Source organism: Salinisphaera aquimarina, assembly GCF_042643355.1.
In the GTDB taxonomy this organism is placed as follows: Bacteria; Pseudomonadota; Gammaproteobacteria; order Nevskiales; family Salinisphaeraceae; genus Salinisphaera; species Salinisphaera aquimarina.
The window spans coordinates 57,224-221,222 of the sequence record NZ_JBHRSS010000009.1 but is presented as its reverse complement, the minus strand read 5'-3'; the positions used below and the strand labels follow the sequence as shown (position 1 = coordinate 221,222).

159 protein-coding genes, 1 tRNA gene and 1 pseudogene (1 of these 161 only partly in view) are annotated in these 163,999 nt (G+C 64.0%); 112 read left to right on the top strand and 49 right to left on the bottom strand.

Annotated elements, in window-relative coordinates:
- From ACFOSU_RS19375 to ACFOSU_RS19230, 30 genes are all read left to right on the top strand, one after another.
- A partial coding sequence (locus ACFOSU_RS19375) for an EF-Tu C-terminal domain-related protein (protein WP_449329141.1) occupies window positions 1-115 on the top strand: 115 nt, incomplete at its 5' end.
- 15 nt (window positions 116-130) lie between these two features.
- The gene (gene rpsJ / locus ACFOSU_RS19370) at window positions 131-445 is read left to right on the top strand and encodes a 30S ribosomal protein S10 (RefSeq protein WP_380691602.1); all 315 of its coding nucleotides are present in this window, start codon (window positions 131-133) and stop codon (window positions 443-445) included.
- Between the two features lie 145 nt (window positions 446-590).
- Window positions 591-1,298 carry a 50S ribosomal protein L3 gene (gene rplC, locus ACFOSU_RS19365; protein ID WP_380691601.1) on the top strand — a complete coding sequence of 236 codons (708 nt, stop codon included), beginning with the start codon at window positions 591-593 and terminating at the stop codon, window positions 1,296-1,298.
- A gap of 27 nt (window positions 1,299-1,325) precedes the next feature.
- A complete protein-coding gene (gene rplD, locus ACFOSU_RS19360; RefSeq protein ID WP_380691599.1) occupies window positions 1,326-1,934 on the top strand; it encodes a 50S ribosomal protein L4 in 609 nt (202 codons plus the stop codon).
- Window positions 1,931-2,233, top strand: a complete 303-nt coding sequence (rplW, locus tag ACFOSU_RS19355) for a 50S ribosomal protein L23 (RefSeq protein WP_380691597.1) — start codon at window positions 1,931-1,933, stop codon at window positions 2,231-2,233. The genes rplD and rplW overlap by 4 nt, the downstream gene beginning before the upstream one ends.
- Window positions 2,234-2,266: 33 nt before the next feature.
- Complete coding sequence (gene rplB / locus ACFOSU_RS19350) at window positions 2,267-3,103, top strand: 50S ribosomal protein L2 (RefSeq protein WP_380691596.1); 837 nt, start codon at window positions 2,267-2,269, stop codon at window positions 3,101-3,103.
- Window positions 3,104-3,133: 30 nt separating this feature from the next.
- On the top strand, window positions 3,134-3,403 hold the full coding sequence (gene rpsS, locus ACFOSU_RS19345; RefSeq protein ID WP_380691595.1) for a 30S ribosomal protein S19: 270 nt from the start codon (window positions 3,134-3,136) through the stop codon (window positions 3,401-3,403).
- 16 nt (window positions 3,404-3,419) lie between these two features.
- Window positions 3,420-3,752 carry a 50S ribosomal protein L22 gene (rplV, locus tag ACFOSU_RS19340; RefSeq protein WP_380691594.1) on the top strand — a complete coding sequence of 111 codons (333 nt, stop codon included), beginning with the start codon at window positions 3,420-3,422 and terminating at the stop codon, window positions 3,750-3,752.
- Between the two features lie 12 nt (window positions 3,753-3,764).
- Window positions 3,765-4,445, top strand: coding sequence for a 30S ribosomal protein S3 (gene rpsC, locus ACFOSU_RS19335; protein WP_380691593.1), 681 nt, complete (start codon window positions 3,765-3,767; stop codon window positions 4,443-4,445).
- 6 nt (window positions 4,446-4,451) lie between these two features.
- Window positions 4,452-4,865, top strand: coding sequence for a 50S ribosomal protein L16 (gene rplP, locus ACFOSU_RS19330; protein ID WP_380691592.1), 414 nt, complete (start codon window positions 4,452-4,454; stop codon window positions 4,863-4,865).
- A gap of 9 nt (window positions 4,866-4,874) precedes the next feature.
- Window positions 4,875-5,063 (top strand): 50S ribosomal protein L29, encoded by a 189-nt coding sequence (gene rpmC / locus ACFOSU_RS19325; RefSeq protein ID WP_380691591.1) that lies wholly within the window; start codon window positions 4,875-4,877, stop codon window positions 5,061-5,063.
- Window positions 5,064-5,075: 12 nt separating this feature from the next.
- The gene (gene rpsQ / locus ACFOSU_RS19320) at window positions 5,076-5,372 is read left to right on the top strand and encodes a 30S ribosomal protein S17 (RefSeq protein WP_380691589.1); all 297 of its coding nucleotides are present in this window, start codon (window positions 5,076-5,078) and stop codon (window positions 5,370-5,372) included.
- A 9-nt stretch (window positions 5,373-5,381) separates the two neighbouring features.
- Window positions 5,382-5,747, top strand: a complete 366-nt coding sequence (gene rplN / locus ACFOSU_RS19315) for a 50S ribosomal protein L14 (RefSeq protein WP_380691588.1) — start codon at window positions 5,382-5,384, stop codon at window positions 5,745-5,747.
- Window positions 5,744-6,073, top strand: a complete 330-nt coding sequence (gene rplX / locus ACFOSU_RS19310) for a 50S ribosomal protein L24 (protein ID WP_380691587.1) — start codon at window positions 5,744-5,746, stop codon at window positions 6,071-6,073. The genes rplN and rplX overlap by 4 nt, the downstream gene beginning before the upstream one ends.
- A gap of 11 nt (window positions 6,074-6,084) precedes the next feature.
- Window positions 6,085-6,648 carry a 50S ribosomal protein L5 gene (rplE, locus tag ACFOSU_RS19305; RefSeq protein WP_380691586.1) on the top strand — a complete coding sequence of 188 codons (564 nt, stop codon included), beginning with the start codon at window positions 6,085-6,087 and terminating at the stop codon, window positions 6,646-6,648.
- 19 nt (window positions 6,649-6,667) lie between these two features.
- On the top strand, window positions 6,668-6,973 hold the full coding sequence (gene rpsN / locus ACFOSU_RS19300) for a 30S ribosomal protein S14 (protein ID WP_380691585.1): 306 nt from the start codon (window positions 6,668-6,670) through the stop codon (window positions 6,971-6,973).
- 24 nt (window positions 6,974-6,997) lie between these two features.
- On the top strand, window positions 6,998-7,393 hold the full coding sequence (rpsH, locus tag ACFOSU_RS19295; protein WP_380691584.1) for a 30S ribosomal protein S8: 396 nt from the start codon (window positions 6,998-7,000) through the stop codon (window positions 7,391-7,393).
- A gap of 32 nt (window positions 7,394-7,425) precedes the next feature.
- Window positions 7,426-7,956: a 50S ribosomal protein L6 gene (gene rplF / locus ACFOSU_RS19290; RefSeq protein WP_380691583.1), complete on the top strand. Its 531-nt coding sequence runs from the start codon at window positions 7,426-7,428 to the stop codon at window positions 7,954-7,956.
- 54 nt (window positions 7,957-8,010) lie between these two features.
- Window positions 8,011-8,367, top strand: a complete 357-nt coding sequence (rplR, locus tag ACFOSU_RS19285; RefSeq protein ID WP_380691582.1) for a 50S ribosomal protein L18 — start codon at window positions 8,011-8,013, stop codon at window positions 8,365-8,367.
- A gap of 12 nt (window positions 8,368-8,379) precedes the next feature.
- Window positions 8,380-8,889 carry a 30S ribosomal protein S5 gene (gene rpsE / locus ACFOSU_RS19280; RefSeq protein WP_380691581.1) on the top strand — a complete coding sequence of 170 codons (510 nt, stop codon included), beginning with the start codon at window positions 8,380-8,382 and terminating at the stop codon, window positions 8,887-8,889.
- Between the two features lie 12 nt (window positions 8,890-8,901).
- A complete protein-coding gene (rpmD, locus tag ACFOSU_RS19275; RefSeq protein WP_380691580.1) occupies window positions 8,902-9,087 on the top strand; it encodes a 50S ribosomal protein L30 in 186 nt (61 codons plus the stop codon).
- A gap of 1 nt (window position 9,088) precedes the next feature.
- Entirely contained in the window at window positions 9,089-9,517 is a 429-nt protein-coding gene (gene rplO, locus ACFOSU_RS19270; RefSeq protein ID WP_380691579.1) for a 50S ribosomal protein L15, read from the top strand.
- A 3-nt stretch (window positions 9,518-9,520) separates the two neighbouring features.
- The gene (gene secY, locus ACFOSU_RS19265; protein WP_380691577.1) at window positions 9,521-10,870 is read left to right on the top strand and encodes a preprotein translocase subunit SecY; all 1,350 of its coding nucleotides are present in this window, start codon (window positions 9,521-9,523) and stop codon (window positions 10,868-10,870) included.
- Window positions 10,871-10,951: 81 nt separating this feature from the next.
- Window positions 10,952-11,068 (top strand): 50S ribosomal protein L36, encoded by a 117-nt coding sequence (gene rpmJ / locus ACFOSU_RS19260; RefSeq protein WP_353249644.1) that lies wholly within the window; start codon window positions 10,952-10,954, stop codon window positions 11,066-11,068.
- Window positions 11,069-11,203: 135 nt separating this feature from the next.
- Entirely contained in the window at window positions 11,204-11,560 is a 357-nt protein-coding gene (gene rpsM / locus ACFOSU_RS19255; protein ID WP_380691575.1) for a 30S ribosomal protein S13, read from the top strand.
- 34 nt (window positions 11,561-11,594) lie between these two features.
- Window positions 11,595-11,996 (top strand): 30S ribosomal protein S11, encoded by a 402-nt coding sequence (gene rpsK / locus ACFOSU_RS19250; RefSeq protein ID WP_380691574.1) that lies wholly within the window; start codon window positions 11,595-11,597, stop codon window positions 11,994-11,996.
- Window positions 11,997-12,031: 35 nt separating this feature from the next.
- Complete coding sequence (gene rpsD, locus ACFOSU_RS19245; RefSeq protein WP_380691572.1) at window positions 12,032-12,655, top strand: 30S ribosomal protein S4; 624 nt, start codon at window positions 12,032-12,034, stop codon at window positions 12,653-12,655.
- 36 nt (window positions 12,656-12,691) lie between these two features.
- Entirely contained in the window at window positions 12,692-13,678 is a 987-nt protein-coding gene (locus ACFOSU_RS19240) for a DNA-directed RNA polymerase subunit alpha (RefSeq protein WP_380691570.1), read from the top strand.
- Between the two features lie 35 nt (window positions 13,679-13,713).
- Window positions 13,714-14,115, top strand: a complete 402-nt coding sequence (gene rplQ, locus ACFOSU_RS19235) for a 50S ribosomal protein L17 (protein ID WP_380691568.1) — start codon at window positions 13,714-13,716, stop codon at window positions 14,113-14,115.
- Between the two features lie 94 nt (window positions 14,116-14,209).
- Complete coding sequence (locus ACFOSU_RS19230; RefSeq protein WP_380691566.1) at window positions 14,210-15,319, top strand: DUF481 domain-containing protein; 1,110 nt, start codon at window positions 14,210-14,212, stop codon at window positions 15,317-15,319.
- A gap of 163 nt (window positions 15,320-15,482) precedes the next feature.
- Here the strand turns inward: ACFOSU_RS19230 and ACFOSU_RS19225 are convergent, their stop codons facing one another.
- On the bottom strand, window positions 15,483-16,304 hold the full coding sequence (locus ACFOSU_RS19225; RefSeq protein WP_380691565.1) for a symmetrical bis(5'-nucleosyl)-tetraphosphatase: 822 nt from the start codon (window positions 16,302-16,304) through the stop codon (window positions 15,483-15,485).
- 295 nt (window positions 16,305-16,599) lie between these two features.
- Between ACFOSU_RS19225 and ACFOSU_RS19220 the strand changes: the two genes are divergently transcribed.
- The 12 genes from ACFOSU_RS19220 (at window position 16,600) to ACFOSU_RS19165 (ending at window position 27,276) form a co-directional block, all read left to right on the top strand.
- Window positions 16,600-16,812, top strand: coding sequence for a Flp family type IVb pilin (locus tag ACFOSU_RS19220; protein ID WP_380691564.1), 213 nt, complete (start codon window positions 16,600-16,602; stop codon window positions 16,810-16,812).
- Window positions 16,778-17,320 (top strand): TadE/TadG family type IV pilus assembly protein, encoded by a 543-nt coding sequence (locus ACFOSU_RS19215; RefSeq protein ID WP_380691563.1) that lies wholly within the window; start codon window positions 16,778-16,780, stop codon window positions 17,318-17,320. Before ACFOSU_RS19220 ends, ACFOSU_RS19215 begins: the two co-directional genes overlap by 35 nt.
- On the top strand, window positions 17,313-17,789 hold the full coding sequence (locus ACFOSU_RS19210; protein WP_380691562.1) for a TadE/TadG family type IV pilus assembly protein: 477 nt from the start codon (window positions 17,313-17,315) through the stop codon (window positions 17,787-17,789). The genes ACFOSU_RS19215 and ACFOSU_RS19210 overlap by 8 nt, the downstream gene beginning before the upstream one ends.
- A gap of 37 nt (window positions 17,790-17,826) precedes the next feature.
- On the top strand, window positions 17,827-18,828 hold the full coding sequence (cpaB, locus tag ACFOSU_RS19205; RefSeq protein WP_380691561.1) for a Flp pilus assembly protein CpaB: 1,002 nt from the start codon (window positions 17,827-17,829) through the stop codon (window positions 18,826-18,828).
- Between the two features lie 55 nt (window positions 18,829-18,883).
- On the top strand, window positions 18,884-20,125 hold the full coding sequence (locus ACFOSU_RS19200) for a type II and III secretion system protein family protein (protein ID WP_380691559.1): 1,242 nt from the start codon (window positions 18,884-18,886) through the stop codon (window positions 20,123-20,125).
- A gap of 11 nt (window positions 20,126-20,136) precedes the next feature.
- A complete protein-coding gene (locus ACFOSU_RS19195) occupies window positions 20,137-21,342 on the top strand; it encodes an AAA family ATPase (protein ID WP_380691558.1) in 1,206 nt (401 codons plus the stop codon).
- Complete coding sequence (locus tag ACFOSU_RS19190; RefSeq protein ID WP_380691557.1) at window positions 21,343-22,551, top strand: CpaF family protein; 1,209 nt, start codon at window positions 21,343-21,345, stop codon at window positions 22,549-22,551. It abuts the gene before it with no gap.
- Complete coding sequence (locus ACFOSU_RS19185; RefSeq protein ID WP_380691609.1) at window positions 22,551-23,477, top strand: type II secretion system F family protein; 927 nt, start codon at window positions 22,551-22,553, stop codon at window positions 23,475-23,477. The genes ACFOSU_RS19190 and ACFOSU_RS19185 overlap by 1 nt, the downstream gene beginning before the upstream one ends.
- Window positions 23,474-24,397: a type II secretion system F family protein gene (locus tag ACFOSU_RS19180; protein ID WP_380691556.1), complete on the top strand. Its 924-nt coding sequence runs from the start codon at window positions 23,474-23,476 to the stop codon at window positions 24,395-24,397. Before ACFOSU_RS19185 ends, ACFOSU_RS19180 begins: the two co-directional genes overlap by 4 nt.
- Window positions 24,397-25,200, top strand: coding sequence for a tetratricopeptide repeat protein (locus ACFOSU_RS19175; RefSeq protein WP_380691555.1), 804 nt, complete (start codon window positions 24,397-24,399; stop codon window positions 25,198-25,200). Before ACFOSU_RS19180 ends, ACFOSU_RS19175 begins: the two co-directional genes overlap by 1 nt.
- Window positions 25,201-25,254: 54 nt before the next feature.
- Complete coding sequence (locus ACFOSU_RS19170; RefSeq protein ID WP_380691553.1) at window positions 25,255-25,521, top strand: DUF3613 domain-containing protein; 267 nt, start codon at window positions 25,255-25,257, stop codon at window positions 25,519-25,521.
- A 75-nt stretch (window positions 25,522-25,596) separates the two neighbouring features.
- Window positions 25,597-27,276 (top strand): hypothetical protein, encoded by a 1,680-nt coding sequence (locus ACFOSU_RS19165; RefSeq protein WP_380691552.1) that lies wholly within the window; start codon window positions 25,597-25,599, stop codon window positions 27,274-27,276.
- Window positions 27,277-27,375: 99 nt separating this feature from the next.
- Here ACFOSU_RS19165 and rsmA read toward each other — a convergent pair whose 3' ends face one another.
- From rsmA to ACFOSU_RS19145, 4 genes are all read right to left on the bottom strand, one after another.
- Complete coding sequence (gene rsmA, locus ACFOSU_RS19160) at window positions 27,376-28,164, bottom strand: 16S rRNA (adenine(1518)-N(6)/adenine(1519)-N(6))-dimethyltransferase RsmA (RefSeq protein ID WP_380691551.1); 789 nt, start codon at window positions 28,162-28,164, stop codon at window positions 27,376-27,378.
- Window positions 28,154-29,152: a 4-hydroxythreonine-4-phosphate dehydrogenase PdxA gene (gene pdxA, locus ACFOSU_RS19155; protein ID WP_380691549.1), complete on the bottom strand. Its 999-nt coding sequence runs from the start codon at window positions 29,150-29,152 to the stop codon at window positions 28,154-28,156. Before pdxA ends, rsmA begins: the two co-directional genes overlap by 11 nt.
- A 168-nt stretch (window positions 29,153-29,320) precedes the next feature.
- Window positions 29,321-30,736, bottom strand: coding sequence for a peptidylprolyl isomerase (locus ACFOSU_RS19150; protein ID WP_380691547.1), 1,416 nt, complete (start codon window positions 30,734-30,736; stop codon window positions 29,321-29,323).
- The gene (locus ACFOSU_RS19145; RefSeq protein WP_380691546.1) at window positions 30,733-33,117 is read right to left on the bottom strand and encodes an LPS-assembly protein LptD; all 2,385 of its coding nucleotides are present in this window, start codon (window positions 33,115-33,117) and stop codon (window positions 30,733-30,735) included. The genes ACFOSU_RS19150 and ACFOSU_RS19145 overlap by 4 nt, the downstream gene beginning before the upstream one ends.
- Before the next feature lie 191 nt (window positions 33,118-33,308).
- Here ACFOSU_RS19145 and ACFOSU_RS19140 point away from each other — a divergent pair, with 191 nt between their 5' ends.
- The 4 genes from ACFOSU_RS19140 to ACFOSU_RS19125 all read left to right on the top strand — a co-directional run bounded on the left by ACFOSU_RS19140 (window position 33,309) and on the right by ACFOSU_RS19125 (window position 36,543).
- Window positions 33,309-34,298 carry an aminoglycoside phosphotransferase family protein gene (locus ACFOSU_RS19140; protein WP_380691544.1) on the top strand — a complete coding sequence of 330 codons (990 nt, stop codon included), beginning with the start codon at window positions 33,309-33,311 and terminating at the stop codon, window positions 34,296-34,298.
- The gene (gene murU, locus ACFOSU_RS19135) at window positions 34,295-34,960 is read left to right on the top strand and encodes an N-acetylmuramate alpha-1-phosphate uridylyltransferase MurU (RefSeq protein WP_380691543.1); all 666 of its coding nucleotides are present in this window, start codon (window positions 34,295-34,297) and stop codon (window positions 34,958-34,960) included. Before ACFOSU_RS19140 ends, murU begins: the two co-directional genes overlap by 4 nt.
- A gap of 111 nt (window positions 34,961-35,071) precedes the next feature.
- On the top strand, window positions 35,072-35,563 hold the full coding sequence (locus tag ACFOSU_RS19130; RefSeq protein WP_380691542.1) for a hypothetical protein: 492 nt from the start codon (window positions 35,072-35,074) through the stop codon (window positions 35,561-35,563).
- Window positions 35,560-36,543 carry an OmpA family protein gene (locus tag ACFOSU_RS19125; RefSeq protein WP_380691541.1) on the top strand — a complete coding sequence of 328 codons (984 nt, stop codon included), beginning with the start codon at window positions 35,560-35,562 and terminating at the stop codon, window positions 36,541-36,543. Before ACFOSU_RS19130 ends, ACFOSU_RS19125 begins: the two co-directional genes overlap by 4 nt.
- Before the next feature lie 66 nt (window positions 36,544-36,609).
- On the opposite strand, the gene lexA is transcribed toward ACFOSU_RS19125, so the two are convergent.
- Entirely contained in the window at window positions 36,610-37,248 is a 639-nt protein-coding gene (gene lexA / locus ACFOSU_RS19120) for a transcriptional repressor LexA (RefSeq protein WP_380691540.1), read from the bottom strand.
- Between the two features lie 146 nt (window positions 37,249-37,394).
- On the opposite strand from lexA, the gene ACFOSU_RS19115 reads away from it, so the two are divergent.
- Window positions 37,395-38,081 (top strand): hypothetical protein, encoded by a 687-nt coding sequence (locus tag ACFOSU_RS19115; protein WP_380691538.1) that lies wholly within the window; start codon window positions 37,395-37,397, stop codon window positions 38,079-38,081.
- 438 nt (window positions 38,082-38,519) lie between these two features.
- Here the strand turns inward: ACFOSU_RS19115 and folE2 are convergent, their stop codons facing one another.
- Both folE2 and ACFOSU_RS19105 read right to left on the bottom strand, forming a co-directional pair.
- Window positions 38,520-39,389, bottom strand: coding sequence for a GTP cyclohydrolase FolE2 (gene folE2 / locus ACFOSU_RS19110; protein ID WP_380691537.1), 870 nt, complete (start codon window positions 39,387-39,389; stop codon window positions 38,520-38,522).
- 215 nt (window positions 39,390-39,604) lie between these two features.
- Window positions 39,605-39,946 carry a histidine triad nucleotide-binding protein gene (locus ACFOSU_RS19105; RefSeq protein WP_380691536.1) on the bottom strand — a complete coding sequence of 114 codons (342 nt, stop codon included), beginning with the start codon at window positions 39,944-39,946 and terminating at the stop codon, window positions 39,605-39,607.
- Window positions 39,947-40,126: 180 nt separating this feature from the next.
- On the opposite strand from ACFOSU_RS19105, the gene ACFOSU_RS19100 reads away from it, so the two are divergent.
- Window positions 40,127-42,139 (top strand): SDR family oxidoreductase, encoded by a 2,013-nt coding sequence (locus ACFOSU_RS19100; protein ID WP_380691535.1) that lies wholly within the window; start codon window positions 40,127-40,129, stop codon window positions 42,137-42,139.
- Between the two features lie 78 nt (window positions 42,140-42,217).
- A complete protein-coding gene (locus ACFOSU_RS19095) occupies window positions 42,218-42,772 on the top strand; it encodes a 2,4'-dihydroxyacetophenone dioxygenase family protein (RefSeq protein ID WP_380691534.1) in 555 nt (184 codons plus the stop codon).
- Window positions 42,773-42,891: 119 nt separating this feature from the next.
- Here ACFOSU_RS19095 and ACFOSU_RS19090 read toward each other — a convergent pair whose 3' ends face one another.
- A complete protein-coding gene (locus ACFOSU_RS19090; protein ID WP_380691533.1) occupies window positions 42,892-43,965 on the bottom strand; it encodes a 3-deoxy-7-phosphoheptulonate synthase in 1,074 nt (357 codons plus the stop codon).
- Window positions 43,966-44,170: 205 nt separating this feature from the next.
- Between ACFOSU_RS19090 and ACFOSU_RS19085 the strand changes: the two genes are divergently transcribed.
- From ACFOSU_RS19085 to ACFOSU_RS19070, 4 genes are all read left to right on the top strand, one after another.
- Window positions 44,171-46,327, top strand: coding sequence for an FAD-dependent oxidoreductase (locus ACFOSU_RS19085; RefSeq protein ID WP_380691532.1), 2,157 nt, complete (start codon window positions 44,171-44,173; stop codon window positions 46,325-46,327).
- 65 nt (window positions 46,328-46,392) lie between these two features.
- Window positions 46,393-46,791: a hypothetical protein gene (locus ACFOSU_RS19080; RefSeq protein ID WP_380691531.1), complete on the top strand. Its 399-nt coding sequence runs from the start codon at window positions 46,393-46,395 to the stop codon at window positions 46,789-46,791.
- Window positions 46,792-46,881: 90 nt separating this feature from the next.
- On the top strand, window positions 46,882-47,613 hold the full coding sequence (locus ACFOSU_RS19075) for a sulfite exporter TauE/SafE family protein (protein ID WP_380691530.1): 732 nt from the start codon (window positions 46,882-46,884) through the stop codon (window positions 47,611-47,613).
- 49 nt (window positions 47,614-47,662) lie between these two features.
- Window positions 47,663-48,097 carry a PaaI family thioesterase gene (locus tag ACFOSU_RS19070; protein WP_380691529.1) on the top strand — a complete coding sequence of 145 codons (435 nt, stop codon included), beginning with the start codon at window positions 47,663-47,665 and terminating at the stop codon, window positions 48,095-48,097.
- On the opposite strand, the gene ACFOSU_RS19065 is transcribed toward ACFOSU_RS19070, so the two are convergent.
- The 10 genes from ACFOSU_RS19065 to ACFOSU_RS19020 all read right to left on the bottom strand — a co-directional run bounded on the left by ACFOSU_RS19065 (window position 48,098) and on the right by ACFOSU_RS19020 (window position 57,468).
- Window positions 48,098-48,751: a hypothetical protein gene (locus tag ACFOSU_RS19065; protein WP_380691528.1), complete on the bottom strand. Its 654-nt coding sequence runs from the start codon at window positions 48,749-48,751 to the stop codon at window positions 48,098-48,100. It lies immediately after the preceding gene.
- Window positions 48,752-49,012: 261 nt separating this feature from the next.
- Window positions 49,013-49,264 (bottom strand): GlsB/YeaQ/YmgE family stress response membrane protein, encoded by a 252-nt coding sequence (locus ACFOSU_RS19060; RefSeq protein ID WP_380691527.1) that lies wholly within the window; start codon window positions 49,262-49,264, stop codon window positions 49,013-49,015.
- A gap of 87 nt (window positions 49,265-49,351) precedes the next feature.
- Window positions 49,352-50,161, bottom strand: a complete 810-nt coding sequence (locus tag ACFOSU_RS19055) for an SDR family NAD(P)-dependent oxidoreductase (protein ID WP_380691526.1) — start codon at window positions 50,159-50,161, stop codon at window positions 49,352-49,354.
- Window positions 50,161-50,583, bottom strand: coding sequence for a YkvA family protein (locus ACFOSU_RS19050; protein ID WP_380691525.1), 423 nt, complete (start codon window positions 50,581-50,583; stop codon window positions 50,161-50,163). The genes ACFOSU_RS19055 and ACFOSU_RS19050 overlap by 1 nt, the downstream gene beginning before the upstream one ends.
- Before the next feature lie 55 nt (window positions 50,584-50,638).
- The gene (locus ACFOSU_RS19045; protein ID WP_380691524.1) at window positions 50,639-52,228 is read right to left on the bottom strand and encodes an FMN-binding glutamate synthase family protein; all 1,590 of its coding nucleotides are present in this window, start codon (window positions 52,226-52,228) and stop codon (window positions 50,639-50,641) included.
- Window positions 52,229-52,254: 26 nt separating this feature from the next.
- Window positions 52,255-53,070, bottom strand: coding sequence for a bifunctional DNA-formamidopyrimidine glycosylase/DNA-(apurinic or apyrimidinic site) lyase (mutM, locus tag ACFOSU_RS19040; protein WP_380691523.1), 816 nt, complete (start codon window positions 53,068-53,070; stop codon window positions 52,255-52,257).
- A 355-nt stretch (window positions 53,071-53,425) separates the two neighbouring features.
- Window positions 53,426-54,382 (bottom strand): DUF4340 domain-containing protein, encoded by a 957-nt coding sequence (locus tag ACFOSU_RS19035; protein WP_380691522.1) that lies wholly within the window; start codon window positions 54,380-54,382, stop codon window positions 53,426-53,428.
- A 22-nt stretch (window positions 54,383-54,404) separates the two neighbouring features.
- Window positions 54,405-55,739 carry a GldG family protein gene (locus tag ACFOSU_RS19030; RefSeq protein ID WP_380691521.1) on the bottom strand — a complete coding sequence of 445 codons (1,335 nt, stop codon included), beginning with the start codon at window positions 55,737-55,739 and terminating at the stop codon, window positions 54,405-54,407.
- Complete coding sequence (locus tag ACFOSU_RS19025) at window positions 55,736-56,509, bottom strand: ABC transporter permease (RefSeq protein ID WP_380691520.1); 774 nt, start codon at window positions 56,507-56,509, stop codon at window positions 55,736-55,738. The genes ACFOSU_RS19030 and ACFOSU_RS19025 overlap by 4 nt, the downstream gene beginning before the upstream one ends.
- A complete protein-coding gene (locus ACFOSU_RS19020; RefSeq protein ID WP_380691519.1) occupies window positions 56,506-57,468 on the bottom strand; it encodes an ABC transporter ATP-binding protein in 963 nt (320 codons plus the stop codon). The genes ACFOSU_RS19025 and ACFOSU_RS19020 overlap by 4 nt, the downstream gene beginning before the upstream one ends.
- Before the next feature lie 69 nt (window positions 57,469-57,537).
- On the opposite strand from ACFOSU_RS19020, the gene ACFOSU_RS19015 reads away from it, so the two are divergent.
- Window positions 57,538-59,559, top strand: coding sequence for a hydantoinase/oxoprolinase family protein (locus ACFOSU_RS19015; RefSeq protein WP_380691518.1), 2,022 nt, complete (start codon window positions 57,538-57,540; stop codon window positions 59,557-59,559).
- A 110-nt stretch (window positions 59,560-59,669) separates the two neighbouring features.
- Here the strand turns inward: ACFOSU_RS19015 and rpmG are convergent, their stop codons facing one another.
- The 4 genes from rpmG to radC form a co-directional block, all read right to left on the bottom strand.
- The gene (rpmG, locus tag ACFOSU_RS19010) at window positions 59,670-59,825 is read right to left on the bottom strand and encodes a 50S ribosomal protein L33 (protein ID WP_006912359.1); all 156 of its coding nucleotides are present in this window, start codon (window positions 59,823-59,825) and stop codon (window positions 59,670-59,672) included.
- A complete protein-coding gene (gene rpmB / locus ACFOSU_RS19005; protein ID WP_380691517.1) occupies window positions 59,825-60,061 on the bottom strand; it encodes a 50S ribosomal protein L28 in 237 nt (78 codons plus the stop codon). Before rpmB ends, rpmG begins: the two co-directional genes overlap by 1 nt.
- Before the next feature lie 214 nt (window positions 60,062-60,275).
- A complete protein-coding gene (locus ACFOSU_RS19000; RefSeq protein ID WP_380691516.1) occupies window positions 60,276-60,938 on the bottom strand; it encodes an outer membrane beta-barrel protein in 663 nt (220 codons plus the stop codon).
- 118 nt (window positions 60,939-61,056) lie between these two features.
- Window positions 61,057-61,731, bottom strand: coding sequence for a RadC family protein (gene radC / locus ACFOSU_RS18995; protein WP_380691515.1), 675 nt, complete (start codon window positions 61,729-61,731; stop codon window positions 61,057-61,059).
- A gap of 83 nt (window positions 61,732-61,814) precedes the next feature.
- On the opposite strand from radC, the gene coaBC reads away from it, so the two are divergent.
- The 5 genes from coaBC to ACFOSU_RS18970 all read left to right on the top strand — a co-directional run bounded on the left by coaBC (window position 61,815) and on the right by ACFOSU_RS18970 (window position 67,579).
- Window positions 61,815-63,050, top strand: coding sequence for a bifunctional phosphopantothenoylcysteine decarboxylase/phosphopantothenate--cysteine ligase CoaBC (coaBC, locus tag ACFOSU_RS18990; protein WP_380691514.1), 1,236 nt, complete (start codon window positions 61,815-61,817; stop codon window positions 63,048-63,050).
- Between the two features lie 184 nt (window positions 63,051-63,234).
- A complete protein-coding gene (gene dut, locus ACFOSU_RS18985) occupies window positions 63,235-63,690 on the top strand; it encodes a dUTP diphosphatase (protein ID WP_380691513.1) in 456 nt (151 codons plus the stop codon).
- A gap of 34 nt (window positions 63,691-63,724) precedes the next feature.
- Window positions 63,725-64,636: an acetylglutamate kinase gene (gene argB / locus ACFOSU_RS18980; RefSeq protein ID WP_380691608.1), complete on the top strand. Its 912-nt coding sequence runs from the start codon at window positions 63,725-63,727 to the stop codon at window positions 64,634-64,636.
- A 400-nt stretch (window positions 64,637-65,036) separates the two neighbouring features.
- Window positions 65,037-66,740, top strand: coding sequence for a PHA/PHB synthase family protein (locus tag ACFOSU_RS18975; RefSeq protein ID WP_380691512.1), 1,704 nt, complete (start codon window positions 65,037-65,039; stop codon window positions 66,738-66,740).
- Complete coding sequence (locus ACFOSU_RS18970) at window positions 66,737-67,579, top strand: alpha/beta fold hydrolase (RefSeq protein WP_380691511.1); 843 nt, start codon at window positions 66,737-66,739, stop codon at window positions 67,577-67,579. Before ACFOSU_RS18975 ends, ACFOSU_RS18970 begins: the two co-directional genes overlap by 4 nt.
- A gap of 19 nt (window positions 67,580-67,598) precedes the next feature.
- Here the strand turns inward: ACFOSU_RS18970 and pyrE are convergent, their stop codons facing one another.
- Window positions 67,599-68,258, bottom strand: coding sequence for an orotate phosphoribosyltransferase (gene pyrE, locus ACFOSU_RS18965; protein ID WP_380691510.1), 660 nt, complete (start codon window positions 68,256-68,258; stop codon window positions 67,599-67,601).
- A 92-nt stretch (window positions 68,259-68,350) separates the two neighbouring features.
- Between pyrE and ACFOSU_RS18960 the strand changes: the two genes are divergently transcribed.
- The 3 genes from ACFOSU_RS18960 to ACFOSU_RS18950 are packed head-to-tail and all read left to right on the top strand — an operon-like array spanning window position 68,351 to window position 71,955.
- A complete protein-coding gene (locus ACFOSU_RS18960; protein ID WP_380691509.1) occupies window positions 68,351-69,142 on the top strand; it encodes an exodeoxyribonuclease III in 792 nt (263 codons plus the stop codon).
- The gene (locus tag ACFOSU_RS18955) at window positions 69,126-70,547 is read left to right on the top strand and encodes an AmpG family muropeptide MFS transporter (RefSeq protein ID WP_380691508.1); all 1,422 of its coding nucleotides are present in this window, start codon (window positions 69,126-69,128) and stop codon (window positions 70,545-70,547) included. The genes ACFOSU_RS18960 and ACFOSU_RS18955 overlap by 17 nt, the downstream gene beginning before the upstream one ends.
- 13 nt (window positions 70,548-70,560) lie before the next feature.
- The gene (locus tag ACFOSU_RS18950) at window positions 70,561-71,955 is read left to right on the top strand and encodes a DUF4139 domain-containing protein (protein WP_380691507.1); all 1,395 of its coding nucleotides are present in this window, start codon (window positions 70,561-70,563) and stop codon (window positions 71,953-71,955) included.
- A 21-nt stretch (window positions 71,956-71,976) separates the two neighbouring features.
- Here the strand turns inward: ACFOSU_RS18950 and ACFOSU_RS18945 are convergent, their stop codons facing one another.
- Window positions 71,977-72,852, bottom strand: a complete 876-nt coding sequence (locus tag ACFOSU_RS18945) for a farnesyl diphosphate synthase (protein ID WP_380691506.1) — start codon at window positions 72,850-72,852, stop codon at window positions 71,977-71,979.
- A gap of 206 nt (window positions 72,853-73,058) precedes the next feature.
- Here ACFOSU_RS18945 and shc point away from each other — a divergent pair, with 206 nt between their 5' ends.
- From shc to ACFOSU_RS18870, 15 genes are all read left to right on the top strand, one after another.
- The gene (shc, locus tag ACFOSU_RS18940; RefSeq protein ID WP_380691505.1) at window positions 73,059-76,064 is read left to right on the top strand and encodes a squalene--hopene cyclase; all 3,006 of its coding nucleotides are present in this window, start codon (window positions 73,059-73,061) and stop codon (window positions 76,062-76,064) included.
- A 71-nt stretch (window positions 76,065-76,135) separates the two neighbouring features.
- Window positions 76,136-76,849, top strand: a complete 714-nt coding sequence (locus tag ACFOSU_RS18935; RefSeq protein WP_380691504.1) for a phosphorylase family protein — start codon at window positions 76,136-76,138, stop codon at window positions 76,847-76,849.
- Window positions 76,846-79,467, top strand: a complete 2,622-nt coding sequence (locus ACFOSU_RS18930) for an MMPL family transporter (RefSeq protein WP_380691503.1) — start codon at window positions 76,846-76,848, stop codon at window positions 79,465-79,467. The genes ACFOSU_RS18935 and ACFOSU_RS18930 overlap by 4 nt, the downstream gene beginning before the upstream one ends.
- Window positions 79,468-79,480: 13 nt before the next feature.
- Complete coding sequence (locus ACFOSU_RS18925; RefSeq protein ID WP_380691502.1) at window positions 79,481-80,119, top strand: CDP-alcohol phosphatidyltransferase family protein; 639 nt, start codon at window positions 79,481-79,483, stop codon at window positions 80,117-80,119.
- Window positions 80,120-80,279: 160 nt separating this feature from the next.
- Complete coding sequence (hpnA, locus tag ACFOSU_RS18920; RefSeq protein ID WP_380691501.1) at window positions 80,280-81,281, top strand: hopanoid-associated sugar epimerase; 1,002 nt, start codon at window positions 80,280-80,282, stop codon at window positions 81,279-81,281.
- Window positions 81,278-81,784, top strand: coding sequence for a DUF2147 domain-containing protein (locus tag ACFOSU_RS18915; RefSeq protein ID WP_380691500.1), 507 nt, complete (start codon window positions 81,278-81,280; stop codon window positions 81,782-81,784). Before hpnA ends, ACFOSU_RS18915 begins: the two co-directional genes overlap by 4 nt.
- 82 nt (window positions 81,785-81,866) lie before the next feature.
- On the top strand, window positions 81,867-82,628 hold the full coding sequence (locus ACFOSU_RS18910; RefSeq protein WP_380691499.1) for a HalD/BesD family halogenase: 762 nt from the start codon (window positions 81,867-81,869) through the stop codon (window positions 82,626-82,628).
- 27 nt (window positions 82,629-82,655) lie between these two features.
- Window positions 82,656-83,645 carry a lysylphosphatidylglycerol synthase domain-containing protein gene (locus ACFOSU_RS18905; protein ID WP_380691498.1) on the top strand — a complete coding sequence of 330 codons (990 nt, stop codon included), beginning with the start codon at window positions 82,656-82,658 and terminating at the stop codon, window positions 83,643-83,645.
- A gap of 3 nt (window positions 83,646-83,648) precedes the next feature.
- Window positions 83,649-84,410 carry a phosphocholine cytidylyltransferase family protein gene (locus tag ACFOSU_RS18900; RefSeq protein WP_380691497.1) on the top strand — a complete coding sequence of 254 codons (762 nt, stop codon included), beginning with the start codon at window positions 83,649-83,651 and terminating at the stop codon, window positions 84,408-84,410.
- A complete protein-coding gene (aepX, locus tag ACFOSU_RS18895; protein WP_380691496.1) occupies window positions 84,407-86,059 on the top strand; it encodes a phosphoenolpyruvate mutase in 1,653 nt (550 codons plus the stop codon). Before ACFOSU_RS18900 ends, aepX begins: the two co-directional genes overlap by 4 nt.
- Window positions 86,056-87,216, top strand: a complete 1,161-nt coding sequence (gene aepY, locus ACFOSU_RS18890; protein WP_380691495.1) for a phosphonopyruvate decarboxylase — start codon at window positions 86,056-86,058, stop codon at window positions 87,214-87,216. Before aepX ends, aepY begins: the two co-directional genes overlap by 4 nt.
- Window positions 87,213-88,283 carry a 2-aminoethylphosphonate aminotransferase gene (locus tag ACFOSU_RS18885; RefSeq protein WP_380691494.1) on the top strand — a complete coding sequence of 357 codons (1,071 nt, stop codon included), beginning with the start codon at window positions 87,213-87,215 and terminating at the stop codon, window positions 88,281-88,283. The genes aepY and ACFOSU_RS18885 overlap by 4 nt, the downstream gene beginning before the upstream one ends.
- 129 nt (window positions 88,284-88,412) lie before the next feature.
- Window positions 88,413-89,555 carry an adenosyl-hopene transferase HpnH gene (gene hpnH, locus ACFOSU_RS18880; protein WP_380691493.1) on the top strand — a complete coding sequence of 381 codons (1,143 nt, stop codon included), beginning with the start codon at window positions 88,413-88,415 and terminating at the stop codon, window positions 89,553-89,555.
- 82 nt (window positions 89,556-89,637) lie between these two features.
- The gene (locus ACFOSU_RS18875) at window positions 89,638-90,762 is read left to right on the top strand and encodes a glycosyltransferase (protein WP_380691492.1); all 1,125 of its coding nucleotides are present in this window, start codon (window positions 89,638-89,640) and stop codon (window positions 90,760-90,762) included.
- Between the two features lie 88 nt (window positions 90,763-90,850).
- Complete coding sequence (locus ACFOSU_RS18870) at window positions 90,851-91,492, top strand: ABC transporter substrate-binding protein (RefSeq protein WP_380691491.1); 642 nt, start codon at window positions 90,851-90,853, stop codon at window positions 91,490-91,492.
- A gap of 470 nt (window positions 91,493-91,962) precedes the next feature.
- Here ACFOSU_RS18870 and idi read toward each other — a convergent pair whose 3' ends face one another.
- The 4 genes from idi to mvaD all read right to left on the bottom strand — a co-directional run bounded on the left by idi (window position 91,963) and on the right by mvaD (window position 96,984).
- On the bottom strand, window positions 91,963-92,529 hold the full coding sequence (gene idi, locus ACFOSU_RS18865) for an isopentenyl-diphosphate Delta-isomerase (protein WP_380691490.1): 567 nt from the start codon (window positions 92,527-92,529) through the stop codon (window positions 91,963-91,965).
- 26 nt (window positions 92,530-92,555) lie between these two features.
- Window positions 92,556-94,838 (bottom strand): hydroxymethylglutaryl-CoA reductase, degradative, encoded by a 2,283-nt coding sequence (locus ACFOSU_RS18860; protein ID WP_380691489.1) that lies wholly within the window; start codon window positions 94,836-94,838, stop codon window positions 92,556-92,558.
- Window positions 94,839-94,969: 131 nt separating this feature from the next.
- Window positions 94,970-96,001 carry a mevalonate kinase family protein gene (locus ACFOSU_RS18855; protein ID WP_380691488.1) on the bottom strand — a complete coding sequence of 344 codons (1,032 nt, stop codon included), beginning with the start codon at window positions 95,999-96,001 and terminating at the stop codon, window positions 94,970-94,972.
- Window positions 96,001-96,984, bottom strand: coding sequence for a diphosphomevalonate decarboxylase (gene mvaD, locus ACFOSU_RS18850; protein ID WP_380691487.1), 984 nt, complete (start codon window positions 96,982-96,984; stop codon window positions 96,001-96,003). The genes ACFOSU_RS18855 and mvaD overlap by 1 nt, the downstream gene beginning before the upstream one ends.
- A gap of 157 nt (window positions 96,985-97,141) precedes the next feature.
- On the opposite strand from mvaD, the gene ACFOSU_RS18845 reads away from it, so the two are divergent.
- On the top strand, window positions 97,142-98,647 hold the full coding sequence (locus tag ACFOSU_RS18845; protein WP_380691486.1) for a hydroxymethylglutaryl-CoA synthase: 1,506 nt from the start codon (window positions 97,142-97,144) through the stop codon (window positions 98,645-98,647).
- Window positions 98,648-98,753: 106 nt separating this feature from the next.
- Here the strand turns inward: ACFOSU_RS18845 and ACFOSU_RS18840 are convergent, their stop codons facing one another.
- Entirely contained in the window at window positions 98,754-99,794 is a 1,041-nt protein-coding gene (locus ACFOSU_RS18840; protein ID WP_380691485.1) for an NADP(H)-dependent aldo-keto reductase, read from the bottom strand.
- 131 nt (window positions 99,795-99,925) lie between these two features.
- Window positions 99,926-100,816: a phosphoribulokinase gene (locus tag ACFOSU_RS18835; RefSeq protein WP_380691484.1), complete on the bottom strand. Its 891-nt coding sequence runs from the start codon at window positions 100,814-100,816 to the stop codon at window positions 99,926-99,928.
- A gap of 200 nt (window positions 100,817-101,016) precedes the next feature.
- On the opposite strand from ACFOSU_RS18835, the gene ehuB reads away from it, so the two are divergent.
- From ehuB to ehuA, 4 genes are all read left to right on the top strand, one after another.
- The gene (gene ehuB / locus ACFOSU_RS18830) at window positions 101,017-101,880 is read left to right on the top strand and encodes an ectoine/hydroxyectoine ABC transporter substrate-binding protein EhuB (protein ID WP_380691483.1); all 864 of its coding nucleotides are present in this window, start codon (window positions 101,017-101,019) and stop codon (window positions 101,878-101,880) included.
- Between the two features lie 83 nt (window positions 101,881-101,963).
- Window positions 101,964-102,638 carry an ectoine/hydroxyectoine ABC transporter permease subunit EhuC gene (ehuC, locus tag ACFOSU_RS18825; protein ID WP_380691482.1) on the top strand — a complete coding sequence of 225 codons (675 nt, stop codon included), beginning with the start codon at window positions 101,964-101,966 and terminating at the stop codon, window positions 102,636-102,638.
- Entirely contained in the window at window positions 102,638-103,333 is a 696-nt protein-coding gene (gene ehuD, locus ACFOSU_RS18820; RefSeq protein WP_380691481.1) for an ectoine/hydroxyectoine ABC transporter permease subunit EhuD, read from the top strand. The genes ehuC and ehuD overlap by 1 nt, the downstream gene beginning before the upstream one ends.
- Window positions 103,330-104,124 (top strand): ectoine/hydroxyectoine ABC transporter ATP-binding protein EhuA, encoded by a 795-nt coding sequence (ehuA, locus tag ACFOSU_RS18815; protein WP_380691480.1) that lies wholly within the window; start codon window positions 103,330-103,332, stop codon window positions 104,122-104,124. The genes ehuD and ehuA overlap by 4 nt, the downstream gene beginning before the upstream one ends.
- 53 nt (window positions 104,125-104,177) lie before the next feature.
- Here ehuA and ACFOSU_RS18810 read toward each other — a convergent pair whose 3' ends face one another.
- Window positions 104,178-105,416: an NAD(P)/FAD-dependent oxidoreductase gene (locus ACFOSU_RS18810; RefSeq protein WP_380691479.1), complete on the bottom strand. Its 1,239-nt coding sequence runs from the start codon at window positions 105,414-105,416 to the stop codon at window positions 104,178-104,180.
- Window positions 105,417-105,632: 216 nt separating this feature from the next.
- On the opposite strand from ACFOSU_RS18810, the gene ACFOSU_RS18805 reads away from it, so the two are divergent.
- Together ACFOSU_RS18805 and dctP are read left to right on the top strand one after the other, a co-directional pair.
- Complete coding sequence (locus ACFOSU_RS18805; RefSeq protein WP_380691478.1) at window positions 105,633-106,832, top strand: M24 family metallopeptidase; 1,200 nt, start codon at window positions 105,633-105,635, stop codon at window positions 106,830-106,832.
- A gap of 109 nt (window positions 106,833-106,941) precedes the next feature.
- On the top strand, window positions 106,942-108,030 hold the full coding sequence (dctP, locus tag ACFOSU_RS18800; protein ID WP_380691477.1) for a TRAP transporter substrate-binding protein DctP: 1,089 nt from the start codon (window positions 106,942-106,944) through the stop codon (window positions 108,028-108,030).
- Window positions 108,031-108,879: 849 nt separating this feature from the next.
- Here the strand turns inward: dctP and ACFOSU_RS18795 are convergent.
- From ACFOSU_RS18795 to thiS, 4 genes are all read right to left on the bottom strand, one after another.
- Window positions 108,880-110,163 carry a TRAP transporter large permease gene (locus ACFOSU_RS18795; RefSeq protein ID WP_380691476.1) on the bottom strand — a complete coding sequence of 428 codons (1,284 nt, stop codon included), beginning with the start codon at window positions 110,161-110,163 and terminating at the stop codon, window positions 108,880-108,882.
- A gap of 39 nt (window positions 110,164-110,202) precedes the next feature.
- Window positions 110,203-110,835 (bottom strand): TRAP transporter small permease, encoded by a 633-nt coding sequence (locus ACFOSU_RS18790; RefSeq protein WP_380691475.1) that lies wholly within the window; start codon window positions 110,833-110,835, stop codon window positions 110,203-110,205.
- A 387-nt stretch (window positions 110,836-111,222) separates the two neighbouring features.
- The gene (trmB, locus tag ACFOSU_RS18785) at window positions 111,223-111,864 is read right to left on the bottom strand and encodes a tRNA (guanosine(46)-N7)-methyltransferase TrmB (RefSeq protein ID WP_380691607.1); all 642 of its coding nucleotides are present in this window, start codon (window positions 111,862-111,864) and stop codon (window positions 111,223-111,225) included.
- Window positions 111,865-111,956: 92 nt separating this feature from the next.
- Window positions 111,957-112,955 carry a sulfur carrier protein ThiS gene (thiS, locus tag ACFOSU_RS18780; RefSeq protein ID WP_380691606.1) on the bottom strand — a complete coding sequence of 333 codons (999 nt, stop codon included), beginning with the start codon at window positions 112,953-112,955 and terminating at the stop codon, window positions 111,957-111,959.
- Window positions 112,956-113,150: 195 nt separating this feature from the next.
- Between thiS and ACFOSU_RS18775 the strand changes: the two genes are divergently transcribed.
- The 10 genes and pseudogenes from ACFOSU_RS18775 to ACFOSU_RS18730 all read left to right on the top strand — a co-directional run bounded on the left by ACFOSU_RS18775 (window position 113,151) and on the right by ACFOSU_RS18730 (window position 126,656).
- Window positions 113,151-115,358 (top strand): AsmA family protein, encoded by a 2,208-nt coding sequence (locus tag ACFOSU_RS18775; RefSeq protein WP_380691474.1) that lies wholly within the window; start codon window positions 113,151-113,153, stop codon window positions 115,356-115,358.
- Window positions 115,359-115,410: 52 nt separating this feature from the next.
- Complete coding sequence (locus ACFOSU_RS18770) at window positions 115,411-115,986, top strand: SRPBCC family protein (protein ID WP_380691473.1); 576 nt, start codon at window positions 115,411-115,413, stop codon at window positions 115,984-115,986.
- Window positions 115,979-117,037, top strand: coding sequence for an A/G-specific adenine glycosylase (mutY, locus tag ACFOSU_RS18765; protein WP_380691472.1), 1,059 nt, complete (start codon window positions 115,979-115,981; stop codon window positions 117,035-117,037). Before ACFOSU_RS18770 ends, mutY begins: the two co-directional genes overlap by 8 nt.
- Window positions 117,034-117,306 carry an oxidative damage protection protein gene (locus tag ACFOSU_RS18760; protein ID WP_380691471.1) on the top strand — a complete coding sequence of 91 codons (273 nt, stop codon included), beginning with the start codon at window positions 117,034-117,036 and terminating at the stop codon, window positions 117,304-117,306. Before mutY ends, ACFOSU_RS18760 begins: the two co-directional genes overlap by 4 nt.
- An 80-nt stretch (window positions 117,307-117,386) precedes the next feature.
- Window positions 117,387-117,462 (top strand) — tRNA-Phe (locus tag ACFOSU_RS18755).
- Window positions 117,463-117,538: 76 nt separating this feature from the next.
- Window positions 117,539-118,615: pseudogene (locus ACFOSU_RS18750) on the top strand (tyrosine-type recombinase/integrase).
- A 9-nt stretch (window positions 118,616-118,624) separates the two neighbouring features.
- Window positions 118,625-121,339, top strand: coding sequence for a DEAD/DEAH box helicase family protein (locus ACFOSU_RS18745; protein ID WP_380691470.1), 2,715 nt, complete (start codon window positions 118,625-118,627; stop codon window positions 121,337-121,339).
- Window positions 121,336-122,979, top strand: coding sequence for an ATP-binding protein (locus ACFOSU_RS18740; protein ID WP_380691469.1), 1,644 nt, complete (start codon window positions 121,336-121,338; stop codon window positions 122,977-122,979). Before ACFOSU_RS18745 ends, ACFOSU_RS18740 begins: the two co-directional genes overlap by 4 nt.
- Window positions 122,980-123,089: 110 nt before the next feature.
- Window positions 123,090-125,423, top strand: coding sequence for a DNA methyltransferase (locus ACFOSU_RS18735; protein WP_380691468.1), 2,334 nt, complete (start codon window positions 123,090-123,092; stop codon window positions 125,421-125,423).
- A 417-nt stretch (window positions 125,424-125,840) separates the two neighbouring features.
- A complete protein-coding gene (locus ACFOSU_RS18730; RefSeq protein WP_380691467.1) occupies window positions 125,841-126,656 on the top strand; it encodes a sulfotransferase family 2 domain-containing protein in 816 nt (271 codons plus the stop codon).
- On the opposite strand, the gene ACFOSU_RS18725 is transcribed toward ACFOSU_RS18730, so the two are convergent.
- Both ACFOSU_RS18725 and ACFOSU_RS18720 read right to left on the bottom strand, forming a co-directional pair.
- Window positions 126,653-127,198 (bottom strand): hypothetical protein, encoded by a 546-nt coding sequence (locus ACFOSU_RS18725; protein WP_380691466.1) that lies wholly within the window; start codon window positions 127,196-127,198, stop codon window positions 126,653-126,655. The two genes, ACFOSU_RS18730 and ACFOSU_RS18725, sit on opposite strands and share 4 nt — an antisense overlap.
- 50 nt (window positions 127,199-127,248) lie before the next feature.
- Complete coding sequence (locus ACFOSU_RS18720; protein ID WP_380691465.1) at window positions 127,249-128,091, bottom strand: hypothetical protein; 843 nt, start codon at window positions 128,089-128,091, stop codon at window positions 127,249-127,251.
- A gap of 268 nt (window positions 128,092-128,359) precedes the next feature.
- Here ACFOSU_RS18720 and ACFOSU_RS18715 point away from each other — a divergent pair, with 268 nt between their 5' ends.
- The 5 genes from ACFOSU_RS18715 (at window position 128,360) to ACFOSU_RS18695 (ending at window position 133,471) form a co-directional block, all read left to right on the top strand.
- Complete coding sequence (locus tag ACFOSU_RS18715) at window positions 128,360-128,959, top strand: GNAT family N-acetyltransferase (protein ID WP_380691464.1); 600 nt, start codon at window positions 128,360-128,362, stop codon at window positions 128,957-128,959.
- Between the two features lie 103 nt (window positions 128,960-129,062).
- Window positions 129,063-130,277, top strand: a complete 1,215-nt coding sequence (proV, locus tag ACFOSU_RS18710; RefSeq protein WP_380691463.1) for a glycine betaine/L-proline ABC transporter ATP-binding protein ProV — start codon at window positions 129,063-129,065, stop codon at window positions 130,275-130,277.
- 26 nt (window positions 130,278-130,303) lie between these two features.
- Window positions 130,304-131,212: an ABC transporter permease gene (locus tag ACFOSU_RS18705; protein WP_380691605.1), complete on the top strand. Its 909-nt coding sequence runs from the start codon at window positions 130,304-130,306 to the stop codon at window positions 131,210-131,212.
- Window positions 131,213-131,282: 70 nt separating this feature from the next.
- A complete protein-coding gene (locus ACFOSU_RS18700) occupies window positions 131,283-132,164 on the top strand; it encodes a glycine betaine ABC transporter substrate-binding protein (protein WP_380691462.1) in 882 nt (293 codons plus the stop codon).
- A gap of 125 nt (window positions 132,165-132,289) precedes the next feature.
- Complete coding sequence (locus ACFOSU_RS18695; protein ID WP_380691461.1) at window positions 132,290-133,471, top strand: MFS transporter; 1,182 nt, start codon at window positions 132,290-132,292, stop codon at window positions 133,469-133,471.
- On the opposite strand, the gene ACFOSU_RS18690 is transcribed toward ACFOSU_RS18695, so the two are convergent.
- The 3 genes from ACFOSU_RS18690 to ACFOSU_RS18680 all read right to left on the bottom strand — a co-directional run bounded on the left by ACFOSU_RS18690 (window position 133,440) and on the right by ACFOSU_RS18680 (window position 138,420).
- Complete coding sequence (locus ACFOSU_RS18690) at window positions 133,440-135,266, bottom strand: ABCB family ABC transporter ATP-binding protein/permease (protein ID WP_380691460.1); 1,827 nt, start codon at window positions 135,264-135,266, stop codon at window positions 133,440-133,442. The two genes, ACFOSU_RS18695 and ACFOSU_RS18690, sit on opposite strands and share 32 nt — an antisense overlap.
- A 73-nt stretch (window positions 135,267-135,339) precedes the next feature.
- Complete coding sequence (locus tag ACFOSU_RS18685) at window positions 135,340-135,888, bottom strand: lipocalin family protein (RefSeq protein ID WP_380691459.1); 549 nt, start codon at window positions 135,886-135,888, stop codon at window positions 135,340-135,342.
- 81 nt (window positions 135,889-135,969) lie between these two features.
- Window positions 135,970-138,420, bottom strand: a complete 2,451-nt coding sequence (locus ACFOSU_RS18680; RefSeq protein ID WP_380691458.1) for an EAL domain-containing protein — start codon at window positions 138,418-138,420, stop codon at window positions 135,970-135,972.
- Between the two features lie 250 nt (window positions 138,421-138,670).
- Between ACFOSU_RS18680 and ACFOSU_RS18675 the strand changes: the two genes are divergently transcribed.
- The 3 genes from ACFOSU_RS18675 to cqsA all read left to right on the top strand — a co-directional run bounded on the left by ACFOSU_RS18675 (window position 138,671) and on the right by cqsA (window position 142,671).
- On the top strand, window positions 138,671-140,044 hold the full coding sequence (locus tag ACFOSU_RS18675; RefSeq protein WP_380691457.1) for a sensor histidine kinase: 1,374 nt from the start codon (window positions 138,671-138,673) through the stop codon (window positions 140,042-140,044).
- Complete coding sequence (locus ACFOSU_RS18670) at window positions 140,031-141,050, top strand: response regulator (RefSeq protein ID WP_380691456.1); 1,020 nt, start codon at window positions 140,031-140,033, stop codon at window positions 141,048-141,050. The genes ACFOSU_RS18675 and ACFOSU_RS18670 overlap by 14 nt, the downstream gene beginning before the upstream one ends.
- A 346-nt stretch (window positions 141,051-141,396) precedes the next feature.
- A complete protein-coding gene (gene cqsA / locus ACFOSU_RS18665; RefSeq protein ID WP_380691455.1) occupies window positions 141,397-142,671 on the top strand; it encodes an alpha-hydroxyketone-type quorum-sensing autoinducer synthase in 1,275 nt (424 codons plus the stop codon).
- Window positions 142,672-142,748: 77 nt separating this feature from the next.
- On the opposite strand, the gene ACFOSU_RS18660 is transcribed toward cqsA, so the two are convergent.
- The 5 genes from ACFOSU_RS18660 to ACFOSU_RS18640 all read right to left on the bottom strand — a co-directional run bounded on the left by ACFOSU_RS18660 (window position 142,749) and on the right by ACFOSU_RS18640 (window position 149,914).
- Window positions 142,749-144,209 carry an alanine/glycine:cation symporter family protein gene (locus ACFOSU_RS18660; RefSeq protein WP_380691454.1) on the bottom strand — a complete coding sequence of 487 codons (1,461 nt, stop codon included), beginning with the start codon at window positions 144,207-144,209 and terminating at the stop codon, window positions 142,749-142,751.
- A gap of 316 nt (window positions 144,210-144,525) precedes the next feature.
- Window positions 144,526-145,566, bottom strand: a complete 1,041-nt coding sequence (locus tag ACFOSU_RS18655) for a putative solute-binding protein (RefSeq protein WP_380691453.1) — start codon at window positions 145,564-145,566, stop codon at window positions 144,526-144,528.
- Between the two features lie 77 nt (window positions 145,567-145,643).
- Entirely contained in the window at window positions 145,644-146,693 is a 1,050-nt protein-coding gene (locus ACFOSU_RS18650) for a putative solute-binding protein (protein ID WP_380691452.1), read from the bottom strand.
- 69 nt (window positions 146,694-146,762) lie between these two features.
- Window positions 146,763-148,892, bottom strand: a complete 2,130-nt coding sequence (locus ACFOSU_RS18645) for a TRAP transporter large permease subunit (protein ID WP_380691451.1) — start codon at window positions 148,890-148,892, stop codon at window positions 146,763-146,765.
- A complete protein-coding gene (locus ACFOSU_RS18640) occupies window positions 148,892-149,914 on the bottom strand; it encodes a hypothetical protein (RefSeq protein WP_380691450.1) in 1,023 nt (340 codons plus the stop codon). The genes ACFOSU_RS18645 and ACFOSU_RS18640 overlap by 1 nt, the downstream gene beginning before the upstream one ends.
- Before the next feature lie 343 nt (window positions 149,915-150,257).
- Here ACFOSU_RS18640 and ACFOSU_RS18635 point away from each other — a divergent pair, with 343 nt between their 5' ends.
- Entirely contained in the window at window positions 150,258-151,460 is a 1,203-nt protein-coding gene (locus ACFOSU_RS18635; RefSeq protein WP_380691449.1) for a BaiN/RdsA family NAD(P)/FAD-dependent oxidoreductase, read from the top strand.
- Between the two features lie 28 nt (window positions 151,461-151,488).
- Window positions 151,489-152,814, top strand: coding sequence for a lytic murein transglycosylase (locus ACFOSU_RS18630; protein ID WP_380691448.1), 1,326 nt, complete (start codon window positions 151,489-151,491; stop codon window positions 152,812-152,814).
- A 36-nt stretch (window positions 152,815-152,850) separates the two neighbouring features.
- Here ACFOSU_RS18630 and ACFOSU_RS18625 read toward each other — a convergent pair whose 3' ends face one another.
- Window positions 152,851-153,831: an aldo/keto reductase gene (locus tag ACFOSU_RS18625; protein ID WP_380691447.1), complete on the bottom strand. Its 981-nt coding sequence runs from the start codon at window positions 153,829-153,831 to the stop codon at window positions 152,851-152,853.
- 148 nt (window positions 153,832-153,979) lie between these two features.
- Here ACFOSU_RS18625 and ACFOSU_RS18620 point away from each other — a divergent pair, with 148 nt between their 5' ends.
- The gene (locus ACFOSU_RS18620) at window positions 153,980-154,558 is read left to right on the top strand and encodes an exopolysaccharide biosynthesis protein (RefSeq protein ID WP_380691446.1); all 579 of its coding nucleotides are present in this window, start codon (window positions 153,980-153,982) and stop codon (window positions 154,556-154,558) included.
- Window positions 154,559-154,574: 16 nt separating this feature from the next.
- Here ACFOSU_RS18620 and nei read toward each other — a convergent pair whose 3' ends face one another.
- The gene (gene nei, locus ACFOSU_RS18615; protein WP_380691445.1) at window positions 154,575-155,414 is read right to left on the bottom strand and encodes an endonuclease VIII; all 840 of its coding nucleotides are present in this window, start codon (window positions 155,412-155,414) and stop codon (window positions 154,575-154,577) included.
- Window positions 155,415-155,704: 290 nt separating this feature from the next.
- Here nei and ACFOSU_RS18610 point away from each other — a divergent pair, with 290 nt between their 5' ends.
- Window positions 155,705-156,295 (top strand): YceI family protein, encoded by a 591-nt coding sequence (locus ACFOSU_RS18610; RefSeq protein ID WP_380691444.1) that lies wholly within the window; start codon window positions 155,705-155,707, stop codon window positions 156,293-156,295.
- 102 nt (window positions 156,296-156,397) lie between these two features.
- Here ACFOSU_RS18610 and ACFOSU_RS18605 read toward each other — a convergent pair whose 3' ends face one another.
- Window positions 156,398-158,281: an ATP-binding cassette domain-containing protein gene (locus tag ACFOSU_RS18605; RefSeq protein WP_380691443.1), complete on the bottom strand. Its 1,884-nt coding sequence runs from the start codon at window positions 158,279-158,281 to the stop codon at window positions 156,398-156,400.
- A 162-nt stretch (window positions 158,282-158,443) separates the two neighbouring features.
- Between ACFOSU_RS18605 and rmuC the strand changes: the two genes are divergently transcribed.
- The 6 genes from rmuC to ACFOSU_RS18575 all read left to right on the top strand — a co-directional run.
- On the top strand, window positions 158,444-159,844 hold the full coding sequence (gene rmuC, locus ACFOSU_RS18600; RefSeq protein WP_380691442.1) for a DNA recombination protein RmuC: 1,401 nt from the start codon (window positions 158,444-158,446) through the stop codon (window positions 159,842-159,844).
- Entirely contained in the window at window positions 159,841-160,950 is a 1,110-nt protein-coding gene (gene moeB, locus ACFOSU_RS18595) for a molybdopterin-synthase adenylyltransferase MoeB (RefSeq protein ID WP_380691441.1), read from the top strand. The genes rmuC and moeB overlap by 4 nt, the downstream gene beginning before the upstream one ends.
- Before the next feature lie 134 nt (window positions 160,951-161,084).
- Entirely contained in the window at window positions 161,085-162,800 is a 1,716-nt protein-coding gene (locus tag ACFOSU_RS18590; RefSeq protein ID WP_380691440.1) for a carbon starvation CstA family protein, read from the top strand.
- On the top strand, window positions 162,797-163,267 hold the full coding sequence (locus tag ACFOSU_RS18585; protein ID WP_380691439.1) for a hypothetical protein: 471 nt from the start codon (window positions 162,797-162,799) through the stop codon (window positions 163,265-163,267). Before ACFOSU_RS18590 ends, ACFOSU_RS18585 begins: the two co-directional genes overlap by 4 nt.
- A gap of 48 nt (window positions 163,268-163,315) precedes the next feature.
- Window positions 163,316-163,579, top strand: a complete 264-nt coding sequence (locus ACFOSU_RS18580) for a cory-CC-star protein (RefSeq protein ID WP_380691438.1) — start codon at window positions 163,316-163,318, stop codon at window positions 163,577-163,579.
- Window positions 163,579-163,999, top strand: the 5' end (the start) of a protein-coding gene (locus ACFOSU_RS18575; RefSeq protein ID WP_380691604.1) for an ArsA family ATPase. 560 nt of this gene lie beyond the right edge of the window; 421 of the gene's 981 nt are visible here — the first part of the coding sequence; the start codon lies at window positions 163,579-163,581; the stop codon falls past the right edge of the window. The genes ACFOSU_RS18580 and ACFOSU_RS18575 overlap by 1 nt, the downstream gene beginning before the upstream one ends.

Below are 163,999 nucleotides of genomic sequence, written 5' to 3'. Positions count from 1 at the left end.
CACGATGAACGTGGAGCTGATCCATCCGATCGCGATGGAAGAAGGTCTGCGCTTTGCAATCCGTGAAGGCGGCCGCACCGTGGGTGCTGGCGTCGTTACCAAGATCACCGCCTGAGGCGATTAGAAGACCATGGCAGCTAGTCAGAATATTCGTATCCGTCTCAAGGCTTTTGATCACCGTCTGATCGACAAGTCCGCACGCGAGATCGTGGAGACCGCCAAGCGCACGGGCGCCCAGGTGCATGGCCCGATCCCGCTTCCGACCCGCAAGGAGCGCTTCACGATCCTTGTGTCGCCGCATGTGAACAAGGATGCGCGTGATCAGTACGAGATCCGTACCCACAAGCGGATGATGGACATCGTCGAGCCGACAGAGAAGACTGTTGATGCTCTGATGAAACTGGATCTTGCTGCGGGCGTCGACGTCCAAATTAAATTGCAGTAAGACGAGACAAACCGGGTGCGGTCTGTTATAGTCCGCGCCCCTGGAGAGCAAAGCCCGCGACCGCGGGCTTCGTTAACTGGACATAACCAAACTTGAACTGTCGCCCCCTCTAGCGAGTGGCGATAAGCGAGAAGGTATTTCAAACATGGCTATTGGATTGGTTGGTCGCAAGCGCGGCATGTCCCGCGTGTTCGACGAAAACGGCGTATCCGTGCCCGTCACGGTTGTCGAAGTCGACCCGAACCGCGTGGTACAGAAAAAGGACATCGACACTGACGGCTATCGCGCCGTGCAGGTGACGACGGGCGAGCGACGCGCAAGCCGCGTGACCCAGGCGCATGCCGGCCACTTTAAGAAGGCAGGTGTGGAAGCCGGTCGTGGCATGTGGGAATTCCGGGTCGACGGCGAATGGCCGACGGTGCCGGGCAAAGCCCCGCAGCCGGCCGCCGAAGGCGAAGAGCCGGCCGAGGCCGAGCAGGTCGAGATCGAAGTGGGCGGTGAATTGACCGTTTCGCTGTTTGCCGAAGGGCAGATCGTCGACGTGGTCGGGCGTTCCATCGGCAAGGGTTATGGTGGCGTCATCAAGCGGCACAATTTCCGCTCGCAGCGCATGTCGCACGGTAACTCGAAAGCGCATCGTGCGCCGGGCTCGATTGGTCAGAACCAGTCGCCGGGCCATGTGTTCAAGGGCAAGAAGATGGCGGGTCAGCTGGGTAATGTCCGCACCACCGTGCAGAACCTGCGCGTGGTTCGCGTCGACGCCGAGCGGAACCTCATCCTGATCCAGGGCGGTGTTCCTGGCGCCAAGGGTGGTGACGTGATCATCGCCCCGGCCGTCAAGAAGACCGGTTAGCCCGAGACAGTCAGACAGGCATAAGTCATGGAACTCAATCTAGCAACAGGCGGCAAGTCGGTATCCGTTTCGGATGAGATCTTCGCGCGCGACTTCAACGAGACGCTGGTTCACCAGATCGTGACCGCCTATATGGCCGGTGGACGCTCGGGCACCAAGGCGCAGAAGAATCGGTCCGCGGTTCGCGGCGGCGGCAAGAAGCCGTGGCGGCAGAAGGGCACGGGTCGTGCCCGTGCCGGCACCATTCGCAGCCCGATCTGGGCCGGCGGCGGCGTGACGTTTGCGGCGGTCCCGCGGGATCATTCGCAAAAGGTCAATCGCAAGATGTATCGCGCCGGCATGCGTTCGATCGTCTCCGAGCTGGTGCGTCAGGATCGCCTGACGGTCATTGGCGAATTGTCGCTCGAAGCGCGCAGCACGAAAGGTCTGATCAAGGCATTCGCCGATCAGAAGATCGAGCCGCGCGGTCTGCTTGTCGTCAACGAGGTCGACGACAAGGTCGGTTATTCGGCGAACAACATCGTGGGGCTCGACGTCGTATCGGTGGCGGGCCTGGATCCGGTCGTGCTCGTCGGTGCCGCGAAAGTACTGATTACGGAAGAGGCGCTGCGCGCCCTCGAGGAGCGGTTGGCATGAATCAGGAGCGTATTTTTCAGGTTCTGCATGCTCCGCATGTCTCCGAGAAGAGCAGCATCGTCGGTGATGTGCACAACCAGGTGGTTTTCGAAGTTGCCAAGAGCGCGACCAAGCCGGAGATAGCAGAAGCTGTGGCTTCGCTGTTCGGCGTCAAGGTCGACGGCGTGACCACCACCAACGTGAAGCCGAAGCAGAAGCGGTTTCGTGGCCGGCCGGGTACCCGCAGCGGCTGGAAGAAGGCATACGTGACGTTGGCCGACGGCGAGGAAATTGATTTCCTCGACGGCGCCACGCAGTAAGCGCGACTCAGCGTCAGAGACAGGTAAGCAATTATGGCCCTCAAAAAAGCCAAGCCGACATCCGCGGGTCGTCGCTTCGTGGTCAGCGTCAAGAACAAGGCGCTTTACACGGGCAAGCCCGAATCTTCGCTCATCTCCAAGAAGAGCAAGAGCGGCGGTCGCAACAATAACGGTCGTATCACCGTGCGTCATCGTGGTGGCGGCCATCGTCAGCACTACCGCATGGTTGATTTCAAGCGCGACAAGGACGGTATTCCGGCCAAGGTCGAGCGCCTGGAATACGATCCGAACCGTAGCGCGAACATCGCGCTGCTGCTGTACGCCGATGGCGAGCGTCGCTATATCATCGCGCCCCGCGGCGTGGATGAAGGCGCGGCAGTGGTGTCCGGTCCGCAGTCGCCGATTCGTCCGGGCAACTGCCTGCCGATGGCAAGCATCCCGGTCGGCACGATCGTGCATTGCGTCGAGATGCGTCCGGGCAAGGGTGCCCAGATGGCGCGCAGCGCCGGCGCCGGCGTCCAGCTGGCGGCCAAGACGGGCGAATACGCGATTGTCCGCCTGAAGTCTGGCGAAACCCGTCGCGTGCATGTCAATTGTCGTGCCACGGTCGGTGAAGTCGGGAATTACGAGCACAGCCTGCGCCAACTCGGCAAGGCCGGTGCAACACGCTGGCGTGGACGCCGGCCGACGGTGCGTGGCGTGGCCATGAACCCGGTCGATCATCCGCACGGCGGTGGTGAGGGTCGCACGAGCGGCGGTCGCCATCCGACCAGCCCCTGGGGTTGGAAGACGAAGGGCTTCAAGACGCGTTCGAACAAGCGCACGGACGGCATGATCGTTCGTCGCAGCACGAAACGGAAGAAGCGGTAAGCCGCGTTCACATTAGGCACAGGAATAGCTATGCCACGCTCTATCAAGAAAGGCCCGTTTGTGGACCTGCATCTGGCTCGGAAAGTCGAAAAGGCTCTGACCAGCACCACGAAGCGTCCGATCAAGACCTGGTCGCGCCGCTCGATGGTGACGCCGGACATGATCGGCCTGACGATCTCCGTACACAACGGTCGCCAGCACGTGCCGGTGTTCGTGTCGGAGAACATGGTCGGTCACAAGCTGGGCGAATTTTCGCCCACGCGGACGTTCAAGGGTCACCTTGGCGACCGCAAGGGTTAAGGCGAGGTAAGACGACATGGAATCTTTCGCCAAACTGCGTTTCGCACGCATCTCGCCGCAGAAAGCGCGCCTCGTCGCTGACGAAGTGCGCGGCATGCCGGTAGAGCGTGCGCTGGAAACGCTGCAGTTTTCGACCAAGAAGGCGGCGCACATCGTGCGCAAGCTGCTGGAATCGGCGGTCGCCAACGCGGAACATAACGAAGGCGCGGACATCGACGAGCTCAAGGTGTCGGTCATCATGATCGACGAGGGCCCGACGATGAAGCGGATGAAGCCGCGTGCTCGCGGCCGCGCCGACCGGATTTTCAAGCGCACGAGTCATCTCATGATTCGTGTCGCTGACAAGTAATCGGTAAAAGATATGGGTCATAAAGTACATCCGATCGGTTTCCGCCTGGGCATCACCACCGAGTGGAGCTCGCGCTGGTACGCCGAAGGCACCGGCTATCGGGACGCGCTCAACACGGATCTCGAGATTCGCGATTTCATTCGCGAGAAGCTCGCGCATGCGTCGGTGAGTCGTATCCAGATCGATCGCCCTGCGCGTTCAGCCCGCATCACGATTCATACGGCACGTCCGGGTATCGTGATCGGCAAGAAGGGCGAGGATATCGACAAGCTGCGTTCGGAAGTGTCGACGCGCATGGGTGTGCCGGTGCATCTGTCGGTCGAAGAGATTCGCCGCCCGGAGCTGGACGCGCTGCTTGTCGCCCAGAACATCGCGCAGCAGCTCGAGCGCCGCATCATGTTCCGTCGTGCGATGAAGCGCGCCGTGGGCAATGCGATGCGCCTGGGTGCCGGTGGTATTCGTGTCAACGTCGGTGGCCGACTGAACGGTGCGGAGATCGCACGCTCGGAATGGTACCGCGACGGTCGCGTGCCGCTGCATACGCTGCGTGCCGACATCGACTACGGCCTGGCCGAAGCCAAGACCACCTACGGCGTGATCGGCGTCAAGGTCTGGATCTTCAAGGGCGAGGTGTTCGATACCGAACCCAAGATTGACGAGAAGCCCGCCGAATCCGGCGCGGCAGCGGGGTAATCAACCATGTTGCAACCCAAACGTACCAAGTTCCGCAAGCAGTTCAAGGGTCGTAATCGCGGCCTTGCACAGCGCGGCAACGAAGTCAGCTTTGGCGAATTCGGTTTGAAGGCCGTCGAGCGTGGTCGTCTGACCGCGCGCCAGATCGAGGCCGCGCGTCGTGCCATGACTCGCCACATCAAGCGTGGCGGCAAGACCTGGATTCGCGTGTTCCCGGACAAGCCGGTGACCAAGAAGCCGATCGAAGTTCGCATGGGCAAGGGCAAGGGCAACGTCGAGTACTGGGTGGCCAAGGTCCAGCCGGGTTCGATGCTGTATGAGATGGAAGGCGTATCCCGCGAGATCGCGCAGGAAGCGTTTCGTCTCGCCGCGTCGAAGTTGCCGGTGAAAACGGCTTTCGTTGAACGCAAGATTCTGTAGAGGCGGCACATGAAAGTTAAGGAACTGCGCGAGAAATCGCCGGAAGAAATGAAGAAGGAATTGCTGGCGCTGCGTCGCGAGCAGTTCAACCTGCGCATGCAGCAGGCCACGGGCCAGCTTACGCAGACGCACCAGTTCGGCGTGATTCGTCGTGATATCGCGCGCATCAAGACCGTGCTGCGCGAAGCGGCCAAATAGGATAGTTGAGCCATGAGCGAAGCAAGCCAAACGAGCGAAACCGCGACCAACCAGCGCATCGTCGCCGGCAAGGTCGTGAGTAACGCAATGGACAAGACCATTGTTGTTTTGATCGAGCGTCGTACCCAGCATCCGCTGTACGGGAAGTACATTCGTCGCAGCACGCGGCTGAAAGCGCACGATCCGGACAACACGTGCCAGGTCGGCGATTGGGTAGAGATCGCCGAAGGCCGTCCGGTGTCGCGCCACAAGGCGTGGTCGTTGCGTCGCGTGGTCGAGAAGGCCGGCGAATTCGATACCGCAGGATAAAGACAAGCCATGATCCAGACAGAATCGGTACTCAACGCGGCCGATAACAGCGGTGCCCGCCGCGTCCAGTGCATTAAAGTGCTGGGCGGCTCGCATCGTCGTTATGCCGGCGTCGGCGACATCATCAAGGTCAGCGTCAAGGACGCGATCCCGCGTGGTCGCGTCAAGAAAGGCGAAGTCATGAACGCGGTCGTGGTGCGCACGCGTCACGGCGTGCGGCGTGCGGACGGCTCCGTGATTCGTTTCGACACGAACGCTGCCGTGCTGCTCAATCCCAACAACGAGCCGGTCGGAACCCGTATCTTCGGGCCGGTTACGCGCGAGCTGCGTGAGAAGTTCATGCGTATCATCTCGCTCGCGCCGGAGGTGCTATGAGCTCCAAGCGTATTCGTAACGGCGACGAGATCGTCGTCAAATCGGGCAAGGACCGCGGACGCCGCGGCACCGTGACCCGTATTCTCGGCGACAAGGTCGTTGTCGAAGGTATCAACGTCGCGAAGAAGCACGTGAAGCCGGATCCGAACGCCGGTATCCAGGGCGGCATCGAGGAACGCGAGATGCCGCTGCACGTGTCCAACGTGATGCTCTACAACCCGGATGCCAAGAAGGGCGATCGGGTCGGGTTCAAGTTTCTGGGCGAAGGTGCCGACCGCCGCAAGGTCCGTATCTTTAAATCGTCCGGCGAAGTCGTCGACGCGTAGGCAATATAGTCATGGAAAACGCACAACAGATTCCAGCGCCGCGACTGAAGGCAGTCTATGCCGATCAGATCGTGCCGCAGCTGATGGAAAAGTTCGGCTACAGCAGCCGTATGGCGGCGCCGCGCATCGTCAAGATCACGCTCAACATGGGTGTGGGCGAAGCGGTGTCGGATCGCAAGGTCATCGAGGCCGCGATGGGCGACATGGCCAAGATCGCCGGTCAGAAGCCGGTGATGACACGTGCTCGCAAGTCGATCGCCGGTTTCAAGATCCGCGAAGACTGGCCGATTGGCTGCAAGGTCACGCTGCGTCGTACGCAGATGTATGAGTTCCTTGATCGGCTCGTGAACGTGTCGCTGCCGCGTATTCGTGACTTTCGCGGTCTGAATCCGCGTTCGTTCGACGGTCGCGGCAATTACAGTCTGGGTGTTCGGGAGCAAATCGTGTTCCCGGAAATCGACTATGACCGCGTCGACGTATTGCGCGGTATGGATATCGTCATTTCGACGAGCGCACAGAACAGTGAAGAGGGACGAGCGCTGCTCGACGGCTTCAACTTCCCGTTTCGGAAATAGGCTGGTCCCGGAGATAATTATGGCAAAGAAAAGCATGATCGCCCGCGATCGCAAACGCGTAAAGACGGTGGCCAAGTTCGCCGCCAAGCGTGAAGCGATCAAGGCACGTATCCACGATCCGGAGGCGACTCCAGAAGAGCGTTTCCTGGCATCTCAGGAACTGCAGGCGCTGCCGCGCGACGCCAGTCCGACGCGTGTCACGCGTCGTTGTGTCGCCACGGGCCGTCCCCGCGGTGTCTATCGTAAATTCGGGCTCTCGCGTAACAAGCTCCGGGAAGCCGCCATGCGCGGCGAAGTGCCCGGTCTTGTTATGTCCTCCTGGTAAGCCACAGCAAAGGTATCGGTACGCATGAGTATGACTGACCCCATTGCCGACATGTTGACCCGTATTCGTAACGGGCAGTCGGCAGATAAGGAAAGCGTCGAAATGCCGGCCTCCAAGCTCAAAATGGCGATTGCCAGAGTGCTTGAGGACGAAGGCTATATTTCCGGTTTTGAAACCACTGAGCTGGACGGCAAACCCCGTCTGAAGGTGCGCCTGAAGTATTACCAAGGTCACGGCGTCATTGAGAATATCGAGCGGATTTCCAAACCCGGCCTGCGTATCTATCGCGGCAAGGGTGACGTACCGGCGGTTGTCGGCGGTCTCGGGATTTCGATCGTGTCGACATCGCAGGGTGTGATGACCGACCGGGCCGCGCGTGAAGCGGGCCACGGTGGCGAAGTCCTCTGCGTCGTCTCGTGACACGCGTCGAATAACGCACAGGAATTTGGAATATGTCCAGAGTAGCGAAAGCACCCGTGGCCCTGCCGAGCGGCGTTGAATGCAACGTTTCGGCACGTGAAGTCCGGGTCAAGGGCAAGAACGGCGAGCTGATGTTCAAGCTGCCGGAAGGCGTCGACCTGGAAGTCGCCGACGGCGAGGCACGTGCCAAGCCGACCGGCCGCAAGCCGAACATGGCCATGGCCGGTACGGTTCGCGCCGTGGTGGCGAACATGGTCAAGGGCGTGAACGAAGGCTTCGAGCGCAAGCTCGAGCTGGTCGGCGTCGGCTATCGCGCGCAGGCTTCGGGTGACACGGTCAACCTGGCCCTGGGTCTGTCACATCCGGTCGCCTACAAGGTGCCCGAGGGTGTGAAGGTTCAGACGCCGAGCAATACGGAAATCATCCTCACGGGTGCGGACAAGCAGGTCGTCGGCCAGGCCGCCGCCGAGATCCGCAACTACCGGCCGCCGGAGCCCTACAAGGGCAAGGGCATCCGGTATTCGGATGAGCGCGTGGTTCGCAAGGACGCGAAGAAGAAGTAATCGCGTCGGATCATCATCGGCCTCCAATAGCCAAACAGATTGAACTAATACGCCATGCACAAGAAAACTATTTCGCGACTGCGCCGCGCCCGCCGGGCTCGCATACACATGCGCACCATGGGTGCTCATCGTCTGTCCGTGCACCGCACGCCGCAGCATATCTATGCGCAGATCTCGGCGCCCGACGGCTCGCGCACACTGGTGTGCGCCTCGACGGTCGAGAAGAGCCTGCGTGCCGATCTGGGCAGCACCGGCAACTGCGATGCGGCCAAGCTGGTCGGGCGCACGATTGCCGAACGCGCCAAGGCGGCGGGCGTCGAAAAGGTGGCGTTCGACCGCGCCGGATTTGCCTATCACGGCCGGGTCAAGGCCCTCGCCGACGCCGCGCGTGAAAGCGGCCTGCAGTTCTAACAGGATCTAGAGATGGCAGCACGTAACGAACAACGTACCGAAGGCGATCTGCTCGAAAAGCTGATCACCGTCAACCGCGTGGCCAAGGTGGTCAAGGGCGGTCGTCAATTCGGCTTTACCGCACTCACCGTGGTCGGCGACGGCGAAGGTCGCGTCGGTTTTGGTTATGGCAAGGCGCGCGAAGTGCCGCTGGCCATTGCCAAGGCCATGGAGGCAGCCCGCAAGAGCATGATCCGCGTGCAGCTCAAGGACGGTTCGACCGTTCAGCACGCAATCGTGGGCTGGCACGGGGCCACCAAGGTCATCATTCGTCCGGCCTCCGAAGGTACCGGCGTGATTGCCGGTGGCGGCATGCGTGCCGTGTTCGAGGTTGCCGGTGTCGGTAACGTTCTTGCCAAGAGCTACGGCTCGCGGAACCCGATCAACATCGTGCGTGCGACCATCAATGGTCTGCGCAACATGCATGATCCGGAGTTCATCGCGGCCAAGCGTGGCAAGAGCGTTGAAGAAATTACCGCTTAACAGGGGCGCGTGATGGCCAGCAAAGAAATCAAGATAACGCTCATCAAGAGCCCCGCAGGTCGTATTGCCCGGCATCGCGCCTGCGTGCGTGGCCTGGGGCTGCGTCGCATGCATCATACGGTGACGGTGATCGATACGCCGGAAAACCGCGGCATGATCAACAAGGTCGTCGACATGCTCGCGATCGAGGAGTCCTAGAATGAAACTCAACGATCTTCATCCCGGCGAAGGTGCGCGTACCGCGCGCAAGCGTGTTGGTCGCGGGCCGGGTTCCGGCCTGGGCAAGACCGCGGGTCGTGGTCACAAGGGCCAGAAGGCACGTTCGGGCGGCTATCACAAGGTCGGCTTCGAAGGCGGCCAGATGCCGTTGCAGCGTCGCGTGCCCAAGCGTGGTTTTCATAGCCCGATGACCGGCGCTGCGGAAGTGCGTCTCGATAGCCTGAGCAAGCTCGACGGCGACGTCGATCTGGCGGCCCTGAAGGCCGCCCATCTGATTCCGCGCGATGCGCGTCGGGCCAAAGTAATTGCATCCGGTGACATTTCGACCGCAGTGACGCTCAAGGGTGTCGCCGCCAGTGCCGGCGCCGTGAAGGCGATCGAAGCGGCCGGCGGCAGCGTCTCCGAGTAAGTCATGGCCAAGCGTCCCAACAGTCCAGCGGCCGGCGGCGGCATGATGCCGAACGCCGGGAGCCTTACGGAAATCCGTCAGCGCCTGCTGTTTCTGGTGGGCGCTTTGATCGTATTCCGTATCGGCACGTTCATCCCGGTGCCCGGAATCGATCCGGGCCAGCTCGCTCGTCTGTTCGAGCAGCAGTCGGGCACGATTCTGGACGTCGGCGTGATGTTTACCGGCGGTGCGCTCAAGCGCCTGTCGATATTCGCCCTGGGCGTGATGCCGTATATCTCGGCATCGATCATCATGCAGTTGATGACCGCGACCGTGCCGGCGCTAAAGGACTTGAAGAAAGAAGGCGAGGCCGGCCGTCGCAAGATCACCCAGTACACGCGTTACGGCACCGTGCTGCTGGCATCGTTCCAGTCGATCGGTACCGGTATAGCACTCTGGAACCAGGGCATTGCGCAGACCGGAACCAGTGAGCTGAGCTTTATCTTCACCACGGCGGTGTGTCTGACCACCGGCGCGATGTTCCTGATGTGGCTGGGTGAGCAGATTACCGAGCGCGGCGTCGGCAACGGCATTTCGATGATCATCTTTGCCGCCATTGTCGCCGGGTTGCCGTCCGCCATCGGCGGTACCCTGGATCTGGTACGGACCGGTGAGCTGAGCGTGTTCTTCGTGATCGCGTTGTTTGTCGGCGCCATGGGCGTGCTGGCATTCGTTGTATTCGTGGAGCGCGCGCAGCGCCGGATTCCGGTGCATCACGCGCAGCGCCAGCGCGGTCGGCGCATGTATGCGGCACAGACGCAGCATCTGCCGCTCAAGCTGAACATGGCAGGTGTGATTCCGCCGATCTTCGCATCGAGCATCATTCTCTTCCCGGCAACGATCGTTCGGTTTCTGGGTGAGGGCGGTACCGTCGCCAACTGGGTGTCGAATGCAATTGCGCCCGGGCAGCCGCTGTATGTGCTGTTCTACTCGGTGATGATCATCTTCTTCTGTTTCTTCTATACCGCGCTGGTCTTCGACTCGCGCGAGACGGCGGATAACCTGAAGAAGTCGGGTGCCTTCATTCCGGGTGTCCGGCCCGGTGCGCAGACGGCGAACTATATCGATACCGTGCTGACACGCCTGACGGTGGCCGGCGCAATCTATGTGACGGCGGTATGCCTGCTGCCCGAGCTGCTGATTCTGCAGTACAACGTGCCGTTCTATTTTGGTGGGACTTCGTTGCTGATCATCGTGGTTGTGGTCATGGATTTCATGGCCCAGTTGCAGGCTCATCTGATGTCACATCAGTACGAAGGGTTGATGAAAAAGAACAATCTCAAGTCGCAGGGTCGTGCCGGAATGCTCCGGTAAATTCGCGGACTCGGGATTGTAAAAGGATACGGATACCAAACTGGTTGTTTTCAACAGCCAAGTGGATGCCAGAGGTAGGACATGAAAGTTAGAGCTTCGGTTAAGAAAATTTGCCGCAACTGCAAGGTCATTCGCCGCAACGGAGCGGTGATGGTGATCTGTGCAACGGACCCGCGCCATAAACAGCGCCAGGGTTGATCGGCGGGTTTTTAGGCACGTCTTGTAAACACTGAACAGAAAGGCTATATTGGGCGGCTTTTCCGGCGTTGGAAGTCTTAGGCAGGGTTGCCGGGACGGATCACCGCCCGCCCGATAAGCTGGGAGATCAATCGAATGGCGCGAATCGCTGGAGTTAACCTCCCGATCAACAAGCATGCGGTCGTGGCGTTGACGTCACTTTACGGCGTCGGTTCCACGCGAGCGCGTGAAATCTGCGGCGCCGCGAATGTGGCAGTAGACACCAAGATCAAGGACCTGACCGAGGGTGAGGTCGAAGGGCTGCGCGCTGCGGTGCAGCAGTACACGATCGAAGGCGATCTGCGTCGTGAGGTGTCGATGAACATCAAGCGTCTGATGGATCTGGGCTGCTATCGCGGCCTGCGCCATCGTCGCGGTCTGCCGGTGCGCGGGCAGCGCACCAAAACCAATTCGCGTACGCGCAAGGGGCCGCGTCGGCCCATCCGGCGCTAGTTTTCTTCTCGCTCGAGAGTACAGGTAACGCTTTATGGCGACAGGCACGTCTTCTTCCACCCGCACACGCAAAGCGCGGGCGCGGCGCAACGTCACGGACGGCATTGCCTTCGTGTACGCCACGTTCAACAACACGATCATCACGATTTCTGATCGTCAGGGCAACGTGCTTGCATGGTGCACGTCCGGAAGCTGCGGCTTCAAGGGTTCGCGCAAGAGCACGCCTTTTGCGGCCCAGGTGGCTGCGGAGCGCGCCGGCGAAAATGCTTCGCAATGGGGCGTGAAAAATCTGGAAGTGCGGGTCAAGGGACCGGGTCCGGGCCGCGAAGCCGCAGTGCGCTCGCTCAACGGGTCGGGTTTCAAGGTGACGAGCATCATTGACGTCACCCCGATACCGCATAACGGTTGTCGCCCGCCCAAGAAGCGTCGCGTTTAGTACTGCTGGCGTTGCCAAGCGAATAGGTAAAGATAATGGCGAAATATACGGGACCGAAGTGCAAGCTTTCGCGCCGAGCAGGGACAGATCTCCTGCTCAAGGGCCGCGGTCGCTCGCTCGAAGGTAAGTGCAAGATTGATACGCCGCCGGGTGCCCAAGGCACGCAGCGTCGTCAGCGTTTGTCGGACTACGCGTTGCAGCTGCGTGAAAAGCAGAAGCTGCGTCATATGTATGGCGTGCTGGAGCGTCAGTTCAGCAACTATTACAAGAAGGCCGCCTCGCACAAGGGCGCTACCGGCGTGTTGCTGCTGCAGCAGCTCGAGTCGCGCCTGGACAACGTGGTCTATCGCATGGGCTTTGCGTCCACGCGCGCCGAAGCGCGGCAGCTCGTGAACCACAAAGCTGTATCGGTGAACGAGTATCCGGTCAACATTCCGTCCTATCAGGTCAAGGCCGGCGACGTCATCGCGATTCGAAACAAGGCCAAGCATCAGCCGCGTATTCTCGAGTCGATGCAGGTCGCGTCGCAGTTGGGTATCAGCGATTGGGTCGAGGTTGACGAGAAGGGCCTGAAGGGCACCTTCAAGTCCGTCCCCGATCGCGATCAGGTCCTGCCTGACATCAACGAGAACCTGGTAGTCGAGCTCTACTCGAAGTAATTGGCGCTGTCTCAGACAGCAAGAGGTATTTGCATTATGCAGTCCAGTGAATTGCTGAAACCGCGCCTGGTCGAAGTCGAACGGCCCAACGAGCGCCGCGCGAAGATCGCGCTTGAGCCGTTGGAGCGTGGCTACGGCCATACGCTCGGGAATGCGATCCGTCGTATTCTTCTGTCCTCGATTCCGGGGGCGGCGATCACGGAAGTCAAGATCGAAGGTGTGCTGCACGAGTACACCACGGTCGAAGGCATGCAGGAAGACGTCATCGACGTTCTGCTCAATCTCAAGAACGTGGCGGTGCGCATGCACTCGCGTGACGAGGCGGAGTTGCACCTGCACAAGAAAGGTGAGGGTCCGGTCACGGCCGGTGATATCCAGACCGAGCATGATGTTGAAATCGTCAACCCGGACCTGGTTATCGCGCATCTGACCAACGGCGAACTGCGGATGAGCATGAAAGTGCGCCGTGGTCGTGGCTATCAGCCGGCGCAGAGCAAGGCCGAGCCGGGTGAAGAGGATACGGGCGCCATCGAAATTGGCGCGCTGCGTCTGGACGCATCGTTCAGCCCGATCCGTCGCGTGAGCTATTCGGTCGAACGTGCTCGCGTAGAGCAGCGCACCGATCTCGACAAGCTGGTGCTCGACATCGAGACCAATGGCAGCGTCGAGCCCGAGGACGCGGTGCGTACCGCTGCGGCGACGTTGTACGAGCAGCTGGCCGTGTTTGTCGACCTCGAGGCGCGTGAAGAATCGAGCCGTACCGGCGACAGCAGCAAGGTCAATCCCGCGCTGCTCAAGCCGATCGAGGATCTCGAGCTGACTGTGCGGTCGACGAACTGCCTGAAAGCCGAAGATATTCACTACGTCGGCGATCTGGTACAGCGTACCGAGACCGAGCTGATGCGTACGCCCAACCTTGGCAAGAAATCGCTGACCGAGATCAGCGAAGTTCTGGCCGAGCACGGACTTCAACTGGGTATGGCGGTCGAAAACTGGCCGCCGGCCGAACTCGAGAAAGCCTAGGCCTTCTCGCAGTCGTAGATTAAGGAAAGTTAGCTATGCGTCATCGCAAGAGCGGTACCAATCTGGGGCGTGAGTCGTCGCACCGCGCCGCCATGATGAAGAACATGTCCTCGTCGCTGTTCAAGCACGAACTCATTCGCACGACCGTGGCCAAGGCCAAGGAACTGCGTCGCGTCGCCGAGCCGTTGATTACGCTGTCGAAGACCGACAGCGTGGCCAACCGCCGAATCGCCTTCGCGCGCCTGCGGGACAAGGAGGCGGTGGGCAAGCTCTTCAACGATCTCGGGCCGCGTTATGCGCAGCGTCCGGGTGGCTATCTGCGGATTCTCAAATGCGGTAACCGTCCTGGCGATAATGCCCCGATGGCATACGTCGAACTGGTTGACCGCGTGATGGCCGACGCCGACGAAGACGAGAAAGTAGAGGCGACCGCTTAAGGGTCGATCTCGCTGTAGCATGGAAAGCCGGCCGGTTGGCCGGCTTTTTTTTATCCAGCGTTTACGCGCGTTGTTGAATCAAGGGGAGTGGAGGATGCGGATACCCGTTTGTTGGGCGGCGGCGATAGTCTGTGCTGCCGGGGTCACGGCGACTACCGCGCTTGCGGATACTGTTTATCTGGACGACGGCAGCCAGGTCAATGGCAAGGTCACGTCAATGTCGTCCGATACATTGGTGCTCGGCACCGCCTTCGCGGGCGATCTCAAGATCGATCGGAGCGCGGTAGCCGGGTTGACCACGGATGACGCGGTGCAGATCACGCTGGCGTCCGGCCAGTCGGGCGCGGGCCGGCTCGAGTACGACGCGTCGCAATCGCGGCAGATGTACGTCGTCGACGGCGAGCGCCGCACGGCGGACGCGGCCGACGCGCCGCTGGCCGGCATCGACTTGATCGCGCCCGATGTGGTGGCCGCGAATCGAAAAGAGGCCGATGATGCCCGAGCCTTGCCGGAGTCGGACATCCTGCCGCCTGAAAATGGCGATTACTGGTCCGGCCGTGTCGAACTGGGTATCAGCGGCAATGCCGGCAATACCGAGACGACTAGCGTGCAGGGTAACGCCTCCGTACTACGCGACACCGGCGACTCGCGCTTGTCGCTGTCCGCGTCGGCCGATCACCAATCCGAGGATGGTGACGACACCGCAGACGAGTATGTCGGCAAGGGGCGGTACGAGTCGGACTTCACCCGAAGGGCGTTCTGGTTCATGCAGCAGGAGCTGGAGAAAGATCGGTTCGAGAATATAGACCTGCGTTCACGTACGCTGGTCGGCCCGGGTTATTTTCTCGCGCGTCGGGATCGTTTGACGTTCAAGGTGCGCAGCGGTGTCGGTTACCAGTACGAGATCTACTCCGACGACGCCGCGAGCGGCGGCGAAATGATCGTCTCGCTGGGCTGGGATTACGCGCAGCTTGTCGGCGACTGGCTCAAGCTCACGCATGAGTTCACCGCTTATCCTGAGGTCACCGACGAACCCGGTCAGAACTACACGCTTGAGTCCGCTCTGGGCGCCGAGATACCGCTGGCCAGCAGTGCTGTCTGGAGTATCCGCGGTGCACTCGAGCACGAATACAACCACAACCCGCAGCCGGGGGTGGACGAGCTGGATACGTCCTACACCATCGGTGTGGTCAGGGACTTCTAGCGGACCGTAGCCTGTCGAGCGCCGCCGGTGTTTGCGCGGCGCTCGACGGTTGTGCGGGTGACGTGCCTCCGCCTCTAGGGTGGCATGGACAAGGCACGACGGCGCAAATGCGGTCAACGCATTCGCGAGCGGGGGCTCGTGTGACGGCTGAAGCCCGCTACGGCTAGCCGCAATCGACCTGGATTAGTTCGGGTGTCGCCGTATCCAGTCTCAGCGCGCTGAGTTGCCCACCCCAGGCGGCGCCGGTATCTATCCCCCAGACCGTGTGGTCGGGCCAGGCGATCTGTTCCAGCGCGGACCAGTGCCCGAAGACGATACGTTCACCGGCACTTTTGCGTCCGGGCATGGCGAACCACGGCGTCAACTCCGCCGGGGCGTCCGCAAGCGTCTTCTTGTAACCCATGTCGAGACTGCCGTCCGCGTGGACGAACCGCTGGCGAGTCAGCGCGTTCGTGATGTATCGCAGTCGCTCCATGCCCCGAAGCGCGGGATCCCACTTGGCGGGGGTGTTGCCCAACAGTTTGGCGAGAAAGGCAGCGTAATCGGGGCCGCGCAAGGCGGCTTCGAGCTCGCCTGCCCGCTCCAATGCCTCGCCGACCGTCCACTCCAGCGGAATGCCGGCATGGACCATGGTCCAGCCAAGGTCGGTATCGCGATGGATCAGGGGGCGATGCCGCAACCAGTCCAGCAATTCGTCGCAATCCGGCGCCCTCAGCAAGTCTTTCAGGGACGCGTTGGCTTCGAGGGGTGCGTCTGTTCGTTGTGCCAGTGCCAGCAGGCTCAGATCATGATTGCCCAGCACTACGACCGCGCGTTCGCCGAGATCCCTGACCCGACGCAAAACGCTCGCGGAATCGGGCCCGCGGTTGACGAGATCGCCGAGGAACCAGAGCCGGGCGGTGGGGTCGCTTGCATCCAGCAATTGCAGAAGCGAGTCGAGGGAATTGGCGGCGCCATGAATATCGCCGATTGAAAATATGCTCATTTAAGAAAGAGTTTCTGGTTTGGATGCCTAATGTATACAGAATACATTATTCCCAGGTGTTTGTTTCTACAAATTATCTAGAAATCGGCCCCCGCCTCGCATCGGTGCGAAAGCGCTAACGGAAGTGACACATGACGCGTACCGTCCGCGTACGGAGGGCTTCAGACGACAAGTCCGCAGCCGATACCGCTAATTAAGTGGCTAACGGTTATTTTTTGGTTTCATACATCGAATTCACTGAGGCCAGGCGGGCTTCCAGTGTTATTTAGAATAATTTGGCTTGGGAGAGAGGAAGATGCTGACATTTATTCGTTATGTGATGTCAAACCCGGCGCATTGCACCCCGGTTGCGTTTCATCGCCAACGTGGCGCTACGCTAATCGAGTATGTGCTCATTGTGGCGGTGATCGCGTTAGCTGTTTTTGCGGCTAGTCAGACAGGGTTAGTGACCGCAATTCAGGGTGTTTTTACAGATGCGCAAAGTTGCATTGGCGGAACGTGTTCCTAGCGGCTGGTGCCAGCGCGGCGCGTCGCTGATTGAGTTCGCATTGGTCCTGCCGGTATTTCTTCTGCTTGCCGTGGGGATTCTGTTTTACAGCATCGCATTTGCCACCCAGCAAGCTGTGACCTACGCGGCGCAACGTGGAGCGGACGCGGCTGTCTCGGTTAGCCCTGACGTGGAAGAGTTCGCCGACAGGGCGCGAGTCGTCGCTGAAGCGCGCATCGCGGAGACACTGCGTTACTTTCCGGGTGTGTCGGAAAGGTCGTTCGCTTTGCAGAAAGCGAACTGTGGTGCCAGCGCAGCCGATGCTAGCGAGGTAGAAGCGTCTCAGTTTTGCGTGAACAGCAGTGATGCGGACTCGAATCGGCGGGTGGTGATTGTACGGCTAGCGCCGAAGTTCCGGTCGCTCTGGCCTGGATTTCCGGAAAGCGGGCTTTTGGGGATTCCGGAGTTCGTTCGGGCCGAGGGGCAGGTGGTGATGGCTGCGTCGCTGACGAAAGGCGTCGGTGATTGACACAGTGAGATCGCAGCGCGGCGCAGCAGTCATCGAGTTCGCTCTGATGCTGCCGTTCTTGCTGGCCATTGCCGTGGGCATTATTTACTACGGCTATGCGTTTGTGCTCAAAAGCGCGGTCGAGAATGCAGCCAGGAATGGGGCCCAGGAAATTGTTGCCGTCAGCCCTCTGACGTCAGGCTATAGCGATGCGTTATTGCGTGCGCGGGCTAGGACGGTGGTGCAGGCCAGTGTTGCTTGGCTGCCGGCTTCGGTTTCAGCCCGTATTGCAGACGATGAGGCCGTCCAGTTGGTACGGGGGGGGCGCTGCGACACGGCTTATGGAGTCAGTGTGAGTTTGGTCCTGACAGGCGGGGATAATCCAGTGCTGCCGCAATTTACTCTCGGCAAGTTCCGTATTCCACCGTTGGCTAGGGGCGGCGTGCAAAGCGAATCACGAATGCAAAGTACGGCGTGCGTAACACTCTGATTTTCAGCGTGCGTTCTATGAAAAATTCGGAGGGGAGATGAGTTCATCCGCGCTGCGAACCTTTGCGTTCGTTCTGATCATTCTGGCCGTGATATTCGGCGTGCTTGCGTATTACATGAATCGCGGCATCGGCACGTCGCCGGATGCGGCTGCCAACGTACCATTGCCGAAAGAAAATACGGTGTTGGCGGTTGTGGCCATAAAGCCGTTGTCCGCGTACGAGGAAATCAAGCGCGAAGATATTTCGCTGGTGCCGATTTCGGTTGAACCCCCGCAGTACTTCACCGACGTGGCCGAGGTTGTGGGCCGCACGCCGGTCCGGGGCGTGGCAACCGGTGCGCCGGTGACCGACGAAGCGTTCGGTAGCAGCGGCGCTTTGGCGCAGGCGATACCGCCGGGCATGCAGGCGATGTCGTTGTCGATATCGGATGTCATTGCCGTGGGCGGCTTCATCCAGCCGGGCGATTTTGTCGACGTGCTGGTCTATCTCCGGTCCTCGGGCGATCAGGTCGAGGAGAGCCAGGCACGAATACTCCTGAAAGACGCGCGTGTGCTCGCGTATCAGGAGAAATTGATCAGTGGCGACGAAGCCAGGGGTGACAGCAACGCCGGCCGACGTGAACGTACGGCGGTATTGGCGATTCCGCCCGATGAGACGACGCGGGTGATGCTCGGTGCCAGCCTGGGCGAGCTTCGGCTGGCACTGCGGGCGCCGGTCGACGATACCGCTCCGGAGTCGCTGGAAGACGATCGCATGATGGCGTCAAACGATGACGCCATGCCCGAGCGTGTGTCGCCCGCGGCGACCGCGGTTGCGATGCCGATGACGGAACCGCGGATGTCGGATACGGAGCAGGCGAAGCAAGCGCTCGCCGAGCAGCGTGTGGTCACGCTCAAGGAACTGGCTCGGGTGGAGAAGGCAGAACAGGTCAAACCCTCGCCGCCCACGCGCCGTCGTACCCGCGTGCCGCGGACAGCAAGCGCGACGATCGAGTTGTATGAGGGATCCAAATCGAGCCGGATCAGCCGGCCATATTGAGTGGGGCGTTGCACATGACGACGTCGAACCAGGCAGGGGCATGACGATGAGGGCTTTGAGGCACAGAATTTTCGCGGGCGTATGGCTGAGTCTGTTGTGCGTGACCTGCGTCTCGGCCCAGATGGCCACAGGCACCATGCGCGAGTCGGAATCGGTGCGCGTGGGCGAAGGCCAGCAGAAACTGGTGCGGTCGCCGGGCCGGATCGAGCGGGTGGCCATCGGCGACCCGGGAAAAGCCAACGTCAACGTGATCGATACACGCGATGTCATGCTTACCGGTATCAAGCGTGGCGACACCAGTCTGATCATCTGGACGCGCGGCGCGGACAAACCGGTACACATACCGATCGTGGTCGGGGCCGAGGATCTGCCGGATCTGGTGCGCGGCGACAAGCGCGCTCAACTCAAGACGCAGGTGCAGACGGATATCCGTATTGCCGAAGTCAGCCGCAGCGCATTGCGCCAGATCGGTTTCAATTTCGTCAGCAACGCGGCCGGCAAATCGGCGGTGGGTATCTCGCCGCCCGGCGCATCTGCCGGTATCGGGGGACTGGGCGACAGCCTGAATCTGCTATCCAGTACCGGTTTTCAGCCGATCGGGGATGCCTTCAACCTCGTGTTCACCGACAGCAACAAGGATACGGCGGGCCTGCTGAGTATTCTCGAGCGGCGGGGCTTGATGCGTACGCTGGCCGAACCCTCGCTGGTCGCGATGAGCGGTCAGACGGCGTCGTTTCTTGCCGGTGGCGAATTTCCCATCCCCGTGACCCAGGGCGGCGGTTCGGGGGTCGGCAACAACGCGGTGACGATCGAGTTCAAGGAGTTCGGTATCCGGTTGTCGCTCACGCCGACCGTCCTGTCGCAGGACCGCATCGTGCTCAAGGTGGCGCCCGAGGTCAGCGAGCTCGATTTCGACGCCGGCGTCACCCTGCAAGGCATCACGGTGCCCGGGGTACGCGTGCGGCGTACCGACACCACGGTGGAACTGGGCGATGGCGAAAGCTTCATCCTGAGCGGCTTGGTCGATCAGAATCTGGCCGCCAACGTGGACAAGGTGCCGTGGCTCGGCGACCTGCCGTTCATCGGCGCCTTCTTTCGCAACACACGCTACAACCGCCAGAATCGCGAGTTGATCATGGTCGTCACGCCGCATCTGGTCTCCCCGCTTGCCCGCGGCACCAAGGTACCGCTGCCAGGTGACGAGTACGATGATTACAATCCGAGCAATTCGGAGTTGTTCTTCCGTGAAACCGGCGATTTCGACCCGCGGCCCGGCCATACCGGGTTCTCCCGCTAGCGCGCTCGATCATGGCTATTCAAGCATTGTTGCTGGCTGATGGATCGGAGGCCCTGGATTGGTTGAAGTCCCGTCTGGGCGAGGGCGTCGTGATCCTTCCGGCGGACGCGACCACGACCGCGGCATGTGTGGCGGAAGTCGAGGCCACGCCCGATCTTGCCCTGGTCTTCGTGGAATTCGACGCCGACAGCGCGCCCATGCGAGCACAGACCGTGGAAGCGCTTGTCGAAGCCTATCCGTCGATGCCGGTGGTCGCACTCGGACGAGAGGATGCAGGCGACATGGTGCTCGCCGCGATGCGCGCGGGTGCCCGTGATTTCTTTGTCTCCGGCCGCGACGACGATCGCATCGGCACCCTGTTGCAGCGCGTCCTCGCGCCCAGAAATCAGCCGAGACCGCGCCAAGATAGCGAGGGCGCATCGGGCCATATCGTAACGGTCTTCAGTTCCGCGCAGTCGCCGCTGCTCGCGTTTCTGGGCGGCCATATCTCTTTCGTGCTGGCATCCCGCGGCACCCGTGCGCAGCGGATACTGCTGCTCGATCTGACGCTGCCGGGCGGCAATGCGGTAATCATGTTCGATGGCGCGCAGGACTACACCGCGGTGGATATTCTCGAGGACGTCGAGCGCTGCGACGAAGCGCTGGTCGACAGTGCCTTCCAGAAGCTGCAGCAGGGGGTCTACTTGCTTGCGCTGCCCGAGAGCTTCAATGGGTCGCAGTTCGACAGCGAATCGCCGCAGCTCGGACGGCTGCTCGAGATATTCCGGCGCATATTCGATCATGTCGTCATCTGTGCCGATCGCGGCCTGCATCTATCCAATCTTGCGACGCTGGTGGGCAGCAGCGATCATGCGCTGCTGATGTCGGATCAATCGGTGCTGCGCAGTCGCCAGAACAAGGTGATGTTGCAGCAGCTACGCGAGATGGACACGCCGCTGGCACGGACAAAACTGGTTATCGTGAATTATCGGTCCGATATCGGCATGGAGGCCCAGCAGCTGGCGGATCTGCTCGACCTGCCGCTTGCGGCGACGATCGGCGGGCGTTCCACCGCACGCATGAAGGCCATGAACGCGGGCGAGTCGATGTTCGAGTACGCCCCCTCCGACGGCTTCACCAAAGGTGTACAGGCGCTTGCATCGCAGGTGCTTGGCGTGCAGCCGCCAGCCAAGCGCCATTCGGGCACTTGGCATCTGTTCGGCTGGGGGCCGCAATAAGTGTCCGCCGACAGCAATTTCCGCCTCAGCGATCGCTACCAGCAGCTCAAGGGCCAGCTGCATCTGCATCTGATCCGTCTGCTGGAAGATCGCGGGATCCTGATCAACGAATGGTCCGATGCCAAGGCGGCCGAATTCATTCGCGGGCAGGTGCGGGCCTATGTGAATGAAAACCGTGTCCCGATCAATCAGGCAGAGACCACCCTGCTTGCCGACGACACGCTCGACGAACTCGTGGGCTTCGGGCCGCTGCAACAGCTCATCGAACAGGACGACGTCGATGACATCGTCGTCAACGGGCCGAACAGTGTGTATACAGAGCGCGGCGGTCGCCTGGTCAGCGAAGCCGTGCGTTTCTCCAGCAACGCTCATATTCTGCGGGTGGCGCAGCGTATTCTTGCGCCGCTCGGGCGCAGGCTCGATGAATCCACGCCAATGGTGGATGCGCGTCTGCCCGATGGCAGTCGCGTCAACGCGATCATTCCGCCGCTTGCCCTGGATGGGCCCTGTCTGTCGATTCGGCGGTTTTCCAAGCAGGCGCTGACCGAAGCCGAACTCATCGACAGCGGCTCGGTGTCCCAGGACGTGCTCGATTTTTTGCGTGCGAGCGTCGAGGCGCGCGAGAACATCATCGTGGTTGGCGGCACCGGCTCGGGCAAGACCACGTTCCTGAACATGATCAGCCAGTGGATAGCCGAGAGCGAGCGGATTCTCACCATCGAGGACGCGGCCGAGTTGCGCCTGCACCACGGGCATGTGGTCCGCCTCGAAACGCGCCCTCCAAACCTCGAAGGTGAGCGCGCGGTAAGCGCCCGTGATCTGGTGCGTAACGCGCTGCGCATGCGCCCGGACCGGATCATCGTCGGCGAAGTACGTGGCGATGAGGTACTGGACATGCTGCAAGCCATGAATACCGGTCACGACGGCTCCATGACCACGCTGCATGCCAACAGCCCGCGCGACGCCATTCACCGCCTGCAGCTGCTCGCAGGGTTTGCGGGTTTTGCCGGCGATGAACGCAATTTTCTGCATCAGGTGGCCTCCGCCATCGATATGATCGTGCACGTGGCGCGGCTCGCTGATGGCCAGCGGCGTCTGCTGTCGGTCCAGCGCGTCGGCGTGATGGGTGATCACACGCTCGAGCTGGTACCCGAGTTCGTGTTCGATGCCGACAGCGGCGAACACCTGCGCTACGGGCGGGCGGCGTGATGTGGATCGGGCTCGTTGTTCTGGCCGTGCTGACGCTGGCGGTGGCGCTGCTGGTTCTCGCCAGTGCGTCGCGCCATGCCCAGAACGAAGCGCTGATCGAGCGGGTGGGCGACCGGCCGGCCCTGGCCAGCGACGAGTTGCATGCGCAGGGGCACGATCCCGGACATATTCGCAATCCGCTGGTGCGCTGGGTCTGTCGGCGGTGCTGGTCCGCCGGTATCGACGCGCGACCGGAGCGCGTCAATCTTTATCTGCTTGCGGGCGTGATCGCCGGGCCGCTGATGATTGTCCTGCTCGGCGGCGTCGGCGTGCTTGTCGTTGCCGTGATGGTGATATTCCCCTCGCTGTTCGTGGCCCAGCGCGGCCGCGCGCGTCGGCGCCGGATCAATGCCCAGCTGCCGAATTTTCTCGGCTATCTGGTGCGCGCGCTGACCGCCGGCAACACCCTCGAGGAGGGTGTGCACAGTGCCGCGCTGGAAAGCGCCGAGCCCATACGCAGCGTCTTTCTGAGCGTGTCGCGACAGGTGCGGCTCGGCGCGAGTATCGAGGACACGTTGACCGAGGCGGCGATGGTGCATGAGCTGCGCGCTCTGCACATCCTGGCCATGAGCGCTCGCGTCAACCGGCGCTACGGCGGCTCCATGCGCCGCGTCATCGCCAGCCTCATCGAAACCATCCGGCAACAGGAAGCCGCGTCACGCGAACTCAAGGCGTTGACCGGCGAAACCCGGTTCTCCGCCTATGTCGTCGCCGCGATCCCGATCGCGATCAGCGCCTTTTTCTACCTGCAGAACCCGCAGTATTACGCCGTGATGCTGCAAAGCAGCGGCGGCCGTATTGCGATCGTGCTGGCGCTGGTGCTGGAAGCGCTGGGGTTGTTCATCATCTGGCGCATGATGTCACGGTTGCAGGAGCCCGACGCATGAACACGACGGCTTTGTTCGTGGCGCTGATGGTCGGGATGGGTGTGGTCGGCCTCGGTCTTTTGCTGCTGACGCTCATCGTCGGCGTGCGCGAGGCACGCGTGCGCCGGCGCTATCACGGCGAACGCGGTCGCGAAGACAACAGCGGCCAGCGCGGTCGAGACGCCTGGGTGGCCGGCATGGCGCAGGGCGGCGAGCGCATCGACCAGCTGCTCAAGGGGGCGGATGAAACCCGGATGCTGCTGGCCCAGGCCGGTTGGCGCGACGCGCGGTCGCGTGCGGTGTTTTACGCGGTGCAGTTAGCGCTGCCCGTGATCGCGGCGATGCTGGGCCTGTTCGTGTTCGGTGGCCTGGGTCTGCTCGAAGGTGCGCTTCGCACGCTGTTGTTCACTGCGGTGGTGGTTATTCTGGCGCTGCTCGCGCCGCGCTACGTGCTGCGTTCGAAAGCGCGCAAGCGACGCGATCGAATCCGGGCGGAAGTGCCGCTGTTCATCAATCTGTTGGTGCTGCTGTTCGAGGCCGGTCTGAATCTGCGCCAGGCGTTGACCAGCCTGGTACGCGACGGGAGCGCGACCATGCCGGTGCTGGTCGAGGAACTCGCCCCGTTGCTGCGCCAGATCGAGGCCGGGGCGGACGCGGATCAGCTGCTCTTCGAGGCGGGCAAGATGCTGGCCATCGACGAACTCGATACGGTGCTGGGAATCCTGCGACAGGTCGAACGTTACGGGGGCGAGATCCGCGAGCCGCTGCTCGAGGCGCTGGAGAATCTTCAGTCCAAGCGCTCGATGGAATTGCGCGAGCAGGTCAACGTGATGTCGGGCAAAATGACCGTCGTGCTCGTGACCTGTTTCTTTCCGCCGCTGCTGATATTCATCGCGGGCCCGGCTTTCATGTCGATTGCGGCGACGCTGGGAAATCTTTGATGGCCAAGCCATGCCGAGCGGGCTCGATCGCTGTCGTACTTGTTTTAATGCTCGCGCTCGGCGGCTGCGTCAGCGATCGCGTATCGCCGCGCCACCTGCCGGGCTCCACGCTGGATCAGGCCCGTGGCCCGGACGAGAACGCCAAGCTGTATACCGATCTTATCCGTCAGCTGATCGATCAGGACAAGCTCTATGCGGCGCTAGCCCATCTGCAGTCGCGCGAGCAGGAATTCGGGGTATCCGATGAGCTGCGTCTGCTGCGCGCCGATATCCTGCGCAAGATGGACGACCGCGACGGCGCCGAGGCGCTGTACCGACGGTTGCTCAAGACATCCTACTCGGCGCAGGCCAATCACGGCCTTGGTCTCATCTATGCGCGCACCGACATAGCCAACGGCGTCGAATATCTGCGGCGCGCGGTCGAACAGAATCCGACCGACGCCCAGATGCGCAACGATCTCGGTTATGCCCTGCTGCGCCAGGGGCAGATGGCGGATGCGCGTCTGCAACTCACCACCGCTTTCCAACTGGATCAGAACAACGAACTGAACCGTAATAATTACATTCTGTTACTGTTGGCCGAAGGCCGGTCGCAGCGTGCAGCGGGCCTTGCCGCGCGCAATCAGATACCGCCCAAGGTGATGGATGATCTGCGTGCCGAGGCTCGACAACTGTCGGCGTCGGCGGATACGGCCCGGACACCGCCGCGTGCGGTCCAGAGGCCGCCCAAGGCGGCGCCTGCGTTGTCGGTGTCCACCCGGAATCGGCGGCCCGCCCCGGTGGTTGGCGGTGGCGGTGGCTGACGCATCGATCCGATGGCTGGTTTGTCAACACGATGGCCGGATCAGGGGGAGTATATGAAAGATCAATGGGTTGCGGTTATGCTGATGGGGGCCTGCGCCGTTGCTGCGGGGAGCGCGCACGCCGGTGATGTCAACGATATCGGGCCAACGGTTGAAAACGCACTGGAAATGCAGAGCAGCGGTGGCCAAGCGGCGCCGACCCGGCCGATGCTCAAGGATGTTGCGGATCGGACCTATGAACGGTATCTCGAAAGCTTTACCTACCCGATTCCGGAGCAGTTCGATCGCGACGCGTCATTCTCGGCGGACGGCAACGGTTAGCAGGTCAGCAGACCGCTGCGCTTTTCGGCCGGCGCAGCATCGCGAGCGTCCGCGCATCAGCGGATGCGGTTGATCATGTCGTCTTCCATCCAGCGCATAATGTCCGTATTGCTGGCGATCGCCTGCGTGCTGTTGATCGGCTGGGCCGGCATACGTGCCAGCGACGCGCTGCTGGCGGCGCGCACCAGCAAGCTGTTCGACGCCGAACGCGCTGTCGTGCAGGCGACCGTGCCGAGCATCAGGCAGGATCGCATACCCAATCGGCTCGTGCGTTCGGTCCGGGGGCTGGTGGCCGATCCGGCACTGGATCTCGAGTTCCTCACGGTGCGCAACGCCAACAACGTCACGCTGGTGTCGCGAGGCCGACTGGGCGAAACTGGCGGCTGGCTGTCGTTCATCAACAGTCGCGCGTTGCGCAGCTGGTTCTATCGGGTGGGGTCGGCCGAGGCCAACCGCCCGATCATGCGTGATGCCCGCAACGTGGGCTTTGCCCATTTCGGCGTAAGCTGGACGAGCATCATGTACCGCGCGGGCATGCCATTGTTCATCTGGGCGACGGCGTTGCTGGCCGGCGTCATCGGCCTTTTCGGCCTCGTTCTTCGCCTGTCGTCCGCCCCGCCCATAGCCGACGCGCGGGAACCCACACGCATGAGCCATGCGCCGCGTGCCGCGCGCGACAAGTCGCAAAGCGCGCGTGTGCCGTTGTCGCGCTTCGCGCGTGGCGGCTCGGCACGAGAGGCCGAGTTCGCACCGATTGCCGATGTGCGATCGCCATCCCGTAGCGCGGATGCGCCGTTGAAGCCGGCCCGGGCACCCGCTGCGTCGCCGCAGGCGTCAGCGGCGCCCCCCGCCGATCTGCCCGCGCCGGAGCCGACCGCGCCGGCGCAGCCGATCGAGCCGTCTGTCGCGCCCCTTCCGCCGGTCGCCGCCGAGCCGGCGGCGAAGCCCACGCCGCCCGTGGTCGAGACGACGCCGGATATCACCGCAGTCGAGAGCGACCCTGTGGAGGCACCGGCAAGTGAAACGCCTGCGGTGGCCTTCGAGGCGCCACGGGTCGATGCCCGACCGAAACTCGGTGACAGCACGCTCGATCTGCGTTTCTACCCGATCTGGCGCGGCGGCAGCGATATGACGCCCGTTCTGGCCGGCGCCTGCGCGGCGTTGGCATGGCGCACCGGCGAGGCTGAACTGGTGGATGCCGACACGCTCACGCGGCTGGCCGAGAAGGACGGCGCGCTACGTGCGTTCACCCAGTGGATCGCGCGCCGTTTTTCCCTGCTCCATGGCAACTGGCGCACGCTGGAGCTCAATACGGTCCCCATCGTGCTGCCGATTCCCAGCGCCATGCTCGCATTCGCCGACGCCGAAGCCGTCTGGCGTGACGCATTACGCCGGACCGATCGGGATCCGAACGATCTGATACTGCGGCTGGACTACCCCGTCGCGGCGGCCGATCAGGCGTCGCTGCCCCTGCGTCGCGCATTGCCGGTGAGCGCCCACGACGACGCGTTGCCGGCCGACTGCGATGTGCTCTGCGTCGACCCGGTGCGGGTCAACGGCGACGCCCGCGACTGGTGCGCACGCTTCGATGCGCTCGATCGCCCGGTACTGTTCGGCCCGGTAGCCGATCCGGCTGCGCATCGCGAGATCCTCGCCCACGAGCGTGTGCTGTGGTTCAGCGAACGCGAAGAGGACGTGCATTCCCCACGCTCGTTCGCCCGCCTGCTTGCCCGCAATACGCCGGCGCCGATCTAGGGCCTGTTGCCATTCCCGCGCCGTCGCGCTGGGCGCAATTCTTGCGAGACAAGGCGCAGCGAGCGACGTGTGGCCGCGCCACTGGCGCGCGGCGAGCTCTCAATCCGGAGCCGGCGCCTCGGCTGCGACCGCGTTGGCCAGCCGTGCGAAATCCGCGGCCGACAGACGCTCGGGTCGCAGGCCGGGATCGATATCACAGGCTTCGATGGTCGCCACCGAAACAAATGCGCTCAGCGCGTTGCGCAGGGTCTTGCGGCGCTGGCTGAAAGCGGCGGTCACGAGCCGATAGAAAAGACGCTGATCGGCGAGTTCGAACAGGGGCGGACGCGGCGTGATCCGGACTACCGCCGACATCACCCGAGGTGGCGGGCTGAAAGCACCGGGGGGGACATCGAACAGATGCTCGGCATGCGCCTGGGCGCCCAGCGTCACGGTCAGCCGGCCATAGTCACGGCCACCCGGTTCGGCGACCATCCGGTCCACGACTTCCTTCTGCAGCATGAAGTGCATGTCCTGGATCGGCGCGGGACTGGCCAGCAGCGCGAACAACAGCGGCGACGAGATGTTGTAGGGCAGGTTGCCGACCAGGCGCAGCGTGCCGTTTCGCTGTTCGGCCAACGCGGCGTAGTCGATTTTCAACGCGTCGCCTTCGATGACATCGAGACGTGGCTCGCGTTCGGCCTGCCGGCGCAGCGCGGCGACCAGGTCGCGGTCGATCTCGATGACACTCAAGCGTGCCACACGCTCCAGCAGCGGGCTGGTGAGCGCGCCCTGACCGGGGCCGATTTCCACCAGTCGATCGTCGCTTCGGGCGTCCAGAGTGGACAGAATACGCTCGATCACGCGTTGATCGTGCAGGAAATGCTGGCCGAAACGTTTACGCGCCATGGTCGACGCCCGTCATCCGGATAGCGGTCGTGATCGCGGCCTGCAGACTGCCGGTATCCACATGATCGCCGCCGGCCAGGTCGAGCGCGGTACCGTGATCGACCGACGTGCGCACGATCGGCAGCCCCAGGCTGATGTTCACGGTGCGGCCGAAGCCCAGATGTTTGATCACCGGCAGGCCCTGATCGTGATACATGGCCACGACCGCATCGGCGCCCTGCAGGCGGTGCGGCGTGAACAGCGTATCCGCCGGCAACGGGCCGATCAGGTCGAGACCGCTGGCGCGCTCGGCCTCGATCACCGGTGTGATGATGTCGATCTCCTCGCGGCCGAGATAGCCGTCTTCGCCCGCATGCGGGTTCAGACCCGCCACCAGCACGCGCGGCCGGGCAATGCCGAACCGATGCTGCAGTTCGCGGGCCGTGACCCGCAGCGTATGACGCAGTAGGTCGCGGGTCAGCGCAGCGGGTACATCGGCCAGCGGGATATGCACGGTGGCCAGGGCGACCCGCAGGGCGCCGTCGTCGGTGGCCAGCATCATCACCGGGGCGTCGCTGGCGCAGCGCTCGGCCAGATATCCGGTGTGTCCCGAGAAGCGGATGCCGGCGTCGTTGATCACGGCCTTGTGCACCGGCCCGGTCACCATCGCGGCGCAGGCGCCGCTGCGGCACAGATCCACGGCCCGGTCGAGGGTCTGCAGCACATAGGGCGCGTTGGCGCTGTCGAGCACGGCGGGCGCGCACGGTGCTGCACAGGTGATCGTATCGATGCTGAGATGGCCGGGCGGCGCGACGCGTGCCTCGGCGTCGTAATCGACCGGCGTCAGGGTCAGGGGCAGCCCCAGTAGCCGCGCGCGCTGCTCGAGCATGGCCGGGTCGGCGACGACGACCAGTTCGCAGCGTTGGGCCGTCTGCGCAATACGCACGGCAAGATCCGGCCCGATGCCGGCCGGTTCGCCGGGAGTCAGCGCAATACGGGGGGTCGGCAACGGGGTTCTAGTGACCTGTAACGTGGATTCGCGAAACAAAGTTCGCGTGATTTCTTGTGTCAGGCAAGGCGCGGCAACGCGTCATGGTTGGTGCCATGGCGAGGCGGCGCAACGCCGCATGGCGCGAAAAAGCGCCGAAATCGTGAAGCGTCTCTGCGTAACAGGTCACTAGCTACCGCTGGTCGGCTGATAGTTGGGCAGGCGGATGTCCACATAGGCTTCATCGCGCAGTTTGCGCAGCCACAGCTCGCCTTCCTCGGACGATTTCTGCTCGCCCAGGGCGCGACGCGCCTGGTTGCGAATCGCTTCGCGGGTCTGGTCCTTCTCGCGGCGGCCCTCGACCTTGAGCAGTTCATAGCCTTCGTTGGTCTGGAAGATCGGACTGATCTCGCCCTTGGACAGCGACGAAATCTGCCGCTGCGTGGCCGGGTCGAAACGCGCCGGCTGTACCCAGCCCAGCTCGCCGCCCTGATTGGCGGTGGCGTTGTCGTCGGAGTACTCGCGCGCCAGTGCTGCGAAGTCGTCGCCCGCATCCAGGCGTTCACGGATCTGGCGCGCCAGGTCGCGGGTGCGCTGGGTGTCACGGATCTCGTTGGGTTTGAGCAGGATATGGCTGGCCTCGACTTCCTCGACCATGACCTTCTGGCCCGAGGCGAGGCCGTCGCCGCCGCGCACATCCTCGAGCTGGATGAGATGAAAGCCGCTGCCGCCGCGAAAGACAGCGCTCACGTCACCCGGCTGCATCGCGGGCACCACCTGGGTGAACATCTCGGGCATGTAGGAACCGTCCAGCCAGCCCAGATCGCCGCCGTCGGGCGCGTTCTGGCCCTGGGACTCGGCTTCGGCGACATCGGCAAAGCTGGCGCCGCCGTCGACGATCTGCCGGCGCAGTGCCTCGATGCGATCACGCGCCGCCTCGACCGAGGCGGTGTCCGCGTCGTCCGGCAACGAGATCAGAATCTGGCGGATATGGTACTGGCGCTCGTCCGAGCTGCGCAGCGACTGGTTTTCGAGATAGCGGTCGACGTCGTCGTTGGTCACGACCACCTTGGACATCACTTCCTCGCGGCGCAGTTTCGACACCAGCAGTTCCTGGCGGACCTGGTCTCGCAACTGTTCCATGCTCATGCCGGCATCCGCGCCCACCGCCTGCGCGAGCTGCTGCATGCTCATGTTGTTCTGCTGCGCGATGCGTCCGATGCCGCCGTCGATTTCCTGGTCGGTGACCTGGATATTGCGTTCCTCGGCGCGCTGTACCTGCAGCTTGGTGATGATCAGCTGGTCGAGAATCTGCGAGCGCAGCACGTTGGGCGGCATCTGATCGACGCGCCGGCCGGCGCGGGCGCGGATGCGGTTGACCGCGGTGTCGAGCTCGCTTTCCAGCACCACGTCCTCACCGACCACGGCGACGATCTTGTCGAGCGTCTTGGGGCCCTGTGGCGCCAGGCTCTGGGTGTTGGAATATAACGAAAAGTCGCTGAGCGACGGGGCGCCGGCGGACGTGCTCTGGGCGCTGACGGCGGTGGCCATCAGGACCAGCGGGAGCGTGCTCGCGGCGAGAAAAGGAGTTAGGAGAGTCTTCATGGGAACCGGATGGTATCAAAGGAGTCGCTCGAGCGACGGCTGGTGTCCTCTGAATCATAGACATCGTTGTCCACGAAGGAGCGCACCGTTTCGCCGAACTGGCCCAGACCGTTGAGTACGAACTGGAACATGATGGCCGAATCGAAGCTGCCGTCATCGTCGGCGACATAATGACGCCATGCCACGCGGCCGGCCCAACAGCACGACGGCCGATATTCGAACCCGGCCAGCGTCTCTACGTTTTGACTGCGCTCGAGCGAATAGTTCCAGCGCCCGAGCACGTCCAGATTGGCGGTGACCGGCGCGCGCACGCCGATGGCGGTCTGCTCGAGGCTTTCGAACTCGCCGGGCACGATATCGATGGTGTTGTCGTTGTTGTTGGCCTGGCGCAACGGACGATAGTCACGATAACGCCGGTAGGCCAGATCGAGCTGATAGCCGGCGTCGGTGGTGTAGCTGGCGGCTGCGATCGCGCGGTTGATGCGGCTGTCGTCGGGGTCGTACTGGACAGTGGTGCGGGCGCGGATATGGCGCGTGGGCCGGATTTCGACCCCGGCCACATAATCCGAGCCGCGCTCGCCGTAGCCGATTTCGCCGCTGGTGGGCACGTTCACGCGCAGATCGCGAAACCCGGTGACGCGGCCGAGATCGAGTTTGGCCACGGTGCGGCCGCTGTCGGGCGAGATGAAGCGCGAGGTCACGCCGACGGTCAGCTGATTGGCATCGCCGATGCGGTCGGAACCGACAAACCGGTTGTCCGCGAACAGGCGGTCGAACTGCAGATCGGCCACGCCGCTGTCGAAGACCGGAATATTCGACTGATCTTCATAGCCGGTATACAGATACTGCAGCCGCGGCTCGAGCGTCTGTACCCAGCCTTCGTTGAAGGTGCGCGCGAAGCGCAGTCCGGTCTCGGCACGAAACTGGGGAATGTCACGGGTGATGACATCGTCCTCGTAGTCGCCGGCGTCGACGTTCGGGGCATCGTCGAAGCCACGCAGGCGATACTGAGTCACCCGATAGTTGGCTTCGCTGTTGGCGTACCAGCCGCCCTGATCCACGCCCCAGAGCAGACGCGGCTGGGCGTCGACACGGTATGCATCGATATCGTCGTCGCGCTTGAAGTTGGAGAACTCGGCGTTGAGCCCGGCCTGGAACGGCGACGACGGCGACAGCATTTCCAGCCGCGCCTGCGGCAGCCGTGTATACGGGTCGTTGGTAAACGCGCGGTTGAAGTTGTTGTCGCTGTTGTTGTCGTCTTTTTCTTCCAGCGTCTGGAAGTCCTGGGCCAGCAGCGTGAAGCGGATGCCGGTGTCGGCCATGGTCAGGCGAATCGCGCGTTCGAGCTGGGAGCCGGAGGTACGCGACAGACCCGAGCTCAGGTCGTCGAAATAGTTGCCGTCGCTGACCCGGGTGTAGTTGGCCTCGATACTGACGTAGGGATTGAAGCGGCCAACGTGCTCGTAATGGAACAGGCTGCGGTCGTCGCCGTACTTGTTGTCGCTGGGCAGGTATTCGCCGTCGAATTCACCGCGGTGATGGGCGTACAGATAGCGCAGCTGCCCGCCCAGTTGCAGGCCGCGATCGGCCAGCAGGCGCGGCACGATGGTGGCATCGTAGTTGGGCGCGATATTGATGTAGTAGGGCACGGCCAGTTCGAAGCCGGAATCGCTGCTTGCCCCGATCGTCGGCGGCAGCACGCCGGTGTGGCGTTTGTCGTCGATCGGAAAATTCAGGTACGGCGAATAGAACACCGGCACGCCGTAGAAACGCATGGTCGAATTGAAGGCTTCGCCGCGGCCTTTCTCGCGATCGAGTTTGATGCGCTTGGCGGACAGCATCCACGCCTTGGTTTCGCCCGCGCAGGTGCTGTAGTTGGCGTCGGTCAACTCGTAGTTGCCGTTGCCCAGCGAAGTCACCGTGCCGGCTTCGCCGCGGCCGCCGTTGGTGATGATCGAATAGGTCGCGCCGTTGAACTGGCCGGTTTCGTCGTCGACCTGTACGTCGCCGTTGTCGGCGGTCAGGAACAGGCCCGGTCGGTAATACTTGAGCCCGTCACGCGCGCGCGCTTCGCCGGTCTTGCGGTCGTAGCGCACGAACGGCGCCTCCAGCGCCTGGCCGTTGCGCTCCAGGCGCACGTTGCCGGTGGCCTCGGCGACTTCGTTCTGCAAGCTGGCCTGATCGGCGACGAGCGTGGATTCGGCGCTGGCCTCGGGCAGCGTCATCGGTGGCGGCGCGACCGGACACCCCATTTCCGCGGCAATGCTAGGCTCTGCCACCAGCATGCCGGTGCAGACCAGCGAGGCGCCTACAATAAAGGGCGTGCTGAAAACACGCTGGCCCGGATACAGGCTGCGACGACGACCGGAATAATCAATCACGTTACGGATCACGGCGGGATATTGGACCAGTTGATACGACGAGACGCGACACGATGCGATCATCGAGGCGCCGCAGTAAGCGGTTGTGTTCGCAAGCGAACCCCCTATCGCGCTCGATTATGCGCACCCCCGCGCGCGCTCGCAATGTGCGGCCGCCCCGCGGCGGTGCATGAACCCACCAGAGGATGGACATGACGTTGCCCGACGATGCGCGCTTCATTGCGCTGCAAGCCTGGGTGCAGGCACAGCTCGAAGGGGCAGCCGACTGGGAGGTGGCCTCGGCGGACGCCAGTTTCCGGCGCTATTTCCGGGTGCTGCGCCCCGAGCAGCAGGCCACGCAGAGCTGGATCGCCATGGATGCGCCACCCGAGCGCGAAAACAACGATGCGTTCGTGGCCATTGCGAAGCAGATGCAGGCGGCCGGCCTGAACGTGCCACGGGTGCTCGCCCATGACGTGGAAAACGGTTTTCTGCTGCTCACCGATCTCGGGTCGCGCACGTTTCTCGACGTGCTCGATACCGATAATGCCGATGCGCTGTTCGGCTCGGCCATCGGCGCCCTGATCGACTGGCAGCAGGCCAGTCGCCCCGGCGTGCTGCCCGACTACGATCGGGCCACGCTCGCCGCCGAGCTGGAACTGTTTCGCGACTGGTATCTGGCGCGGCATCTGGTCTATACGCCGAGCGCGAGCGAGAACGCCGATATCGACGCCGCGTTCGCCTTCATTCTCGACAACGTCTGTGCTCAGCCGCGGGTCTATGTGCATCGCGACTACATGCCGCGCAATCTCATGATCAGCCATCCGCTGCCCGGCGTGCTCGATTTCCAGGACGCGCGCTATGGCCCGGTGACCTACGACGTCGCCAGCCTGTTCCGCGATGCCTTCATCAGCTGGCCGGCGGCGCGGATCGACGGCTGGGTGCGCCACTACTGGGACGCCGCACGTGCCCGCGGCATCTCGGTGGGCGACGACTATGACCACTTCACCCGGGATCTGGCACTGATGGGCGCCCAGCGTCATATCAAGGTGCTGGGGATTTTCGCGCGCATCGCCCATCGCGACGGCAAACCGCGATACCTCACCGATACCCCGCGCTTCATCGACTATCTGTTACCGGTGGTCGAGCGCTTCGATGCCCTCGCGCCGTTGGCTCCGCTGCTCGCCCGGCGCGCGCCATGAAGGCGATGATCCTGGCCGCCGGCCGCGGCGAACGCCTGCGCCCGCTCACCGACCACACCCCGAAGCCGCTCATCGACGTCGGCGGCCAGCCGCTGATCGGGCACCATCTGCAGGCGCTGGCCGAGGCCGGGTTCGAGGAGGTCGTGATCAACGTCGCCTATCTCGGCGAGCAGATCATCGCGGCGCTGGGCGACGGCTCGCGCTGGGGGCTGCGCATTGTCTACAGTCGCGAAACCCCCGGGGCGCTGGATACCGGCGGTGGGGTCTGCAATGCCCTGGCGTTGCTGGGCGAGGCGCCGTTTGCGCTGATCAGCGCCGACGTGTTCACCGATTTCGACTATGCACAGCTTCGCGATGTGCCGGCCACGGCGCGCGTGCACACGGTGCTGGTCGACAACCCCGAGCACCACGCGGCCGGCGATTTCGGACTGAGCGATGGCCGTCTGGTCGACGCCGAGCCGCGGCTGACCTATGCCGGAGTGGGGGTGTACACGCCGGCGTCGTTCGCGGGGCGCGGCGTGCAACGTTTCCCACTGGTTGCGGTCATACGCGAAGCATTGGCGGCCGGGCTCGCGAGCGGTGAATATCACGCCGGCGGCTGGATCGATGTCGGTCGGCCGAGCGCGCTCGAGGCGGCGCGGGCGTGGGCGATGCGGGCCTGATTTTCGGCGCGAGGCCCCTGCGCTGTTAGAATCCGGCCTCCCGGGCCGTCGTCAGGCCCGGTGGCGGCGTCGAAAGCGCCGGTGTTTCGATTTCTTGAACGGAGATGCCGCATGCCGGCCAGTCGTCCCAGTTCAGCGCGATTTTTCGCCCGCTCAGTGCCATCGATCGCGCTGGTGGTCGTGATCGCCGTCGCCACCGGCTGTGCCGGCGGCGCTATCAAGGCGCCGAGCGCGCCGGATGAAAGTGTGCTCGCGCCGGCGGAGCAGGCGTTGGCCAAGGCGCGGGCCGCCCAGGCCGACACATTTGCCCCGCGCGTGGTCGATGCGTCACGCCGGCGCATCGCCACCGCCCGCGATATTCTCTACGACGCGGCGCGTGCCCGGCGCCCGCTCAACAACGGCGAAAAATCGCGCGTGGACCGATTGGTTGCCGCGGCCGAGCTCGATGCCCGCTCGGCCCTGGTTCAGACCCAGGCCAAGGCCGTGCAGTCCAAGCTCGGTGAGTTGCGAGGCCAAAGCGGCGGTGCCGGTCGCGCGCCTGCCAATACCGAGATGAACGCCACCACCAATCCGCCGATGACGCCGACCGGGGGCACGCCATGAAGCGCGTACTCATAACCACGCTTGCGGTTCTTCCTCTGTTCGCAGGCTGTGCGCTGGTCACGGCTGATCCGGTGCCGCCGAGCCCGGCGCTGGTGGGCGTGAACGCCCAGAATGCGGCCTGGGAAAGCCAGGTTGAGCGCACGCGTGCCGGCGCCGGCGTTGAATTCACGCCGCTGGAGGATGCGCGCCGTGCCGTCGACCAGGCCCGCGCCCAGGATCGGGTCGAGTCCTATGACGCCGACGCGCTGGCCCAGGCCGAGGCCGCGCTGGCGAAAGCCGATGCCGGTTGGGAAAAGATCGCCGATCGCAAGCGGCGACCGGTCGACAAACTGGCCGATGTTGCCGACGACGCGCACCGGGCCCAGCGGCTGGCGGAAATCGCGCGCTATACGGCGATACGCGAGATCAATCTGGAACAGCTCAATCAGCAGATCGAGTCGCAGCCGGCTCAGACGATGCAGGGCGGCACGGCAGCCACCGGCATCGCCGGGTCCGGCGCCAATCTGCTGGGCAAGCGCGTCATTCCCGATCGCCTGGGTGACGTCGCCTTCGAAACCGGCACCGCGCGTCTGACCGCGCCATCGCGCGCGGTGGTGCAGCGCCTGGCCGCGGTGATGCGCGACAACCCGAAGTACGGCGTGGCCATCCTCGGGCATACCGATAACGTCGCGCCCGGCGATGCCTCCATTCAGCGTTTCGTCAAGGCCAATCCCGGCCTCGAAGAGCAGGCGCCCACGCACGCCGATCAGGTCCGCGCCTTCAATCTGGCACTGTCGTCGGCGCGTGCGCGCTCGGTGGCCCGCACGCTCGTCGAAAACGGCGTCGAGGCCCGTCGTATCGGTGCGCGCGGTTTCGGCGACACGCGGCCGATTGCGTCCAACGATACGCCGGAGGGCCGCCGCGCCAATCGACGCATCGAGGCCGTCATCGTGCCGGGGCCGGACAGCCAGGCCGCCCAGCAGGCAGGTTCCGGATCGTAGCGTCGATTCAGGTCTGAAGACCGAGCGGCGGCGCGACTACGATAGCGCCGCCGTAAGATGCAAGGCCTAGAGGTTTCGGATCACGCCAACCGCCAGACCTTCGAGGCTGAGGGTCTCTCGCGTGGTGTCGATCACGATGTCCTCGTAGCGCGGGTTTTCGGCGATCAGGCGCGCGGTCTGGCCGTCGCGGGCAAAGCGTTTCACCGTGACTTCGTCGTCCCAGCGAAATACCGCGATATCGCCCGGGCGCACCTCCGGGGCGGTGCGAACGGCCAGCAGGTCGCCGTCGAGGATACCGGCGCCGATCATGCTGTCGCCGGTCACGCGCAGCAGATAATCCGGGCGCGCAGAGAACAGATCGGCGCTGACCCGGCAGCGACGCTCCACGTGTTCCAGCGCGAGTATCGGCGCGCCGGCGGCCACCCGCCCGACCACGGCCAGCGATAGTGCGCCGGCACTGCTCTGCGTGAACGGCTCGTCGCTGGCATCGTCGGGCGTAACCAGCCGGATACCACGGCTACGGCGTGCATTGAGTTCGATGAAGCCCTTGTTTTCCAGCGTCCTCAGATGAGCCTGTGCCGCGTTGGCCGACGCAAAACCCAACGCCTCGGCGATCTCGGCCCGTGTCGGCGGTGTCTGACGCGCAGCGATGGTGTCGCGGATGAAAACATAGACACGCCGCTGTTTCGCTGTGAGTTCTTCCATACTGTAAATATATCCAGTTTCACTGCTCGCGCGCAATAGACTTGACAGCGATCACGATGTTTGACATTGGCGCCGTGAACTCCTAGCATTTGCTCATTGCTGCAGCGCAGCAAACGAAAATAAATCACATTGTGAGAGGGCCAGTAATGAAAATTCAGGAAATCGTTTCGGACGTACGCAGCCGTGTCGAGACGGCCGGCAAGCAGTATCAGGACGCCTTCAAGGCGTATGTCGATGCGCAGCGCAAGGCCGTCGGTGTTGTCACCAAGAACGGTCATACGCTCGCCAATACGGAAATCGGCGCCGCCAAGAACGTGTTCGCCGCAGCCAAGGCCAGCTTCGACAAGGCCCGCACCGACGGCGTGCGCAAGGTCGCGCGCAACCCGCAGACCTACGTGCCCAACGGCCGCGACCAGATCGTGTCCGCCTACAAGGACACCATCGATCTGCTGGTTCGTACCGGTAACGAGCTGACCGACGTGGTCAGCAGTGGTTACAAGTCGGTGCTCGGCAAGCTGAGCAGCGCGCCCGCCAAGGCCAAGAAGACGGCCACGACGCGCAAGAAGGCCACCCCGGCCAAGCGTGCCGCCTCGACCACGGCAACGGCGGCGAAAAAGCCGGCCGCCGCCAAGAGCACGGCCAAGCGCAAGACCGCGTCCACCCGCAAGGCGACGACCGCAAGCACGCGCACGAAGTCGGCCACGGCCAGCAAGCCGGCGACCGCGCGTAAGCGCACCACCGCCAGCAAGGCCAAGACCGCGGCGTCGACGGCCAGCACCAGCACCGCCGGCAATAGCGACAGCAGCGATAGCAGCGATAGCAGCGCCAGCTAGTACAGGCCTGTAAAAGCGCGCCCTGCAACGGGCGCAAAGCCCGGTCACCCTGTGTTGGCCGGGCTTTTTTGTGGCCGGCTTGTTCGCGCTGCGAGCGTGGCAATCGATTGCCCGCCAGCGGGCCGTGGGCCGGGACCAACCCGACACGAAAGCGATCTCGCCTGAAATGAGCTGTGACCCGGCGAGCGGCCGCCGATTTGTAGATTCAGCGGCGTTCCCGCTGCATTGCGGCGGGATGCGCTTGCCGACGTATGCGGGACTTCGACTAGAACGCAGCCTTATGAGGCCGGGGCGTCCTTGTCCTGTTCAATCATCACGTAGGCGGAGTGGTTGTGGATTGACGAGAAGCCGGACTGTTCAGTGATTCAAGCAGGGTTCCCGCGGTGCAGCCGCGGGATGCGTTCGCTGAATCTGGCTGATTTTGAATCGAACGTAGCCCTATGCGGCCGGGGCGTCCTTATCCTGCTCGATCATCGCGTAGGCCGAATGATTATGGATTGATTCAAAATTCTCCGACTCCACCACGTAATAGCGGAACCGTTCGTCGTCGTTCAGACGGGTAGCGATATCGCGCACGACGTCTTCCACGAATTTGGGATTTTCGTAGGCGCGTTCGGTGACCGCTTTCTCGTCGACACGCTTGAGAATGCCGAACAGCTCGCAGGACGCCTCCGATTCGGCGATATCGATCAGTTCTTCCAGCCAGAAGAATTTCTCGGCGCGTACCCGGATGGTGATCAGTGAGCGCTGGTTATGGGCGCCGTAGTCGGAAATATCCTTGGAGCAGGGGCACAGCGTGGTCACCGGGACCTTCACTTCGACGTAGAGTTCGGTCTTTTGGCCACGCTGGTTGCCGATGAAATTGACGTTGTAGTCCATCACGCCTTTTTCGCGCGTGACCGGCGCGTACTTGTCGACGAAATAGGGGAAGGACATCTCGATATGCCCGTTGTCGGCCTCCAGGCGTTCGGTCATTTCCCCGAGCATGCACTTGAACGAGTCGACCGTGATCTGGTGTTCGTGGGCGTTGAGAATCTGCACGAAGCGCGACATGTGGGTGCCCTTGAAATGATGGGGCAGATTCACATACATGCCGAACGTGGCGACGGTGCTCTGATGGCCGCCGACGCGCTGGGCGATCGACACCGGATGGCGGATGTCGCAGATGCCGACCTTGTTGATCGCCAGATGGCGCGGATCGGCGCGTCCCTGAACGTCCTCGATCTGGTCGCTGGACTGACTGTCCGAGCGCGCCGGCGCATCTTGCGCGCTCACGCGGGCGCTCTGGGTTTTTGCAACAGTGCTCATCTGAATGCCATCCGGGTCTAATAAGAATCGACGGGCCCGTCGGTTTGAGCCCGCCATGATAGCGCGCAGGCCAAGCAGCGACAAAACCGTCAGAGCCCTGTCGATGGGGGCAATGCTGTAGAGCACAAGAGCAGCCCGCTCAAAGCGGGCGATCGAGCTCGGTCATGCCACCACAAGAGCGTGTTGTCGGCAGGGCGGGCCCGCGCCGTACCCGGCTAGCCGGGCGGCCAGGTAAAATCGCGGCCGCCGAGCACGTGGACATGCAGATGAAAGACCGTCTGACCGACGGCTTCGCCGTTATTCATCACCAGACGAAAGGCGTCGCCATAGCCCTCGTCGGCGGCAATATTACGCGCGGTGAGCAGAAGGTGGCCAAGCAGTGTCTGATCATCGTCATCCGCGTTCGAGAGCATGTCGATCGGCTTTTTCGGAATGACCAGAATATGCATCGGCGCCTGTGGGTTGACGTCTCGAAACGCCAGGCACTGATCGTCCTCATGCACGATGTCGGCCTTGATCTCGCGGTTGATGATCTTGGAAAAGATGGTCTCGCTCATGGGAAGTCCTTTCGCTGTGGCGGGCCGTTCATTCACGACCGCATTGTGGCAGAAGCGGGGACGAACACCGAGACGCCCGCCAGTAGCGTTGCAGGCTCCGCTCGGTTTAACGTCATATATGCGGCCAGTCCCCGACGGCGGGGCGGGCGAGGCTGATAAACGACCAAGGCAATGAAATAAATGAAATATCTTGTGACCGGCGCGACCGGTTTTATCGGGCGCTTTCTTATCGAAAAGCTACTCGAGCGGCGCGGTGCGACGGTTTATGTGCTCATGCGTCGGTCGAGCGCCGATCGCTTCGAGGGCCTGTGCGAGCGTCTGGGGGCGACCGAGGATCGGTTGATCCCGGTCTGGGGCGACATTACCCGCAAGGGCGTGATCGACGCCGCGGCACTGGCGCATCTCAGCGGCGAGATCGCGCATGTGTTCCACCTCGCCGCGGTCTACGACATGAACATGTCGGATGCCCAGGCCGATCGTGTCAACAACGAGGGCACGGCCAATATCGTCGCCCTGACCGCGGCGCTGGCCGGCGAGACCGGGCCTGCGCCGTGTTTTCATCATGTGTCGTCGGTGGCCATTGCCGGCGCCGACTATGAAGGTGTTTTCACGGACGACATGTTCGATGAAGGCCAGAGCGTGCGGCATCCCTACTACCGGACCAAGTTCCAGTCGGAAGCGATCGTGCGCGAGCACTGCACGGTGCCGTGGCGTATCTACCGCCCCGGCATGGTGGTCGGCCATTCCAGAACCGGCGAGATGGACAAGATCGACGGGCCGTATTATTTGTTCAAGCCGATCAAGCGGATCCGCGACAAGGTGCCGAAATGGCTGCCGCTGCTGGGCATCCAGGGCGGGCAAATGCCGGTGGCGCCGGTGGATTACGTGGTCGATGCGATGGTGCATATCGCCCACAAGAAGAACCTAGACGGCCGCGCGTTCTTCCTGATTCAGGATCAGCCGCCCACCGCCGGGGAAATGCTGCGCACCTTCATGCGCGCCGCGCACGGGCCGGATATCGTGCGTAATCTGCCCACCCACGAATGGCCAGCCTCGATCGAGCATCAGCTCAAGCGCCTGGCGGGCCGTCTGCCGATGGCGGAGTGGATGGAAAAACGCCTGTCCAAGGCGCTCGGTGTGCCGCTGTCGATCCTGGGCTACGTGAACAATCGGGCCACCTTCGACGACGCCAATACCCGCGCCGCCCTCAAGGGCAGCGGCATCAAGTGCCCGCCGCTGCAGGATTACGCCGAAATCCTGTGGAATTACTGGGAAATGCATATGGACTACGACGTGCAGATCCCCGAGGCGCTGCTGCGCCGTATGCAGGGCAAGGTGGTGGTGATCACCGGCGCGTCCAGCGGCATCGGCTTCATGGCGGCGAAGAAGCTGGCCAAGGCCGGCGCCAAGATATGCATGATCGCGCGCACCCCGGCCAAGCTGGAGGAGACCCGTGCCGTCATCGAGAAGATGGGCGGTCAGGCATTTGCCTATCCCTGCGATCTGTACAAGATTGCGGACATCGACGCCTGCACCGCGCAGATTCTGAAAGAGCATCACCATGTCGACGTGCTCATCAACAACGCCGGTCATTCCATTCGCCGGTCGGTGTTCGAATCGCTGAATCGCTTCCACGATTACGAGCGCACGATGCAGCTCAATTATTTCGGCGCGATCCGGATGATCTTCAATCTGCTGCCGTCGATGGCGAAACGACGCACCGGGCATATCATCAACATCTCGAGCATCGGCTGTCTGACCAACGTGCCGCGCTTCTCGGCCTATGTCGCCTCCAAGTCGGCGCTGGACGCGTTTTCGCGCTGCCTGTCGCCCGAGGTGGGTTCACGCAATATCAACCTGACGACCATCTACATGCCGCTGGTGCGCACGCCGATGATCGCGCCCACCAAGATCTACGACTACGTGCCCACGCTCACGCCGGAACAGGCGGGCGACATGATCGTCTGCGCGATCCTGGAAAAACCCAAGCGTATCGCCTCGCCGCTGGGTACCACCGCGCAGATCAGCTATGCGCTGTGGCCCAAGGTCAACGACTTCGTGCTGCACAAGGCCTTTCACATGTTTCCCTCGTCCAAGGCCGCGCGCGGGCGCAAGGCGATGCGCGAGCAGGACCAGAAGCCCAACATCCCCGGCCGCGTGCTGGCGGCGCTGCTGCCCGGGCCTTACTGGTAGGCGGGAGCCGATGACGGTATTGGCGGCCGGCTGGCACGCGACATCGCATCGCCGGCTGCTCTCAACAGGAGAATGACGATGTCCGAAGCGGCCCCGGCCGACCCGCCGTCGCAGACGCGGGACAACAGCAAGGTGGCATATCAGCTGCCGCAGCCCACCGGCATGATGGCCGACGTGTTCATCGGCGACGCGCTCCGGCTCGACGGTGACGAACGCGAGTGGGTGGCGCAGTCCGACGATGTCGCCTTCAAGCCGCTGGTGCTGTGCGTCAGCCAGGGCTATTACGTGAATATCCTAAGGGTGCGCGGCTCGGGCGTGCTCTCGCGTCATCGGCATACGGGCCCGGTGCATACGTTCACGCTGCGCGGGTCCTGGCATTATCTCGAGCACGACTGGGTCGCCACCGAAGGCGACTACGCCTTCGAGCCGCCGGGCGAGACCCACACGCTGGTCGTGCCCGAGGGCGTCGAAGAGATGGTGACGCTGTTTCATGTCACCGGCGGTTACACCTACGTCGACCCCTACGGCAAGGCGATGGGCTACGAGGACGTGTTCACCAAGCTGGACAACGCGCGCCGTCACTATGAACGGGTCGGCCTGGGCGCCGACTACGTGGAACGGTTCATGCGCTGATTGCCGGCGACTCGCCTGCATGCGCCGACCCATGAACGATAAAAGGCGCCGCAGCGAATGCTGCGGCGCCTTTTGACTTCAGCGTCTCGGGCGTTGCCGACTGGCGCGAGTGAATCGCCTCAGTCGTCGTCGCCGTTCTTCAGGTCGCGACGCTCGGCCACCGCATGCGCCAGGTCGGCCAGCAGTTTCTCGGTGTCTTCCCAGTGCAGGCAGGCGTCGGTGATCGATACGCCATATTCCGGCGCCACGCCGGGCACGAGCTTCTGGTTGCCTTCCTTGAGGTGCGATTCGATCATCACGCCGAACACGGCACGGCTGCCGGCCGCGATCTGGCCGCCGACGTCGTGGCCGACTTCCAGCTGCTTCTTGTGCTGCTTGCGGCTGTTGGCATGCGAGAAGTCGATCATCAGGCGGCCCGCCAGCTGTGCCTGGCCGAGCAGGGCGACCGCGCCGGCGACCGAGTCGGCGTCGTAGTTCGGGCCGTTGGCGCCGCCACGCAGGATGATATGCGTGTCGCGGTTGCCTTCGGTGGCGAAGATCGCGGACTGGCCTTCCTTGGTCAGCGACAGGAAGTGATGCGGGTGATGAGCCGCGCCCACCGCGTCCACGGCGATCTTGATCGAGCCGCCGGTGCCGTTCTTGAACCCGACCGGGCAGGACAGGCCCGAGGCCAGTTCGCGATGCCCCTGGGATTCGGTCGTGCGCGCGCCGATCGCGCCCCAGGATACGAGATCCGCCAGATACTGCGGGCTGATCAGATCGAGGAACTCGACGCCGGCCGGCATGTCGTCCTCGGCCAGGGTGAGCAGGAGCTCGCGAGCGCGCCGGATGCCCTTGTTGATCTGGAACGAGTCGTCCATGTCCGGATCGTTGATCAGGCCTTTCCAGCCCACGGTGGTGCGGGGTTTTTCGAAATAGACCCGCATCACGATCAGCAGATCGCGCGCGTAGGCTTTACGGGCGGTCTTGAGCTTCTTCGCGTAGTCGAGGGCGGCATCGACGTCGTGGATCGAGCAGGGGCCGACCACCACCAGCAGGCGGTCGTCGTCACCGTGCAGGATATTCTGGATTGCCGTGCGCGTGTCGTACACCGTCGTCGATGCTGCCTCGCTCACCGGCAGCTCTTCGAGCAGCGCCTGCGAAGAAATCAATTCCTGTATCCCTTTGATACGTAAGTTGTCTGTTTCGTGCATGGTGAATCGGGGCCCGGTCCGGCGTGAAAACACCGCGAAAAATAAGGCGCGATTCTAGCAGACGTTACCCGTGACCGGGTCGCAGGCGCCCGCAAGGGCCGTGATGAATACGGCCGATCGCAGCCGGTATGCTCTGTCGGGCGCGCCGGAAAACACGCGCTATATCCGCTCACCGCGTCGCCGCCACCTCGTAAAGGGTTGTTTCATGACTGTCTCTCGTATCCTTCTGGCATTGATTGCCATCGGCCTCGTGACCGCTTACTTCCTGCTCGACCCGGGCCAGTACCTGGGCGGGGCCTGCAGCGGCAAGCTGTTCAGCCTGGGTTGTTTCGAAAGTCAGCGCAGCGCGCTCGGGGCACTGGTGGCGAGCAATCCGCTGTTGGCCGCCGGCGGATTTTTCCTGATCTACGTGCTGGTGACCGCACTGTCCGTGCCCGGCGCGGCCGTCATGACGCTCGTCGGCGGCGCCCTGTTCGGGCTCGTCGAAGGGGTGCTGCTGGTGTCATTCGCCTCGGCCATTGGCGCGACGCTGGCGTTTCTGATGGCCCGGTTCGTATTGCGCGATAGCGTGCAGAAGAAGTTCGGGCGCCGGCTGGCCGCGCTCAACCGGGGCGTGGACAAGGACGGCGCGTTCTATCTTTTCGCGCTGCGGCTGGTGCCGGTGTTTCCGTTCTTCGTGATCAATCTGGCCATGGGCCTGACGCCGATTCCCGTGCGCACCTTCTACTGGGTCAGCCAGTTGGGCATGCTCGCCGGCACCATCGTCTACGTGAACGCCGGCACCCAGCTCGGGCAACTGCAGTCGCTGTCCGGCGTGCTGTCGCCGGGGCTGATCGGTTCGTTCGTGCTGCTGGGGCTGTTTCCGCTGATCGCGCGCAAGACGCTGGACGCGTTCGCCGCCCGCAAGGCCCTCAAGGGCCATAGCAAACCCTCGCATTTCGATCGCAACGTGATCGTCATCGGCGCCGGCTCGGCGGGGCTGGTCTCGGCGTTGATCGCGGCCACGGTCAAGGCGAAGGTCACCCTCATCGAGAAGGGCGAGATGGGCGGCGACTGTCTGAACACGGGCTGTGTGCCATCCAAGGCGCTGATCCGCACCGCCAAGCTCATGCACGAGATCCGGAACAGCGAGCGCTATGGCATTCGCCACGCCAGCGCGGAATTCGAATTCGCAGACGTGATGGCGCGGGTGAAGTCGGTGGTGGCAACGATTGCACCGCACGACTCGGTCGAGCGCTTCGAGTCGCTCGGGGTGGATTGCATCAAGGCCGGCGCGCGCCTGATCGATCCATGGACCGTGGAAATCGACGACGGCCGGCGGCTTACCGCCCGCAATATCGTACTCGCCACCGGCGCGGCGCCGTTCGTGCCGCCGATCGACGGCCTGGCCGATATCGACGTTCTCACGTCCGATAATCTCTGGGATCTGACCGAACTGCCCGAACGTCTCGCGGTGATGGGCGCCGGGCCGATCGGCTGCGAGATGGCCCAGGCCTTCGCGCGTCTGGGCAGCCGGGTCACGCTCATAGAGCAGGAACAGCGCCTGCTCTCGGTGGAGGACGAGGATATCGGTGTACAGATGGCCGAGCTGTTCACCGGTGAGGGCATCGACCTGCGGCTCGAGCACAAGGTGACCCGCGCACGCCGCGACCAGCACGGCGTCCACCTGCGCTGCGAGGCCGCCGCCGGCGATGTCGACATCGTGGTCGACCGCGTGCTGGTCGCGGTGGGCCGCCGGGCCCGCACCACGGGCATGGGGCTGGAAGAGCTGGGCATCGCCCGCGACGGCCGGATCGCGGTCAATGAACGTCTGCAGACGAACCTGCCCACGGTCTATGCCTGTGGCGACGCCATCGACGGCTATCAGCTCACCCATGCTGCCTCGCACGAAGCCTGGCATGCGACCGTCAACGCCCTGTTCGGGACGTTCAAGTCGTTTGCGATCGACTACGCCAAACTCCCCTGGTGCACGTTCACCGATCCGCAGGTGGCCCATGTCGGGCACAACGAACAGTCGGCGCGGGCGGCGGATATCGAATACGAGGTCACCCGCTACGACCTGGCCGAGCTCGATCGCGCCATCGCCGAATCGGCCACCTCGGGCGTGGTCAAGGTGCTGACCGTGCCGGGCAAGGACACGGTGCTGGGAGCGACCATTGTCGGCGAGGCGGCCGGCGAGCTGATCACCGAGTTCGTGACCGCCATGAAACAGGGCATCGGTCTGAACAAGATTCTGTCGACCATCCATGCCTATCCCACGCTCGCCGAGGCGAACAAGTTCGCGGCCGGCGAATGGAAGAAAGCCCACGCTCCCGAATGGGTATTTCCGTGGCTGACCCGTTTGCACGCCTGGCGGCGATAGCCGTCAGACCCACCTGAAGCCGCGGCTCGTACGCCGCCCGCCCAACAAGAGCACCAGAACAAATCATGCCGAACAACAATCTCGCCATTAGTCTGCTTTTGCTGCGCCTGAGCGTATTCTTCGCGATCCTCATGTGGGTGATCGACAAGTTCCTCAATCCAGGCCATGCATCGGGCATATTTCAGGCCTTCTACGGTATCGGAGGCGTCGGAACTGCCGTGGTCTGGCTGCTCGGGGCGATCGAACTCCTCATTCTGCTGGCGTTCGTAGCCGGTATCGCGAGGACCTGGAGCTACGGACTGGTGTTGCTGATACACGGCGGGTCGACGCTGGCATCGTTCGGTAAATATCTGGCGCCGTTCGAGGGTCCGAATCTGCTGTTCTTCGCGGCCTGGCCGATGTGGGCAGGCTGTATCGCACTGTTCCTGCTGCGCGACGCCGATCGATTCACGCTGGGGCGTTAGCGTCCGGCGAAAGATCGGATTCCGGACTACGATGGACCGCACGTCGGCATAGCGGCGATGTTCGGGGCGTGCGTCATTCATACTGGCTGAATGTCCGTCGTGTTCCTGACCCTCGCTGCCCTGTTCACCGCTGTGCTCTCCGGCATGGCGGGCCTGGGTGGCGGCGCGATCCTGATCGCGACCCTGTTCGCCGTAGGCATGCCGCCGGCGCTGGCGCTGCCCCTGCACGCGGGCGTGCAACTGGGCTCGAATGCCTCGCGCAGTGTGGTCTACGCGCCGCATATCAACGGGCGCGCACTCGGCCTGTTTCTGCTTACCGCCATACCCGGGCCGTTCATCGTCGCGCCGCTGGTGGTGGACGCCAACCCCGACTGGATCCGGCTGGTCATCGCGGCGTTCGTGGCCATGGGTATCTGGCCGTCGTGGGCAGTGAAATTGCGCATGCACGGGCGCGCGGGCCTGCTGTTCGCCGGGCTGATCTCCGGCATGCTCGGGCCGCTGGTTGGGGCCACCGGCATCCTGGTCGCGCCGTTCTTCCTGCGTGACGACTGGCGCAAGGAGCAGGTCATCGCGACCATGGCCGCCGCCCAGATGTGTGGCCACGCGCTCAAGATCGCCGCGTTCTGGGCCAACGGCTACAACGTGCTGGCGCGTCTGGATCTGCTTGTGCCGATGGTGATCGCCGCGATTGTCGGGGCGGTGATCGGGCGACAGCTGGTGGGGTTTTTCTCGGAAGCCCGTTTTCGCCAGCTGTTCCGTGTGATCCTGCTGCTGCTGTCGCTTAAGCTGGCCTGGGACGGCGCCAGCGGACTGCTGGCATGAGCGCGGCGGTTGCGCGCCTTCGACAACAACAGCGAACGAGGAGCAACTCATGGCGTTGATGACGCCCGATCAGATCGAAGCGGTGGTGCGCCGCAACGTGGGCGTGCCCACGCAGCCGCATTTCGAGGTGCTGGCGGTGGGCACGGAATCCGCCGATATCCGGCTGCCCTACAACGACGGCATGACCCGGCTGGGCGATACCATTTCCGGCCCGGTGCTGATGACGGCCGCGGATGCGGCCATGTATGCCGCCATCATCGCGCATGTGCCCGACGGCGAATATGCGGTGACCAGTCATTTTCATATCGATTTCCTGCGCCGGCCGCGCGCCGCGGACGTGCTGGCTCGGGCGCATATCCTGCGCGCCGGCCGGCGCAGCGTGACCTGCCGCGTGGAATTGTTCTCGCAGGATTTCGACACCCTCGTGGCCCACGTCAGCGGCGCATATGCGCGCATGACCACAGCCACCAGCGGGGTTGGCTAGCTACCAGCGACGCACGGCCTTGCGCGCGGCGTCGTTGACCGGGCGGGCGACCAGTCCGCTCTGCGTCAGGGCGACCTCGAAGGCCGCGCCGTCGGCCATCGGCAGGTAGCTCGCGCTGCCGTACTCGGCGTCGATCAGGCCGGCCCACCGTGGCAGCCGATTGGCCAGCGCGTAGGCGTTGATCCACGGATCCTCGGCATGCAGGGCCGCGGCGCGGCCGGGCCGGCTGTTGGTGTCGGCGACGTCGGCATAGCGGCCCGACAGCCGATCGAGCCGGTACAGGGCGTCGAACCCCAGCAGATTGGCAAACGCCCGCCATTTGAGCACACGGGCGTCGAGCTGCCACTGATCGCCTTCCAGATCGACGATTCGCAGGCGCTGGTCGGCGCTGGTGAGCATGGCGCGATAGTGCTGTGGGCCCAGCCTGGTGAACTGCAGCTGTGCGACCGGCTGCTCATGACTCAGGCGCTGATAGGTATGCAGATTGGCGACGATCGCCAGCGCGAGCGCGGCCAGGGCCAGACACAGGCAGCCGCCCATGCCGCTGCGGCCGGCAGCCAGCAGGCGGCGCCGGCGCAGCCGGGCCATGGCCCGTACCAGTAGCGCCACGCCAAGGGCCGCGATCAGCAGGAAAACGATTGTCGTAATGCTCATGAGGGCTTTCGGGTGGCAATTCGCGGTCGCGATTGTGCGGTGTGCGGGCCAGCGCTCGAGACGTTGCCCTTCTCTGGCCTGGTGCGGGCCCGCGGTATGAGTGCCTCACCCGGCCAGCCGCAGACATTGGCGGTCGCTGTAACGGGCACCGCCTTGAACGTCATCGCGTGAGTCATCGTGGGCCGCGGTTCAGCGGCCGCCATGAAAAAAGGCCGGCGCATCGCAATGCGCCGGCCCCCGTTTACGAGCATGGCTGCCCGATCAGCGGGATTTCACCACGCGGTAGAGCCACAGCAGCAGAATCGCGCCAAGGATGGCGACGATGAAACTGCCGATATTGAAGCCACCGACCGCGCCGAAGCCGAGCGCGGTGGCAATGAAACCACCGACCACGGCACCGAGGATACCGATGATGATGGTCACGATGATGCCGCCCGGGTCGTCGCCCGGCATGATCAGCTTCGCGATGGCGCCGGCGATGAGGCCGAAGATGATCCAAGCGATGATACCCATAAATACGTCCTTTTCGTTTTGGTAATCGTCATCACTGTGCGCTCAAGTCAGTTACAGGCGCAAGTCATTGCGGCTGCCACGTCGAGTTCAGCTATCGCGGCGATAACGGGCCTTGGCGCGTCGGCCGCGGGCGGCGAGCAACGGGTGCAGCGCGCGCGGCAGGGCCGGGATCAGATAGCCGGCAGTGGCCATGACCCGGCTGATCGCCGGGCGGCTGCGTTCCACCCGTCCGTCGGCCGCACAGGCCAGAATCAGGTCGGCAATCTGCTCTGGTGTGCTCATCGGCTGGGAGAACGTGATGTCGGAGACGGCATCGATATCGCCGAGGATGAAGTCGGTGGCGATCGGCCCTGGTGACACCACGCTGACGTGGATGGCGGTGTCGGCCAGTTCTTCGGCCAGGGCATGGGTGAACGCCCGCAGCCCGAACTTGGTCGCGGAATAGGTCGCGCTGCCCGCGAGCGGCATCTGCCCGGCGATGGAGGCCACATTGACCACCGCGGCCGCGCTTGATGCCTGCAGATACGGCAGGGCCAGACGGGTGAGCATCAGCGGCGCGCGCAGGTTGGTGTCCACCATCTCGGCGAGGGCATCGGCCTCGAGCCCGGTCACCGGTCCACGGTGATGACAGCCGGCGTTGTTGATCAGGATATCGAGGCCGCCGTGCACCGCTACGCTGTCGGCGATGAGCCGGGTGCAGCCCGCGCCGGTGGCGATGTCGGCAACGATCGGCGTCGCGCCCATATCGGCGGCGACCGCCTGCAGCCGTTCGGCGCCGCGGGCCGCGATCAACACCTTCGCACCGGCGCGCGCGAACGCACGTGCGGTGGCCTCGCCCACGCCCCGCGAGGCGCCGGTGACCAGTACCGTGCGGCCGGTAAAATCACGCGCCGCCATTACTTGACCGGCTGCACGGGACGCCGGTGGGCGGGCCGGTCGAACCAGGTATCGAGTTTCTGCGAGGTGCGTCGACGCACGTCGTGGTCGATGTATTGCGACAGGGTCACCACCGCCAGCGTCAGCGCGCCCAGATCGTCGGTCAGGCCCATGCCGAACAGCCAGTCGGGGATGGCGTCGAACGGCAGGATGAAATAGCCCAGCGCGCCGTAGGCGGTGGCGCGCGCCCAGGCCGGCGTGTTCGGCCGCTGCGCGGCATAGTGCAGCCACAGTGCTTTTTCGAGCAGCTCGTAGCCGGCCCGGCTGGCCACTTTCGACACCTTGTTCCAGAAGCGGGTGCTCGAATACTGGTTTTCGTAAGTACGGATCTGTTCGACCGACTGCGGCGGCTGCGATGGCCGCCGGAAACTGGGTATGCGCATGTCATGGCCTCCTCGGTCGTACCGCTGATTACATCGCGGTGGGTCTCACCACAGACTAGCGCATCGGCAGGAAACTGTGCGCCTGGGCGCGCCGCCAGGCTTTCTCGTAGCGGCCGTCGCCGGTCGCGGTGAGCAGTTCGCCGGTATCCAGGAAACGATAGACATCGTCCGCGGTGTGAATCTCCGAATCGGTGGTGCGTCGGCACAGATGCTCGGGCCTGAGCTGGCCGGGATGATCGAGCCCCACGGTGGCCACCACTTCCTGCATCGCGGCGACCGTGCGCCGATGAAAATGATAGACCCGCTCGGCTTTTTCCGGGACGACCACCGCGCGCTGGCGCCATTTGTTCTGAGTGGCCACGCCGGTCGGGCAGCGATCGGTATGGCAGGACTCGGACTGCACGCAGCCGACCGCGAACATGAACCCGCGCGCGGAGTTGCACCAGTCCGCGCCCAGCGCCATGTTGGCGGCCATGCGAAAGCCGGAGGTGATCTTGCCCGAGGCGCCGAGCCGGATGTGCTCGCGCAGACCCGCGCCCACCAGCGTGTTGTGTGCCCACACCAGCCCTTCGCGCAGCGGCGTGCCGACATTGTCGGCCAGTTCCAGCGGCGCGGCGCCGGTGCCGCCCTCGGCGCCGTCGATGACGATGAAATCCGGTGTGATGCCGGTCTCGATCATGGCCTTGGCCAGCGACATGAACTGCCAGCCATGGCCGATGCAAAGTTTGAAACCCACCGGCTTGCCGTTCGCGCCCGCGCGCAGATCGGCGATGAATTCCATCATTTCGGCGGGCGTCGAGAAGGCGCTGTGCGCGGCCGGCGAAATACAGGTCTGGCCGATGGGCACGCCGCGCGCCTCGGCGATTTCGGCGGTGACCTTTGAGCCCGGCAGCACGCCGCCATGACCGGGCTTGGCGCCCTGCGACAGCTTGATCTCGATCATCTTGACCTGATCGTTGGCGGCGCGTTCGACGAACTGGTCGCGGTCGAAGCCGCCGTCCTCGCGCCGGCAGCCGAAATAGCCGCTGCCGATCTCCCAGATCAGATCGCCGCCGAATTCGCGGTGATGCCGCGAGATCGAGCCTTCGCCGGTGTCGTGGGCAAAGCCGCCCATCGCCGCGCCCTTGTTCATGGCCCGGATCGCGTTGGCCGAGAGCGAGCCGAAGCTCATCGCCGAGATATTCAGGGTCGAGGCTTCATACGGTTGCGTGCACTGCGGCCCGCCGATGCGTACCCGTGGCGGCGTCTCGGAGGGCGTCTTCGCCGCGATCGAATGCACCAGCCACTCGTGGCCCTCGGCGTAGACGTTCTGTTCGGTGCCGAAGGCGTCGGCGTCGTTGACGTTCTTGGCGCGCTGATACACCTGCGAGCGCTGCTCGCGGGAGAACGGGGTGGCCTCGGTATCCGATTCCAGCAGGTACTGGCGAATTTCCGGGCGGATCGCCTCGATCGCCCAGCGGAAATGCGCCAGCAGCGGATAGTTGCGCAGCAGCGCATGGCCCTTCTGGAACAGGTCGCGCAGGCCCACGAGCAGGAACACCGCGCTGATCAGGAAGAACAGGCCGAAGTAACGGGGCAGGCCCAGACTCAGGAAGCCGAACCCCAGCGTGGCAAGGGCGGCGACGAACAGTGCTAGATAACGCATCGCGTCATCCTAAGCCATGTTCCCGGTCAACGCTGGCACACCGGGCAGAAAAACGTGCTGCGCTGGCCGATGATCTCGCGACGGATCGGGCCGCAGCCGCGCGGGCAGGGCGCGCCGGTACGACCGTAGGCCGCCAGGCGCAGCTGAAAATAGCCGGTATCGCCGTCCACGCCGATGTAATCGCGCAGCGTGGTGCCGCCGGCGATGATGGCATCGCGCAGCACCTGCTTGATCGCGGCGGCCAGGGTTCGATAGCGCGAGCGGCTGATCCGCCCGGCCGCCCGTCGCGGGTGGATGCCGGCCGCGTGCAGCGCTTCGCAGGCATAGATATTGCCCACGCCGACCACCGTCGCGCTGTCCATGATGAAGGTCTTCACCGGCGCGCGCCGGCCACGCGATCGGGTGTGCAGCCAGTCGCCGTCGAAGGCTTCCGAGAGCGGCTCCGGGCCCAGATGCGCGAGCAGCGAAAAGGCCTGCGGATCGCCGTCGAGCCAGAACAGCGAGCCGAAACGGCGCGCGTCGTTGAAGCGCATCGCCATGTCGTTCTCGAACACGATATCGACGTGATCGTGGGTCGCGACGGGGGTGTCGGCCGGCACCAGCCGCAGCCGTCCCGACATGCCCAGATGCAGGCAGACATGTCCGGTTTCGGCCTCGAACAACAGGTATTTGGCGCGCCGGTGCACCGCGTGGATGATCTGGCCCGGCAGCACTTCGGCGAGCGCCGCCGACACCGGCCAGCGCAGCTGTGGCTGGCGCACGATGACGGTACGCACTTGCTGGCCGCGCACATGCGGCTCGATACCGGCGCGCGTGGTTTCGACTTCGGGGAGTTCGGGCATCGCGTTATTTTGCCATGTGGCGTCTGGCGCATGACGATCGATCAAAGGATAGTTCGTTTGCCTCGCGCGCCGACAAACGCAACTCCAAGAGAGAAGTCATTTATCCGCAGATTGCGCAGATGACGCCGATTCAAATGACCGATAGGCACGCCGGTGCGATGTCGGGTCGTTCGGAGGCGGACGGCCGATAACTCGCGATAGAGGCTCGTATTTTCTCTCTTCGCTATCTTCGGTCCGCAGTCCATATCTGCGTGAATCGGCGGGTAAAGCTATGCCGGCCGGCCTTGCCGAGGCGTGATTTCAAAACGTGGTCGACGATACGCGGAACAACGGATCACCGATGTTTTATTGGTCCTTAATTCGCGGACGAACTGCCTTCCGCCGGCGGCTCGGTATTCGCACCCGGGTCGGTCAGCGGAATCGCCGACGGCTGCAGATCATTGCCGCGCGACTGGCGCAGGATGTCCGGATGCTGCATGTCGAGCAGCGGGCCGGCCTGGTTGGCGGCCATGTGGTAGTCCACGCCCAGCGCCGCGTCGCGCAACACCAGTTCCGGTGCGCGGGCAATCACGTCCAGATGGCGCGCGGGTTCATCGGCGAACTGCAGCGTCACCCGGGCGATGCGTTCGCGTGACGCATCCAGTGGTTCGACCGCCAGCGCGCGGCTGTAGTGCCAGGCATCGATGGTGGCCTGGGCATAGTCGGCGCCGCGATCGGCGTTCGCGGGCACGACCTGCCAGCCGCCGTTATCGCTGCGGGTGAGGGTGGCCCGCGGCAGTGTGAGCCGGGTCAGGCGCGCGTCGGCGGCGAGCAGGCCCGGCGCGATCCAGCGCGTCCAGCCCAGCGGCTGTTCCTCCAGATGGCCGCTCTTGACCAGCAGCAGGGCATGGGCGGTGCGTACATAGCGGGTGCCGGGGCTGGGGCCTTCATGGCCAATCGCAATCGGCGCCTCGTCGTTGAAACGCAGGGTCAGATCGGCGTCGTCCACGCCGGTCTTGTCGGCAGCGACGGCGTCGCGTGCGTAGCGATGTTCGGGGGTACGCGCCGCGAGTTCGAGCAGCGCGGCGATGCGGGTGGCGTCGGCGCGTGCCTGCGCGGGTTCGATCATGCGCCAGCGGCCGTTGTCTTCATCGCGTGCCAGCTCGATCACGTTGTCGCGCGTATGCACCTCGATATGCGAGATCTCGCCGGGCGCCAGCGCGCTGACCGTCTCGCGGGCCGGCGGAGGGCCGGGGCGGGTAAACCACAGCGCGGCGCCGAGCGCGACCACGCCCAGAATCAGTACCACGTTGAAAATGATGCGTTTGCGCATGATCGAGGCTCAATCCGGGGGGCTACCGGCGCCGGCGCAGCCACCAGCGCGTCAGGCCGATCGCCAGCAATGCCAGCGGAAGCATTAGCACGAACACCCACCACAGCAGGCGGATGCGCGCCGGCGCTATCTGCAGACTTGCGTCAGGAGCTTCGGCCACGTCGACCGCGATCTGGGCATCGCGATGGGTCAGCCACTGGAACACGCTCAGCGCCAGCGCGCGGTTGCCGAGGTTCGACAGATGGCCGTTGGCCATGAAATCGCTGTCGGCGATCACCGCGGCGCGCTGCTGGCGAGCATCCGGTGCGTTGCCCGGGGTCGAACGGGTCAGGGCGATGCCCATGTCGAGCGGGCCCGCGCGGTCGCCCTTGTCGGGCTCGTAGGTGAGGCTGGCCTTGTCCAGCGCGCCGGTTTCCAGCCAGCTGCGGGTGGTCGAGCGCAGAAACACGTTCGTTTTCCAGGGGCTGTCGGCGAGGGTGTCGAGCGCGCCGGCGAAGGGAAACAGGCTCAGTTGATTGAGATGGTCGGTGATCGGGGTGTGCGGATAATTGGCGACCAGTGCGATCGCCGGGTGGCCGGTGCCGAGCTTGCGATAATCCGGATACACTAGCGTGCCGCGCTGCCAGTGGATGCCCAGCGACTGCGCCAGCGGTACCAGCCCGTAGCGCGGGCCCGGGTCGTCGGCCCAGAGCAGGCTGCCGCCGGCGTCGACATAGGCGCGGATCAATTGCACCTCGCCGGGCAGCAGATCGCGCTGCGGGCTGGCGATCACCAGCAGGGCGGCGTTGTCGGGGATCGCGGCGGCTTCGGCGAGGTTGAGCGTGCGCGTGGTCATGCCCTGGGCATCCAGGGCGGCCGCCAGTTCGCTGTAACCACCGCTGGATTTGTCGTCGGGGGCGCGTTCGCCGTGCCCGGTCAGAAACACGACCCACTGTCGTGTGTCCGTGGACAGCCGCTGGAGCGCGTTGGTCACGCTCTCCTCGCTGTAGTCGCTGACCGTCTGGCTGCGGCCCTGGTAGCGCAGCTGCACGGCGCCGTCTTCGCCGATGCCCAGGGTGCGCACCTGCTGCGGATGCCGGGCGGGGTCGCGAAAAGTCAGCGTGACGCTGCGGTCGGCGCGTGTATAGCGGCTCAGGCGTGCCCGTACGCGATCGCGCTGCGGGCCGGGATAGACATACGCCGTGAAGGTTATCGGGCCGTCATCGAGCGCCGCGAGCACGCGCGCGCTGGCAGCCGCGAGTGAATTGCGATTGCCGTAGGTCCAGTCGGCGCTCACCGCATAGCGCTGGCTGAGCGCACCGGCGAGCACGGCGATGACCACGATAAGCACGATCGACAGCAGGTGCGATGCCCTCATGCGCTGCGATCCATATCCAGGCGCACCACGGTCAGGGCGAGAAAACACAATGTGAAGATCACGAAATAGAGCAGGTCGGCGCTGGAGAACACGCCGCGCAGCAGGGCATCGTGATGGCCGATCAACGACAGCGCGCGCGCCGCCGCGGCCAGCGGCAGCGTTTCACCGAAGATCACCGGTTGCCAGTCCATGGTCGAGACCGCGTAGAACAGCCACAACAGCAGCAGGGCGCCGAGTGTGGCGACCGCGGCGAGCGTGGGTTCGCGCGTGAGCGAAGAGACGAACACGCCGATCGCCGTGAACGCGGCCATGACCAGCCACAGGCCGATCAGCCCCGAGGCGAGCAGGCCCAGATCCAGGGGCGTGGCCAGGCGCAGCGATAGCGGCATGAGCGCGATCAGCACGAGCATGAGGGTCAGATAGCCCATCAGGCCGGCGAACTTGCCCATCACCAGCGCGCTCAACGACACCGGCGCGGCGAGCAGCAGTTCGAGGCTGCCGCTCTTACGCTCTTCGGCGAACACGCGCATGGTCAGTAGCGGCACCACCAGCAACAGCACCACGGTGGCAAAGCGCAGCAGCCCGCCGCCGACCATCTCGGAGACGCCATCGTAGGCGCCGAGGCTGCGTGGATTGAGGCTGATATTGGTGATCGACATGGCGAACAGTACGCCGGTGAGCAGCTGGGTCACCGCGAGCAGGGTCCAGGCCAGCGGCGACACGAACAGGCGCGCCATTTCATGGCGGGCGATGGCGAGCATCGCGCTCATGCCGCGCGCCCGGCTGTCGGCGGCTCGCCGGCGGCGTCCGGCGCGCGGCTGGTGAGCGCGGCGAAGCGCTCTTCCAGATCGGGCGGGCGTCGGGTGAGTTCGACCAGCTGCCAGTCGTTGCGTGCCGCGGTTTCGGCCAGCTGTACGCGGATGTCGCGGCCGGCTTCGACCGTGAGTCGCCAGCGCCCGGCGCTCAGCGCATGCGCGGCGACCACGCCGTCGAGGGCCGCGAGCGCGGCGGTTTCCGGCCCCGAGGCCAGTTCGATTTCGAGTACGTCGGCCTGTGCCGCGGTACCGCCCAGCGGCTCATCGAACACGACCCGGCCCTGGTGGATGATCATCACCCGGTTCGCCACCGCCTGAATCTCCGAGAGTATGTGGCTGGAGATGATCACGCTGTGCGCGCTCGCCAGGCGGGTGATCAGTTCACGCACGCCGCGCAGCTGGTTGGGGTCGAGCCCCGCGGTCGGCTCGTCGAGGATGAGAACTTCGGGCCGATGCACGATCGCCTGGGCGATGCCGACGCGCTGTTGATAGCCCTTGGACAGGCTGCCGATCAGGCGCCGGCCGGTATCCGCCAGGCCGCAGTCCTGCTTTGCCGCGGCGATCGCCGCGCGCCGCTCGCGCCGGGCGATACCATGCAGCCGCGCACAAAAGCCCAGATATTCATCGACCGTGAGTTCCGCATAGAGCGGCGGGCGTTCCGGCAGATAGCCCAGACGGCGCTTGGCCTGCTGCGGGTGTCGGCCCATGTCCTGGCCGGCGATGACCACGTGTCCCGCGCCGGGCGCGAGGGTGCCGGCCAGCATGCGCAGCGTGGTGCTCTTGCCGGCGCCGTTGGGGCCGAGCACGCCGAGCACTTCGCCCGCGGCCAGCGTCACGTTCACGTTATCCACGGCGCGCCGGCCCGCATAATCGCGGACCAGACCTTGCGCCGATAGCTTGAAATCGCTTTCCATGGTTGCCTACTACATCCGCACGGTCGTCGCAGACGCCACGACCGGCCCGCATCATCGGCCTATATCCCCATGACCGTAAAGCAGTACGAAGGTTCGGCATTCGCAAATGGCGCCAGCACCGGCCCCGGTGAACTGGGTATCGACACCGGCGGCACCTTCACCGACGTCATTGCGCGCGTCGACGGTGAGCTGTCGGTGCACAAGATCGCCTCCACCCCGGCTGCGCCCGAGCGCGCGGTTATCGAAGGCGTGCGCCATTTCGCCGCCGACGCCGGGCCCGATTGGCGCATCGTCCACGGTTCGACCGTGGCCACCAACGCGCTGCTGGAAAACAAGCTCGCGGTCACTGGCTATATCGCCAATACCGGCTTCGCCGACCTGCTCACCATCGGTCGCCAGGCCCGGGGCGAGCTATACGCGCTCGAGCCCGCGCATTCGCCGGTGCCGGTCGCGCCCGAGCGCTGTTTCGAGATCGAGGCGCGGCTGGCGGCCGATGGCAGCGAGCTGGTGCCGATCGATCCGGCCATGCTCGACGATCTGGTCGCGCGGGTACGCGAATCCGGCGTCGAGGCGGTGGCCATCAATCTGCTGTTCGCGTTCCTGGATGCGGGCCCGGAAGAGGCGGTCGAGCACGCGCTGCGCGCGGACAATGCCGATCTCACGATCGCGCGCGGCAGCCGCGTGCTGCCCGAATACGGCGAGTACGAACGCGGTATCGCGACCTGGCTCAACGCCGCGCTCGGCCCGGCGGTGGGCGGCTACCTCAAGCGTCTCGAGGATGCGCTGGACAGCGTGGCCATCATGCACGGCGCTGCCGGCACGGTCGGCATCGATCAGGCCGCCGACAACGCCGTCAATCTGCTGCTGTCCGGACCGGCCGGCGGGCTGCTCGGCGCGCGCTTCGTGGCCCGCTCCGCGGGGCTCGATCGCGTGCTTACTCTCGATATGGGCGGCACCAGCACCGACGTGGCGCTGGTGGGCCAGGAACTGGCGCTCACCAGCAAGACCCGGATCGCCGGCTACCCGATCGCCGTGCCCATGGTCGACATGCACACCATCGGTGCCGGCGGTGGCTCGATCGCCTGGGTCGACGCCGGCGGCCTGTTGCAGGTGGGGCCGGCCTCGGCGGGCGCCGACCCCGGCCCTGCCTGCTACGGCAAGGGCGGTGAGCAGCCTACGGTCACCGATGCCCATGTGGTGCTCGGCCGCCTGCCCGCATCGACACAGCTGGGCGGTCATATGGGCCTGGATGTGGAGGCAGCGCGCCGGGCTCTGGGGGGGCTGGCCGATACCATGGGGCTGTCGGTCGAGGATGCCGCCGCCGGCGTCCTGCGGGTGGCCGACGAGGCCATGACCGCCGCCCTGCGGGTCATTTCCGTGGCCCGCGGTGAAGCGGTCGACGACGATAGCCTGCTGTGCTTCGGTGGTGCCGGGCCGCTGCATGCCTGTGCCCTGGCCGAAGGCATGGGCATGCGGCGCGTGCTCATCCCTGTTTTCGCCGGCGTGTTGTCGGCACTCGGCATGCTGGTGGCCCAGCGCTCGCGCGAGCGCTCGGTCAGCGTTCTAGAGCCGCTGGCCGATGTCGCGGCCGAGGATGCCGAGGGCTGGCTGGCGCCGCTGCGACAGGCGGCCACCGAGCAGCTGGCCCAAGAGGGCGTGGCAACGGACGCGATCTCGGAAAAAATCAGCGCCGATCTGCGCTACGCCGGTCAGAGCGCATCGCTGAATCTGGACTGGCAGGCGCCCGAGGCGCTGATTGCCGCGTTTCACGCGGCCCACGAGGCGCGCTACGGCCACCGCTTCGATCTGCCGGTGGAGCTGGTCAATCTGCGCCTGCATCTGGCCGGTCCGGAGCCGGATATCGCCTTGCCGCAGCTCGATCCCGCCGATGCCGCGCCTCGGGCGGCAGAGACCACGCCGGTTCACGGCTTCGAAGCCGATGTGCCCATCTACGAGCGCGAAGCATTGCGAGCCGGTCAGCGTTTTTCCGGGCCGGCGATCCTGCGCGAGGCCGTGACCACGACCTGGCTGGCCGACGGCTGGTCGGCCGAAGTCGACGGCCACGGCAATCTGCTGCTGGCTCGCGAGTGAAGTGCCTGCGCCAGGTGCCGCGCTGTGGCCGCTATTCGTGGTCGGGATTCCGGACACAAAAAAGCCGGCGCGCAGCCGGCTTTTCTGGGTAACGGCGTCGAATGACGCGGTTATTTGATCTTGGCTTCCTTGAAGACCACGTGCTTGCGGGCCTTGGGATCGTATTTCTTCATCTCGAGCTTGTCGGGCGTGTTCCGCTTGTTCTTATACGTGGTGTAGAAGAACCCGGTGTCCGCGGTCGAGACCATGCGTACTTTTTCGCGCATTATGCTTTACCTTTGCTCGTGCGGATCTTGGCGAGCACCGTATCGATGCCTTGGCGATCGATGATGCGCATGCCTTTGGCGGAAACGCGCAGGCGCACGTAGCGCTTCTCGGTTTCCACCCAGAAACGGTGCCAGTGAAGATTGGGAATGAAACGACGACGCGTCTTGTTGTGCGCGTGCGAAACATTGTTACCGGTGATCGGCCGCTTGCCGGTCACTTGACAGATTTGGGACATGACTAACCTCTTGGATCGCGCGCAGCGCGTCAGCGAGCCGCGTATTTAACCATTAATTCGACGGCCGTACAACCGCCGTGTTGCAAATTTCTGCAGGGTCGTCACGCGTCGGCATTGTTTCGTCGATGCAGACGAAAACACCCCGCCTGAGCGGGGTGCCGGGACCGCGGCCGCGCACCTGCGCGACCGCGTGAACAACGTCTCGTCTGCGCAATCAGAACGTATAACGCGCGCCGACACGGATTTCGTTGTCGAAATCCAGATTCTGGTTGCCGATGTCGTAGTCGGTCTTCATGTACTCGGCGGACAGGGCCACGTTGTCGGTGAGATAGCCCAGCGTGCGCACGCCGTAGCGCCAGCCGTCCGGCGAGCCGTAGCTGACGCCGTCGCCGGAGACGCTGCCGTAGTCGACATAGCCGACGTGCGGATTGATCTCGACGCTCGGGTCGACCATCCAGCGCAGGCCGGTGTCCACGCCGAAGCCGGTTCCGGTGGCGTCGTCGCTGCCGCGCACGTTGCGCAGGCCCAGGCGCTCGTAGGACACGGTGCCGTAGTAGCCCACGCCGGTGCCGTCGGCGCCGCCATAGTCGTAGAAGTCATTGAGGCCGACGCCGATGCTGCCGCGATTGACGTCGGTGCCGCTGTTGTCGATATCCAGACGATCGTAGCGACCGTTGACGAATACGTGATCTGTGATCGCGGCCGAGCCTTCGAGGCCGAAGCCGTCGTAATCGTTCTTGGTGCCGTCGACCGAACCGTTCGGAATGTAGTCGCCTTGCAGGTAGGTGTAGCCGGGCGCGCCGGTCGGGTCGTTGGGCGCGGCGAGCGCGGCAAAGGGCAGCAGGCTGGCGCTGATGAGAATCGCGGCTTTGTTCATGGGTCTCTCCAAACTCTGGCCGGGAAGGGGAATCCGGCGTCGGCGAGACTCTATTCAGTCGCCATAAAAATGTCAATAAAACGTTAAACTATCGTTACGATAGATAGAAGATTGCATATTACAACATACCGCGCTCGGCGAACGAAAGCTGTTGATTCTGCGTAATAATCAGATGGTCTAGCACGCGGATATCGACCAGTCCGAGGGCGTCGACGAGGCGTCGGGTGATATCGCGATCGGCTGCGCTGGGTTCGGCCACACCGGACGGGTGGTTGTGCGCGAGGATCACGGCGGCGGCGTTGTGCGCCAGCGCGGTCTTGACGACCTCGCGCGGGTAGACGGCGGCACCGTCGATGGTGCCGCGAAACATCTCCTCGAAGGCGATCACGCGATTGCGGGTATCCAGGAAGATGCAGGCGAACACCTCGTGCGGGACGTGACCCAGGCGCAGCGTCAGGTAGTCGCGGGTGGCCTGCGGGTCGCCCAGCACGTCGCTGCGCTCGACTTCCTCGGCGCTATATCGGCGTGCCATCTCCAGCACCGCCTGCAACTGCGCGAATTTGGCGGTGCCCAGGCCGTGAGTCTGACAGAAGGTACGGCGATCGGCGGCCAGCAGTGCCGCGAGGCTACCGTATTCGGCGAGCAGGGCACGGGCCATGTCGACCGCGCTCTGGCCGGCAACGCCCACGCGCAGGAAGATGGCGAGCAGTTCGGCATCGGACAGCGCCGTGGCGCCGCGCTCGAGCAGTTTTTCACGCGGGCGTTCGGATACCGGCCAGTCGGAAATGCGCATGGTTGCCTCGTTGTTATTGTTGTTCTTTCTGGCAGCCTGCCGGCTGGAAGCGCCAGCGTCCACGGCGCAGGTACAATAGCGGTATGCGAAATCTGGCCAATCGTCATATCGTGCTGGGCATCACCGGCAGCATCGCGGCCTACAAGGCGGCCATGCTCACCCGCCGGCTGGTCGAGGCCGGGGCCGAGGTGCAGGTGGTGATGACCGAATCGGCAAAACGCTTCATCACACCGATGACGCTGGCCGCGCTGTCCGGCCGCGCGGTGCGCGACAGCCTCTGGGACGAGGCCGCCGAGCTGAACATGGGGCATATCGAACTGGCCCGCTGGGCGGATCTGATCGTGATCGCGCCGGCCTCGGCGGACGCGCTCGCGCGTCTCGCCCAGGGCCGCGCCGACGACCTGCTGTCCACGCTGTGCCTGGCCAGCGAGGCCGACGTGCTGGTCGCGCCGGCGATGAACCACGTGATGTGGGCCAAGACGGCCACGCAGGCCAATGTCGCCACCCTGGCCGCGCGTGATATTACCTGTATAGGACCGGCCGAAGGCGAACTCGCCGAACGCGAATCCGGCGCCGGTCGCATGGTCGAGCCGGAGGCCATTCGCAACGCGGTCGTGGCGTATTTCAACGATACCCGCGACAGCGGCACGCTCGCCGGCCGGCATGTGGTGGTCACCGCCGGGCCGACGCGCGAGGCACTCGATCCGGTGCGTTTCATCACCAATCACTCCTCTGGCCGCATGGGCTATGCGCTGGCCGCAGCCTGTGCGGCCCAGGGCGCGCAGGTGACGCTGATCTCCGGGCCGACCGCGCTGGATCTGCCGGCCGACGTCGACCGCGTCGATGTGCAATCGGCTGCCGACATGCATGCCGCGGTGATGGCCGCCATCGACACGGCCGATGTGTTCATCGGTGCCGCGGCGGTCGCCGACTATCGGCCGGCGACCACCGCGGCCGACAAGATCAAGAAATCCGAGGGCGACACCCAGCTGGCGCTCACCCGGACCCGCGACATCATCGCCGACGTGGCGCGTGACCATCCGCAGGTGTTCACGCTCGGCTTCGCCGCCGAAACCACCGATATGGAAAACGCCGCCCGGGCCAAGCGCGAGCGCAAGGGCCTGGCGATGATCGCCGGCAACGTGGTCGGCCCGGAGCATGCGTTCGGGCGTGACGACAACGCGCTGTTCGTGGTCTGGGACGGCGGTGAACGCGAGCTGACCCAGGCGAGCAAGCGAGAGCTGGCCGACCAGCTCGTGGCGCTCATGGCCGACCGGTTCAGCCAGACGCGGGCCGGTGACCGCGTTGAAAATGGCTAGCCCTGGCGCGCGCAGGCCAAGCGAATGACGAATACCGAATGACGGTCTTGCTGGATGTGATGCCGTTTATACCGCGATCCTCGGACCGTTCGTTGCCCTGCTCGCGCTTCCTGCCGGGCGCTGGCGGGCCTGATTTTTCATTCAGTTCGGACCGCCCCGCGGCTCGGCACAAGCAAAGCATCCCATGCCCCAACTACAAGTGAAAATACTCGATCCGCGTCTCGGCCGGGACTTCGACATGCCCCAGCGCGGCACGCCCGGCTCGGCCGGGCTCGATCTGCGCGCCATGGTCGAGGCGCCAATCACGCTCAAGCCTGGCGACTGCGAATTGCTGCCCACGGGGTTGTCGGTATATATCGCCGATCCGGGCCTGGCCGGGCTGATCCTGCCGCGCTCGGGTCTGGGGCATAAACACGGCATCGTGCTGGGCAATCTGGTCGGGCTGATCGACTCTGACTATCAGGGCCCGCTCATGGTGTCGTGCTGGAACCGCGGCACGGCGGATTTCACCGTCGAGCCGGGCGAGCGCATCGCTCAGTTCGTGCTGGTGCCGGTGGTCGCCGCCGAGTTGGAAGTCGTCGAGACCTTCGAGGACAGCCATCGCGGCGCCGGCGGTTTCGGCTCGACCGGCACCGCCTGAGCCCACCGTGAGCACACTCGAGGAGCGTAAACGCATGTCGCTGGATTCCGAACAGGCCAAGCGCGTTGCCCGCGTGCTCGGCGAAGCGCTGCCCTATATCCGTCGTTTCGCCGGCAAGACCGTGGTCATCAAGTACGGCGGCAACGCCATGACCGATCCGGCGCTCAAGTCCGGTTTCGCCCGCGATATCGCGCTGATGAAGCTGGTCGGCTTCAATCCGGTGGTGGTACACGGCGGCGGCCCGCAGATCGGCAAGCTGCTCGAGCGCGTCGGCAAGCAGACCCGGTTCATCAAGGGCATGCGGGTGACCGACGAGGAGACCATGGACGTGGTCGAGATGGTGCTCGGCGGCCTGGTCAACAAGGACATCGTCAATCTGATCAATCAGCACGGCGGCCGCGCGGTGGGCCTGACCGGCAAGGACGGCGGCCTGATTCATGCCCGCAAGCTCAATCTCGTGGACGATGACACGGATCTGGGTTTTGTCGGCGAGGTGTCGCATATCGACCCGCGCATCGTGAAGCGCCTCGAGGCCGATGACTTCATCCCGGTGATCGCGCCGATTGGCGTGGGCGCGGACGGGCGCAGCTACAACATCAACGCCGACCTGGTCGCCGGCAAGATGGCCGCGGTGCTCGAGGCCGAAAAGCTCATGCTGCTGACCAACACGCCGGGCGTGCTCGACGCCGACGGCCATCTGCTCACCGGACTGGTGCCCGAGCAGGTCCAGCAGCTCATCGACGAGGGCGTCATCCACGGCGGCATGCTGCCCAAGATCGCCTGTGCGCTGGATGCGGTCGCCTCCGGCGTGAAAGCCGCGCATATCGTCGACGGTCGGGTCGAGAACGCGGTGCTGCTGGAACTGTTCACGGACGCCGGCGTGGGCACGCTCATCCGCAGTCAGGGCAGCGAACCGCCGGCGGCGAACGATCCCACGCCGGCCTAGGTAGCGCGTCTGGCGCCGGCCCGGTTCCGGCGCCGATGGCCTGACTGGCCGTCACGGCGACCGCTGAATGGCGGGATCGATCCCCTCGAACACGGTCGTGCCGGGCGCATCGGCCGACTGGCGCGGCCTGTGTTTTGACTGCGGCTGTCCGCGAGCGACGGCGCAATGCCGTGATCGGCCGAGGCTTTTTCTGCTGTTCGATAGATCGCTGCGCTGACAGTGCATGCGGCGATATACAGCGCACGGCACTTGCACTACGGTGCGAGAAGGACGCGGCCGCACCGCGGCAGTGCTTTTTTGGGGTGGCTAGCAAATCGAGTTGCCTGTGTATGCGGCTGGATTGCCTGCGACCGGCCGACGTCCCGGCAAGAACCATAAATAGAACAGAGGAGGTGAGGCCGTGTCAGCAGCCGTGCAGCAAGCCGAGAATGACGCTCACGCCGATTTCGCCGTGCCCCTGGACAGTCTGCTCGCGGATGCCGCGAATGGTTCTCTCGGGCGCTTTCTGCCGGGTACGGAGGGCCTTTTGCTTGGCGCCGCGCTGGCCCGGCAGCCGCGTACCGTGGCCCGGCGCCTGAGCGGGCTGGCCGCCGACCTGGGCCGAATTGCCGTGGGCATGTCGGAGATCGAACCCTCGCGTCGCGACAAGCGTTTCAAGGACCCGGCCTGGAGCGGCAACCCGTTCTTCCGGCGCTGCATGCAGGGTTATCTGGCGAGCGCCGGTACGCTGCAGCAGCTGTTCGACGATGTCGATCTCGACCAGCAGTCCGAGCGCCGGCTGCAGCTGGTGCTGGACAACATCATCGGCGCGGCGGCGCCGTCCAATGTGCTCTGGCTCAATCCGAGCGCGCTCAAGGCAATCATCGATACCGGCGGTACCAGCGTGCTGCACGGCGCGCGCAATTTCTGCCGGGACATGGCGCGCGCGCCGCGGGTGCCGGCGATGGTGGACGCAAGCAAGTTTGCGGTCGGCGAATCGCTGGCGACCACGCCCGGCGAGGTGGTGCTGCGCACGCCGGAATTCGAACTGATTCAGTATCGGCCGACCACGGCCGAGGTGCGCAAGGTGCCGCTGCTGATGGTGCCGCCGATGATCAACAAGTTCTATATTCTGGATGTCGCCGCAGGCCGCAGCATGGTCGAGTATCTGGTGGCGCAGGGCCAGCAGGTGTTCATGATCTCCTGGCGCAACCCGACCGCCAGGCACGCCGGCTGGGGCATGGATACCTATATCAATGCCGTGCTCGAGGCGATGGCGGTCACGCGCCAGATCTGCCGGGTCGACAGTACGATCGTGCACGGCACCTGTGCCGGCGGCATCATTTCGGCGATGACCGCGGCCTATCTGGCCCGCATGGAACGCGCCGATGAACTCGAGGCACTGGTGCTGGGCGTCACGCTGCTCGACCAGGCCGATGGCGGCACCACCGGCGCGCTCATGGATCGTGCGCGGGCCGACGCGGCCATCGCGGTGTCGTCCGCGATCGGCTATCTCGACGGCCGCAACCTGGCCGAGGTGTTCGCTTGGCTGCGGCCGACCGATCTGGTGTGGTCGTTCTGGGTCAACAACTATCTGCTGGGCAAGGCGCCGCCGGCCTTCGACGTGCTGTACTGGAATTCCGACACCACCCGCATGCCGGCCCGCCTGCACCACGATTTTCTCGATCTGGCGGTCAACAACAGCCTGGTCACTGCCGATCAGGCGACGGCGCTGGGCGAGCCGATCGACCTGGCCGAGGTCACCCAGGACGCCTATCTCATCGGTGGTGAAACCGATCACATCACGCCTTGGCAGAGCTGTTATCGCACCACCGGCCTGCTCGGCGGCAAGAGCCGTTTCGTGCTCTCCACGGGCGGGCATATCGCCGCCCAGGTGCTGCCGCCGGACAATGCCAAGGCCAGCTTTCGCAGTATCGAAGACAATCCGAGCGAGCCGGAGGATTTCGCCGCCCAGGCCGACGATCACGAAGGCAGCTGGTGGATCGACTATGCCGCTTGGCTGGGGGCGCGCAGTGGGGAAACCAAGAACGCCCCGAAGACGCTGGGGCGCGGACGTTTCAAGCCGCTGGGTGCAGCCCCCGGCACCTATGTGCTCGACAAATGACGACGGCGGTCGAGCCTATCCCTGCCGGGACTGAATCGTCCGGACAGCTGCGCGAGCTGGTCGTGCGCGGCGCGCGGGTGCGCCTGTCGGTGCAGGGCGAGGGCGAACCACTGCTGCTGATCATGGGCATCGGCGCCAGTCTCGACATGTGGGCGCCGTTCGAACAGGCGATGGTGGCACGCGGCTATCAGGTGATCGCCTTCGATCTGCCCGGCGCCGGCGCTTCCAAGCCATTATTCCCACCGCGCCGCATGCGCGGGCTGGCGCGTATCGCGGTCGGCGTGCTCGATGCGCTGGAGATCGACCAGGCCAACGTGCTTGGCGTGTCCTTCGGCGGCGCGGTGGCCCAGGAAGTGGGACACATCGCACCGGAACGCGTGCGTCGTCTGATCCTGGCCGCGACCGCGCCCGGTATCGGCGGGCTGCCCGGCGATCCGCGCGCGCTCATGCACATGCTCACGCCGCTGCGTTACTGGTCGCCGAACTATGCCCGGCGTATCGCCGGCACGCTGTATGGCGGGCGGGCGCGCAATGCGCCGGACGAGCAGGCCAACGTCGGGCTGCGCTTCATGCGGCCGCCGTCGCTGTATGGCTATCTGACCCAGATGTACGCCATCTCGGGCTGGTCGAGCCTGCTCTGGCTGCACCGACTGCGGCCGAAGACGCTGGTGCTGGCCGGCAACGACGATCCCATCATCCCGCTGTTCAACGGCAAACTGCTGGCGACCGTCGCGCCCAACGCGACCCTGCGCGTGATCGACGGCGGCGGTCATCTGTTTCTGCTCGATCAGACCGAGGAAGTGGCCGAGATCGTGAATCTGTTCATCGATCACAGCTGATTGTCGCGGCCGTTGTTGTCTATGCGGCGCCGGGTGCCGGGGCCACGCCGTATTCGGCCTGGTAGGCGCTTATCGCGCGGCGGATGTCGGCGTCGAAATCGCGGCGTTCGGCATAGCCGAGCACGTCTGCAAGCGTCGCCACGGCGATCGTGGGAATGCCTTCGTCCTCGCCCAGTGCCTGGATCGGGGAGCGCTGGTCGGCGCCGCGTTCCTGGCGATCGAGTGCGACCAGCAGGCCGGCGACTTCGCTGCCGTTGGCGCGGATCAGGTCGATGGCTTCGCGTACCGCGGTGCCGGCGGTGATCACGTCGTCGACGATCACCACCCGCCTGCCCAGCGGCGCGCCCACGAGCACGCCGCCTTCGCCGTGGTCCTTGGCTTCCTTGCGGTTGTAGGTGAACGCGACATCGCGCCCGCGCGCCGCCAGCGCACAGGACAGGGTCGCGACCAGCGGGATGCCCTTGTAGGCAGGGCCGAAGAGGCTGTCGTATTCAATGTCGGCGTCTTCGAGTGCGGCGGCGTAGCCGTCGGCCAGGCGGGCCATGCCGGCGCCGCTGGCGATCGAACCCAGATTGAAGAAATAGGGGCTCACCCGGCCCGACTTGAGGGTGAACTCACCGAAACGCAGGGCGTCGTATTCCATGGCGAGATCGAGAAAATCCAGGCTGTGGGCATGCATGCGGTCGATGTCCTGAGTAGCGTGAGCACGAGCGGCGATGCACGTATGATAAGCGCCTTGTTTTGCACCGACCAAGACACGCGGGTTATTCGATGCGGGTAATGTCCTTCAACGCCAACGGTATTCGCGCGGCTCAGCGCAAGGGTTTCTTCGAATGGATGGTGACGCAGAACCCGGACGTGGTCTGTATCCAGGAGCTCAAGGCCCAACAGCACCAGCTCGAAGGCGTGGAGGCATTCTGGCCCGAGGGCTATCACTGCTTCTATGAGGAAGCGACCAACCGCAAGGGCTATTCCGGGGTCGCGATCTATTCCAAGCGCGAGCCGGACGAGATCATCCGCGGCATGGGCCACGAGGAGTTCGACGGCGAGGGCCGTTATATCGAGGCGCGCTTTGCCATGCCTGATGGCGACCTGAATATCGCCAGCCTGTATGCGCCGTCTGGTTCGTCGGGCGATCACCGCCAGGACTCCAAGGAGCGCTATCTCGAGTTCTTCCCGGCGCTGCTGAGCGCACGCGCGGCCGCGCCCGGCAACTACCTGGTCTGCGGCGACTGGAATATCGCCCACAAGGAAATCGACCTCAAGAACTGGAAGAACAACAAGAAGAACTCGGGCTTTCTGCCGCACGAGCGTGAGTGGATGGATCGGCTGTTCGGCGAGATGGGTCTGGTCGATGTGTTTCGCGAGATCAATCCGAACGAGGATCAGTTCACCTGGTGGTCGAGCCGCGGCCGCGCCTGGGACAACAACGTGGGATGGCGTATCGACTATCACGTCGCCACGCCGGCTCTGGCCGCCAAGGCAACGGCCGAGTCGGTCTATCGCGCCGAGCGCCTGTCGGACCATGCCCCGCTGACGATCGATTATGACGTCGAATTCTGAGCAAGCCGGCATGACCGACGCCGGCAAACGCGACTGGCGCGCCGCACTCAAGATCTACGGCCAGCCGCGCGTCATCGGCATGGCGTTTCTGGGTTTCTCTTCCGGGCTGCCGTTCCTGCTGGTGTTCTCGACGCTGTCGGCGTGGCTGGCGCAGGAAGGCGTGTCCAAGACCACGATCGGGTTCTTCTCCTGGATCGGGATGATGTACTCGATCAAGTTCTTCTGGGCGCCGGTGGTCGACCGCCTGCCGCTGCCGATTCTCGGGCGCCTGCTCGGACGACGGCGGGCCTGGATGCTGCTTGCGCAATGCGGCCTGATGACCGGCCTGGTGTTCATGGCGCTGACCGACCCGACCACCGATCTCGCCCGCATCGCCTGGTTCGGCCTGCTGGTGGCGTTCTCGTCGGCCACCCAGGACGTGGCCATCGATGCCTGGCGTATCGAGGCGGTGGCCGACAGCGTGCAGGGGGCGATGGCCGCGACCTATCAGGCCGGATATCGCATCGCGTTGCTGACCGCGGGCGCCGGCGCGTTCTTCATTGCCGCCGGCACGAGCTGGCCGACCACCTATCTGGTGATGGCAGCCCTCGTGGGCGTGGGCATGGTGACGGTGCTGTGCGTGGCCGAGCCGGATGCCTCGCGCACCGCCGGCACGCGCGTGCAGGAGCCCTGGGTGGACGAACATCTGGCCCGATACGATTTCTCGCCCGCATGGCTGCACGGCGCTTACGGCTGGGTGCTGGCCGCGGTGGTCTGCCCGCTGGTGGATTTCTTTTCCCGCTACGGCAAGCAGGCGCTGCTGATTCTGTTGTTCGTGAGCCTGTTCCGGGTCACCGATATCACCCTCGGCGTAATGGCCAATCCGTTCTATCTCGATATGCACTACACGCTGGCCGAGATCGCCAGCGTATCCAAGATCTTCGGCGTGTTGATGACGCTGGGCGGGGCCGCGCTGGGCGGTGTGTTGATCGTGCGCTACGGCATTCTGCGGCCGTTGCTTGCGAGCGCGATTCTTGCCGCCGCCACCAATCTCGCCTTCGCGTGGCTCGCGACGCGCCAGGATCCGGGCATGGCGTCGCTGGCGATTACCGTATCGGCCGACAACCTCTCCGGCGGCATGGCCGGCTCGGCGTTCATCGCCTATTTATCCAGTCTGACCAATACGGCCTATACAGCCACGCAATACGCGCTGTTCTCGTCGCTGATGACCCTGCCGGGCAAGTTCCTGGGTGGTTTTTCCGGCTGGATGGTCGATCACTACGGGTATGTCTGGTTTTTCGGCTATACCGCGGTGGCCGGTGTGCCGGCGATTCTGCTGGTGATCTGGCTGATCCGTTTTCATGCACGCATGACCACGGCTGAAGACGAGGCCGAGCCCGACGGTCAACGACACGCATCAAGCTAAAGGGTAGAAAGACATGATTCCACAGACTCCGCAGATCCGCGCCCTGGCCGCTGCCGTGGCCTGCCTGCTGCCGCTGGCGAGCTGGGCGGCCGACCAGGCCGATGCCCGCGTCGACGCGATGGCGCTCTACAACCAGGGCGCGGCCGTGGTGCAGGATGCGCGCGAGATCGACCTGGCCGCCGGCGATCAGCAGATCGCCTGGCCGGTGCGTGGGCGGCTGCGCCCGGATACGCTCTGGCTCGACGCTGAAGGCGTCGAACTCACCGGTTTCGGCGCGACCGTCAACGGCAACAGCGAGGCCGACCCGCTGGCTGCGCGTATCGGCCAGCCGGTGACGCTGGTGCGCGACGGCGCGATCGGCAACGTTGATCACCGCGAACGCAGTGCCACGCTGGTTTCGCTGGTCGGCGACGCGATCTATGTGCGCGTCAACGGGCATATCGAACGGCTTACCCCGGCCTCGCCGTGGCAGATCAGCTGGCCGGCGGCCGGCGACGACGGTGACGATACGCCCGCCGACGGCGGCCTGAGCCTGAACGTCGACGCCGACAAGGCCGGCAGGCAACGCCTGACCGCGACTTACCAGATCGACGGCCCGCGCTGGCAGGCCAGCTATACCGGGCGCTTCGATCCCGAGACCGGCAAGCTCTCCCTGCAGAGCATGGCGGTGATCGACAACAGCGGCGGTGCCGCGTTGTCCGCGGACAGCGCCTGGCTGGTGGCCGGCGATGTGGCGCGCGCCAACAACAACATGCCGCGGCCGATGATGATGGCGCGCAGCGAAGCGAAGATGAGCGACAGCGCGCCGCAGGCAGCCGGCGACACCTATCGATACGCGCTCGACGGGCCGCTCGACGTACCGGCCGGCGGCGTTCGCGCGGTGTCGATGATGGACTCGGTGGCGTTTCAGGCGACGCGCAGTTATCGCTTCCAGAACAGCTGGTACGAACGGCCCGACGGCAAGACGCGCAGCCACGCCGAGGTGCGGCTGGCGTTCGACAACAGCAGCGACCGGCCGCTGCCGGCGGGCGCGGTACGAGTCTACGACGGCGCCGGAAAGGCGCGTCTGATGGGCGAGGATACGATCGGCGACACGCCCACGAAGGCGCCGGTCATGCTCACGCTCGGGCGCTCTTTCGATGTCACCAGCACGCGCCAGATCGTCTCGGAGGACGCCGGCGACAACGGTCAGCGCGAGCGCACCGTCAAGCTCGAGCTATACAACGCCGGCGAGCGCGACGCCGCCATCGATATCAGCGAGCAGTTGCCCGAGGGCGCGAAGATCGTGTCCGCCTCGATCACACCGCAGGCCGATGGTGCCGCCAACACCGGCGAGTGGGCGGTCAAGCTCGGTGCCGGCGGGCAGCGCCAGCTGATCTACACCGTGCGCTGGCCCGCCAACGGCTGATCGATCACGCGGGCGTCGGGCTCAGTGGTCGCGTTTGACGATCTCGGCGGCGATTTCGCGCAACGGCGCGGCCTGATCGCCGAAGATCGACACCGCGTCCATCGCTTCGGCATACAGCCGCTCGGACAGCGCCTTGGCTTCGGCGAGGCCGAGCAGGGCCGGATAGGTGGCCTTGTGGTGGGCGATGTCGGCGCCCTGGGTCTTGCCGAGCTTCTCGGTGGAGGACTCTATATCGAGCACGTCGTCGCGGACCTGGAATGCCAGGCCGATACGGCGGGCGAACAGATCCAGCGCGGCGCGCTCGTCGACCGCCAGATCGGGCTGGCTGTCGGCCGCCATCATCACGCAGGCCCGAAGGAGCGCGCCGGTCTTCTGGTTATGCAGCCGCTCGAGCTGTTGGACGCCGATACGCTTGCCCTCGCTGTCCATATCCAGCGCCTGGCCGCCGACCATGCCGTGCGAGCCGCAGGCGTAGGCCAGGGTCGCCATGAGCGTGGCGCGGATCGCGGGGTCCGTGCCGATCGAGGCGTCCGTGGCGATGACTTCGAACGCCAGCGCCTGCAGCGCGTCGCCCGCGAGGATGGCAGTGGCTTCACCGAAGGCGATATGCGCGGTCGGCTGGCCGCGACGCAGGGCATCGTCGTCCATGGCCGGCAGATCGTCATGAATCAGCGAGTAGGCATGAATGAACTCGACCGCGCAGGCCGGCGCGTCGAGGCGCTCGGGCGCGATCCCGAGCACGTCGCCGGTCGCATAGACCAGACGCGGGCGAATACGCTTGCCGCCGCCGAGCACGCTGTAGCGCATGGTTTCATGCAGTCTGCCGGGCTGTTCACTGGCCGGCGGCAGCAATCTGTCGAGCACGTTTTCGATGCGTTGGCTATAATTGTGTATCAAGCAGGTATCCATTCGCTGTTCGATTCGAGCACCGGCCCCGCGGGCCATGCGCCGGGCGAAGGCGGGCTAGCTAGCCACTAAAGGCCGTCAGCGTCAACTCGCAGCCGTGTCGGAATCGTGACTCCTTTGCCGAGCCCATCGCGTAGAATTATCGATGTTACCTGCTGCCCATCGCCGACAGACAAGTAAAAGGAAAGTGCACGCCCATGTCCTATGTTCCCGTGCAGCCTGACGACAGCACCCGCGCTCGTCTATTTCAGGACGAGATACTGCCCAAGGTATCGCGTACGTTCGCATTGACCATTCCCGAACTGCCGGGCGTGCTGCGCGTGGCCATCGGCAACGCCTATCTATTGTGCCGTATCGCGGACACGATCGAGGATGACGCCGAGCTTGCGATCGCCGCCAAGGCGGACTGGCATGAACGCTTCAAGCGCGTGGTCGACGCGCGCACGGGCGGGGCCGAGTTCGGCGCCGGGCTGGCGCCGTTGCTGGCAGCGCGCACGCCCGCGGACGAACGCACGCTGGTGGCCAACACCGACCAGGTGATCGCGGTGACCGCGAGTCTCGGCGTGCGCCAGCAGGCGGCGATCGCGCGCTGTGTGCATATCATGTGCGACGGCATGCCGGCGTTCGAGCGTAACGCCGCCAGCGACGGCCTGCCCACGCTGGCGCATCTGGATCGCTACTGCTATTTCGTGGCCGGTGTGGTCGGCGAGATGCTGGCCGATATGTTCTGTGACTGCGACCCGGCAATCGACACCCGCAGCGACGAGTTGCAGCGGCTGGCCGTATCGTTCGGTCAGGGCCTGCAGATGACCAATATCCTCAAGGATATCTGGGACGATTTCGATCGTGGCGTGTGCTGGCTGCCGCGCGATGTGTTCGCCCGCCACGGTTTCGATCTGTCGCGCCTGGGCGAATCCCGTGCTGTCGGCGGCGATCCGGCGTTCGCCGCCGGCCTGTCGGAACTGATCGGCATCGCCCACGGGCATCTGCGCAACGCGCTCGAATTCACCCTCACCATTCCGGCCGAGCAGAAAGGCATCCGCCGTTTCTGCCTGTGGGCGATCGGTCTGGCCCTGCTCACGCTGCGCAAGATCCAGGCGAACCCTTATTTCACCGATGGCAACCAGGTGAAGGTCTCGCGGCGCTCGGTGCAGGCCACGGTGCTGACCACCAATCTGGCGCTCGGCGACGACGACCGTCTGCGCAAGCTGTTCCACATGACCGCGGCCGATCTGCCGGCGCTGACGCCCAAGCTGGCGCGCGACCCGGCCGCGCTGGTTCCGGCCGACCTCGATCCGGTCACGACCACTGTGGCGGCCGCTCGTCGTCCCGAGGGGCTGGAGCCGGCGATCGATCGTGCCTGCGAGCGTCTCTATGCCGATCAGAATGCGGACGGGCACTGGCGTTACGAATGCGAGGCCGACTGCACGATTCCGGCCGAATACATTCTGATGATGCATTTCGTCGACGATATCGAGCCGGGCATCCAGGGCCGTATCGCCAACCACCTGCGGGCATCGCAGGCCGCCCACGGCGGCTGGCCGCTCTACCACGGCGGCGATCTGGACGTGAGCGCCTCGGTAAAAGCCTATTACGCGCTCAAGCTGGCCGGCGATGACGTCGACGCGGCGCATATGGTGCATGCCCGCGAGGCGATTCTGGCGCGCGGCGGGGCGGCCAGCTCGAACGTGTTCACCCTGATCGCACTGGCCCAGTACGGACAGGTGCCGTGGCGGGCCGTGCCCTTCATTCCGGTCGAGGTGATGCTCATGCCGGAAGTCTCGCCCTTCCATCTGAGCAAGGTCTCGTACTGGTCGCGTACGGTGATGGTGCCGCTGTTCATTCTCTGCAGCATGCGCACCATGGCGAAGAATCCGCTCGGCGTGAACGTGCGGGAGCTGTTCACCGTCGCCCCCGAGCGCCAGCGTGATTTCATTCCGGCGCGCTCGTTCGTCCAGCGCGCGTTCAAGGAACTGGACCGGGTCGGGCGCACCGTCGAACCGCTGATTCCCAAGTTCGTGCGCCAGCAGGCCATGAACCGGGCCGAGCGCTGGATCATCAAGCGTCTCAACGGCACCGACGGCATCGGCGCCATCTTCCCGGCGATGGTCAATGTCTACGAAGCGCTCGGCGAACTCGGTTATGCCGCCGACCATCCCTATCGCGCGGACACGCGCCGCGCGATCGACGATCTCGTGTTCGAGCACGGCGACCGCGCCAACGTGCAGCCCTGTGTATCGCCGGTCTGGGACACCGGGCTGGCGAGCCTGGCGCTGCAGGAAGCCGCGAACGACGCCGATACGCCGCCCGTGCGCGCCGCACTCGACTGGCTGGCCGCGCGCCAGGTGCTGGATGCGCCGGGCGACTGGCGCGACCAGCATCCGGATCTGCCCGGCGGCGGCTGGCCGTTCCAGTACGCCAACGATTTCTATCCGGATCTGGACGACACGGCCGTGATCGCCTGGGCGATGCACAACACCGGCGATGGGGCGACCTACGGCCGCGCGATCACCCGTGCGGCCAACTGGCTGTGCGGCATGCAGTCCGCCAACGGCGGCATTGCGGCCTTCGATTCCGACAACAACCACGAATATCTCAACCAGATTCCATTCGCCGACCACGGCGCGCTGCTGGATCCGCCCACCGCTGATGTCACCGCGCGCGTGCTCACGCTGCTGGGGCAGATGGCCCGGCCCGAGGACATCGACGTGATCGAGCGCGGGCTGGCCTATCTCAAGCGCGAACAGGAGGCCGACGGGTCCTGGTTCGGCCGCTGGGGCACCAACTACATCTACGGCACCTGGTCGGTGCTGGTGGCACTCAACGCCCTGGGCGAGGACATGCGCCAGCCCTGGATTCAGCGCGCGGTGACCTTTCTCAAGGGCATGCAGCGCACCAATGGCAGCTGGGGCGAGGACAACGGCAACTACTGGAACCCGCCGCGCGGGCGCTCGGATGTGTCCACCAGTTTCCAGACCGCCTGGGCGATGCTCGGCCTGATGGCGGCCGGCGAACGCGATACTGCCGCGCTGGCCCGCGGTGCCGCCTGGCTGATCGAGCAGCAGGGCGACGACGGTGCCTGGCACGACCCGGACCATACCGCGCCGGGTTTTCCGCGTGTGTTCTATCTGAAATACCACGGCTATACCCGTTATTTTCCGCTCTGGGCGCTGGCGCGGTATCGCAATCTGCATCCGGCGTAGATGATCTTGATCGAGGGTCACGCCAGCGCCGTGCGCAGAACAGGGCGACCAACCGCCGGGGCAGGCTACTGATGTCGGTCGGCATCGTGGCGGCGCTGCCGGGCGAAGCCCGGTCGCTGGCGCGCCTGCGAGCCCGGGGCACGGCGGTGCTGGCAGACGGCGCACAGCTGCGCCTGTCCGGACTGGGCGCCGAGCGCGCCACCGCGGCGGCGCGGGCGCTGGTGGCCGAGGGCGTGGACAGGCTGATCAGCTGGGGCAGCGCGGCGGCGCTGGTGCCGGCACTGCATCCCGGCGATCTGTTGCTGCCGCGCGAGATCATTGCCAGCGACGGCCGGCGGCTGCACAGCGACGACGCCTGGCGTGAATCGCTCACCGATGCGCTGCCTGGCGGTCTGCGTATTCGCCACGGCGCGCTGGTGCAGGCCACGGGCGTGCTGGTCAACGTGGCGTCGAAGCAGGTTCTGCACGAGTGCAGCCACGCGGTTGCCGCGGATATGGAAAGCGCGGCGATCGCGGCGGTGGCCGCCGAGTTCGGCCTGCCGTTCATCGCGATTCGTGCGATCGCCGACGATTCCACCATGATCCTGCCACCGGCGGCGAATGCCGCGGTCGACGCCGACGGCGCGCTCAAGCCGTTGTCGATGCTGCGCGCGCTGGCCGGTCGACCGCGCACCATGCATGCGCAGCTGCGCGCGCTCAAGCAACTGGCGGTTGCGTTCAAGGCGGCCCAGAACACGCTCGGCGTGGTCGCGCTCGAATTCGTCGACACGCAGCGCGCGGCATGAGTCGAACCGTCAGTCGTCTGATCGGTGCCTGGGTAGCGCTGATGATGCGTCACGCCGTGGCCGTGATCGTGCTGGGCGTACTGCTGACCGCGGCTTGCGGCTGGTATGCGGCCACGCATCTGTCGATGAACACCGACAACGCCGACCTGATCAGCGCCGATGTCGACTGGCGCCAGACGTATATCGCGTATCAAAAGGCGTTTCCGGTCTATACCGACAGTCTGGTCGTGGTCGTCGACGGTGCGACGCCCGAGGTCGCCGCGAACGCGACCCGTCGCCTGGCCGAGCGCATGCGCGCCGACAGCGCGCGCTTCGCGTCGGTCTATGTGCCCGGCGGCGGGGATTTCTTTGCCCGCAACGGGCTGCTGTATCTGGATACCCCCGCGCTGCAGCAGCTCTCGGAGCGGCTCATCCGTATCCAGCCGTTTCTGGGCCGGCTGTCGGCGGATCCAACGCTGGTGACGTTCTTCGATCTGCTCGACCGGGCGATGGCGCCCGACGCGGCGGTGGACTTCGATCTCACCCCGGTGATGCGCGAGCTGGACGTCGCGTTCGCGGCCAGTCGCGACGGCGTGTTTCATCGGCTGTCCTGGCAGGCCTTGATGGGCGGGGCCAGGCAGCCGGGCGTGTCCAACCAGCGCTTCATCATTGCCGAACCGAAGCTGGATTACGGCCAGCTGTTGCCCGCGTCCCGATCGATGGCACGGGTGCGGGCGCTCGCGGCCGAACTGAAGCTGGACGCCGATCACGGCGTGCAGGTGCGCCAGACCGGGGAGGTCGCGCTCTCCGACGAAGAACTGGCCAGCGTGTCGAAAGGCGCGGCCTGGGGTGCGGCACTGGCGCTGCTGGCGGTGGGCATCATCCTGTATCTGGGGTTGCGCTCATGGCGGTTGATGGCGGCCGCGCTTGCCAGCCTTATCGCCGGGCTGATCGGCACGGCCGCGTTCGCCGCGCTCGCGGTGGGCACGCTCAATCTGATCTCGATCGCCTTCGCGGTGCTCTATATCGGCCTGGGTATCGACTACGCCATTCATCTGTGTCTGCGCTATCGCGAAGCGCTGGCCGAGGCCGACACGCCCGCGAATGCGCTGCGCCTGGCCGCCGGCGATGTCGGCCTGTCGCTGCTGCTGTGCGCGATCACCACGGCGGCGGGGTTCTTTGCGTTCATCCCGACCCCGTATTCGGGCGTGGCCGAACTGGGGCTGATTTCCGGCACCGGCATGTTCATCAGCCTGGCCGTGAGCCTGACCTTCCTGCCGGCACTGATCGCCGTGCTCGGCGGCGCCCGCGCCGCGCCGATCGTGCCGGGATCCGGTGCGCAGCGCTCGCGTCTTCCATATATCGGCGCGCGCTCGCGGCGCGTGATCTGGGTGGCGGCCGCGGTGATCGGCGTGGCCTGTGCGAGCGCGTTGCCGTTCATTCGGTTCGACAGCAATACGCTCAATCTCAAGGATCCGACCAGCGAGTCGGTGACCACGTATCGCGAACTGCTCGCCAAGAGTAACAATTCGCCGCTCACCCTGGTCACGCGTCGGCCGGACGCGGCCGGCGCGCAGCGCGTGGCCGGCGAACTCAGCGCGCTGCCCGAAGTCGAGCGCGCGCTGACCGTCGATGATTTCGTGCCCGCCGATCAGGACGCCAAGCTCGCAATCATCGGTGATCTGGCGTTGACGCTCGCGTTGTCACCGCCGGATATGAGCCGTACCGCTGCGCCGGCCGCCCAGCGCCGGGCGATCGTCGGTTTCGCCGACGCGCTGGATGCCTGGCTCGAGCGCGCCGATGACAGCGAAGCGGGCGTGGCCGGGCAGCGGCTTGCCGCGACCCTGCGGGACTGGCGCGGTGGGTTCGATGCAATGCCGGCGCCGCGCCAGGCGCAGGCGCTCGAATCGCTGCGGACGAGTCTGCTCGCCGGCTTCGGGCCGCAGATCGATACGTTGATGACATCGCTGCAGGCCAGCGCCTTCACCCGCGCCGATCTGCCGGCGTCCGTGCGCGAGCGCTGGATCGGCCGCGATGGGTCGTTCCGGGTGGAAGCGTTCGCGCGCGACGACCTCAACCGGCCCCGCGCGCTGCGCCGGTTCGTGGCCAGCGCGCGCTCGGTGGAACCGGATATCACCGGCGCGCCGGTGCTCGAGGTGGCCGCCGGCAAGACGGTGTCGCATGCCTTCGCCGCGGCGTTCTGCTACGCGGCGATCTTCATTGCCGTGCTGCTGATCGTACTGCTCAGAAGCCTGGCCGACACGCTGCGCGTGCTCGCGCCCCTGGCGCTGACCGGGTTGATTCTCTGCGCGGCGTCGGTGTGGCTGGGTATCGCCTTCAATTTCGCCAACGTCATCGCCTTGCCGCTGCTGCTGGGCGTGGGCGTCGATAGCGGCATCCATGTCGTGCATCGGTTGCGTGGCCATTCCCGCCGGCAGGGGCCGTTTCTGGCCACGAGCACGGCGCGCGCCGTGATTCTGTCGTCGCTGACCACGCTCGCGGGCTTTGGCAGCCTTGCGTTCTCGCATCACGCCGGCACCGCCAGCATGGGGAAATTACTGGCCCTCGGCATGGTTGCGATTCTGGTAACGACCCTTATTGTCGTTCCATCACTCGTTGGTAATGACAACGATCTCTAGGGAGCGGATCGCAATGAACCAGTCGTTCGACTCGAACAATCCGGTGCCGCGGCCGCAGGCACGCCCGCTCGACGCGCGTCTGGCACGACGTCTGGTGGAGCCGCTGGAGTCGACGCGCGCCACGCCCAATCACCTGACCACGCTGCGGCTGGTGCTCGGCCTGTCGGCGGCCGCGTTTCTGGCCCACGGTGGTCTGGCCTGGGCGAATCTGGGCGCGTTCGTGTTCGCGTTCTCCAACTTCGTCGATCATACCGACGGTGAGCTGGCGCGCCTGTCCGGTGCCTCCAGCCGCTTCGGCCACTGGTACGACCTGATCAGCGATGCGCTCATTCATACGCTGCTGTTCGCCGCCCTCGGCTACGGTCTGCGCGCCGGCGTGCTGGGCGACTGGGCGGTGCTGATGGGCGTAATCGCGGGCGCGGCCGTCGCCTTCATATTCTGGCTGCACATGCATATGGAGTCTGCGCTGGGCAAGGCCGACGCCAGCCTGCCCGCGGCGCGCTATTTCGAGATCGAGGACGTGCTCTATCTGTTTCCGCTGGTCACGCTGTTCCAGATTCGCACCCCGTTCCTGATCGCAGCGGTCATCGGCGCGCCGATCTTCGCGATCTGGCTGGGATGGTATTTCATGCAGTTGCGCAGGCGCGGCTAGTGCCCTTGCTTGTACATACCGCGGCCCGCCGCGCGGCTGTTGATGCGTTCCGTGGCGGCGGCATATCGCGTGTTCGCCGCGACTCGGCCCTGCCCCTTGCTGGACATGCCCACGCCGCGCGCAGAATAGGCCAGCAATCTTACGAGACAGGACACTAGCGATGCGCGCACTGGTTACCGGCGCCACCGGCTTCGTCGGCAGTTCGGTCGTACGCGCGGCGCTGCGCGACGGCTTCGAGGTGCGCGCGCTCGTGCGTGCCGATAGCGATACCAGCGCGCTCGCGGGCCTCGAGATCGAACACGCGCAGGGCACGCTGGGCGATCCGGCGGCCCTGGCGGCCGCGATGACAGGCTGCGATGCCGTCTTTCATGTGGCCGCCGATTATCGGCTGTGGGCGCGCCGGCCGGACGAGCTCTACGCCAATAACGTCGAGGGCACCCGCCACGTGCTGCAGGCGGCACGCGACGCCGGCGTCCAGCGCGTGGTGTACACCAGCAGCGTGGCCACCCTGGGCCTGCCCACGGATGGCGCGCCCGGCAACGAAGACACGCCGGTCGGGCTGGCCGACATGATCGGCCACTACAAGCGTTCCAAGTTTCTGGCCGAGGAGGTGGCACGCGAGTTCGCGGCCGACGGCGTCGATGTCGTCATCGTCAATCCATCGGCGCCGATCGGCCCGCGCGATCACAAGCCCACCCCGACCGGCCGCATGGTGCTGGACGCCGCCGCGGGGCGGATGCCCGCGTTCGTGGATACCGGTCTGAACGTCGCCCACGTCGATGACGTCGCCCGCGGTCACTTGCTGGCCTGGCATCACGGTGCCAGCGGCCGGCGCTACGTGCTCGGTGGTGAGGACCTGACGCTGGCAGGGATTCTGACGCTGATCGCCGAACTCACCGACCGGCCGCCGCCCAAGGTCAAGCTGCCGCACGGCCTGGTGCTGCCGGTGGCCCATGCCGCCGAGGCGTTCGCCAAACTCAGCGGCCGGACCCCGTTCGTGACCGTCGACGGTGTCAAGCTGGCGCGCAAGCGCATGTATTTCTCGCATGCGCGGGCCGACGCTGAACTGGGCTATCAATCACGCGATGCCCGCGATGCGCTGGCCGATGCCATCGCCTGGTATTTCGCGCATCGCTATCTGCCGCTGGGTCGCCACCCGTGATCCGGGCGTTTGCAGCCTTGTTGCTATGCGCGCCGCTGCTGGCGACGGCGGACACGGCCGCGCCCGACGCCATCGCGGGGTTCTGGCGCACCGAAGGCGGTGAAGCCATCGTCGAGATTCGCAACGCCGGCGCGCAGTATCGTGGCCGACTGGTCTGGCTGCGCCAGCCGCATTATCCCGAGGGTGATCCGCGTGGCATCGGCGGCCAGCCGGTGACCGATCGCCACAACCCGGACCCGGCCCGGCGCGACCGGCCGCTGATCGGCCTGCCGCTGCTCACCGGGCTGATCTACCACGTCGACGACCGGGGTAAGGCGCATTGGCGCAGCGGCCGGGTCTACGACACCGAGAACGGCAAGCACTACGACTGCAATGTCTGGCTCGCCGACGCCGATCATCTCAAGCTTCGCGGCTACCTGGGTATCGAGCTGCTGGGCCGCACGACGACCTGGGAGCGCGTGGACGAACCTGAAGGACTCGACCGGAAAGAGGTGGACTCATGAGCCGTACCACCCGGTTCAGCGCAGAGCTAGAAACCGTGCAATTCCCATCGATCGACGAGATTCCGAACCAGAGGAGCCTGTCATGAGTACCGCGACGCTCGAACCCGAAACACAGGGCCACGCCACCGCGCCCGACACGGTCTTCCTGTCACGGCTGGATACGCCCGGCCTCAAGCAGCGTTTCCAGGCCGACAACGAGTTCCTGTTTCTGGACACGTTTCTGCCGGCGCCGATCAGCGAGGCGTTCGCCGCGCGCATTCCCGAGCTCAAGGACGCCGTGCACCGCAACTTCATCCCGAAGCACAAGAAGGGCGGCAGCGTGAGCCGCTATACGCTGGATGAACTGGCGCCGGAAATTCCGGCGCTGTATCGCGACCCGACGTTCATTGCGTGGCTGGAAAAGCTCACCGGCGAGTCGCTGCAGGTCTGTCCGGACAGCGACCCGCACGCCTATGCGCTGTATTTCTATACCGAGCCGGGCGATCACATCGGCTGGCATTTCGATACCTCCTACTATGCCGGCAAGCGCTACACGCTGCTGCTGGGCGTGATCGACGACTCCAGCAGCCAGCTCGAGTTCGAGTTGTTCCGCAACGACGCCAGCCGCGACTCGGTCAAGGACGCCCGCAATCTGCGCCCGGGCGCGATGTGTTTCTTCAACGGCGACGAGGTCTGGCACCGGATCACCCCGCTGGGCGAGAACGAAACGCGGATCTCGCTGACCTTCGAATATGTCACCGATCCGCATATGAGCCGCTGGCGGCGCTTCGTGTCCAACATGAAGGACTCGATCGCGTATTTCGGCTTCAAGCAGGTGTTCACCCAGGCGCTGGGGCGCCGGTGAGCCGCAGATGACCGCAGCCGAGATTTCATGAAGCGCACCGCCATCATCATGGCGCTGCTCGGCGTCGCGCTGTTCACCGCGGTGCTGCTCTGGCAGGGCGCGGGCGATATCGCGAACGCGCTCGCGGCCGCCGGCTGGGGTCTGCTGCTGGTCGCGGCCTGGCATCTGCTGCCGCTGGTGATCGACAGCCATGCCTGGCGGCTGCTGTTCGCGCGCTCGCGGCCGAGCCTGGGGCGCATCGTATGGGCGCGCTGGATCGGCGAGTCGGTCAACGGCCTACTGCCGGTCGCCCAGGTGGGTGGCGACGTGGCTAAGGCACGCCTGCTGGTGCTGTGCGGGCATCGCGGTGCGCCGGTGGGCGCGAGCGTGGTCGTCGATACCACGCTGGCCGTGGCCACGCAGATGGTGTTCGCCCTGATTGGCGTGGCGATGCTGCTCGCACTGCTGGACCGGCCGGACCTGGCCTGGGGGCTGATCGCGGGCATCGCGGTGATGGCCGTGCTCGTGGGCGTGTTCTATCGACTGCAGCGCGGTGGTCTGTTCGGCGGTCTGGCCGGTCTGGTACAGAAACTCGGAGGCGGCGCGAAGACGCTGGATTTCGTTGGCGGTGCGCGCGCGCTGGATCAGGCCGTGGCCCATATCTATCGGCAGCCGGGCACTGTGGCACGGGCCGCGTTCTGGCGCCTGATCGGCTGGCTGGCGGGTGTCGGCGAGGTCTGGCTCGCGCTGTATTTTCTGGGCGCGCCGGTGAGCCTTGCCGATGCACTCATGCTGGAAGCACTGGGCCAGGCCGTGCGCGGCGCCGCGTTTGCGATTCCCGGCGCGCTGGGCGTGCAGGAAGGCGGCTATGTGCTGCTCGGGTCGCTGATCGGGCTGCCCGCGGACGTGTCGCTGGCGTTGTCACTGTCCAAGCGCGTGCGCGAACTGGCGTTCGGGGTTCCCGGGTTGATCGCCTGGCAAATCGCCGAAGGCCGGGCCCTGCGCCGGACGCCAAAACATTTTTCTGTTCAGGAGTAATCGATGCATGCAGTGCTACTGGCTGCCGGCGTGGGCCGACGGCTGATCGACATCACCGGCGGCGGCCCCAAGTGCCTGCTGCCCTTCGGCGGGGCGAGTCTGCTCGAACGCCATCTGCGTGCGCTGGCCGCCTGCGGTATTCATCGGCTGACTGTGGTCGTCGGCTGCGAAGCCATGCAGATCGAGCAGGCGCTGGCCGCGCTGGTGCCCGACTGCGCGCCGCAGATGACCGTCGACACGATTCAGAATCCGGATTTTCGTCTGGGCAGCGCAATCAGTGTCTGGACGGCGCGCGACGTGTTCACGGCAGGCGACGACGTGCTGCTCATGGATGCCGACGTGCTCTATGACCGGCGCATGCTCGCACGCCTGCTCGACAGCGCGCGCGAAAACGTCTTTCTCATGGATCGCAACGTCGATCCGGACGACGCCGAGCCGGTGAAGCTGTGCGCGCGCAATGACCGGCTGGTGGGCTTCGACAAGCAGCTGCCGGCCGATCTCGAGTACGACGTCATCGGTGAATCGGTGGGCTTCTTCCGGCTTACCTCCTACATGGGGCAGGCGTTGACGTCGGCCTGCCAGAGGCTGTCGCAGGCCGACGCCGATACGCCCTATGAACACGCGCTGCGCGACGTGCTGCTCGCCGATCCGGATGCCTTCGGCTACGAGGACATCACCGGGCTGCCCTGGATCGAGATCGATTATCCCGAGGACGTCGAGCGCGCGGTCGATGCCGTGCTGCCCGAACTGCAGGCCGTGGCATGAACGACGTCACCATGCCCGTGAGCCGCGCGCGTCGTTTGCGCGATCTGCTGGAATCGAATCAGCTGGAATTCATCATGGAGGCCCACAACGGGCTGTCCGCACGCATCATCGAAGAGGCCGGTTTTGCCGGCATCTGGGCCAGCGGGCTGGCCTTGTCGGCGGCGTTCGGCGTGCGTGATTCCAACGAGGCGAGCTGGACCCAGGTGCTGGAGGCGGTCGAGTTCATGGCCGACGCCACGACCGTGCCGATCCTGCTGGACGGCGATACCGGCTACGGCAACTTCAATAATCTGCGCCGGCTGGTCACCAAGCTGGAATCGCGCGGCGTGGCCGGCGTGTGCATCGAGGACAAGCTGTTTCCCAAGACCAACAGCTTCATCGACGGCGAACGCCAGGCGCTGGCCGATGTGGACGAGTTCTGCGGCAAGATCCGCGCCGGCAAGGACGCCCAGCGTGATCCGGATTTCTGCATCGTCGCCCGCGTGGAGGCGCTGATCGCCGGCTGGAGCGTGGAAGAGGCGCTGGAGCGCGCCAAGGCGTATCACGCCGCCGGGGCGGACGCGATTCTGATTCACGACAAGGCGCCGCGTTTCGACAACATCCAGCGTTTCGCCGACGCCTGGGACCAGCGCTGTCCGCTGGTGATCGTGCCCACCAAATATTATTCGACGCCCACCGATGTATTCCGCAGCGCCGGCATAAGTCTGGCGATCTGGGCCAACCACAGCATTCGCGCGTCGGTCACCGCGATGCAGCGCACTGCCCGCGAAGTGCATGACAACCAGAGTGTGGCCGGCATCGAGGATCGGATCGCGCCGGTGTCGGAGATCTTTCGCCTGCAGGGCGATGACGAACTGCGCGACGCCGAGCGCCGCTATACCGGCAGCGATGTGCCCATTCACGCGGTGGTGCTGGCGGCCGCGCGCGGCGCCGGGCTGGAGTCGGTGACCGAAGCACGGCCGAAGGCGATGCTCAAGATCGGCGGCAAACCGTTGCTGCGGCGTCTGGTGGATGTGTTCAAGCAGCAGGGTATCCACGACATCACCGCCGTGGCCGGCTATCGCGCCGACACCATCGACGTACCCGGCGTGCGCGTGGTCGAGAACCGCGACTATGAACACACCGGCGAACTGGCTTCGCTCGGCCATGCGAGGGATCACTTCAGCGAGGACAATATCGTGCTCTACGGTGATCTGGTCTTTCGCCGGCATGTCCTCACCGACCTGCTCGAAGCCAGCGGTGATATCGTCGTGGTCGTGGATTCGGATGCCGCCAACGATGGCGCCAGCGACGGCGATACCCTGCGCGACCCCGCCTGGTGCAGTGCGCCGGACGACCGTTCGCTGTTCGCGCAACGGGTCACGCTCACCCATGTGGGCGCGGATCACGCCCCCGATACGCGGCCCTGCGGACGCTGGATCGGTCTCATGCGCGCGCGCGGCGCGGGCCGGGCGCGGATCGCCGAGGCGATCGAGACGCTTCAGGTCGACGGCAGCTATGCGCGCGCCGGCATTCCGGAACTGCTCAATACCCTCATTGCGGCCGGCGCCCGCGTCGACGTCGTCTATATCACCGGTCACTGGCTGGATGTGAACGACCTCGACGATCTGCGTGCCGCCGGCGATTTTGCCCACGGAGATACGCCATGATTCAGGCTTCGGCCTTCATCGATCGCGCACGCAACCTCGGCTACGATTTCTATGCCGGAGTGCCGTGCTCGTTTCTTACGCCGTTCATCAACACCGTCATCGACGACGACCGGCTGACCTATATCTCTGCGGCCAACGAAGGCGACGCGGTGGCCATGGCGGCCGGGCAGGCACTGGCCGGCAAGCGTGCGGTCGCGATGATGCAGAACTCGGGGCTGGGCAACGCGGTTTCGCCGTTGACCTCGCTGACCTGGGTATTCCGGCTGCCGATCCTGCTGATCGTGACCTGGCGCGGCGCGCCCGAGGTCGACGACGAACCGCAGCATGAACTGATGGGGCGCATCACCACCGACATGCTCGACAGCATGGATATTCCCTGGGAAATCTTCCCCGACAAGGAATCCGAGCTGGACGCGGCACTTGCACGCGCCGAGGCGCACCAGAACGAGACCGGGCGTGCGTATGCGCTGGTGATGAAAAAAGACACGGTGGCGCCGGCGACGCTGTACAACCGCAAGCCGCCCAGCCAGAGTCGCGGCGCGATCACCTTCCGGCCGGCGCCGCACAAGGCGCGCAATGTGCCCGGCGTGACCCGCCGTAGCGCGCTCGCCCATCTGGTCGCGCATACCGGTATCGATAACAGCGTGATCATTGCCTCGACCGGCTACGCCGGGCGCGAACTGTATGCCGTGGCCGATCGGCCCAACCATCTCTATATGGTCGGCTCGATGGGCTGCGCGCCGTTGCTCGGGCTGGGGCTGGCACTGGCACGCCCGGACTTGCGGGTGGTGGTCGTCGATGGAGATGGCGCGGCGCTCATGCGCATGGGCGCGATGGCCACCCTGGCGGCGTACGGCCCGACCAATCTTGCGCATCTGCTGCTGGATAACGGCATGCACGAATCCACCGGTGGCCAGGCCACCGTTTCGGCCGGCCTGTCGTTCGCCTCGATCGCGGCCGGCTGCGGTTACCGCACCACTTATGAGGGCTTCGTGCTGCCGGTGATCGACCAGATGCTGGGCGGCAGCTCCCGCGGCCCGGCGTTCGCGCACCTGCATATCGACCCGGGCGTGGACAAGAACGGTCTGCCGCGGCCGCAGCACGGTCCCGACGAGGTGCGAGAGCGGTTCATGCGGCATATAGGAGCGACCTCGTGATTCTGCTCAATCCCGGCCCGGTCACGCTCACCGAGCGGGTGCGTAGCGCACTCACTGCCGCCGATCTGTGCCATCGCGAGGTCGAGTTCGCCGATCTGCAGGACACGATTCGCACCCGCCTGCGGGCGGTCTACGATCTCGACGAACGTTGGGCCGCGGTCGTGCTCAGCGGTTCCGGCACGGCAGCGGTGGAGGCGATGATCAGTTCGCTGCCGGGCGCGGACGCGCGCCTGCTGATCATCGAAAACGGCGTCTACGGGGAGCGCATGACGCGCATGGCCCATATCCACGGCATCGCCCATCAGACGCTGCGTTTCGAGTGGGGTGAACATATTGACAGCGACCGGTTGGCAGCACAGCTGACCGACGGCGATTTCACCCATGTGGCGGTAGTCCACCATGAAACCACCACCGGGCGCTTGAACGATCTGGCGGCGATCGGCGAGGTCTGTGCGATGCGTAACGTACAGATGCTCATCGATGGCGTAAGCAGCTTCGGCGCCGAGGCGATCGACTTCGATCGCCTGCCGGTGGCGGCCGTGGCGGCCACTGCGAACAAGTGTCTGCACGGCGCGCCCGGCGCTGCATTCGTGCTCGTGCGCCGCGTGGCGCTGTCGGACGCGACGCCGTGCAGTCTGTATCTGGACCTGGCCGGCTACTGCGAGAAACAGGACGCGCGCAGCACGCCGTTCACGCCGGCAATACCGGCATTTCATGCCCTGGCCGAAGCGCTGGCCGAGCATGAGGACGAAGGCGGCTGGCAGGCCCGGCGTGCGAACTATCGCCGGCTCGCCGGCCAGGTTGCCGACGGTTTCTCCGCGCTGGGCATACAGGCCGTGCTCGACGCCGATGAATCATCCTGTGTGCTGCGCGCGTATGCATTGCCCGTCGGCATCGATTACGACGCGCTGCACGATCATCTCAAGTCGCAGGGCTTTGTCATCTATGCCGGGCAGGGTGGTCTGGCGGCATCGATCTTTCGCATATCGACGATGGGCGCGATCGATACCGTCGACATCGAACGCCTGATTACAGCGGTGTCGTCTATCGTGCACAATCGATTGTGAAAGCGCAGCATTTAAATGACATAAACAATGTACAATGAACACATTAAGGCGACACATCTGTAGTGTTTTCGCCGATCAGATTCGGTCACGGCATCGGCCCGTGTCCCATGTTCGAAAACGAGGTCTTTCATGGCAGTACCGCTGATTCAACAGTACCGTGTTGCCCGTTACATAATGGGCAAGAAACTCGCGCGCGAGGAGAAGTATCCGCTGGTGCTCATGCTGGAGCCGCTGTTCCAGTGCAATCTGGCCTGCGCCGGCTGCGGCAAGATCGACCAGCCCAAGGACGTGCTCAAGCAGCGCATGAGCGTCGAGGACGCGCTCAACGCGGTCGACGAATGCGGCGCGCCGATGGTGTCGATCCCCGGCGGTGAGCCGCTGATCCACAAGGAGATGCCTCAGATCATCGAGGGCATCGTGGCACGCAAGAAGTTTGTGTATCTGTGCACCAACGCCGTGCTCATGACCAAGAAGATGGATCAGTACAAGCCGTCGCCGTATTTCACCTGGTCGGTGCATCTGGACGGGCTCAAGGAACGTCACGACGAATCCGTCTGCCAGGAAGGCGTGTTCGAAAAAGCTGTCGAAGCCATCGAGATGGCGCGCGACCGCGGTTTCCGCGTGACGATCAACTGCACGCTGTTCGATGGTGAAGTGCCGGAAGAGGTCGCCGATTTCTTCGATTACGTCACCGATCTGGGCGTCGAAGGCATCACCGTATCGCCGGGTTACAGCTACGAGCATGCCCCGCGCCAGGATGTGTTTCTCGGCCGCAGCACGTCGAAGAATCTGTTCCGCGACATCTTCCGCAAGGGGCGAGAGCGCGGCAGCGACTGGAAGCTCAACCATTCCTCGCTGTTCCTGGATTTCCTGGCCGGCAACGAGACCTATCAGTGCACGCCATGGTCGAACGTCACCTACAACGTGTTCGGCTGGCAGAAGCCCTGTTACCTGCTCGTCGACGAAGGCTACGAGAAGACCTACAAGGGTCTGATCGAGAATACCAAGTGGGAGAACTACGGTGTCGGCCGCAACCCCAAGTGCGACAACTGCATGGCGCACTGCGGTTACGAAGGCACGGCGGTGAACGATACGTTCTCGCATCCGCTCAAGGCGCTCAAGGTCATGCTCAAGGGCCCGCGCCTGAACGGCGATTTCGCCGAGGAACTGCCGATTCTCTACGGGGATCGTAACGAAGCCACCGCCACGCGGATTCCGATCTCCGCGATCGGCCGGCGCAGCGCCGAGGCGCCTCAGGATCGTGCGAGCTAGCTCGCGCATCCCCGTGTGATGCAAAGCCGCCGGTTCGCCGGCGGCTTTTTCGTGTCAGGCTCAGAAGAAAGAGGGTTCCGTCATGCTGTTCGGGGTAGCGATCGTCGCGGCCATCATCTGGCTCGGGCTGCTCGCCCAGCCGTGGCAACCCTGGCGCATGCGCGAGCGCTTCGTCGCGGATGCCGACGATGCCGATGGCGATCTGTCCGATACCACCGTGCTCATTCCGGCCCGGGACGAGGCCGAGACCCTGGGCCGCACGCTGGCCGCACTGGCCCATCAGGGTCGCGGATTGCGGGTCATCGTGATTGACGATCACTCCGGCGACGGCACCGCCGCTGTCGCACGCCGCGCCGGCCTGCTCGATCTCGACATCATCGCCGCCGCGCCGTTGCCGCCGGGCTGGACCGGCAAGCTGTGGGCGCTGGAGCAGGGCCGCGAGCATGTGACCACGGCGCGCCTGCTGTTGCTCGACGCCGATATCGAAATCGCGCCCGGAACCATCGCCGGTCTGCGCGCCAGGGCGATCCGGGAGGATCGGCAACTGGTATCGCTGATGGCCGCGCTGCGCATGCACAGCACGGCCGAAAGGCTGCTGATGCCGGCTTTCATCTACTTCTTCAAGTTGTTGTACCCGTTTGCGTTGTCCAACGCCGGATCGCGCTTCGTCGCGGCAGCCGCGGGCGGTTGTGTATTGCTCGACGCGCGCGTGCTCGACGCCATCGGCGGTTTTGCCAGCCTGCGCGACGCGGTCATCGACGATTGCACGCTGGCGGCGCGCGTACGCGCCGCGGGTGGGCGTACCTGGGTGGGCGTGACCCACGCCGCAGTTAGCCTGCGCGGCTATGACGATTTCGCTTCCATTCACGCCATGGTGGCGCGCTCGGCGTTCACCCAGTTGCGTTATTCACGCATCCTGCTCGCCGCCTGCACGCTGGTCATGGCGGTCATGTTCTGGGTGCCGCCGCTGGCGCTGCTGGTAGGCGATGCGCCCACCCGCGCGGTGGCTGCGCTGGCGCTGCTCGCCATGCTGGTCAGCTATCTGCCGACACTGCGCTACTATCGGCTGCGGCGGGCCTGGGCGTTGTTGCTGCCGGTGACCGGCACCCTCTATCTCGGCATGACCTGGTCATCGGCGCTGCGTTACTGGCGTGGCCTGCGCACGGCCTGGCGCGGCCGCGAATATCGGCGTGATGAGAACCTTTGATGACAGAGCGAACCGGAGCCTGCTGGGTGTGTCCAACGAACGAATCGTTGCCCAATTCACCGCTTACTGGAATACAGGAACGTCGACGATGAAACTGTTTGGAAATGCGGCGCGTCAGACGATGGTCTGTGTCGTCGCCACGCTGGTGATATTCGCCTGTATCGGCGTCTGGACCGCCGCCGCCGCAGAGCCGGCTCGGGCGGTCATCGACCGGCTCGACAGCCAGCTGCTGACCACGATGCAGGGCGCCGATGATCTCGGCTTCGACGGTCGTTATCGGAAGCTGGCGCCGATCATCGATGACACCTTCGATCTGCCGAGGATTGCGAAGCTCGCGCTGGGCGGCGAGTGGAAGACACTCGATGCCGCCCAGCAGAAAGCCTATGTCGCCAAATTCCGCAAGGACACGATCGCGACCTATGCCAGTCGCTTCGACGGCTACGACGGGCAGAAATTCGAGGTTACTGGCGCCAGCGATGCCGCCGGCGGACGCCGTCAGGTCAAGACCGATATCGTCGAGAAGAACGGCAAGCGCACCCCGATCAGCTATGTGCTGGCCAACGAAGGCGGGCAATGGCGGATCATCAACGTGGTCGCCGGCGGTGTCAGTGATCTCGCGCTCAAGCGCGGCCAGTACACCAGCGCGATTCGCAGCAAGGGCGCGGACGGTTTTCTCGAGCAGTTCGATAAACAGCTGGCCAAGTACCCGACGTTGCCCGACGAGAACTGATCGCCGCAGTCGATCTTGATCATCTATCGAGCGCGGTTCGCCCGATGCAGGCGAAAGATGGTTTCACGCAAAGGGGCAAAGACGCGAAGTGAAAGAATCATTGCCGACAGCGCCTTCGCCTGTCGTATGCGTCTTTGCGTGCGGCATGGCTTGTTACAGATGCCTCACAATCAGCGCAGGCACATGGAGCAGGCTGATTCTCGGATCCGATCGCGGCGGCGGTCGTACTGCGAGACGATCGATGCATCCGTAAATAAAAGAATTTATCCGCTGATGGCGCAGATGAACGCAGATAAGAGCAGGCGGCACAGCGCGTCTGTATTGAATCTGCGTCTATCTGCGTTCATCTGCGGATAGTTTTTCTGTATTCGCGTGCCTGTGTTCTCGGACTCGCGGGTATTCAGGGTGAGTCGAGATGCGCTCCCGTCCGAAACACGAACCTGGTTTGCTAGACGGCCAAAGCCTGCAAATCAGCAGGCTTCGACTGCCGCCCAGTGCGCGTCGCGGATACGTGGCCATTCGAGCTTCAGCCACGGCGTATAGGCGTCCGGATTGTTCGCGAGCTCGGCGTCGAGTGTGTCGGGCGCAATCGCGCGGCAGGCCGATATTTCGTTCGGATTGACCGCCAGCGGTGCGCTCGAGCGTGCGATATACACCGAGCACAGTTCGTGCTCGGCACCGATGTCGCCAAACCGGGCGTGATATTCGAAGCGATACAGGAAAGCGAGGTCCGCGTTCACGCCCAGTTCTTCGTAGAGCCGGCGTGCGGCGGCGTCGTCGACGCTCTCGCCGCGGCGCGGATGGCTGCAGCAGCTGTTCGACCAGAAGCCGCCCCAGAGCTGTTTGCCGGGCGCGCGTTGCTGCAACCAGACGTTGTCGTCGTCGTCGAACAGGAAGATCGAGAAAGCGCGGTGCAGCACGCCATCTCCCCGATGGGCTTCGGCCTTGGCCCTGTAGCCGAGCACGTTGTCCTCGGAATCGACCAGAATGAGCGGTTCGTCGTCGAAGGAAACGACGGGTGCGGGCTGCTGCGACATGCGAATTTCCTGAAAGCCGTTCGCGTTTAGCGTATTTCGGTGATGAAGGTGTTGTAGCTGGCGGCGCGCATGGCCGATGCAATCGACTGGGTCCGCTCGGGTTCACAGACCGCGATCATGGCACCGCCACCGCCGCCACCGGTGAGTTTAGCGCCCAGGGCGCCGTTGCGCCGGGCGATCTCCACCAGTTCCTCGATTTCCCATGACGATACCTGCAGCGCGTTGAGCAGGCCATGATCGATGTTCATGAGCTCGCCGAGTTCGGCGATATCGCCTTTTCTGAGTGCCTCGACGCCGGCCAGGGCGAGCTGGTCGATCTGCGAAAAGATCGCTTCGTAGCGCTCCGGATTTTTCTGCCAGGCCGTGCGCACATTACCGACCGTCTGCATGGTCAGGGTGGCGACGCCGGACAGGCCGATGATCACCGGAATCGGATCGGGCGTGGCCAGGTCGCGGATCTCGGGACGCGCGCCGGCGTTTTCCTTGCGAAACAGGATCGGCCGGCCGAAGGTCGCGAGCGTGTTGTCGATACCCGACGGCGTGCCGTGGGCGATCTTTTCGCAGTCGAAGGCCAGATTGGATATCTCGCGTTCGCTGATCTCGACCTCGAAGCAGCGGGCCATCGCCCGGATCACCGCGACCGCGAGCGCGGCCGAGGCGCCCAGGCCGTTGGCGCGCGGGATATGCGGCACCACATCAACACGCATGCCGCGCTCGGCCACGCCCAGGCGTTCGGCGATCAGCGTGATCGAGGCATGCAGCGAACTGATACAGCGCTCGGGTTCCGATAGCCGCATTTCCACGCCCCAGCGCGGAATCATCAGGTCGATATGCTCGCGCTGGGGCTTGACCTCGGCGCGGATGTTGAGCGGAATCGGCGCGGCGATCGCGTGTCGTCCGTAGACCACCGAATGCTCACCGAGCAGGATGATCTTGCCGTAGCCGATATCGCCCCTGTGGCCGGCGTCGCCGTCGTGACGCACCACTTCCTGGGTGGCTTGGCCGGGGGTGCGTGTACTGCCGACGCGCTCCAGCTCGGCGATGATCTCGCGCGCTCTCCAGACCTTGATATCGCCGTCGGCGATCAGCCGGTCGACCACGTCGTCGAACATCGGCTCGCTGGCGCCGGCGGCCATGGCCACGCTGCGTGCGTGCAGGGTCATGTGGCCGCGCTGGATGCCGTGGGTCGACAAGGCCTTGATGGCGGCGAAGTTCTGCGCGAGCCCGACCGCGCCCATGATCTCGGCGAGTTCCGGCGCCGACTTGATACCGAGCACCCGGTGGGCGATCTTGACCGCCTGGTTGGATTCGACCTGGCCGCCCACGGTGCCGACCTTGAGCGGGATATCGAGCTCGCCCACCAGATCGCCGGCCTCGTTGGCATACCAGCGGGTCAGCGACGCATAGCGGCCGGTGCGCGCGGCATAGGCATGGGCCGACGATTCGATCGCGCGCCAGTCGTTGCCGGTGGCGATGGCCACGGCATCGATGCCGTTCATGATCCCCTTGTTGTGGGTGGTCGCCCGATACGGGTCCATCTCGGCGAATTCGTTGGCCAGAATGATGCCGTCGCGCACCTGTTCGCCGGAATAATCACCGGCTTCCAGCAGCGCGCTCGGGATCACCACTTTCGAGCGCACCAGCGCGCGATCGGTGAGATTGGACAGGATGCGCAGGAACACGCGCCCGCCGCTGATCTTCTCCACCAGCGGTGCCGCGCCCTCGCACATGGTGTTGACCAGATTCGCGCCCATCGCGTCGCGCGTGTCCACCAGCAGATGCACCACCAGCATCTCGCCGTGGCTGGCGGTCGTGCCGTGGGTGATGACTTCGATATCGCGGGCGCCGCCACCGCGGGCGACCATGTTCGGATGCAGGCTGTTGGCGAGATTGAGGATCTCTTCCTTCTGCTGCAGCAGTGCCTGCTTGGCGTGGGCCGCATGCGGCACGTTGACGATCTGGATCTGGCCGATCAGCAGCGGGCGCTCGGCGTGGCTCTGAAAGCCGCCGGCGCGCCGGACCAGCTTGGCGGCCGAGCTCACCGCGGCAATGATCGAGGGCTCCTCGACCACCATCGGCACCAGATAATCGTGTCCGTTGACCTGGAAATTCAGACCCAGACCCATCGGCAGGCCGAAGGCACCGATGACGTTCTCGATCAGGCGATCGGCCTTGTCGGCGTCGAGCAGCTGGCCGCCGTCAATGAGCATGTCGTATTCGACATCGCTGATGACCTCGCGCTCCAGCAGAACGCGCAGGCGATCCGCCACCGAAAACTTGTAGAACTCGGGGATGCGGGAATGACTCATGGGCAGACGTACTCGTGAACCGATGCACGATCGTGATGATCACGAGAGTAACCACAAACGATCGTTGCTAAATGCATTATTTTATCGCAAACCGCCGCGGTCCGTTTAACACTTTGCTAACGGTGGGGCGATCAGCGCACGGGCAGCGCGTTTTCAATACGTACGCCCGGGGCACCGAAGGTCAGGGGCAATACATGCGCGCCGGCGTTTTCGAGCGCGCTGCGCAGCGTCTGTTCATCGGCGCCGCGGCGCGCGAACGCCAGCCCGACGTCGCCACCGCCCGCTCCCGATGTCTTGAATACCGCGTTATGCCGGGCGGCCAGTGCGTGCAGAATCTGGTGGCGTGGGCCGACGATGCCGGCATGGGCATGATGATCGAGCGCGATCAAGGCCTCGAAATATTCCTTGGCCAGCTGCAGAAAACGGCCGGTACGGGTCAGCGCATGCTGCGCCGTGTCGGCCAGCCATGCCAGCCGTGCGATATCTGCGGCGTGGCCGTTCGGGTCGCGCTCGCGGTAGGCATTCACCCGCGCCACCATGTCGGATGTGCTGGCGCCGGTGCCGGTGACCACCGCCATGCCGGCGAGGCTGTCGGGCCAGGTCAACGGCACTGGCGCCTGGTCGCGCGTGTAGCCGATCACACCGCCATAGACGGCGGCCGCGACATCGCCGCCGCTGCCGGCCCCGTCCTGGGCGCGACGATGCGCGCTGATCGCCAGCGCGGCCGTGTGCGCGCGCGACAGGGCGAGGTCGGCGGCCACTGCCAGCGCCTGGGTGAGTGCTGCGGCCACCGCGGCGCTGGAGCCGAGTCCGAGCTTGTAGCCGTCGCGGGCGAAATCGCTGCTGTCGATGGTAATACTGAGGGCCGGCAGCGGTGTCTCGAACTGGGCCGCCAGGGTTTGGCGCACGGCGTCGAATACCTTGAGACCGGTTGCGGTGGCGGCATCGGTACCGGCGGGCAGGGCACCGTCGCGTTCGAGTGCGATATCCACGAGGCCGAGGTTGACGGCGCTCATATGCCAGCGCTCGTCGGGCGATCGTGTAATGGTGACCTGAACACGTCGGTCCACGGCGGTCAGCAGCGCCGGCGCGCCGTCGAGCACGGCATATTCGCCAATCAGGAACAGCTTGCCGGGCGCGCTGACGTGAATCGGAAAGGGCATCAGTCCAGCAGGTGCGCCGCGGGCCCGAGTGCGCTGGTCCGGGTTTCGAGGACACCGGGCACCTGTTGCAGCGCGGTGGCCACCCGGGCGGTATCCGCCGGTTGGCACAGTGCTTTCACCTGCGGGCCGGCGTCGATGGTGAAATAGACCGGCACGCCGTCTTCACGCAGCCCGCGCACGGCGTGCATCGCGGCGACGGTGGCCGCATTCCAGTAGAGCAGGCCGGGGCGGGTGGACAGCATCAGGCCGTGCATCTTCAGACAGCTGTATTCGGTGAGTTCGCCCAGCGTCGAGAAATCACGGGCGGCGATGGCATCGCGCATGCCGGCGAGATCGTCCTCCGAGTGGCTGACCCAGGCATCGAAATAATCCGAGCGGGTGTCGAGATCGGACATGCCGGCCGATGAATCGACTTTCTTGGCCTCGCGTTCGGTGATCGCGACCACCACGTCGAGCGGCCATTCGCTGGCCTCTAGCAGCGGTTCGGCGCAGGCATCCAGGCCGTCGTCGGTACTGCCCCGATGCATTTGTGCAAACCCCCCGAACACCGAGCGCGCTGCCGAACCGGAGCCCTGACGGGCGAGAATCGACAGGTCGCGCGGCGACAGTTCCAGCCCGGCGGCGCGCGAGCCCGCGAGCGCCAGGGCAGCAAAGCCGGAGGCCGACGACGCCAGACCGGCGCCGGTAGGGAAGTTGTTCCACGACTCGACGCGCGCGGACTGCGCGCTGCCGGTACGGGCGCGAATGAGGTCGAGAAAACGCGTGAAGCGCGCGGCGTCGACGCCGCGCCCGCCGATCTCGACCTTGTCGCGCGCCATGCCGGGCACGAAAGTGACACGAGTGTCCGTGTATAGTGCATCCAGCGTGATCGAGATCGACCCGACCGCCGGCAGATTGAGCGCCGCGTCGCGTTTGCCCCAGTACTTGATCAGCGCGATGTTGCTATGCGCGCGCGCAGTGGAAGAAGCAGGTCGTTTGCTCATGCGGCGTGCGGTATCCGGGTCGATAACTGCGCGCAAGGATACGCCATATGGCGTGTCCGCGGCACCCGGGTTGTGCATGACAAGGTGCAGCATTTGCTAGCATACGAGATAACGAGCTGTCCTCGTGGCAGTGCCGCTAACATCACCGAGAGAGCCCATGCCTGGAATCAGTGGACTGGCACTTTATCTTCCGCCTTATCGTGTGCAGCTTGCCGATTGGTGCGAATGGAATAATCAACCCTGGGACAAGATCCGGAATGTGGTCGGTCGAAGTTTCCGTATGCGTGGCCCCGAACAGAGTGTCTATACGCTCGCGGCGAATGCCGTCTGGCGCCTGATCCAGGCCTACGATATCGATCCGGGCGATATCGGCTATCTCGCGCTGGGCACTGAATCCAGCAGCGACAACTCGGCCGGTGCGGTCATCGTCAAGGGCATGATCGACGACGCGCTCGCCGCGCACGGCATGCCACGCGTATCACGCGAGTGCGAGGTGCCGGAATACAAGCATGCCTGCCTGGGCGGGGTGTATGCGCTCAAGGGCGCGCTGCGCTATCTGGCCACGGACGGGGCCACCCGCAAGGCGATCGTGGTGTGTTCGGATATCGCCGAATACGAGCGCGGTTCCTCGGGCGAGCCCACCCAGGGTGCGGGCGCCGTGGCGATGCTGCTGGAAGCCGAGCCGAAGCTGCTGGACGTCGATCTGGCCGGCTCCGGCAGCGCGTCCGACTATCGCATGGTGGATTTTCGCAAGCCGTTCGCGCGTTTTCGCGGCCAGCCGCAGCGTCACGATGGCCAGATGCAGGACCTGCCGGTGTTCAACGGCCGCTATTCGACCAGCTGTTATGTCGATGCCACGCGGCATGCCATGAATGCCATGCTCGCCAAGCAGAGCGAGCGCCATGTCGATTATTTTCATGCCGTGGATGCGGTGTTCATGCACCGCCCGTATCACAAGATGCCGGCCTCGGGCTGGGCCATGGCCTATCTGTTCGCGCTGGCCGACGGCGACGACAAGTCGGTGGCCGAGCTGCGCGACCACTGTGCGCGCGCCGATATCGATGGCGACGACCTGATGGCCGAGATCGCGGGCGCGGCCCCGGACATGCGGGCCCGGGTGGCGGCCGGGGCCAGTGGCGAGGATGCGTTCCCGATCGCGGCGGACTTGTTGCGGCGCATGCGCAAGACGCCCGAGTATCGGTCCCTGGTCGACGACAAGCTTTCGCTGGGCAGCGAGATGATGCGCGATCTCGGCAATCTGTATACCGCCGCGCTGCCCGCCTGGCTGGCGGCCGGTTTCGTGCAGGCGCATAGCGACAAGCTCGACATGGCCGGCCAGCGCTGGCTGGCGCTGGGCTATGGCAGTGGCGATGCCGCCGAGGCGTTGCCGATGCGAGTGGTCGACGGCTGGCAGCAGGCCGCGTCACGCATTAACTTCGCGCTCGCCCTCGGCAAGCCGCTGGATCTCACCGCCCACCAGTACGCCGCGCTACACGACGGCCATCCCGCGTCGCTGGACCCGGTGCCGGCGCGCGACGAGTTCGTGGTCGATCATATCGGCCGTCAGGACACGCCCGGATTCCGGGACGTGGGCATCGAGTATTACCGCTATGTGCCCAGCGTGCGGCTGGTCAGCAGCAAGGCGGCCAACGAAGGTCGCTGAAACGACCTGCCCCGCGCGACAAGGATTGTATTGCCGCGCCGGCGTCGGGCGGTCGATGCCGGGCGCCGGCGATTGTCATACCCGCCTGGCGCGGGTCGCCGAGTGATCAGGGGCAGGGGTTCGGATTGTCGGCATGGATCGCCTCGATCGACTCCACCAGTTCGTCCGAGAGTTCCATGTTGGCACTGGCGATATTGGTTTCGAGCTGCGCCATCGTGGTCGCGCCGATGATATTGGCGGTCACGAAGCTGCGGCTGTTGACGTAGGCCAGCGCCATCTGGGCCGGGTCGAGGTCGTGCTTGCGTGCCAGCGCGACATAGTCGGCGGCGGCCTGGGTGCCGCGCGCGTTGGTGTAGCGAGAGAAGCGCTCCCAGCGCGTCAGGCGCGCGCCCTCGGGCCGCGCTCCGTCCAGATACTTGCCGCTAAGCACACCGAACGCCAGCGGCGAATAGGCCAGTAAACGCACGTCTTCGCGCTCGGCGCACTCGGCCAGCCCGACCTCGAAAGTGCGATTGAGCAGGGAGTAGGGGTTCTGGATGGAGACCACCCGCGGCAGATCGAGCGCTTCGGCGGCGCGGATATAGCGCATCAGCCCCCAGGGCGTTTCATTGGACAGCCCCACGCAGCGGATCTTGCCTTCCTCGACCAGGCGCGACAGTTCGCCGAGCGTCTCCTCGATCGGCACCGCGTCATCCTCGGCATTGTGGACATAGCCGCGTTTGCCGAACGTGTTGGTGGCGCGGTCGGGCCAGTGCAACTGATAGAGATCCAGATAATCCGTGTGCAGACGTTCCAGGCTGGTTTCCAGGGCGCTGCGGATCTGGCGCGGTGTGAGCCGTGTCTCGAAGCCGCCGCGCAGATAATCCATGCCCGAGCGGCCGACGACCTTGCTGGCCAGAACGACATCGTCACGCTTGCCGGACGCGGCCAGCCATGAGCCGATGTATTCCTCGGTGCGGCCGTGGGTATCGGCCTTGGGCGGCACCGGATACATCTCGGCGGCGTCGATGAAGTTCACGCCCTGATCGAGCGCGTAGTCGATCTGCTCGTGGGCCTCTTCCTCGCTGTTCTGTTCGCCGAAGGTCATGGTGCCCAGACAGATACGACTGACGTCGATATCGCTGCGGCCGAGTTTGCGGTATTGCATCAAAAAACTCCGAGAGTCCGGTGTCGGACAGCGGCACGCAGCCGCTTTCTACCTGAATATATTGCGCGCAGTGTAAATCACTGGCGGGGGCCGTATCGGCCTGCCCGCAAGGGGCGCTGTCTTATTTCATCTTATTCTTGCGTGGTCAGCGCCTGCCGGCGTTTGTCGAGCAGACCCTTGATCAAGGGGCCGATGATGATCTCGATGGCCATGCGCATCTTCGTGCCCGGCACGACCACCGTGTTGGGCCGCGACATGAAGGAGCCGTGGATCATGGTCAGCAGGTAGGGGAAATCGACCTGCCAGCGCTCGGGATCGCGAAACCGGATCACGACCATGGATTCGTCGGCGTTGGGCACGTCGCGGGCCACGAACGGATTGGAGGTATCGACCAGCGGCACGCGCTGGAAATTGACGTCCGTACGCGAAAACTGCGGGGTGATATAACGCACGTAGTCCGGCATGCGCCGCAGGATGACCTTGGCGACGTCCTCCGGAGCGTAGCCGCGTACGTCGATATCGCGACGGATCTTCTGGATCCACTCCAGATTGATCGTCGGCACCACGCCCACCATCAGGTCGACGTACTGGGCCACATTCACCTGATCGGTGACCACGCCGCCGTGCAGGCCCTCGTAGAGCAGCAGTTCGGTGCCCGGCTCCACCGGTGTCCAGTCGGTGAACGTACCCGGTTCGCGATTGAATTCGGCGGCTTCGATCTCGTCATGCAGATAGCGACGGATCTGGCCGCTGCCGTCGGCGCTGTATTCCGCAAACAGTCGCTCCAGGCGCTCGAGCTTGTTGGCGCCGGGGCCGAAATGACTGAAGTTCTCGCCGCGAATGGTCGCGCGGCGTACCGCCTTGGCCATCGCCATGCGGCTGTAGGCATGAAAGGCGTCGCCGTCGACGTAGGCCGCGCGTACCGCCAGGCGATGAAAGATGTGCTCGAAGGCGATACGCGCAGTCGAGGTGCCGGCCCCGGACGAACCGGTGACCGCAACAATGGGATGCAGGAGGGACATGGGCGCCAACTGTGGCCGCAAAGCGTCCGAGGCGCAACACTTTCGACTGCGACCAAAGAAGCAGGCCTGTTTGTTTGCCACCCTGGCGTCGTTGTTGCATGGTAATTACACGAGTGGGGGCAGTTAGACGCAGGAAACAGCCATCCCGGTTCGCGCCCAGATCTGTCCGCTTTCAGTCTATTGTTTGACGGGAGAGATCCATGAACATGAAACACCACACCTGGTCCTTGGCGGGCCTTCTGGCGTTGGCGGCACTGACTTTCAGCGTGGCGGCGTCGGCGGCCACCTTGCAGCAGATCAAGGACAGCGGCAGCATCCGGATCGCCACCGCCAACGAGATTCCCTACGGCTACATGGAAGGCGACACCGCCGTCGGGCTCGGTCCGTCGGTTGCCAAGAAGGTGCTCGCCGAGATGGGCATCGATAAGATCGCGTGGACGGTGGTGCCGTTCGGTTCGCTGATTCCCTCGCTCAAGGCCGATCGTGTCGACATGGTGGCCGCCTCGCAGGCGATCCAGCCGCAGCGCTGCTCGCAGGTCGACTACTCCACCCCGAACACGACCTATGGTGAAGGCATCATGGTCAAGAAGGGCAATCCCAAGAATATTCACGGCTATGACGCCTTCGTGAAGGACTCGAGCATGAAGCTCGGTATCGTTTCCGGCGCCAACCAGCTCGGGTTCGCCCAGAAGATGGGCCTGAAGAGCAATCAGATCGTGTCGCTGCGCGCGAACGCGGATGCCGCTTCGGCGGTGGCGACCGGGCGTATCGACGGTTACGCCGGCACCCAGCTGACGGTGGCCATGCTGGCCAAGAAGAGCAGCCGCGTGGAGCAGGCGCTGCCGTTCGATGATCCGGTCATCGACGGCGAGGCGCAGCGCAGCTGGGGTGGTTTTACCTTCGCCAAGGACAACACCGAGCTGCGCGATGCCTTCAACGCCAAGCTCAAGGCATTCCAGAAGACCGACGACTGGAAAAACATTCTCATGAAGTACGGTCTCGACAAGGGGTCGATCGACAAGGTCAGTGCCAAGAGCACCGAGGAACTGTGTTCGGCAAGCTGAGCGAGCGCGGGTAGCACGGTGCCGGCCGTCGTGAAGCGTTCACGGCGGCCGGCTTGGCTAGGTGTCCTGGAGGCTGCTGAGTCATGGACCTGACCCTCGAACAGATCGTATCCACCCTGCTGCAGGGCACGCAGATCACGATCTGGATCACGCTGGCCTCGACCGTCGGTGGCGCGCTTCTCGCGTTCGCCTCAGGCATCGGCTCGATCGCCCGATTCGCGCCGGCGCGCTGGCTGGCCAAGACCTATATCCAGATTTTTCGCGGCACGTCACTGCTGGTGCAGCTGTTCTGGCTCTACTATGCGCTGCCGGTGGCAATGGGCATCCGTATCTCGCCGATCGAGGCGGGTATTCTGGGGTTGTCGCTCAATATCGGTGCATACGGCGCCGAGGTGGTGCGCGGCGCGCTGCAGTCGGTCGACGCGGGCCAGCAGGAGGCGGCGGTGGCGCTGAATTTCACGCCTGCGCAGACGCTCTGGCGGGTGCTGCTGCCGCAGGCGCTGGTGGAGATGATGCCGCCGTTCGGCAACCTGGCGATCCAGAATCTCAAGGATTCGTCGCTGGTGTCGTTGATCAGCCTGGCCGATCTCGCGTTTCAGGCCGACGACCTGCGCAACCGCGGCTACGACACCGACACGCTGCCGATCCTCGGCGTCACCCTGTTGCTGTACTTCGCCATGGCGCTGGTGATCATGGTCGCGATGCGCGGGCTGGAGCGCTACTTCGAGCGCGTCTCCGGACGCGAGGGGGCGCACTGATGCTGTTCGATATCCCATGGGACCTGAGCAGCGAGTGGGCGTTCGCGCTGTCGATCATCCCGATTCTGCTGATCGGAATGAAGGTGACGGTGCTGGCTACCATCTTCGGTTTTCTCATCGCCATGATCATGGGGCTGGTGTTTGCCCTGCTGCGGGCCGCGCCCACGCGCTTCATATCCTGGCCCACTGCATTCCTGATCGAGTTCATCCGCGATACGCCGCTGCTCATCCAGCTGTTTGTCATCTATTACGTGCTGCCGAGTACCGTCGGCATCACGCTGCCGGCACTCGAGGCCGGCAGCGTTGCGCTGGGCCTGCAGTACAGCGCCTATACCTCCGAGGTATACCGAGCCGGTCTGCAGGCGGTGCCCCGAGGGCAGTGGGAAGCCGCGCGCGCACTCAATATCAGCACCTGGCGAGTCTACAGCGATATCGTCATTCCACAGGCGATTCCGCGCATCATTCCGGCGCTGGGCAACTATCTCGTGTCGATCATCAAGGACACGCCGATCCTGTCGGCGATCACGGTGATGGAGGTGCTCAACGTGGCCACGATTATTGGGGATCGCACCTATCGCTACATGGTCCCGATCACCATGGTCGGCGTGCTGTTTCTCATCCTGACGCTGATCAGCGCCGCCCTCGTCAAATTCCTGGAGAGCCGCCTGCCGCGCGCGGGCATTGCCGTCAAATGAAACCGATCGTCACCTTCGAGCACGTCACCAAGCGCTTCGGCGACACCGTTGTCCTGAACGACTTCGATTTCCAGATCACGCCCGGCGAACGGGTCGTGCTCATGGGCCCGTCGGGTTCGGGCAAGTCGACCGTGCTACGTATCCTCATGACGCTCGAGGATATCCAGGCGGGTGTGGTCCATGTCGACGGCGAGCCGCTCTGGCACGAGAAGCACGGCGACGAACTCAAGCCGGCCGGCGAAAAACACCTGCGCCGGATGCGCGGCAACGTCGGCATGCTGTTTCAGCACTTCAACCTGTTTCCGAACATGACCGTGCTGCGCAACATCATCGAAGCACCGATGCGGGTACTCAAACTGCCGCGCGACGAGGCCACCCGGCGCGCCGACGAACTGCTGGAACGCGTCGGCCTGGTCGACAAGCGCGAGGCCTATCCGAATTCGCTGTCCGGCGGTCAGAAGCAGCGCGTGGCCATCGCCCGGGCCATGGCCATGCGGCCCAAGCTGCTGTTGTTCGACGAACCGACCTCGGCGTTGGACCCGGAAATGGTCGGCGACGTGCTGCAGGTGATCAAGGATCTCGCCCACGAACACGACCTGACCATGCTCATCGTCACCCACGAGATGGGCTTTGCCCGCGACGTGGCCGATCGGGTCTGTTTCTTCTGCGACGGCCGCATTCTCGAGCAGGGCCCGCCCGGCGAGATCTTTACCCGGCCGCGCGAGGAGCGTACCCGTCAGTTCCTGCGCATGGTGCTGCAGGACGACAGCGTGGTGCCTGCGCAGGTCTGATCCCGGGGCTCAGCCGGCGACCGCTGGTCGTGTGCCGCGCCGCGCGCTTGTGCTCAGAAGCGGTCCACGCGAAACGGCTGCATGTCCACGGTCGGTGTCTCGCCGGCCATCATCTGGCCCACGAGACGCCCGGTCACCGGCCCGAGGGTGAATCCCTGGTGGCCGTGACCGAAAGCGAACCAGAGATTGTCGTGCCGCGGGGCGGGCCCGATGATCGGCTTCATGTCGGCCACGCAGGGGCGGGCGCCTTTCCAGGGTTCCGGGTCGACACGGGCACCGAACGGAAATACCGCCCGTGCCTGGGCCTCGGCGGCGTCCAGCTGACCCGAGCGCGGCGCCGCATCCAGCGTGTTGAGCTCTGCGCCCGTGGTCAGGCGCAGGCCGGCGCGCTTGGGCGACAGCAGATAGCCTTTTTCATGATCCAGGAACGCGTGATGCAGGGTCGCGTCGGCGGCCGGCGCATAGTGCATGTGGTAACCGCGCATATGAAACAGCGGCACCTGATAACCCAGCGGCTCCAGCCAGCGGTTCGACCATGGCCCGGTGGCCAGCACGACGTTCTTGGCCTCCAGCGGGCCCTGGTCGGTGCTGAGCCGCCAGCCCGTCGCGGTGTTTTCAAGGTCGGTCGCATCGGCCTGCAGCAGCTGGCCGCCGAGCTGTTCGAAGGACCGCGCATAGGCCTGCACGAGCGCGCCCGGGTCGGTCACCGACCAGGAGTTGGTCCAGTGGATGGCGCCGATCAAATCCGTTGAAAGGCCAGGCTCGGTCCGGGCGAGCGCCTGCGAGTCGAGAATCTGGTACTCGACGCCGAAACGACGATGGATATCGGCGGCGCGGGCCTGCTGCTCCTCGAAGACCGAGGGGGTGCGAAAGACATCTAGCCAGCCGTCCTTGCGGATCAGCGCGTGGGCATCGGCGGCGTCGATCATGTGCGCGTGTTCGGTCGTGCAGTGCATGATCAGCGACGCGTATTCGGGCACGATCCTGGCCAGCCGGTCCGGGGCTGAATTGCGCCAGTATCCCAGCAGCGGTTCCGCGGCGGTGAACATGGCGCCGGCGCGATAGCGGATATCGATACGGTTGTTCGGCAGCACCCGCCACATGCTGGCCAGGTCGCGGGGAAACGGATGCGGTTGGACCGCCTCGCGCTGAATGAGTCCGGCGTTGCCGAACGAGGTTTCCTGTCCCGGAGGACGGCGGTCGACCAGTACCACCGATTGGCCGCGTTCGGCGAGGTGGTGAGCGATGCTGACGCCGACCATGCCGGCGCCCAGAACAATGGTTTCGTGCACTTTTACTGCTTCGAATGCGAGCGGGATGTCCATGGTAACGCGCGGGACGGGGAATCGGCTTGCGTGTGTCCCGGTCGTTCGGATCGTGTCCGCGAGGGGGTATCCGCGACGCTGTGTGCGTGAATTGAGAATCTGCATCGGTGGGCACGCGGAAGACGACTTCCGCTTTGCTCTCGCGAGCCGGTATCGTGAGCCCATCTCAAACGGAGCCTGACCATGGATTACGGCGAATATCGCGACCGGCTGCTTGCGCGGTTTCCTTCCCCCAGCCTGGCGTTCGCGGTGGAGGAATACGAAACGCGGCTGAGTACGCTGCGCGCGGAGATGGACCGACGCGGCTTCGATATGCTGATGCTCACCGATCCGGCCGAGCTGTGCTATCTGACCGGCTATACGACGTTTGAAGTGTCGGTGCAGTGCGTGCTGTTGGTCGGCGCGCAGCGTACGGTGCTGTTCGTGCCGGCGATCGAGGTGGGGCCGGCGGTATATCTGAGCCGGGTCGACGAGGTCGTCGGTTATGCCTGGGAGTCGCCGGGCTCGGCCGCCGGTCTGCTGGCGGATCGCGTCGTGGCGATGACCTCGGCGCCGTCGCCGCGTATCGGGGTGAGTCTCTGGAGCAATTCACTACGCCCGGGGCTGCTGGATTCGTTGCGCGCGACCCTCGCCGACGCGCAATTCCAGGACAAGGGCGATTTCCTGGATATCCAGCGCCTGGTCAAGTCGCCGGCGGAACTGGACTATCTCGCCGAGAGCGCCGCCATGACCGGCGCGGGTCTGGACGCTGCCTTCAAGGTGATTCATGACGGCGCGATCGATCATCACATCGCCCAGGCCGGCGCCGACGCCATGCTCGCGCGCGGCAGCGAGTTCATGAGCATGCAGCCCATCGTCACCACCGGGTTTCGTAGCGGCATCATCCATACCAGCCATGTCGGCAGCACAGTGGCGCGCGGCGACGTGGTGTTCACCGAATTCGGCGCGGTCAAGCGACGCTATACGGCGCCGATGATGCGCACCGCTGTCGTGGGTCCGGCCAGCGCCGAGATCCGCGAATTCCACGAGGTCTGTCTGGCCGTGCTCGATGCCGTCATGCAGGCCGCGCGCACCGGCGAGCCCTTTGCATCGGCGGCCATCGCGGGCGAGGCGGCGCTTGCGCCGATTGCCGACCGGGCCTTCTTCTCCGGCGTTTACGGTTATCCCGTGGGCGCCCAGTTTCCGCCGTCATGGGTGACGGGTTCGACCTTCATCGCCCGCGACTGCGATGCCGTGTTCGAAGACGACATGGTGTTTCATCTGCCGATCTGCCTGCGCAAGCCCGGCGAATGGGGTGTCGGCTTCAGCGAAACCGTGCGAATCACCGCCACCGGGGCCGAGCGGATCACGACCAATGATCTGGCCCTGCAGGTATTCGACTAGAGACGTTCGGCGTGTGCGTCGGGCCGGCGTTCGGCTTGACACGGAGGCTGCCTATGTCATTTTAAGTACTGTTATGTTTTTGACACTCCAAGGGGGAACGATGCGTCTGATGAAAGCCTTTTCCGTTTTTTGTGCCGTCAGTCTGACGGCACTGATGCTCACCGGCTGCGGTGAGTCATCCGACAGTTCGCAATCGTCCGATAGCGCGAAGTCGGCCGACACCAAGCAGACATGGAAATTCGGCCTCGAGGAAATCGAGGGCAGCGTGCAGTATCAGTACGCGGCCGAATTCAAGAAGATGATCGAGAAGCAGAGCGACGGCAACATCACCGTTCAGCTGCTGCCGTACGGCAAGTGGGGGTCCACGTATTCCGCGCTGTATGACGCCATTCAGAGCGGCTCGATCGAGATCGGCTTCGGCTCGGGTGCGCTGGGCGGCACCGTGCCGGAAAGCCAGCTGCTGAGCCTGAACTTCATCATGCCGCCCGATCAGTGGCAGACCGTGCAGGCGCTGAATTCCGATACCTTCCTGGAAAGCGACGCCTGGCAGACGGCGTTCGGCAACCGTGATCTCGTGCCGCTCGCCGAGCTCACCGAGGGCTATCAGGTATGGACGGCGAACAAGGCGATCAAGACGCCCCAGGACATGAAGAACCTGCATATTCGCGTCATGGACAACAGCCTGCTGCGCTCGACCTACCGCGCCTACGGCGCGTCGCCGATCACCATCGCCTACGGCGAACTCTACAGCGCACTGCAGCAGGGCCAGGCCGAAGGCAACATTCAGCCGGTGTTCGCGCATGAGGAAATGGGTTTCTACGAAGTACAGAAGTACATGATCTTCGCTAAGCAGTCGCAGTTCGTGGCTACCCTCATGGGTAACAAGGACTGGTACGACGGCCTGTCCGACGACCAGAAGAAGCTGGTCAAGGACGTGACCGGCAAGCTCGTGAAGACCGGCTACGACGTGCAGGAGAAGTTCAACAAGGAACGCCTGGATACGATCAAGTCGAAGAGCAATATCGAGATCATCAATCTCGACGAGGACCAGCGCGAGCAGTTCCGCGAAATGGTCAAGCCGGTTCGGCAATCGTTCGTCGACGATGTCGGCGAAGGTGCCCAGAAATCACTGGACGCACTCGTGAAAGCCGTCGACGAAGCCAAAGGCGGCGACAGCGGCGACAGCAAGACGCAGTAAACGCCGTTTTGTAGAGGCGTCAGCGCGGCCTTGAGCCGTGCGCAGCCCGGCCGGCTTCGACACTGATTCACGTCGAAGCTGGCCGGGCTTTTTTTGTGCCCGCGATATGGGCTGCCTTTGCGCAACCGATCTGCTGCGGGCTGGTTGGTCGGTTCCTCGAGCGGCGTGGCCGGTGCGTACCGGCCGGCGCGCGCTGAGCATCCCCTGGCGCTGCCATGGCAGGGTTGTCGGGCTGTCGTATTCCTGCGGTGCGCCCGGCGTGGCTCGTGTCGTATTACGGCAAATTGCCGTGTCTTCTGCGCGGTTATTGATGCGCCCAGCGCCGTTGCGATGCATCGGCACGAGACTCGCTACGCCCCGGCCTTGCCTGTCTTGGCTTGGCTTGGCTTGCCGTTTGCCGGGTACGCCGGCGTAACGGGCAGAACAGTGCAGGGGACCAAGAGAGCCCGTCGCTGATCGCTGCAGGCCGTCGCCGGCCTTTCGATGCGGAACTAAGGGTGATGCTGGCGTGGCCCGGTGCTCCTTGCCGCGCGGCTCCACGGTCCGCGGCCACGGCAGGCGTCGACGGCGACTACGCTCGGCGCCGGCGTCACCGATTCGAAGTAGGCTTTTCGGCCCGGAGCCGATTCGATCAGGGGCGGCGCTCGAATAGCCCACTGTGGATCGGGCGAGATGGCCAGCGCAATCTTCTACCAACATGGGCGCCGAGGGGGCGACGGCGATCTGCAAGCGGCAGCGGCTGTGCTCGTCTGTGTGGCGCAGCCGCCCGCTGCCGGCCCCCGGATGCGAACAAGCCCCGGACCGGCGTTGCACCGGACGCGGGGCGAAATGCATTCATCCGTGACTGTTTTATTGACCGCCCAGCGACGGCAGGAACAGCGATATCTGCGGGAACAGAATGAGGATGAAGGTCGCCAGCAGCAGCATGGCGATGAACGGCGGGGTACCGCGGATGACTTCCATATAAGGACGACGGAACACCGCGATGGCGGTGAAGATATCGCAGCCGAACGGCGGTGTGGCGGAGCCGATGGCCGCCTGCAGGGTCACGATCACGCCGACATGGACCGGATCCAGACCCGCAGACTGCACCAGCGGCTTGAAGATGGGCACCAGAATCAGGATCACCACGATCGGATCGACGAACATGCAGCCGACGAAGAAGGCCGCCGCAATCAACAACAGCGCCAGGATCTGGTTATCGCCGATGCTGTCGATGGCCGGGCCGAGAATCTGTTCGGGTACGCCGGCGGTGCCCAGCGTCTGCGAAAAGGCAGCGCCTATGGCCACCAGAATGAACACCACGGCGGTGATCATGCCGGTGGACAGGGCCAGGCTGCCCAGGTCGCGGATTGAAACCTGACGGTAGATCACGACTTCCAGCAGCAGGGCATAAGCCACGGCGATCGCCGAGGCCTCGACCGCGCTGAAATAGCCGCCGTAGATGCCGCCCACGACGAGTACCGGAAAGCCCATCGGCAGAATGGCCTTGCGCAGCGCGACGAAGCGATGGCTCCACGAGGCCTTGGGCTCGGGCTCGATGCCCTTGATCCGTGAATCGACATAGCAGTAGATCGAGAACATCAACAGAATCAGCAGGCCGGGCAGAATGCCGGCCAGAAACAGGTCGCCGATCGAGGTCTTCATGACCACGCCGTAGACGATGAAACCGATGCTGGGCGGAATCAGCAGCGCGATATCGCTGGCGTTGATGATCAGTGCGAGAGTGAACTTGTCCGAATAGCCCTTGGCCAGCAGGCGGGGGCGCATCGGGCCGCCCATGGCCACGACGGTGGCCTGGGTCGAGCCGGATACCGCGCCGAACAGCGCACAGGAGGCGGCCGTGGTGATCGGCAGACCGCCGCGCAGGTGACCGGTGAAGGCGTCGACCAGATCCAGCAGGCGGTTGGCGGTATGGCCCTTGGTGAGAATATCGGCGGCGAAGATGAACATCGGCACCGCGGCCAGCACCCAGCTGCCCACGCCGGTGATCATCCAGCTCACCGCCTGGTCGGGGCCGAAGAAAGTCATCCCGGTGAACATCATGTACAGCGTGCCCGCGGCCAGCGGCACCATCATCGGAAACCCGAGCATCAGCAGCACGAGCATCAGCAGACCCAATCCAATCAGCATTCGTTTCTCTCCGGATTCGTGACGCGCGGGCGGCGTGTATCAGACGCCATACGGTTCATCGGGCGCGTGGGTCGTGCCGGACTCGTCCAGCGGTACGTCGGAATATTCCTCTTTCTCGGTGAACGAGCGGTAGATGTCGTCGCTCATGAGATTGCGGATGGTGGTGAGCAGGTATTGCACGCCGGCCAGGGTGAAACCGATCGGCAGGGCGAGGTTGATTATCCAGATGGGCACGTGCAGCGATGAACTCACGCGTCCGCGCCCCTGCAGTTCAACGACGTATTCCGCCGACTTGAAGGCGAAATAGAACATCAAGGCCGCCGTGCCCAGGCAGATCACGATGAGCAGCGCCTTGCGCAGCCGGCCGCTGAGCTGGTCGTAGATCGCCGACATGCTGATATGGCGGGCGTTGCGGGCGGCATAGCCGACGCCGACGAACGTCATCACCACGATCAGCATCTCGGTGACCTCATAGGTGCCGGGAATGCCGCGGTCGAACAACAGGTTGCCGACGACGTGGCAACTCATGAGCAGCGCCATCACGAGCACGCTGCCGCCCACGATCACGCGCTCCAGCCAGCCCAGCCCGATATCGATGGCGTTGAGAACCGATAACACGGCGTTGCCCCGGGCGGGGGCGTCATGGGTATGCGCGTTTTCCTTCTGGGTCATGTCTTTGGCCTTGCGCGGCTGAGCGACGCTGTCGCTCGGATTTATGGCGACGGGACAGGCCGACCGCTTCGCGCTCGGCGCGACGACTGTGTTGCCGGCGTGCCTGCGTTCGAACGGTTTGATACGGCCCTGCCGATCCCCCTTATTTGACCGTACAACCTTTTTCGAACCCTCGCCAGTCAGTCGGATTGAGCCTTTAGTCGTGTAGGTCGATTGTCCGACACAGGTCGGTGGCCCCGCGGTTGCAGGCGATTTCCGTGCGTCCGGTCAGGTAGCAAGAAGAGTGCCAGGCGGTCGATGCCTGTGCTCCTGGCGGCCGCGTCAGGGGTGAGGCGGGCCGCTGGCTTGCGGCGTCATCCCGGACCGCCGCTCTGCAACCGGCGCCGCTCAGCGGCGGCGATAGGCCATATCGAAAACCGCATGGCCCTTGCGCAATCCGCGTGACTCGAAACGGGTACCCGTGCGCGGCGGTTCGCTCACGAAGCCGTCGCGATCGCCGACGTTGTCGAAGTCCGGGTGGGCATCGAGCACCTCGCGCATATGCTCGGCATAGTTCGCCCAGTCGGTGGCCAGCCGCCACAGTCCGCCCGGCTTGAGCACGCGTGCGATCTCGCTGGCGAAAGCCGGCTGCACGATACGGCGCTTGTGATGGCGCTTCTTCGGCCAGGGATCGGGGAAATACAGCAGGACGTTGTCGAGACTGGCATCACCGAATCCGCCGGCAAGCACGTCCACGGCATCGACGTTGAACAGGCGGGCGTTGCCGGCCCGGGCCGCGTCCAGCGCGCCGAGCAGGCGGCCCACACCGGCGCGATAGACTTCGATGCCGATGAAATCCTCGTCCGGTTTACTGATCGCCAGATCGGCAAGCACTTCGCCGGCGCCGAAGCCGATCTCGAGCGTGCGGGGGGCGGTACGTTCGAACACGTCGTCCCAGTCTATGGGCGCGCTCGGCCGGTCCAGGCCGTAGCGCGGCCACAGGGCGTCGAGGTTCTTCTGCTGGCCGGGGGTAAGCCGGCCCTCTCGCATCACGAAGCTGCGGATACGGCGGTCGTGCGTCGTGCTCACGCGGGTGGTGTCCGGGTCGGGGCGGTGACCATGATCGGCGCCGCTGGAATGATTCAGAATGGCAGGCCGGTCATGGGTGACGAGGCCGAGGCATAGCGACGGCGCGGCATGCGACCGGCCAGAAATGCCTGGCGGCCGGCGATCACCGCGTGGCGCATGGCCTGGGCCATGAGGATCGGCTTCTGCGCCTGGGCGATTGCGGTGTTCATGAGCACGCCGTCGCAGCCCATTTCCATCGCAATGGAGGCGTCCGAGGCGGTGCCGACGCCGGCATCGACGAGCACCGGCACGTTGGCGTTCTCGACGATCTCGATCACGTTGTAGCGATTCTGGATCCCGAGCCCCGAGCCGATCGGCCCGGCCAGCGGCATGATCGCGACACAGCCCATATCCTCGAGGCGGCGCGCCGCGATCGGGTCGTCACTGGTATAGACCATCACCTCAAAGCCGTCGTCGACGAGCTGTTTGGCCGCGATCAGCGTTTCGGCCATGTCCGGATACAGCGTCTTCTCGTCGCCCAGCACTTCCAGCTTGACCAGGTTGTGGCCGTCGAGCAGTTCGCGCGCCATCCGGCAGGTGCGTACCGCGTCTTTCGCGCTGTAGCAGCCGGCGGTGTTGGGCAGCAGGGTGTATTTATCGGCCGGCAGGATATCCAGCAGATTGCGCTTCTTGGCGGCTTCCGGATCGGTCAGCGCCGGGGTGCGGCGAATCGCCAGGGTCACGATTTCGGCCCCGGAGGCCGTGATCGCGGCATCGGCCTGGTCGAGGTCGGCGTACTTGCCGGTGCCCACCAGCAGACGGGATTGGAAACGCCGCGTGCCGATGGTCAGCGTGTCCGGCTCCGAGGTGGCCTGGCCGCCGCCGATCGCATGCACGATCTCGAGGCGGTCCTGGGGGTTGATCTGCGTGTTCTCGTGTTGCTCGCGCGGCACGATCTCGCCGTTGTGTTCGACGGCAATGCGCTGATCGGCATAACCGAGATCGGCCAGGAACTGGGCGAGCGTGAGCGGCTGTGCGCACTCTCTGGGTGCGCCGTTGACTGTAATCTGCATCATGTATGTGCGCGTTCGGTTGCTTGAGCGTCCGACCGTGTCGGTCGGGACCGTCAGGCGGGGTAGAATAACGCGGCGCACGGCTGCATGCGACTTGCGCAGGGCGGCCGTGGCGCGCGATGGTATCGACCACGCGTGGGCCGCGACGCGCGACCCGTGGCCGGTATTCGTTCACCAGCTCTTGGCGTTGCCTGCATGAAACGTTTCGGAAAAATACTGCTCGTCATCATCGGCGTGATTGTCCTGCTCGTCGCGATTGCGATGGCGGCGCTGTTGCTGTTCTTCGACCCCAACGATTACAAGAGCCAGATCAACGCCTCGATCGAGCGCCAGATCGGCCGCAAGGTGGAGATCAGCGGCGATATCGGCCTGTCGGTGTTCCCGTGGCTGGGTATCGAACTGGGGCACGTCGAGGTTGCTAATGCGCAGGGCTTCGGCGACAAGCCGATGGCGGAAATGGAGTCGGCCGAGATCAGCGTCAAGCTGTTGCCGCTGATCAGCCGCGATATCGAAGTGGGCACGGTCAGTCTCGACGGGTTGCGCCTGCGCCTGGCCCGCGACGCGAAGGGGCGCAGCAACTGGGAGGATATCTCCGAGCGCCTGTCGGCCGATCAGAACAGTGACATCGCGGACACGCAGGCCGACAGCCCGCCGCCGGCGCCGGCCGAGACCGCCGGGGGCTTCAAGCTGTCGTCGCTGCAGATCGGCGCGATCGAGATCAGGGACGCGGCCGTCGCCTGGCAGGATGCGCAGACCGGCGCCGACTATCGCGTGACCGATGTCAAGCTATCGACCGGACGTCTGTCCGACGGCGATCCGGTACGCCTGGAACTGTCCGGCGACGTGGCCGCGCCCGAAGAGAAAATCAACGCCGCGCTGAATCTGGTCACCCAGGTCGAGCCCGATATCGCCGAACAGTTCTACCGCTTTTCCGGGCTGAGCCTCAACGTGCTCGCCTCCGGTGAGGGCGTGCCGGCCCAGCGCCAGCAGGCCACGCTCTCCGGCAACGGCGAACTGGACATGGCCGAGGGTCGCCTGAAGCTGTCGGGCGTCACTCTGCAGGGGGCGGGCCTGAATATCAGCGGCAATCTCGACGGCACCGGTCTCAACGACACGCCGTCCTACAGTGGTCGTATCACGGTCAAGAATTTCGATCCGCGTGCGGTCATGCGCGAGCTGGATATCGACGCGCCGGCCACCCAGAAGAAAGCGGCCCTGTCGGCGGCGGGTTTCGACGCGCAGTTCAGTGCGAACGCCAATCGCGTGGATTTCAAGCAGATTCTGGCGACGCTCGACGACAGTTCGCTCAAGGGCTCGGCCAGCGTCGAGGACTTTGCCAAGCCGAACGTGGTTTTCGCGCTTAACCTCGACAAGCTCAACGTCGACGATTATCTGCCGCCGGGCAGCGCCGAGCAGGCTCAGACCGATACACCGGCGCAGACCGGCGGCGGTGACGCGCAGAAGGATGCCGAGATCGATCTGTCCGGGCTCAAGGATCTGCGCATGGACGGCAAGCTCGCGGTCGGCGCGCTGACCGCCGCCAACATCCATGTCACCAACGCCAATCTCACCGTCAAGGCGCGTGACGGCGTGCTCACGATCGAGCCGCTCACCGCCGAGCTCTATCAGGGCAACGTGCGGGTGACCGCGCGCGTGGATGCATCGAAGGACACCCCGCGCTACGCGCTCAAGGGCAATCTCAACGGGCTGCAGTTCCAGCCCCTGCTCGAGGACGTGGCCGATACCGACCGGGTGGCGGCGCTGGCCAACATGAATATCGACATCAGCACCGCCGGCAAGCAGGTCGCGGCGATGAAGCGTGCGCTCAACGGCAATTTCGGCTTCGACCTGCGTGACGGTGCCTTCAACGGCTTCAATCTCGCCCAGGTGATCGCGTCCGCGCGCAGCCGCCTGGCGAGTGGCGGCGATGGGGGCGGCGCCGGCAGCGGCGTGGGCGAAGACGAGAAAACACCGTTCAATCGCTTCGCTGCGTCGTTCAACGTCAAGGATGGCGTGATGGCGGGCAAGGACCTCAACCTCAAGAGCCGTGTCATTAACGCGACCGGCACCGGCAACTACGATCTGGCCGCCAACGCGCTCGACTACGTGGTCAGCGCCCAGGTGCCCGAGGATGCCTCCGGCAAACTCGAGGATCTGGCCGGCGTCGCGGTGCCGATCAAGCTGACCGGCAACCTCATGTCGCCAGCCTATTCGCTCGACGTGGCCGGCGCGCTCAAGGGCGTTGCCAGCAAGCGCCTTCAGGACGAGAAAGCCAAGCTGCAGGACAAGGTCAGCGAAAAGCTCAAGGAACGCACCAAGAAGATCGATCCTGAAGTCAGCGACAAGGTGAAGAAAGGCTTCCAGGGTCTGTTCGGGGGCAGCAAGAAAGACGACGCCAATTAACGGCCTCGCCATTTCTGCGCGCCGGCGATGGGCCAGGGCCGTCGTCGGCGCAGTGCTTGTCGCGACCGTGGGCTCGGCCCAGGCCGTGACCGTCGAGCGCATGCAGGTCACGCGTGATGACGCCCGCTACGACGTGGCCTCGGTAATGGTGCTCGACGTGCCGCTGGCGGTCGCCTTTCGCGCGGCCAGCGACTACGACCGGTTGCCCGAGTTCAATCCGAGCATCCTGTCCAGCACCCGCTTGCGCGGTCACCGGCTACGCTCGAATGTGCGTTTGTGTGTCGCGTTCTTCTGCAAGACCATTCGTCAGGTGATGCGCTATCAAGAGCATGCCCCCGAGAGCATCGACATGCAGGTGGTGACCGATGCCGGCGACCTGAAAAGCGGTCACGCCAAGTGGCGCTTCACCGCCATCGATGCACGGCGCACGCGGCTGGCGTTCGCTGCGGCGATCGAACCCGCGTTCTGGATACCGCCGCTGATCGGTCCCTACCTGATCGCACGCGAGCTGCGACGCCAGACCCAGATCACCGGGCGCTCGATCGAACGTCTGGCCGCCGACTATGCCCACGACCAGGGCCGAAATGGCGGTAATATCGACGACGACAGCGAGTCCGATGATGAATGACGCGCCGCCCGATCATATTGCCGAGGCGCTGCTGGCCTGGTTCGACGTACACGGTCGTCACGATCTGCCGTGGCAGCATCCGCGCAGTGCCTATCGGGTGTGGGTTGCCGAGATCATGCTCCAGCAGACCCAGGTCGCCACCGTCGTCGATTACTTCAACGCGTTCATGTCGCGTTTCCAGAATATCCACGCGTTGGCCGCGGCCGACAGCGATGCCGTGATGGCGCACTGGGCCGGGCTGGGCTACTACGCCCGGGCGCGCAATCTGCATGCCGCCGCCAAGGCGGTGGTCGCCGATCATGACGGCCGGATGCCGGATACCGTGGAGGCGTTGATGACGCTGCCCGGCATCGGCCGCTCGACCGCGGGTGCAATCGTCGCCCAGGCATTCGAGCGCTGGGCGCCGATTCTGGACGGCAACGCCAAGCGCGTGATTGCACGTCTGGCGGCGATCCAGGCCACGCCCGGTACTGCCGCCTATGAAAAGTCGCTGTGGCGGCTTGCAGAGCAGTACACGCCGCACGAGCGCATCACCGATTACACCCAGGCGATCATGGATCTGGGCGCAACGTTGTGCACGCGGCGCAATCCGCGCTGCGACAGCTGCCCGCTGGCATCGGCTTGTCTGGCCCGTCGGCAGGGACTGCAGGCGCGTATTCCGGCGCCGCGCAAACGCAAGGCACGACCCCAGCGCGAAACCGTGGTCATCGTGGTGAGTGACGATCGCGGCCGCGTGCTGCTGGAAAAACGCCCGCCCGCCGGTATCTGGGGCGGTCTGTGGAGCCTGCCGGAAAAGCCCGCCGGGCAGTCGGTCGAGGCCTTCTGTCGTGAATATCTCGGTATCGCCGTCGCCCCCGGGGCGCGGCTGGCCTCGGTGGCGCATGCGTTCACCCATTTCGAGCTGCTGATCCATCCACAGCAGGTGCAGCTGATCGACACTGTCCGTATCATGGAGAGCTCGCTGCAATGGTATGCGCGCGACGACTGGCCGGGCCTGCCCGCGCCGATCCGCCGCGTACTCGACACACATCAACAAGTACTCGCTCTATGAGTCACACCGTCCAATGCGTAAAGCTCAATAAAGAGGCCGAAGGCCTGCCGCGTCCGCCGTTGCCCGGCGAGCTCGGAAAACGGATCTACGAAAACGTCTCGATGCAGGCCTGGCAGCAATGGCTGGTCGAGCAGACACGTCTGATCAACGAATACGGGCTGCATCTGGCCGACCCCAAGGCGCGCGAATTCCTTACCGAACAGACCGAGGAATATTTCTTCGGCAGCGGCGAGACCGCCGAAACGCACTACGTGCCGCCGAAAAGCTAGCATCGGCGAGTGCAGGGGCGGTTGACTATGCCCGCCCGGATCGGTCTAATACGTGTTCTTCGAGATCGGCTCCACGATCTGGCCGGATAGCTCAGTTGGTAGAGCATGCGACTGAAAATCGCAGTGTCGGTGGTTCGATTCCACCTCCGGCCACCATATTTATCAGGCACTTAGCCTGTTTGCCTCCGCGCTGAAAACCTTGCAAGGTACATTGCAAGGTGCGGGGTGCACGATGGCCACCTTCACAAAGAGTCTTGCAGGCGGCTGGAAAGCCGTCGTTCGGCGCAAGGGCTATCCCACCGTTTCAAAGACGTGGCGCACCAAGCGCGATGCCCAGGATTGGGCTACTTCTGTCGAAGACGAGATGCGCCGTGGTGCTTTCATTCGTCGTCAGCCAGCCGAACGCACGACCATGTCGGATGCGCTCGACCGATACCTGGCGGAAGCCGTGCCCACCAAGCGTGAATCCACGCAGCGCGGAAATCGCAGTCAAGCGGAGCGCCTGCGCGGCTACTTTGGCGATTACGGCCTTTTGGCGGTTACACCCGAGCTCGTGGCCGGCTATCGGGATAAACGACGCTTAGAAGAGCGCAGAGCGGCTAATACTGTACGAGTAGAACTCGCACTGCTTTCCCACGTATTCGAAATGGCAATCCGAGAGTGGCGGCTTGGACTCACGCTGAACCCGGCAAGTGCTATCCGCTGGCCCGCGCCCGGTGCGGGGCGCGACAGGCGCCTTGCGGCCGATGAAGAGCAGCGTCTACTCGAAGCTTGAAGCGCCTACAGCAATCCCATGCTGGGCTGGATGGTTCGTTTGGCGCTGAACACGGGTATGCGGGCAGGTGAGATACAGCGTTTGCGCCGACGTGATGTGGATTTGACTCGCCGAACTGTCACGCTGCGAGATACAAAGAATCGAGAGACACGCGCCGTGCCCCTAGTGCCAACGGCGTTGGCAACGATGGAGCAGGCGCTTTCAAATCCGATTCGGCCGATCGATACCGACCTCGTGTTCTTCGGCGAACCGGGCCGTGACGGCAAGCGTCGTGGGTTCGAGTATAAGCCAGTGTGGCGTTTGATAAAGATCGAACTTGGGATGGACGATCTGCGGTTCCACGATCTGCGGCACGAAGCAGTGAGCCGTTTCGTCGAACTGGGATTGTCGGACCAAGAGGTTGCGGCGATCAGCGGCCACCGAAGCATGCAGATGTTGCGGCGCTACACGCACCTGCGTGCCGAAGATTTGGTTGGTAGGCTTGATGCTTTAGGGGACGCTAGCGGATTATCAGGCCGCTCGCGGAAGGTATAAGGCGAATGAATGGCACTCCATAAAGATTTTCCGCGCTCACCGTTCGAGATACCGGACAGCCGACACCGTTGGTTTCCTGCCGATGAGGCGATGCGGGAAAGCGCTTATGAAAAGCTCCTGCCGCCGCTTGTCGCCAATATTCGGGAACAAGTCAGCCAGTGGCGTGGGGATGGCTATCCGGGCGCGTCCGACACGTCCAGTGCGCTACTGCGCTGGTGGTTTGGGCAAGACCATATGCTTGAAGAGGCGGATGGCACGCTCACCCCATTTTCGTATTACTTCGCCCAGCGCGAGGCGGTCGAGACGGTCATCTGGCTGTACGAAGTCCGCCAGGCCCGCGATAAATTCGACTTGATGCGCTTCGATGCGTCCGAGGCGATCTCTACGGGTATGTTTCCCGAAAACTGGCCGCGTTATGTCTGCAAGATGGCTACGGGTGCCGGTAAGACCAAGGTGCTGTCACTGCTGATCGCCTGGAGCTATTTTCACCGGACCTATGAAACGGGCTCCGAGCTCGCACGCAACATTTTGCTGATCGCGCCCAACATTATCGTGCTGGATCGCCTGCGGGCCGACTTCGACGGGCTGAAAATATTTTTCAACGATCCTGTCCTGCCGGATAACGGCTTCGAGGGCCGTAACTGGCGCGATGATTTCCAGATGGCGTTGCACATTCAAGACGACGTGCGCATCGTCCGGCCGACCGGTAATCTCTTTCTCACCAACATCCATCGTGTCTATCTGGGCGATGTGAAAGAGGCCTCACTCGAAGACGATGACCTGACCGATTATTTCCTGGACCCTTTCGGCCCCAAGCCAACCGGCAAGACGACGGACTCCGGAACCGACCTTGGCGAAATTGTTCGCGATATCGACGAGCTCGCAGTCTTCAACGACGAAGCGCATCACGTTCACGATGAGCGCATGGCGTGGTTCAAGTCGATTCAGGATATCCACCATCGAATGCTTCAGAAGGACGGCCAGCTCGCATTGCAACTGGACGTGACCGCGACTCCCAAGCACAACAACGGCGCGATCTTCGTCCAGACCGTGTCGGACTACCCGCTGGTCGAAGCGATCCATCAGAACGTCGTCAAGCATCCGACGCTGCCGGACGCGGCCAGCGTGGGCCGGCTCAACGAACACAAGAGTGCGTTGTTTACGGAGCGCTACGCCGATTATCTACAGCTCGGCGTCGAGGAGTGGCGGGTAAGTTATGCCGAACATGAAAAGCTCGGCAAGAAAGCCGTGCTGTTCGTGATGGTAGACGACACCAAGAACTGCGATGAGGTCGGCGAATACCTGGAGAAAATTGCGCCGGAGCTCGAAGGCGGTGTGCTAGTTATTCACACCAAGAAGAACGGTGAAATATCCGAAGCCAAGTCCGGCAAGAAGCTCGAAGAGCTAGAGGCGCTGCGTGAGGCGTCCAATAATATCGATAGCTGGGCGAGCCCTTACAAAGCCATTGTTTCGGTGCTGATGCTTAAAGAAGGTTGGGATGTGCGTAACGTCACTACTGTTGTGGGCCTGCGTGCTTACAGCGCCAAGAGCAATATACTGCCGGAACAGACACTCGGCCGCGGCCTGCGTCGTATGTACTTCGGCAGCGACGAGCCGGAATACGTTTCGGTCATGGGCACTGAAGCCTTCATGGGATTTGTTGAGTCGATTCGTACCGAGGGCGTCGAGTTTGAGCGCAAGCCGATGGGCGACGCCGCACGACGCAAACCGCCGCTGGTTGTCGAGGTCGACAGCGAAAACGAGGATAAGGATATCGACGCGCTGGATATCCCTATTCCCAAGCTAACGCGTCGCTTCAACCGCGAGTTCCGGGATTTGACCGATCTTGATGTGACCGCGCTCGGCAACGAAAAACTGCCGGTCAAACCATTCTCGCTGGAGCAAACGCGCGAAATCGTCTTCAAGACCATGCTCGACGATGCCGCACACCATACCGTCAACCTCGACGGTATCGGACCGGCTGATTATCGCTCGGTCGTCGCGTTTTTCGCTCGTCAGTTGCTAAAGGAACTGCGTTTGGTTGGCGGCTACGACGTGCTCTATCCCAAGGTGCGTGACTTCATGGGGGATCAGCTGTTCGAGAACAGTCCGGTCGATCTTGAAGACCCGGTAGTGCTGCGTAATCTGTCGGAGCCCGAGGCCGCAAAAACAATATTCGACAGTCTCAAGGCAGGTATTAACGCGATCACGATCGCGGATAGTGGCACCTCCCGGATCGAAGACTACATACGACTTAAAAACACTCGACCGTTCAAGCCTTTTGATCAGCCGTTTATTCAATCAAGAAAGACAATCTTCTCGAAGATCGTCGCTGAGCCGAACGCTGGTGGTTTCGAGCTAACGTTCGCGGCTTTTCTGGATGGGGCTAGGGACGTTGTAGCGTTTACGAAAAATTATAAGGCGCTGGGATTTAAGATCGACTACGTGAAGATTGATGGCGATTTGTCTACCTATACGCCGGATTTCGTAGTGCGCACGGTAGCCGGCACCGTGTTCACCATCGAAACCAAGGGACGCGAGGAAATCGATCTGCCTCAGAAGATGACCCGACTGCGCCAGTGGTGCGCGGATGCGACGCAGGCCAGCCTTGCGAACGGCGGGCCAGAATATCGCTTTGTCTATGTCGACCAAGCCGGCTTCGAGCGCAATCCACCGAAAGATATGGAAAGTCTGGTTGCCGCCTTCCGTGAATTTCAAGCATGACCTCGTTGGAGGAGCTGCGACACTGGATCGCCGCGCCCGAGGCTGAACATCTCGAGTTCAAGTCGGCGCGCCGCAACTATCACTTCGAGAAGCTGCTCGATTATTGTGTGGCCTTGGCGAACGAGGGCGGCGGCAAAATAATCCTCGGTGTAACGGATGCCAGGCCGCGAACCGTCGTCGGCACTGAGGCGTTCGCCGAGCCAGGCCGAACTTCTGCCGGCATTCACCAGAAGCTTAGCCACCGCGTACCGATCGAAGAGCTGTCGATGGATGGCCGCCGTGTGCTGGTTGTACACGTTCCGAGCCGGCTGCCAGGCACGGCTTGGCATCACGATGGGAGATATCTACGTCGCGCTGGGGATGATCTCGTGCCGATCCCGCCGGAAGAGCTTCAGCAAATACTGTCGGAAGGCGGGCCTGATTTTTCTGCGACGGCCTCGCAGGCTTCGCTAAGCGATCTGGATACGGAGGCCGTCGACGCGTTTGGCAGTCGTTGGGCGCGTAAGTCCGGTAAGCCGGAGCTTAGAAATCAAAGCGTCGAGCAGCTACTGACCGATGCGGAGCTGATCTTCGATAGACGGATCACTATCGCCGCGCTAGTTTTGTTTGGCAGTCGAGAAGCTTTGGGACGCTATCTCGCTCAGACAGAGATTGTGTTCGAATATCGATCGTCCGACGCTTCGGGCCCAGCCCAGGACCGGCTCGATCTACGCCGAGGCTTTTTCAGCGTTTACGACGAGCTTTGGCAGAAGATCAACGTACGCAATGATCGCCAGAGTTATCAGGATGGCCTTTTCCGCTACGATATCGCGACGTTCGACGAGATAGCGGTTCGCGAGGCGTTGCTCAACGCCGTTGCGCATCGCGACTATCGGTTGGGCGGCTCGATCTTTGTGCGTCAATATCCACGTCGTCTCGAGATTGTAAGCCCAGGCGGCTTTCCGATTGGCATCACGCCCGACAACATCCTCGACCAACAGAACCCACGTAACCGCCGCATTGCGGAAGCGTTGGCCCGTTGTGGCCTGATTGAGCGTTCTGGCCAGGGGTTGAACCTGATGGTCGAGAACGCGATCCGTCAGAGTAAGCCTTTGCCAGACTTCGCTGGCTCAAGTGAGCACGAGGTGCGTCTTACGTTGCAGGGTACGGTGCAAGACCCGGCTTTCATTCGTTACCTGGAGCAAGTGGGGGCTGAGAGGCTGGCTACGTTTTCCACCTACGACTTCCTCGCTCTCGACGCGCTGCGGCGCAAACAGCCGTTGAGTGATGTCATGCGTCAGCGCGTGCCTGCACTTGTCGAGAATGGCCTCGTCGAAAAACTCGGCCGCGGCCGAGGCGTGCGTTACCTCCTCTCGCGTTCGATGTACGGCGCGATTGGGCGAAGTGGGACGTATACGCGCGAGCGTGGTTTGAGCCACGAAACCAATAAGGAATTGTTGCTTAAGCACATCCGCGATAACGATCAAGACGGCAGCGCCCTTTCGGTGCTGTGCCAGGTCTTGCCGGACTTGCCGGAAAGACAGGTGCAAAGACTTCTGAAAGAGCTTCGAAACGAAAAGAAGGTATCGCTCAAAGGGCAGCGTCGATGGGCGCGCTGGCACCTGGCGCATTCTAGAACGAGGTCTAAGGACGAGGTCTAAGAACCGCTGTTTTTAGCCGAGTTTTAGAAGTAAATAGATATCAATAATATCAATGGTTTATAAAGCCATAAGCTTTGTTTAAAAGGCTGCTGGCTGTTCAAAGAAATACTATGGCCAAACCGACGCAACCGACGAACGTGCTTTCCGAAGCTGAAAAGCGCGACCTGATCCAGCTAATCCAGGCCGACAAACCGCTACCGGAGAAGTACCGCTTCCTACTGTTCGAAGACAAGCGCGAAGTTGAGCTGGTCTGGAACGGCAAGACCGCCGACGTCTGCAACGCAGTGCTGCCGTTTCAGACACTCGAACATATCGACGAGCCGCGCGAAGAGACCCGGGTTCAGAGTGATCTATTCGACGCCCGTGGCCGACAGAAGGGCGGCTGGACCAACAAGCTCATCTGGGGCGACAACAAACTGATCCTGTCGAGCCTCAAATCGGGCGCATTACGCCGTCAGATCGAAGAAGCGGGCGGCCTCAAGCTCATCTATATTGATCCGCCATTCGACGTGGGAGCCGATTTTTCGATGGATATCGAGATCGGCGGTGAGACGTTTCATAAAGAGCCGAATCTGCTGGAGCAGATCGCGTATCGGGATACCTGGGGCAAAGGCGCCGACTCGTTTATCTCGATGCTTTACGAGCGGCTGATCTTGATGCGAGACCTCTTGGCGAAAGAAGGGAGCATCTATGTTCATTGCGACTGGAGGGTAAATTCGTTCATTCGTCTCGCCATGAATGAGGTGTTCGGGACTGAAAACTTTATCAACGAAATTACTTGGAAGCGCGCCAATACGGTAAAAGGAAATATTGGCCAAGGTAGTAAATTCATGGGAGCGAATACAGATTCGCTTCTGGCCTACAGCAAAAGCGAATCGTATATTTTCAATAATATATTTACGCCTTACTCCGACGACTATATCGAGAGTTTTTTTAAGTACAAAGACAGCGATACGGGGAGGCGCTATAGGCTGACCAGCATGATTGGTCCTGGTGGTGCGGCGAAAGGAAACCCGAGCTACGAAGTAATGGGGGTCACGCGTTATTGGCGCTATAGCAAAGGCACGATGAACGATTTGATTTCTAAGGGAATGATTGTTCAAACGGCACCGGGTACAGTGCCTCAGAAAAAGCAGTATTTAGATGAGGGCTCCGGCGTCTCAATGCAATCCTTATGGGACGACATCGGCGGACTCGGCGCTGCCTCAAGAGAAGGCACAAAATATCCTACACAGAAGCCCGAAGCCCTTTTGGATCGCATTATCAAGACAAGTAGCCAAGAAGGTGATTTGGTCGCCGACTTTTTCGTCGGGTCTGGTACTACGGCGGCATCAGCTGAAAAACTCGGCCGCAAATGGATCGCCTCCGATCTTGGCAAGTTCGGCGTTCACACTACCCGCAAGCGCCTAATTGGCGTTCAGCGCGAACTCAAGGCCGCCGACAAGCCGTTCCGCGCCTTCGAGGTCCTCAATCTCGGCCGCTATGAGCGCCAGGCCTATCTCAATGTTGGCGGCCGGCTGACTGGCGAGCAGCGCGAGGCCGCGCTCTCAGAACGCGAGCGCGAATTCCGCGAGTTAATCCTGCGTGCCTATCGCGCCGAGCCGTTCGAGAACGACGAATTTTTTGACGGCAAACAGGCCGCCCGGCTGGTCGTCATCGGTCCGATCAACCTGCCGGTGGGGCGACTATTCGTGGAGGAAGTCATTACCGAGTGCCGAAAGCGTCGCGCGACGCGTGTGGATATCCTAGCGTTCGAGTTCGAGATGGGATTGTTTCCAGCCGTACTGTCGGAGGCGCGAGAGAAGGGCATCGATCTAACGCCGAAGTACATTCCGGCCGAGGTCTTCGACAAACAGGCGATCAAGCGTAACCAAGTCGTTTTCCACGATATCTCTTTCGTGGAAGCTACGCCGCGCTACGACAAGAAGCGCAAACAGACCGTGCGTATCGAACTCACGGATTTCTCGGTTTACTACAGCCAGAACGCCGCCGAGAAAGCTATCGAGGCGATGAAGAGCAACAAAAGCGAAGTCATCTGCGATCGCGGCCAGCTCGTGAAGGTGAGCAAAGACAAGCAGGGTGTTGTTAGCCGCGAAGTGCTTACGCGCCGCTGGACCGACTGGGTCGATTACTGGGCGGTGGACTTCGATTATCAATCCCGCAAAGAAATCATCAAGGTGCCGGTCGGTAGCGGAACCAGCGGTGTGCTCTCAGGCTTCGAAGCGCCCCAGAACGAATTCGACCTCGACTTCGAAGACCGCTGGACCGGCAGCTATATCTTCGAGAACGAGTGGCAAAGCTTTCGTACCCGCAAAGATCGTGAGCTTGAACTAACGACCGCTGAACATCGCTACGAAAAGCCTGGCCGCTATACGGTTGCCGTGAAAGTAGTTGATATTTTCGGCAACGATACAATGACGTTAGTGCCGGTATCGGTTGGTTGAATTCACCAGCGATAGGACGCGCTATTGTGCTGTACGGCTACCTCCTCCAGACCCCTCTCATCTGGCGCGGGAGCGAGAGTTGCGCCGCACATTTTCAGCACAGCGCGCGCAAACCTTATGTGTTACGAGCTGTTAGAAAGTTTATTGCATTCAGTTGCTTGTAGTATTTGGGCTTTGCGCGAAGTTTCAACATAGTGGCTTGAGTTGCATTAAGTTGTGGTTTTTATTAGAGAACTGAAAATCGCAGTGTCGGTGGTTCGATTCCACCTCCGGCCACCATATTTCCCGCGTCGACCCAGGCAGCGCTCGCCGTAACCGGTGGCCGCGTCAGGGTATGGCGTTGGCGGTCTGCATCTTGACGCCGGATTAACGGGCGCGGGACTACACTCCCGGCCTTGTTTCAAGCGGCTGTCCCGCATGATCGCACTCATCCATATCAAGAAAACCGCCGGCAAGAGTCTCAAGCACATCATGCGCTGCGAGTTCGGCACGGCGCACTGCGACGTCAAGCGCTGGAATTCTTCGGACGCGTATTTCAGCGCCGCGGATCTGCGCCGTCTGCAACGGGTGCACCCGCGACTGCAGAGCCTGGCCGGGCACAGCATTCGCAGTGTCAGCGACTTGCGCTCCGCCGCGCCGGGACTGCGTTATTACACGTTCCTGCGCGACCCGATCAAGCGCTGTATCTCCGAATACCAGTATTCGGTGCGCCAGGGGCGTTGTGCCCCGGGTTCGTTCGCGTCGTGGATCGAAAAGCCGGCGTATCGCAACGTGCAGGTCAAAAGCCTGGCCGGCAGCGACGATCTGGATATGGCCATTGCCCAGGTCGACACCGAGATATCGTTCGTCGGCCTCATGGAACGCTTCGACGAATCGTTGGCGCTCATGCAGCCATTGCTCGAACTCCCCCGGTTCACGCCGTTACAGCGGCGGGTCAACGCGGCGTCGGATCATGCGATCCGTGATGCCCTGCTGGCCGACAATGAGGCGATGGATGCCGTCCGCCAGGCCAACAGACTCGACAGCGCGCTGTTCGAGCATGTGGCAGGCGTGATCTATCCGCGGCAACAGCGGCAGGCAGCGCGCGTCAGCGTGGCCGTGACCGCCGGAAAACCACGGCCTGTCGAGCGGTCGCCGCGCCAGTTCAATGCGCGGTTTTTAGCCAACGGCGTCTATCGCTATCTGGTCTACAAACCGGCGGTCTCGGCCTACCAACTCGTCAATCGAGGCTAAGCGTCGTGTGGCTTGTCCAGTAGGCGCAAGGCCAGTTCCTCGGGGGCCTGCACGCCCAGCAGGACGCTGAAATCGATGTTCGTCTCTACATAGAGCAGGCGCTGCTGGGCCGCGCGCAGGACGAACAGCCAGCGCGTGTCCGTGGTCTGGAACCAGCCCACGCGAAAGCCGGGCAGGGTGATGCCGTTGCGCCGCTTCGCGCGGGCGAGATCCGGACGTGAACCCAGGTCCACGACCTCTGCTCGGACCACCGAATCCAGCGGCACGCGCTCGTGGAATTCGCCGCCCTTGAGATGCATGGTGCCGTTGCGGATGGTGACTTCGTTGCGCGTGGCCACATAGAGGGCAAGCGCGGTCAGGCCGGCGTTGATCGACAGCAGCAGGCCGATGGCGCTCGCCGTGGCCAGAATCACCAGCCAGTTCGGCAGGGCGTGGCTGAAAGCCAGTACGACGGCGATCACGATCAGCGGCAGCGCGATCGTCAGGGCGGTCACGCCGACGAAGGCGCGCCAGGGGAAGGTGGTGATGGGATAGACCTGCATGGCTCGGGCCTTGAAGAGAATTGGATTGGATCGAGCGCCGGTGCTCGTGCTCAGTCCAGCAGCATAGCCAGCTGGCGGCGTTTCGCGCGTGCCGAACGCACGCGCCGATGCAGTTGCAGGTCGCGCTCGGTCTTGCGCTTGACGCGGGCAGTGCGCTCGTAAATGGCGATGAAGTCGAACGCCCGCTCGATGTCGGTCAGGCCCAGCCGGTTGAGGTGGGCGAACACCACGGCGCGACGTTCGCGGCACATCCAGCGGTCGCTGGCCTTGGCCAGGCCTTCACCGATAAGCGTATCGCTGTGCAGGTTCTTCACGTCGATCGCGCAGATCGTGCCGCATTCATCCCGGGACAGCAGATTGGGGCCAATCGGGTCGCCGTAATCGAAACCGGTGCGCAGTGCGTCCGGCCGCGCGTGCCGTGATTTGTACTGCAGTTCGCGGCGAAGACGGTGCCCGATCACGCGGGTCTGGCTGAGAAAGTCGAGATTGTCGAGATGTCGCTGCCAGTAGGGGGTGGCCTCGAATGTCTGCAGGCGTGAATCGCGGTTGGCAATCTGCCCGAAGCAGCGCGCGATCTGCGGCATCATCGTATCGTCGACGCGATGACAGGGCTGGCCCTGGACATAGTCGACCCAGATGATATTGCCCTCGCGCCGGCGCCAGCTGGGCAGATGCGGCGTATCGCCGTAGCGTTCCAGGTTGGCGCTCACGCGTTCGGCCTGACGCTCGGACTTGAAGGTGATCTTCTTGTAGGTCGCCTGGCCGTTCTCGACCACGACCTCCACGTCATAGTGCTGCCGCGACCAGAGCCCGAGCGTTCGCAGCACGCTACGCTTGAGGCGTTTGCCGGTGCCGTAGATCGGCCGCCGGTACGCGTTGACAGAGCGGTTCATGACATTTTCGTGAATGCGGACGTGCGCGGGACGCTAGCAACAAATCCGTGCCTCGATGTTAGCGTTTCATCAAGTCGTCATATATCCATGACTGCCCGTGGTCTTCTGAGGGCGCCTCGGCAATAGGGGTTCCGAGAGACACAGGCGTCAGCTCTTCGCTTTCGTCGTCCGCGTGTTTTCATGCCGTGCGAACGAAAGCCATTTGATTGGCGTCGGGACGCACGACTGGCAGACTTGTAATTATTGTTTGTTGTGAGCCTCGTGGGGCATGAGCGAGCTTGTTTCGACCCGCTGTCATGGCGCGGACATCGCCGAATACGTGGATGCCCTGGCGACGCTGCGAATCCGTGTTTTTCGTGATTTTCCGTATCTCTACGACGGCGATATCGCATACGAGCGCGATTATCTGGCGACCTATGTGAACGCGCCGCGCTCGCTGGCATATCTGGTCCACGATGGCGATCGGCTGGTCGGCGCCACTACCGCCTTGCCGCTGGCCGACGAAGAGGCGGCGTTTCGTCAGCCGCTGGCCGATGCCGGATTCGACGTGGCGCGCCTGTTCTATTTCGGCGAGTCGCTGCTGCTGGCCGACTACCGAGGCCGCGGCCTGGGACACGCGTTCTTCGACGAACGCGAAGCCTGGGTCCGTCGCGCGGGCGATTTCGAGCACGCCTGTTTCTGTGCCGTGCAGCGGGCGCCGGATCATGCGCTGCGTCCGCGCGGCTATCGGCCACTGGACGATTTCTGGCGCAGGCGCGGTTATCGGCGTCATGACGATATCAGCGCGGTGTATCGCTGGCGGGATATCGACCGGACCGTCGAGACCGACAAGCGGCTGCTGTTCTGGTCGCGCTCGCTGCAGCAATAGTTCTGCGGTGTGGCAAAGCGCTCGCCGCGCGCCTGGCGCGACAGTGGTCCAATAATTGCGTTAGGGTGAGGCAGAGGTTGAACGGGGTGTCGAGGGGACGCTATTGAGTACAAAACTGTCGGTGGAGCACGTCTACAAGGTATTCGGTGCGAATCCGAGACGCGCGCTCGAACGCGTCGAGCGCGGCGAGGGCAAGGACGAGATATTCGCCGCAACGGGCATGACGGTCGGTGTCTCGGACGCCAGCTTCGAAGTCCGTGAGGGCGAGATATTCGTGGTCATGGGCTTGTCCGGTTCGGGCAAGTCCACGCTCGTGCGTATGCTCAATCGCCTGATCGATCCGAGCGCCGGGGCGATCTATATCGACGGTAAGGACATCACCAAGATGACCCGCCGCCAGCTCATCGATCTGCGCCGGCACGAGATCAGCATGGTGTTCCAGTCGTTCGCGCTGATGCCGCACCAGACCGTGCTCGAGAACACGGCGTTCGGCCTCACCGTGGCCGGTGTCGATTCGGACGAGGGCCGGGAGAAGGCGCTGGCCGCGCTCGACGCGGTCGGTCTCAAGGCCAATGCGCAGAGTTATCCCGATGAACTGTCGGGCGGCATGAAGCAGCGCGTGGGCCTGGCCCGCGCACTGGCGGTCAATCCCGGCATTCTGTTGATGGATGAGGCATTTTCGGCGCTGGACCCGCTCATTCGCACGGAAATGCAGGACGAGTTGCTGCGCCTGCAGTCGGAGCAGGCGCGCACGGTGGTGTTCATTACCCACGATCTGGACGAAGCCATGCGGGTGGGCGATCGCATCGCGATCATGCAGGCCGGCGAAGTGGTGCAGGTGGGTACGCCGGAGCAGATCGTGCGCTCACCCGCCAATGACTATGTGCGCTCTTTCTTCCGCGGCGTGGATGTCAGTCATGTATTCACTGCCGCCGATGTGGCGCGCCGCGATCAGGTCACCGTGATCGAGCGCGCGGGCGTGAGTATCCGCGCGGCCCTGGCCCGGCTCGAAGAACACGACCAGCCGGCGGCCGTGGTGCACGACCGTGCCCGGCTGTATCAGGGTGTGGTCACCGTCGATTCGCTGCTCGCCTGTCTCAAGACGCTGGGCCGCAAGGACGAGGGCCATATCGAGGATGCCTTTGTCGCCAACGTGCGCCCCGTCGCAGGCGACACCCCGCTGACCGAACTCATGACCCAGGTCGCCGAAAGTGACTGGCCGGTGCCGGTGGTGGACGCCCAAGGCCGCTACGCCGGGGCCATATCGCGGGCCACGTTGCTGCACACTCTCAACCGCACCGAACAGGGAGCCGCATGATGGCCATGCAACCGGGCGGCATCTCCATGGGGGCCGCATTTCAGGATTATTTCGTGCTCGATCTGCACATCGGCGAAGGCTTCACGGCGATCGTGAATTTCATGCAGGCGCATTTCGACCTGTTCTTCGTCGCCATCTCGAACACGATCAGTTTTGTCGCCGACAACCTCACCGCGTTCTTCAACTACCTGCCGCCGGAACTGGTCTTCGGCGTGCTCGCGATCCTCGCGCTGTGGCGCGTGGGCTGGAAATTCGCGCTGTTCGTGCTGGTCGGGTTGTATGTGGTCATCGGCATGGATCTGTGGTCCGAGTCCATGGACACGCTGGGGCTGGTGATTGCGGCCACCCTGGCCGCACTGGGTATCGGCCTGCCGATTGGCGTGCTCATGGCCAAGAGCGAGATCGTGTCCACGATCGTGCGGCCGGTGCTGGATTTCATGCAGACGCTGCCGGCCTTCGTCTATCTGATTCCGGCGGTGATCTTCTTCGGCACCGGGCGCGTGCCCGGCACGATCGCCACGGTGATCTTTTCCATGCCGCCGGCCGTGCGGCTGATGAATCTGGGCATTCGCCAGGTCCCGCGCGAGAACGTGGAGGCCGGGCGTGCTTTCGGCTGCAACCAGATGCAGCTGCTGTTCAAGGTGGAACTGCCCCTGGCCATGCCCACCATCATGGCGGGCGTGAACCAGACCATCATGCTGGCGCTGTCGATGGTGGTGATCGCATCGATGATCGGCGCCGGCGGCCTCGGCGATCCGGTGCTCGCCGGTATTCAGCAGCTGCGCCTGGGGGTCGGTTTCGAAGGCGGGCTGGGGGTGGTCATTCTGGCCATCATTCTCGATCGCCTCACCCAGAGTTTCGCCAGTCCCGATCGTACCCGCGCCGGCCCGATGACCCGGATCAAACAGTTTTTCTCGCGCGGCGACGCGCAGTAAGCCAAGTCCTGACGGGTCGCGACGCGGCTCTGTCGAGGCACGAAGACATTTTCGCAGGGAGGACCAAACCATGAAGAATACATTCACACGCTGGGCCGGCACGGCCGCACTGGCCGTCGGGGTCACGCTCGGCAGCATGGGCTGTGCCCAGGCCGCAGACGACACCATCGAGTTCGGCTGGACCGCCTGGTCCGACGCCGAGTTCGTCACCAAACTCGCCAAGACGCTGATCGAGGATCATACCGACTACAAGGTGAAGCTGACCCTGTCCGCCATCGGCGTGCAGTACCAGGGCGTGGCCAACGGCGATCTGGACGGCATGCTCATGGCCTGGTTGCCGGATACCCACGCCGACTACTGGGAGCGCGTCAAGGATGACGTCGTCGACCTGGGCACGCTCTATGACGGCGCGCGTCTGGGCTGGGCCGTGCCGGACTATATTCCCGAGGACGAACTGTCCTCGATCGAGGACCTGAAAAAGCCGGCCGTGGTGGAAATGCTGGGCGGCAAGATTCAGGGCATCGATCCGGGCGCCGGCTTGATGCAGCTGTCCGAAAAGGCGATGGACACCTACGATCTCAACGACGACTACCGGCTGGTATCGGCCAGTGGTGCGGCGATGACCGCAGCGCTGGCACGCGCCGAAAAGCGTCATGAGCCGATCGTGGTGACCGGCTGGACGCCGCACTGGATGTTCGGGCGCTGGAACCTGCGTTTCCTGGATGATCCGGACGGCACGCTCGGCGAAGCGCAGCATGTCGATGTGGTCGTTCGCAAGGGATTCGAAGACGACTATCCGGACGTCGCGAAATTCCTGAGCAACATGCACATCCCGCTCGAGGGGCTGCAGGCGTCGATGGACGAGGCTCAGAAGACGAGCTACGACGACGCGATCAAGAACTGGATCGATGCGCACCCGGATACGATCAAGGAGTGGTTCGGCGAAAGCTGATCCGCGATTTGGTGGACAGAACGAGGCCCGGCACTGCCGGGCCTTTTTCATGGGCGCGGCCCGGCTTGGTTGCATCATGAACTGATAATCTGTGCGCCATTGCACTTCGCGCCACAGGATACGTAATGGCCGCTTCGCCTCGATCCGCGACGATGTTCTTCGCGGTCGCGCTGACTTTTGTCGTCACGATGATGGGCACGACGCTGCCCACGCCGCTCTATCCGATCTATCAGCAGAACCTGGGTTTTTCGCAGCTGATCATCACCGTGATCTTCGCCGCCTACGCGGTCGGCGTGATCGGTGCGCTGGTGGTCGCCGGCAGCTGGTCGGATCAGATCGGGCGGCGGCCCATGCTTGCCGCGGGGCTGGTGTTCTCGGCGGCGAGCGCGGTGGTGTTTCTCTGGGGCGGCGGACTCGGGCCGCTGTTGCTGGGGCGCGTGCTCTCGGGGATTTCCGCCGGGATATTCACCGGCACGGCGACCGTGGCGGTAGTGGAGCTGGCTCCGGCTGCCTGGGCCGGTAGCGCCACGCTCATCGCCACCGCGGCCAATATGGGAGGTCTCGGCCTGGGGCCGCTGGTGGCCGGGGCGCTTTCGCAGTATCTGCCCTGGCCGGTGCATCTGTGTTTCATTCTCGATCTGGTGCTGATCGGTGTCGCCGCCGTTGCCGTGGCCTGCGCGCCGGAAACGGCCGCAAGGCCGGCGCGTCCGCGTCTGCGAATGCAGCCGTTGAGCGTGCCGGCAGAGGTGCGACCCGTGTTCGTACCGGCCGCGATCGCCGGTTTCGCGGGGTTTGCGGTGCTGGGTCTGTTCACGGCGATTGCGCCGGCGTTCATGGGCAAGATTCTGCAGCTTTCCAACCACGCGCTGACCGGCGCGGTCGTGTTCCTGCTATTCGTGGCTTCGACCGTCGGCCAGATCGGCCAGTCGAAGCTCTCCGAACGGCTGCGCCTGCCGCTGGGCTGTGTCGCGCTGATTGGTGGCATCGCACTGGTTGCAGCGGCCATCGGCATGGCGTCGTTGATGCTGTTGCTGCTGGGCGCGATCGTATCCGGCATCGGCCAGGGCGTGGCGTTTCGAGCCGGCATGGGCGCGGTCACCGCGGCGAGTCCACCCGAGCGCCGTGGTGAAGTCGCATCGACGTTCTTCGTGGTGCTCTACGTGGCGATCTCGATACCCGTGGTGGGCGTGGGCCTGGCCGCGGATACGCTGGGATTGCGCGTGGCGGGCATCAGCTTCTCTATCGCTGTCGCGATACTCGCGACGGTCGCGCTGATCAGTTTGCTGCTGCGGCGCCGGCCGGACTGACGTCTGTTTCGATCGGTGCCTGCGCCTCGCGCTGCTGCAGTCGCCACATCGCCGCATAGCGACCGTCGGCGGCGAGCAGCTGTGCGTGCTGGCCGCGTTCGACCACATGGCCCTCGTCCATTACCAGAATCTCGTCGGCGTCGACCACGGTGGACAGCCGATGCGCGATCACCAGCGTGGTGTGGTCGGCGGCCAGTTCCGACAGGGCGGCGCTAATCGCCTGTTCGGCGTGGCTGTCCAGCGATGAGGTGGCCTCGTCGAAGATCAGGATGGCGGGGTTCTTGAGAATGGCCCGGGCGATGGCGATGCGCTGTTTCTCGCCGCCGGAGAGTTTCAGGCCGCGCTCGCCGACGATCGTATCCAGGCCATGCGGCAGCTGCGCGAGCATGCCGTCGAGATGGGCCAGCCGCGCTGCGCGGGCAATCGCCTCCGGTTGTGCGCCCGGGGCACCGTAGGCGATGTTGTATTCGATGCTGTCGTTGAACAGCACCGTATCCTGCGGCACCACGCCGATCGCATCGCGCAGGCTGGCCAGTTGCAGATCGCGCAGGTCGACGCCGTCGATGCTGATATGTCCGGCATTCACATCATAGAAGCGGAACAGCAGCCGGGCGAGGGTGGATTTGCCGGCGCCCGAATGACCCACGACCGCGAGCTTCCGTCCCGGGGCGATGGTGAAGCTGACATCAGTCAGGATACGTCGCTCCGGCTGATAGCCGAAGCTGACGTGGTCGAAACGGATCTGCGGTCGCCGGCCCGCCAGTGCGCTGGCGTCGGGCGCGTCGTCGATGGCTGCCTCGATATCCATGAGGCGAAACATGCGGGCGGTATCGGCCAGCGATTTCTTGAGTTCGCGGTAGACGAAGCCAAGGAAATTCAGCGGGATGAACAGCTGCAGCATATAGGCGTTCACCAGCACCAGATCGCCGATGGTCATTGCCCCGGAGACCACGCGTGCGCTCGCCAGCATCATCATGGCGGTGATCGCGATCGCGATCACCAGCGCCTGGATCGTGTTGAGCAGGCCCAGCGAGCGGCGCGAGCGGCGCAACGCGGTTTCCCAGCCGCGCAGCTCGCGGTCGTAGCGCTCCGACTCGTAGCGTTCGTTGCCGAAGTACTTGACCGTCTCGTAGTTGAGCAGACTGTCCACCGCGCGGGTATTGGCCTGGGCATCGAGGCGGTTGGATTCGCGCACATGCCGGGTGCGCCATTCGGTCAAGGTGGCGGTGGCCGCGACATAGACCACCACGCTCACCAGTACGATGACCGCGAACCACACGCTGTAGTAGAACATCAGGATGCCGGCAACCAGCGCGATTTCCAGAAACGTCGGAATGATGTTGAACAGCATGAAACGCAGCATGAAACTGATGCCGCCGATACCGCGCTCGATATCCCGCGACAGCCCGCCGGTGCGCCGCGACAGGTGAAAGTCGAGATCGAGTGCGTGCAGATGGTCGAACACGTTGAGTGCAATCCGGCGCATGGCGCGCTCGGTGACCCGGCCGAACACGAGATCGCGCAGCTGACCGAACAGCACCGACGCCAGCCGCAATACACCGTAGGCGAGTAACAGCGCGACCGGCAGATAGACGGTGGCGGTCTCGTTGGCATCGAGCGTGTCGACGATATGCTTGAGCACCACCGGCAGCAGCACGGTGGCACCCTTGGCGGCGATCAGCAGGGCCAGCGAGATCCCCACCCGCAGGCGGTGTTCCCACAGATACGGCCACAGCGTGGCCAGATGTCGCCACTCATCGCGCGTTACGTCTTTTTCAGCGGACGTGCGGCTCATGTGATCGCGCCCGCAGTGGCGTCCGGTCTAACCGGCGCGTCCATACCGGGCGAAAATGGCCTCGTGACGGGCACTAACCGTCGCTGCGTTCCGACAACGGCTGTTGCGGCACGCGCCGTAGCTTGCCGGTGTCATAGCCCAGATTCTTGACCCGGTCGACGAGCGAGTCGTAGGTGGCGGCGTCGATCTGCGGGGTGCGCGCCATGATCCAGACATAGTCGTGCTTGTCGCGAGCCACGATCGTGGTCTGGTAATCCGGATCGACGTAGGAGATCACGTACTGCATGCGCAGCACCCAGTAGAAGCGCATGGCCCAGACGGCGTTGTTGCTGCCGTCGATGACGGTGCCGGTGGGCTCCATGGTTTTCTGCTCGCCGTCGAAGCCGCCTTCGCGGTAGGTGAATACCGTATGGATCTTGCCGTCCGGCGTGAGGTCGTAGCGCTCGATCGAATTATAGGAATTCCTGGTCGGGCCCGGCGGGATATGCGCGATGACATACCACTTGCCCATATAGGCATCCAGGTCGACGTTGTCCTCGCGCGGGAAATCCTGCGGCGGCATGACGCTGCAGGCGGCGAGCAGCGAGGGGGCGAGGGCAAGAAGAAGTCGGCGTAGACGCATGAGCAGGGCGAAGAAGTAGGATTGCTCTCGAGTTTACGCCTGTGACACGGCGAACGGATTCGTCGGCGCGCTCGGGCAGGTCTAGTTCGCGGACTGAATCGCCGGTTGCGAGTCCAGATAGTCGACCAGCTGCTCGAACGGAACCGGGCGCGCCACGTGATAGCCCTGGGCGTAGTCGACGCCGATCGCCTCCAGGGCATCGAGCAGGGCCAGCGACTCGACGTGTTCGGCCACGGTCATCAACCCCATGGCCTGGCCGACCTGGTTGATGGCTTCGACAATCGCGCGCTCGACCGGCTCGTCGAGAATGCGTGATACCAGTTTGCCGTCGATCTTGATGAAATCGGATGGCAGATACTTGAGATAACTGAATGAACTCAGGCCGCTGCCGAAATCGTCCAGCGAGAAGCGACAGCCCAGTGCCCGCAGCGAGCGCATGAGTTCGCTGGCGCGACCGGTATTGGTCACGGCAGTGGTTTCGGTGATTTCAAAGACCAGCACCCGCGGATCGACCGCGCTGGACTGGATCAGCTCGATCGCATAGTCGACGAAATGTTCGTCGGTGATCGACTGGCCGGAGATATTGATGCTGTAGTGTTCGATGCCACCGTGTCGCGGCCGCGCTTCGGTAATGAGTGTGAGTGCCCGGCGCAGGACCCAGCGGTCGATACGCGAGGCCGCGTTATAGCGCTCCGCGGTGAGCAGGAAATTCTGCGGCGATACGATCTCGCCGAGGTCGCCGCGCATTCGCAGCAGCAGTTCGACGCCGATACGCGGATTGATATCGGTCTTGAGCGGCTGCATCACCTGGGCGTAAAGCACGAAACCGTCGTTGTCGAGGGCCTCGCTTATCAACTGCATGCGGTGCATGTCGCCGTGCCGCGTGAGGGTTTCGTCGCTGTCGCCGCGGTAGATGTGGACCTGGTTGCGACCTTTCTCCTTGGCCAGATAACAGGCGGTGTCGGCGCGCCGCAGCAGCTCCGTGGCGCTGATTTCGTTGCCATCGATGGCGGCGATGCCGATGCTAGCGCTCAGGCGAAACAGCTTGCGTTCCCAGCGAAAACGAAAGCTGTCGATCTCCGCGCGCAGGGTCTCGGCCTTGGCTTTTGCGTCGGTGAGCGAGAGATTGCGCATGACCACGCCGAACTCGTCACCGCCCAGCCGGGCGAGGGTATCGTTGGCGCGCAGGCGGCTGGCCAGCTGCGCGGTGAGCTGGCGCAGCATCTCGTCGCCGGCATTGTGGCCACAGCTGTCGTTGACCAGCTTGAACTGATCCAGATCGAGATAGCACAGGGCGTGATGGGTCGAGCGGTCGCCGGCATCGGTGAGAAAGCCCGCCAGCATTTTCTCGAAGGCGCGCCGGTTGGGCAGGCCCGTGAGCATGTCGTGGTTGGCCTGATAGGTCATCTCGCGCGAGATCTGATGCAGGCGGCTGACGTCGTGCAGCACGATGACGGCGCCGACCACGGCCTTGTCCAGATCCCGTATCGGCGCGACCGTGACCTTGACGGCATGTCCCGTGGAGCGCGGTGCGCGATCGTAGAGCGTCAGGTCTTCATCCCATTCGCGCATCTCTCCGGCGGCAATGCAATCACGTACAAGGCCGTTGACGGCGACATTGCGCGCGGTATCCACGAAATTGCACAGGGTATCGAACGGCAGGGTGAGCGCTGCGGCGGCACTGATGCCCAGCATCTGTTCGGCGCGCGGGTTGAGATAGTCGACGTCGCCACGCGCGTTGGTTGTGATCACGCCATCACCGATCGACGACAACGTGACCTGGGCGCGTTCTTTTTCCTGATTGAGAGCCTGCTGTGTTTCGATCAGGCGGGTGCCGTCGCGGCATACGCCTTCGCTGCCAATCGCCTGACCATCACCGTCGTCGATACGACGCGAAGAGATCAGCATCCAGGCGACGCTGCCGTCTCGACGAAAGCAGCGTGTGGGATGCCGCGACAGTTGGGCGCTCAGGGTCAGCTTGTCCAGATCGGCGTCGGGGTTGGCGAGAAGATCGCGCAGGGGACGACCTTCGAGCTCGGCCGGCGTGTAACCGAGCATGTCCTGAACCGTATCGGTGACCCAGGTGATACGACCGTCGCGGTCGGCGTGATAGAGCATGTCCGATACGTTGCGCAGCAGGCGCTGTACGCGTTGATGACGTACCAGCAGCTTCTCGCGATACTGATGACTGCGCAGTACCAGCCCCTGAACACTGGCGATCAGCGCCGCGTCGACGCGACTGGCGTCCGCGTTCGGACGCTCCGGCGCCGAGGCCTCGTCGGCGAGATCGATTTCGTCGAGCCAAGCGGTCAGCGCGCGTGTATCCACGACTGTCGATGTGCGGCTGGCATACAGCCCGGCCAGGGCGAGCAGTACGGCGGCGACGGCGCCGATGGCCAGCACCATGACGATCGGCAGCGCGCCGGCGTCGTGTGTCTGCAGCCAGAAAACACCGAGCTGGGTGGTCAGGATGACGCCCAGGCCGAGGCCTATTCCGGCCGCCAGACTGCGCCGTAGGAGTGGCTTTTTCACGTCGCCGACCGCGGGGCGTGCGCCGCGGGCTGCACGGCAGGCGAAGCGTTTCGCTCGTGAATATTCATGGTGTGCGCCGGCAGGTCCCCTGGAGCCAGTGTCCAAGTATAACGTCGAGTATGAAGGTTAACGGCGATTATCGCTAAAGTCGTATGAGTGTTACGTATTTTCATTCCTCCGGTTACTATAGTTTAAGCGGTGCAGCAGGTTATGCTCGCTGTCCGGGGGAGCGGGTCATGGGTGCGGTCGTTTGAATTTTCGTCGTCTGTTCGAGTTGCAGTGGCTCGGCTTGCCGCGCGTCTGGCGTCGGCTCGCGGTGCGGTTCACGGCATCGATGCAACAGAGTGCCGCCTATTCACGCCCCAACATGCAGTTGTTCGCCCTGGTCGCGGTCGTCGCACACCCGCTGTATTACCTGTTCTGGACGGAGTTGAGCCCGCAGCCCTTCGAAAGCGTCTGGTTGCGTTTGTTCAGCGTGATCGTGGCGCTGCCCATGCTGTTCGAGCCTTATCTGTCGCGTAGCGAACTCTGGCGCCGACGGGTCACGATCTACTGGTTTTTCATCTTCATCTACGAATTGCCGTTCTTTTTCGTATTCATGTCGCTGATGAATGGCTTTTCCACGGTGTGGGCGCTGTCCACCATGGCGGCCTGCTTGTTCATGGTGCTGCTGTTCTTCGACTGGCTGATGGTGCTGGCGCTCGCATTCGGCGGCTCCGCGGCCGCCTGTCTGTGTTTCGTCCTGGTGGGCGGCACGTTTGCCGAGCAGGCCGATGCCCTGATCACGCTGACGCCGATCTTCCTGTTCGCGCTGATCGCGGGCAGCGTATTCAACTACAAGGCCGAAATCGTGGCGCGGGAAAAACTCGCTGCGATCACCGCGGCCGTGGGCACTATCGCCCATGAACTGCGCACGCCGTTGCTGGGGATCCGCAGCGGTGCGCGCGGCCTGCAGACTTATCTGCCGGCGATATTCGAGGGCTTCGAACTGGCGCGCGAGCACAATCTGCCGGTCAAGCATGTGCGCGCGGCCCACTACCGGCAGATGCACAGCGTGCTCGACCGAATCAACGCGGAGACGGAGTACACGAACGTCATTCTCGATATGCTTCTGATCAACGCCAGCCGTACCACCATCGACGAGTCCTCATTCGAGGTCGTGCGTATTGCGGCCAGCGTGGAAGGCGCGCTCGAGCGCTATCCGTTCCACTCGCAGCGCGAGCGCGAGATCGTATCCTGGAAAAAAGGCGCGGACTTTGCTTTCTACGGCTCCCAGTTGCTGATGATTCACCTGCTGTTCAATCTGCTCAAGAACGCTCTGTATTTTCTTGCCCAGGTCGATGGCGGTGAAATCCGTATCTGGACAGAACGAAGCCCCGCGGGGGCGCACCGACTGCATTTTCGCGATACCGGGCCCGGGATCCATCCCAGCGTACTGCCGCGAATTTTCGAGCGGTTCTATTCGGCCATGCCGCGCGGGCAGGGCACGGGCATCGGTCTGGCGTTCGCGCGCCTGGTGATGGAGAGTTTCGGCGGCGATATCCGATGTTATTCGGCACTGGGCCGCTACACTGAATTCGTCATGAGCTTTCCGGCGGTCGAGAATAACTATGAGTCGAACTGAACTGGCCCCATATTTTCATCCGACCCAGATCGTGCTGGTGGATGACGATATCGATTTTCTGGGTAACCTGAGTCTCCAGCTCGAGGCCGACCTGCCTTATCTGCTGTTCGACTCGACCCACAAGGCGCTGAGTTATATCAATGACCGCAAGGCCGATCACCGGTCGCGCCAACGTTTCTTTCGTGTCTCCGAGGGGCCGGGCGATGAGCGCCAGGTCGTGATCGACACGGAGTCGATTGTCAGGGAGATGCATTTTTCCAACCGCTTTTCCCAGATCTCCGTGGCCATGGTGGATTACGCCATGCCCCAGATGAACGGCCTCGAGTTCTGCCGCCGCATCGAAAATCCGCATATCAAGAAGATCCTCTTCACCGGCGTCGCCACCGAGAGTGACGCCGTCGAAGCCTTCAACACCGGTGTGATCGACCGCTTCATCAGAAAAAGCGAGCGTCACGTCTACGATCACCTCAACAGTACGATTCGCGAGCTTCAGCAGGCCCATATCCGGGATACATTCGCAGCGGCGAGCGATGTGCTGGATGTCGCCGCGCCGGCCTTGCTGGCCGACCCGGAAATCATTGCGCTGATGGACGATCTGCGAACCCGCTATCGCATTGTCGAATACTATCTGGTATCCGAACCGACCGGCTTTCTGCTCGTCGATGGCGAAGGGCATCTGTATCGTCTGGTGCTCTCCAGCCCGGCCGATCGCGAGTTCCAGGTCAAGCGCGCAAAGGCTGCCAACGCGCCTTCGGACTGCCTGAAAATACTCGCCCGTGGCGAGGCGTTGCTCGATCCGGCGGTTCTCGATGCGGCTGCTGCTAGAAGTGACATTTTGCGTCATTGGCCGCGTTATGCACGGGGTGCGGTTGCGCTGAAAAGCGATCCGTCCTGTCGCTGGGCGGTATTTGATCAGCGAGATGTGGAAGGCGCGCCAGCGGCGCCGCAGTCGACCTTCAGCCGCTATCTGGAATGGCTCGATACGGTGGGCTACTCGCTGATGTAGCCGCGCGTCCGGCGTTCGTTCGTCGATGCATGGTCGTCGGCAACTCTATGTCTTAACGGGGGAAATAAATTTTCCCGGCAATGCCGGGTGCCCGCTGTCGCGGGTTTCGACAAAGCGCGGACGATGCCGTGCACGGGGGATAATGGGCCGCGATTTTAACGCGCAACACTGGTTTGCACGGCACTGTTTCGGGCCGCGCAGGATGTGAATTTTGGCTTCTGGCGTTTGTCAGCAGCGGAAAAATTTGGTAAGAAGTTATGTGTAATGTTACCACATGTGACAAAAACTGTCACTAGGTAGCAAAAATGTAATTCAACTATCTTTATCCTGCCCAGGAGTTCATGCCATGAGTCAGTCTTCATCTGTGTCACGTACGTCGCCTTTGTGCCCGCGATCGATGGTCGAGCCGCAGTTTCTCAGCGACCACGTCGATCATTATTTCCGTGAGCGCGTCGAGAAGACGTGGAATGGCGGCCATATCATGCATGGCCGCACGCCCGGTCCGGACGGTATTCTGATGGTCACCAACGACTATCTGGATATGGCCAACCACCCCGAGGTGATTCAGGCGCAGATCGATGGATTGCGCGGCTCGGACAACACCGTGGTCATGTCGGGCGTCTATCTGCATGGCGACAGCCCCCAGATTCACCTTGAGCGGCGCATGGCACGCTGGATGCGGATGGAGTCGAGCCTTCTGTGCCAATCGGGCTACGCAGCCAATGTCGGCCTCATTCAGGCGATCGGCGCGCCGGGTACACCGGTTTATGTCGATATGTTCGCCCACGCTTCGCTCTGGGAAGGTGTGCGCAGCGCCGGCCTCGAATGGAAGCCGTTCCGTCATAACGATCCGTCGCATCTGGAAACCATGATCGAGCGCAACGGCCCCGGCATCGTGGTCATGGACTCGATCTACAGCACGACTGGCAGCATTGCGCCGCTGGAAGGTCTCGTCGAGGTCGCCAACCGCCACGGTTGCGTGACCATCGTCGACGAGTCGCATTCGCTGGGTACCCACGGCGATCAGGGCCGTGGGCTGGTCGCCGGACTGGGGCTCGAATCCAAGGTGCATTTCGTCACCGCGAGCCTGGCCAAGGCGTTTGCCGGCCGCGCGGGCCTGATTGCCTGCAGTGAGCGTCTGCGCCAGTTCATCAAGTTCAACTCGTTCCCGGCGATCTTCAGCTCGTCGCTGCTGCCGCACGATATCTCGGGTCTTGCGCGCACGCTGGACCTGATCAAGGCGGCGGATGTGGAGCGTGAGCGTCTGCACGCCAATGCGGCGTATCTGCGTCGGCATCTGGATGCGCTGGGCTACAACGTCGATAGTGGTGAGGCGCAGATGATCGCCCTCGAAGCCGGTCCCGAGCAGAGCACCATCGTGCTGCGCGATGCGCTCGAGTCGCGTGGCGTATTCGGTTCGGTCTTCTGTGCGCCGGCCACGGCGACCAAGCGTTCGTTGATTCGTCTGTCGGTCAACTGCAACCACACCTACTCGCAGATCAATCGCGTGATTGAAGTCTGTGAGGAGATTCGCGACGAAGTCGACCTGGCCAACTGGCCGTCGACGCGCCGCGGTGGGAAGCAGCAGTCGATACGTGCTGCCGCCGCCGAGGCCGCGTAGCGCTTTTAGTTGTCGCGACTGGGCAGTCGCTTACCGGCCGTGCCTTGGCGGGCACGGCCGGTTTTTCTGTGGTTGAGTCAGTCCCAGATGCCCGGTTCGACCTGGTCCGGGTTCTTCAGCACGCTGCGGTGGAACACCGGTTCGGCCACGCCTTCCTTTTTCTGGCGTTCGTAGTCGGCCAACACCCGCAGCGCGATCGGTAGCAGACACAGAATGGCGATCAGGTTGGTCGTGGCCATCAGGCCCATGGCCAGATCGGCGAAGTCCCAGACGAAGCTCAGGGTGGCTACCGAGCCGATCATCACCATCGCGAGTACCAGCGGGCGCAGGATTGCGACGGCCTTCTTGCCGTGCTTGCCGGCCAGATACTCGAGATTGATCTCGCTGTAGGCGAAATTGGCCAGGATCGAGGTGTAGGCGAAGAAAAAGATCGCGATCGCGATGAAGCCGACGCCGAACGTGCCCAGATGATCGGCCATGGCATCCTGGGTCAACTGGATGCCGCGGATCGAATCGTCGCCCGGGTGGTTGGCGAGCAGGGTGTCGTAGACGCCGGAAAGCAGGATCACCACCGCGGTACAGCTGCAGATGATCAGGGTGTCGATGATCACCCCGAACGCCTGTGCCAGACCCTGTGCGGCCGGATGCTTGACCTCGGCGGTGGCCGCGGCGTTCGGTGCCGAACCCATGCCGGCTTCATTGGAGAACAGGCCACGCTTGATGCCGTTCTCCATCGCCACCTTCATGCTGTAACCGACGGCGCCGCCGATGGCCGGGCCGAAACCGAAGGCGCTCTTGACGATCAGGGCGAGCATGTCCGGTACCTGACCGATGTTCACGATCAGGATATACAGCGCAACCAGGAAATAGGCCGCCGCCATGATCGGTACGATCTTTTCGGCGACACGGGCGATCGAGCGCAGGCCGCCGTAGATGACGATGGCCGACAGCACCACGAGTACGAGGCCGGTGATCCAGGTCGGTACGCTGAATGCGCCTTGCATGCCCTTGGCGATGGTGTTGGCCTGGGCCCCGGAGAAGGCAAAGCCGTAGGCGATGATCAGGAACACCGCGAACAATATGCTCATCCAGCGCTGGCCCAGGGCGCGTTCGATGTAATACGCCGGCCCGCCCCGATAGACACCGTCGGCATAATGGATCTTGTAGACCTGCGCGAGGCTGCACTCGACGAATGTCGTGGCCAGGCCCACCAGCGCGGTCATCCACATCCAGAAGATGGCACCGGGCCCGCCCACCCAGAGCGCGATAGCCACGCCGGCCAGATTACCGGTGCCCACGCGCGCGGCCAGCGATGTCGCCAGCGCCTGGAAAGAACTCACACCGTTTTCGCTGGTGCGGGTATCGAACGCCAGCGACGCCATCTGGCGCACCATGCGGAACTGCATGAAGCGGGTCATGACCGTGAATACCAGCCCCGCGCCCAGCAGCAGATAGAACAGTACATACGACCAGATGAAGTCGCTGATCGGCGTCATCACGGCATAGACCGCCTGCTCCAGTGTATTGATGAATTCCATGTCTCAGTGCTCTCCCTGTTCCCTGCGCTCGAAAGATTTCATGTCGTGCCTGACAGCGGATCACCGCGGCCACTCGGCCTGGCCCGTTCAGCCGAGGTCAGGCCCGATGGGGCCGACAAGCGCCCGTAAATAGCGCGGTGCCGGTTGCTGTCGTGATTTGTGGGGCGTTGTTGCGCCTTCAGCACAGGGCTGTCGTGCACACGGTTGCAGATCGCACGCATTGGCAGACCCCTCTCGTGACGTGGTCGTTATTGTTGCAGCTGCAACCGAGCCGCCCTCGACAAACCCTACGCCGACCAAAAGCTGGTCGCCAGCGTCATCGACCGCCGACGGGCCCGCCTTCGGTGCTGCCGGAGCATTCGGCCAGCGCTGCATCGTCGGCGCAGCGGATCTTCTTGAGCAGATGCTGCATACGATGGTCGTACCAGTTGTCGCGCCAGAGCCGTTGCCGAATCTTTAGCAGCATTGCACGGTACCTGGTCTCGCGTTCGCCGTTGATGCGGACCCAGTAGCGGTCGGGAATCTGCGCATCCGCCTGCCGAATACGCGGAATGATCCGGCCCCAGGCGTGCTCTGCCGCCCATCGGCGTGATCGGGCCGCGAATACGGCCGGGAAGCGATCCCGGTGGATCACCATCTGCGCCGACAGCATGCCGAGCACGAAGTCGGCGACGCCGCCGCTATCGCCCAGTCCGCGATATAACTCGAGTGCTTTGTAGGCGATGGCGGGCGCGTAGGCCATGTCCACGCTGTGATTGTTGAACAACGGCCCGAATGTGGCGATGCTTGCCGGCACCGGCGACGCGCCGGCGGCGTTTGCGACCACCCGCGCCTGTTTGTCGTAGCCGATCACCGCAATCTTCTTGCCGGCGGCGGCGTCCAGGCTGTCGAGAAACCGGCGCTCGCGCGAGAACAGAAACACCTTGCCGCCGGGCACGACGCCGGCGATTTCATAATCGCCGTGGCGCATCAGTGGCGCTGCCTTGGCACTGGCCATGACGCGGATGGCGGTATGCAGTTGGCTGTAGGTCTGTAGTCCACCTACCATGTCGAGGCTGCCCGCGAACGGCACGAACTGCTTGATGCGGGTGCCGGTCATGCCGGCCGCATCGCAGCGTCCGCTCTTGAAATCCGATGCGACCACGGCTTCATCCGTATAGGGGCGCAGATCGAAGATCACGCCGGCCTCGCGCGCCATGATCACGTAATCCTGGAACTGCTCGATCACCGCACCACTCGCGCCGAGCGGGTCGAATACGCACAGCGAGCGCTCGATCGGTTCGGCCGCCGTTGCCACGTTCTGCCCCGCGAATACGATCCCGAGGGCGATAGCCCGGTAGATGAAGCGTCGACGCATGGCGCGACTCCTGGAGATAAAAAAGCCCGCCGCGCGGCCTGGCGCACGACGGGCTTCGAGCGGGATATCGGCCGCGATCAGTTGACGGCGCCGCCCTCGCTGTCCTGGCTGCATTCGGCCAGGCCGCTGTCGCTCGAGCAGCGAATCTTCTTGAGCAGATGCTGCATGCGGTGGTTGTACCAGTTCTGATCCCACAGCTTCTGACGCGTGTTGCGGAACATTTCGCGATAGTTGGCATCGCGATCGCCCGAGATATGTACCCAGTACTTGTCCGGGATCTCGTTGTCGGCGTTCTTCACGCGACGGATGGTCGAGTCGTACATGCTGTCGAACACCCAGGAGCGCGATTTCTGGCCGAAGCCGTCCGGGAACCGGTCCTTGTGGGCGACGATCTGGCCCGAGAGCATGCCGAGCACGAAGTCGGCGATGCCGCCGTCGTTACCCAGGCCCTTGTAGAGTTCGAGTGCGTTGTAGGCGAACGACGGTGCATAGGCCAGATCCACGCTGCCGTTGTTGAACATGGGGCCGAACGACGCGATCGAGGCGCCCACTGGTGACGCGCCGGCCACGTTGGCCAACGTCGAGGCCTGCTTGTCGTAGGACATCACCGCGATCTTCTTGCCGGCGATGGTGTCCAGGCTTTCCAGGTTATTCTTGTCGCGGGCGAACAGGAATGCCTTGCCCAGCGGTACCACGCCGACCACTTCGTTGCCGTCCTGCTCCATGTATTGCGCGGCCTTGGGGCTGGACATGACCTTGATCGCGGTCTTTTCCTGATCGTAGGTCTGCAGGCCGCCGGCCATGTCGAGGCTGCCGGCGAACTTCACCATGTGAATCGCGCGGATACCGGTGATGGCGACCATGTCGCACTTGCCGGCGGTGTAATCGTTGGCGGCCACCGCTTCATCGGTGTAGGCACGCGTGTTGAGCTTGATGCCCCAACTGCGCGCCTGTACAACGTAGTCTTGGAAGGACTGGTAGATAAAGCCGTTGGCGCCGATCGGGTCGTATACGCACAGCGAGCGGGTTTCGTTCTGGGCGGCCGCGGGCTGCAGCGCACCGGCGATCAGTACCGCGGCGCCCAGCGTCAGGGCGCCGAGATGGGATGTCATTTTGCGAGAGAACATGTGCTTCCTCCGGGGATTATCTTCAGCGGGGGACTGAAGCTGGGTTGAGTGCATTTTTGTTGTAGCGTCCTAGAAAATCTGGATGAAGATCAGCGGTACGAAAGCCACCAGCAGCAACGCGGTGGCGAGCACGGTGATCGGCAGCAGCAGCGATTCGTGGCGGCGCCAGAAGCTTGGATCGTCGGCGACCTCGGCCTTGGCGAGCTGGATCTCGGCATCACCGACCACTTGGCGCGTGAGCAACTGGTTCAGGGCCACGGGCGGGCTCAGATAGCCCAGTTCGAAGGCGACCAGCACGATCATCCAGAAATGCACCGGATTGATATCGTTGTGATAGGCCACCGGTGCGATCGTCGCGCTCACCAGAATGATGGCGCCATAGGGATCCATGATCATGCCGATGATCACCAGCATCACGACCAGAATCGCGGTGGCCGCCCATACGCTGCCCAGATTTTCCGGGAACAGGTCCATCACGCCCGAGCGTTCCATCACGCCGCCGAACACGATCGACATCACCATCAGCATGAGCAGGGCACCCAGCAGTACCGCGGATTCGGCGGTGGAGGCCCGCAGCGCGTTCCAGAAACCGGCCGGCTCGTGGTCGGGCGCTCTGGCTTCGCCGCGGTCGGCCTTGTAGATCGCGCCGGTATAAAGGCGTTTCGCACGCCAGCGGTCGTAGCCCAGCAGCGCCAGCATCATCAGCGGCAGGATCACCGGCGCCGAGAACTCGTTGAAGCTCTGGCCCAGCAGACGCGAGTAGATCAGCACCACCGCGACCGCGATCACGATATAGGGAATCGTCGGCCCGATCGCCCGCCGAAACGCGGGCAACGCGTCGTCGGGCGTAGCGACGTAGGGCGTGCTCTTGCGGGTGAGATAGACGAATCCGGTGAAGATCGTGGCGGTGAGCAGGAATACGTAGACACCCCAGCCAAACAACTGGTCGGTGGTCACCTGGCGATTGAGCGCAGCGATAATCACCACCATCAGGCAGGGGTTGAGCACCACGCCCATGCTGCCCGACATCGCGGTCGAGGCGATGGCCAGCTGTCGATAGGTGCCGGCGATACGCAGTTCCTGGTAGATCACCGCACCGATGGCGAGCACGAAGATGCCGGACGCACCGGTATAGGCGGTCGGCCAGGCCGAGGCGAGCACCACGAGAATCACGATGAATTCCGGACGCAGTTCCCAGGACCGGAACAGGCCGAACAGCAGTTCGGCGATGCGGGTGTGCTTGAGCATCATGCCCACCCACACGAACAGACCGATGCCCGTATACAGATCGGCGAAGCGGATCATCTTGGTCAGCTGGATCGCCGGCCCGGCGATATAGCCTTCGCCCACGAAGAAATACAGCAGGCTCACCAGGGCCAGCCAGCAGTACAGCGGGATGGTCAGCGGCGCGTGGATCAGCGAGCCGCCCGGCTGTGCATTCGCGGGCACCTTGATCATGCGGTATGCCGCGGCCGCAGCGAGGATCAGAAAACCGGCCAGCCAGATCACGTTGAGGGTGATGTCGCCGCCCGAATCCAGGCGCAGCCAGACGAAGCCGCTCACCGCCATCGCCAGGTTGGCTGCGACCTGGGCGCCCGAACTGACGCGTACATCCAGCCGGGTCCTGGGCATGCGCAGCGCGATCTGCTCGTTGAGCACAAGGGCCACGAAGCCGCCGAACATGATCAGCAGGACCAGAATATAGGCCTGGAACACTTGGCCCAGCTGATTGACCCGCCCCATTCCGAGCTCCAGCGAGCGATAGGCGCGCAGGGTCGAGGTCGAGGTCATCTGCTGGTTGTAGTCGTAGCGGGTATAGCTGTCCCGGCACTGATCACGCTGGCGTTCCAGCGATCGGCGCTGTGCGGCGGGATCCGACGGCCCGGCGTCGAACAGGCTGTCCTCGTCGGCGGCCGGGGCCTTGGTGCTGGCGATGCGCGCGTCGATGTCCATGTCCGGATCGCATGTCGGCTCGGACATGTCGTAGCGCAGCATGTTGTAGTTCTGCCAGATATCGCCGCCGAGGCTGAGCAACTGGCCGTGGATGAACGCGCTGGTGCCGAATACGATGGCCAGCAGCAGCAGTACCGCGACCGGCATGGTGATGAGCCAGTTGCGGGCCGCGCTGTAAGTTGCGGACGCGTCGTCGGCCTGCGGGTCGGAAAAATCCGACCCGTGGTACTGGTCTTGCGCGGCCATCAGTTCAGAAAGTCGTCGGCGTCGAAGTCGGCATCCGAGCTGCTGCCGCTGTCATCACCAGGGAAGTCGCCCAGGGCGAGAAAAGGCGTGCGCTTGCCGGTTTCCCGAGTCCAGATGCGGTCCGACAGGAACAGGGCCTGGCTGTAGGCCACTTCGCCGAGCATCAGATAGTCCTTGGGTTCGACGCCGTCGCTGTAGATCTTGGCGACCTGGCGAATGCCTTCCTTTTCGCGTGCTTCGTCGGACTGACCGTAGCCGGCCACCGCATACAGCATGGCGGCCAGCGGCATGCCCTTCGAAGCACCGTAGTCGGCCGCTTCCTTGAGCTGCGTCCACGGATCCACACCCTCGGGCGCGGTGCCCGGCACGCTTAGCCATACCACCGCCTGCAGCGCGTTCGGCACACCCCAGAGCTTTTCATTGTCCATGCACTGGGTTTCACGTCCGGCCTTGGCGGCCACATCCTGGGGGACGCCGACACTGCTGGATGCCTGGATATCGCTGAGCAGCGCCTGCACCGAGGTGAGGGTGCCGCCCAGGTGTTCGACTTCTTCGGCGTCGCTACCCAACGACGGACATTTGTCGTCGCCGAGTTCGCCGAACGCACTGACCGTGTCGTTATAGGCCTGGAGGCGTCGCAACGCGGTGCGACGATATAAGCGCTGGGCTTCGGTACGGGCGTCGCGCGCGGTCGCGGTATCGCCGGCCCGGAGCGCGCGCTGGAACCGTAGATCGGCTTCCTGGGCCGCGGCCTCGGAGCACAGTCCGGCGAGCAGGCTGGTGGTGAGCAGAACCTTCGAGGGGCGGCTGATCACGCGGCTGAAAGACGACAGCAGTTGGCCCTGTCCCATGCCGGTGCCGCAGGTCGACAGATCGAGATCGCCGCTGCCGAGCACGTAGGGCACCACCTCGTCCTGGGAGTAATGAGCCAGAACCTGCCCGGTCGGCTTGTAGATGAGCCCGCAACCGCTCAGGCCCAGGGCGATACCTGCCAGTATCGGCAGTGACAAGGTCTTCAGCATGGCGTTATCAGCCTCCGTTGAATTATTTTCATCGCGCGGTTGTTGCACCGCTCGGGCTGGGTCTCTCCCCCCGGCCGACTGTGGTCTTGCCCGTGCCGCGCTGACGAGGCATCCAGCCGTCGTCTATCACTGCGCTCACGACCTGCTTCACGCGGGCGGCTTGGCAAGCACTTCGGAAAATATATCTTTTACGGCGCACCAAACCAAGTCCAGCCATTGGCTGTAACGGCGGGTAATGGCCAATACCTGAGTTGAGAGACCCGCCGGAAGTGACCCATGCATGCGAAAATATGCCGACATGCAACGGTTTTTCGACCGTCGCCCCGAGAGCCAGAGCCGAGCCATGAGCGAGACCGAAACGACAGAGGTGATTGTGCTCGGCGGCGGTGCCGCCGGGCTGATGTGCGCGGCGGTAGCGGCCGCGCGCGGTCGGCGCGTGACCGTGATCGAGGGCAGCAAGCACTGCGGCAAGAAGATCCTGATGTCCGGTGGCGGACGCTGCAATTTCACCAACCTGCACAGCACGCCGGCCAATTTTCTCTCGGCCAATCCGCATTTCTGCAAATCGGCGCTGGCGCGCTACACACCGGCCGATTTCATCGCCACGGTGGAAGCGCACGGCATCGCCTATCACGAGAAAGAGCGCGGTCAGCTGTTCTGCGACAACTCGTCGAAGCAGATCGTGGGCATGCTGATGGACGAGTGCGCGGCCGCCGGCGTAGACATCGTGCGACAGGCGCCCGTGGATGACGTGGTGCGCGACGACCGGGGCCTGTTCACGGTGAACGCCGGCGCGCGTCGCTGGCATGCCGAGGCCGTGGTGGTGGCCACCGGGGGGCTGTCGATCCCGAAGATGGGGGCGACCGGCATCGGCTTCGATCTGGCGCGACGCTTCGGACTGCCGGTACGCGAGACACGGGCCGCGCTGGTGCCGTTCACGCTGGGCGGCGCAGAGCAGCAGGCGTTCGCCGCGCTGTCAGGCGTCGCGCTCGATGTCGAGGCTGGCTGCAACGACGCGTTGTTCGATGCCGGTCTGCTGTTCACCCACCGCGGCCTGAGCGGGCCGGCGATGCTGCAGGTGTCTTCGTACTGGCGTTGCCGCGATGCCGTGTGCGTGGATTTCCTGGCCGGCGACGACGCGCCCGCGTGGCTCGCCGGCCGTCAGTCAGAGCGGCCCGACGCACACCTGTCGAACGTATTGGCCGAACGCCTGCCGCGCCGACTCGCGGCCTGTCTGTGCAACGATATCGGCGAGAGATCGCTGGGCAATGCGCGGCTCAAGCAGCTCACCCCGACGCAGCTCGGCGAGATCGGCACGCGCCTGTCGAACTGGTCGTTTGTCCCCAACGGCACCGAAGGCTACCGCACCGCGGAAGTGACCCTGGGCGGCGTCGACACCGACGCGCTGTCGTCGGCAACGCTGGCGGCGCGCGACGTGCCGGGACTGTATTTCATCGGCGAGGTCGTCGACGTGACCGGCCATCTGGGCGGGCACAACTTTCAATGGGCCTGGGCCTCGGCACAGGCGGCAGGCGCCGTCGTATAGTCGTCGTCAACGCCGTACACTTGCGGGTATGAAAAAAACCTCACGTGTATTTCTGGCCGGTTCGCTGTCGCTGTTGCTGAGCGCCTGTGCCTCGCAGCCGGTGGCCAGCGCGCCGGCGGATTCGCAGCGCCCGGCCGAGCCGGCGAGCCCGTCGACCTCAGCTGCGGCGCCGACCGTCACGCAAGCGCCCGCCCAGCCGCAGGTGGCCGAAACCGTGGCCCGCGACAGCGCGGGATTTCAGGCCTGGGTGGACGCGTTTCGTCGTCGTGCCGCGGCCCGCGGGGTCGACGCCGGCACCCTGTCGTCGGCTTTCGACAGCGCTGCATTCCAGCCGCGCATCATCGAACTCGATCGGCGTCAGCCCGAGTTCACGCGCGCGATCTGGGAGTATCTCGACAGTGCCGTGTCGCCGCTGCGGGTATCGCAGGGCCGCGAGCAGTTGGCCACCTATGCCGATATCGGTCGCAGCGTCGAGGCCAAATACGGCGTGCCGCGGACCATCATCGGCGCGATATGGGGCGTGGAGAGTAACTACGGTCGCAATTTCGGCAACTACGAGACCATCGATTCGCTGGCCACGCTCGGCTACGACGGCCGGCGCTCGAAGTTCGCCGAGGAGCAGCTGTACGCGGCGCTGACGATTCTCGCCAACGGCGATATCGATCGTGATCGCATGCGCGGTTCCTGGGCCGGCGCGATGGGGCATACCCAGTTCATTCCGACCAGCTTTCTGGCCTATGCGGTGGACGAGGACGGCGATGGGCGCCGTGATATCTGGGGCAGCATCGCCGATGTGATGGGCTCGACCGCCAACTATCTCAAGCGCAGCGGCTGGCAGCGCGGCCAGACCTGGGGTCGGGAAGTGGTCCTGCCGCCCGGCTTCGACTATGGCGCGGCGGATATGGATGTACGGCGTTCGAGCGCGCAATGGCAGGCGCAGGGCGTGCGTCCGGTCGACTCTCGTGGCTTGCCGGCTTTCGACTCGGCCTCGGTCATCGCCCCCGCCGGCGCCCACGGCCCCGCGTTCATGGTGGGCCCGAATTTCCGCGTGATCCTGCGCTACAACAACGCCACCAGCTATGCGCTGGCGGTGGGGCTGTTGTCGGATCGGCTCGCCGGCGAGCCCGGCGTGCAGGGCGACTGGCCGCGCACGCTCGCCAGTCTGTCGCGGGCCGATCTCAAGTCCATGCAACGCGGACTCAACCGGATCGGCTACGGCAGTGGCACGCCCGACGGCATCATGGGGCCGAATACGCGCACCGGCATTCGTGCATTCCAGCGTGACAACGGTCTGACGCCCGACGGCTATCCCACCTACGATCTGCTGCGCCGGATTCAGAACGCCGCAAACTGAGCGCCGGCCTCGGCCGGCGCTCCACGGTCGGCCGATTCAGACGTGGCCGGCGATGGCATGCGGCTGGTAGGGGGCTTCCAGCGTCGTCTTCTCGTCGTCGGTGAGGGTGATATCGAGCGACGCGATGGCCTCCTCGAGATGGCGTTCCTTGCTCGCGCCGATAATCGGTGCGGTAACAGCCGGATTGCTGCGTACCCAGGCCAGCGCGATCTGGGCCATGGATACGCCGCGGGCCTCGGCCACCGTTGTCAGCGCATCGATGACCGGCTGGTCGATGTCCGCGCCCAGATTCCATTTGCGGGTGTTGGCGTCGGTGCGCGAACGCGTGCTCTCGCCCGTGTCGCCCTGTTTCTTGCCGGCGAGTACGCCGCGCGCCAGCGGGCTCCACGGAATCACGCCCACGCCCTGATCGCGACATTGCGGCAGCATCTCGCGCTCTTCCTCGCGGTAGACCAGGTTGTACATCGGCTGCATGGTCACGAACTTCGTCCAGCCGTTGGACTCGGCGATGTGCTGGGCCTTGGCGAACTGCCAAGCGTACATCGAAGAGGCGCCGATATAGCGGGCCTTGCCGGCCTTGACCACGTCGTGCAGCGCTTCCATGAATTCCTCGACCGGGGTGTCGTAGTCCCAGCGGTGGATCTGATAGAGATCGACGTGATCCATGCCCAGCCGCGTCAGCGACGAGTCGATGGCGTGCATGATGTGCTTGCGCGACAGGCCGCGGTCGTTGGGGCCGTCGCCGACCGGGTTGTAGACCTTGGTGGCGAGCACGAAGTCCTCGCGCGGCGCGTAGTCGTTGAGCGCCTTGCCGACCACGCGCTCGGATTCGCCGAGCGAGTACATGTCGGCAGTATCGAAGAAGTTGATGCCGGCATCCAGTGCCTCCTTGAGAAACGGCCGGCTGGCCTGTTCGTCGAGTACCCAGTCACGCCATTCGGGCGTGCCATAGGTCATGGTGCCCAGGCACAGGGGCGATACCTTGGTGCCGGTGGTTCCCAGACGTTTGTAATCCATCGTTGTGTCCTTGCAAAAAGCGTGGCCGATACAATAACCGATAGCGCGCGGTCATATCGATGCGGGTCAGGTCCGCGCAAGGCGCGTCGTGCTTGCATGGCGTAACACCAACGACAACACGCCCTCGAACAGGTATGGAAGACGCCCCATGAGCGAGCCCACGACACTCACGGCACTGCTGCAGACGCTCGAATCCGACGGCGAGGGGCCGCAACTGTCGCTGGGTGAGGTGGTGGCGGTCATCGGCGAGCGCGGTTACGGGCCGCTCGTGTTGATGCTCGCGCTGATCGCCGCGCTGCCGACGGGCGCGGTGCCGGGCGTGCCCAGCGTCTGCGGCATCTCGATTGCGCTGGTGTCCATGCAGTTGGTGTTCGGCAAGCGCTACCCCTGGCTGCCCGCGCGCATGCGGCGACTGGCGATCGAACGCCAGCATTATGCGCGCGTCGCCGACCGCATCACCCCGTGGACCCGCCGCCTGGACCGCCTCGTGCGGCCGCGTCTGCACTGGTTCACCCACGGTCTTGCCACCCGCGTCATCGGTCTCGCATGCGTCGCCCTCGGGCTGTGCATGATCCCGCTCGAAGTGCTGCCGTTTGCGGCGGCGGCGCCGGCCACCGGAATCGCCATGATGGGGCTGGGCCTGACCGGCAAGGACGGGTTCTGGGTACTCGCCGGCCTGGCGCCGGCCGGGCTGGGCCTGTGGTTCCTGTTCAAGCTGTTCGGGTAGTCTCGCGAGCCACGCGTCAGTCTTTCTGGCAACGCGGGCACAGATACAGGCGACGGCTGGCGACCACCCTCTTTTCGATCGCCGTGCCGCAGTCGTAGCAGGGCAGGGCCGCGCGGCCGAAGACCATGTGGCGGCGCGCCGCATAACGCAGTCCCTGTTCTTTCAGTGCCGCCGCGCGTTCGGGGTCGTTGGTCACGCCCTTGAGCCGATAGGCGCGCGCCATGAGCTTCGGGATGGCCTCGGCCAGTCGTTGCCGCGCGTCGTCGTCGAGATCGCGTGGCCGGCTCGCTGCGGGCACCCGCGCCTCGAACAGGATCTCCGAGCGCAGATAGTTGCCGACGCCGGCCACGAACGACTGATCCAGCAGCAGGGCGCCCAGGGCACGGCCGGCAAAACGCCGGTCATCGAATTGGGCGCGGATAACGGTGGTATCGACCTGCGCGTCGTTGAGCGGGTCGGGGCCGAGCCGGGCCAGGTAGGGGATGTCGGCAAGCGCGTCGGGGCGTACGACCCGGATATCGGAGGCGCTGTAGAGACGGGCGGCGCGGGCGTCGCCGTAGATCGCGAAACGCAGCTGGCGGCCGGTCGAAGGTTCGGGCCTCGGCGGGCCGATGCGCCATTGGCCATAGAGCTGGTTGTGGCTGTAGACACACCATGGTCCGTCGTCATCGGCCGCGGCAAAGAACACCAGTACCGCCTTGCCACGGGCTGCGACCCTGGCGATGCGCCGGCCGGCCAGTCCGGTTTCGAACGATTTGAAATGGTCGAACGCAAAGAACACCGCGTTCGCGGTGCGCTGGCCGACGGCATTCGCGATGTCGTCGACCATGCGCCGTATTTCCGGACCTTCGGGCATCGGCTGGGCTCGGGCGATTGTCGAGCCGTTGATACGCGCAATCCGGCCGAAAGGATGAATCTGTTGGTGATGAGTGCCAGCCCGTTCGGGCCGTGGGCGCGGGTCGTCGCCCACACGGAGCGGTCGCGCTGGATGCACAGGTCTGTGGAATTAACCCCTATGCCCGCATCCTGATGCCGGCAAATGATATCGATTACGCTGTGTCGTGACGCCTGTGCAGGCTCTACACTCGAACCCGACCCATCATTCGTTGCCGCCCGACGGCGGCGGGCATATTACAAGGTGAACCCATGATCAGATCCAGCTTGGCCTTCGGCGCATTGCTCGCGGTCGCCGGCAGTGCTGTGGCGGCCGACAGCTATACGCTCGATCCGTCCCACAGCTACGGCAATTTCAAGATCGGCCATATGGGGCTGTCGACCATGCACGGCCGTATCGACGTCACCGAGGGTACGTTGGTCATCGACCGCGAGGGCGATGGCAGCAAGGTCGATGTAACGCTCGATCCGGCCAGTGTCGACACCGGCCATGAAGAGCGCGACGAACATCTGCGCGACAAGGAAGGATTCTTCGAAGTCGACAAGTACCCGAAGATGCGTTTCGTGTCGACCAGTGTTCAGTTCGACGACGACGACTCGAGCGAAGCCACGGTGCAGGGTGATCTCACGCTGCACGGCGTGACCCGTCCGGTTACGCTGGAAGTCGACGACATGGTCTGCAAGGTCAACCCGATGGAAAAATCCCGATACAGCTGTGGATTTTCGGCCGAAACACAGATCAAGCGCAGCGATTTCGGCATGGATGCCTTCATCCCGCTGGTCGCCGATGAAGTGGAAATCCAGATCGAGGCCGAAGCCAACCGGCCAGCGGATAACGCCTAAACGTTCGACTCCGGCTGGTTCAGCGCGGGCCTGACGAGCCCGCGCTGTCCTTGTCGGCGATCGCCGGCTGCAGCAACCGGCGCGTCGTCACGGCGGATTGGATTATCCCTGTTTCGCTTCCAGGGCTTCCCAGCGCTGCAGGGTTTTCTCCAGATCGGCCTCGGCCGCGGCCAGCTGATCGGTCGCGCGCCGCACGTCCTCGGGTTTGCCGTCGTAGAATCCGGGGGCGCCGAACTGGGCTTCCAGCTTCGCGATGCGCTGTTCGATCTTTTCGATCGTATCGGGCAGCGTCCGCAGTTCCTTGCGCTCGGCGCCCGAGAGCGGATCGGTGACCGGCTTTGCGGACGCCGTCGTATTGCTGCGGCTCACCGGTTTCGTCGGGGTCGCCGCGCGGGGCGGGGCGGGGCGCTGACGCAGCCAGTCGCTGTAGCCGCCGACATAGTCGTTGACGTCACCGCCGCCCTCGAACACCAGTGAACTGGTGACCACGTTGTCGAGAAACGCGCGGTCATGCGAGACCAGCAGCAGCGTGCCGTCGTAGTTCATCAACCGTTCTTCGAGCAGTTCCAGCGTTTCCACGTCGAGATCGTTGGTGGGCTCATCCATGATCAGCAGGTTGGCCGGCCGTGTGAACAGCTTGGCCAGCAGCAGGCGATTGCGTTCGCCGCCGGAGAGCACGTGCGTGGGGCTGCGCGCCCGCTTGGGCGAGAACAGAAAGTCCTGCAGATAACTCATCACGTGCCGATCCTGGCCGTTAATGGTGATGGAACTGCGGCCCTGGGCCACGTTGTCGAGCACGCTGATGTTGTCGTCGAGCGCGGCCCGATGCTGATCGAAATGGGCGATATCCAGATTAGTGCCCAGCTTGATGCGGCCGGCGTCGGGTTCGATCTGGCCCAGCAGCAGACGGATCAGCGTGGTCTTGCCACAGCCGTTGGGGCCGATGACGCCGACCTTGTCGCCGCGCTGGATCACCGTCGACAGATTGTTGACGATCGGCTTGTCGCCCCATTGGTAGGCCAGGCCCTCGGCGACGAGCACGTGCTTTCCGGAGCGCGCCGCGTCCTGGGTGACGATATTGGCGGTGCCACTGCGCTGGCGCCGCTGCGAGCGTTCCTTGCGCATCGATTCGAGCGCGCGTACGCGGCCCTCGTTGCGGGTACGCCGTGCCTTGATGCCCTGACGAATCCACACCTCCTCCTGAGCCAGACGCTTGTCGAACAGGGCGTTGGTCTTTTCCTCGTCGGCGAGCATCTTGTCCTTGCCTTCGAGAAAGCCCTCGTAGTTGCCCGGCCAGGAGGTCAGCTGGCCGCGATCCAGATCGATGATGCGGGTGGCCAGATTGCGCAGGAAAGCGCGGTCATGGGTGATGAACAGCAGCGCGCCGGGCCAGGCGAGGAGCATTTCCTCGAGCTGGGCGATGGCGGCGATATCGAGATGGTTGGTGGGTTCGTCGAGCAGCAGCAGGTCTGGGTTCTGCACCAGCGCGCGTGCCAGCAGCACACGGCGCTTCTGGCCGCCGGACAGATCCTCGAAGCGCCAGTCGGCGTCCAGATTCAGCCGCGACAGGGTGGATTCGACCTGTGGCGCCAAGGTCCAGCCGTCGGCGGCCTCGACGGCCGCCTGGGCGCGCGAAAACTGATCCATGACGTCTTCGCCGGCGGACAGGCGCGCCGTGTATTCGTGGAATCGCGCCAAGGCCTGGCCGACTTCGCCGAGCCCGCCAGCGACCACGTCGAATACCGCACCAGCGGTGCCGGGCGGCACTTCCTGCTCCAGCCGCGCCACACGTACGTCGGGTTTCTGCTCGCGCTTGACCTCATCCGGCTCGATTTCGCCGGCCAGGATCTTCATCAGCGTCGACTTGCCGCTACCGTTGCGGCCCACGAGCGCGACCCGCTCGCCACGGTCGATCGCCAGTTCGGCGCCGTCGAGCAGCGGATGGGTGCCATAGGCGAGTTTGAGATTACGAAGCTGGATGAGCATGGGCGCGAAAATCTTCGCCGTGAGGGTGCATGAGGCCGGGCATTGTACGCCTAGACTCGCCTCGAATCCGCTGTCGCGATCCGATCGCCACACCCGACGCCGACACGGCGGTTAGACTGATGCGCCTCGGCTGTATATGACAACCCAACGCAGGACCCGTTGATGAGTCCACACATACTGATATTACTGGCGCTTGCGCTCGGCTTCGGCCTGATCGCGGGCCTGGTGTTGGCCGCGCTCTGGGCCCGCTCGACCCGCGCCCAGATAGAGGAGCGACTGGCCGGGCTGGGCCGCGAACACGCCGCGCGTGCTGAAGAACTGGCCGCGGTGCGCAAGGAACTGGACACGGCCCGCGCCGAGAACGCGCGTCTGGAAACACGGCTGGAAGCGGAACGCAGTCACGCCGAGGACAAGCTCAAGAGCCTGACCGAGGCGCGCGAGACGCTGACCCACCAGTTCAAGACCCTGTCGCAGGAGATCCTGGAAGAGAAGAGCAAGGCCTTCACCGAGCAGAACAAGGCCAGCCTGGAACCGCTGATCACGCCGCTGCGCGATCATATCGGCCGCTTCGAGAAACAGGTCAAGGAAGCCTACGACTCGGAGAACCGCCAGCGCAGCGCCCTGGCCGAGCAGGTACGGATGCTCGAGGCCTCCAACAAGGCGATCGCCGAGGATGCGACCAACCTCACCAACGCGCTCAAGGGCGAATCCAAGACCCAGGGCAACTGGGGCGAGATGATTCTGGAAACCGTGCTGGAACGCTCGGGTCTGGAGCAGGGCGCCCAGTACAAAACCCAGTTTTCGACCACCACCGAAGACGGCAAGCGGCAGCTGCCGGACGCGGTCATCCATCTGCCGGGCGAGCGCAGCCTGGTGATCGATTCCAAGGTCTCGCTGGTCGATTATCTGCGCGTTCACGAGGCCGAAGACGAAGCCGCACGCCGGGTCGCGCTCAAGGCGCATATCGAGTCGGTCCGGCGTCATCTCAAGCAGCTCTCGGCCAAGAACTACCAAGGCATTGCCGAGATCCGCACGCTCGACTATGTGTTCATGTTCATCCCCTCCGAGGCCGCCTACGTGGAAGCGCTGCGCGGCGATTTCGATCTGCAACGCGAAGCCCTCGACGCCAATATCGCGCTGGTGTCGCCGACCACGCTCATGCCGATGCTGCGCGCGGTGGAAAATCTCTGGCGCCTGGACAAGCAGGAAAAGAACGCCGAGAAGATCGCCAGTCGCGCCGGCACGCTGTATGACAAGTTCGTCGGTTTCATCGAGGATCTCGACAAGATCTCCAGAAACCTGGGAACGCTGGGCAAGTCCGTGACCGCCGCGCGCACGAAACTCACCGACGGGCAGGGCAACCTGGTGCGCCAGGCCGAAATGCTGCGCAAGATGGGTGCGAAGACGAGCAAGAACATGCCGGGCGACTGGCACAACGATGCCCAGATCGGCGCCGACCGCGATCACGATCAACGTACGCAGGATCCGGAGATGGACGCGCTGGAACACGACGCCGACCCGGACGAAAACGACGACGACAGCAGCGAGGGCAAGCCATCGTGAGTATTTCGGTTCGTGATCGTCTGGCGCAGTTGCGCGAGTCCATGCCGCCGGTAGACCCGGTGCAGGCGAATCGGTTGCGGGCAGACGGCGCCTGGCTTGTCGATATCCGCGAGGCCGATGAAATCGCCCAGGGCACGCCCACCGGCGCAAAGGCGCTGGGGCGCGGTTTTCTGGAGATGCGACTGGAGTCCGAAGGGGCGGCCGCCGACGATACGATCCTGCTGCTGTGCGCCTCCGGGTCGCGTTCGTTGCTGGCCGCTGATCAATTGCGCGGACTGGGCTATACCGACGTGCGCTCGGTCGACGGCGGTTTCGATGCCTGGAAGGACGCCGGGCTGGCGTTCGAAACCCCCGCCATGCTCGACAATGCCGATCGTGCCCGCTATGCCCGCCAGCTCACCCTGCCCGAGGTCGGCGAGGCCGGACAGACGAAACTGCGCGATGCCCGTGTGCTCGTGATCGGCGCCGGCGGGCTGGGTTCGCCGGCCGCGCTTTATCTGGCAGCCGCCGGGGTGGGCCATCTGGCGATCGTCGATCACGACACGGTGGATCGCTCCAATCTGCATCGCCAGATCCTGCACCGCGATGTCAGCGTCGGTCAGCCCAAGGTGCGCTCGGCATTCGCTACGCTGACCGGGCTCAACCCGGCTATCGATATCGAGCCGATCGAGGCGCGCGTGACGACCGACAACGCGGCTGAACTGGTCGAAGGCTACGATCTGGTCCTCGATGGTTCGGATAATTTCAACGCGCGCTATGCCATCAACGATGCCTGCGTGGCGGCGAACGTGGCGCTGGTCTATGGCGCGGTCGAGCGCTTTTCGGGCCAGGTCGGTGTTTTTCCGGCCGGTGGCCGGCCCTGTTATCGCTGCCTGTTCGCCAGCGCGCCGCCGGCGGGCAGCGCGCCGACCTGCGCGGAAGCGGGCGTGCTCGGCGTGGTCCCCGGCCTGGTCGGCACGCTACAGGCGCTGGAAGCGCTCAAGCTGCTCGTCGGCATACCCGAAACGCTGACCGGGCGCGTGCTGACCCTGGACGCGAAAACGCATCGCTGGCGCAGTCTGCAGATTCCAGCCGACCCGGCCTGCTCGGCTTGCGGTACGAAATAGGCCCGCGCCGCGGCGTTGCTTGAAACGGTAACGGCCCTCGCCTTGAGACAATCGTAGAGTGGTAACCGATCGCGGCGCGTTGCTAGACTCCACGGAATCTATAAGCGCCCGCAGAGCGCATCGTGGGAGACGTCATGCCGGCATTTTTTCTGATCGTGATCACCTTGGTCGCCTTTTATCTGGGCTACCGATTCTATTCCCGCTATCTGGCGGAAAAGATCTATCGGCTGGACCCGAACTTCGTCACACCGGCCCACGAACTGCGTGATGGCGTCGACTTCGTGCCGACCCACAAGCACGTCCTGCTGGGCCATCATTTCACCTCGGTCGCCGGCGCGGCGCCGATCGTGGGCCCGGCCATTGCGGTGTACTGGGGTTGGCTGCCGGCCCTGACCTGGGTGATTCTGGGCACGATCTTCGCCGCCGGCGTACATGATTTCGGCTCGATCGTGGTCTCCGCGCGCAACCGCGGCCAGAACATCGGCACGCTCTCCGGCAAGGTCATCAGCGCGCGCGCCAGTACCCTGTTCCTGCTCATCATCTTTTTCCTGCTCACGCTGGTGAATGCGGTGTTCGGCGTGGTGATGGCGATTCTGTTCATGAAGAATCCCGGGGCGGTGATCCCGGCGCTGATCGTCATCCCGATCGCCATCTTCATTGGCCAGTGGGCCTACCGGCTGGGCCGCTCGATCATCATTCCCTCGATCATCGGGCTGCTGCTGCTGTATATCGCGATTCCGATCGGCCAGGCCTATCCGTTGTATGTGGACGGCATCGCCGACGCGGTCGGCCTGTCGGTACGCACGACCTGGATCATCCTGATCTTTGCCTATACCTGGATCGCCTCGCGTCTGCCGGTTTGGATGCTGCTGCAGCCGCGTGACTACATCAACGGCCAGCAGCTGCTGGTCGCGCTGTTCGTGATCTTCCTCGGTGTGCTCGTAGGCTGGGATACGGTCACGGCACCCGCGGTCAACCACAACATCGCCGAAGGCTCGCCGAACTGGTTCCCGTACCTGTTCATCACCGTTGCCTGTGGCGCGATCTCGGGGTTTCACAGCCTGGTGGCCTCGGGCACCACGTCCAAGCAGTTGGACAAGGAGCCCGAAGCCCGTTTCGTCGGCTACGGCGGCGCGCTCGGTGAGGGCGCGCTGGCGCTGGCCGCGATCCTGGCCTGTACCGCGGGTCTGGGCGCGGCCGGCGACTGGAATAGTGCGTATGCCGATTTCGGCGCCGCATCCGGCGGGGCGCTGGGCAACTTCGTCAACGGCACCGGCCATTTTCTGAGCAATCTCGGTATTCCGGCGGCGCTGGGCTCCACGTTCGCGGCGGTGGTGGTGATCACGTTCGCCGGCACCACCATGGATACCGGGGTTCGCCTGCAGCGCTATATCCTCGAGGAAATCAGCGAACTCGCCGGTATCAAGGCGTTGTCGGGCCGGGTCAACCTGCTGACCACGCTCGCGGTACTGGTGCCGCTGGCGCTGGCGCTGGTGCCCGGCGGCGACAGCGCCGGTGGCAAGGGTTTCGCGTTCGGGCGCCTGTGGACGCTGTTCGGTACCACCAACCAGCTCACCGCCGGACTGGCGCTTTCGGTGATCGGCGTGTGGCTGCTGGCGCGCAATCGCAATCCGCTGGCCGCACTCATTCCGCTGGTGTTCCTGCTGTTCATGACCACCTGGGCGCTGATTCTCAATCTGGAGGATTTCTTTGCCAAGGGCGACTGGCTGCTGCTGGTCATGGATGCCGCCATCTTCGTGCTCGCCGCGTGGCTGGTTGTGGAGGCGTTCACGGCGTTCAACCGTGTCCGCCACGACAACGCCCGCCAGGCGCAGACCGCGCAACGATGAACGCCGCGCACCTGCCTGCCCACGATACCCGTAGCGGGCGGCAGGCGGGTACGCGCCATCATCAGGCCATTCTGGTACGTGAACAGGATTCACAGCACAGTGGCTCAGGCTGCTGCGGCCGTCTCGGCGGCTGTCATACGGAACTGGGCGGGGCGGCCGATTTCAGCCACAGCCGACGGCGCATGGAGCAGATCGGCGAGATCTACCGGGCGCTGATCGAGGCGGCCCCCGATCTCGATCTGGTCGTGGTCGATCCACGCAACGCGGTCTGGCTCTACCCGGCGGTCTGGCGCGCTGCGCGCAGCCATGGTCTGGGCGTGGGCGCGACGCTGCGTTCCATTGCCCGGGCCGGCTCGCCGGTGGCGATCGTGCTCGACGGCGAGACGTTGTTCGCGGGCCGCCTGCCGACCAGCGTCGAAGTCGTCCAGACGGTACTCGACCGGCTCGGTGCTCGACTCGACGCCTGATCCGCCAGCGTTATGCTGGACCTTCAAGTTTGCAAACGTGGACCGCTCATGGCCGATGACAAGCGCTGGTGGCAACGTGTCGCCGATTATCACGACGCGCTGTTCATGGTGCCCTGGCGCGCCGGTATCGCCCGCCAGGCGCGCGCGGAAGAGGACGCGCTGGTCGCATTGCTCTTTCTCGAGGCGCTGGGTATTCCCGGGCCGGCCGACTATTACGCGCTCGAATTGTATCCGGATCTGATCGAGGCCTTCCATCGCTGGCATCAACGCATGGGCATGGAGCATTTTCCCGAAGCCGGCGTGTGCTGCTGATGGCTGCCGGCCACGGCGACGATCATGCCCACGGTGATTTGCCCACCCGTTTCTATCTGTTCGGCGGCAAGGGCGGGGTCGGCAAGACCACGCTGGCGGCGGCCAATGCGCTGCGCCTCGCTGCACAGGGCCAGCGCACCCTGCTGGTCTCCACCGATCCGGCGCACTCGGTGTCGGACCTGCTCGAATCGAAGCTGACCGACGAACCCACGCCCGCCGGTGACAATCTCTGGGCCATGGAGATTGATCCACAGGCCGATGCCGAGGCCTATGTCGCCGGGATTCGCGAGGATGCCAGAACGGCGGTCTCGAAAGCGGTGTTGCCCGCGCTCGATCGGCATCTGAAACTCGCCGTTCAGGCGCCCGGTACCGCGGAATCGGCGTTGTTCGACCGCTTCACCCATATCATGACCTGGTGCC

Coding starts and splice junctions, on each gene's coding strand:
- rpsJ (WP_380691602.1), top strand. CDS start 131: ATGGCAGCTAGTCAGAATATTCGTATCCGTCTCAAGGCTTTTGATCAC.
- rplC (WP_380691601.1), top strand. CDS start 591: ATGGCTATTGGATTGGTTGGTCGCAAGCGCGGCATGTCCCGCGTGTTC.
- rplD (WP_380691599.1), top strand. CDS start 1,326: ATGGAACTCAATCTAGCAACAGGCGGCAAGTCGGTATCCGTTTCGGAT.
- rplW (WP_380691597.1), top strand. CDS start 1,931: ATGAATCAGGAGCGTATTTTTCAGGTTCTGCATGCTCCGCATGTCTCC.
- rplB (WP_380691596.1), top strand. CDS start 2,267: ATGGCCCTCAAAAAAGCCAAGCCGACATCCGCGGGTCGTCGCTTCGTG.
- rpsS (WP_380691595.1), top strand. CDS start 3,134: ATGCCACGCTCTATCAAGAAAGGCCCGTTTGTGGACCTGCATCTGGCT.
- rplV (WP_380691594.1), top strand. CDS start 3,420: ATGGAATCTTTCGCCAAACTGCGTTTCGCACGCATCTCGCCGCAGAAA.
- rpsC (WP_380691593.1), top strand. CDS start 3,765: ATGGGTCATAAAGTACATCCGATCGGTTTCCGCCTGGGCATCACCACC.
- rplP (WP_380691592.1), top strand. CDS start 4,452: ATGTTGCAACCCAAACGTACCAAGTTCCGCAAGCAGTTCAAGGGTCGT.
- rpmC (WP_380691591.1), top strand. CDS start 4,875: ATGAAAGTTAAGGAACTGCGCGAGAAATCGCCGGAAGAAATGAAGAAG.
- rpsQ (WP_380691589.1), top strand. CDS start 5,076: ATGAGCGAAGCAAGCCAAACGAGCGAAACCGCGACCAACCAGCGCATC.
- rplN (WP_380691588.1), top strand. CDS start 5,382: ATGATCCAGACAGAATCGGTACTCAACGCGGCCGATAACAGCGGTGCC.
- rplX (WP_380691587.1), top strand. CDS start 5,744: ATGAGCTCCAAGCGTATTCGTAACGGCGACGAGATCGTCGTCAAATCG.
- rplE (WP_380691586.1), top strand. CDS start 6,085: ATGGAAAACGCACAACAGATTCCAGCGCCGCGACTGAAGGCAGTCTAT.
- rpsN (WP_380691585.1), top strand. CDS start 6,668: ATGGCAAAGAAAAGCATGATCGCCCGCGATCGCAAACGCGTAAAGACG.
- rpsH (WP_380691584.1), top strand. CDS start 6,998: ATGAGTATGACTGACCCCATTGCCGACATGTTGACCCGTATTCGTAAC.
- rplF (WP_380691583.1), top strand. CDS start 7,426: ATGTCCAGAGTAGCGAAAGCACCCGTGGCCCTGCCGAGCGGCGTTGAA.
- rplR (WP_380691582.1), top strand. CDS start 8,011: ATGCACAAGAAAACTATTTCGCGACTGCGCCGCGCCCGCCGGGCTCGC.
- rpsE (WP_380691581.1), top strand. CDS start 8,380: ATGGCAGCACGTAACGAACAACGTACCGAAGGCGATCTGCTCGAAAAG.
- rpmD (WP_380691580.1), top strand. CDS start 8,902: ATGGCCAGCAAAGAAATCAAGATAACGCTCATCAAGAGCCCCGCAGGT.
- rplO (WP_380691579.1), top strand. CDS start 9,089: ATGAAACTCAACGATCTTCATCCCGGCGAAGGTGCGCGTACCGCGCGC.
- secY (WP_380691577.1), top strand. CDS start 9,521: ATGGCCAAGCGTCCCAACAGTCCAGCGGCCGGCGGCGGCATGATGCCG.
- rpmJ (WP_353249644.1), top strand. CDS start 10,952: ATGAAAGTTAGAGCTTCGGTTAAGAAAATTTGCCGCAACTGCAAGGTC.
- rpsM (WP_380691575.1), top strand. CDS start 11,204: ATGGCGCGAATCGCTGGAGTTAACCTCCCGATCAACAAGCATGCGGTC.
- rpsK (WP_380691574.1), top strand. CDS start 11,595: ATGGCGACAGGCACGTCTTCTTCCACCCGCACACGCAAAGCGCGGGCG.
- rpsD (WP_380691572.1), top strand. CDS start 12,032: ATGGCGAAATATACGGGACCGAAGTGCAAGCTTTCGCGCCGAGCAGGG.
- ACFOSU_RS19240 (WP_380691570.1), top strand. CDS start 12,692: ATGCAGTCCAGTGAATTGCTGAAACCGCGCCTGGTCGAAGTCGAACGG.
- rplQ (WP_380691568.1), top strand. CDS start 13,714: ATGCGTCATCGCAAGAGCGGTACCAATCTGGGGCGTGAGTCGTCGCAC.
- ACFOSU_RS19230 (WP_380691566.1), top strand. CDS start 14,210: ATGCGGATACCCGTTTGTTGGGCGGCGGCGATAGTCTGTGCTGCCGGG.
- ACFOSU_RS19225 (WP_380691565.1), bottom strand. CDS start 16,304: ATGAGCATATTTTCAATCGGCGATATTCATGGCGCCGCCAATTCCCTC.
- ACFOSU_RS19220 (WP_380691564.1), top strand. CDS start 16,600: ATGCTGACATTTATTCGTTATGTGATGTCAAACCCGGCGCATTGCACC.
- ACFOSU_RS19215 (WP_380691563.1), top strand. CDS start 16,778: ATGCGCAAAGTTGCATTGGCGGAACGTGTTCCTAGCGGCTGGTGCCAG.
- cpaB (WP_380691561.1), top strand. CDS start 17,827: ATGAGTTCATCCGCGCTGCGAACCTTTGCGTTCGTTCTGATCATTCTG.
- ACFOSU_RS19195 (WP_380691558.1), top strand. CDS start 20,137: ATGGCTATTCAAGCATTGTTGCTGGCTGATGGATCGGAGGCCCTGGAT.
- ACFOSU_RS19185 (WP_380691609.1), top strand. CDS start 22,551: ATGTGGATCGGGCTCGTTGTTCTGGCCGTGCTGACGCTGGCGGTGGCG.
- ACFOSU_RS19180 (WP_380691556.1), top strand. CDS start 23,474: ATGAACACGACGGCTTTGTTCGTGGCGCTGATGGTCGGGATGGGTGTG.
- ACFOSU_RS19175 (WP_380691555.1), top strand. CDS start 24,397: ATGGCCAAGCCATGCCGAGCGGGCTCGATCGCTGTCGTACTTGTTTTA.
- ACFOSU_RS19170 (WP_380691553.1), top strand. CDS start 25,255: ATGAAAGATCAATGGGTTGCGGTTATGCTGATGGGGGCCTGCGCCGTT.
- ACFOSU_RS19165 (WP_380691552.1), top strand. CDS start 25,597: ATGTCGTCTTCCATCCAGCGCATAATGTCCGTATTGCTGGCGATCGCC.
- rsmA (WP_380691551.1), bottom strand. CDS start 28,164: ATGGCGCGTAAACGTTTCGGCCAGCATTTCCTGCACGATCAACGCGTG.
- ACFOSU_RS19150 (WP_380691547.1), bottom strand. CDS start 30,736: ATGAAGACTCTCCTAACTCCTTTTCTCGCCGCGAGCACGCTCCCGCTG.
- ACFOSU_RS19140 (WP_380691544.1), top strand. CDS start 33,309: ATGACGTTGCCCGACGATGCGCGCTTCATTGCGCTGCAAGCCTGGGTG.
- murU (WP_380691543.1), top strand. CDS start 34,295: ATGAAGGCGATGATCCTGGCCGCCGGCCGCGGCGAACGCCTGCGCCCG.
- ACFOSU_RS19130 (WP_380691542.1), top strand. CDS start 35,072: ATGCCGGCCAGTCGTCCCAGTTCAGCGCGATTTTTCGCCCGCTCAGTG.
- ACFOSU_RS19125 (WP_380691541.1), top strand. CDS start 35,560: ATGAAGCGCGTACTCATAACCACGCTTGCGGTTCTTCCTCTGTTCGCA.
- lexA (WP_380691540.1), bottom strand. CDS start 37,248: ATGGAAGAACTCACAGCGAAACAGCGGCGTGTCTATGTTTTCATCCGC.
- ACFOSU_RS19115 (WP_380691538.1), top strand. CDS start 37,395: ATGAAAATTCAGGAAATCGTTTCGGACGTACGCAGCCGTGTCGAGACG.
- folE2 (WP_380691537.1), bottom strand. CDS start 39,389: ATGAGCACTGTTGCAAAAACCCAGAGCGCCCGCGTGAGCGCGCAAGAT.
- ACFOSU_RS19105 (WP_380691536.1), bottom strand. CDS start 39,946: ATGAGCGAGACCATCTTTTCCAAGATCATCAACCGCGAGATCAAGGCC.
- ACFOSU_RS19100 (WP_380691535.1), top strand. CDS start 40,127: ATGAAATATCTTGTGACCGGCGCGACCGGTTTTATCGGGCGCTTTCTT.
- ACFOSU_RS19095 (WP_380691534.1), top strand. CDS start 42,218: ATGTCCGAAGCGGCCCCGGCCGACCCGCCGTCGCAGACGCGGGACAAC.
- ACFOSU_RS19090 (WP_380691533.1), bottom strand. CDS start 43,965: ATGCACGAAACAGACAACTTACGTATCAAAGGGATACAGGAATTGATT.
- ACFOSU_RS19085 (WP_380691532.1), top strand. CDS start 44,171: ATGACTGTCTCTCGTATCCTTCTGGCATTGATTGCCATCGGCCTCGTG.
- ACFOSU_RS19080 (WP_380691531.1), top strand. CDS start 46,393: ATGCCGAACAACAATCTCGCCATTAGTCTGCTTTTGCTGCGCCTGAGC.
- ACFOSU_RS19075 (WP_380691530.1), top strand. CDS start 46,882: ATGTCCGTCGTGTTCCTGACCCTCGCTGCCCTGTTCACCGCTGTGCTC.
- ACFOSU_RS19070 (WP_380691529.1), top strand. CDS start 47,663: ATGGCGTTGATGACGCCCGATCAGATCGAAGCGGTGGTGCGCCGCAAC.
- ACFOSU_RS19065 (WP_380691528.1), bottom strand. CDS start 48,751: ATGAGCATTACGACAATCGTTTTCCTGCTGATCGCGGCCCTTGGCGTG.
- ACFOSU_RS19060 (WP_380691527.1), bottom strand. CDS start 49,264: ATGGGTATCATCGCTTGGATCATCTTCGGCCTCATCGCCGGCGCCATC.
- ACFOSU_RS19055 (WP_380691526.1), bottom strand. CDS start 50,161: ATGGCGGCGCGTGATTTTACCGGCCGCACGGTACTGGTCACCGGCGCC.
- ACFOSU_RS19050 (WP_380691525.1), bottom strand. CDS start 50,583: ATGCGCATACCCAGTTTCCGGCGGCCATCGCAGCCGCCGCAGTCGGTC.
- ACFOSU_RS19045 (WP_380691524.1), bottom strand. CDS start 52,228: ATGCGTTATCTAGCACTGTTCGTCGCCGCCCTTGCCACGCTGGGGTTC.
- mutM (WP_380691523.1), bottom strand. CDS start 53,070: ATGCCCGAACTCCCCGAAGTCGAAACCACGCGCGCCGGTATCGAGCCG.
- ACFOSU_RS19035 (WP_380691522.1), bottom strand. CDS start 54,382: ATGCGCAAACGCATCATTTTCAACGTGGTACTGATTCTGGGCGTGGTC.
- ACFOSU_RS19030 (WP_380691521.1), bottom strand. CDS start 55,739: ATGAGGGCATCGCACCTGCTGTCGATCGTGCTTATCGTGGTCATCGCC.
- ACFOSU_RS19025 (WP_380691520.1), bottom strand. CDS start 56,509: ATGAGCGCGATGCTCGCCATCGCCCGCCATGAAATGGCGCGCCTGTTC.
- ACFOSU_RS19020 (WP_380691519.1), bottom strand. CDS start 57,468: ATGGAAAGCGATTTCAAGCTATCGGCGCAAGGTCTGGTCCGCGATTAT.
- ACFOSU_RS19015 (WP_380691518.1), top strand. CDS start 57,538: ATGACCGTAAAGCAGTACGAAGGTTCGGCATTCGCAAATGGCGCCAGC.
- rpmG (WP_006912359.1), bottom strand. CDS start 59,825: ATGCGCGAAAAAGTACGCATGGTCTCGACCGCGGACACCGGGTTCTTC.
- rpmB (WP_380691517.1), bottom strand. CDS start 60,061: ATGTCCCAAATCTGTCAAGTGACCGGCAAGCGGCCGATCACCGGTAAC.
- ACFOSU_RS19000 (WP_380691516.1), bottom strand. CDS start 60,938: ATGAACAAAGCCGCGATTCTCATCAGCGCCAGCCTGCTGCCCTTTGCC.
- radC (WP_380691515.1), bottom strand. CDS start 61,731: ATGCGCATTTCCGACTGGCCGGTATCCGAACGCCCGCGTGAAAAACTG.
- coaBC (WP_380691514.1), top strand. CDS start 61,815: ATGCGAAATCTGGCCAATCGTCATATCGTGCTGGGCATCACCGGCAGC.
- dut (WP_380691513.1), top strand. CDS start 63,235: ATGCCCCAACTACAAGTGAAAATACTCGATCCGCGTCTCGGCCGGGAC.
- argB (WP_380691608.1), top strand. CDS start 63,725: ATGTCGCTGGATTCCGAACAGGCCAAGCGCGTTGCCCGCGTGCTCGGC.
- ACFOSU_RS18970 (WP_380691511.1), top strand. CDS start 66,737: ATGACGACGGCGGTCGAGCCTATCCCTGCCGGGACTGAATCGTCCGGA.
- pyrE (WP_380691510.1), bottom strand. CDS start 68,258: ATGCATGCCCACAGCCTGGATTTTCTCGATCTCGCCATGGAATACGAC.
- ACFOSU_RS18960 (WP_380691509.1), top strand. CDS start 68,351: ATGCGGGTAATGTCCTTCAACGCCAACGGTATTCGCGCGGCTCAGCGC.
- ACFOSU_RS18955 (WP_380691508.1), top strand. CDS start 69,126: ATGACGTCGAATTCTGAGCAAGCCGGCATGACCGACGCCGGCAAACGC.
- ACFOSU_RS18950 (WP_380691507.1), top strand. CDS start 70,561: ATGATTCCACAGACTCCGCAGATCCGCGCCCTGGCCGCTGCCGTGGCC.
- shc (WP_380691505.1), top strand. CDS start 73,059: ATGTCCTATGTTCCCGTGCAGCCTGACGACAGCACCCGCGCTCGTCTA.
- ACFOSU_RS18935 (WP_380691504.1), top strand. CDS start 76,136: ATGTCGGTCGGCATCGTGGCGGCGCTGCCGGGCGAAGCCCGGTCGCTG.
- ACFOSU_RS18930 (WP_380691503.1), top strand. CDS start 76,846: ATGAGTCGAACCGTCAGTCGTCTGATCGGTGCCTGGGTAGCGCTGATG.
- ACFOSU_RS18925 (WP_380691502.1), top strand. CDS start 79,481: ATGAACCAGTCGTTCGACTCGAACAATCCGGTGCCGCGGCCGCAGGCA.
- hpnA (WP_380691501.1), top strand. CDS start 80,280: ATGCGCGCACTGGTTACCGGCGCCACCGGCTTCGTCGGCAGTTCGGTC.
- ACFOSU_RS18910 (WP_380691499.1), top strand. CDS start 81,867: ATGAGTACCGCGACGCTCGAACCCGAAACACAGGGCCACGCCACCGCG.
- ACFOSU_RS18905 (WP_380691498.1), top strand. CDS start 82,656: ATGAAGCGCACCGCCATCATCATGGCGCTGCTCGGCGTCGCGCTGTTC.
- ACFOSU_RS18900 (WP_380691497.1), top strand. CDS start 83,649: ATGCATGCAGTGCTACTGGCTGCCGGCGTGGGCCGACGGCTGATCGAC.
- aepX (WP_380691496.1), top strand. CDS start 84,407: ATGAACGACGTCACCATGCCCGTGAGCCGCGCGCGTCGTTTGCGCGAT.
- aepY (WP_380691495.1), top strand. CDS start 86,056: ATGATTCAGGCTTCGGCCTTCATCGATCGCGCACGCAACCTCGGCTAC.
- hpnH (WP_380691493.1), top strand. CDS start 88,413: ATGGCAGTACCGCTGATTCAACAGTACCGTGTTGCCCGTTACATAATG.
- ACFOSU_RS18875 (WP_380691492.1), top strand. CDS start 89,638: ATGCTGTTCGGGGTAGCGATCGTCGCGGCCATCATCTGGCTCGGGCTG.
- ACFOSU_RS18870 (WP_380691491.1), top strand. CDS start 90,851: ATGAAACTGTTTGGAAATGCGGCGCGTCAGACGATGGTCTGTGTCGTC.
- idi (WP_380691490.1), bottom strand. CDS start 92,529: ATGTCGCAGCAGCCCGCACCCGTCGTTTCCTTCGACGACGAACCGCTC.
- ACFOSU_RS18860 (WP_380691489.1), bottom strand. CDS start 94,838: ATGAGTCATTCCCGCATCCCCGAGTTCTACAAGTTTTCGGTGGCGGAT.
- ACFOSU_RS18855 (WP_380691488.1), bottom strand. CDS start 96,001: ATGCCCTTTCCGATTCACGTCAGCGCGCCCGGCAAGCTGTTCCTGATT.
- mvaD (WP_380691487.1), bottom strand. CDS start 96,984: ATGAGCAAACGACCTGCTTCTTCCACTGCGCGCGCGCATAGCAACATC.
- ACFOSU_RS18845 (WP_380691486.1), top strand. CDS start 97,142: ATGCCTGGAATCAGTGGACTGGCACTTTATCTTCCGCCTTATCGTGTG.
- ACFOSU_RS18840 (WP_380691485.1), bottom strand. CDS start 99,794: ATGCAATACCGCAAACTCGGCCGCAGCGATATCGACGTCAGTCGTATC.
- ACFOSU_RS18835 (WP_380691484.1), bottom strand. CDS start 100,816: ATGTCCCTCCTGCATCCCATTGTTGCGGTCACCGGTTCGTCCGGGGCC.
- ehuB (WP_380691483.1), top strand. CDS start 101,017: ATGAACATGAAACACCACACCTGGTCCTTGGCGGGCCTTCTGGCGTTG.
- ehuC (WP_380691482.1), top strand. CDS start 101,964: ATGGACCTGACCCTCGAACAGATCGTATCCACCCTGCTGCAGGGCACG.
- ehuD (WP_380691481.1), top strand. CDS start 102,638: ATGCTGTTCGATATCCCATGGGACCTGAGCAGCGAGTGGGCGTTCGCG.
- ehuA (WP_380691480.1), top strand. CDS start 103,330: ATGAAACCGATCGTCACCTTCGAGCACGTCACCAAGCGCTTCGGCGAC.
- ACFOSU_RS18805 (WP_380691478.1), top strand. CDS start 105,633: ATGGATTACGGCGAATATCGCGACCGGCTGCTTGCGCGGTTTCCTTCC.
- dctP (WP_380691477.1), top strand. CDS start 106,942: ATGAAAGCCTTTTCCGTTTTTTGTGCCGTCAGTCTGACGGCACTGATG.
- ACFOSU_RS18795 (WP_380691476.1), bottom strand. CDS start 110,163: ATGCTGATTGGATTGGGTCTGCTGATGCTCGTGCTGCTGATGCTCGGG.
- ACFOSU_RS18790 (WP_380691475.1), bottom strand. CDS start 110,835: ATGACCCAGAAGGAAAACGCGCATACCCATGACGCCCCCGCCCGGGGC.
- trmB (WP_380691607.1), bottom strand. CDS start 111,864: ATGCGAGAGGGCCGGCTTACCCCCGGCCAGCAGAAGAACCTCGACGCC.
- thiS (WP_380691606.1), bottom strand. CDS start 112,955: ATGCAGATTACAGTCAACGGCGCACCCAGAGAGTGCGCACAGCCGCTC.
- ACFOSU_RS18775 (WP_380691474.1), top strand. CDS start 113,151: ATGAAACGTTTCGGAAAAATACTGCTCGTCATCATCGGCGTGATTGTC.
- mutY (WP_380691472.1), top strand. CDS start 115,979: ATGAATGACGCGCCGCCCGATCATATTGCCGAGGCGCTGCTGGCCTGG.
- ACFOSU_RS18760 (WP_380691471.1), top strand. CDS start 117,034: ATGAGTCACACCGTCCAATGCGTAAAGCTCAATAAAGAGGCCGAAGGC.
- ACFOSU_RS18745 (WP_380691470.1), top strand. CDS start 118,625: ATGGCACTCCATAAAGATTTTCCGCGCTCACCGTTCGAGATACCGGAC.
- ACFOSU_RS18740 (WP_380691469.1), top strand. CDS start 121,336: ATGACCTCGTTGGAGGAGCTGCGACACTGGATCGCCGCGCCCGAGGCT.
- ACFOSU_RS18735 (WP_380691468.1), top strand. CDS start 123,090: ATGGCCAAACCGACGCAACCGACGAACGTGCTTTCCGAAGCTGAAAAG.
- ACFOSU_RS18730 (WP_380691467.1), top strand. CDS start 125,841: ATGATCGCACTCATCCATATCAAGAAAACCGCCGGCAAGAGTCTCAAG.
- ACFOSU_RS18725 (WP_380691466.1), bottom strand. CDS start 127,198: ATGCAGGTCTATCCCATCACCACCTTCCCCTGGCGCGCCTTCGTCGGC.
- ACFOSU_RS18720 (WP_380691465.1), bottom strand. CDS start 128,091: ATGAACCGCTCTGTCAACGCGTACCGGCGGCCGATCTACGGCACCGGC.
- ACFOSU_RS18715 (WP_380691464.1), top strand. CDS start 128,360: ATGAGCGAGCTTGTTTCGACCCGCTGTCATGGCGCGGACATCGCCGAA.
- ACFOSU_RS18705 (WP_380691605.1), top strand. CDS start 130,304: ATGGGGGCCGCATTTCAGGATTATTTCGTGCTCGATCTGCACATCGGC.
- ACFOSU_RS18700 (WP_380691462.1), top strand. CDS start 131,283: ATGAAGAATACATTCACACGCTGGGCCGGCACGGCCGCACTGGCCGTC.
- ACFOSU_RS18695 (WP_380691461.1), top strand. CDS start 132,290: ATGGCCGCTTCGCCTCGATCCGCGACGATGTTCTTCGCGGTCGCGCTG.
- ACFOSU_RS18690 (WP_380691460.1), bottom strand. CDS start 135,266: ATGAGCCGCACGTCCGCTGAAAAAGACGTAACGCGCGATGAGTGGCGA.
- ACFOSU_RS18685 (WP_380691459.1), bottom strand. CDS start 135,888: ATGCGTCTACGCCGACTTCTTCTTGCCCTCGCCCCCTCGCTGCTCGCC.
- ACFOSU_RS18670 (WP_380691456.1), top strand. CDS start 140,031: ATGAGTCGAACTGAACTGGCCCCATATTTTCATCCGACCCAGATCGTG.
- cqsA (WP_380691455.1), top strand. CDS start 141,397: ATGAGTCAGTCTTCATCTGTGTCACGTACGTCGCCTTTGTGCCCGCGA.
- ACFOSU_RS18660 (WP_380691454.1), bottom strand. CDS start 144,209: ATGGAATTCATCAATACACTGGAGCAGGCGGTCTATGCCGTGATGACG.
- ACFOSU_RS18655 (WP_380691453.1), bottom strand. CDS start 145,566: ATGCGTCGACGCTTCATCTACCGGGCTATCGCCCTCGGGATCGTATTC.
- ACFOSU_RS18650 (WP_380691452.1), bottom strand. CDS start 146,693: ATGTTCTCTCGCAAAATGACATCCCATCTCGGCGCCCTGACGCTGGGC.
- ACFOSU_RS18645 (WP_380691451.1), bottom strand. CDS start 148,892: ATGGCCGCGCAAGACCAGTACCACGGGTCGGATTTTTCCGACCCGCAG.
- ACFOSU_RS18640 (WP_380691450.1), bottom strand. CDS start 149,914: ATGCTGAAGACCTTGTCACTGCCGATACTGGCAGGTATCGCCCTGGGC.
- ACFOSU_RS18635 (WP_380691449.1), top strand. CDS start 150,258: ATGAGCGAGACCGAAACGACAGAGGTGATTGTGCTCGGCGGCGGTGCC.
- ACFOSU_RS18630 (WP_380691448.1), top strand. CDS start 151,489: ATGAAAAAAACCTCACGTGTATTTCTGGCCGGTTCGCTGTCGCTGTTG.
- ACFOSU_RS18625 (WP_380691447.1), bottom strand. CDS start 153,831: ATGGATTACAAACGTCTGGGAACCACCGGCACCAAGGTATCGCCCCTG.
- ACFOSU_RS18620 (WP_380691446.1), top strand. CDS start 153,980: ATGAGCGAGCCCACGACACTCACGGCACTGCTGCAGACGCTCGAATCC.
- nei (WP_380691445.1), bottom strand. CDS start 155,414: ATGCCCGAAGGTCCGGAAATACGGCGCATGGTCGACGACATCGCGAAT.
- ACFOSU_RS18610 (WP_380691444.1), top strand. CDS start 155,705: ATGATCAGATCCAGCTTGGCCTTCGGCGCATTGCTCGCGGTCGCCGGC.
- ACFOSU_RS18605 (WP_380691443.1), bottom strand. CDS start 158,281: ATGCTCATCCAGCTTCGTAATCTCAAACTCGCCTATGGCACCCATCCG.
- rmuC (WP_380691442.1), top strand. CDS start 158,444: ATGAGTCCACACATACTGATATTACTGGCGCTTGCGCTCGGCTTCGGC.
- ACFOSU_RS18590 (WP_380691440.1), top strand. CDS start 161,085: ATGCCGGCATTTTTTCTGATCGTGATCACCTTGGTCGCCTTTTATCTG.
- ACFOSU_RS18585 (WP_380691439.1), top strand. CDS start 162,797: ATGAACGCCGCGCACCTGCCTGCCCACGATACCCGTAGCGGGCGGCAG.
- ACFOSU_RS18580 (WP_380691438.1), top strand. CDS start 163,316: ATGGCCGATGACAAGCGCTGGTGGCAACGTGTCGCCGATTATCACGAC.